The sequence below is a fragment of the Pseudomonas sp. C9-3 genome (genome assembly GCF_032392015.1).
Classification (GTDB): domain Bacteria; phylum Pseudomonadota; class Gammaproteobacteria; order Pseudomonadales; family Pseudomonadaceae; genus Pseudomonas; species Pseudomonas nitroreducens.
This window is the reverse complement of sequence record NZ_CP135919.1, coordinates 3365242-3585951: the sequence shown is the minus strand read 5'-3', so window position 1 is coordinate 3585951 and position 220710 is coordinate 3365242. Positions and strand designations below refer to the sequence as shown.

The 220710-nt window shown below is 64.7% G+C and carries 227 protein-coding genes, 6 tRNA genes, 1 other RNA gene and 2 pseudogenes (2 of these 236 cut by a window edge); 87 read left to right on the top strand and 149 right to left on the bottom strand.

What is annotated here, in order from left to right:
* From RS899_RS16175 to RS899_RS16145, 7 genes are all read right to left on the bottom strand, one after another.
* Positions 1-454, bottom strand: the 5' portion of a protein-coding gene (locus RS899_RS16175) for an NAD(P)-dependent oxidoreductase (RefSeq protein ID WP_315807573.1). 368 nt of this gene lie to the left of the window's left edge; the window shows 454 of its 822 coding nt (coding positions 1-454); it begins with the start codon at positions 452-454; the stop codon falls past the left edge of the window.
* A gap of 188 nt (positions 455-642) precedes the next feature.
* A complete protein-coding gene (gene atuF / locus RS899_RS16170; RefSeq protein ID WP_315807572.1) occupies positions 643-2631 on the bottom strand; it encodes a geranyl-CoA carboxylase subunit apha in 1989 nt (662 codons plus the stop codon).
* A 68-nt stretch (positions 2632-2699) separates the two neighbouring features.
* Positions 2700-3497, bottom strand: a complete 798-nt coding sequence (atuE, locus tag RS899_RS16165; protein ID WP_315807571.1) for an isohexenylglutaconyl-CoA hydratase — start codon at positions 3495-3497, stop codon at positions 2700-2702.
* A gap of 126 nt (positions 3498-3623) precedes the next feature.
* The gene (gene atuD, locus RS899_RS16160) at positions 3624-4784 is read right to left on the bottom strand and encodes a citronellyl-CoA dehydrogenase (RefSeq protein ID WP_038803742.1); all 1161 of its coding nucleotides are present in this window, start codon (positions 4782-4784) and stop codon (positions 3624-3626) included.
* A gap of 104 nt (positions 4785-4888) precedes the next feature.
* On the bottom strand, positions 4889-6505 hold the full coding sequence (gene atuC, locus RS899_RS16155) for an acyl-CoA carboxylase subunit beta (RefSeq protein WP_233297967.1): 1617 nt from the start codon (positions 6503-6505) through the stop codon (positions 4889-4891).
* A 3-nt stretch (positions 6506-6508) separates the two neighbouring features.
* A complete protein-coding gene (locus RS899_RS16150) occupies positions 6509-7384 on the bottom strand; it encodes an SDR family oxidoreductase (protein WP_315807570.1) in 876 nt (291 codons plus the stop codon).
* A gap of 97 nt (positions 7385-7481) precedes the next feature.
* Entirely contained in the window at positions 7482-9287 is a 1806-nt protein-coding gene (locus tag RS899_RS16145) for an acyclic terpene utilization AtuA family protein (RefSeq protein ID WP_315807569.1), read from the bottom strand.
* A gap of 219 nt (positions 9288-9506) precedes the next feature.
* Between RS899_RS16145 and RS899_RS16140 the strand changes: the two genes are divergently transcribed.
* A complete protein-coding gene (locus RS899_RS16140) occupies positions 9507-10127 on the top strand; it encodes a TetR/AcrR family transcriptional regulator (RefSeq protein ID WP_205896244.1) in 621 nt (206 codons plus the stop codon).
* Positions 10128-10319: 192 nt separating this feature from the next.
* On the opposite strand, the gene RS899_RS16135 is transcribed toward RS899_RS16140, so the two are convergent.
* The 5 genes from RS899_RS16135 to eat all read right to left on the bottom strand — a co-directional run bounded on the left by RS899_RS16135 (position 10320) and on the right by eat (position 14988).
* Positions 10320-11084: a CPBP family intramembrane glutamic endopeptidase gene (locus tag RS899_RS16135; RefSeq protein ID WP_315807568.1), complete on the bottom strand. Its 765-nt coding sequence runs from the start codon at positions 11082-11084 to the stop codon at positions 10320-10322.
* A 101-nt stretch (positions 11085-11185) separates the two neighbouring features.
* On the bottom strand, positions 11186-11356 hold the full coding sequence (locus RS899_RS16130; protein WP_315807567.1) for a DUF2897 family protein: 171 nt from the start codon (positions 11354-11356) through the stop codon (positions 11186-11188).
* Positions 11357-11403: 47 nt separating this feature from the next.
* Positions 11404-12183 carry an ethanolamine ammonia-lyase subunit EutC gene (eutC, locus tag RS899_RS16125; RefSeq protein ID WP_315807566.1) on the bottom strand — a complete coding sequence of 260 codons (780 nt, stop codon included), beginning with the start codon at positions 12181-12183 and terminating at the stop codon, positions 11404-11406.
* A 6-nt stretch (positions 12184-12189) separates the two neighbouring features.
* Entirely contained in the window at positions 12190-13569 is a 1380-nt protein-coding gene (locus RS899_RS16120) for an ethanolamine ammonia-lyase subunit EutB (protein ID WP_315807565.1), read from the bottom strand.
* Positions 13570-13623: 54 nt separating this feature from the next.
* The gene (eat, locus tag RS899_RS16115) at positions 13624-14988 is read right to left on the bottom strand and encodes an ethanolamine permease (RefSeq protein ID WP_024764509.1); all 1365 of its coding nucleotides are present in this window, start codon (positions 14986-14988) and stop codon (positions 13624-13626) included.
* A 316-nt stretch (positions 14989-15304) separates the two neighbouring features.
* Here eat and RS899_RS16110 point away from each other — a divergent pair, with 316 nt between their 5' ends.
* From RS899_RS16110 to pyrF, 3 genes are all read left to right on the top strand, one after another.
* On the top strand, positions 15305-16606 hold the full coding sequence (locus RS899_RS16110; RefSeq protein ID WP_315807564.1) for a sensor histidine kinase: 1302 nt from the start codon (positions 15305-15307) through the stop codon (positions 16604-16606).
* 2 nt (positions 16607-16608) lie between these two features.
* On the top strand, positions 16609-17532 hold the full coding sequence (locus tag RS899_RS16105; RefSeq protein ID WP_315807563.1) for a response regulator: 924 nt from the start codon (positions 16609-16611) through the stop codon (positions 17530-17532).
* A 100-nt stretch (positions 17533-17632) separates the two neighbouring features.
* Positions 17633-18331 (top strand): orotidine-5'-phosphate decarboxylase, encoded by a 699-nt coding sequence (gene pyrF / locus RS899_RS16100; protein ID WP_024764511.1) that lies wholly within the window; start codon positions 17633-17635, stop codon positions 18329-18331.
* 155 nt (positions 18332-18486) lie between these two features.
* Here the strand turns inward: pyrF and RS899_RS16095 are convergent, their stop codons facing one another.
* Entirely contained in the window at positions 18487-18936 is a 450-nt protein-coding gene (locus RS899_RS16095; RefSeq protein WP_315807562.1) for a multidrug/biocide efflux PACE transporter, read from the bottom strand.
* Between the two features lie 122 nt (positions 18937-19058).
* On the opposite strand from RS899_RS16095, the gene RS899_RS16090 reads away from it, so the two are divergent.
* From RS899_RS16090 to RS899_RS16065, 6 genes are all read left to right on the top strand, one after another.
* Positions 19059-19919: a LysR family transcriptional regulator gene (locus RS899_RS16090; protein WP_233297960.1), complete on the top strand. Its 861-nt coding sequence runs from the start codon at positions 19059-19061 to the stop codon at positions 19917-19919.
* A 99-nt stretch (positions 19920-20018) separates the two neighbouring features.
* The gene (locus tag RS899_RS16085) at positions 20019-20936 is read left to right on the top strand and encodes an AAA family ATPase (RefSeq protein WP_315807561.1); all 918 of its coding nucleotides are present in this window, start codon (positions 20019-20021) and stop codon (positions 20934-20936) included.
* A 10-nt stretch (positions 20937-20946) separates the two neighbouring features.
* Positions 20947-21903, top strand: a complete 957-nt coding sequence (locus RS899_RS16080; protein WP_315807560.1) for a DUF58 domain-containing protein — start codon at positions 20947-20949, stop codon at positions 21901-21903.
* Positions 21884-23911: a DUF3488 and transglutaminase-like domain-containing protein gene (locus RS899_RS16075; RefSeq protein WP_315807559.1), complete on the top strand. Its 2028-nt coding sequence runs from the start codon at positions 21884-21886 to the stop codon at positions 23909-23911. The genes RS899_RS16080 and RS899_RS16075 overlap by 20 nt, the downstream gene beginning before the upstream one ends.
* Positions 23912-23980: 69 nt before the next feature.
* Positions 23981-24751 (top strand): CHAD domain-containing protein, encoded by a 771-nt coding sequence (locus tag RS899_RS16070; protein ID WP_054909704.1) that lies wholly within the window; start codon positions 23981-23983, stop codon positions 24749-24751.
* A gap of 112 nt (positions 24752-24863) precedes the next feature.
* Positions 24864-25664 (top strand): acyl-CoA thioesterase, encoded by an 801-nt coding sequence (locus tag RS899_RS16065; RefSeq protein ID WP_315807558.1) that lies wholly within the window; start codon positions 24864-24866, stop codon positions 25662-25664.
* A 10-nt stretch (positions 25665-25674) separates the two neighbouring features.
* Here RS899_RS16065 and RS899_RS16060 read toward each other — a convergent pair whose 3' ends face one another.
* The 5 genes from RS899_RS16060 to RS899_RS16040 form a co-directional block, all read right to left on the bottom strand.
* On the bottom strand, positions 25675-27252 hold the full coding sequence (locus RS899_RS16060; protein ID WP_409978085.1) for a GGDEF domain-containing protein: 1578 nt from the start codon (positions 27250-27252) through the stop codon (positions 25675-25677).
* A complete protein-coding gene (locus RS899_RS16055; RefSeq protein ID WP_315807556.1) occupies positions 27252-27656 on the bottom strand; it encodes a molybdopterin-dependent oxidoreductase in 405 nt (134 codons plus the stop codon). Before RS899_RS16055 ends, RS899_RS16060 begins: the two co-directional genes overlap by 1 nt.
* A gap of 189 nt (positions 27657-27845) precedes the next feature.
* Positions 27846-28205 (bottom strand): Mpo1-like protein, encoded by a 360-nt coding sequence (locus RS899_RS16050; RefSeq protein ID WP_054909702.1) that lies wholly within the window; start codon positions 28203-28205, stop codon positions 27846-27848.
* A gap of 115 nt (positions 28206-28320) precedes the next feature.
* The gene (locus RS899_RS16045) at positions 28321-29799 is read right to left on the bottom strand and encodes a methyl-accepting chemotaxis protein (RefSeq protein ID WP_233297954.1); all 1479 of its coding nucleotides are present in this window, start codon (positions 29797-29799) and stop codon (positions 28321-28323) included.
* A 137-nt stretch (positions 29800-29936) separates the two neighbouring features.
* Positions 29937-30737: a TatD family hydrolase gene (locus tag RS899_RS16040; protein ID WP_315807555.1), complete on the bottom strand. Its 801-nt coding sequence runs from the start codon at positions 30735-30737 to the stop codon at positions 29937-29939.
* A 224-nt stretch (positions 30738-30961) separates the two neighbouring features.
* Here RS899_RS16040 and RS899_RS16035 point away from each other — a divergent pair, with 224 nt between their 5' ends.
* On the top strand, positions 30962-32386 hold the full coding sequence (locus RS899_RS16035) for a transglycosylase SLT domain-containing protein (protein ID WP_315807554.1): 1425 nt from the start codon (positions 30962-30964) through the stop codon (positions 32384-32386).
* Positions 32387-32528: 142 nt separating this feature from the next.
* Positions 32529-32963 (top strand): DoxX family protein, encoded by a 435-nt coding sequence (locus RS899_RS16030; RefSeq protein WP_017517576.1) that lies wholly within the window; start codon positions 32529-32531, stop codon positions 32961-32963.
* 67 nt (positions 32964-33030) lie between these two features.
* Here RS899_RS16030 and RS899_RS16025 read toward each other — a convergent pair whose 3' ends face one another.
* Positions 33031-34059, bottom strand: coding sequence for a YeiH family protein (locus tag RS899_RS16025; RefSeq protein ID WP_233297951.1), 1029 nt, complete (start codon positions 34057-34059; stop codon positions 33031-33033).
* A 75-nt stretch (positions 34060-34134) separates the two neighbouring features.
* On the opposite strand from RS899_RS16025, the gene RS899_RS16020 reads away from it, so the two are divergent.
* Positions 34135-35052, top strand: a complete 918-nt coding sequence (locus tag RS899_RS16020; RefSeq protein WP_315807553.1) for a LysR family transcriptional regulator — start codon at positions 34135-34137, stop codon at positions 35050-35052.
* Here RS899_RS16020 and thpR read toward each other — a convergent pair.
* Positions 35038-35556: an RNA 2',3'-cyclic phosphodiesterase gene (thpR, locus tag RS899_RS16015; protein ID WP_315807552.1), complete on the bottom strand. Its 519-nt coding sequence runs from the start codon at positions 35554-35556 to the stop codon at positions 35038-35040. The genes RS899_RS16020 and thpR overlap by 15 nt on opposite strands.
* A gap of 182 nt (positions 35557-35738) precedes the next feature.
* On the opposite strand from thpR, the gene RS899_RS16010 reads away from it, so the two are divergent.
* Complete coding sequence (locus RS899_RS16010) at positions 35739-36059, top strand: hypothetical protein (protein WP_054909696.1); 321 nt, start codon at positions 35739-35741, stop codon at positions 36057-36059.
* A gap of 114 nt (positions 36060-36173) precedes the next feature.
* Here the strand turns inward: RS899_RS16010 and greB are convergent, their stop codons facing one another.
* The 3 genes from greB to RS899_RS15995 are packed head-to-tail and all read right to left on the bottom strand — an operon-like array spanning position 36174 to position 39911.
* On the bottom strand, positions 36174-36671 hold the full coding sequence (greB, locus tag RS899_RS16005; protein WP_054909695.1) for a transcription elongation factor GreB: 498 nt from the start codon (positions 36669-36671) through the stop codon (positions 36174-36176).
* 41 nt (positions 36672-36712) lie between these two features.
* The gene (locus tag RS899_RS16000; RefSeq protein ID WP_315807551.1) at positions 36713-39214 is read right to left on the bottom strand and encodes an ABC transporter permease; all 2502 of its coding nucleotides are present in this window, start codon (positions 39212-39214) and stop codon (positions 36713-36715) included.
* 13 nt (positions 39215-39227) lie between these two features.
* Positions 39228-39911, bottom strand: coding sequence for an ABC transporter ATP-binding protein (locus RS899_RS15995; RefSeq protein ID WP_054909693.1), 684 nt, complete (start codon positions 39909-39911; stop codon positions 39228-39230).
* A gap of 10 nt (positions 39912-39921) precedes the next feature.
* Here RS899_RS15995 and RS899_RS15990 point away from each other — a divergent pair, with 10 nt between their 5' ends.
* The 3 genes from RS899_RS15990 to RS899_RS15980 all read left to right on the top strand — a co-directional run bounded on the left by RS899_RS15990 (position 39922) and on the right by RS899_RS15980 (position 41950).
* Positions 39922-40527 carry an arylesterase gene (locus RS899_RS15990; protein WP_315807550.1) on the top strand — a complete coding sequence of 202 codons (606 nt, stop codon included), beginning with the start codon at positions 39922-39924 and terminating at the stop codon, positions 40525-40527.
* Between the two features lie 87 nt (positions 40528-40614).
* A complete protein-coding gene (locus RS899_RS15985; RefSeq protein ID WP_045211467.1) occupies positions 40615-40893 on the top strand; it encodes a hypothetical protein in 279 nt (92 codons plus the stop codon).
* 73 nt (positions 40894-40966) lie between these two features.
* Positions 40967-41950 carry a L,D-transpeptidase family protein gene (locus tag RS899_RS15980; RefSeq protein WP_024764534.1) on the top strand — a complete coding sequence of 328 codons (984 nt, stop codon included), beginning with the start codon at positions 40967-40969 and terminating at the stop codon, positions 41948-41950.
* A 119-nt stretch (positions 41951-42069) separates the two neighbouring features.
* On the opposite strand, the gene oprI is transcribed toward RS899_RS15980, so the two are convergent.
* Together oprI and RS899_RS15970 are read right to left on the bottom strand one after the other, a co-directional pair.
* Positions 42070-42321 (bottom strand): outer membrane lipoprotei OprI, encoded by a 252-nt coding sequence (oprI, locus tag RS899_RS15975; protein ID WP_017517003.1) that lies wholly within the window; start codon positions 42319-42321, stop codon positions 42070-42072.
* A 412-nt stretch (positions 42322-42733) separates the two neighbouring features.
* Positions 42734-42823, bottom strand: a tRNA-Ser gene (locus tag RS899_RS15970).
* A gap of 161 nt (positions 42824-42984) precedes the next feature.
* Here RS899_RS15970 and earP point away from each other — a divergent pair.
* A complete protein-coding gene (gene earP, locus RS899_RS15965; protein ID WP_315807549.1) occupies positions 42985-44112 on the top strand; it encodes an elongation factor P maturation arginine rhamnosyltransferase EarP in 1128 nt (375 codons plus the stop codon).
* Between the two features lie 42 nt (positions 44113-44154).
* Positions 44155-44721 carry an elongation factor P gene (efp, locus tag RS899_RS15960; RefSeq protein WP_045211459.1) on the top strand — a complete coding sequence of 189 codons (567 nt, stop codon included), beginning with the start codon at positions 44155-44157 and terminating at the stop codon, positions 44719-44721.
* A 78-nt stretch (positions 44722-44799) separates the two neighbouring features.
* Here the strand turns inward: efp and RS899_RS15955 are convergent, their stop codons facing one another.
* The 3 genes from RS899_RS15955 to RS899_RS15945 form a co-directional block, all read right to left on the bottom strand.
* Positions 44800-45228: an organic hydroperoxide resistance protein gene (locus tag RS899_RS15955; RefSeq protein WP_054909689.1), complete on the bottom strand. Its 429-nt coding sequence runs from the start codon at positions 45226-45228 to the stop codon at positions 44800-44802.
* Positions 45229-45400: 172 nt separating this feature from the next.
* Positions 45401-45850, bottom strand: coding sequence for a MarR family winged helix-turn-helix transcriptional regulator (locus RS899_RS15950; RefSeq protein WP_054909688.1), 450 nt, complete (start codon positions 45848-45850; stop codon positions 45401-45403).
* Between the two features lie 62 nt (positions 45851-45912).
* Positions 45913-46869, bottom strand: a complete 957-nt coding sequence (locus RS899_RS15945) for a LysR family transcriptional regulator (RefSeq protein ID WP_315807548.1) — start codon at positions 46867-46869, stop codon at positions 45913-45915.
* A 105-nt stretch (positions 46870-46974) separates the two neighbouring features.
* On the opposite strand from RS899_RS15945, the gene RS899_RS15940 reads away from it, so the two are divergent.
* Complete coding sequence (locus RS899_RS15940; RefSeq protein ID WP_054909686.1) at positions 46975-47721, top strand: sulfite exporter TauE/SafE family protein; 747 nt, start codon at positions 46975-46977, stop codon at positions 47719-47721.
* An 18-nt stretch (positions 47722-47739) separates the two neighbouring features.
* On the opposite strand, the gene RS899_RS15935 is transcribed toward RS899_RS15940, so the two are convergent.
* Positions 47740-48591 (bottom strand): LysR family transcriptional regulator, encoded by an 852-nt coding sequence (locus tag RS899_RS15935; protein ID WP_024764539.1) that lies wholly within the window; start codon positions 48589-48591, stop codon positions 47740-47742.
* Positions 48592-48687: 96 nt separating this feature from the next.
* Here RS899_RS15935 and RS899_RS15930 point away from each other — a divergent pair, with 96 nt between their 5' ends.
* From RS899_RS15930 to RS899_RS15920, 3 genes are all read left to right on the top strand, one after another.
* A complete protein-coding gene (locus RS899_RS15930; RefSeq protein WP_054909685.1) occupies positions 48688-48918 on the top strand; it encodes a DUF1127 domain-containing protein in 231 nt (76 codons plus the stop codon).
* 75 nt (positions 48919-48993) lie between these two features.
* The gene (locus RS899_RS15925; protein ID WP_233297943.1) at positions 48994-49464 is read left to right on the top strand and encodes a DUF3291 domain-containing protein; all 471 of its coding nucleotides are present in this window, start codon (positions 48994-48996) and stop codon (positions 49462-49464) included.
* Positions 49465-49524: 60 nt separating this feature from the next.
* The gene (locus tag RS899_RS15920; protein ID WP_315807547.1) at positions 49525-50745 is read left to right on the top strand and encodes a winged helix-turn-helix domain-containing protein; all 1221 of its coding nucleotides are present in this window, start codon (positions 49525-49527) and stop codon (positions 50743-50745) included.
* Positions 50746-50779: 34 nt separating this feature from the next.
* Here the strand turns inward: RS899_RS15920 and RS899_RS15915 are convergent, their stop codons facing one another.
* Together RS899_RS15915 and RS899_RS15910 are read right to left on the bottom strand one after the other, a co-directional pair.
* The gene (locus RS899_RS15915; RefSeq protein ID WP_315807546.1) at positions 50780-51541 is read right to left on the bottom strand and encodes a M48 family metalloprotease; all 762 of its coding nucleotides are present in this window, start codon (positions 51539-51541) and stop codon (positions 50780-50782) included.
* A gap of 130 nt (positions 51542-51671) precedes the next feature.
* Positions 51672-53018 carry a class II 3-deoxy-7-phosphoheptulonate synthase gene (locus RS899_RS15910; RefSeq protein WP_315807545.1) on the bottom strand — a complete coding sequence of 449 codons (1347 nt, stop codon included), beginning with the start codon at positions 53016-53018 and terminating at the stop codon, positions 51672-51674.
* A gap of 411 nt (positions 53019-53429) precedes the next feature.
* On the opposite strand from RS899_RS15910, the gene RS899_RS15905 reads away from it, so the two are divergent.
* Positions 53430-54191, top strand: a complete 762-nt coding sequence (locus tag RS899_RS15905; protein WP_315807544.1) for a spermidine synthase — start codon at positions 53430-53432, stop codon at positions 54189-54191.
* A gap of 19 nt (positions 54192-54210) precedes the next feature.
* On the opposite strand, the gene RS899_RS15900 is transcribed toward RS899_RS15905, so the two are convergent.
* The 3 genes from RS899_RS15900 to RS899_RS15890 form a co-directional block, all read right to left on the bottom strand.
* Complete coding sequence (locus tag RS899_RS15900; RefSeq protein WP_315807543.1) at positions 54211-55878, bottom strand: ShlB/FhaC/HecB family hemolysin secretion/activation protein; 1668 nt, start codon at positions 55876-55878, stop codon at positions 54211-54213.
* An 87-nt stretch (positions 55879-55965) separates the two neighbouring features.
* Complete coding sequence (locus RS899_RS15895; protein ID WP_315807542.1) at positions 55966-57594, bottom strand: collagen-like triple helix repeat-containing protein; 1629 nt, start codon at positions 57592-57594, stop codon at positions 55966-55968.
* A 257-nt stretch (positions 57595-57851) separates the two neighbouring features.
* Complete coding sequence (locus RS899_RS15890) at positions 57852-58643, bottom strand: crotonase/enoyl-CoA hydratase family protein (protein ID WP_315807541.1); 792 nt, start codon at positions 58641-58643, stop codon at positions 57852-57854.
* Between the two features lie 303 nt (positions 58644-58946).
* Here RS899_RS15890 and RS899_RS15885 point away from each other — a divergent pair.
* Positions 58947-60682, top strand: a pseudogene (locus RS899_RS15885) (DEAD/DEAH box helicase).
* A gap of 159 nt (positions 60683-60841) precedes the next feature.
* On the opposite strand, the gene RS899_RS15880 reads toward RS899_RS15885, so the two are convergent.
* Positions 60842-61612: a class III extradiol ring-cleavage dioxygenase gene (locus RS899_RS15880; RefSeq protein WP_315807540.1), complete on the bottom strand. Its 771-nt coding sequence runs from the start codon at positions 61610-61612 to the stop codon at positions 60842-60844.
* A gap of 274 nt (positions 61613-61886) precedes the next feature.
* Here RS899_RS15880 and RS899_RS15875 point away from each other — a divergent pair, with 274 nt between their 5' ends.
* Positions 61887-62057 (top strand): hypothetical protein, encoded by a 171-nt coding sequence (locus RS899_RS15875; protein WP_157837676.1) that lies wholly within the window; start codon positions 61887-61889, stop codon positions 62055-62057.
* An 11-nt stretch (positions 62058-62068) separates the two neighbouring features.
* Entirely contained in the window at positions 62069-62725 is a 657-nt protein-coding gene (locus RS899_RS15870) for a thiopurine S-methyltransferase (RefSeq protein WP_243779428.1), read from the top strand.
* Positions 62726-62781: 56 nt separating this feature from the next.
* On the opposite strand, the gene htpX is transcribed toward RS899_RS15870, so the two are convergent.
* From htpX to RS899_RS15855, 3 genes are all read right to left on the bottom strand, one after another.
* Positions 62782-63657 carry a protease HtpX gene (gene htpX / locus RS899_RS15865; protein ID WP_315807539.1) on the bottom strand — a complete coding sequence of 292 codons (876 nt, stop codon included), beginning with the start codon at positions 63655-63657 and terminating at the stop codon, positions 62782-62784.
* A gap of 170 nt (positions 63658-63827) precedes the next feature.
* On the bottom strand, positions 63828-64268 hold the full coding sequence (locus tag RS899_RS15860) for a hypothetical protein (RefSeq protein WP_169939594.1): 441 nt from the start codon (positions 64266-64268) through the stop codon (positions 63828-63830).
* An 18-nt stretch (positions 64269-64286) separates the two neighbouring features.
* A complete protein-coding gene (locus RS899_RS15855; protein ID WP_024766955.1) occupies positions 64287-65498 on the bottom strand; it encodes a pyridoxal phosphate-dependent aminotransferase in 1212 nt (403 codons plus the stop codon).
* A gap of 291 nt (positions 65499-65789) precedes the next feature.
* On the opposite strand from RS899_RS15855, the gene msrB reads away from it, so the two are divergent.
* From msrB to RS899_RS15840, 3 genes are all read left to right on the top strand, one after another.
* Positions 65790-66185 carry a peptide-methionine (R)-S-oxide reductase MsrB gene (msrB, locus tag RS899_RS15850; protein ID WP_315807538.1) on the top strand — a complete coding sequence of 132 codons (396 nt, stop codon included), beginning with the start codon at positions 65790-65792 and terminating at the stop codon, positions 66183-66185.
* A gap of 224 nt (positions 66186-66409) precedes the next feature.
* Entirely contained in the window at positions 66410-66892 is a 483-nt protein-coding gene (locus RS899_RS15845; RefSeq protein ID WP_017516977.1) for a glutathione peroxidase, read from the top strand.
* Complete coding sequence (locus RS899_RS15840; RefSeq protein WP_037014219.1) at positions 66892-67362, top strand: MarR family winged helix-turn-helix transcriptional regulator; 471 nt, start codon at positions 66892-66894, stop codon at positions 67360-67362. Before RS899_RS15845 ends, RS899_RS15840 begins: the two co-directional genes overlap by 1 nt.
* A gap of 1 nt (position 67363) precedes the next feature.
* Here RS899_RS15840 and RS899_RS15835 read toward each other — a convergent pair whose 3' ends face one another.
* Positions 67364-69730 (bottom strand): ATP-binding protein, encoded by a 2367-nt coding sequence (locus tag RS899_RS15835; RefSeq protein WP_409978019.1) that lies wholly within the window; start codon positions 69728-69730, stop codon positions 67364-67366.
* 93 nt (positions 69731-69823) lie between these two features.
* Here RS899_RS15835 and RS899_RS15830 point away from each other — a divergent pair, with 93 nt between their 5' ends.
* Together RS899_RS15830 and RS899_RS15825 are read left to right on the top strand one after the other, a co-directional pair.
* Positions 69824-70720, top strand: a complete 897-nt coding sequence (locus RS899_RS15830; protein WP_315807536.1) for an ATP-binding protein — start codon at positions 69824-69826, stop codon at positions 70718-70720.
* Positions 70717-71199: a GAF domain-containing protein gene (locus tag RS899_RS15825; protein WP_315807535.1), complete on the top strand. Its 483-nt coding sequence runs from the start codon at positions 70717-70719 to the stop codon at positions 71197-71199. The genes RS899_RS15830 and RS899_RS15825 overlap by 4 nt, the downstream gene beginning before the upstream one ends.
* 56 nt (positions 71200-71255) lie before the next feature.
* On the opposite strand, the gene RS899_RS15820 is transcribed toward RS899_RS15825, so the two are convergent.
* Together RS899_RS15820 and RS899_RS15815 are read right to left on the bottom strand one after the other, a co-directional pair.
* Positions 71256-71918, bottom strand: coding sequence for a glutathione S-transferase family protein (locus RS899_RS15820; protein ID WP_054911012.1), 663 nt, complete (start codon positions 71916-71918; stop codon positions 71256-71258).
* Positions 71919-71957: 39 nt separating this feature from the next.
* Complete coding sequence (locus RS899_RS15815; RefSeq protein ID WP_315807534.1) at positions 71958-72728, bottom strand: hypothetical protein; 771 nt, start codon at positions 72726-72728, stop codon at positions 71958-71960.
* 215 nt (positions 72729-72943) lie between these two features.
* Here RS899_RS15815 and RS899_RS15810 point away from each other — a divergent pair.
* The 7 genes from RS899_RS15810 (at position 72944) to RS899_RS15780 (ending at position 75705) form a co-directional block, all read left to right on the top strand.
* Positions 72944-73019: transfer RNA gene (locus tag RS899_RS15810), tRNA-Glu, on the top strand.
* 2 nt (positions 73020-73021) lie between these two features.
* Positions 73022-73097 (top strand) — tRNA-Gly (locus tag RS899_RS15805).
* A gap of 85 nt (positions 73098-73182) precedes the next feature.
* A tRNA-Gly gene (locus RS899_RS15800) sits at positions 73183-73258 on the top strand.
* A 74-nt stretch (positions 73259-73332) separates the two neighbouring features.
* Positions 73333-73408: transfer RNA gene (locus tag RS899_RS15795), tRNA-Gly, on the top strand.
* A 74-nt stretch (positions 73409-73482) separates the two neighbouring features.
* Positions 73483-73558, top strand: a tRNA-Gly gene (locus RS899_RS15790).
* Between the two features lie 355 nt (positions 73559-73913).
* Positions 73914-74609 carry an HAD-IB family phosphatase gene (locus tag RS899_RS15785; protein WP_315807533.1) on the top strand — a complete coding sequence of 232 codons (696 nt, stop codon included), beginning with the start codon at positions 73914-73916 and terminating at the stop codon, positions 74607-74609.
* A gap of 55 nt (positions 74610-74664) precedes the next feature.
* Positions 74665-75705: a TerC/Alx family metal homeostasis membrane protein gene (locus RS899_RS15780; protein ID WP_054911014.1), complete on the top strand. Its 1041-nt coding sequence runs from the start codon at positions 74665-74667 to the stop codon at positions 75703-75705.
* Between the two features lie 55 nt (positions 75706-75760).
* Here the strand turns inward: RS899_RS15780 and RS899_RS15775 are convergent, their stop codons facing one another.
* The 4 genes from RS899_RS15775 to RS899_RS15760 all read right to left on the bottom strand — a co-directional run bounded on the left by RS899_RS15775 (position 75761) and on the right by RS899_RS15760 (position 79938).
* Positions 75761-76282, bottom strand: a complete 522-nt coding sequence (locus tag RS899_RS15775; protein ID WP_315807532.1) for a DUF3592 domain-containing protein — start codon at positions 76280-76282, stop codon at positions 75761-75763.
* A 143-nt stretch (positions 76283-76425) separates the two neighbouring features.
* Complete coding sequence (locus RS899_RS15770) at positions 76426-76836, bottom strand: PA2817 family protein (protein WP_315807531.1); 411 nt, start codon at positions 76834-76836, stop codon at positions 76426-76428.
* Positions 76837-76910: 74 nt separating this feature from the next.
* Positions 76911-77327 (bottom strand): PA2816 family glutamine-rich protein, encoded by a 417-nt coding sequence (locus RS899_RS15765; RefSeq protein ID WP_315807530.1) that lies wholly within the window; start codon positions 77325-77327, stop codon positions 76911-76913.
* Between the two features lie 118 nt (positions 77328-77445).
* A complete protein-coding gene (locus RS899_RS15760; RefSeq protein WP_315807529.1) occupies positions 77446-79938 on the bottom strand; it encodes an acyl-CoA dehydrogenase in 2493 nt (830 codons plus the stop codon).
* 233 nt (positions 79939-80171) lie between these two features.
* Between RS899_RS15760 and RS899_RS15755 the strand changes: the two genes are divergently transcribed.
* From RS899_RS15755 to RS899_RS15740, 4 genes are all read left to right on the top strand, one after another.
* Positions 80172-80861: a transglutaminase-like domain-containing protein gene (locus RS899_RS15755; protein WP_054911018.1), complete on the top strand. Its 690-nt coding sequence runs from the start codon at positions 80172-80174 to the stop codon at positions 80859-80861.
* Between the two features lie 116 nt (positions 80862-80977).
* Positions 80978-81595: a glutathione S-transferase family protein gene (locus RS899_RS15750; RefSeq protein WP_054911019.1), complete on the top strand. Its 618-nt coding sequence runs from the start codon at positions 80978-80980 to the stop codon at positions 81593-81595.
* A gap of 108 nt (positions 81596-81703) precedes the next feature.
* Positions 81704-82636 (top strand): ABC transporter ATP-binding protein, encoded by a 933-nt coding sequence (locus RS899_RS15745; RefSeq protein WP_169939580.1) that lies wholly within the window; start codon positions 81704-81706, stop codon positions 82634-82636.
* Positions 82633-83412, top strand: a complete 780-nt coding sequence (locus tag RS899_RS15740; RefSeq protein WP_024763878.1) for an ABC transporter permease — start codon at positions 82633-82635, stop codon at positions 83410-83412. The genes RS899_RS15745 and RS899_RS15740 overlap by 4 nt, the downstream gene beginning before the upstream one ends.
* 179 nt (positions 83413-83591) lie before the next feature.
* On the opposite strand, the gene RS899_RS15735 is transcribed toward RS899_RS15740, so the two are convergent.
* Together RS899_RS15735 and RS899_RS15730 are read right to left on the bottom strand one after the other, a co-directional pair.
* Positions 83592-84911, bottom strand: coding sequence for a heavy metal sensor histidine kinase (locus RS899_RS15735; protein WP_233297921.1), 1320 nt, complete (start codon positions 84909-84911; stop codon positions 83592-83594).
* Positions 84908-85588, bottom strand: a complete 681-nt coding sequence (locus RS899_RS15730; RefSeq protein ID WP_024763880.1) for a heavy metal response regulator transcription factor — start codon at positions 85586-85588, stop codon at positions 84908-84910. Before RS899_RS15730 ends, RS899_RS15735 begins: the two co-directional genes overlap by 4 nt.
* A gap of 178 nt (positions 85589-85766) precedes the next feature.
* Between RS899_RS15730 and RS899_RS15725 the strand changes: the two genes are divergently transcribed.
* The 4 genes from RS899_RS15725 (at position 85767) to queF (ending at position 89687) form a co-directional block, all read left to right on the top strand.
* A complete protein-coding gene (locus RS899_RS15725) occupies positions 85767-86303 on the top strand; it encodes a cupredoxin family protein (RefSeq protein ID WP_315807528.1) in 537 nt (178 codons plus the stop codon).
* A gap of 10 nt (positions 86304-86313) precedes the next feature.
* Positions 86314-87969, top strand: a complete 1656-nt coding sequence (locus tag RS899_RS15720) for a copper resistance system multicopper oxidase (RefSeq protein WP_315807527.1) — start codon at positions 86314-86316, stop codon at positions 87967-87969.
* Positions 87970-87978: 9 nt separating this feature from the next.
* Positions 87979-88686, top strand: a complete 708-nt coding sequence (locus RS899_RS15715; RefSeq protein ID WP_315807526.1) for a copper resistance protein B — start codon at positions 87979-87981, stop codon at positions 88684-88686.
* A gap of 170 nt (positions 88687-88856) precedes the next feature.
* Entirely contained in the window at positions 88857-89687 is an 831-nt protein-coding gene (gene queF, locus RS899_RS15710) for an NADPH-dependent 7-cyano-7-deazaguanine reductase QueF (RefSeq protein WP_315807525.1), read from the top strand.
* A gap of 70 nt (positions 89688-89757) precedes the next feature.
* Here queF and RS899_RS15705 read toward each other — a convergent pair whose 3' ends face one another.
* The 3 genes from RS899_RS15705 to RS899_RS15695 all read right to left on the bottom strand — a co-directional run bounded on the left by RS899_RS15705 (position 89758) and on the right by RS899_RS15695 (position 91421).
* The gene (locus RS899_RS15705) at positions 89758-90021 is read right to left on the bottom strand and encodes a DUF4404 family protein (RefSeq protein ID WP_024763885.1); all 264 of its coding nucleotides are present in this window, start codon (positions 90019-90021) and stop codon (positions 89758-89760) included.
* A gap of 78 nt (positions 90022-90099) precedes the next feature.
* Positions 90100-90681, bottom strand: a complete 582-nt coding sequence (locus RS899_RS15700) for a phosphonate degradation HD-domain oxygenase (RefSeq protein ID WP_054911026.1) — start codon at positions 90679-90681, stop codon at positions 90100-90102.
* Entirely contained in the window at positions 90678-91421 is a 744-nt protein-coding gene (locus RS899_RS15695; RefSeq protein ID WP_054911027.1) for a phosphatase, read from the bottom strand. Before RS899_RS15695 ends, RS899_RS15700 begins: the two co-directional genes overlap by 4 nt.
* A gap of 112 nt (positions 91422-91533) precedes the next feature.
* Here RS899_RS15695 and RS899_RS15690 point away from each other — a divergent pair, with 112 nt between their 5' ends.
* The 4 genes from RS899_RS15690 (at position 91534) to rssC (ending at position 94969) form a co-directional block, all read left to right on the top strand.
* A complete protein-coding gene (locus tag RS899_RS15690; RefSeq protein WP_315807524.1) occupies positions 91534-92250 on the top strand; it encodes a UTRA domain-containing protein in 717 nt (238 codons plus the stop codon).
* Between the two features lie 169 nt (positions 92251-92419).
* Positions 92420-93124, top strand: a complete 705-nt coding sequence (locus tag RS899_RS15685) for an MlaA family lipoprotein (protein WP_054911029.1) — start codon at positions 92420-92422, stop codon at positions 93122-93124.
* Positions 93125-93305: 181 nt separating this feature from the next.
* Positions 93306-94490 carry a two-component system response regulator RssB gene (gene rssB, locus RS899_RS15680; protein ID WP_024763890.1) on the top strand — a complete coding sequence of 395 codons (1185 nt, stop codon included), beginning with the start codon at positions 93306-93308 and terminating at the stop codon, positions 94488-94490.
* Entirely contained in the window at positions 94487-94969 is a 483-nt protein-coding gene (gene rssC, locus RS899_RS15675) for an anti-sigma factor antagonist RssC (RefSeq protein WP_017517513.1), read from the top strand. The genes rssB and rssC overlap by 4 nt, the downstream gene beginning before the upstream one ends.
* Before the next feature lie 64 nt (positions 94970-95033).
* Here rssC and tal read toward each other — a convergent pair whose 3' ends face one another.
* Both tal and dusA read right to left on the bottom strand, forming a co-directional pair.
* Positions 95034-95954, bottom strand: a complete 921-nt coding sequence (gene tal / locus RS899_RS15670; RefSeq protein WP_315807523.1) for a transaldolase — start codon at positions 95952-95954, stop codon at positions 95034-95036.
* Positions 95955-96016: 62 nt separating this feature from the next.
* On the bottom strand, positions 96017-97027 hold the full coding sequence (dusA, locus tag RS899_RS15665; protein ID WP_315807522.1) for a tRNA dihydrouridine(20/20a) synthase DusA: 1011 nt from the start codon (positions 97025-97027) through the stop codon (positions 96017-96019).
* Positions 97028-97132: 105 nt separating this feature from the next.
* On the opposite strand from dusA, the gene RS899_RS15660 reads away from it, so the two are divergent.
* Positions 97133-98266: a tyrosine-type recombinase/integrase gene (locus RS899_RS15660; RefSeq protein WP_315807521.1), complete on the top strand. Its 1134-nt coding sequence runs from the start codon at positions 97133-97135 to the stop codon at positions 98264-98266.
* A 13-nt stretch (positions 98267-98279) separates the two neighbouring features.
* On the opposite strand, the gene RS899_RS15655 is transcribed toward RS899_RS15660, so the two are convergent.
* The 13 genes from RS899_RS15655 to RS899_RS15595 all read right to left on the bottom strand — a co-directional run bounded on the left by RS899_RS15655 (position 98280) and on the right by RS899_RS15595 (position 106404).
* A complete protein-coding gene (locus RS899_RS15655; RefSeq protein ID WP_315807520.1) occupies positions 98280-98540 on the bottom strand; it encodes a pyocin activator PrtN family protein in 261 nt (86 codons plus the stop codon).
* Entirely contained in the window at positions 98537-100270 is a 1734-nt protein-coding gene (locus tag RS899_RS15650; RefSeq protein ID WP_315810444.1) for a DNA cytosine methyltransferase, read from the bottom strand. Before RS899_RS15650 ends, RS899_RS15655 begins: the two co-directional genes overlap by 4 nt.
* Complete coding sequence (locus tag RS899_RS15645) at positions 100270-100572, bottom strand: hypothetical protein (RefSeq protein WP_315807519.1); 303 nt, start codon at positions 100570-100572, stop codon at positions 100270-100272. Before RS899_RS15645 ends, RS899_RS15650 begins: the two co-directional genes overlap by 1 nt.
* 60 nt (positions 100573-100632) lie before the next feature.
* Entirely contained in the window at positions 100633-100836 is a 204-nt protein-coding gene (locus RS899_RS15640; protein WP_315807518.1) for a TraR/DksA family transcriptional regulator, read from the bottom strand.
* Positions 100837-100861: 25 nt separating this feature from the next.
* Positions 100862-101329 (bottom strand): hypothetical protein, encoded by a 468-nt coding sequence (locus RS899_RS15635; protein ID WP_315807517.1) that lies wholly within the window; start codon positions 101327-101329, stop codon positions 100862-100864.
* Between the two features lie 46 nt (positions 101330-101375).
* A complete protein-coding gene (locus RS899_RS15630) occupies positions 101376-101513 on the bottom strand; it encodes a hypothetical protein (RefSeq protein ID WP_315807516.1) in 138 nt (45 codons plus the stop codon).
* A 47-nt stretch (positions 101514-101560) separates the two neighbouring features.
* A complete protein-coding gene (locus RS899_RS15625; RefSeq protein ID WP_315807515.1) occupies positions 101561-104284 on the bottom strand; it encodes a toprim domain-containing protein in 2724 nt (907 codons plus the stop codon).
* Positions 104281-104514 (bottom strand): hypothetical protein, encoded by a 234-nt coding sequence (locus RS899_RS15620; RefSeq protein ID WP_315807514.1) that lies wholly within the window; start codon positions 104512-104514, stop codon positions 104281-104283. The genes RS899_RS15625 and RS899_RS15620 overlap by 4 nt, the downstream gene beginning before the upstream one ends.
* Before the next feature lie 72 nt (positions 104515-104586).
* On the bottom strand, positions 104587-104865 hold the full coding sequence (locus RS899_RS15615) for a hypothetical protein (protein WP_315807513.1): 279 nt from the start codon (positions 104863-104865) through the stop codon (positions 104587-104589).
* Entirely contained in the window at positions 104862-105152 is a 291-nt protein-coding gene (locus RS899_RS15610; protein ID WP_315807512.1) for an ogr/Delta-like zinc finger family protein, read from the bottom strand. Before RS899_RS15610 ends, RS899_RS15615 begins: the two co-directional genes overlap by 4 nt.
* A 3-nt stretch (positions 105153-105155) precedes the next feature.
* Positions 105156-105701 carry an antA/AntB antirepressor family protein gene (locus RS899_RS15605; protein ID WP_315807511.1) on the bottom strand — a complete coding sequence of 182 codons (546 nt, stop codon included), beginning with the start codon at positions 105699-105701 and terminating at the stop codon, positions 105156-105158.
* Positions 105698-106174 (bottom strand): YmfL family putative regulatory protein, encoded by a 477-nt coding sequence (locus RS899_RS15600; protein ID WP_315807510.1) that lies wholly within the window; start codon positions 106172-106174, stop codon positions 105698-105700. The genes RS899_RS15605 and RS899_RS15600 overlap by 4 nt, the downstream gene beginning before the upstream one ends.
* 29 nt (positions 106175-106203) lie before the next feature.
* Entirely contained in the window at positions 106204-106404 is a 201-nt protein-coding gene (locus RS899_RS15595) for a DNA-binding protein (protein WP_315810443.1), read from the bottom strand.
* Positions 106405-106484: 80 nt separating this feature from the next.
* Between RS899_RS15595 and RS899_RS15590 the strand changes: the two genes are divergently transcribed.
* From RS899_RS15590 to RS899_RS15565, 7 genes are all read left to right on the top strand, one after another.
* Entirely contained in the window at positions 106485-106814 is a 330-nt protein-coding gene (locus RS899_RS15590; protein WP_315807509.1) for a helix-turn-helix domain-containing protein, read from the top strand.
* A gap of 36 nt (positions 106815-106850) precedes the next feature.
* A complete protein-coding gene (locus tag RS899_RS15585) occupies positions 106851-107456 on the top strand; it encodes a hypothetical protein (RefSeq protein ID WP_315807508.1) in 606 nt (201 codons plus the stop codon).
* Between the two features lie 183 nt (positions 107457-107639).
* A complete protein-coding gene (locus tag RS899_RS15580; protein WP_315807507.1) occupies positions 107640-107822 on the top strand; it encodes a hypothetical protein in 183 nt (60 codons plus the stop codon).
* 158 nt (positions 107823-107980) lie between these two features.
* Positions 107981-108190 carry a carbon storage regulator gene (locus RS899_RS30855; RefSeq protein ID WP_409978018.1) on the top strand — a complete coding sequence of 70 codons (210 nt, stop codon included), beginning with the start codon at positions 107981-107983 and terminating at the stop codon, positions 108188-108190.
* 311 nt (positions 108191-108501) lie between these two features.
* Positions 108502-108927 (top strand): type II toxin-antitoxin system RelE/ParE family toxin, encoded by a 426-nt coding sequence (locus RS899_RS15575; RefSeq protein WP_315807506.1) that lies wholly within the window; start codon positions 108502-108504, stop codon positions 108925-108927.
* Positions 108908-109345, top strand: coding sequence for a helix-turn-helix transcriptional regulator (locus tag RS899_RS15570; RefSeq protein ID WP_315807505.1), 438 nt, complete (start codon positions 108908-108910; stop codon positions 109343-109345). The genes RS899_RS15575 and RS899_RS15570 overlap by 20 nt, the downstream gene beginning before the upstream one ends.
* Entirely contained in the window at positions 109320-109742 is a 423-nt protein-coding gene (locus tag RS899_RS15565; RefSeq protein WP_315807504.1) for a hypothetical protein, read from the top strand. Before RS899_RS15570 ends, RS899_RS15565 begins: the two co-directional genes overlap by 26 nt.
* A gap of 47 nt (positions 109743-109789) precedes the next feature.
* Here the strand turns inward: RS899_RS15565 and RS899_RS15560 are convergent, their stop codons facing one another.
* From RS899_RS15560 to RS899_RS15405, 32 genes are all read right to left on the bottom strand, one after another.
* Positions 109790-111043 (bottom strand): phage late control D family protein, encoded by a 1254-nt coding sequence (locus RS899_RS15560; protein ID WP_315807503.1) that lies wholly within the window; start codon positions 111041-111043, stop codon positions 109790-109792.
* Positions 111040-111480 carry a phage tail protein gene (locus RS899_RS15555; RefSeq protein ID WP_315807502.1) on the bottom strand — a complete coding sequence of 147 codons (441 nt, stop codon included), beginning with the start codon at positions 111478-111480 and terminating at the stop codon, positions 111040-111042. Before RS899_RS15555 ends, RS899_RS15560 begins: the two co-directional genes overlap by 4 nt.
* A gap of 6 nt (positions 111481-111486) precedes the next feature.
* Complete coding sequence (locus RS899_RS15550; RefSeq protein ID WP_315807501.1) at positions 111487-114393, bottom strand: phage tail tape measure protein; 2907 nt, start codon at positions 114391-114393, stop codon at positions 111487-111489.
* Entirely contained in the window at positions 114383-114502 is a 120-nt protein-coding gene (locus RS899_RS15545; RefSeq protein ID WP_315807500.1) for a GpE family phage tail protein, read from the bottom strand. Before RS899_RS15545 ends, RS899_RS15550 begins: the two co-directional genes overlap by 11 nt.
* Positions 114503-114510: 8 nt before the next feature.
* Positions 114511-114861 carry a phage tail assembly protein gene (locus RS899_RS15540; protein ID WP_315807499.1) on the bottom strand — a complete coding sequence of 117 codons (351 nt, stop codon included), beginning with the start codon at positions 114859-114861 and terminating at the stop codon, positions 114511-114513.
* Positions 114862-114957: 96 nt separating this feature from the next.
* A complete protein-coding gene (locus RS899_RS15535; protein WP_315807498.1) occupies positions 114958-115284 on the bottom strand; it encodes a hypothetical protein in 327 nt (108 codons plus the stop codon).
* 2 nt (positions 115285-115286) lie between these two features.
* On the bottom strand, positions 115287-116120 hold the full coding sequence (locus RS899_RS15530; protein ID WP_315807497.1) for an ORF6N domain-containing protein: 834 nt from the start codon (positions 116118-116120) through the stop codon (positions 115287-115289).
* 4 nt (positions 116121-116124) lie between these two features.
* Positions 116125-116298, bottom strand: coding sequence for a hypothetical protein (locus RS899_RS15525; protein ID WP_315807496.1), 174 nt, complete (start codon positions 116296-116298; stop codon positions 116125-116127).
* Positions 116299-117109: 811 nt separating this feature from the next.
* Positions 117110-117625, bottom strand: a complete 516-nt coding sequence (locus tag RS899_RS15520) for a phage major tail tube protein (RefSeq protein ID WP_315807495.1) — start codon at positions 117623-117625, stop codon at positions 117110-117112.
* Between the two features lie 26 nt (positions 117626-117651).
* Positions 117652-118824, bottom strand: coding sequence for a phage tail sheath protein (locus tag RS899_RS15515; protein WP_315807494.1), 1173 nt, complete (start codon positions 118822-118824; stop codon positions 117652-117654).
* 88 nt (positions 118825-118912) lie between these two features.
* Complete coding sequence (locus RS899_RS15510; protein WP_315807493.1) at positions 118913-119197, bottom strand: phage tail protein; 285 nt, start codon at positions 119195-119197, stop codon at positions 118913-118915.
* Positions 119198-119205: 8 nt separating this feature from the next.
* Complete coding sequence (locus RS899_RS15505) at positions 119206-120873, bottom strand: phage tail protein (protein ID WP_315807492.1); 1668 nt, start codon at positions 120871-120873, stop codon at positions 119206-119208.
* Positions 120874-120884: 11 nt separating this feature from the next.
* The gene (locus RS899_RS15500; protein WP_315807491.1) at positions 120885-121175 is read right to left on the bottom strand and encodes a hypothetical protein; all 291 of its coding nucleotides are present in this window, start codon (positions 121173-121175) and stop codon (positions 120885-120887) included.
* Positions 121172-122389, bottom strand: a complete 1218-nt coding sequence (locus tag RS899_RS15495) for a phage head spike fiber domain-containing protein (protein WP_315807490.1) — start codon at positions 122387-122389, stop codon at positions 121172-121174. The genes RS899_RS15500 and RS899_RS15495 overlap by 4 nt, the downstream gene beginning before the upstream one ends.
* A 24-nt stretch (positions 122390-122413) precedes the next feature.
* Positions 122414-122647 carry a hypothetical protein gene (locus tag RS899_RS15490; protein ID WP_315807489.1) on the bottom strand — a complete coding sequence of 78 codons (234 nt, stop codon included), beginning with the start codon at positions 122645-122647 and terminating at the stop codon, positions 122414-122416.
* Positions 122644-122916, bottom strand: a complete 273-nt coding sequence (locus RS899_RS15485) for a hypothetical protein (RefSeq protein ID WP_315807488.1) — start codon at positions 122914-122916, stop codon at positions 122644-122646. Before RS899_RS15485 ends, RS899_RS15490 begins: the two co-directional genes overlap by 4 nt.
* A gap of 9 nt (positions 122917-122925) precedes the next feature.
* Entirely contained in the window at positions 122926-123711 is a 786-nt protein-coding gene (locus RS899_RS15480; protein ID WP_315807487.1) for a hypothetical protein, read from the bottom strand.
* A 2-nt stretch (positions 123712-123713) separates the two neighbouring features.
* Complete coding sequence (locus tag RS899_RS15475) at positions 123714-124310, bottom strand: phage tail protein I (protein WP_315807486.1); 597 nt, start codon at positions 124308-124310, stop codon at positions 123714-123716.
* Complete coding sequence (locus RS899_RS15470; protein WP_315807485.1) at positions 124303-125214, bottom strand: baseplate assembly protein; 912 nt, start codon at positions 125212-125214, stop codon at positions 124303-124305. The genes RS899_RS15475 and RS899_RS15470 overlap by 8 nt, the downstream gene beginning before the upstream one ends.
* A complete protein-coding gene (locus RS899_RS15465; protein WP_315807484.1) occupies positions 125211-125555 on the bottom strand; it encodes a GPW/gp25 family protein in 345 nt (114 codons plus the stop codon). The genes RS899_RS15470 and RS899_RS15465 overlap by 4 nt, the downstream gene beginning before the upstream one ends.
* Positions 125552-126136, bottom strand: a complete 585-nt coding sequence (locus RS899_RS15460) for a phage baseplate assembly protein V (protein WP_315807483.1) — start codon at positions 126134-126136, stop codon at positions 125552-125554. Before RS899_RS15460 ends, RS899_RS15465 begins: the two co-directional genes overlap by 4 nt.
* A 61-nt stretch (positions 126137-126197) precedes the next feature.
* Positions 126198-126665, bottom strand: a complete 468-nt coding sequence (locus tag RS899_RS15455; protein ID WP_315807482.1) for a phage virion morphogenesis protein — start codon at positions 126663-126665, stop codon at positions 126198-126200.
* Positions 126658-127191: a phage tail protein gene (locus tag RS899_RS15450; RefSeq protein ID WP_315807481.1), complete on the bottom strand. Its 534-nt coding sequence runs from the start codon at positions 127189-127191 to the stop codon at positions 126658-126660. Before RS899_RS15450 ends, RS899_RS15455 begins: the two co-directional genes overlap by 8 nt.
* 4 nt (positions 127192-127195) lie before the next feature.
* Positions 127196-127993 (bottom strand): N-acetylmuramidase family protein, encoded by a 798-nt coding sequence (locus RS899_RS15445; RefSeq protein WP_315807480.1) that lies wholly within the window; start codon positions 127991-127993, stop codon positions 127196-127198.
* Positions 127990-128283, bottom strand: coding sequence for a phage holin family protein (locus tag RS899_RS15440; RefSeq protein WP_315807479.1), 294 nt, complete (start codon positions 128281-128283; stop codon positions 127990-127992). Before RS899_RS15440 ends, RS899_RS15445 begins: the two co-directional genes overlap by 4 nt.
* Before the next feature lie 2 nt (positions 128284-128285).
* Complete coding sequence (locus RS899_RS15435; protein ID WP_315807478.1) at positions 128286-128549, bottom strand: hypothetical protein; 264 nt, start codon at positions 128547-128549, stop codon at positions 128286-128288.
* Positions 128550-128918: a putative holin gene (locus RS899_RS15430; RefSeq protein WP_315807477.1), complete on the bottom strand. Its 369-nt coding sequence runs from the start codon at positions 128916-128918 to the stop codon at positions 128550-128552.
* 3 nt (positions 128919-128921) lie between these two features.
* Positions 128922-129137, bottom strand: a complete 216-nt coding sequence (locus RS899_RS15425) for a tail protein X (protein ID WP_315807476.1) — start codon at positions 129135-129137, stop codon at positions 128922-128924.
* A complete protein-coding gene (locus tag RS899_RS15420) occupies positions 129137-129610 on the bottom strand; it encodes a head completion/stabilization protein (protein WP_315807475.1) in 474 nt (157 codons plus the stop codon). Before RS899_RS15420 ends, RS899_RS15425 begins: the two co-directional genes overlap by 1 nt.
* Before the next feature lie 105 nt (positions 129611-129715).
* Entirely contained in the window at positions 129716-130420 is a 705-nt protein-coding gene (gene gpM / locus RS899_RS15415; protein ID WP_315807474.1) for a phage terminase small subunit, read from the bottom strand.
* An 8-nt stretch (positions 130421-130428) separates the two neighbouring features.
* Positions 130429-131436 carry a phage major capsid protein, P2 family gene (locus RS899_RS15410; RefSeq protein ID WP_315807473.1) on the bottom strand — a complete coding sequence of 336 codons (1008 nt, stop codon included), beginning with the start codon at positions 131434-131436 and terminating at the stop codon, positions 130429-130431.
* A 42-nt stretch (positions 131437-131478) separates the two neighbouring features.
* Positions 131479-132324, bottom strand: coding sequence for a GPO family capsid scaffolding protein (locus RS899_RS15405; protein ID WP_315807472.1), 846 nt, complete (start codon positions 132322-132324; stop codon positions 131479-131481).
* 148 nt (positions 132325-132472) lie between these two features.
* On the opposite strand from RS899_RS15405, the gene RS899_RS15400 reads away from it, so the two are divergent.
* Both RS899_RS15400 and RS899_RS15395 read left to right on the top strand, forming a co-directional pair.
* Positions 132473-134233, top strand: a complete 1761-nt coding sequence (locus tag RS899_RS15400) for a terminase ATPase subunit family protein (RefSeq protein WP_315810442.1) — start codon at positions 132473-132475, stop codon at positions 134231-134233.
* Positions 134233-135297, top strand: coding sequence for a phage portal protein (locus RS899_RS15395; protein ID WP_315807471.1), 1065 nt, complete (start codon positions 134233-134235; stop codon positions 135295-135297). Before RS899_RS15400 ends, RS899_RS15395 begins: the two co-directional genes overlap by 1 nt.
* Positions 135298-135344: 47 nt before the next feature.
* Here the strand turns inward: RS899_RS15395 and RS899_RS15390 are convergent, their stop codons facing one another.
* The 5 genes from RS899_RS15390 to RS899_RS15370 form a co-directional block, all read right to left on the bottom strand.
* The gene (locus RS899_RS15390) at positions 135345-135767 is read right to left on the bottom strand and encodes a type II toxin-antitoxin system HicB family antitoxin (protein WP_315807470.1); all 423 of its coding nucleotides are present in this window, start codon (positions 135765-135767) and stop codon (positions 135345-135347) included.
* Positions 135768-135841: 74 nt separating this feature from the next.
* Entirely contained in the window at positions 135842-136129 is a 288-nt protein-coding gene (locus RS899_RS15385; RefSeq protein ID WP_315807469.1) for a type II toxin-antitoxin system RelE/ParE family toxin, read from the bottom strand.
* 15 nt (positions 136130-136144) lie between these two features.
* Positions 136145-136429, bottom strand: coding sequence for a type II toxin-antitoxin system Phd/YefM family antitoxin (locus RS899_RS15380; protein WP_315807468.1), 285 nt, complete (start codon positions 136427-136429; stop codon positions 136145-136147).
* A 184-nt stretch (positions 136430-136613) separates the two neighbouring features.
* Positions 136614-137432 (bottom strand): ORF6N domain-containing protein, encoded by an 819-nt coding sequence (locus RS899_RS15375; RefSeq protein WP_315807467.1) that lies wholly within the window; start codon positions 137430-137432, stop codon positions 136614-136616.
* Between the two features lie 11 nt (positions 137433-137443).
* Positions 137444-137761 carry a hypothetical protein gene (locus RS899_RS15370; protein ID WP_315807466.1) on the bottom strand — a complete coding sequence of 106 codons (318 nt, stop codon included), beginning with the start codon at positions 137759-137761 and terminating at the stop codon, positions 137444-137446.
* Between the two features lie 1467 nt (positions 137762-139228).
* On the opposite strand from RS899_RS15370, the gene RS899_RS15365 reads away from it, so the two are divergent.
* Positions 139229-140470 carry an O-antigen ligase family protein gene (locus tag RS899_RS15365; RefSeq protein WP_315807465.1) on the top strand — a complete coding sequence of 414 codons (1242 nt, stop codon included), beginning with the start codon at positions 139229-139231 and terminating at the stop codon, positions 140468-140470.
* Here RS899_RS15365 and RS899_RS15360 read toward each other — a convergent pair whose 3' ends face one another.
* A complete protein-coding gene (locus RS899_RS15360; RefSeq protein WP_315807464.1) occupies positions 140471-141241 on the bottom strand; it encodes a 2OG-Fe(II) oxygenase in 771 nt (256 codons plus the stop codon).
* Positions 141242-141415: 174 nt separating this feature from the next.
* Here RS899_RS15360 and RS899_RS15355 point away from each other — a divergent pair, with 174 nt between their 5' ends.
* Together RS899_RS15355 and RS899_RS15350 are read left to right on the top strand one after the other, a co-directional pair.
* Complete coding sequence (locus tag RS899_RS15355; RefSeq protein WP_315807463.1) at positions 141416-141754, top strand: hypothetical protein; 339 nt, start codon at positions 141416-141418, stop codon at positions 141752-141754.
* 64 nt (positions 141755-141818) lie between these two features.
* Positions 141819-143462, top strand: a complete 1644-nt coding sequence (locus RS899_RS15350) for a methyl-accepting chemotaxis protein (RefSeq protein WP_409978017.1) — start codon at positions 141819-141821, stop codon at positions 143460-143462.
* 91 nt (positions 143463-143553) lie between these two features.
* Here RS899_RS15350 and RS899_RS15345 read toward each other — a convergent pair whose 3' ends face one another.
* The 5 genes from RS899_RS15345 to puuE all read right to left on the bottom strand — a co-directional run bounded on the left by RS899_RS15345 (position 143554) and on the right by puuE (position 148759).
* On the bottom strand, positions 143554-144900 hold the full coding sequence (locus RS899_RS15345) for a nucleobase:cation symporter-2 family protein (protein ID WP_315807461.1): 1347 nt from the start codon (positions 144898-144900) through the stop codon (positions 143554-143556).
* A gap of 442 nt (positions 144901-145342) precedes the next feature.
* Positions 145343-146683: a urate hydroxylase PuuD gene (locus RS899_RS15340; protein WP_315807460.1), complete on the bottom strand. Its 1341-nt coding sequence runs from the start codon at positions 146681-146683 to the stop codon at positions 145343-145345.
* A gap of 52 nt (positions 146684-146735) precedes the next feature.
* Positions 146736-147242 carry an ureidoglycolate lyase gene (locus RS899_RS15335; protein WP_045209032.1) on the bottom strand — a complete coding sequence of 169 codons (507 nt, stop codon included), beginning with the start codon at positions 147240-147242 and terminating at the stop codon, positions 146736-146738.
* A gap of 69 nt (positions 147243-147311) precedes the next feature.
* On the bottom strand, positions 147312-147827 hold the full coding sequence (gene uraD / locus RS899_RS15330; protein ID WP_054910388.1) for a 2-oxo-4-hydroxy-4-carboxy-5-ureidoimidazoline decarboxylase: 516 nt from the start codon (positions 147825-147827) through the stop codon (positions 147312-147314).
* Positions 147824-148759 (bottom strand): allantoinase PuuE, encoded by a 936-nt coding sequence (puuE, locus tag RS899_RS15325; protein ID WP_054910389.1) that lies wholly within the window; start codon positions 148757-148759, stop codon positions 147824-147826. The genes uraD and puuE overlap by 4 nt, the downstream gene beginning before the upstream one ends.
* Positions 148760-149167: 408 nt before the next feature.
* Here puuE and uraH point away from each other — a divergent pair, with 408 nt between their 5' ends.
* Together uraH and RS899_RS15315 are read left to right on the top strand one after the other, a co-directional pair.
* A complete protein-coding gene (gene uraH, locus RS899_RS15320; RefSeq protein ID WP_024763899.1) occupies positions 149168-149521 on the top strand; it encodes a hydroxyisourate hydrolase in 354 nt (117 codons plus the stop codon).
* A 163-nt stretch (positions 149522-149684) separates the two neighbouring features.
* On the top strand, positions 149685-151481 hold the full coding sequence (locus RS899_RS15315) for an ATP-binding protein (RefSeq protein WP_315807459.1): 1797 nt from the start codon (positions 149685-149687) through the stop codon (positions 151479-151481).
* 111 nt (positions 151482-151592) lie between these two features.
* Here RS899_RS15315 and RS899_RS15310 read toward each other — a convergent pair whose 3' ends face one another.
* Positions 151593-152939, bottom strand: coding sequence for an NCS2 family permease (locus RS899_RS15310; protein ID WP_315807458.1), 1347 nt, complete (start codon positions 152937-152939; stop codon positions 151593-151595).
* 394 nt (positions 152940-153333) lie between these two features.
* Here RS899_RS15310 and RS899_RS15305 point away from each other — a divergent pair, with 394 nt between their 5' ends.
* The gene (locus RS899_RS15305; RefSeq protein WP_054910392.1) at positions 153334-154110 is read left to right on the top strand and encodes a GntR family transcriptional regulator; all 777 of its coding nucleotides are present in this window, start codon (positions 153334-153336) and stop codon (positions 154108-154110) included.
* A gap of 154 nt (positions 154111-154264) precedes the next feature.
* Here RS899_RS15305 and RS899_RS15300 read toward each other — a convergent pair whose 3' ends face one another.
* From RS899_RS15300 to RS899_RS15285, 4 genes are all read right to left on the bottom strand, one after another.
* Positions 154265-155707 (bottom strand): efflux transporter outer membrane subunit, encoded by a 1443-nt coding sequence (locus RS899_RS15300; RefSeq protein ID WP_315807457.1) that lies wholly within the window; start codon positions 155705-155707, stop codon positions 154265-154267.
* On the bottom strand, positions 155704-156771 hold the full coding sequence (locus RS899_RS15295; RefSeq protein ID WP_315807456.1) for an HlyD family secretion protein: 1068 nt from the start codon (positions 156769-156771) through the stop codon (positions 155704-155706). The genes RS899_RS15300 and RS899_RS15295 overlap by 4 nt, the downstream gene beginning before the upstream one ends.
* An 11-nt stretch (positions 156772-156782) precedes the next feature.
* Positions 156783-158366 (bottom strand): MFS transporter, encoded by a 1584-nt coding sequence (locus RS899_RS15290; RefSeq protein ID WP_315807455.1) that lies wholly within the window; start codon positions 158364-158366, stop codon positions 156783-156785.
* A 163-nt stretch (positions 158367-158529) separates the two neighbouring features.
* Positions 158530-159453, bottom strand: a complete 924-nt coding sequence (locus RS899_RS15285; RefSeq protein WP_037017040.1) for a LysR substrate-binding domain-containing protein — start codon at positions 159451-159453, stop codon at positions 158530-158532.
* Positions 159454-159617: 164 nt separating this feature from the next.
* Here RS899_RS15285 and RS899_RS15280 point away from each other — a divergent pair, with 164 nt between their 5' ends.
* Complete coding sequence (locus RS899_RS15280; protein WP_024763904.1) at positions 159618-160040, top strand: universal stress protein; 423 nt, start codon at positions 159618-159620, stop codon at positions 160038-160040.
* Positions 160041-160302: 262 nt separating this feature from the next.
* Here the strand turns inward: RS899_RS15280 and guaD are convergent, their stop codons facing one another.
* The 5 genes from guaD to RS899_RS15255 form a co-directional block, all read right to left on the bottom strand.
* A complete protein-coding gene (guaD, locus tag RS899_RS15275) occupies positions 160303-161607 on the bottom strand; it encodes a guanine deaminase (protein ID WP_315807454.1) in 1305 nt (434 codons plus the stop codon).
* A 149-nt stretch (positions 161608-161756) separates the two neighbouring features.
* The gene (xdhC, locus tag RS899_RS15270; RefSeq protein WP_233297899.1) at positions 161757-162608 is read right to left on the bottom strand and encodes a xanthine dehydrogenase accessory protein XdhC; all 852 of its coding nucleotides are present in this window, start codon (positions 162606-162608) and stop codon (positions 161757-161759) included.
* A gap of 192 nt (positions 162609-162800) precedes the next feature.
* Positions 162801-165191, bottom strand: coding sequence for a xanthine dehydrogenase molybdopterin binding subunit (xdhB, locus tag RS899_RS15265; RefSeq protein WP_315807453.1), 2391 nt, complete (start codon positions 165189-165191; stop codon positions 162801-162803).
* Positions 165184-166647, bottom strand: a complete 1464-nt coding sequence (gene xdhA, locus RS899_RS15260; RefSeq protein WP_054910399.1) for a xanthine dehydrogenase small subunit — start codon at positions 166645-166647, stop codon at positions 165184-165186. The genes xdhB and xdhA overlap by 8 nt, the downstream gene beginning before the upstream one ends.
* Before the next feature lie 371 nt (positions 166648-167018).
* Positions 167019-168155, bottom strand: a complete 1137-nt coding sequence (locus RS899_RS15255; protein WP_037008772.1) for an alkane 1-monooxygenase — start codon at positions 168153-168155, stop codon at positions 167019-167021.
* Positions 168156-168338: 183 nt separating this feature from the next.
* Here RS899_RS15255 and RS899_RS15250 point away from each other — a divergent pair, with 183 nt between their 5' ends.
* From RS899_RS15250 to RS899_RS15225, 6 genes are all read left to right on the top strand, one after another.
* Complete coding sequence (locus RS899_RS15250) at positions 168339-168998, top strand: GntR family transcriptional regulator (protein ID WP_054910401.1); 660 nt, start codon at positions 168339-168341, stop codon at positions 168996-168998.
* A gap of 33 nt (positions 168999-169031) precedes the next feature.
* Positions 169032-172520: a chromosome segregation protein SMC gene (smc, locus tag RS899_RS15245; RefSeq protein WP_315807452.1), complete on the top strand. Its 3489-nt coding sequence runs from the start codon at positions 169032-169034 to the stop codon at positions 172518-172520.
* 299 nt (positions 172521-172819) lie between these two features.
* Positions 172820-173710, top strand: coding sequence for a cell division protein ZipA (gene zipA / locus RS899_RS15240; protein WP_024763911.1), 891 nt, complete (start codon positions 172820-172822; stop codon positions 173708-173710).
* 87 nt (positions 173711-173797) lie between these two features.
* Entirely contained in the window at positions 173798-176185 is a 2388-nt protein-coding gene (gene ligA / locus RS899_RS15235; protein WP_315807451.1) for an NAD-dependent DNA ligase LigA, read from the top strand.
* 53 nt (positions 176186-176238) lie between these two features.
* Positions 176239-176517 (top strand): HU family DNA-binding protein, encoded by a 279-nt coding sequence (locus RS899_RS15230; RefSeq protein ID WP_024763913.1) that lies wholly within the window; start codon positions 176239-176241, stop codon positions 176515-176517.
* Between the two features lie 74 nt (positions 176518-176591).
* Positions 176592-176969 carry a hypothetical protein gene (locus tag RS899_RS15225; RefSeq protein WP_054910404.1) on the top strand — a complete coding sequence of 126 codons (378 nt, stop codon included), beginning with the start codon at positions 176592-176594 and terminating at the stop codon, positions 176967-176969.
* A 6-nt stretch (positions 176970-176975) separates the two neighbouring features.
* On the opposite strand, the gene RS899_RS15220 is transcribed toward RS899_RS15225, so the two are convergent.
* Positions 176976-177344, bottom strand: a complete 369-nt coding sequence (locus RS899_RS15220; RefSeq protein ID WP_054910405.1) for a hypothetical protein — start codon at positions 177342-177344, stop codon at positions 176976-176978.
* A 241-nt stretch (positions 177345-177585) separates the two neighbouring features.
* Here RS899_RS15220 and ffs point away from each other — a divergent pair.
* An RNA gene (gene ffs, locus RS899_RS15215) (signal recognition particle sRNA small type) lies at positions 177586-177682 on the top strand.
* A gap of 61 nt (positions 177683-177743) precedes the next feature.
* Here the strand turns inward: ffs and RS899_RS15210 are convergent.
* Positions 177744-178466 (bottom strand): substrate-binding periplasmic protein, encoded by a 723-nt coding sequence (locus RS899_RS15210; protein ID WP_054910534.1) that lies wholly within the window; start codon positions 178464-178466, stop codon positions 177744-177746.
* Positions 178467-178618: 152 nt separating this feature from the next.
* Here RS899_RS15210 and dnaX point away from each other — a divergent pair, with 152 nt between their 5' ends.
* The 3 genes from dnaX to recR all read left to right on the top strand — a co-directional run bounded on the left by dnaX (position 178619) and on the right by recR (position 182043).
* Positions 178619-180829 carry a DNA polymerase III subunit gamma/tau gene (dnaX, locus tag RS899_RS15205; RefSeq protein ID WP_315807450.1) on the top strand — a complete coding sequence of 737 codons (2211 nt, stop codon included), beginning with the start codon at positions 178619-178621 and terminating at the stop codon, positions 180827-180829.
* Between the two features lie 37 nt (positions 180830-180866).
* Positions 180867-181193 carry a YbaB/EbfC family nucleoid-associated protein gene (locus tag RS899_RS15200; protein ID WP_017516839.1) on the top strand — a complete coding sequence of 109 codons (327 nt, stop codon included), beginning with the start codon at positions 180867-180869 and terminating at the stop codon, positions 181191-181193.
* A gap of 250 nt (positions 181194-181443) precedes the next feature.
* Positions 181444-182043 (top strand): recombination mediator RecR, encoded by a 600-nt coding sequence (recR, locus tag RS899_RS15195; RefSeq protein ID WP_024763918.1) that lies wholly within the window; start codon positions 181444-181446, stop codon positions 182041-182043.
* Between the two features lie 47 nt (positions 182044-182090).
* On the opposite strand, the gene RS899_RS15190 is transcribed toward recR, so the two are convergent.
* Positions 182091-182534 (bottom strand): rhodanese-like domain-containing protein, encoded by a 444-nt coding sequence (locus tag RS899_RS15190; RefSeq protein WP_315807449.1) that lies wholly within the window; start codon positions 182532-182534, stop codon positions 182091-182093.
* Positions 182535-182627: 93 nt separating this feature from the next.
* On the opposite strand from RS899_RS15190, the gene ftrA reads away from it, so the two are divergent.
* Entirely contained in the window at positions 182628-183596 is a 969-nt protein-coding gene (gene ftrA, locus RS899_RS15185; protein ID WP_315807448.1) for a transcriptional regulator FtrA, read from the top strand.
* A 75-nt stretch (positions 183597-183671) separates the two neighbouring features.
* Positions 183672-184820, top strand: coding sequence for an acyl-CoA dehydrogenase family protein (locus tag RS899_RS15180; protein WP_315807447.1), 1149 nt, complete (start codon positions 183672-183674; stop codon positions 184818-184820).
* 13 nt (positions 184821-184833) lie between these two features.
* Here RS899_RS15180 and RS899_RS15175 read toward each other — a convergent pair whose 3' ends face one another.
* The 3 genes and pseudogenes from RS899_RS15175 to RS899_RS15165 form a co-directional block, all read right to left on the bottom strand.
* A complete protein-coding gene (locus tag RS899_RS15175) occupies positions 184834-185373 on the bottom strand; it encodes a CbrC family protein (protein WP_315807446.1) in 540 nt (179 codons plus the stop codon).
* Between the two features lie 164 nt (positions 185374-185537).
* Positions 185538-186428 (bottom strand): SDR family NAD(P)-dependent oxidoreductase, encoded by an 891-nt coding sequence (locus tag RS899_RS15170; RefSeq protein WP_315807445.1) that lies wholly within the window; start codon positions 186426-186428, stop codon positions 185538-185540.
* A pseudogene (locus tag RS899_RS15165) lies at positions 186425-188016 on the bottom strand (flavin-containing monooxygenase). Before RS899_RS15165 ends, RS899_RS15170 begins: the two are co-directional and overlap by 4 nt.
* 77 nt (positions 188017-188093) lie before the next feature.
* On the opposite strand from RS899_RS15165, the gene RS899_RS15160 reads away from it, so the two are divergent.
* Together RS899_RS15160 and RS899_RS15155 are read left to right on the top strand one after the other, a co-directional pair.
* Positions 188094-188789, top strand: coding sequence for a TetR family transcriptional regulator (locus RS899_RS15160; protein WP_315807443.1), 696 nt, complete (start codon positions 188094-188096; stop codon positions 188787-188789).
* Positions 188790-188815: 26 nt separating this feature from the next.
* Positions 188816-189211: a GFA family protein gene (locus RS899_RS15155; RefSeq protein ID WP_233297876.1), complete on the top strand. Its 396-nt coding sequence runs from the start codon at positions 188816-188818 to the stop codon at positions 189209-189211.
* An 18-nt stretch (positions 189212-189229) separates the two neighbouring features.
* Here the strand turns inward: RS899_RS15155 and RS899_RS15150 are convergent, their stop codons facing one another.
* The 22 genes from RS899_RS15150 to ccoN (RS899_RS15045) form a co-directional block, all read right to left on the bottom strand.
* The gene (locus RS899_RS15150) at positions 189230-189529 is read right to left on the bottom strand and encodes a cyd operon YbgE family protein (RefSeq protein ID WP_315807442.1); all 300 of its coding nucleotides are present in this window, start codon (positions 189527-189529) and stop codon (positions 189230-189232) included.
* Positions 189516-189623 (bottom strand): cytochrome bd-I oxidase subunit CydX, encoded by a 108-nt coding sequence (gene cydX / locus RS899_RS15145; RefSeq protein WP_024763928.1) that lies wholly within the window; start codon positions 189621-189623, stop codon positions 189516-189518. Before cydX ends, RS899_RS15150 begins: the two co-directional genes overlap by 14 nt.
* Positions 189624-189635: 12 nt before the next feature.
* Positions 189636-190775 (bottom strand): cytochrome d ubiquinol oxidase subunit II, encoded by a 1140-nt coding sequence (cydB, locus tag RS899_RS15140; RefSeq protein ID WP_024763929.1) that lies wholly within the window; start codon positions 190773-190775, stop codon positions 189636-189638.
* A gap of 7 nt (positions 190776-190782) precedes the next feature.
* Positions 190783-192360, bottom strand: coding sequence for a cytochrome ubiquinol oxidase subunit I (locus RS899_RS15135; protein ID WP_315807441.1), 1578 nt, complete (start codon positions 192358-192360; stop codon positions 190783-190785).
* Positions 192357-192563: a cytochrome oxidase putative small subunit CydP gene (gene cydP, locus RS899_RS15130; RefSeq protein WP_315807440.1), complete on the bottom strand. Its 207-nt coding sequence runs from the start codon at positions 192561-192563 to the stop codon at positions 192357-192359. The genes RS899_RS15135 and cydP overlap by 4 nt, the downstream gene beginning before the upstream one ends.
* Before the next feature lie 170 nt (positions 192564-192733).
* Complete coding sequence (locus RS899_RS15125) at positions 192734-193564, bottom strand: metal-dependent hydrolase (RefSeq protein WP_024763932.1); 831 nt, start codon at positions 193562-193564, stop codon at positions 192734-192736.
* Between the two features lie 274 nt (positions 193565-193838).
* Positions 193839-194387, bottom strand: coding sequence for an adenine phosphoribosyltransferase (locus RS899_RS15120; protein ID WP_138521687.1), 549 nt, complete (start codon positions 194385-194387; stop codon positions 193839-193841).
* A gap of 115 nt (positions 194388-194502) precedes the next feature.
* The gene (gene anr / locus RS899_RS15115) at positions 194503-195237 is read right to left on the bottom strand and encodes a transcriptional regulator Anr (RefSeq protein ID WP_024763934.1); all 735 of its coding nucleotides are present in this window, start codon (positions 195235-195237) and stop codon (positions 194503-194505) included.
* Positions 195238-195494: 257 nt separating this feature from the next.
* Positions 195495-196877, bottom strand: a complete 1383-nt coding sequence (gene hemN, locus RS899_RS15110; RefSeq protein WP_315807439.1) for an oxygen-independent coproporphyrinogen III oxidase — start codon at positions 196875-196877, stop codon at positions 195495-195497.
* Between the two features lie 72 nt (positions 196878-196949).
* Complete coding sequence (locus tag RS899_RS15105; RefSeq protein ID WP_315807438.1) at positions 196950-197675, bottom strand: sulfite exporter TauE/SafE family protein; 726 nt, start codon at positions 197673-197675, stop codon at positions 196950-196952.
* Positions 197668-197889 (bottom strand): cbb3-type cytochrome oxidase assembly protein CcoS, encoded by a 222-nt coding sequence (ccoS, locus tag RS899_RS15100; protein ID WP_024763937.1) that lies wholly within the window; start codon positions 197887-197889, stop codon positions 197668-197670. The genes RS899_RS15105 and ccoS overlap by 8 nt, the downstream gene beginning before the upstream one ends.
* 1 nt (position 197890) lies before the next feature.
* Positions 197891-200368, bottom strand: a complete 2478-nt coding sequence (locus RS899_RS15095) for a heavy metal translocating P-type ATPase (RefSeq protein WP_315807437.1) — start codon at positions 200366-200368, stop codon at positions 197891-197893.
* Positions 200365-200910 carry a FixH family protein gene (locus RS899_RS15090; protein ID WP_315807436.1) on the bottom strand — a complete coding sequence of 182 codons (546 nt, stop codon included), beginning with the start codon at positions 200908-200910 and terminating at the stop codon, positions 200365-200367. Before RS899_RS15090 ends, RS899_RS15095 begins: the two co-directional genes overlap by 4 nt.
* Before the next feature lie 129 nt (positions 200911-201039).
* The gene (gene ccoG, locus RS899_RS15085; RefSeq protein WP_054910516.1) at positions 201040-202455 is read right to left on the bottom strand and encodes a cytochrome c oxidase accessory protein CcoG; all 1416 of its coding nucleotides are present in this window, start codon (positions 202453-202455) and stop codon (positions 201040-201042) included.
* Positions 202456-202666: 211 nt separating this feature from the next.
* On the bottom strand, positions 202667-203632 hold the full coding sequence (gene ccoP / locus RS899_RS15080; RefSeq protein ID WP_054910515.1) for a cytochrome-c oxidase, cbb3-type subunit III: 966 nt from the start codon (positions 203630-203632) through the stop codon (positions 202667-202669).
* On the bottom strand, positions 203629-203820 hold the full coding sequence (locus RS899_RS15075) for a cbb3-type cytochrome oxidase subunit 3 (RefSeq protein ID WP_315807435.1): 192 nt from the start codon (positions 203818-203820) through the stop codon (positions 203629-203631). Before RS899_RS15075 ends, ccoP (RS899_RS15080) begins: the two co-directional genes overlap by 4 nt.
* 5 nt (positions 203821-203825) lie before the next feature.
* Positions 203826-204434, bottom strand: coding sequence for a cytochrome-c oxidase, cbb3-type subunit II (gene ccoO, locus RS899_RS15070; RefSeq protein ID WP_017516817.1), 609 nt, complete (start codon positions 204432-204434; stop codon positions 203826-203828).
* Complete coding sequence (ccoN, locus tag RS899_RS15065) at positions 204434-205876, bottom strand: cytochrome-c oxidase, cbb3-type subunit I (protein ID WP_045209126.1); 1443 nt, start codon at positions 205874-205876, stop codon at positions 204434-204436. Before ccoN (RS899_RS15065) ends, ccoO (RS899_RS15070) begins: the two co-directional genes overlap by 1 nt.
* 342 nt (positions 205877-206218) lie before the next feature.
* Positions 206219-207142, bottom strand: a complete 924-nt coding sequence (gene ccoP, locus RS899_RS15060) for a cytochrome-c oxidase, cbb3-type subunit III (RefSeq protein WP_054910514.1) — start codon at positions 207140-207142, stop codon at positions 206219-206221.
* Entirely contained in the window at positions 207139-207330 is a 192-nt protein-coding gene (locus RS899_RS15055; protein ID WP_054910537.1) for a CcoQ/FixQ family Cbb3-type cytochrome c oxidase assembly chaperone, read from the bottom strand. Before RS899_RS15055 ends, ccoP (RS899_RS15060) begins: the two co-directional genes overlap by 4 nt.
* A gap of 5 nt (positions 207331-207335) precedes the next feature.
* A complete protein-coding gene (ccoO, locus tag RS899_RS15050; RefSeq protein WP_015477751.1) occupies positions 207336-207944 on the bottom strand; it encodes a cytochrome-c oxidase, cbb3-type subunit II in 609 nt (202 codons plus the stop codon).
* A gap of 10 nt (positions 207945-207954) precedes the next feature.
* Entirely contained in the window at positions 207955-209379 is a 1425-nt protein-coding gene (ccoN, locus tag RS899_RS15045) for a cytochrome-c oxidase, cbb3-type subunit I (RefSeq protein ID WP_045209130.1), read from the bottom strand.
* Positions 209380-209492: 113 nt separating this feature from the next.
* On the opposite strand from ccoN (RS899_RS15045), the gene RS899_RS15040 reads away from it, so the two are divergent.
* Positions 209493-210191 carry an alpha/beta family hydrolase gene (locus tag RS899_RS15040; protein ID WP_315807434.1) on the top strand — a complete coding sequence of 233 codons (699 nt, stop codon included), beginning with the start codon at positions 209493-209495 and terminating at the stop codon, positions 210189-210191.
* A gap of 89 nt (positions 210192-210280) precedes the next feature.
* Positions 210281-211453, top strand: a complete 1173-nt coding sequence (gene cprA / locus RS899_RS15035; RefSeq protein ID WP_315807433.1) for a cationic peptide resistance protein CprA — start codon at positions 210281-210283, stop codon at positions 211451-211453.
* Between the two features lie 215 nt (positions 211454-211668).
* Here cprA and RS899_RS15030 read toward each other — a convergent pair whose 3' ends face one another.
* The gene (locus tag RS899_RS15030; RefSeq protein ID WP_054910512.1) at positions 211669-213234 is read right to left on the bottom strand and encodes a methyl-accepting chemotaxis protein; all 1566 of its coding nucleotides are present in this window, start codon (positions 213232-213234) and stop codon (positions 211669-211671) included.
* Positions 213235-213430: 196 nt separating this feature from the next.
* Complete coding sequence (acnA, locus tag RS899_RS15025; RefSeq protein ID WP_315807432.1) at positions 213431-216163, bottom strand: aconitate hydratase AcnA; 2733 nt, start codon at positions 216161-216163, stop codon at positions 213431-213433.
* Between the two features lie 345 nt (positions 216164-216508).
* Between acnA and rlmM the strand changes: the two genes are divergently transcribed.
* Both rlmM and RS899_RS15015 read left to right on the top strand, forming a co-directional pair.
* A complete protein-coding gene (gene rlmM, locus RS899_RS15020) occupies positions 216509-217576 on the top strand; it encodes a 23S rRNA (cytidine(2498)-2'-O)-methyltransferase RlmM (RefSeq protein ID WP_315807431.1) in 1068 nt (355 codons plus the stop codon).
* Positions 217577-217676: 100 nt separating this feature from the next.
* Positions 217677-218555 carry a MaoC family dehydratase gene (locus RS899_RS15015; RefSeq protein ID WP_315807430.1) on the top strand — a complete coding sequence of 293 codons (879 nt, stop codon included), beginning with the start codon at positions 217677-217679 and terminating at the stop codon, positions 218553-218555.
* A gap of 229 nt (positions 218556-218784) precedes the next feature.
* On the opposite strand, the gene RS899_RS15010 is transcribed toward RS899_RS15015, so the two are convergent.
* Entirely contained in the window at positions 218785-220341 is a 1557-nt protein-coding gene (locus RS899_RS15010) for an alpha/beta hydrolase (RefSeq protein ID WP_315807429.1), read from the bottom strand.
* Between the two features lie 152 nt (positions 220342-220493).
* On the opposite strand from RS899_RS15010, the gene tusA reads away from it, so the two are divergent.
* Positions 220494-220710 carry the 5' portion of a sulfurtransferase TusA gene (gene tusA, locus RS899_RS15005; RefSeq protein ID WP_015477744.1) on the top strand. It continues 23 nt past the right edge of the window, so 217 of the gene's 240 nt are visible here — the first part of the coding sequence; the start codon lies at positions 220494-220496; its stop codon lies beyond the right edge, outside the window.

Sequence of the window (220710 nt, the reverse complement as noted above, 5' to 3'; positions counted from 1 at the left end):
CCAGGTTGATCGGCGGCGACAGGCTGAGGATGTGGCCCTTGCTCTGCTTCAGGTAGGGCAGCGCGGCCTGGCTGCAGACCATCACTGCGCGGGTGTTGATCTGGTACATCAGGTCGAAGCGCTTGGGTTCCAGGCGCTCCACACCCACCAGCTTGATGGCACCGGCGTTGTTCACCACCGCGTCGATGCCGCCGAAGTGTTCGGCGGCGCGGGCCATGGCCTCGCGCACGGCATTCTCGTCGCGCACGTCCAGTTGCAGCGCGAGGGCTTTGCCGCCGGCAGCTTCGACCTCCTCGGCAACGCTGAAGATGGTGCCTTCGAGTTTCGGGTGGGGCTCGGCGCTCTTGGCGGCAATGACGATGTTGGCGCTATCGCGTGCGGCGCGCAGGGCGATTTCACGGCCGATGCCGCGGCTGGCGCCGGTGATGAAGAGGGTTTTGCCGGAAAGGGACATGTGGGCTCCTTGTTCTTGTTATGAGTCGTCAGCGTTGGAGCTGACGGCGTCTGTAGGAGCGAGCTTGCTCGCGAACAATCCCATGCTGCAGGGCTCTGGTTCGCGAGCAAGCTCGCTCCTACGAAAAGCGAAAAGCGAAAAGCGAAAAGCGAAAAGCGAAAAGCGAAAAGCGAAAAGCGAAAAGCGGCTCAGGCGTCTTCGGCTTCAACCTCCACCAACAACTGCCGCGATTTCACCTGCTCGCCCTTGCTTACCTGCACGCGGCGGATCACGCCGTCGACGCCGGCCTTGAGCGGGTGCTCCATCTTCATCGCTTCCAGTACCAGCAGCAGTTGGCCCTTGCTGACCCGTGTACCTTCGCTCACCAGTACGTCGACGATGGCGCCATCCATCGGTGCCTTCACCGTGCCGGAGCCTGCGCCGCCAGCCGCGCTGACGGGCTCGTGGGTGACGTCCAGCAGTTCCAGGTTGCCGTCCGCGCCATACAGCCAGAGGCGCGCGCCGTCGCGGTGGAAGGGCAGGCGGCGGCGAACGCCGTCGGCTTCGATGATCGCGTCACCGTTCTCCTCGCCGAGCAGGCGCAGCTTGATGGCGGACTCACCGATGCGGGCCAGCAGCGTCGGCTGGGTGCCGTGTTCGCGGACTTCCAGCTCGACGACGAATTTCTCCTCGCCATGCTTGAGCGCAAAACGCCAGGGCGCGCTGCCCGCGCTACGCCAACCGGACAGACCAGGCTGGTGCGCTCGGTCACTGGCCGAAGCCTGGTAGAGCAGGGCGGCGGCGCAGGCCAGTTCCAGCGGCTGCGGCTGGCGCGGGGCCAGGCTCGGGTCGCCGGCGAACTGTTCGCCGATGAACGCCGTGGTGGCGTTGCCGGCGGCGAACTCCGGGTGCCTGAGCAGGTTGGCGAGGAAGCGCTGGTTGCCGGTCACACCCAGTAGCACGCAATCCTCGACGGCGCGTACCAGCTTGCGCCGGGCCTCGTCGCGGGTAGCGCCGAAGGCGATGACCTTGGCCAGCATCGGATCGTAGAAGGGCGTCACCGGCTGGCCTTCGCGCAGGCCGTGATCGATGCGGATGCCGTCCAGCTGCGGCGGCGTCCAGCGCAGCACCTGGCCGGTCTGCGGGAGGAAACCGTTGCCGGCATCCTCAGCGTACAGGCGCACCTCGATGGCATGGCCCTTGAGCTGGATCTGCTCCTGGGTCAGCGGCAGCGGATGGCCCTCGGCGACGCGAATCTGCCAGGCCACCAGGTCCTGGCCGGTGACCAGTTCGGTGACCGGGTGCTCCACCTGCAGGCGGGTGTTCATTTCCAGGAAGTAGAAGGCACCGCTGGCATCCAGCAGGAACTCCACGGTGCCGGCGCCCAGGTAGTTAACCGAGGCGGCGGCCTTCACCGCAGCGCTGCCCATGGCGGCGCGCAGGTCCTCGGTCAGCACCGGGCAGGGCGCTTCCTCGATGACCTTCTGGTGGCGGCGCTGCACCGAGCAGTCGCGCTCGCCGAGATAGACAATATGGCCGTGGCTGTCGCCGAATACCTGGATTTCCACGTGGCGCGGCTGCACCACGGCTTTCTCCAGGATCAGCTCGCCGCTGCCGAAGGCGTTCTGCGCTTCCGAGCGCGCCGTGCGCAGCTGTTCGGCGAGGTCCTCGCTGCGCGTCACCAGGCGCATGCCGCGCCCGCCGCCGCCGGCGCTGGCCTTGATCATCAGCGGGTAGCCGATGCGCTCGGCCTCGCGGCTGAGCGTGGCGTCGTCCTGATCGGCACCTTCGTAGCCGGGGATGCAGGGCACGCCGGCTTCGAGCATGGCGATCTTCGACAGGCGCTTGCTGCCCATCAGGTGGATGGCTTCCACGCCCGGACCGATGAAGACGATGCCGGCAGCCTCGCAGGCGCGGGCGAAGTCGGCGTTCTCCGAGAGGAAGCCGTAGCCGGGGTGGACGGCGCCGGCGCCGGTGCGTTTCGCGGCGTCGAGGATCGCCTCGGGCTTCAGGTAGGACTGGCCGACCGGCGCCGGGCCGATGCACACGGCCTCGTCGGCCAGTTGCACGTGGCGGGCATCGGCGTCGGCCTCGCTGTACACGGCCACGGTCCGGTAGCCCAGGTCGTGGGCGGTGCGGATCACCCGGCAGGCGATCTCGCCGCGGTTGGCAATCAGGATCTTGTCGAAGCTGGGCATGCTGGCTGTTTCCCTCTCCCCAGCCCTCTCCCTGAAGGGAGAGGGGGTTGTTCGGTGCGCGCGTTGGGTCACTGCGCCCAGTTCGGTTTGCGTTTCTGCACGAAGGCCATGGTGCCTTCGGCGCCTTCCGCGCCGGTCACCGCGTCGGCGAACTGGCGGGCAGCGCCGTCCAGCAACGGGCCGAGGGCTTCGGTCTCGGTGGCCAGAAGCAGTGCCTTGGTGGCGGCATTGGCGCCCGGCGCGCAGCGACGGACCTGGTCAAGGGTTTCCGCCAGTTGCTCGCCGAGGTTTTCAGCGTTGTCGGCGCAGTGATGCACGAGCCCTAGGCGCAGCGCCTCACGGCCATCGAAGCGCGCGGCGGTCAAGGCCAGGCGGCGGGCCTGGGTCAGGCCGATGCGTTTCACCACGAAGGGCGCGATCTGCGCCGGCAGGATGCCGAGGCTGGTTTCCGGCAGGCCGAATTGCGCGTCGGCCGCCGCGATGGCGATGTCCGAGACGCAGGCCAGGCCGAAGCCACCGCCGAGCACCGCACCTTCCAGCGCAGCGACCAGCACCTGCGGCTGTGCCTGGGCTTCTTCCAGCAGGCCGCCGAAGGCGCGGTTCAGCGCGGCATAGGCATCGGGACCGGCGGCGCGGGCGCCGGCCATGTCCTTGATGTCGCCGCCAGCGCAGAAGTGCCCGCCGGCGCCGCGCAGGACGATGGTGCGCACCGCGCGGTCGTCGCGCACCGCGGCGAGCACGGCACGCAGTTCGCTGACCATCGCCAGGCTCATGGCGTTGCGGCTGTCCGGGCGATTGAGGGTGACGTGCAGTACGCCGCCTTCACGTTCCAGCAGCAGGGTTTCGCAGTTCGGCAAATCACTCATGCCGGATTCCTCGTTCAACCGTTTGCTTGCGATCACCGTAGGATGGGTGGAGCGGAGCGATACCCATCGATGCGTCACGGCATGGGTATCGTCGCTGCGCGCCTCCACCCATCCTACGGTCCCTCATCAGCCCTTCTTCTTGCCCGGCAGGGTGCCCATCAGCTTGCAGATGATGCCCAGCATGATTTCGTCCGCGCCGCCGCCGATGGAGACCAGGCGGGTGTCGCGGTAGGCGCGGGCGATCGGGTTTTCCCACATGAAGCCCTGGCCGCCCCAATACTGCAGGCAGGCGTCGGTGACCTCGCGGGACAGCCGGCCGACCTTGAGCTTGGCCATGGAGGCCAGGCGGGTGACGTCCTTGCCGCGGATGTACTGTTCGGTGGCCTGGTAGGTGAGGGCGCGCAGGCACTCGATCTCGGTCATCAGCTCGGCCATGCGGAAGTGGATGACCTGGTTGTCGATCAGCGCCTGGCCGAAGGTCTTGCGCTCCTTGCAGTAGTCGATGGTGGCGTTGACGCAGTACTCCATGCCCTTGATCCCGCTGGCGGCGCCGAACAGGCGTTCCTCCTGGAATTGCAGCATCTGCATCATGAAGCCCGAACCCTCGGCGCCGATGCGGTAGCGCTGCGGCACGCGCACGTCGTCGAAGAACACCTGGGCGGTCTCCGAGCTGCGCATGCCGAGCTTGTCCAGGTGCGGGCTGATGCTGATGCCCTTGGACTTCATCGGCACCATGATCAGCGATTTGTTGACGTGGGGCTTGTCGTCGGAGGTGTTGGCCAGCAGGCAGATGAAGTCGGCGGACGGCGAGTTGGTGATCCACATCTTGCTGCCGTTGATGACGTAATCGTCGCCATCCTTGCGCGCGGTGGTCTTCAGCCCGGCGACGTCGGAGCCGGCGCCCACTTCGGAGACGCCGATGCAGCCGACCATCTCGCCGGCGATGGCCGGGCGGAGGAATTCCTCGCGCAGCTCATCGGAGCCGAAGCGCGCCAGGGCCGGGGTGCACATGTCGGTCTGTACGCCCAGGGCCATCGGCACGCCGCCGCAATGGATGGTGCCGAACTCCTCGGCGGCGACCACCGAGTAGCTGTAGTCCAGGCCCATGCCGCCGAATTTCTCCGGCTTGGAGATGCCCAGCAGGCCCAGGTCGCCGGCCTTCTTGAAGACCTCGTGGATGGGGAAGCGCCCGGCCTTTTCCCATTCGTCGACGTAGGGGTTGATCTCGCGTTCGACGAAGTTGCGCACGGTGCGGCGGAGTTCTTCGTGTTCTTGGGTGAAGATCATTTCTTGTTCTCCGTGGGATCTTTCAATTCAGGTAGGGCGAATAAAGCGGAACGCTTTATCCGCCGGCTTGGCGGATGACGCCTGGGGCGTCATGCGCCCTACGGTCAAAATCGTGCAACGCCGAAACTGTTGTTCTTTAGCGGCCGCACGGCAGCCTCCACGCAGATATCCAGCAGATAACCCAGCAGCGCGCGGGTATCGCGCGGGTCGATCAATCCATCGTCCCACAGGCTCGCCGTGCCGTAGAGCGCGGTGGACTGGGCATCGAGTTTCTGCGCGGTCATCTGTTCGAGCATGTCGAGCATCTTCGGGTCGGCTTCCTTGCCCTCCTTGGCGTGCTTTTCCTCGGTGACGATGCGCAGCACCTTGCCGGCCTGGGCTCCGCCCATTACGGCGGTGCGGCTGTTGGGCCAGGCGAAGATGAAGCGCGGGTCCAGCCCGCGGCCGCACATGGCGTAGTTGCCCGCGCCGTAGGAACCGCCGACGACCAGCGTGAGCTTGGGCACCGTGGCGTTGGCCACCGCCTGGATCATCTTCGAGCCGTGCTTGATCACGCCCAGGCGCTCGGACTCGGTGCCGACCATGAAGCCGGTGGTGTTGTGCAGGAACAGGATCGGCGTGTTGCTCTGCTCGCACAGCTGGATGAACTGCGCCGCCTTGGCCGCGCCCTGTGGGGTGATCGGGCCGTTGTTGCCGATCAGGCCGCAGGCGTGGCCCTCGATGTGCAGGTGACCGCAGACGGTCTGGCTGTCGAATTCGTTCTTGAAGTCGAGGAAGCGCGAGCCGTCGGCGATGCGCGCAACGATCTCGCGCACGTCGTAGGGCTTCTTCGCGTCCGCGGGGACCACGCCGAGCAGTTCCTGCGCCGGGTAAAGCGGCTCGTCCCACGTCAGTTTCGCGCGGGCTGGCAGTTGGTTGTTCCATGGCAGCGCGGCGAGGATTTCCCGTGCCAGGCGCACGCCATCGGCGTCGTTCTCCGCCAGGTACTCGGCGGTGCCGGCGACCTGGGCATGCAGTTCGGCGCCACCCAGTTCTTCATCGGTGGCGATCTCGCCGGTAGCGGCTTTCAGCAGCGGCGGGCCGGCGAGGAACATCTTGGCCTTGCCGCGCACCACCACCACGTAGTCCGACAGTCCCGGCTGGTAGGCACCGCCGGCGGTGGACGAGCCGTGCACCACGGTGACCTGCGGAATGCCCGCTGCGGACATGCGCGCCTGGTTGGCGAAGCCGCGCGCGCCCTCGACGAAGATGTCCGCCGCGTAGTTCAGGTTGGCGCCGCCGCTCTCGGTCAGCGCCACCACTGGCAGCTTGTTCTCGAAGGCGATCTGCTGCAGGCGCAGGGTCTTCTTCAGGCCGGTGGGGGAGATGGTGCCGCCCTTGATTGCGCTGTTGCTGGCGGTCACCAGGCAGCGCACTCCGGCGATATAGCCGATGCCGGAGATGATGCCGCCGCCGGCCTGGGTGCCGTCCTTGTCGTCATGCAGCTTGTAGCCGGCCAGCGAACCGATCTCGAGGAACGGCGCACCGGCATCCAGCAGCAGGTTCAGGCGTTCGCGCGGCAGCAACTGGCCGCGCTTGTCGAACTTGGGCTTGGCCTCGGCGGCCTTGTCGAGCACCTTCTGCTCGACCTCGCGGAAGCTCGCCACGGCGGCCAGCATGGCCTCGCGGTTGCGGGCGAAGTCTTCGCCCTGGGCGTCGATTTCCGACTGGATCACCGGCATGGCTTACTCCTGATCCTTCAGCACATCGGGAAGATAGGCGCGGTGGAAACCGTTGTAGGAACGGCTTTGCCCCGACTTCACCTTGGACAGCGGGAAGGCGCGGCTGCCCTGGCTGGCGGCGCCATCGATGCGGATGGTGTTGCCGCTGATGAAGGCCGCGCCGGGGGAGAGCAGGAAGACGATGGCCGCGGCCACTTCCGATTCGGTGCCGATGCGCTTGAGCGGTACGTGCTCGCGCAGGGTCGGGATCACTGCCTTGAATGCGCCCTCGTAGGTATCCATGCCGCTGGAGGCGACCCAGCCCGGCGCCACGGCGTTGACCCGCACGCCGGCGTGGCCCCACTCGATAGCGGCGGTCTTGGTGAAGTTCTCCATGCCCGCACGGGCGGCGCCGGAGTGGCCCATGCCGGGCATGCCGCCCCACATGTCGGCGAGCATGTTGACGATGCTGCCGCCGGTCTTGCTCAGGCTCTGGTTGAAGACTTCGCGGGCCATCAGGAAGCCGCCGACGAGGTTGGTGCGCACCACGGCCTCGAAGCCCTTCAGGTTGATCGAGGCGAGCGGCGCGGGGTACTGGCCGCCGGCGTTGTTGACCAGGTGATGGATCGGCCCGCGCTCGGCGATGACCTGAGCGACCAGCGCCTTGACCGCTTCCTCGTCGCGGATGTCGCAGCTGTGCCAGCTGGCGCTGCCGCCGTCCTCGATGATCTCGCCGGCGGTCTTTTCCAGCTTCTCGGCCTTGCGCCCGACCAGCACCACGTGGGCGCCGAGGGCCGCCAGCTCATGGGCGGTGCAGCGACCGATACCGCTGCCGCCGCCGGTGACGATGATGGTCTGGCCATCGAACAGGCCGGGTTTGAAGATCGAGTCGTAGCTCATTGTTGTTCTGACTCCGAGGTATCCCGTAGGGCGGATGAAGCGGAACGCTTCATCCGCCGTTTGCGATTGGCGGATAACGCTGCTGGCGTTATGCGCCCTACGTTTCTGTTCTTTGTAGGAATTGATCGGCGATGGCTTGCGGCACCGCCACCGGGAATTCCAGCAGCTGCTGGGCGAAAGCCTTGCCCTGCGGGTCGATGCGCAGGCTCGCCACGCCGCCGCCGCCCAGGGCGTTCTCCAGCAGGAAGTTCAGGCTGTGGCTGCCCGGCAGGTGCCAGCGGCTGACGCGGCCCAGCTGCGGGTCGAGCACGTGCTGCATCCATTCGGCTACGGCGCCTTCGCTCAGCGCCTCGGCGATCCACGGCAGGTATTCGGGCCGGCGCGCCATCACGCCGATGTTGCTGTGGTTGCCCTTGTCGCCGGAGCGCGCCACGGCCAGCTTCACCAGGGGCACGCTGGCCTGCGCCGGGCCTTCGGCGGCCGGCACGGCAATGTCGTCGGCCAGCGCGGCCGGGTCGAAGTGGTCGATGGCGGGCAGGGCGACTGGCTGGCGCTCGCCGTCGATCTCCACGGTCAACTCACAGGCGTTCTTGTCGATCAGGAAGGAGAACAGGCGGATCACCGGGTACACGGTCGGGCGGCCGCCGACGATGCCGGTCAGGCCCGGCGCCATGCCGGTGGCGGCCTGGGCGATCTCGCGGGAGAACAACACCAGGGCTTCCTTGCGGCTGTGGCGTACGGCGAGCTTCACCACGATTTCGCGGCTGTCCTCGCGGCGCCCGTGCGGGCCGTAGGTGGCTTCGCTGCCGAGCAGTTCGATGCTGACCTCGCGGTACGGCCCCCAGCCGCGTTCCATGAGGATTTCCTCGGTCTTGGCGATGATCGCCTGACTGACCCGCTCGGCCTTCTTCACCGCGTCGATACCGGCGATCAGGCAACTGGCGGTACAACGGAAGCCGTCCGGGTAAGTGGCGCTGACCTTGTACTGCCCGGTCGGCGGCAGGCCACGTGCGCCGCTGAGGGCCACGCGGTTCTCGCCAACCTGGGCCAGCTGGACCTGGGTGAAATCGCAGATCACGTCGGGCAGCAGGTAGGCGCGCGGGTCGCCGATCTCGTAGAGCATCTGCTCGCCCACCGACAGCGGCGTGACCAGCCCGCCGGTACCCTTCGGCTTGGTGACGACGAATTCGCCGCCGGCCTGCACTTCGACGATGGGAAAGCCGATGTGCTCGTAGTCCGGCACGCTTTCCCAGTCGGTGAAGTTGCCGCCGGTGCACTGCGCGCCGCATTCGATGATGTGCCCGGCGAGCGCGGCCTGGGCCAGCTTGTCGTAGTCGTTCCAGGCCCAGCCGAATTCGTGGACCAGCGCGGCGCTGACTACCGCGCTGTCCACCACGCGACCGGTGATGACGATGTCGGCGCCGGACTCCAGCGCCTGGACGATGCCGGGAGCGCCGAGGTAGGCGTTGACCGACACGCACATCGGCGGCATCGGTGCATCGCTGAACATCTCGCGGATGCCGGCCTTGGCCAGTTCGCCCAGGCGCGGCTGCAGGTTGTCGCCGTGCACCACGGCGATCTTCAGCGCCACACCGGCCTTCTCGCAGGCGCTGGCCAGGGCGTTGGCGCAGGCGCTGGGATTCACCCCGCCGGCGTTGCTGATCACACGCACCTGCTTCGAAGCGATGTCGCCCAGCAGCGGCGTCATCACGTCGATGAAATCGGTGGCGTAGCCTGCCTCGGGGTTCTTCAGGCGCGCGCCGGCCATGATCGACATGGTGATCTCGGCGAGATAGTCGAACACCAGGTAATCCAGCTGCGCGCCGCGCACCAGTTGAGCGGCGGCGGTGGAGGTATCGCCCCAGAAGGCGGAGGCGCAGCCGATACGTACGGTTCTAGTCATTGTTCTGCCCGTGACGCTGAGTGATGGGTCGACATTACCAAGCAAGCGCTTGGTTGAAAAGCCCCGGGTCGATGGCTACCCCAACCATTGGATGGCCAAGCGCTTGCTTGGTTGGCACTCGCGGGCTTACATTTCGTCAGACAACACAAGCACTTGCGGGGCGATTCGATGAATTGCCCTGAGCAAGGTGGCCAGATGGGACCAATGGGGAGAGAAAGCGTGGATGACCGCAAAGCCCGCGAAGTCATGCTGGAGCTGGTCGGGACCGGGCAGATCACCGACCCGGAGAGCGCCCGTGGCAAGTTGCTGCAGACCGCCGCGCACCTGTTCCGCAGCAAGGGCTACGAGCGCACCACGGTGCGCGACCTGGCCGGCGCGGTCGGCATCCAGTCCGGCAGCATCTTCCATCACTTCAAGAGCAAGGACGAAATCCTGCGCTCGGTGATGGAGGAAACCATCCTCTACAACACCGCCCTGATGCGCGCCGCCCTGGCCGATGCCACGACCCTGCGCGAGCGCCTGCTGGCGCTGATCCGCTGCGAGCTGCAGTCGATCACCGGCGGCACCGGCGAGGCGATGGCAGTGCTGGTCTACGAGTGGCGCTCGCTGTCGGAAGAAGGCCAGGCCTACATCCTCAGCCTGCGCGACATCTACGAGCAGATGTGGCTGGAAGTGCTGGAAGAGGCGCGTGTGGCCGGATTCACTCAAGCCGATCCGTTCATTCTGCGGCGCTTCCTCACCGGGGCGCTGTCCTGGTCCATCACCTGGTTCCGCCCCGAGGGCAGCCTGACGCTGGACGAACTCGCCGAGCAGGCGTTGCTGCTGGTGATGCGCGACTGAGGCTCTTTGTAGGAGCGAGCTTGCTCGCGAACTGACTCCGCAGCGGGGTGGGTTTGCGAGCAAGCTCGCTCCCACATGACTGCTACTGGCTTAGCGCGTAGGGCGAATAACGCGCCAGCGTTATCCGCCGCCATGGCATCGGCGGATAACCCGCGCCGGGTTACGCGCCTTACAGGGATATATCCGTGTCGTTCAGATAATCCGCAACGGATAACTGAACAGCAGCAGGTGCAGGCAGTTCACCGCCGCGTGCAGCAGCACCGGCACAGCCAGGCGGCCGCTGAAGTAGAAGGCCAGACCGTAGCCCAGGCCGGCGATACCGGCGACGACGGCGAACAACGGGTTGATCGGCCAGTGCACCATGCCGAACAGCACGCTGGCGACCGCCACGCCGGCAAAGGCGCCGAACCGGCGCACCAGTTCGCTCTGCACCAGACCGCGGAAGAACGCTTCTTCGGTCAGCGAGATCACGCAGATGTTGACCAGCATCCATAGCCAGAAGCCCGGCGGCCATTTCGGGTTCCACACCACCAGGCCGCCGGCCACAGCAACCAATGGCACGGCGAACAGCGTGGTGACGATGACGATGGCGGCGAAGTCCGGCGAGCGCTTTTCCTCGGGCACCGGTTCGCGGCGCAGCCACCAGGCGAGCAGGGTCGCACCGACCAGGGCCTTGTCCCAGGACAGGTGCAGGGCATAGACGGGAGCATCGGGGCTGAGCTGGCGCACTGGCCAGAGTGTCCACGAGGTAGTGCCCGGCAACAGGTGCGCGGCGAGGGCAATACTGAGCACGAGGCAGACCAGCCACCACAGCAGGTGGGGCAGGCGGGTCTCGCCGCAGAGAGTCCAGGCGACATAGAACGCGCCGATCAGCAACCCCACTGGCTGGACGAATCCGAGCGCAAAACCGCAGAGCAACAAAAAGACTGGCAGCAGCGGCAGGAGTTTCCTGAGCATTCTTTCCTCCATCCAGGGAGGCGCAGTCTAGGCAATTTCGACTGCCACTGGCCATCGCTGTTGCCAGTTTTTGACTGAAACGTCAGTCAGTTAGACGGCTTTCAGCGTTTGTTCTCGGCTTCCTTGGCGTCCATTTCGGCGTTGCGCTCGTGGATGCGCTTGAGCTGCTCCTGGGTGAGCGGGAGCTTTTTCGCCGTATCGCGCAGCATCATCAGCGCGCCGACGATGGAGCCCAGGGCTAGGGCAATGATCAACCAGGCATACCAGGGCATGGTCCCGTCTCCGACAGTGGCAGTGGAATATCACGATACGCTGTGATTCAGACCTTGTCAGGCGCGCGCGGGTTCAGACTGATCGCTTCGGGCAGGTCGCTGTCATCCTTGAGCTTCACGCCGCTGACGCGCAGGCGCAGCGACTGTTGCAGCAGGTGGGCGAGTTTGTGGGCGGCCTGCGCGTAGGGCAAACCCTGTGGGCGTACGTTGGAGATGCAGTTGCGTTCGCTGTCCATGCGGCCCACGCGCGGCTGCCAGGTGAGGTAGAGGCCCAGGCTGTCCGGCGAGCTGAGGCCGGGCCGCTCGCCGATCAGCACCAGCGCAAGCTTCGCCCCCAGCGCCTCGCCGATGCCGTCGCCAATGGCCACGCGGCCCTGCTCGGCGAGCACCACGGGCGTGTGCTGCCAATCAGTGACGAAGCGCTCGCGCAGGGCGGTCAGCAGCGGCAGCGCGTGCTGCTGGATGGCGAAAGAGGAGAGGCCGTCGGCGATCACGATCGCCAGTTCCGCCGCATGCTCACCCTTGAGCTGCCACTGGCTGTCCGGGTGCAGCGCACGGCCGAGGTCCGGGCGCAGCAGGTAGGTCTGGCGGTCCGGCGCTTCGCTGCGAACGCGGAGCACGCGAAAACCCTCCTGCGCCAGTGACTGCTGCAGCGCCTCGAAATCCAGCGGGTGATGCACAGCGTCGCGCGCCTGGGCGTGGGCCAGGCCGAACTTGAGCACTTCGCGGGTTGGCAGGCTGGAGCCGACGCGCCCCAGCGCGATGCGTGCCGAGGTGTGTGCACGCAGTTCGTCCCAGGGGTCGCTCTGGATCAGGTCCATGGTCATCGCTCCTCAGCGATCGCCGGCGCGCAGCAGCGCGTGGCCACGGCCGATCTGGCGCAGTTGTCCGGAGGGATCGGTGATCGCCATCTTCGCCAGCCAGGCGTCGAACTCCGGTGCGCGCTTCAGGCCCAGGGTGCTGCGCAGGTAGAGGGCGTCGTGGAAAGAGGTGCTCTGGTAATTGAGCATGATGTCGTCGGCGCCGGGGATGCCCATGATGAAGGTGATGCCCGCCGCGCCCAGCAGGGTCAGCAGGTTGTCCATGTCGTCCTGGTCGGCCTCGGCGTGGTTGGTGTAGCAGACATCGCAGCCCATGGGCACGCCGAGCAGCTTGGCGCAGAAGTGATCCTCGAGACCCGCGCGGATGATCTGCTTGCCGTCGTAGAGGTATTCCGGGCCGATGAAGCCGACCACGGTGTTGGTCAGCAGCGGGCGGAACTCGCGGGCCACGGCGTAGGCGCGGGCCTCGCAGGTCTGCTGGTCGACGCCGTGGTGGCCGCCGGCGGACAGCGCGCTGCCCTGGCCGGTCTCGAAGTACATGACGTTGTCGCCCAGGGTGCCGCGCTTGAGCGACAGCGCCGCCTCGTGGGCCTCGCGCAGCAGGGCGAGGTCGATGCCGAAGCTCTCGTTGGTCTTCTGCGTGCCGGCGATGGACTGGAACACCAGGTCGATCGGCGCGCCGGCCTCGATGGCCTGGATCTGCGAGGTGACGTGGGTGAGTACGCAGCTCTGCAGGGGAATCTCGAAGCGCTGGCGCAGCTCGTCCATCATCTGCCACAGCTGCATCAGCGTGGCTTGCGAATCGCTGGCCGGATTGATGCCTACCACGGCGTCGCCGGAGCCGTAGAGCAGGCCGTCGAGCATGCTGGCGGCGATGCCGCGCACGTCGTCCGTGGGGTGGTTGGGCTGCAGGCGCACCGAAAGGTGGCCGGGCAGGCCGATGGTGTTGCGGAAGCGGGTGATCACGCGGCACTTCTTCGCCGCCAGGATCAGGTCCTGGTTGCGCATCAGCTTGCTGACCGCGGCGGCCATCTCCGGCGTGATGCCGCGCGCCGTGGCGGCCAGCGTGGCGCTGTCGGTGCTGTCCAGCAGCAGCCAGTCACGGAAGTCGCCGACGGTCAGGTGGCTGATCGGCGCGAAGGCGGCGGCATCGTGGCTGTCGATGATCAGCCGGGTGATTTCGTCTGCTTCGTAGGGGATCAGCGCTTCGTCGAGGAAGCGCTTGAGCGGCACGTCGGCGAGGGCGATCTTCGCCGCCATGCGTTCTTCGTAGCTGTCCGCGGCGAGGCCCGCCAGCGAATCACCGGAGCGCGCCGGGCCGGCCTTGGCGAGCAGCGTCTTCAGGTCGGCAAAGCGGTAGGTCAGGTTGCCGATGGTGGTCTGGTAGATCATGCGGGCGTCCCGGTTATCCCGCGCCCCGCCGCGAAGGCAGGGCACGGATGGCGATCAGGCTCCCGTCAGCATAGCGTCCGCCGGGGCGCTGGCGCGATGGGCGGCGGTGAGCTGGAAGTAGACGAAGCCCGCCGCCATGAAGGCCAGGAAAATCCCGGCGATCTGCAGGTTGAACCAGACCATCGCCGCCAGGCACAGCACGGCCAGCGCCAGGGCGATGCCCGGTACCACGGGGAAGCCCGGCGCGCGGAAGCTGCGTTCCAGGTGCGGCTCGCTGCGGCGCAGCTTGAACAGGCTGAGCATGCTCATGATGTACATGACGATGGCGCCGAACACGCTCATGGTGATCATCGCTGCGGTCAGGCTCATGCCCTGCAGGGCGATGAGGCCGTCGCTGTAGATCGCCGCGATGCCTACCAGGCCGCCAGCGATGATTGCCCGGTGCGGGGTCTGGAAGCGTGACAGCTTGGCCAGCCCGCGAGGCAGGTAGCCGGCGCGTGCCAGGGCGAAGAATTGCCGCGAGTAGCCGAGGATGATGCCGTGGAAGCTGGCGACGAGGCCGAACAGGCCGATCCACACCAGCATGTGCAGCCAGCCGGAGTTCTCGCCGACCACCATCTTCATCGCCTGCGGCAGTGGGTCGTTGATGCCCGACAGGGCCTTCCAGTCGCCCGCGCCGCCGGCGAACAGCATCACGCCGATGGCCAGCACCACCAGGGTCAGGATGCCGCTGACGTAGGCCTTGGGAATGGTGCGTTTCGGGTCCTTGGCTTCCTCGGCGGCCATGGCCGCGCCCTCGATGGCGAGGAAGAACCAGATGGCGAAGGGAATCGCCGCGAAGATGCCGCTGATCGCCGCACCGCCGAAGCTGTCGGAGCCGGCCCAGCCGTTGAGCACGAAGTTGCTGAAGCTGAAGCCCGGCGCAACCACGCCCATGAACACCAGCAACTCGCCCACTGCGAGGATGGTGACGATCAGCTCGAAGGTCGCCGCGATGCTGACGCCGAGGATATTCAGGGTCATGAAGATCAGGTACGCGCCGACCGCCGCATGCTTCGGGTCGAGCGAGGGGAACTGCACGTTGAGGTAGGCACCGATGGCCATGGCGATGGCCGGCGGGGCGAAGACGAACTCGATCAGCGTGGCGAGGCCCGCCACCAGTCCGCCTTTTTCGCCAAAGGCGCGGCGGCTGTAGGCGAAGGGCCCGCCGGCGTGAGGAATCGCCGTGGTCAGTTCGGTGAAGCTGAAGATGAAGCAGGTGTACATGGTTGCCACCAGCAGTGTGGTGACGAGGAAGCCGAGGGTGCCGGCCACGCCCCAGCCATAGCTCCAGCCGAAGTACTCACCGGAAATCACCAGGCCCACGGCGATGCCCCACAGGTGCAGGGTACCGAGGGTGGGTTTGAGTTGCGTGCTCATGCGACGTCTCCTGAAGAGAAAGTCAGAGAAGAGAAAGTCCGAACGAGGATGAAAATCACGACCCGCTGATTCGTGCAGTGGCCGTGCCATGCCCGGAAATCAGGTCGCAAAGCGTGGTTTCGCGTCGTTTCGTGAACATTCGCGGCATATTGCGTGCCTCGAATGGGGGCGCAGCGATTCGTTCAGGTGCGCGGCCCCGCGCTTGTTGCACGGCGATGACCGCGGCATGACGCTTCGCGGAGCCGCGACGGCTGTCACAGGATGGCAATCTGCCGCTGGTCTACTGGCGCCCATTCCAGCGACCGGAGATTCGCCGATGACCACCCGCGCCCTGCACGAGCTGTTGCGCCAGGTAGCGCCCTTGGCCCCGGAGTTGAGCATCAGCGATGTCGCCGATCGCTTCCTCGATGCCGAGCACCGCGCCTTCCTCTCGCTGCCCGTGGTGGACGAGGCCGGGCTGCCGCTGGGACTGGTCAGCCGCAACAGCCTGCAGGACATCTTCATGCAGCGCTTCGGCCGCGACCTCTGGGGCCGCCGCCCGGCCAGCGATGTGATGAATGCGCAGCCATTGAAGGTGCGCGCCGACCTGAGCCTCGAAGAAGCCTCGCAACAGGTCACCGCCCAACTGAGTTACCCGATCACCGAGGACTTCGTCCTGGTGGACGAGCAGGGGCGCTACCTCGGCCTGGGCACGGTGCTCGATCTGCTGAAAGCCATGGAGCAGCGCGTCGCCCAGCGCAACCGCGTGCTCAACAAGACGCTGCAGGACCTGCGCGAATCCCAGGCGCAGCTGGTGCAGTCGGAGAAGATGGCCTCTCTCGGGCAGATGGTCGCCGGCGTCGCCCACGAGTTGAACACGCCGCTGGGCTATGTGAAGAACAACGTCGCGCTGTTGCGCGAGCTGTTGGTACCACTGCTCGGCCTTACCGAAGCCCAGGCCCTGTTCAATGAATGCCTGGACGACCCGGCCTGTGACCCCGAGCAAACGGCCCGCGCCCGCGCTGCCTTCGAACAGGCCCGCGAAGAAGCGGCGCTGGAACAACTGGTGGGCGATCTCGACCAGCTGTTCGGCGACACCGATTTCGGCCTGGCGCAGATCGGCGAACTGGTCGGCGGCCTGAAGGACTTCGCCCGCCTGGACCGCGCCCGCAGCGAAGAGGTCGACCTCAACGACTGCGTGCGCAGCGCGCTGCTGATCGCCCGCAACAGCATCAAGGAAAAGGCCGAGGTTGCCGCTCAGTTGGGCGCGCTGCCCAAGGTTGCCTGCGCCGCCAGCCAGATCAACCAGGTGCTGCTCAACCTGCTGACCAACGCCGCCCAGGCCATGGAGAAGTTCGGCCTGATCCAGGTGAAATCCTGGGCGGACGAAACCCATGTGCACCTCTCGGTCCAGGACAACGGCAAGGGCATGGACGAGGAGGTGCGCGCGCGCATCTTCGACCCCTTCTTCACCACCAAACCGGTGGGGCAGGGCACGGGCCTGGGCCTGTCGATCAGCTACAAGATCGTTCAGGACCACGGCGGCCGCATCCGCGTGGCATCCGAACCCGGACGCGGCACACGATTCCTCATCAGCCTGCCGATCCAGCAGGCCAGCGAACTGAAACGGAGCGCCTGAACATGAGTCAGCAGCCTGTCCGCATCCTCTTCGTCGACGACGAGGAACGCATCCTGCGCAGCCTTGCGATGCAGTTCCGCCGTCACTACGACGTGCTGGTGGAAACCGATCCGCACAAGGCCCTGCAGCGCCTGCGCGAAGAGCACATCGATATTCTCGTCAGCGACCAGCGCATGCCGCAGATGACCGGCGCCGAGTTGCTCGCCCAGGCCCAGGAAATCGCCCCGGACACCCTGCGCATCCTGCTCACCGGTTACTCGGACCTCGACGCCGCGGTGGATGCGCTCAACAGCGGCGGCATCTTCCGCTACCTGACCAAGCCCTGGGACCCGCAGGAAATGGCCTTTACCCTGCGCCAGGCGGCCGAGATCGCCCAGCGCCAGGCGCCAACCGAGCCCATCGATACCAAGGCGATCAGCCGCGTCGTTGCGCCGCTCAACGTGCTGCTGCTGGACGAGGATGCCGAGACCCTGGCCTGTGTCGGCGAGTTCTGCAGCGCCGGTACCCACCAACTGCACCGCGCGCGTAACCTCGCCGAGGCCATCGTGCGACTGAACAGCGAACCCATCGATATCCTGGTCAGCGACCTCAAGCTGGCCGGCGAAGACACCGCGCCGCTGCTCAAGTCCCTGGCCCAGGCTCATCCGCGCCTGCTGAGCATCGTCGTCACGCCGTTCCGCGACACCCAGGACCTGCTGGCGCTGATCAACCAGGCGCAGATCTTCCGCTACCTGCCCAAGCCGATCCGCCGCGGCCTGTTCGAGAAGGGCCTGAAGGCCGCCGCCGAGCAGGCGCTGCTCTGGCGCGCCCAGCCGGAGCAGAAGGTCGCGCGCATCGCCGAGGTGCCGCGCGAGGAACGTGAGCGGGAAAAAGTGGGCAGCCTGCTGGGCATGCTCGGCCGCCTGCGCGAGCGGTTGAGTGCCTGATCGCCGTCGGCGACGGAGCATTCCTGCCGGGCGGGCTACGGAAGTCGGCGCGTTTCTGCGACAATGCGCGCCGATTTTTTCGATACCCGCGAGAGAGCCCATGTCCGCCTGCCAGACCCCGATCATCGTCGCCCTGGATTTCCCCACCCGCGAAGCCGCGCTGGCGCTGGCTGACCAGCTCGATCCGAAGCTGTGCCGGGTGAAGGTGGGCAAGGAACTGTTCACCAGCTGCGCCGCCGGTATCGTCGAGACCCTGAACAGCCGCGGCTTCGAAGTCTTCCTCGACCTGAAGTTCCACGACATCCCCAACACCACCGCGATGGCCGTGCGCGCCGCCGCCGAGATGGGCGTGTGGATGGTCAACGTGCACTGCTCCGGCGGCCTGCGCATGATGAGTGCCTGCCGCGAGACCCTGGACGCCTTCAATGGCCCGTCACCGCTGCTGATCGGCGTGACCGTGCTGACCAGCATGGAGCGCGAGGACCTCGCCGGCATCGGCCTCGACGTCGAGCCCCAGGAGCAGGTACTGCGCCTGGCTGCGCTGGCGCAGAAGGCCGGCATGGACGGCCTGGTCTGCTCCGCCCAGGAAGCGCCGGCGCTGAAAGCTGCGCATCCGGCACTGCAACTGGTCACCCCCGGCATCCGCCCGGCCGGCAGCGCCCAGGACGACCAGCGCCGCATCCTCACCCCGCGCCAGGCGCTGGACAATGGCTCCGACTACCTGGTGATCGGCCGCCCGATCAGCCAGGCCGCCGACCCGGCCAAGGCACTCGCCGAGATCGCTGCCAGCCTGGCCTGAAGCTTTCTCCAGGCATGAAAAAGCCCGCATCGCTGCGGGCTTTCTTGTTTTTGCTTTTTGTAGGAGCCAGGGGCGCGCCCAGTCCTTGCTCGCGAACAAATCTACCGGCAGCACATGAGCTGGGCGGTTCGCGAGCAAGCTCGCTCCTACAGGGCTCAGCCGTGGACTTGAGCGGTTGACGTCGTCCGGCCGAACCAGCGCTCCCGCAGCACGTCGTACACCCAGTTGAACACCAGTGCGTAGGGCAGGAAGAACAGCACCAGGCCGATGTCGAGGATGAATGCCTCCAGCAGGCTCACCGCCAGCCACCAGGCGGCCAGTGGCACCAGCAGGACGATCAGGCCCAGTTCGAACAGCGAGGCGTGCAGCACGCGCACCGACAGGGTGCGGCTGAAGCCCATGCGGTTCTGCGCGCGGTCGAAGGCGGCGTTGAAGAGCATGTTCCACACGGTGGCGATGGCCGAAAACATCAGGGTCATGGCGCCCATGTGGCCCAGGGGTTTGTCCATCAGCCAGGCCAGGGTCGGCGCGCAGATGACGACCGCCAGCAGTTCGAAAAGTCCGGCGTGGAACATCCGTTCCTTCAGGGTTTTAGTCGGGCTCATGGGGTTTCTCCAGATAAGGCAGTGGCAGGCCGACTCCGTCGGTCTGGCGCCATTATCATCGGTCGACCGGCTGGATATAAGTTGGATACCATCGGCTTAACCGATGGTGGAGGTGTCGCTCGATGCAATATTCCCCCGAATCCCTGCAGGCCTTCGCCGAGGCCGCATGCCAGGGCTCGTTCAGCGCCGCCGCGCGCAAGCTGGGCAAGAGCCAGTCGACCGTCAGCGAGGCCATCGCGCGACTGGAAATCGATCTCGGGCTGACCCTGTTCGACCGCAGCAGCCGCCAGCCGCAATTGACTGAAGCCGGCCACGCGCTGCTCGGGCGGGTGGAGGAAGTGCTGATGGCCAACGATCGCCTCGGCCAGCTCGCCCATCAGCTCGTTGGGGGACTGGAGTCGCGGGTGACCCTGGCGATGTCGGACACCTATCAGTCCGCCGAATTCGAGGCGCGGCTGGCGGAGATCGATGCGCGCTACCCGGACCTGGAGTTCGAGTGGCTGATCGCCGAGGACAGCGATGTGCTCGATCTGGTTGTTCAGGGGCGCGCCAGCCTGGGGCTGCTTGCCGCTCAAAAGGATTACGCGCCGGATATCAGTTCGGCGACCTTGAGCGAACAGGCGGAGTTCGGCCTGTTCGTCAGCCGCGACCACCCGCTGGCTGGCCGCGAACACGTGGAGCGCGAAGACCTGCTGGCCTACCGCGCGTTGCGCCTGAATACCTACCTGGACGACGCCGCGCCGATGCTGGGCGGGCGCTGCTGGAGCGCACCGAACTACCTGCTGCTGCTGGACATGGCGGTGCTGGGCTTTGGCTGGATCGAATTACCCAGCTGGATGGTAGGACGCTTCGCCGGCGGGCGTATGCAGGAGCTGAAGGTCGCCGGCTGGCCGCGCCGGGTGGCGGTGGACGTGATCTGGTCGCGACAGCGTCGCTTGGGGCCAGCCGCGAGTTGGCTGGCGGAGCGTCTGCTGGGCCGTTGAGGCGCTCTGCATCACAGTTTCCGGACTAAATGTGTCGGGGCCTTTGATGCCCGGCGCGACACCAGTAGGATCGGAGTTTTCCTAGATTGTGAGGTCAGGATGCGCGCCAAGCTGGAGAATTGTCTGAAGGCAGTTGACGAAGTCCTGCTCGGCAAGGATGTTCAGGTAAGGCTGGCGCTGACCTGCCTGCTGGCGCGCGGTCACCTTCTCATCGAAGACTTGCCCGGCATGGGCAAGACCACCCTCAGCCATGCCCTGGCGCGTGTGCTGGGCCTGGGGTTCCAGCGTATCCAGTTCACTTCCGACCTGTTGCCCGGCGACGTGCTGGGCACTTCGGTATTCGACAAGGACAGCGGGCAGTTCGTCTTCCATCCCGGGCCGATCTTCTCCGAGCTGGTGCTGGCCGACGAGATCAACCGCGCCACCCCCAAGAGCCAGAGCGCGCTGCTCGAGGCGATGGAGGAGGGGCAGGTGACCATCGAGGGCGCAACCCGGCCGCTGCCCGAACCCTTCTTCGTCATCGCCACGCAGAACCCGGTGACCCAGGGCGGCACCTTTGCGCTGCCCGAATCCCAGCTCGACCGCTTCCTCATGCGCCTGTCCCTGGGTTACCCCGGCCGCGCCGCCGAGAAGGCGTTGTTGCTGGGCGAAGCTCGCCGCGACCTGCTGCCGCGCCTGGAGCCGATGCTCGACCCGCAGGAACTGCAGGCGCTGCAGGGCGAGGTGCTGGCGGTACGCGCCAGCGATGCGCTGGTGGACTACGTGCTGCGCCTGGTGGAAGCCACGCGCACCCAGCCGGCCTTTGCCCTGGGCCTGTCACCGCGGGGCAGCCTGGCGCTGCTGGCAGCGGCCCGCGCCTGGGCGTTGCTGGCCGGGCGCGACTACGTGATCCCGGAGGACGTACAGGCCGTGCTGCCCTCGGTGGCCGGCCACCGCCTGCGCGACCAGGCCGACCCGGCCGGGCATGGCGGCGGTGCGTTGGTGCAGTGGTTGTTGCGCGAAGTTCCGGCTCTCTGAGGGGCACGCCATGCTCGTTAGGGTCAGGCCGCTGTGGCAAAGCTGGATAGCCCGGCGCATACCGCCGTCTCCTTCGCTGCAACTCAACCAGCGCCGCATCTTCATCATCCCCACTCGGCAGGGCCTGGCGTTCGGCGTCGCGCTGTTGCTGATGCTGCTGACCGCGATCAACTACCAGAACAGCCTGGCTTATGGCCTGACCTTCCTCCTGCTGTCGCTGTTCATCGTCGCCATCCTCCATACCTACCGCAACCTGGGCGGCCTGCGTCTGTCGGCGCTCGGCGCGCAGCCAGTGTTCGTCGGCGAGCAGGCAGCTTTCCGGGTGCGCCTGGAAGGCGAAGGGCGCAACCGGCAGGCCATCGGCCTGGGGTGGGAAGCCGAGCGCATGCAGTTCGCCGATGTTACGGCGGACCACGCCGAAGAGTTGCTGCTGAGCGTGCCAGCCGAGCGCCGTGGCTGGTTGCGCCCTGGTCGCCTGCGGGTGGAGAGCCGCTTCCCGCTGGGCTTGCTGGTCGCCTGGAGCTGGGTTGACCTGGACCAGTCGGTGCTGGTCTACCCGCATCCGCAGCCCGGCGACCTGCCACTGGAAAGCGGGGCGGCGGAGAGCGACGAGGAAGGCGTGCGGCCCAGCGGGCGCGGCGTCGATGATTACCAGGGCCTGCGGCCCTACCAGCCGGGCGATTCGCGCCGGCGCTTGCACTGGAAGGCCTACTCCCGTGGCCAGGGCCTGCTGGTGAAGGATTTCTCTGCGCTGGCCGGGCGCAATGTCTGGCTGGAGTTCGACGGACTCGGTGGTGATGTCGAGGGCCGTTTGTCTCGGCTGTGTCACTGGGTGCTGGAGTTGTCGCAGCGCCAGGAGCCGTTCGGCCTGCGCATGCCCGAAAAGGAGGTGCCGGTGGGCATCGGCGACGGCCATCGCGAGGCCTGCCTGCGCGCATTGGCACTCTATGGGGGCGCTCGTGAGTAACGTCACTGCAACCTCCGCTCAGCCGATTCCGCGGGTGGCACTGACCTGGCTGCTGGTGGCGCAGGCGGTGGTGATCCTTCCGCATCTGGAGCACCTGCCGGTCTGGATCGTCGGACTCTGGCTGGGTTGTGCCTTTTGGCGCATCCAGGTTTTCCGTATGCGTGCCAACTACCCCAATGCGCTGGCCAGGCTGGCGCTGGTCGTGGTGGCGGGGCTCGGCGTGTGGTTCTCTCGCGGCTCGCTGATCGGCCTGGAAGCCGGTGTGGTGCTGATGATCGCAGCCTTCGTGATCAAGCTGGTGGAGTTGCGCACGCGCCGCGATGGCTGGGTGCTGATCCTGCTCGGATTCTTCGCCGTCACCACCAGCTACCTGTTCCAGGACGATCTGATGGCCGCGGCTTTCAGTCTGTTGCCGGTCGTGGCCCTTCTGGCGGCGGCCATCGGGCTGCAGCAGAGCGGCTTCGCCCATCGTCCTCTGTCGACACTGAGACTGGCCGGAGGCCTGCTATTGCAGGCCTTGCCACTGATGCTGTTGCTGTTCGTGCTGTTCCCGCGCATGGGGCCGCTGTGGTCGCTGCCTTTGCCCGGTGACAAGGCGTTCACCGGCCTGACCGATTCGATGATGCCAGGCGACATGGTGCAGCTCACCCAGTCTCCGGCGCTGGCGTTCCGCGTCAGTTTTGACGGAGTGGCTCCGCCACCTTCGGAACTGTATTGGCGTGCGATGACTCTGGAGCGCTTCGACGGCGAGCGCTGGACGATGGTCAGTCGGCGTGGTGAGGCCCTGCCGCAGTGGCGCCGGCAGGGCGAACCGCTGCAATACCAGATCGTCATGGAGCCGACAGGGCGCTCCTGGTTGTTTGGGCTGGACGTGGCCAATAGCGATCAGGGCAACGTCGAGCTGACCAGCGACTTTCATCTCGAACGCCGCACTTCGGTGCATCAGAGCCTGCTGTATGGCGTCACATCCTGGCCGCGTGCGCTGCTGGAACCGGATGATGGTCGCCGCGCCCAGGGCCTGAATCTCGGCCTTCCCGCTGCCGGTAACGAGCGGGCACGGGCCTGGGCGCAGCAATTGCGTCAGCAGTATCCACGGGCACCGGACCTAGTGATGGCTGTCCTGCGCCACTTCCGCGAGGAGCCATTTCGCTACACGCTTCGCCCACCGGCGACCGGCTCGCAGCGTATCGATGGCTTCCTGTTCGACACTCGTGCCGGGTTCTGCGAGCACTATGCCGGAGCCACGGCCTTCATCCTGCGTGCTGCCGGAATTCCCGCGCGAGTCGTGGCGGGGTATCAGGGCGGGGAGCTCAATGCGGCCGGCAACTATCTGCTGGTCCATCAGTTCGATGCCCATGCCTGGGTCGAGTACTGGCAGGCTGGCGCCGGCTGGACGCGCGTCGACCCGACCGCCGCCGTGTCGCCCGAGCGCATCGAGGAAGGGTTGGAGCAAGCCATGAGCGGAGAAGGCAGCTTCCTGCAAGGAGACCTGTTCTCCCCACTGCGCTATCGCAATATTCCTTTGGTCAACCAGTTGCGCCTTGCCTGGGACAACATCAATTACGGGTGGCAACGCTGGGTGCTCGGCTATCAGGCTGATCAGCAGGGCGACCTGCTGCGTCGGTGGTTTGGCAGCCTCGATATACGCTGGGTCGCCGTCGTTCTGGTGGGCGGCGGCGCGCTGTTGCTGGCTTTGCTTGCGCTGGTGCTGTTCAAGCCCTGGCGGCGTTCCACTGATCTGCAGTTGCAGAGCTTCCAGCGTTTCGAAAGGATGCTCGCGCCCCTGGGGGTGCACCGCCAGCCGGGGGAGGGCGCGCGGGACTTCTGCCGGCGCGCGAGCAAAGTCCTCCCGGCCCATGCCCAGGCGATCCGCAGCTACCTGGAAGCCTTCGAAGCGCAGCGCTATGGCGGAGCTGCCACGGCACCGGCCGAATTGCGCGCGCACCTGGCGCGCCTGCGTCGCGAACTGCCCTGGCGCTTATGGTCGGCGCGCAGAAACGGAACGTGACATCGCGGCCCTTGCCGCTGTGCTGGCGGGGGCTAACCTGATATTTCACCCTCTGGCGTGGAGCCTGCCGTGACCTCCTTCTGCGATTACCTGGTAAGCCATCTGATCGAGCAGGAGGTCGCGCTGTTCTCCGCGTCCTCCCGCCTGAAGGCCGAGTCCGATCCCGAAGCGCTGCACGACCTGCGCATCGCCGTGCGCCGGCTGCGCAGCCTGCTGCACCCGGTGCGGGGCATGCCGGGTATCGACGAACTGGAGCAGGCGTTGGGCGACATGGGCCGGCTCAGCGGCCCGTTGCGTGATCTCGAAGTGCTGCTGCCGGTGCTTGAGGCTGAAGGCTACGAGCGCGCGGCTGCGCTGCGGCGCCCGGCGCTGATCTCCGGCTACGCCACGCTGCTTGCCAGTCCGCAGTGGGAGCGCCTGATGATGCGTCTGGATGGCTGGCCGCAGTTGTGGCGCACCTCCGAGCGCCACGGCGTGCTCAAGGGGCTGCACGGCAAGGTGGAGAAGCGCCTGGCGAGGGAGTGGCAGAAGCTTCGCGAGGCCTTGAAGGACCCGACCCACGACCGCCATCGCCTGCGCCTGCTGATCAAGCGGGTGCGCTATTCGCTGGAGGCCTATCCGAAGGAGTCCGCCGTGCCGCAGCGGCTGCTGGCGCCGCTGAAGGACGCACAGTCGGCGCTGGGCGACTGGCATGACTACGAGCAGTGGCTGATCCGCAGCGAGCGTGAGCTGGACCTGATGCCCTTGCAGCCGCACTGGAACGCCCGCCACGACCTCGCCGAGCGCCTCGCCGACGAGAGCCTGGAGGCCCTGCAGAAAGCGCTGCATAGGGCTCATTGATGACAGGGCATTTCCTGCAAGGGACAAGGCTTTGGATGGTTTGCCGGGGCTGCCGGTGCCCCTAAGATCGCAACCAGTTGCCATTTTCCAGAAGCCTCAGGGAAGTCCGATCATGTCCTTCAGCGAAATGCTCCGGGCGGTGCGTGCCGCACCGCTGTCCATTGTCATCCCCGCCACTTGGGCGCAGGGCCGCGCGAGTTTCGGCGGCCTGGTGGCGGCGCTGGCCTACGAGGCCATGGCGGCGGCGGCCGAGGCCGGACGACCGGTGCGTTCGCTGGCGATCACTTTCGTCGGCCCCATCGAGGTGGAAGTGCCGGTGAGCTTCGAGGCCGAAGTGCTGCGGGAGGGCAAGTCGGTCAGCCAGGTATTCTGCCGCGCGGTGCAGAACGGGCAGGTGGTGCTGCTGGCGCAAGGCAGCTTCGGTGTGGGGCGTGAATCCACTGTGCAGATGGAGGGCTTGCCGCCGCCGGTGTTCAAGGCCATCGAGGACTGCCAGGAGCTGCCGTACATTCGCAAGTTGATGCCGGCCTTCACCCAGAATATCGCCATGCGCTGGGCGGTCGGGCACATGCCGTTCTCGGCCAGTCGCGAGCGCGAGATGGGTGGCTGGATGCGCTTCCGTGGCGACGACGTCGGCGAGGAGCCGATGGAGATCAGCCACCTGCTGGCGCTGATCGACGCCTGGCCGCCGGCCAACCTGCCGCACCTGAAATCGCCAGCACCTTCCAGCTCGCTGACCTGGACCGTGGAGTTCGTCCAGCCGCTGCCCTCGATGCCCGCGAATGGCTGGTGCCAGTATCTGGCGACCATCGAGCATGCCCGCGACGGTTACGGGCACATCGCCGCCCAGACCTGGTCAGCCGATGGCCAGCTCCTGGCGATCGGCCGGCAGACGGTGACCATCTTCGGTTAGGGCTGCCCCGCTAAGTGCCGGGTGCGGTCTCGGTACGATTGCGGCCGCCGGCCTTGGCCCGGTAGAGCGCCCGGTCGGCGCGGGCGAGCAGGTCTTCCAGGCGCAGTTCGCCTTCGCGTCGCGCCGCCACGCCGATACTCAGGGTGAGGCGCACGCGGCTGCCGTCTTCGCTGGTGAAGGACAGCGCCTGCACGCTGTTGCGCACCCGCTCGGCGACTTGCAGCGCCTGAGGCAGGTCGGTTTCGGGAAGGATCGCGGCGAACTCCTCGCCACCCAGGCGGCCAAGCAGGTCCACTTCGCGCAGTCCCTGCGTCAGCTCCTTCGCCACGGCTTGAAGCACGGCATCGCCGAAGGCGTGGCCGTGGGTATCGTTGATCGGCTTGAAGAAGTCGATGTCCAGCATCAGCGCCGAGCACTGGCGGTCGTAGCGCTGTGCGCTCTTGAGCAGGGCGACGCCACGTTTGACGAAGGCATGGCGGTTCTGCAGGCCGGTCAGCGGGTCGGTGGTGGCCAGCAGGCGCAGTTCCTGCTCCATGGTCTTGCGCTGGTTGATGTCGAAGCTCCACACCAGCGAGGCCGGCCGGCCGTCTATTTCCAGCTTCCGTGCCCAGACGATGGCCCAGTAGGCCGGGTTGCCCGCCAGGCGGGTTTCCCAACTGTCGAGTTGGCCGTTGTCAGCCAGGGACTGGCGGAAGCGGGCTTCCTCGTCGGGATCGTCGAACAGCCGATGCAGGGTGAAGGGCTCGTGCGGGCGGATGCCGGTGCGCTGCAACAGGCGCGGGCTGACGTAATGGGCGCGGGAGTCTTCGTCGCTGAGCAGTGCTACGTCGCTGGGGCTGGTGTCGAGGATGTAGCGCAGCAGCGACTTGCGCTCGCTCAATTCCTGGGTGCGCTGTTCGACGCGTTGCTCCAGCGACTGGTTGAGGTCGTGCAGGCGCTGGGTGAGCAGGAGCTTGCGCCGCGAGTTGGCGATCACCCGCAAGGCCAGCAGCACACTGCACAAGCCGAGGCCGAAAAGCACCCAGGCCAGCAGGTTGAAGGCGCGCTGCAGATCCAGGCGCTCGGCGTCCATGTAATTGGTCAGGGCGATATTGGTGACTACCACCAGTTCGTGCGTGGGTTCGAGCAGGGGCGGCAGCTCGCGCAGCATCTCGCCGGCCAGCAGCTTCGCGGCCTGTGGCTTACCCCAGGGAGCGCGCTTGAGCCAGGCGTCACTCAGGCGCTGGATATTTTCCAGGGTCGCCTGCACTTCCGGGCGAGGCACGACCAGGTAGCCATAGACCGGTGTAGTGCGCAGCGGCGGCAGGAGGCTGGCGAGCACTTCGACGCGCGTTGCCAAGGCATCGCTGTCGCTCTCTCCGGCGAGTACCTGCCGGGCGCTGTTCAACGAGCGCTCCAGCTCGGCCCGCAGCTGGTAGGCCTGCCACAGCTCGCTGTGGGCGGCGGGATGGGCCAGCTGGCGGACATGCTGGTGCACCATCAGCAGTGCAGCGCCGGCGCCGGCGGTCAGCGCCGCAATCAGGCCGCTGAGGATGATGACGGTCAGGCGGCGATAGCGCCGCCTGGGAAGTTGCGGGGGCACGGCGATCACTCCAGGGTAATGCGGCTTACCTGCCAGACGGTGCGGTTGAAATAGACCTGGGTCCGCAACTCCGGGTGATCGAGCATCGGGTAGATGACGAACAGCGGGCCGCGCTCGGCGATACCGATGGATTGGCCGTCGCGGCGGTAGGCGAGGATCGGGTCGAAGGTGTCCAGGTCGCTCAGTGGAATCAGCGCGGAGTAGTCGTTGAGTGCCTCGACTCGTAGGCGCTGGGCGTCGCCTCGCTCGAAGCCGGCGAGCAGGGTGCTCAGGCGCACGCCTTGCCAGTCATGGACCTGGGTTTCGTCCGGGAGCATCGAGCGACGCTCGCTCTGCGGCAGCGCTTCAAGCTCGCGCAGGCTGAAGTGGCGCTGGAGTTGCGGCTGGCCCTTCACTGCAATGGTCAGCACGGTGCGCTCGGCCGCCGGTTGCGGGGCTGAGAGCACGGTCGTGACAATAAACAGGCAGGTAAAAATGCCAATAAAATGGCGAAAAGCCGACATCTCAACAGCTCGTGACGAAATCTCGACGATTATATCGGCGAACCTGCCTGGTACTTGAATGGCCGGAATGCCGCGCCCTGCTGTTTTATGGTCGGCTCAGTGCCGGCGATTGCGCCAGGCGCGCCACCAGGCGCCGCTCAAAACAAAGCGCGGGAAGGTGACGAACTGCTCGACCAGCAGACGGCTGACGGCGTCCTTGCGGTCCGTAAAGGGTTCGGGCGCCTGCTCTTCAAGCTTGTGCCCGCGGCCCTGGATGGCCAGCGAGGCGACCATGCCGATCACGCCCAGCAGGATCGCCGACAGGCTCAGGCCGAACAGCCCGCTGAGCAGGGTCAGGGCGCCGAGGATGAACAGCGGCACGGCGATGATGTGCAGCGCCAGGTTGGTCGGGTTGCGATGGTTGGCGGCGTAGCCCTGCCACTGCCAGGCGAGGAGGTTGGGATGACGTTTGCCCATGTGGGTGCTCCCGAGACTGAAAAGCCCGCCTGGACGCAGGCGGGCGGAATATCAGCAGTCTAGGTGCTGCCCCGAAGCCCGCGCCAATGGGCGCAGGCTATGCAGGCGATAGGGATTACAGGCGCAACTGGCGGATGGCGCGGCTGAGCTCGCCGGCGAGGTCCGCCAACTGGTGGCTGGTGCCGGCCGAGTCCACGGTCTGCTGCACGGTGTGCTCGGTAACGTCGCGGATGCCGACGACCGAGCGGGTCATTTCCTCGGCGACCTGGCTCTGCTGCTCGGCGGCCACGGCGATCTGGGTGTTGCTCTCGCGCATCAGCGCCACCGCCGAAGCGATCGCCGCCAGGGCTTCGCCGGCTTCACGGGCTTCCTCGACGCAGCCATCGGCCTTGATCGAGCTTTCCTGCATGAATTCCACGGCGTCGCGGGTGCCGGACTGCAGCGCATTGATCATCTGGGTGATCTCGTCGGTGGAGTCCTGCACGCGCTTGGCGAGGTTGCGCACTTCGTCGGCCACCACGGCGAAACCGCGACCCATCTCGCCGGCGCGGGCGGCCTCGATGGCGGCATTGAGAGCCAGCAGGTTGGTTTGTTCGGCGATCCCGTGGATCACGCTGACCACGCTGCTGATCTTGTGACTGTCCTGGGCCAGTTGCTGGATCATCTCGGCGGTCTGCTGCACGCCCTGGGACAACCCGGCGATGGACTGGCCAACACGGCCGACGACCTGCTGGCCATTGCCGGCGAGGCGATCGGCCTCCTGCGACTGGTCACGGGTATCGGCGGCGTGCTGGGCGATGTGGTGGACGGTGGTGGACATCTCGTTGATGGCGGTGGCGGCCTGATCGGTCTCGCTCTGCTGGCCGAGCATGCCCTGGCGCACCTGGCCCATGCTGTTGGCAAGGCTGCGCGCGCCTTCGTCGAGGCGCCCGGCGGCCTGGGCAACGGTGCCGACCACGCGCTGGTAGCCGGCCTGCATGGCGTTGAAGGCAGTGGCCATCTGGCCGACTTCGTCGCGGCTTTCCAGCGGCACGCGGGCGGATAGGTCGCCGCTCTTTTCCACGTGCAGCATCACGTCGCGCAGGGTCAGCAGGTGCGTGAGGATGAAGCGGATCAGCAATTGCGAGGCGGCCAGCAGGGCCAGCATCAGCACCAGTACGGCGCCGGCGAAGGGCAGGGCGCGGTCCTCGAAGACGCTCCAGAAGTCGGCGCCGGGGGCGAGCACGGCGACGCGCTGGCCGTTGCCGATGTCCTGCACGTAGGCGCCGGCCAGCGCGCCGTTGCGGTTCTGCGCACCCTGCAGGTCCACCCAGCCGCTGGCGCGGGCGAGGGCCGAGCTGTCAACACCGGCGATCTGCGGTGCGCTGCCGCTGGCGAAGCTGACGAGGTTCGGCGAAGTCGGCAGTGCCGAGCCCGCCGGCCAGCCCTTGAGCATCTGGGCCTGGGCTTCGGCACCCTGGCGTGCCTGCTGGTTGCGCCCATCGAGCTCCTGGTGCATGGCGAACAGCACCAGCAGCAGGGTGGTGACGAAGGCGACCGCGTTGACGGCCCAGAATTTGTACTTGAGGGAAATATCGCGGATCCAGGCGGCCATAGATGTCTTCTTGTCGGTCGAATAGTGGCAGGGCGCCATTATTGTCGTGAAAAGGGATGAAGGTGGCCATTGATGGGAATCAAGCCACCTTCCGCTCCCGACTTATCGGCCGAGGAAGGGCATTCTTGAGAGCCGGTTCAAATTTCCGGGAGGTCAAAGAAGCGCCGCGCACACTCGGTGGTATGGGCAGCGACGCGCTCTGCGCTCTCGCCACGGTGCTGGGCCACGCAGGTCAGCACTTCGGGCAGGTAGGCCGGCTGGTTCCGGCCGTTCTTGGGCTTGGGCCGCAGCGTACGCGGCAACAGATAAGGTGCGTCGCTTTCCAGCATCAGCCGGCCTTCGGGAATTTCCCGCACCAGCTCCTGCAGATGGGTGCCGCGGCGCTCGTCGCAGATCCAGCCGGTAATGCCGATGTGCAGGTCGAGGTCGAGGTAGGAATAAAGTGTGCGGCGCTCGCCGGTGAAGCAATGCACCACGGCCGCAGGGAGCCGGTCGCGGAAGTCCTTGAGGATCGCCAGCAGGCGCTCTCCGGCATCGCGCTCGTGGATGAACACCGGCAGTTGCAGTTCCACGGCGAGGCCCAGTTGTTCTTCGAAAGCCTTTTCCTGCTGCGGGCGCGGCGAAAAGTCGCGGTTGAAGTCCAGGCCGCATTCGCCCACGGCCTTTACCCGGTCCTCCGCCAGCAGGCCGCGCAGCGCCCTGGCGCTGCCGCTGTCCCAGTGGCTGGCTTCATGGGGATGGACACCGGCAGTGCAGTAGAGGCGCTGTTCTTCGTCCAGTTCCCGGCACAGCTCCAGGGCCTGTTCGCTGTCGGACAGGCTGGTCCCGGTGAGCACCATCTGGGCGACGCCGGCCTCGATCGCGCGAGCGAGGACCGCTTCACGTTCCGGCTCGAAGCTGGGATGGGTGAGGTTGACGCCGATGTCGATCAGTTGCATTTTTGTTCCCTTTGTCTGGATGCGGAGCATAGCAAAACGCTCTTTCCAGACGAAAATTCTTAAAAAACAACAGGTTGCGGATTGTTCCGAAGATATATCGGAAGTTTCGGGTTGGTAATGAGCCCCTCCTGTGAGAATCTTGCGCGCCCTTGGCGGTCGGGAACCCCCGACCGAAACCGCACTCTAATCGGCCCGCCGCCGAGTGCGAGCCCCTGGAGAGCTGGATGACCCGACTGTTGTTGCTACTGCTGTGCCTCGTGGCCCTGACGCCACTGCCGGCGGCCGCGCGCCTGACGGCCCAGCCGGAAAACTGGGAGCAGGAAAACACCGACGCCCGCGACCTTGCCACGATCCGCTCCGGCGGCACCCTGCGGGTTCTGGTCAACCAGAGCCGCAACAGCTCCGGCGAGATCAAAGGCGAACCCATTGGCATCGAATACCGTCGCCTGCGCGCCTTCGAGCAATACCTCAACGACAGTGCCCCAGGGCGCAAGCCGCTCACCATCAAGTTCATTCCCAAGGCCAAGGATCAATTGCTCGGCGCGCTGCAGCGCGGTGAAGGCGATCTGGTCGCGCCCGGGGAAGTCCTGCTGGCCCGCGATGGCCAGAACGTCAGCCCCAGCCTGCCGTGGAAGGCCGACGTGCCGCTGGTGCTGGTGACCAAGCAGGGCAACCGCAAGTTCGTACGCCTGGAGCAGTTGGCCGGCCGCACCATCACCCTGCCAGCCGGCAGCGCCGCCGGCGAGGCCGTGCGCAAGGTCAACGAGCGCCTGGCGCAGAAGCGCATGGCGCCGCTGGTGCTGGAGTGGACCGATTCCTCCCTGGCGGTGGAAGACGTGCTGGAGATGGTCCAGGCCGGCATCTTCAATTACACCGTGGTCGAGCAGCCCATCGCCGAACGCTGGAGCAAGGTCTTCACCAAGCTGCGCGTCGATCGTCATCTGGTGCTGGACAACAGCGAGCCGATGGCCTGGTACGTACGTCGTGACGCGCCAATGCTGCGCGCCAGCGTCAACCGCTTCCTCAAGGACTATCGCGCCCCGGCGGACCAGGACGCGGCCTTCCAGCGCCTGTACCGCCGCGCCTACCAGGTGCGTAACCCGCTGCTCGTTCCCGACCGCAAGCGCCTGGAAGCCGTGCGCCCGACCCTGCAACGCTATGGTGAGCAGAGCAAGGTCGACTGGCTGGCCCTGGCCGCCGTGGGCTTCAAGGAGTCCAACCTGAATGCCGGCGCGCGCGGCGCCGGCGGCGCCACCGGGCTGATGCAGATCACCCCGGCGGCGGCCCGCGCCGTGGGCGTGGATACCGTGCACCAGAAGGAGAACAACGTGCAGGCAGCCAGCCGTTACATGGCCATGCTGCGCAAGCGCTTCTTCTCCAGCCCGCGCATCAATGAACGGGACCGCATGGCCTTCGTTCTGGCTGCCTACAATGCCGGTCCCGAGCGGGTGCAAAGCCTGCGTGCGGAGGCCAAGCGCCAGGGCCTGAACCCCAACCAGTGGTTCTTCCAGGTCGAGCGCGTGGCGGCCGAGCAGTTGGGCATGGGCGTGGTGAACTACGTCAGTAGCGTCAACAAGTACTATCTTGCATATCAGCGGGAACGTGATGGCCTCGAGCCACGTGAGAGCGTGGCGGCAATCAAGAGGTAATCAGTTTATTCGATAATTATCAGCGCGATTTTGCGCTTTTGATATCGTAAAAACTGGTTATATTGGTCGCCAAGCAACCACGGTTGTCACCTACTTCCTACGCAACCCTTCGCTCCCACTAGAGCTCGCATAAGGACGCACCATGAACTCGCTGATCAAATCCATCCTGACCACCAACGCTGGCGCCGGCATCGCTGTCCTGCGCATCACCACCGGCCTGACCTTCATGGCTCATGGCTCGCAGAAGCTCTTCGGTGCCTTCGGTGGCCCGGGTCTGCAAGGCATGGCGGGCTGGCTGGAATCCCTCGGCGTGACTCCTGGCTACCTGATGGCTGCCCTGGCCGGCAGCGCCGAATTCTTCGGTGGCCTGGCCCTGGTGCTTGGCTTGCTGGTGCGCCTGGCCAGCATCCCGCTGATCGTCGCCATGCTGGTCGCGGTGTTCAGCGTGCACCTGGCCAACGGCTTTTTCATCACCGCCAACGGCTTCGAATACGCCTTCACCCTGATCATGATCAGCGTCGCGTTGCTGATCAGCGGCGCCGGCCCGTTCTCGCTGGACCGCAAGCTGTCCAGCTGATCGCCGACGCGATAACGAAAAAGGGCGGGCACCCAAGGTGCCCGCCCTTTTTGTTTGCCTGCGTGAATCAGTGGAACAGGTACTGTACGCCGCCGTTGATCAGGCCGCCGCCCACCAGCAGGAAGGCGAACAGACCGGCGCCCAGCAGCAGCGGCTTGGGGCCTTCCTTGCGCAGGTCGCCCAGGCGGGTGGCCAGGCCCAGGGCGGCCATCGCCATGCCGAGCATCACGTCATCCAGTTGCTGCAGCGGCGCCAGCCAGCTTTCCGGCACCCAGCCCAGCGAGCGCAGGCCGGTCACCAGCAGGAAGAACACGGCGAAACCGGGAATGTGCAGTTTGCGGCGCGCGCCGGGCTCGGCGGCTTCGGCGCAACCGACGCGGCCGAGGATCAGCAGGGCCGGGGCCAGCAGCAGGACCCGCAACATCTTGCTGATCAGCGCGGCGTCCGCGGCGGCCGGGTCCATGGCGCGGCCGGCGGCAACCACCTGGGCGACCTCATGGATGGTCGAGCCGGTGAACACGCCGAAGGCCTGCTCGCTGCCGAACAGATTGGGCAGTGCGGCGTAGATCAGCGGATGCAGCAGCATCGCCAGGGTGCCGAAGAGCACCACGGTAGCTACCGCGACGGCGGTGTGCTCGGCACGCGCCTTGAGCACCGGGCTGCTCGCCATGACCGCAGCGGCTCCACAGATGGCGCTGCCGGCGCCGATCAGCAGGGCGCTTTCGCGCGGCAGCTTGAGCCAGCGTTCGCCGATCCACCAGGCGACGGTCAGGGTGCTGGCGACCATCAGCACGTCGATGATCAATGCTGCCGGGCCGAGGGCGGCGATGTCCTGGAAGGTCAGGCGCAGGCCGTAGAGCACAACGCCCAGGCGCAGCAGTTGCTGGCGAGAGAGGTCGATGCCGGGGCGAATGCTGCCGAAGCGCGCGAGCCCCAGGTTGCCGGCCAGCAGGCCGATGAGGATTGCCAGGGTCAGGCTGCCGAGCCCCAGGTGCTGCAGTGCGGGAATTTCCATGAGCTGGCGCGAGCCGAAGGCGATGGCCAGGCAGAGCAGGGCGCCGGGGACGAAGTAGGGCAGGCGGCGGAGGGCGTTCATTGCAGGCTCCTTGTGTAAGGTGAAGCCATGGTGCCGTGGTGCCGCTTAGTGTAAAAACGGATTGTTCTTATTGGGATGACCGGTTTTATCGATATGGGCCCGCGCATCACCCTTCGCCAGTTGGCGACCTTCACCGCGATTGCCGAACTGGGCAATGTCACCCAGGCCGCGGCACGCATCGCGCTTTCGCAGTCCGCCGCCAGCCAGGCGTTGCAGGAGCTGGAGCGTGCACTCGGCACGCGCCTGTTCGACCGCAGTGGCAAACGTCTGGCGCTGAACGACAATGGCCGCGCCTTTTATCCCAAGGCCAGTGCGCTGCTGGCGCAGAGTGCCGAGCTGGAGAGCCTGTTCGAGTCAGCGCCGGTGCAATTGAGCCTCGGTGCCAGCCGCAGCATTGGTGGCTACCTGCTGCCGCAGGTGATGGCCGGCTTTCTCGGCGAATTGCCCGAGAGCCGCCTGGAGCTGCAGGTCGCCAACAGCGGCGGGGTGATCGAGGCGCTGGCCGAGTTCCGCCTGGACGTGGCCTTCATCGAAGCGCCGATCCAGCATCCGCAGATCCAGCTGACGCCCTGGATGGCGGACGAGCTGCTACTGGTCGTGGCGCCGGATCATCCCCTGGCGGCGGCCGAGTGCGTCACCTTGCAGGATCTGGCGGCGGCGCGCTGGGTACTGCGGGAATCCGGGTCGGGCACGCGGGTGACTTTCGAGCAGCAGGTACTGCCGCGCCTGGGCAGCGTCAATGCGCCCCTGGAGGTGAGCAACGCCGAGGCGATCAAGCAGCTGGTTGCGAGCGGTTTCGGCATCGGTTGCCTGTCGCAGCGTGTCGTACAGGCGGAGCTCGCGCGCGGTGAGCTGGTGCAGTTGGATAATCCGCTGGGGCCGCTGCGGCGCACCTTTTTCCGTGCGCTGCACATCGACAAGTACCCCACGGCTGGCCTGCGACGTTTCCTCGATTACGCCCAGGACTGGGCGGCTCGATCAGACGCTATCTAGCGGCCACTCGCCGATGGCGCGGTAGCGCACGCCGGCAGGGCTGTTCTCCGAGCTGAACAGCGTCACGGCCTGGGCCGGCAGCAGAAACGACGCCGTGGCAGCCGGCGTCTGGTGGGCGTGGCGCGCGAGGGTGATGTGGGGATGGAAGGGGCGGTGCTCGACTTCGAATCCGCCTGTCCGCAACTCTTCGCGCAATGCATGCACCAGCTCATGCAGGGCGGCCGGCGCGCTGCTCGGCGCCAGGTGCAGGATGCCATTGCTCCAGCGCGCGATATGGTCCAGCTTCAGGTTGAAGCCCCGGCGCGGCAGGCGTTCGCCGATGGCGCGCAATTCCGCCTTGCGGCCGCGCGGGACGGAGCCGAGAAAAGCCAGCGTCAGGTGCAGGTTGGCCTGGGCAACGGGCTGGCCGTCCAGGCGCAGGCCATCGCGCCAGGCGCAGATTTGCGCTGCCAGCGGCGCCGGGCAGGGCAGGGCGAAGAACAGCCGCAGGGGTGGTGTGGTCATCGACTGAAGTCTCCTTGACAGCTTTGCCGGGGCTTCTCTAGGATGCCGCACAGCGCCGATTTAAGTAGCAACTTGCGGGGCGCGGATGCAGCGATGGCTGGCATCGAAATACCGCTAAAGCGCTGGTTCGGTGTGCCTCTCGCCGCGTCCAGCTGGACCAAAGAGGCGGAAGACATGACACCATGACCTGTCCCAATCCCCATGTGCGCCTGGCTCCGATCACCACCGGCCTGGTTCGTCGCAATCCGAAGATTCTCCTGGGCGGCAATCACCAGCCCACCCTCGTCCGTTACCTCGATGGTTGGCCCAAGCGCTGGAATGGCTCGCGTACCTTCCTGATCCAGTTTGCCGAAACCTTTGCCGATCTCGCGCGCTTCCCGTCCGACAGCTTTGACTTCGCGGTGGTCCAGTCGCCAGTGGCCGAGCAGTTGGAGTCGGCCATCCACGAGCTGACCCGCGTCGCCCGCCAGGGTCTGATCACTCGTCGCCCGCCGTCGCTCTGAGCTCCAGGTTAAGCCTGTAGGAGCGAGCGTGCTCGCGAACGGATTTCCCGGCAGCTCCGGTGCTGGGCAGGTTCGCGAGCAAGCTCGCTCCTGCAAGTGCAGTGCCTGCGTTGCTCAGGGGTACTCGATTTCCACTACGAACCACAGCTTCTCGCCGGAGGGGCTGTGCACCATCACCTCGGCGTCGAGCTCCTTGCCCACCAGGGCGCGGGCCAGCGGCGAGTCGATGCTGATGTGGTTGTTGCGCAGGTCCAGTTCGTCCGGGCCGACGATGCGATAACGGGCCTGCTCGCCGTCCTCGTCTTCCAGGGTGACCCAGGCGCCGAAGTAGACCTTGTTTGGATTGGCCGGGCGCTCGCTGACCACCTTGCAGTTTTCCAGGCGCTTGCGCAGGAAGCGCACGCGGCTGTCGATCTCCCGCAGCATCTTCTTGCCGTAGGTGTACTCGGCGTTCTCCGAGCGATCACCTTGCGCGGCGGCCTCGCTGACCGACTGGGTCACCTGTGGCCGGCGCACGTTCCACAGTTCATGCAGTTCGGCGCGCAGGCGCGCTTCGCCTTCGGGAGTGATCAGCGGGGTACCGGCGGGGCGGGGCGGGCGATAGCGGCTCATGGCATCCAGGGCGGCGAAAGTGATCGGGCGAGTCTACCCGATCAGCTCTCGCGCAGCAGGCGCAACGGGCTCACGTTGAGCGCGCGGCGCGTCCCCAGCAGCCCGGCGCCACCCACCAGCAGCGCCCCCAGTAACGGCAGCGCCAGCAACCAGGGGTGCGGGCTCCACGGCAGGTCGAACACCAGCCGGTAGAGCAGGTAGCTGATCAGCTCGCAGCCCAGTGCCGCCAGCAGGCCGCTGACCGCGCCGAGCAGGGCGAACTCGCTGCGCCGCGTGCGCATCAGCAGGCTGCGTTCGGCCCCCAGGGCACGCAGCAGCGCACCTTGGCGCAGGCGCTCGTCGAGCGTCGCCTGCAGACCGGCGAACAGCACCACGAAGCCGGCGGCAAGGACGAATACCAGCACGTACTCCACGGCCAGCGTCACCTGGTCGAGGATGCTGCGCAGCTGCGCAAGCAGTGCGTCCACCGGCAGCAGGGTGACGGTGGGGTAGGCGCGGGCCAGTTCGATCAACTGGCGCTCCTGGCTGGCCGGCAGATAGAAACTGGTCAGGTAGGTCACCGGCAGGTCGGTCAGGGTGCCCGGCTCGAAGACCATGAAGAAGTTGGGCTGGAAGTTGTCCCACTTTACCGAGCGCAGGCTGCGGATCTGCGCCTCGCGGGTCTGCCCGGCAACGGTGAAACGCAGGTGGTCGCCGACCTTCAGGCCGAGGTTGCCGGCGAGCTTTTCTTCCACCGAGACGCCTGGCAATTCGTTCTTCTCACCTGCCGTCCACCACTCGCCGGCGACTATCTGGTTGCCTGCGGGCAGGCGTGCGGACCAGGTCAGCCCCAGGTCGCGCTGCAGGGCGCGCTCGCTGCGGATGTCCTCGTTCATCGCGTGGACGGGCTTGCCGTTCACCGCCACCAGGCGGCCGGGCACCATCGGGTAGAGGTCTTCGGCATTGGGTGACAGCGACTTCACCCGCTGCTCGAAGCCGTCTTTCTCGGCCGGCAGGATGTTCAGCGCGAAATGGTTCGGGGCATTGGGCGGCAACTGCGAATGCCAGGTATCCAGCAACTCACCGCGCAGCAGGGCGATCAGCGCCATGGCCAGCAGGATCAGGCCGAAGGCGAGGCTCTGCCCGGCGGCCGCCAGCGGGTAACGCAGCAATTGGCCGAGGCCCAGGCGCCACGGCAGGCTGGCCCCTTGCAGCGCGCTACGCAGGCCGCGCAGGGCGAGCAGCAGGATAAAGCCGAGGACCACTGCGGCGATGGCGCCGCCACCGAGCAGGGCGAGGGTGAGTTTCAGGTCTAGGCTCAGCCGCCACATGATCAGGCCGAGGGCGAGCAGCGCGCAGCCGTAGGCCATCCAGGTACGCATCGGCACCGGCAGCAGGTCGCTGCGCAGCACCCGCAGCGGCGGTACGCGGCCAAGGGCAGCCAGCGGCGGAAGGGCAAAGCCGGCCAGCGCGACCAGCCCGGTAGCCATGCCGGCGAGCGCCGGGACGATGCCGGCGTCGGGGATTTCCGGCGGCAGCAGGTTACCCAGCAGGTGCATCAGGCCGAGTTGTGCCAGCCATCCCAGGAAGGCGCCGAAGAGGCTGGCGACCACGCCCAGCACGAACAGCTGGCTGCCATACAGCAGCAGCGCTTCGCGGCGCGACAGTCCCAGGCAGCGCAACAGCGCGCTGGCGTCGAAGCGGCGGGTGGCGAAGCGGTTGGCAGACAGCGCCACCGCCACGCCGGCGAGCAGCACGGCGGCGAGGCTGGCAAGGTTGAGGTAGCGCTCGGCGCGGCCCAGGGCATCGCCGATCTGTCGGTTGCCGTGGTGCGCGTCCTGCAACTCCTGGTTGGCGGCCAGCGTGTTCCGAGTGGCCTGACGATAGGCCTGCAAGGCTTCGTGCGGACCGCCCCACAGGTCGCGGTAGCGCACCCGGCTGCCGGGCTGCACCACGCCGGTGGCGCCCAGGTCCTGCAGGCTCATCATCACGCGCGGGGTAAGGCTGTAGAAGTCGCCGGCGCGATCCGGTTCATAGGTCAGTACACGGGCGATACGCAGGGATTTGCGGCCGATGTCGACGCTGTCGCCGATCTTCAGGTCGAGGCTCGCCAGCAGGCGCGACTCGACCCAGATATCACCCGCTGCCGGGCGTCCGCCTTCGACCTCCGGCTGCAATGGCGCGGGTGCGCTTTTCAGTTCGCCGCGCAAGGGATAGCTGTCGCCGACTGCCTTCACGCTGCTCAGCTGAATGCCGTTGTCGGTGGCCACCACGCTGGAGAACTCCACGCTCTGTGCGTGCTGCAGGCCCAGCTTGAGGCCGCTGTCGATCTGCTCCTGGCGCGCGGGCTGGGTGCCGGTGAGCACCAGGTCGGCGCCGAGGAATTCGGCGGCGCGCACCAGCATGGCGCCGTTCAGGCGAGCGCTGAAGTAGCCGATGGCGGAGCTGGCCGCCACCGCCACCAGCAGGGCGAAGAACAGCACGCGCAGTTCGCCGCTGCGCCCTTCGCGCCATAGCTGGCGCAGGGACAGGCGGAACAGGTTAGGCAGCGACAGTGGCTTCATCGGCTCTCGTCCGTCAGGGTTCGACGTGGTCGATCAGGTGGCCGCTTTCCAGGCGGATGTGACGCTGGCAGCGGTGGGCGAGGCGCTCGTCGTGGGTTACCAGGACGAGGGTGGTACCGCGCTCGCGGTTCAGCTCGAAGAGCAGGTCGCTGATGCGCTCGCCGGTATGGGTGTCGAGGTTGCCGGTGGGCTCGTCGGCGAACAGCACGTCCGGCTCGGCGGCGAAGGCGCGGGCGATGGCGACGCGCTGCTGCTCGCCACCGGAGAGCTGGCGCGGGTAGTGGGTGAGGCGTTGGCCGAGGCCGACTCGCTCCAGCAGTTCACGGGCGCGCTGCCCGGCGTCCTTCCGGCCATCGAGCTCCAGCGGCAGCATGACGTTCTCCAGCGCATTGAGGCTGTCGAGCAGCTGGAACGACTGGAAGACGAAGCCGACATGAGCGGCACGCACGCGGGCGCGCTGGTCCTCATCGAGCCTGCCGAGGGTGTGGCCGAGCAGGACGATCTCGCCGCCGCTGGGCAGGTCGAGCCCGGCCAGCAGGCCGAGGAGGGTGGACTTGCCCGAGCCGGAACTGCCGACGATGGCGAGACTGTCGCCGCGGGAGAGGTCGAGGGAGAGGTCGTGGAGGATGGTCAGCTTGCCTTCCGCGCTGGAAACAACCTTGCTAAGGTTCCGCGCGGTGAGAATGCTTTCGCTCATGGAGAATCCGATGCGTGCATGGCTAATGGGCGGCTGCCTGGCGTTGCTTCTGATCACGCAGCAGGCCGCGGCGCAGACGCTGTTGGTCGTCGGCGATAGTATCAGCGCCGGTTTGGGGCTGGATACCAGCCTGGGTTGGGTCAGCCTGCTGGACAAGCGCTTGAAGGAGCAGGGTTTCGACTACCAGGTGGTGAATGCGTCGATCTCCGGCGATACCACGGCAGGCGGCCTCGCGCGCCTGCCGGCGCTGCTTTCGGAGCAGAAGCCGAAGCTGGTGGTGATCGAACTGGGCGGTAACGATGGCTTGCGTGGGATGGCGCCGGCGCAATTGCAACAGAATCTTGCCTCCATGGTGGATCAGTCGCGCCAGGCGGGCGCGAAGGTCATCCTGCTGGGGATGCGCCTGCCGCCGAACTACGGGCAGCGCTATACCGATGCATTCGCCAAGGTCTTCGACAGCGTGGCGAGCGAGCAGAAGGTTCCGCTGGTACCGTTCTTCCTCGAAGGAGTCGGCGGTGTGCAGGACATGATGCAGGCCGACGGCATTCATCCGGCGGTGGCGGCACAGCCTAAACTGCTCGACAACGTGTGGCCGACGCTCAAACCCTTGCTGTGATGGGCGGTTGCAGTAATAAACCACTGAATCGAGGCTTCCCCGCGCCCGGCCTTTCGGCTATGTTTGCGCACCCTTCTGGAACCCCCTATGTCGCGCCCCGCCTGGACCCTCTTCGCCTACCAGTTGATCGAACCCGATGAGCAGCTGGACCTGTTCGCCTGCCGCGAAGTGCGGGTGCACCTGGTTGCGCGCCAACTGGAGCTGGGAACCCCGGCCGACCGCACCCTGTGCGGCAGCCTGCTGCCGGCGCAGCCTCTGTGGCGCGGCGCCGAGCGGCCGCTGCTGCGCGACCGGCGTATCTGCGCGGCGTGCCTGAAACAACTGGAAGAGGAAAAGCGCGGCGCGCGCAGTTCCTGGCTCGTCTGATATCTCCCGTTGACGGGGCTTGCGGTGGTAAACTGATCACCCTTTGCTCATTGCCCACGTCAAGGATCCTCGGATGTTGTCGCGCGTCATTGCCGCCTGCTCGCTGTCCCTCGCCGCGCTGCTCTCGGCCGGCCCTGTTTCCGCCATTGAATTGCCGCTGCCGGCACCGGGCGACGATATCGTCGGCCAGGTCCAGGTGATCAAGGCCAAGTACGAAGACACCTTCGCCGACCTCGGCGAGAAATACGGCCTCGGCTACTCCGAGATGATCGCCGCCAACCCGGGCGTCGATGCCTGGCTGCCGGGTGTGGGCACCGAGATCATCATTCCGACCCGCTTTGTTCTGCCGGCCGGCCCGCGCGAGGGCGTGGTGATCAACCTCGCCGAATACCGCCTGTACTACTTCCCCAAGGACAAGAACGTCGTCTACACCTACGCCCTGGGTATCGGTCGTGAAGGCTGGGGTTCGCCGGTGGGCAGCACCAGCGTGATCGCCAAGACCAAGGATCCGGCCTGGTATCCGCCGGCGTCGATCCGCGCCGAGCATGCCGCCGATGGTGATCCGCTGCCGACCGTGGTGCCGCCAGGCCCGGACAACCCGCTGGGGCCGTACAAGATGAGCCTGGGCTTCCACGGCTACTTGATCCATGGCTCGAACAAGAAGTTCGGCATCGGTACTCGTACCAGCCACGGTTGCTTCCGCATGTACAACTGGGACGTGACCCAGCTGTTCTCGATGATCCCGGTGGGTACCAAGGTGCGCATCATCAACGAGCCGTACAAGTTCGGTCGCAGCGAAGGCAAGATCTACCTTGAGGCCCATGCGCCGATCGATGACAACGGTGATCCGTCGGTCGTCGACAAGCACACCGCCGTGATCAACGCCCTGCTCAAGCGCGAAGACATCGCCAGCCAGATGCAGATGGACTGGAACGTGGTGCGTGAAGTGGTTGCCGCCGAAGACGGCCTGCCGGTTGCCATTGCCCAGCCGCAGCAGGTGCAGCAAGGCGGATCGGTTGCCGCCACTGTCGACCAGGATGCGATGCCGCTGCAGTAACTTTCTGCGCCAGTGAAAGAGCCCGCCGCGAGCGGGCTTTTTCTTGCCTGCTACTTTCTTGCGGGCATAAAAAAACCGACCCCGGAGGGTCGGTTTTTTCGAACAGATCCGAAGATCTATTACTTGCGGCTGGCTTTGTCCAGCATACGCAGTGCGCGCTCGTTAGCCTCGTCAGCGGTCTGCTGGGCTTTCTGAGCGGCGGCCAGAGCTTCGTCAGCCTTGCGATAGGCTTCATCGGCACGGGCTTGAGCGCGAGCAGCGGCGTCTTCAGTAGCGGTCAGACGTGCTTCGGTTTCTTTCGAGTGGCTGCTGCAACCGGTGGCCAGAACAGCAGCCAGAGCCAGAGCAGAGAATTTCAGAACGTTGTTCATCGTGTTCCCCTTAAGGTGGACATTTCCATTAAAAGCAATCTCCCATGACTGGGAAATTAGCCGGACTACATAGTACTCATTACTTGTAGTAAGTAAACTGACCAAGCGCAAGTGCGGCACTTTTTTTTCATGTTAGGTCGCTCTTCGCAGTAGTGCGAGGCCGATTTGGGCAAAAACTGTCCAATCTGGCAAAGGAGTGTTTCCAAAGTGCGTCAGGCAAGCTCCGAGGCCGCTTTCCGGCCTCTGGAACCAAGCTCTCAGATGACTGTCGACAATGGTCGAACAACTGTTTAATCGCCGTTGTGCATTTGTCCAACTGACAACTTGCAACTAGGTCGCAACAGGTGAAGAAAGTGTGAAGGGGAAAACGAAAAAGCCCGGCTAATTGCTTAGCCGGGCTTTTTCATGAATCTGGCGGTGAGGGAGGGATTCGAACCCTCGATACGATTTCTCGTATACACACTTTCCAGGCGTGCTCCTTCAACCGCTCGGACACCTCACCAGATTTCTCGACAGCGCTGTGTCTGTCGAGGCGCGCACTTTACTCAAAGGTTTCCTCCTTGGCAAATGTTTTTTGAAAATTTTTTCCAAGGGATTCATCGGCTTAAGGAGCGCGGCCGGGATCGCGGGTACACTGGCGCCTTCTGATCCTCGGGAGAGCGCATGGCCAGCTGGGACGTTTTCTGCAGCGTAGTCGACAACTATGGCGATATCGGCGTCACCTGGAGACTGGCTCGCCAACTGGCCGGCGAACATGGCCAGCAGGTTCGGCTATGGGTCGACGATCTGGCGGCCTTCGTGCGCATCTGCCCGACGGCCGATGACGCGGCCGATTCGCAACACCAATCCGGTGTGGAGGTACGCCTGTGGCCGAAGCCCTGGGGGGACACTCACGCGGCGGATGTAGTGGTCGAGGCCTTCGCCTGCGAAATGCCGCCTGCCTATATAGAAGCGATGAAACAACGCCGGCAGCCGTCACTGTGGCTGAACCTGGAATATCTCAGCGCCGAACCGTGGGTGGAGTCCTGCCATGGCTTGCCATCGATGCAGGCCAGCGGTTTGCAGAAGTACTTCTACTTCCCCGGCTTCACTCCGGCCACCGGCGGGCTGTTGCGCGAGAGCGATCTGATTGCCCGGCGCGACGCTTTCCAGGCTGACCCGGCGGCCAGCCTTCGATTCCTGGAAGGTCTGGGCGTGCACCCGCATGCCCATGAGCGGCGCATCTCCCTATTCGCTTATGAAAATGCCGCGCTGGGCAGTTGGCTCGACGCATTGGCTGCCAGCTCCGATAGCACTTTGTTGCTGGTGCCCGAGGGCAGGGTGCTGGCCGATGTCGAGCGCTGGGCGCAGAAAACGTTGAAAGCAGGGGATCAGTTCCAGCGCGGCACCCTGCGCCTGCAGGTACTGCCCTTCGTCCGCCAAGAGGACTATGACCCGCTCCTGTGGAGTTGCGATGTCAATGCGGTGCGCGGCGAGGATTCCTTCGTGCGGGCGCAGTGGGCGGGTCGGCCATTCGTCTGGCACATCTATCAGCAGGATGACGATGTTCACCTGGAGAAATTGCAGGCATTCCTGGCCCTGTTCAGTGACGGGATGGACGAGCCGCTGCGGACCGAGCTGATGGCGTTCTGGATGGCCTGGAATGGTCAGGATGATGCCGGGGTAGCCTGGCAGACGCTGGAAAGCCGGCTGCCGGAGTGGTCCGCGTGGATTGGCAATTGGCAACGGCGACTGACCGAACAAACCGATCTTGCTGCGGGGCTGGTGCGTTTTTATACAAATTGGCTATGATATGGCCCCTGATTTTTGTCTCCAATCCAATCGGATAATCGTATGAAAACCGCACAAGAGTTCCGCGCTGGCCAGGTTGCCAACATCAATGGCGCCCCCTGGGTCATCCAGAAGGCCGAGTTCAACAAGTCCGGCCGTAACTCCGCGGTCGTCAAGATGAAGCTGAAGAACCTGCTGACCGGTGCCGGCACCGAGACCGTGTTCAAGGCCGACGACAAGCTGGAGCCGATCATCCTCGATCGCAAGGAAGTGACCTACTCCTACTTCGCGGACCCGCTGTATGTCTTCATGGACACCGAGTTCAACCAGTACGAGATCGAGAAAGGCGATCTGGAAGGCGTGCTGACCTTCATCGAAGACGGCATGACCGACGTCTGCGAAGCGGTCTTCTACAACGAGAAAGTCATCTCCGTTGAACTGCCGACCACCATCGTTCGCGAAATCGTCTACACCGAGCCGGCCGTCCGTGGCGACACCTCCGGTAAAGTGATGAAGACTGCTCGCCTGAAGAACGGTGCTGAAGTCCAGGTTTCCGCCTTCTGCGAAATCGGCGACTCGATCGAAATCGATACCCGCACTGGCGAGTACAAGTCCCGCGTCAAGGCCTGAGCCTGATTCGAGACACAAAAAAGCCCGGCTGATGCCGGGCTTTTTCGTTTCTGGCGTTCTGGATTGTCGGCGCTGGAGTCAGACGCTGACGTTCAGGCGCACGTCGATATTGCCGCGGGTGGCGTTGGAGTAGGGGCAGACCTGGTGGGCCTTGGCGACCAGGTCTTCAGCCTCGGCCTGGTCAAGGCCTGGCAGGTTGATGTTCAGCTCGACTTCCAGGCCGAAACCGCCGGGGATCTGGCCGATGCCGACCTTGCCGGTGATCGAGGCGTCCGCCGGGATCTGCTTCTTGCTCTGGCTGGCGACGAACTTGATGGCGCCGATGAAGCAGGCCGAGTAGCCAGCGGCGAACAGCTGTTCCGGGTTGGTCGCTTCGCCGCCGGCGCCGCCCAGCTCACGCGGGGTGGTCAGTTTCACGTCGAGGATGCCGTCCGAGGAAACGGCACGGCCGTCGCGGCCTCCGGTGGCGGTAGCGGTGGCGGTGTAGAGGGCTTTGATGGTTTGCATGGTGGTCTCCGGTTCGCTGTCAGGTAAGTCTGGTTGAGAATGTCTTGCTGCTTAATATTTTGTGCACTAAGCAGTTCGTGATGTGAAAGTTAGTTCTATTTAATTTAGTGCGCAAGATAATTGTTGGAAGATTTCTGACTAAGGAACCTGCAGCTTGGGCATAAGCCCCGATTTACGGGGCTTGCAGATGCCCGCGTAGGTCCACGAGCTCCTCCTGGAGTCGCTTCAGACTGTCCAACGTTAGACCGCTGCTGGCCAGGATGCAGGCCGGAATGCGCTCCGCCTGTCGGCGCAGTTCCCGGCCCTTGGCGGTCAGGCGCAACTGCACGACACGCTCGTCTGCCTGACTGCGGGTGCGGGTGATCAGGCCTTCGGCTTCCAGCCGCTTGAGCAGCGGTGTGAGCGAGCCGGGGTCGGTGAGCATGCGCGAGCTGATCTCGCCCACGGTGATGCCGTCTTCTTCCCAGAGCACCAGCATGGCGATGTACTGCGGGTAGGTGAGCCCCAGTTCCTGCAGCAATGGCTTGTACACCTTGGTCATCTGCAGGGACGTGGAGTAGAGGGCGAAGCACAGCTGGTTATCCAGCTTGAGGGCTTCGCAGGTCGGGTCTGGCTTGGTCATGGCGTGCTCCCGGCTGAGCGCTCGAGGCGAAGAGGTGATTGCGCATTAATTTAGCGCGGTGGCTAATTCTTGAACAGCGCTTCCTCCAGTGCCGTGTCCCAGGGGGGAGGGAAACCGAAGCGTTTCAGCAGGAACGCCAGCAGGCGTTCGCTGCGCGGGTGGGTACCGCGTTGCAGGCGCAGCGCGTGGATGACGCCGGGCTCAGGCTCGGGGAGGCCGTTCTCGCAGAACAGAGGCAGCAACTGGCCGCTGATCAGGTACTCACTGCACAACCATGTCGGCAGGTGCGCCAGGCCGATGCCCTGCAGCGCGCCTTCCACCAGTGTTTCCGCATTATTGGCGGTCATGCGCAAGCGGCGCGGCCGAAGCTGCTGCAGCCTGCCGTCGATGAGGAAGCGCCACGCCAGTGCGGGCGCCAGGCCTTCCCAATCGAGGCCGATGTGCTCCTGCAATTCCAGGGGAGAGGCAGGCCTGCCGTGGTGCTGCAGGTAGGCGGGGCTGGCGCAGACGATCCGCCGCATGGAGGCCAGGCGCGTGGCGACCAGGCGGCTGTCGGGCAAGGTCCCGATGCGCAGGACCAGGTCGACCTGGCCGAGGTTCTCCCCGCGGGTGTCGGTGAAGCTGTCGATCAACCGCAGTTGCACGTCCAGGCCGGGGTTGGCGGTAAGGAAGTCGACCAGCGCCGGTGCGAGATGGCGACGCCCGAAAGGTACCGGGGCGTCGATGCGGATCAGGCCTTCCGGCGCGGTGCTCAGCGATACGGCCTCCGCTCGCGCCTGACGCAGTTCGCTGACGATCCGCCGTGCCCGCTCGGCGAAGGCCAGCCCCGCCGGCGTGGCGCGCACGTTGTGGGTGCTGCGCACGAGCAGGGTCGATCCCAGTCCCTGCTCCAGGGAATCCATGCGTCGCGCCACGGCGGAAGGAGTGAGCTGGCGCAGGCGGGCGGCAGCGGAAAAGCTGCCGTTGTCGAGTACGTCCAGGTAGAGATCGAGCTGATCTTCGAGGTTGGAGGGCGTCATGGCATTCATTGGCTATGCAAGAAAGGCAAAACCATTGTGCAGCGCTTTGCGTTTCACATCCAGCCGGGCTTTTCTAGCATGGACGCACTGTTGTGGAGGTGCGTGATGTGGGATCTGGTCGTGGACTTTCTGCTCGGCGTCGTGCTGGGCAGCCTGGGTGGGCTGTTCGGTATCGGCGGCGGGCTGCTGGCGATTCCGGCGCTGGGCGTGCTGTTCGGGCTGGACCAGCAACTGGCGCAGGGCACTGCGCTGGTGATGGTGGTGCCGAACGTGCTGCTGGCAATCTGGCGCTATCACCAGCGCAATCGCATCGATTTCGCCCAGGCCGGGGTGCTGGCGCTGACCGGCCTGGTCTGTGCGTTCTTCGCTTCCAGCATTGCAGTTAACCTGGATGCCCGCAGCATGCGTACCGCCTTCGTGGTTTTCCTGGTGCTGTTGGCGCTGTACCTGTTGGTACGGCTGTTCCAGCGTGTGCCGCAGGGTGGCAGCACGCCGCGCTACGGCCTGCCGTGGATGGGCGTGCTGGGGCTGGGTGCCGGTTCGCTGGGCGGCCTGTTTGGTGTGGGCGGTGGCGTTCTGGCGACGCCGGTGCTGACCTCGGTGTTCGGCCTGACCCAAGTGATCGCCCAAGGCCTCGCGTTGGCACTGGCGGCGCCCAGCACGGGCGTGGCGCTGGCAACCTACGCGGTGCATGGCCACGTGGACTGGCGCATGGGCAGCGCGCTGGCGCTGGGCGGCCTGGTGAGCATTTCCTGGGGCGTGCGGCTGGCCCACGCGCTGCCAGAACGTCAGCTGCGCATGGCCTTCAGTGCCTTCCTGATCGTCTGTGCGGTGCTGCTGGCGGTGCGCTGAGTCCCAGCGTGTTGATAGTCAGGACTTGAAGCCCTCGACTATGTACTCGGCGAGCTTGTCGGTCACCGGCGTCATCTTCTGCCCACGCAGTAGCACGATGCTGGCGTTGGGCAGCACCGGTAGGCCTTCGTCCTCGCCGATGATGCGCAGGTTGCCGGTCAGCAGGCTGCGCAGTTGCGCGGTCACCGCCAGTCCAGCGTTGGCCACGGCGAACAGGGCCGACAGGCTCGGGCTGCTGTAGGCGATGCGGTAGTCCACTTCCATCGCCTCCAGGGCGTTGCAGGCCCAGGCGCGGCAGAAGCAGGCGGTGTTGAACATCGCCAGTGGCAGCGGGCGCTGGTCCTGCGGGCAGAAGCTCTCGGCGGCCATCCAGACGAAGTCTTCCTGGCGCAGCAACTGACCGATCTCGGTGCCCGGCTCGCGGGTGACGATGGACAGGTCGAGGTCGTTGCGCATCAGCAATTGCGCCGAGGAGTCGCAATGCACCTCGACCTGCACCAGCGGGTAGGCCTCGGCGAAGCGCGAGAGGATGCTGGGCAGGAAGCGCATTACATAGTCGTCCGGCGTGCCGATCTTCACCGAGCCGACCATGTGCGGCTGGCGGAAGGTGTTGAACACCTCGCCCTGCAACCGCAGGATGCGCCGGGCGTAACCCAGCAGGATCTGGCCTTCGGGCGTCAGGCGCACCTGGCGGCCATCGCGCTCGAACAGGCTGCGTTCCAGCACGTCCTCCTCCAGGCGCTTCATCTGCATGCTCACCGCCGACTGCGTGCGGTTGACCATCTCGGCGGCGCGGGTGAAGCCGCCGTGGTCGGCGATGGCGACGAAGGTGCGCAGCAGTTCGCTGTCGATGCTGGGGAAGCTGCTCATTCATCAATCTCCGAGATGGGTCGCATAAGAATGATTCGTTGGATTGATCTTAGCGCGAGCAGGAAACTGCATCCAACCCCACAGGGAGGAAGCAAGATGAAAGGTCAAATCGGTTTCGTAGCAGCGTCCTACCATGTTCACAAAATCGCGGCCGCACCGCTGTGGAAGCGCGCCGTGCAACGTGTCCTGCATTGGCACGAACTGGCCCGCCAGCGCCGTGAGCTGGCGACCATGAGCGATGAAGCGCTCAAGGACATCGGCCTGAGTCGCGCCGATATTCAGCAGGAAGTCGAGCGCCCGTTCTGGGCCGACTATGTTCGTCGTTGAGCCTGCCGGGCGGCACGGCCCCTCACCGTGTCGCCCGCTCTTGCAAGTCTGATCAGCGTCATGACAAGGAAGCCCATGTCCACGCATTACCACCTCGCCCAGGTCAACATCGCCAAGGCCCGCGCCCCGCTGGATCATCCCCTGATGAAGGGATTCGTTGACCAGCTCGACCACATCAATGCCCTTGCCGAGCGCAGCGCGGGTTTCGTCTGGCGCCTGCAGACGGAGGAGGGCGATGCCACCTCCATCCGCGTCTTCGACGACCCGCTGATCATCGTCAACCTGTCCGTCTGGGAGTCCGTGGAGGCGTTGAAGGAATACGTCTACAGCGGCGAGCACCTGCAGGTACTGCGCAACAAGCGTGACTGGATGGAGCGCCTTGGCGCGCCAAGCCTGGCGCTCTGGTGGCTGCCCGCAGGCGACCTGCCGGACGTGCCTATGGCCCGCGAGCGCCTGGAGCGCCTGCAGCTGGAGGGGCCGTCGCCGGAAGTCTTCACTTTCGCCCGACCATTCCCGGTGCCCGGATCGTTGGCCGAGCCGGCCTGATGCAGCCAGGCGCGGCAATAGGCGTTAGGCTCTAGGGCTTGCCCCGTCCTGGAGTCCACGATGCCGACCGTAGAGTCCCTGTCCCTCAAGCAAGCCCGCCGTCTGGCCCTGGCCGCCCAGGGCTTCGCCCTGCGCAGGCCTGGTGGCGAGGTGCAGCGTCGCCATGTGCGCAGCCTGCTGGAGCGCCTGGGTGTACTTCAGATCGATTCGGTGAACGCGCTGGTGCGCTCGCATTACCTGCCGTTGTTCTCGCGCCTGGGCAACTACTCGCCGACGCTGCTGGAAGAGGCGGCCTGGAGCGGCGGGCGGCATCGTCGCCTGTTCGAATACTGGGGGCACGAAGCCTCGTTGCTGCCGCTGGAGCTGTATCCGCTGATGCGCTGGCGCATGCGCCGCGCGGCCGAAGGGCGTGGCATCTACCAGCAACTGGCGCGCTTCGGGCGTGAGCGGCAGGCGGTGATCCAGCGGGTGCTCGATGCCGTTCGCGAGCAGGGCGCGCTGGGCGCCGGCAGCCTGACTACCCGAGAGGAGCGCGCCGGCCCCTGGTGGGACTGGAGCGATGAGAAACATGCGCTGGAATGGCTGTTCGCCGTAGGCAAGGTGACGGTCGCCGGGCGGCGTGGCTTCGAGCGTCTGTACGACTTGCCGGAGCGCGTACTGCCGTTCGATCTGCTCCGGCAGCCCGAGTTGGACGAGGCCGAGGCGCAGCGCCAGTTGCTGCTGCATTCCGCCCAGGCTCTGGGCGTGGCCACCGAGAAGGACTTGCGCGACTACTTCCGTCTGGACCCTGCCGACAGCAAGGCGCGGCTGGCGGAGTTGGTGGAGGCGGGCGATCTGCTGGTCGTACAGGTTCAGGGCTGGCAGGCGCCGGCCTATTGCCTGGCGGATCCGGTCATTCCGCGCAAGGTGCGCGCCAGTGCCTTGCTGTCGCCATTCGATTCACTGGTCTGGGAGCGCGCCCGCACTGAGCGGCTGTTCGATTTCCGTTACCGCCTGGAGATCTACACGCCGCAGCACAAACGCGTTTACGGCTACTACGTCCTGCCTTTCCTGTTCAACGAGCACCTGGGCGCGCGGGTCGATCTGCGCTCCGATCGCGCCGCGGGAAAGCTGGTGGTGCATGCCGTCCACGAAGAGGAAAAGGGATTGGGTGAAGAGGGCCACATCGCATTGGCGCAGCAATTGAACGAGATGGCGCGCTGGCTGGGGCTCGAACGGGTGGCGGTGAACTGCCAGCGGCCCTCGGGCGAGCGCCTGCAGGGGCTGCTGGCGCAAGCCTGAAACGAAACGGGCCTCCGCAGAGGCCCGTCTGTGATCACTTGCCGCTGGCGATGCGTTTACGGATGTGGTCCGCACGCTGCTGCGAGCCGGGGTGGGAGTCGAACATGCTGCTCTCCTGGCCGCCGCTGAGCTTGGCCAGCTTGTCGAAGGCGCTGGCCAGGCCGTTGAGGTCGATGCCGCGCTTCTTCAGCAGGTCGAAGGAGTAATCGTCGGCCGCCGACTCCTGGGACTGGGAGAACTGCGCGTTGACCAGCGCTTCACCGATTTCACCCAGCTGCGATTGCGACAGGGCGGCGACGGTAGCATTCCCTGACGCTGCGACGGCACCGCGGGCGGCGGCGGTTGCGTAGGCAGTCTGGGTGGCCTTCTTCACGTGGCCTAGGGCGACGTGGCCGATCTCGTGGCCGAGCACGCCTTCCACTTCGTTGTCGTTCATCAGGTCCATCAGGCCGGAGTAGACGCGTACACAGCCGTTGGCCATGGCGAAGGCGTTGATGTCGTCGGTGAGGTAGACCTTGTAGTTGATCGAGGTGCCGGTCAGCGGGTTGCCCAGGGCGGCGGCGATCTTGTCCAGGCGCTGCGCGTAGGGGCTGGAGGCCGGGGCGATCTGGGCTTCGGCATCCTGCTTGGCACAGGCTTCGTCGGCTACCTGCTTGATCTCGGCATCGCTGAGGGTGGCGGCCTTCATGGCCATCATGCCCGACTGCACGAGGCTGTCGGTGTTCATGTTCTGGCAGCCGGAGAGCGCGGCGCTGGCGCCGATCAGCAGGGCGAGGAGGGAGCGGTGCAGTTGCATCGGGGATCTTCCTTGGTTGGCGGTTTCCATGGCGCGGCGGCTGCCGCGCGGGGCGCCACTCTAGGTAGGCGCCCCTGTACCGTCAATTGCAGGAAGTGGTTTTAGGACTGCTCTGAGACCGGTGTCGGATTCAGCGGCGAACCTGCTTCAGGGTTTCGGCGATGAGGAAGGCCAGCTCCAGCGACTGGTCCGCGTTCAGGCGCGGGTCGCAGTGAGTGTGGTAGCGATCGCTCAGGCCGGCCTCGGTGATCGGCCGCGCACCGCCGATGCACTCGGTGACGTTCTGCCCGGTCATCTCGATGTGGATGCCGCCGGCGTAGCTGCCCTCGGCCCGGTGTACTTCGAAGAACTGCCGGACCTCGGCGAGGATGCGCGCGAAGTCGCGGGTCTTGTAGCCGCTGGAGGCCTTGATGGTGTTGCCGTGCATGGGGTCGGAGCTCCACAGCACCTGCTTGCCCTCGCGCTGCACGGTCTGGATCAGGCGCGGCAGGCCGTCGCCGACCTTGTCGGCGCCCATGCGCACGATGAGGTTGAGGCGGCCGGGCTCGTTGTCCGGGTTGAGGATGTCGATCAGGCGGATCAGCTCCTCGCTGTCCATGCTCGGGCCGACCTTCACGCCGATGGGGTTGCCGACGCCGCGGAGCATTTCGATGTGGGCGCCGTCGAGCTGGCGGGTGCGATCGCCGATCCACAGCATGTGCGCGGAGCAGTCGTACCAGCCGCCGGTGAGGCTGTCGCGGCGGATGAAGGCTTCCTCGTAGTTCAGCAGCAGCGCTTCATGGGCGGTGAAGAAGCTGGTTTCGCGCAGTTGCGGCGCGGTATCCAGGCCGCAGGCACGCATGAAGGCGAGGGTTTCGTCGATGCGGTCGGCCAGTTGCTGGTAGCGCTCGGACAGCGCCGAGTTGGCAATGAAGTCGAGGTTCCACTGGTGCACCTGGTGCAGGTCGGCGAAGCCGCCATTGGCGAAGGCGCGCAGCAGGTTCAGTGAGGCCGTGGACTGGTGGTAGGCCTGCAGCAGGCGGTCCGGGTCCGGCACGCGGCTTTTCTCGTCGAAGCCGATGCCGTTGACGATGTCGCCGCGGTAAGCCGGCAAGGTCACGCCGTCGATGGTTTCATCGCCGGAGGAGCGTGGTTTGGCGAACTGGCCGGCCATGCGGCCGACCTTCACCACCGGGCAGCCGGCAGCGAAGGTCATGACCACGGCCATCTGCAGCAGCACCTTGAAGGTGTCACGGATCTTCGCCGCGGAGAACTCGGCGAAGCTCTCGGCACAGTCGCCGCCCTGCAGCAGGAAGGCGCGGCCAGCGGTGACCTCGGCGAACTGTCGGCGCAGCTCGCGGGCCTCGCCGGCGAACACCAGCGGCGGGAAGCTGGCGAGGGTGCGTTCGACCTCGCTCACGCGGTTCGCGTCGGGGTAGGCGGGCTGTTGCTGGATCGGTTTGCTTCTCCAGCTATCGGGGCTCCAGGGCAGGCTCATTGGCGGGTCTTCGCGGCTATGGACGGTATCCGCCCATGGTATCAGCTCGGCATATGGCCCGCGCGAGGTCGCCGTGGCGGTTTGCGCTGGAAAAGAAGGGACATCCTTGTCCTGGGGAACACTGGTGGGCGATCAGCCGCCCGCGCAGCGCACAGGTGTGCGCTGACGCAGGAATACCGACGAAAGACAGTGACGGTTGGCGGACTCGCGAAGGGCACTACGCTGGCGCATGCTTGGTTGTGCCTCTTGGGCTGTTATTCTTGCGGCTTTGCCGACCTGGCGGTCGACGTGTGGCCGTCTTGATTCGAAGGATTATTGCGTGCGCGAGCCCCTGTATTTCAATGGCAATCCGTGCCGTTCGCCGTATCCGGCGAGCCGCATTGCCATGGCAGTTTCCTCCCGGAGCCAGTGATGAGCGAGGAACTGTTGAGCGAAGAGTTGCTGATCGTCGAGGAGCGCGATGACTTCGGCGTGATCCGTGTCGTGGAGAGCGGTGCCTTCCGCTACCTGGAGTTCGGCGACGAGGTCGAGCAGAGCTGCGTGCTGATGGGTGATCCGAGCTGGCTGGAGTATGACTACTCCCGCGCCATGCTGGTCGGCGCGCTGTGCCATCCGCGTCCGCGGCGCGCGCTCTTCCTCGGATTTGGTGCCGGCAGCTTGACCCAGGCCTGCCTGAAGTACCTGCCGCTGGACGAAGTGGAAGCCATCGAACTGCGTCCGTCCATTCCGCGCCTGGCCCGCGAGCACCTCGGCCTGGCGGACGATGAGCGCCTGAACCTGCGCATCGGCGATGCCGTGCAGGAACTGGCCGGGTGCGAGCCGGCCGACCTGATCTTCCTTGATCTCTATACCGATACCGGACCCGCGCCGGCGCACATCGGCTGGGACTTTCTCGGCGCCTGCCGCGAACGCCTGCGGCCGGGTGGCTGGCTGGTGATCAACCAGTGGAGCACCGACGACGGCCGGCCCCTGGGCGCCGCGTTGCTGCGCGGACGCTTCAACCGGCATTACTGGGAATGCCCGGTGCCCGAAGGCAACGTGATCGTCTTCGTCCCCGCCGAACTGGATCAGAAACTGAACCTGCGCGGCCTGAAGAAGCGTGTCGGCCAGCTTGAACCGAAGCTGGGCTATTCGCTGCGCACCTACATCGAGTCACTGCGCCCGGCGCAGTGACTCTCTGCATGGGTATCCATCAGGGAATCTGGTAGCTGAAGGCGAAGTTCAGCCGCGGGCTGCGCTCGTTGTTGTCCAGGGCCCGGTCGCCGAAGGGTTTTGCCACTTCCATCGACACCAGGTAGTGCTTGCGGTCGGAGAAGCGCACGCCCAGCGCCGCGGAGCCGAGCTTGCCTTCGTTCAGACCGTCCTGGTTGTAGCGGGTGCGCGCGGTGTCGACGACGAAGTAGGGCTGGATCTGGTTGAGCACCACGCTCTGCCGCAGGAAGGAATAGTTCAACTCGTAGGCGGCGCCCCAGCCCTTGTCGCCGGTGGCCTGGTCGTCGGGGTAGCCGCGGCCGAAGTTGCTGCCGCCGTAGGTGACTTGCTCGGAGTCCGGCAGCACGTCGTCGCTCCACTGGAAGGCGGCGGTCACCACGCCCTGCCAGTTGGAGCCGAACTGGTCCTGCTGGGCGCCGTAGCCGAGCAGGCGGGTGAAGTTCTTCTTGATCGGGTCCGGCGTCTCCGCGCCCATACCATTGAGGCCCTGGTAAACCGCCACGCTGCCGGCTCGCACGCGCTTCTCGGCGAATTGCTGGACGACGGTTTCGATCCCCACCACGCGCAGCTTGCTCTTCTGCTCGATGCGGAAGGGAATGGCCGGGTAGACCAGGTCGTAGCGGCTGGTGTCGTTCACCGTATAGCCGCGCAGGTTCAGGTCCCAGGTCAGGTCGCGGCGCAGCACCAGCGGAATCCCCAGGCCGGCGCTGACCCGCTCGTTCTGCCGCTTGCGCTCGAACTCCAGGCCGCTGGCCAGGCGCAGGTTCTCGCCGGGGCGCGAGTTGTACTTGCTGTAGCCGGCGAGCAGTTGCAGGCCGTTGTCACCCAGCAGCTGGCTGTAGTTCCAGGCGCGGTAGTACTCGTGATCGTCTCCCGGCGGGTAGAGGTAGCTGAACTGCAGTTGCTCGCCCCAGCCGAGCATCGACATCACCTCGGCGTTGAACAGCCCGCGCTGCTCGCCCCGGCGGGAGTCGAGGTTCATGCCGGTGTCGAAGCGCTTCTGCTTGCCGGCCAGCTCCAGCACGGCGCCGCCGTCGCTGGTGGTGGGCGGGTTGAGCGCCATGGCCATCTGCATGCCGGGCACCCGGCTCATCAGCACGCTGAAGCGCTCGAAGCTTTCGCGGGTCAGGGGTTTTTCCGCTTTCAGTTTTTCGATCCAGCGGTCCACGCGCATCTGGTGCACGCCCAGGTCGCCCGCAGCACGGACCTGGCTGATGTGACCCTCGACCAGCACGATCCGCGCGACGCCGCTACCGAAGTCCTGGTTGGGCACGTAGGCGAAGGAGATGAAGTAGCCGTCATCCTGGTAGCGCTGGGTGATGGCCTTGGCCGCCGCCACCAGCTCGCTGACCTGGATGGTGCGCTTGGTCAGTGGTTCCAGTAGCGGTTTCCAGGTCTCGACGGGGTAGTGCTTGCCGCCGGCCAGTTCGATGCGCTTGATGCGGATGCGCTGCTGGAGAACCTGGCCGGGTTGGCTGGCTGAAGGCTCCGGAGCCGTGACCTTGGGGGCCTTGGGGCGAATGTCGCCGCCAGGAAGGTTGGGGCGGGGAAGGGTCTGTTCGATATCAGAGCCGGGAAGCTGGATCGGGCGCTCGGCCCAGGCGAAAGGTGCAGCCAACAACAGGGGAAGGACAGCGAGTCTGCGCATCTGGCTCCTCCATGAGACCGATCTTCTTATTAAAAGACCAGGAGCCGTGGGCGGCTCCTGGTTAGTACAGTATGGGCGTAAATCGGATTATTGCTTGTGCGTACCGATCGCCAATCCACCGCCCAGTCCGCCGGTCACACCACCCAGCGCGCCACCCACGGCGCCCAGCGTATTGCCCAGCAGGCCTCCCTGGCCGCTGGTGCCGCCAGTCGTACCGGCGCCAGCGCCGACTGCCACGCCCGAACCCTGGGCGTTGCTGCCGATGCCCACGCCTGCCCCGGCGACCAGGCCGCCACCACCGGTGAGGCCGCTGGTCAGGCCGCCGACGGTTCCGGCCACGCCGTTGACCAGGCCGCCGACCGGGTTGCTGCCGCCGGCAGCGCCGCCGAGGGAGCCGGTGATGCCGCCGACTGCGCCAGTCACACCGCTGACCAGGCCGCCGACCGGATTGCTGCCGCCGGCAGCGCCGCCGAGGGAACCGGTGATGCCGCCGACCGCGCCGGTCACACCGCCGACCAGGCCGCCGACCGGATTGCTGCCACCGGCAGCGCCGCCGAGAGAACCAGTGATGCCGCCGACCGCGCCGGTCACACCGCCGACCAGGCCGCCCACCGGATTACTGCCACCGGTAGCGCCGCCCAGGGAGCCGGTGACACCGCCGAGCAGACCGCCGCCCGGGTTGCTGCCGTTGACCAGGCCGCCGGCCGCACTGACTGCCTGACCCGCATTGCTGACGATTCCGCCGACCGGGGCCAGCGCCGGATTCTGGCTGGCGACCTGGTTGCCTGTCTGGGTCACAACGCCGCCGACGGTGGTCAACAGGTTGTTCACCGGCGTTCCCAGTCCGGTGGCGGCGCCCACGCCGCGAGTGGTTCCTTCGATGTTGCCGACCAGACCGGCGGTGGTGCCGCTGAGCTGGGTGGTCAGTTGGCTCAGCGGGCCGGTGGTGACCGCGCCGCTGAGGGAGTCACCGAGCATGGTGATCTTGCCGCCGACACCATCCACCAGGCCGCCCACCTGGCCGGTCAGGCCGTTGAGCGGGGTATTGGCCAGCACCGGCGCATCGCCGATGGCTGCCACGGTGTCGCCCAGGCTGCTCACGGCGGCGCCGGTATGGCTCACCAGGCCGGTTACGCCAGCCACGGTAGTGCCCACTGCGTTGGGGTTGTTGCCCAGTTGGCCGAGGCCATTGGTGACGCCGGTGCCGACGCTGTCCACCCCGGCCCCGACTTCCTGGACCAGGTTGCCGGCATTCTGCGTGACACCGTTGCCCAGGATCGGCAGGTCGACGGTTTTCACCACGCCCCCCACGGTGCTCACGGTGCCGCCGACATTGGAGACTGCTTCGCCGGTGTTGGTCAGGATGTTGCCGGTGGTGCTGGCGGGCGGAGTGGTCGTGCCGCCGCCATCGGTACCGCCTCCGTCCGTGCCGCCACCGCCAGTTCCGCCGGTCCCACCGGTACCGCCAGTTCCTCCGGTGCCGTCGGTGCCACCAGTGCCACCGGTTCCTCCAGTACCACCGGTGCCGTCGGTACCGCCTGTACCGCCTGTACCGCCAGAGCCACCGGAACCATCGCCGCCGGAACCGCTGTCGGCGGGTTGCTCGGAACTGCTGCCGGAAGAGTGGTGGCTGCTGCCGCCCTTGCTGCTGCAACCTTGCAGGGAGAGGGCAACGACGAGAAGGGAAAGCGCGAAAACACGGATCGGGCCTGACATGAGAAGTTCCTCCATGAGAACGTCAGTCAGCGGGCTGCCCGGTCGGTATCCGGCGCGTCGCTGAGCTGCTCTGGAGTCAGTTCTAGAGGTTTGTTTTCAGACGCGAAATTGGAACTTGTATATAGTCGTTTTGTGACTTTTAACTATCTGATTTCAAAGTGAAAACTAAAGGATTAGGACCGCCCGTCAGGGGATTTTAATACCTTGGATATAGCGCTTTTCGCACGATGGTTCCGTTTTGCTTTTTCCGCGAGCGTTCATTTGCCCAGAAATCGACCCTCGCGGCGCTCCAGCATGGCATTCAAACCCTCTTTCGCGTCCTCGGTGGAGAGCAGTTCGCTGGCCATGGCCGGCAGCAGTCTTGCAGCTGCCTCCTCACCTTCGTCGAGGCTTCTCCGAGCCGAGGCCAGGGTGGCGCGGATGCCCAGCGGTGCCTGGGCGGCAACGCGCTGGGCCAGCCAGAGGGCGCGGGGCATCAGCTCTTCCGGCGCGGTGACCTCCTGCACCAGGCCTATGCGATAGGCCTCGTGCGCATCGAAGGGGTCGCCGGTCAGCAGCCAGCGCATCGCGTTGCCCCAGCCGGCCACCTGGTGCATGCGTAAAGTGGCCCCGCCGAAGGGAAAAATGCCGCGCTGCACTTCGAGTTGGGCGAAGCGCGCGTTGCTGGCGCAGAGGTTGATGTCGGCGGCGAGCATCAATTCGATGCCCAGGGTGAAGCAGTAGCCCTGCGCGGCGACCAGCAAAGGCTTGGTCAGGCGCCGCCCGCCGAAGGTGCCCCAGGGGGCGGCCGAGCCCTCGGGCATGCTCCAGCCGGTGCGGAAGGTCTCGCCGATGCTGGCCAGGTCCAGGCCGGCGGTGAAGTGGTCGCCGTGGGCGAACACCAGTGCGCAGCGCAGATCGTCGTCGTGCTCGTACTCGCCGAAGGCCAGTACCAGTTGGGTCAGCATCTCCAGGTCGAAGGCGTTGCGCTTCTCGACCCGGTTCAGGCCCAGCAGCAGGACGTGCTCATGGCGTTCGACAGTGATGCGCGGTTCGCTGCTGGCGGTCATTGGCGGGCTCCGGTCGGGTGGCTTGCACGGTATAGCCGGCAGGGACGGGGTTGTCCACGGGACGACCGTTCGCCGGTCGTGTTCCGAAAAGAAACACATCGGTCAGGATTTTCCGGTATGATACGCGCCGGCCAAACGCTGGCCTCGTTTCGGATCCCGCATTTTTCCGCAGCTTTCACGCTCGGGCTGTGCGTCCGCTGTGCGGACTTCCTTGACGCATTCTTCCAATCTTCATTTCGCAAATCCCCGCTTCCAGCTGCCTGGGTGACTTTATCGTCGTACAGGGCATGCGCAGCTCGGCTATTGGGTCTTTGCGGATGTACTTAGAGGCAAAACCCATGACCCAGGAAACCGCCGGCTTCGCCGCGCTCGGTCTTCACCCCAATGTTCTCGCTGCCATTGCCGCTGTCGGTTATGAAGAGCCGTCGCCGATCCAGGCCCAGTCGATCCCGGTGATCCTCGAAGGCCACGACATGATCGGCCAGGCCCAGACCGGTACCGGCAAGACTGCCGCGTTCGCGCTGCCGTTGCTTTCGCAGATCGAACCCAGCCGCCGTGTCCCGCAGGTGCTGGTGCTGGTTCCGACTCGTGAACTGGCCCTGCAGGTTGCCACCGCTTTCGAGACCTACTCCAAGCAGATGCCGGGCGTCGGCGTCATTGCCGTCTACGGTGGTGCCCCCATGGGCCCGCAGCTCAAGGCCCTGCGCCAGGGCGCCCAGGTCGTGGTCGCCACCCCGGGCCGCCTGTGCGACCACCTGCGCCGCGACGAAAATCTGCTGTCCACCGTCAAGAGCCTGGTCCTCGACGAAGCGGACGAAATGCTCAAGCTCGGCTTCATGGATGACCTCGAAGTGATCTTCGAAGCCATGCCGTCCAGCCGTCAGAGCGTGCTGTTCTCCGCGACCCTGCCGGCTTCGATCCGCAGCATCGCCGAACGCCACCTGAAAGAACCCAAGCACGTCCGCATCGCCGCCAAGACCCAGACCGTCGCCCGCATCGAGCAGGTGCACCTGATGGTCCACGCCGACCAGAAGCCGGCGTCGATCCTGCGTCTGCTGGAAGTCGAACAGTTCGACGCCCTGATCGGCTTCGTCCGCACCAAGCAGGCCACCCTGGATATCGCCGAGCTGCTCGAGCGCCAGGGCTACCGTGCCGCCGCGCTGAACGGCGATATGCCGCAGGCGCAGCGTGAGCGCGTGATCGAGTCCCTGAAGGATGGCTCGCTGGACATCGTCATCGCCACCGACGTTGCTGCTCGCGGCCTGGACGTGGCGCGCATCACCCACGTACTGAACGTGGACATGCCCTACGATCCGGAATCCTATGTGCACCGTATCGGCCGTACCGGCCGTGCCGGCCGCGAAGGTCGCGCCCTGCTGCTGGTGACCCCGCGCGAACGCCGCATGCTGCAGGTGATCGAGCGTGTGACCGGGCAGAAGGTCGGCGAAGTTCGCCTGCCGGACGCCGAGACCGTGCTGGAAGCCCGCCTGAATCGCCTGGCCACCGGCCTGCAACCGCTGCTGGCCAACGCTGTGGCCAACCGTGGCGCCGTGCGTGACGAGCTGTGCCGTCGCCTGGGTACCGACATGGACACCTTGGCCGCCGTGCTGTTGGCCAAGCTCACCGAAGGCAAGGCGCTGGACCTGGAATCGGTCCGCCGCGAACAGCCGCTGACCCCGGCCGCCCCGCGCGAGCGCAGCGGTGACCGTTACGAGCGCAGCGAACGTGGCGATCGCCCCGAGCGCGGCGACCGTCCGGAGCGCAGCGGCGCGCCCCGCACCATGGCTCCGCCGTCGGAAGGCAAGGCCCGCTGCCGTACCGCCCTGGGCGCCCGTGATGGCGTGCAGGCGAAGAACCTGCTGGGCGCCATCCTCAACGAGGGCGGCCTGTCCCGCGAGGCCATCGGCCGTATCCAGATCCGCGAGACCTTCAGCCTGATCGAGCTGCCGGAAGAGAACCTCGAGCGTCTGCTGACCAAGCTCAAGGACACCCGCGTTGCCGGCAAGGCCCTGCGCCTGCGCCGTTACCGCGAAGACTGATTCGTCAGTCTCTCGTGAATGAAAAAGCCCCGCCTTGGCGGGGCTTTTTCGTTTCCGGCATCGGCCGATGCCTAACCTGTAGGAGCGAGCTTGCTCGCGAACCGCCCAACTCCGACGCTGTAGCGAGAAGTTTGCGAGCTTGCTCCTGCAAAAGAGCAATCAGTCGAAGCGGTAGATATCCATCCCCAGCGCGCCAAGCGTGAATCCGGCGTGCTCCACCGTCATCGCCGAACCGCCGGCGCCACGGGCGAAGTACAGCGGCAGCAGGTGCTCGTCGCGTGGGTGGTTGCGTACCGCGTAGGGAGCCTGCCGGCGATAGTCGAACAAGGCGGCTTCGTCGTCGGCTTCCAGCCGCGCCACCATCCAGTCGCGGAACGCCTTGGCCCAGGGGGTGATCACCTCGGGGCCTGCGTGCCAGTCCAGTTCGCCCAGGTTGTGGGTGATGCTGCCTGAGCCGATCAGCAGGATGCCTTCATCGCGCAGTTTGCGCAGGGCAGCGCCGACCCGGTGCTGCATGGGGGCGCCGAGGCGGCTGGGCAGGGACAATTGCACGACGGGGATATCGGCTTCCGGGTACATCAGGCTCAGCGGCACCCAGGCGCCGTGGTCCAGCGGGCGTTCGGGGTCGAGGGTGGCAGGCAGGCCAGCCTCGGCCAGCAGCTCAGCGACCCGCCGCGCCAGCTCCGGCGAGCCGGCGGCCGAGTACTGCACGGCGTAGAGCTCGGGCGGAAAGCCGTAGAAGTCGTGCCAGGTGTCCGGCATGGGCGAAGCGGTGATGCGCAGGTCGGGCGTTTCCCAGTGAGCGGAAACCACCAGGATGGCCTTGGGACGCGGCAATTCGCGAGCCAGACGTTTCAGGGGGGCATCGCTGGCGCCGGGGTCCAGAGCCAGCATGGGGGAGCCGTGGGAGATGAAGAGGGCAGGGAGCATGGCGAACCTCGCTACTTGAATGCCTCTATGTTCACGCGCTCAAAGATCGAAATCCAGTATAGGTTTTTGAATTTAATGATCGACAAAATCGATGTTTCACTCGGTGTCTCCCGCTGGATGCCTCGCTGCAAAAGTGCCAACTGGGTTGCAGAGTGGCGGAGCCAGCCGCCATAAGACGCTTTGAGGGGATGTCAGTCGGACTATGCGTTAGAGTTTGCGGAAATTTCCGAAACAGATGGCGAATTCAGCTATGCAGCAAGGCGAACAAGTCCTGATGCTCGAGATCGGCGACTGCCTCCGTCTGGAGGACGGCACCGAAATCTGCGTGCAGCGGGTCCGCGGTGATCAGGTGCGGCTGAAGATCCTCGAGGCCGGAGAAAGTCAGCGCGAGCGGCGCGGCGCCTGGTGGCGCTGGCTGTTGCCCCGCGCTTTGCGCAGTGTTTGAGCAGGTGATCTATGCAGCATGAGTTCTGGCAGTCGCGCTGGGCGCGCAATGAAATCGGTTTCCATCAGCAGTCGGTGAACCCTGGCCTGCAGCGCAACTGGCCGGGCCTGGGGTTGCCCGAGGAGTCGCAGGTGCTGGTGCCTCTGTGCGGCAAAAGCCTGGACATGCTCTGGCTGGCCCAATGGGGATATCGCGTACTGGGAGTCGAACTGGCCGAGCGCGCCGCCGTCGACTTCTTCACCGAGCTGGGTGTCACTCCGCAGGTCACCGAGGATGGCGCGCTGCGCCGCTACAGCTTCGAGCGCCTGGAGATTCTCCAGGGCGATTTCTTCGATGTCACTGCTGAACAGGTGGCGGGGTGCAGCGCGCTGTACGACCGCGCGGCGCTGATCGCCTTGCCGCCGGACCTGCGTGCCGACTATGCGGCCCATCTGCAGCGCATCCTGCCGTCTCGCTCGCGCGGGCTGCTGGTGACCCTGGAATACCCGCAGGCCGAGATGGATGGCCCGCCGTTCGCCGTGCTGGCGCCGGAAGTGCACGAGCTCTTCGCCGAGGACTGGGAGGTGACGGAGGTGGAGCGCCTCGATGTGCTGGCGGAGAACCCGAAGTTTCTCAAGCGTGGCGTCGGTCATCTGGACGAAGTGGTGTTCACGCTCCGCCGGGGCTGAATCGCAGGTATGAAAAAGGGCGACCCGAGGGTCGCCCTTTTTTGTCGCGTCGAAGCTTAGCGGCCGGCGGCGCGCAGGGCTTCGATACGGTCTTCCAGCGGCGGGTGGCTCATGAACAGGCCGGCGAGGCCATGCTTGAGGTTGCCGTTGATACCGAAGGCCTGCAGCGAGTCGGGCATCTGCACCGGCACACCCTGTTCGGCGCGCAGGCGTTGCAGGGCGGCGATCATTGCAGCGGTGCTGGCGAGGCGGGCGCCGGCTTCGTCGGCGCGGTATTCGCGTTTGCGCGAGAACCACATGACGATGATGCTGGCGAGGATGCCCAGGACCAGCTCGGCGAAGATGGTCGCGACGAAGTAGCCGATGCCCGGGCCGTCTTCGTTCTTCAGGATCACCTTGTCGACGAAGTTGCCGAAGATGCGCGCGAAGAACATCACGAAGGTGTTCACCACACCCTGGATCAGCGCCAGGGTGACCATGTCGCCGTTGGCCACGTGGCCGATCTCGTGGGCGAGTACGGCTTTCACTTCCTCAGGCGAGAAGCGCTCCAGCAGGCCCTGGCTGACCGCGACCAGCGCGTCATTGCGGTTCCAGCCGGTGGCGAAGGCGTTGGCCTCGTAGGCGGGGAAGATACCCACTTCCGGCATCTTGATGCCGGCTTCGCGGGACAGCTCTTCCACGGTCTGCAGCAGCCACTGCTCGTGGCGGGTGCGCGGTTGGCTGATGATCTCGGTGCCGGTGCTCATCTTCGCCATCCACTTGGAGATGAACAGCGAAACCAGGGAGCCGGCGAAGCCGAAGACGGCACAGAAAATCAGAAGGCTACCGTAATTCTGGCCGGTGAATCGGTCCACGCCGAGCAATTTCAGGGTGATGCTGGCGATCACCAGAACTGCCAGGTTGGTGGCCAGGAACAACAGGATGCGCATCATGGCGTAAAGCTTCTCCTCACGGTGACGGGGCGAAAGCCGCCTTGGAATGCGGCTTTCCGGATCGCCGGGCGCAACGCGCTCGGGATCGCTGAATAGTATGCGGGGTATATACGGATGGCCCCCAGGCGATTCAACTCGGGGACTATTTCAACTTGTGTCGCCTGCCCGGACTACGGGCGCCCCAGGTCGCTCTCGAAGAGTAGACGGGTCAGCCGGGCGATGCGTTCCCCGTGCCGGCTGGCCAGTGCTTCACGCAGCTGGTTGGCCAGCGTAGCCTGGTCGCGGCGCACGCTGGGCGGCAGTTCCTGGTCGTCGCGCACGGCATGGGGGACGAGGCGGGTCAGGCGCAGGAAGGCTTTTTCGCTGAGCACCGCCTGGTCCAATGCTTCGTAACGAATGGTTGCCTCGAAGCGCAGGTAGCCTTCTTCGGCCAACCACAGCAGCGCGCCCAGGCAGCTCTGGTGGCGGGTGCTGGGCAGGCCGAATTCGTCGGGCTCTTCCCGGCCGATCAGGTCCTCGACGTAGAGGGCGATCTTGCGCGGGAAGGCCTGGTAGAGCGTCAGCAGGCCGCCGGCTGCGTCCTTGTAGAAGTCGTCGATCTGCAGATCCATCAGTTCACTGGCGATGATTTATTGGCGATAGCTTTTCAGGAAGTTGCCGATACGTCCGATGGCCTGTTCCAGGTCATCGAGTCGAGGCAGGGTAACGACCCTGAAGTGATCCGGCCAGGGCCAATTGAAGGCGGTGCCCTGAACGATGAGCAACTTCTCGGAAAGCAGCAGATCGAGGACGAACTTCTCGTCGTTGTGGATCGGGCAGACCTTCGGGTCGATGCGCGGGAACGCGTAGAGCGCGCCCATGGGCTTCACGCAGCTGACACCGGGAATGTCGTTGAGCAGTTCCCAGGCGCGGTTGCGCTGTTCCAGCAGGCGGCCGCCCGGCAGGACCAGGTCATTGATGCTCTGGTAGCCGCCCAGCGCCGTCTGGATCGCGTGCTGGCTCGGCACGTTGGCGCACAGGCGCATGTTGGCGAGGATGTCCAGGCCCTCGATATAGCTCTGTGCCTTGTGCTTGGGGCCGGAGATGGCGATCCAGCCGGAGCGGAAGCCGGCCACGCGGTAGGACTTGGACAGGCCGTTGAAGGTCAGGCAGAGCACGTCCGGCGCCAGCGACGCGGTGGAGATGTGCTGGGCCTCGTCGTAGAGGATCTTGTCGTAGATCTCGTCGGAGAAGATCACCAGGTTGTGCTGGCGCGCCAGCTCGACGATGTCCAGCAGCACTTCCTTCGAGTAGACCGCGCCGGTGGGGTTGTTCGGGTTGATCAGCACTAGGGCCTTGGTGTTGCTGGTGATCTTCGCCTTCATGTCGGCGACGTCGGGGAACCAGCCGGCCTGCTCGTCGCAGAGATAGTGCACCGGCTTGCCGCCGGAGAGGGCGACCGAGGCGGTCCATAGCGGGTAGTCGGGCGCCGGAATCAGCACCTCGTCACCGTTGTTGAGCAGCGCCTGCAGGGCCATGACGATCAGTTCGGACACGCCGTTGCCCAGGTAGATGTCCTCGATGCCGACGCCTTCCACCTGCTTCTGCTGGTAGTACTGCATTACTGCCTTGCGCGCGCTGAACAGGCCCTTGGAGTCGCTGTAGCCCTGGGCGGTGGGCAGGTTGCGGATGACGTCCTGGAGGATTTCATCCGGTGCCTCGAAACCGAACGGCGCCGGGTTGCCGATGTTCAGCTTGAGGATGCGGTGGCCTTCCTCTTCCAGGCGTTTGGCGTGCTTGAGCACGGGCCCGCGAATGTCGTAGCAGACGTTGGCGAGCTTGTTCGATTTGGTGACCTGCATGATCTGGGATTCCGAAATAGTCCGCGGCCGGCGACTTGGCAGGCTGTAACGCGGGTGACAGACTGGCGTCAAATGATGGGTTCGGAAGTGCTTTTCCCTGGTATCGACCCTGAAAATCGACAGGAAAACAGTGGATTTCTCGAAAAAGTAGAGTTTTTAAGGCTTTTCTATCGCGAGAATGTCTCTGTGCGGCAGATTCTGAACCTGACGTTAACCACGCGCATCATACGTGCGGCCCGATTCCCGGAAAAGGAGGCATCGGGCATTTTTTCCATTAATGGAGGCAGATCGATGGAAAAGCTGGAAAAGCCCCTGGATTCCTGGCGTGACGAACTCACCGACGAGCAGTTCCATGTCTGCCGTCTGGGCGGCACCGAGCGCGCCTTCACCGGCGAATACCACGACACCAAGACGCCCGGCATTTACCACTGCGTGTGCTGCGGTACTGCGCTGTTCGATTCCGACGCCAAGTACGATTCCGGCAGCGGCTGGCCGAGCTACTTCCAGCCGGTCAACGGCGAGGTGGTGAAGGAGTTGGAAGACTTCAGCCATGGCATGCACCGCATCGAAGTACGCTGCGGCAAGTGCGATGCGCACCTGGGCCACGTCTTCCCCGACGGCCCGCGGCCGACCGGGCTGCGCTACTGCATCAATTCGGCATCGTTGAGACTGGTGCCTAAAGAGTGACCTCAAGGCCCGCCACCGAGCGGGCTTTTTTTTGCTTCTTTGTAGGAGCGGCTTGCTCGCGAACCCGCCCAGTTCGGTTGCCGCCGGACATTCGTTCGCGAGCAAGCTCGCTCCTACAGGGTGATGGTGGGGCATTCAGTGGACGGTTAGTGATCAATTAAATTGCATGCAATTTAATTGATCACTATTCTTGAATTTCCCACTTTCCCCCGGAGCCATGTCCGATGAGCGATGCACTGCTGAACATTCCCGTGACCACCATCAAGGGCGAACAGAAGACCCTCGCCGATTTCGGCGGCAAGGCGTTGCTGGTGGTGAATACCGCCAGCCAGTGCGGCTTCACTCCGCAGTACAAGGGGCTGGAGAAGCTCTGGCGGCAGTACAAGGACAAGGGCCTGGTGGTACTCGGTTTCCCCTGCAATCAGTTCGGCAAGCAGGAGCCCGGTAACGAAGGGGAAATCACCCAGTTCTGCGAGTTGAATTTCGGCGTGAGCTTCCCGCTGTTCAAGAAGATCGACGTCAACGGCGCCGAGGCCCACCCGCTTTATGTGCAACTGAAGAAGCGCGCGCCGGGCCTGTTGGGCAGCCAGGGCATCAAGTGGAACTTCACCAAGTTCCTCATCGGCCAGGATGGCAAGGTGATCAAGCGCTTTGCCCCGACCACCAAGCCCGAGCAACTCTCCGCCGAGATCGAAGCGCTGCTGTGATGAAAGACGCGGTATCGCTGCCCGCAGAGCTGCAGTTGGACAACCAGCTGTGCTTCCGCCTGTACGCCGTGTCCCGCGCGGTGATCCGTGGCTACCGGCCGATGCTCGAAGCGCTCGGCCTGACCTACCCGCAGTACCTGGCCATGCTGGTGCTCTGGGAGTGGCAGGCCGAGCCGCCGGAACAGCCTTCGGTGAAGGCCCTGGGCGAGCGGCTGATGCTTGACTCCGGCACCCTCACGCCGTTGCTCAAGCGCCTGGAGCAACTGGGCCTGGTGCAGCGCCGTCGCGCGCAGCATGACGAGCGTGAGGTGCACCTGGGCCTGACGGCGGAGGGGGCTGCGTTGCGCGAGAAGGTGCTGCCGCTGCGTGAGGAACTGCTGTGCCGCAGCGGGATCGACCTGAGCGTCACCGATGGCCTGCGCGAGCAGTTGGACGGCCTGCTGCGGCAATTGACCCAGCTGGACGCCTGAGTCAGCCGCGCGACCCGGGGCCGGCCCAGCGTTCGAGAATGGCTGCCAGCTCGTCGCGGTGGAAAGGCTTGGCGAGGTAATCGTCCATGCCGGCGGCGCGACAGCGTTCGCGCTCGTCCGGCAGGGCATTGGCGGTCAGGGCGATCACCGGCAGGCCCGGCCAGCGGCCGCTCTCGCGGATCTCGCGGGTGGCCTGGTAGCCGTCCATCACCGGCATGTTGCAGTCCATCAGCACCAGGTCGAATTCGGCGCTGGCGAGCTGCTGCAACGCCTCCTCGCCATTGTTGGCGATGCCCACCTGGCACCCCAGTTTCTGCAACAGGCCACGCGCGACCAGTTGGTTGACCGGGTTGTCCTCCACCAGCAGCACGCGGGCGGAGAATTGCTCCGGTGCCACAGTGCCTGGCGTTTTTGCCGTGGGCAGTGGCTGGTGCTCGAAAGCCTGTTTCAGTGCCTGGTAGAGCACGGCGCGCGACAGCGGGCGCGCCAGCTGCCGCAAGGGCGTCAGGCGTTGGGCCATCTCGGGCTCGAGGAAGTTACCGTAGGCCGTCACCAGCAACACCGGCTTGGTGACGTTCTGGCGCAGGCCGATCAGGCAGTCCGGGCAATCCGAGAGCAGCGCGTCCAGCTCCACTCCGGCCAGGCTGGCGTCGATGTCCAGGCGTTGGTAGTCCACACCCCATGCCGGCAGCCAGCTCTGCAGCAGCGCGGCCAGCCCGCTGCTGGCGGCACACTGCACGATCAGCTTTCCGTTCAGCTGCGCCAGCGGTTGTGCGGGTTCCAGTGTCGTCAGGGGCAGGGTGACGGCGAACTCGCTGCCCAGGCCCGGTTCGGAGGTGACGCTCAGCTCGCCTTGCATGGCCTCACAGAGCTTGCGCGTCAGCGCCAGGCCCAGCCCGGTGCCGCCGTACTGGCGGGCGATGCCGGCGTCGGCCTGGGTGAAGGGCTGGAAGATTTTCTGCAGGGCCTCGGGCGCCACGCCGATGCCGGTGTCGCGGACGCTGACGCGCACGCCATGGTCCAGAGGATCGACGCGGACATCCACACGGCCGAAACGGGTGAACTTGAGGGCATTGGACAGCAGGTTGCTGATCACCTGGCGCACCCGGGTCGGGTCGCCGGAAAGCAGGGCCGGTAGCTGCGGGCTGATCAGGCAGGTGAGTTCCACGGCGGGGCCGGCGTTCTGCGATAGCAGGCTGGCGGTGTCTTCCACGAGGGTGCCGAGGTCGAAGGGGATCTGCTCCAGCTCCAGTTGGCCGGCCTCGAACTTGGAAAGGTCGAGTACGTCGTTGAGCAGGTCTACCAGCACCTTGCCCGAATCATGGGCGATGGACAGCTGCTGGCGCTGCTCGGCGGTGAGCGGGCCGTCCAGCGCCAGGCCGAGCATGCCCAGCAGGCCGTTGAGCGGCGTGCGGATCTCGTGGCTCATGTTGGCCAGGAAGCTGCCACGTGCCTGGGCCATGGCCAGGGCGTTCTGCCGGGCCTGCTCCAGCTCCTGGTTGGACAGGGTCAGGCGCGCGTTGGCTGCCTTCAATTCGGCGGTGCGCGCGGCGACGATGCTTTCCAGTTCTTCCAGGTACTGGGTCAGGCGGTCCTCCGCCTCGCGGCGCTGTTCCATCTCCACCGAGATGCGGTTGAGCTGGCGATTGGTGACTTCCACCAGCACGCCGATCTCGTCGCGCTCATGGCCGCGCGGGCAGGGCAGTCGCAGGCGGGAGGGCGAACGCGGGTCGTGGCGGGACAGGGCTTCGATCAGGCTCACCAGGGGCTTGGTCAGCAGCGCGTAGAAGAGCACCAGCAGGATCAGAGAGAGCATCAGGCTGCGGATGAAGCCGGAAATGAAGGTCATCCCGGCGCGGCGCAGGAAGTCGTTGCCGAAGACGAAGGTGTCGATCTCCAGGCGCAGCACGCCGAGCGATTCTGCCGGGGCATGCTCGACGAACAGCGGTTCCTCGTAGCTGCGCTGCTGGCCGAAGAGGAAATCGCTCAGGCCTCGCAGGTGACTTTCCGCCGGTGGTCGGTCGGCGCTGGCCAGGGGCACGCCGGCGTTATCGATGATCTCGGCGCGGATCACCGCGGGCGAGCGCAGCAGGCCCACGACCAATTCCTGGGCCAGTTCGGCGTCGATGTTGTAGGCGATGCGGGCGGCGGGGTTGTGGCTGACGTCCAGCAGGGCGCGCACTTCGCGGTTGATGGAGGCGTCCTGGCTGGCATAATCGACGCCTACCTGGATGAGGCTCAGCAGGGTGCCCAGAATGAACGCCACCAGCACCGTCAGGCTGGCCTGCTTGAACGAGAGGCGATGTGTGAGCGCAATATCCATGGTTGCGGAGTGTCGCCTCGCAGAAGCTTTCCTGCGGCGTAGCATAGCCCATCGGAACCGTCTGTCGGGATAGCCCGAAGGCGAAGAAATTCCCGGTTCTTAACCCGAAGAGCCGCGTCGAAGAATATGGAGACCCGCGTGGATTCCCGTCTGAACGATTTTCTCGCCCGCGCCGAAGCGCTGATGGCGCGCCTGGAGCCATTGCTGCCCGCCGTCCGCGAAACGCTGGACTGGCAGCACAGCCTGGCGGCGCGCTGGCATCGCGACGGCCGCAGCGGCTACCTGCAACCGCTCAAGGTCAGCCTCGATCTGCGCCTGGACGACCTGCTGGGCGTCGACCGGCAGCGCGAGCAGCTCGCGCGCAACACCCGGCAGTTCGTCGCCGGCCAACCGGCCAACCATGCGCTGCTGTGGGGCGCCCGAGGCACCGGCAAGTCCTCGCTGGTCCGCGCGCTGCTGGCGGAGCTGGCTGGCGAAGGGCTGCGCCTGATCGAGATCGAACGCGACCACCTGGCCGACCTGCCGCGCGTGGTCGAGCAGATCCAGGGGCTGCCGCAGCGCTTCGTGCTGTTCTGCGACGACCTGTCGTTCGACGCCGGCGAAGGCGACTTCCGCGTCCTCAAAAGCGTACTCGACGGCTCGCTGGAGCAGGCGCCGGACAACGTGCTGCTTTACGCCACGTCCAACCGTCGCCATCTGGTCTCGGAGAAACAGAGCGACAACGAGAACTGGAAGATGGTCGATGGCGAGTTGCACCCCAACGAAGCCGTCGAAGACAAGATCGCCCTGTCCGACCGTTTCGGCCTGTGGTTGTCCTTCTATCCCTTCACCCAGGAGCACTTCCTCAGCGTGGTGCGCCACTGGGTCGAGGTGCTCGCGCAGAAGTCCGGTCTCGCTGCCCGGACCTGGGACGAGGCGCTGGAGAAGGAAGCCATCCGCTGGGCGCTCGGGCGCGGCAACCGTAATGGCCGCTGTGCCTATCAATTCGCTCGCTACTGGGTGGGCAGACAATTGCTGGAAGGAGAGACCCCATGATCGATCTGCAACAGGCCGGTGCCGGCCTTGGCGGCTACGCGCTGCTCGCCGCCCAGGCGGAGTCGCTGTTCGCCGACGAGCGCGATTTCATCGCCAACGCCTCGCAGTTTTCTGCGTTCCTGTTCAACGAGTTGGCGGACCTGAACTGGGCCGGCTTCTACCTGAACCGTAACGAGGGACTGGTGCTTGGCCCGTTCCAGGGCAAGGTCGCCTGCGTGCGCATTCCCTTCAGCAAGGGCGTGTGCGGCGCCGCGGCGCGTACCCAGGAAACCCAGCGAGTCGAAGATGTGCGCGCATTCCCCGGCCACATCGCCTGTGACAGCGCCTCCAACAGTGAGCTGGTCGTGCCGCTGGTGAAGGACGGTCGCCTGATTGGCGTGCTGGACCTGGACAGCCCGAAAGTTGGCCGATTCAGTGAGGAAGACCAGGCGGGTATCGAACGCCTGGTGGAGATTTTCCTGCGCCTCTCCGACTGCTGATCCGCGCCCATGAAAAAGCCCCGCCTAGGCGGGGCTTTTTCGTTCATGCAGGAAGATCAGCGCTTGGCCATGATCTTGGCGATGATCTGCAACTCGCCCTGGACGATCTCGGCCAGGGCAGGGCGGGCCAGGGTGCGCTCGAAATGCGCGGCCAGCTTCGGCCAGCGCTGGGCGTCCAGTTCTTCCTCGCCGTGACGCAGGTTTACCAGCTGGCAGGCGATGGCAATGTCGGCGAGGCTGAAGCGGTCGTCGACGAACCATTGCTGCTGGCCCAGGCACTTCTCCAGGTAGTCGAAGTGTTCGGGGAGCTTCTCCTGCATGGCGCCTTTGACCGCCACTTCATCGCAGACCTTGCCCATCAGCGGTTTGAGCAGGCGGTTGCGGAACACGGTGAAAGTGGTCAGCGGCGCCAGCTCGTAGTCGGCGTACTTCTCCAGCCAGTTGATCCGCGCGCGGGACTCGGCGCCTGCGCCGCACAGCGGGTCGCGTTGCGGGTCACGGTCTTCCAGGTAATGGCAGATGACGCTGGAGTCGGCGAGGGTGAAATCACCGTCGCGGATCGCCGGTACGCGGCGCAGCGGGTTGAGTTCGCGGTACCAGTCCGGCTGGTTGAACGGGTTGACGTTCTCCAGTTGGTAGTCGAAGCCTTTCTCGGCCGCGAACAGGCGGACTTTGCGAACGAAGGGGGACAGCGGGGCGCCGAAGACGACGAGGCTCATGCAAGGCTCCTGGGGCGAAGGTGGCCGGGGTGATGTCGATCAGTCGTAAAGGTTCTTCTTCTTCCAGATATCGTCTTCATCCAGCGCCTTGAGGCCGTCGCCCAGTTCGCTCTGCTCATCCACGGCGGGCTGGGAGGTTTCCAGTACCAGGGCGTTGGCGTGGGCCAGTTGGGCTTCCATCTGCTTGAGCTGCGCCTGGTAGCGGCCGATTTCCGGTTGCTTCTGCAGGTACTGTGCGCCGCGCTCGAAGGCCAGGCGCGCCTGCCGGGGCTGGCCCTGCTGGAGTGCCTGCTGGCCGAGATTGCCGAAGAACTCTATATGGAGGAGGGTGAGCAGGTGGCGGATTTCCTTGACCCACTTCTGTGCTTCCACCCGAGGCAGCATGTTGTCCTGGGCGCAGCGGGTCAGTTGGGCATGCAGCGCTTCGAAGAGGAAGCGCACGTCCTTGGCCTTGGCCTCGGTGAGGATCGGTTGTGGCGCATTCTTGACCGGAATGGACTCGCCCTTGGTCACCAGGCCGCGCAGCTCTTCTATTCGCTGCCGGAGTGCCGCGTTCTGCTTGTCGACGGCCAGCAGGCGTTCGCTGAGGCTCAGTTCGAAGCTGCTGAGCAGCAGCTTCAGTGCCGGCGACATGAACTGGCCGGGCAGGGACTCGGAAACATCGGCGCAGCGCCGGCAGCGGTCGGCCAGGTCGGCCTTCAGGCGTGCCTGCTCCAGCTTGCGGTTTTCCACCAGATGGTTGATGTAGCCGATGGCGACCAGCAGGGCGATACCGACGAGAACCAGGACCGTAATGACGATTGGCGACACCGTGGAGTGCTCCGGATGTTTTCCGCGAGTGTAATGTCTTAGTGATACTGCTGATAGCCGCAGCTCGGTTTTTACCCAGAAGTCTTTGATTTAAAAATAATTTCTTTGAAGGGTTGACGACCCTTCAAAGCCTCCCTAGAATGCGCGCCACTTCGACGCGAAACGCTGAATAAGCCGGAGCGACGAAGTCGGAAAGATGTTAAGTTCCGGGCCGCGTCCCCTTCGTCTAGTGGCCTAGGACACCGCCCTTTCACGGCGGTAACAGGGGTTCGAGTCCCCTAGGGGACGCCATTGCGGGAATAGCTCAGTTGGTAGAGCACGACCTTGCCAAGGTCGGGGTCGCGAGTTCGAGTCTCGTTTCCCGCTCCAGATTCTCGATCATTGCCTCGGGCAGTGACCGAAAGATGAAATGGCGTTACCCTTCGGCGAAAGCTGAAGGTTGCAACAAGTTGATGCGGGAATAGCTCAGTTGGTAGAGCACGACCTTGCCAAGGTCGGGGTCGCGAGTTCGAGTCTCGTTTCCCGCTCCAAAATCGAAACGCCGCCTTTCAAGGCGGCGTTTTCGTTAACCTGCGGCGCAAGCTGAAGGTTACTGCAAGTTGATGCGGGAATAGCTCAGTTGGTAGAGCACGACCTTGCCAAGGTCGGGGTCGCGAGTTCGAGTCTCGTTTCCCGCTCCAAAATCGAAACGCCGCCTTTCAAGGCGGCGTTTTCGTTAACCTGCGGCGCAAGCTGAAGGTTACTGCAAGTTGATGCGGGAATAGCTCAGTTGGTAGAGCACGACCTTGCCAAGGTCGGGGTCGCGAGTTCGAGTCTCGTTTCCCGCTCCAGAATCGAAACGCCGCCCTTAAGGGCGGCGTTTTCGTTTGCGCGATGAAAATCTCTCCGCCGCCGCACGCCATCCCTGTACGGGCCGAATTCTGGCTGCCAGCCCGTGTCCCACGCTGCTGCGTTCATTGCTCTGCCGAGACCCACGGCTTTCTCGCTGTCTGCCGGCAAATCCGCCCGTGTGCCTGTATTGAGGAAAATTCCGACGTAGCCCTGGGGGGATTCTCGTTTGTCGCCTCAGGCAGGTACCCGAGAATGCCTGCGCTCGATCGGTTTGCGATGGAGCAGGCTCGTTCGTGCCGCCTGTCGGTGGCGAGGACGGAGATTGCAGGACGTTGAGGTGAGGTGCATGCGCGGATGTCGGAGTCAGTGGATCGCCCCGAGTCTGGCCGCCATGAGCATCAGTCGAGCGCGGGCAGAGGCGGTGTCCTGTCGGTATTCGATTTCGACGGCACCTTGACCCGCCATGACAGCTTCCTGCCGTTCCTCTGGTACGCGTTCGGCACGCTTGGATTCACCCGACGCCTGCCCGCCATGGTGCTGCCGAGCCTGGCTTTCCTCTTGGGCCGGATCAGCCGTGATGACCTCAAGGCGCGCCTCCTCGCGGTTTTTCTCGGAGGTATCGATGCGCAGTGGCTTGCGGACCGTGCGCAAGCCTACTGCCGATTCATCTGGGGCTACCTGCTGCGTCCGGAAGGTTTGCGCGGCGTGGCCGCGGAACTGGCGTCCGGGGCTGAAGTGACTCTTTGCTCGGCGTCGCCTGAGCTGGTGCTGCGACCTTTCGCCGAGCGCCTGGGCGTAGGGCTGATCGGCACCGAGCTGGATGTGGTCGATGGCCGTATCACCGGCCGCATCGCCGGCGGCAATTGCCGCGCCGAAAACAAGGTGCTGCGCCTGCAGGCCAAGTACGGCCCCCTGACGGCTTATCGGCTGCGCGCCTGGGGCGACACCCAGGGCGACTACGCGCTGCTGCGCGCCGCACAGGACCCGCATTGGCGGGCCTTCCATCCTCGCTGGCGGCGAAAGATCGGCGCAGCCCGTCCCGCCACCTGATCCGAACGGTGGCCGGATCGATCCGGCCGACATTTCATTATCGAGAGTCGCAATCGTGGAACAGACACATATTGGTTTCCCCCCGTTGACCGTGGCGGTCTTTGTCGGGCTTGCCCTGGCGGCCCTTCTGCTGGACATGGTGAACCACCGCGACAACAAACCCATCTCCCTGGCTGGGGCGGCGGGCTGGTCAATCTTCTGGGTTGCCATTTCCCTGAGCTTCGCCGGGTTCCTTTACGTCCAGCATGGTTCCCAGGTGGCCAGTCTGTTCCTTACCGGCTATGCGCTGGAAAAGGTGCTGAGCGTCGACAATCTGTTCGTCTTCATCGCCATCTTCGCCTGGTTCAAGGTGCCGGATGGCCTGCGCCACCGCGTTCTGTACTGGGGCATCATCGGCGCCATCGTGTTCCGAGCCATCTTCGTGGCCATCGGTACGGGGTTGTTGGCGTTTGGCCCGTGGGTGGAGATCGTCTTCGCCGCGATCGTCGCCTGGACCGGCGTGATGATGCTCAGGGGTGGCGGCGACGATGACGGCGAGGAGGACTATTCCCGGCACCTGGCCTATCGCTTCGCCAGCAAGCTGTTCCCGGTCTGGCCGAAGCTGCTGGGCGGGCGTTTCTTCGTGGCGCGCAAGCAGCTCGAGGTGGAAGTGTGCAAGCCGGAGCACAAGGGCCTCAGCCTGGCCGCCAAGGGCGCGCTGTTTGCCACGCCACTGTTCCTCTGCCTGGTGGTGGTCGAGGTGTCGGACGTGCTGTTCGCCTTCGACTCGGTCCCGGCAGTGATCGCAGTGAGCCGCGAGCCGCTGATCGTCTACTCGGCCATGCTGTTCGCCATCCTCGGGCTGCGGACGCTGTATTTCGTGCTTGAAGCGCTCAAGCGCTACCTGGTGCACCTGGAGAAGTCGGTGGTGGTGCTGCTGTTCTTCATTGCCGCCAAGTTGGGCCTGAATGCCACGGATGCCCTGTTCCATCACGGCTACAGCATCGATGCCAACACCAGTCTGGTGGTCGTGCTGGCAGTCCTGGCGCTGGGGAGTGTGGCGAGCCTGCTGTTCCCGCAGAAGGAGGAGGTCGAGGGGGAAGCTTCCGAACGCTGATCCTGCCCGGCATGAAAAAAAGCCCGCGAATGCGGGCTTTTCTCGTTGTGCCGGCTCAGGCTGCTGCTGGCTCCTCGCGGGGGACGAACAGGCGGCGGGTGGCCAGCAGGTGGATGATGAAGCCGATCAGCGCGGCCCCCAGCAGGCCCACGCCCAGGCGGGTGAACATGCTGCCGGTGTCGGAGAGGTCCTGTAGGCGGTCCAGGCGGTCGAAGTGCGCCGGGTCGGCGTTGGAGTAGGCGATCTGCAGCACGGTACCTTCGGGGTACTTGTCGGCGTTGCTACCGGCCACGTCGAAGCGGCCGATATAGGGCTGGCCCTTCACTTCGAACTGGTAGGTGAAGTGGTACATCTCCTTGGTGCGCCCGCGACGGCCGCGCTCCTCGGTGACTTCGTCCAGCGCCAGCGGCGCGCTGACCACGGAATGGTCGGCGAGGATGCGTTTTGCGCGCAGGTGGTCGCCGATGGTGGTAAGGCACATCACCACGACGAAGCCGATGGAGAAAAGGGTGCAGATGATGCTGGAGACGCGGCGGACCTTGTCGTGGGCCCCTTGCGAGATCTTGAAGCTGAGCATGACGTTCCCTGCCTTTGTTTGAATAAGTAACAAAAGGCTACGGGCGGGGCACCCCGGGTGTCCTTGTCAGTTTGTCAACCGCACGCGTTGGGCGCTGGACAGAACGTCCGTGGCGCGGCGGCAGTCGCCGCGCCAGGCGGGGATCAGTGCTTGGGCGAGTCGTCCGGCAGGGCAAGAACCTGCTTCTCGCGGTTCCAGTCGAAGGGTTCGCCGTTTTCTTCTGCTTCGAAGCGGCGCTCGTCGAGCTGCTGGTACATCTGCAGTTCTTCGTCGGGCATGAAGTGCAGGCAGTCTCCGCCGAAGAACCACAGCAGGTCGCGCGGTACCAGGTGGGCGATCTGCGGGTAGCGGTGGAAGACCTGGCTGATCAGGTCCTGGCCCAGGTATTGGGCGCCTTCGGGGTCGCGCGGCAATTCCTGCATCAGTTCGTCGAAACGTTCCAGGAACAGGCCGTGGTTGTCCTCGGGAACCTGCTCGGCTTCGCCCAGCGCGCCGAGGATCATGCGCAGGTGGTTGAGCAGGGCAATGTGGTGGTCGAGATAGGCGCTGGCCATGGGAGTTCCTCTGGAGCTGTATTCAAACGGCTGCGGAGTATATCGGGTTTCGCCCCTGCTGCCGCCGGGGATGATCAGCGGATCGGGCGCATCTGGATCTGCCGGCGCTGGTTGTCGATCTGCTGGCGTTGCTGGTCGAGGATGCGTTGCTGCTGTTGCAGTTGGTCCTGCTGCAGCTCGCTCTTCTGCCGCTGGATCATCTGGTCGCTCTGCCGCCGTTGCTCGTCCCAGCGGCGCTGGCTGTCCTGTTGGCGCTTGAGGTTGTCCTGCTGCATCTGCAGGCGCTGGTCCTCGTAGTTCAGGCGCTGGCGGTCCAGTTCGTTCTGTCTTAATTGGGATTGTCGGCGCAGGCTGTCCTGCTGTTGCTGGATGGGGTCGATCACCGGACTGGGCGTGGGTGCCGGGCGCGGGCGGCTGGGATAGAGCCAGGGATCGGCCTGGGCGGCGCCGACGATGAAGATCGCCAGCAGCGGAAGAAGGAGTCGGCGCATGGGAGGTTTCTCCATGACGGGGGTTGCTCCAGTGTGCACCTGATCATCGCGCTCGGCATTGCTTTGCGTCGGACAAGAAAAGGGCGCCCGAGGGCGCCCAATGCGTGAAGCCTGTGGATCAGTCTGTGGTGGTGGTCGGTTTGCTCGTCGGCTTCTCCTTGTTCGATTTCTCGCTGGCGGATGTCTTTCCGGCCAGTTCTTCCTTGGAGAAATCGTCCACATCGATCACCGCGCGGCGGGCGCGCTCGGCGGCATGCAGGGTTTCAGCCTCGGTCGCCTCCAGCACGCCAGCCTCGCGGGCGGCGTCGATGGGTGATTGGCCTGGCTTGGGATCAACGCCGTGTTCCTTGAGGGCCTTGTGCAGTTTCTTCTGCAGCGGTGCGGCGGCGGCGAGCTGGTCGTAGGCGGTGGTGAGCTTGGCGACCGGATCGTCCTCCCCGCTGGGCAGGTAGGCGCCGGCAAGAATCGCCTGCAGCGCCGGGTCGCTCAGCGGGCGGCCGAGGATATCGGCGATCTCGGCATCCAGCGCATCGCCAGGGCCACGGTGGCGGCGGCCCAGCGGCAGCACGAGCACCCGCAGCAGGCAGGCGAAGGCACGGTTGGGGAAGTTGTCGATCAGGTCGGCCAACGCCGCTTCGGCCTTCTCCAGGTTTTCCTCCATGGCCCAGCGCAGCAGCGGGTGGAGGTAATCCGGGTTATCCAGGTCGTGGTAGCGCTTGAGTGCGGCGGAGCCCAGGTACAGGTGGCTCAGCGCATCGCCCAGGCGCGCCGACAGGCGCTCGCGGCGCTTCAGTTCACCGCCGAGCATCATCATGCTGAAGTCGGCAAGCAGGGCAAAGGAGGCGGCGAGACGGTTGAGCGCGCGATAGTACGGGCGGCTGACGCGGTCGCCCGGCACCTGGTCGAAGCTGCCGAAGCCCAGGCCCAGCAGCAGGCTGCTGGCGGCGTTGCTGACGGCGAACCCGATGTGGTCGAGCAGCAGTTCGTCGAACTCGCGCTCGGCCTGGTCCTGGTCTTCGCGGCGGGCCAGTTCCATTTCCTTCAGGACGTAGGGATGGCAGCGGATGGCGCCCTGGCCGAAGATCATCAGGTTGCGCGAGAGGATGTTGGCGCCCTCGACCGTGATGAAGATCGGTGCGGCCTGCCAGGAGCGGCCCAGGTAGTTGTTCGGGCCGAGGATGATGCCCTTGCCGCCGTGGATGTCCATGGCGTGGGCGATGCACTCGCGGCCGCGTTCGGTCAGGTGGTACTTGAGGATGGCCGAGAGCACCGAGGGCTTCTCGCCCAGGTCCACGGCGTTGGCGGTGAGGATGCGCGCGCTGTCCATCAGCCAGGCGTTGCCGCCAATTCGCGCGAGCGCTTCCTGGATGCCCTCGAAGGCCGACAGCGGCACGTTGAACTGCTCGCGCACCTGCGCATAGCGACCGCTGACGTAGCTGCCGGCCTTGGCGGCGCTGGTGCCCACCGCCGGCAGGGAAATCGAGCGGCCCACGGACAGGCAGTTCATCAGCATCATCCAGCCTTTGCCGATCATTTCCTGGCCGCCGATGATGTAGTCCAGCGGCACGAATACATCCTTGCCGGAGTTGGGGCCGTTCATGAAGGCGGCGCCCAGCGGCACGTGGCGGCGGCCGATCTGCACGCCGTCGGTGTCGGTGGGGATCAGCGCCAGGGTGATGCCGAGGTCTTCTTCGTCGCCCAGCAGGTGGTCCGGGTCATGGCACTTGAAGGCCAGGCCGAGGAGGGTGGCGACGGGGCCGAGGGTGATGTAGCGCTTTTCCCAGGTCAGGCGCAGGCCGAGGACTTCCTGGCCTTCCCACTGGCCCTTGCAGACTACGCCGACGTCAGTCATGCCGCCGGCATCGGAGCCGGCCTGCGGGCTGGTGAGGGCGAAGCAGGGGATTTCTGCGCCAGTGGCCAGGCGCGGCAGGTAGCGCTGGCGTTGGGCGTCGGTGCCGTAGTGCAGCAGCAGCTCGGCCGGGCCGAGGGAGTTGGGCACCATCACGGTGGAGGCGAGGTCGCCGCTGCGGGTGGCGAGTTTCATCACCACCTGGGAGTGGGCGAAGGCGGAGAAGCCCTTGCCGCCGTATTCCCTGGGAATGATCAGGCCGAAGAAGCCCTGGTCCTTGATGAAGGCCCAGGCCTCGGGCGGCAGGTCCATGTCCTTGCCGACCTGGTAGTCGTTGATCATCGCGCAGAGCTGTTCGGTGGGGCCGTCGACGAAGGCCTGCTCCTCCTCGGTGAGCTGCGCGCGGGGGTAGGCGAGCAGGGTATGCCAGTCCGGGCGTCCGCTGAACAGCTGGCCGTCCCACCAGACCGTGCCGGCCTCGATGGCCTCGCGTTCGGTCTCGGACATCGGCGGCAGGGTCTTCTTGAACCAGGCGAACAGCCGCGAGGTGAACAGACTGCGGCGCAGATCGGTGGCGAGAATCGTCACCGCGACCACGGCCCAGATCAGCCAGAACAGCACCATCCAGCCGTGGGCGTGGCTGAACAGGCTCATCAGCACGAGGTACACGGCGACGATGCCGAGGGCCTTGAGCGGCGCAGCGCGGCGGTGCGCAAGCCAGGCGATGCCGAGAATCAGGACGAGTAACCAGAGCAACAGCATGCGGATTCCTCCATGACAGCCCGCAAGGGCGACAGCGGTCGCAGCGGGCTTGGTGACGAACAGTGCGCAAGCACCTGACGGGCTCCCGTCAGAATGCACCGGAAGCTTAGCTGGCCGAGCGAAGGCCGATGGCCGCATGGCCGGACAGCTTGGCCGGATCGCCTTGTCGGGGAGCCGATCCGGCTGGTTAGACTGGTGGCGCCATCAAGGACGACCAGCCCGGAGACAGAGCCATGCAGCAGTACCTCAAGCCCAGCCGCTTCGTTGATAGTGACCACCCCGGGGTAATCGAGTTCGCTCTAAATCATCGGGGCGACGGCGGTACGCCGCTGGAGCAGGCGGTGGCGCTCTATTACGCGGTGCGCGACGGGATTCGCTACAACCCCTACGTGTTCAGCCGCGACCCGCAGACCCTCAAGGGCAGCCACGCCCTGGAAAGCGGGCAGTCCTACTGCGTGCCCAAGGCCACGCTGCTGGCCGCTTGCGCCCGGCACTGCGGGATTCCCGCGCGCATTGGCCTGGCTGATGTGAAGAACCACCTGGCCACGCCGCGCCTGCTGGAGTTGCTGCGCAGCGAGGTATTCGCCATGCACGGCTACACCGAGCTGTTCCTTGAAGGCCGCTGGGTGAAGGCCACGCCGGCCTTCGATATCGGCCTGTGCGAGGCCTTTGGTGTGCTGCCGTTGGAGTTCGACGGGCGCACCGACAGCGTCTTCCATCCGTTCAACCGCGACGGCGAGCGGCACATGGAATACCTGCGCGACCACGGCCAGTTCCCCGATGTGCCGGAGGAGTTCTTCTTCGGCTATCTCAAGCAGTGTTACCCGCACCTGTTCACCGGTGAGGACGCCCCGCTGGACGGCGACATGCGCAGCGAAGCGGCCAGGCATGAACACAATCGCCCGCATGAAAACAATCGATAGTCACCATCAGTACATGCGACTTTTTTCCTCGCCGCGAAGCCGGTAGGGTGCCGTCATCCGAAGTCACGCCTTCAGACCGTGCCTTCATCCGATGACGACAACAAGAGAGGCGCAGCATGCTCAAGATCTGGGGCCGGAAGAACTCCTCCAACGTGCGCAAGGCGCTCTGGTGTGCGGAGGAGGCGGGCCTTGCCTATGAGCGGATCGACGCCGGCGGAGCGTTCGGCGTGGTCAACGATGCGCCTTACCGCGCGCTGAACCCCAATGGCGTGGTGCCGACTCTGGATGACGATGGTTTCATCCTCTGGGAGTCCAATACCATCGTCCGCTACCTCGCCGCACGCTACGCACCTGGCCTGTATCCGCAGGACCTGCAAGCTCGCGCCAGTGCCGAGAAATGGATGGACTGGACGACTTCGTCCCTCGCCGGCCCGTTCCGCACCGTGTTCTGGGGTACCCTGCGCACCCCGCCGGAGCAGCGCGACGCCGCCGCCATCCAGGCCGCCATCGATACCTGCGTGCGCCTGCTGGAAATCCCCGAGGCTACGCTGGCCAGGCAGCCGTATCTGTCTGGCGAACAATTGGGCATTGGTGACATTCCGCTGGGCAGCTTCATCTATGCTTGGTTCGAAATGCCCATCGAGCGCCCGGCACAGCCGCATCTCAAGGCCTGGTACGAACGCCTGAAGGCGCGCCCGGCCTACCGTGACGCAGTGATGACCGACCTGACCTGATGCCCGCCTGCGCGCCGAGAAGGTTGCAATCGGTGCGGCGGACCAGTATCAAGCAGGCCTTTTTTGCAAAGACCTGCGACCTTCCAAAGACTTGCAACGGGAATCCCCATGAGTTCCGCGCTGTCCATCCGTCAACTGACGAAGACTTACGGCAACGGCTTCCAGGCCCTCAAGGGCATCGATCTGGACGTCGCCGAAGGCGATTTCTTCGCTCTGCTGGGCCCCAATGGCGCCGGCAAATCCACCACCATCGGTATCCTTTCCACCCTGGTGAACAAGACCAGCGGCACGGTCAACGTGTTCGGCCATGACCTGGACAAGGACCCGTACGGCCTCAAGCGCTGCCTGGGCGTGGTGCCCCAGGAGTTCAACTTCAACCAGTTCGAGAAGGTGTTCGACATCGTCGTCACCCAGGCCGGCTACTACGGCATCCCGATGAGCGTCGCCAAGGGCCGTGCCGAGAAGTACCTGACCCAACTGGGCCTGTGGGACAAGCGCAATTCCGCCTCCCGCGAACTGTCCGGCGGCATGAAGCGCCGCCTGATGATCGCCCGCGCGCTGGTCCACGAGCCGCGCCTGCTGATCCTCGACGAACCCACCGCTGGCGTGGATATCGAACTGCGTCGCTCGATGTGGAACTTCCTCACCGAGCTCAACGGCGAAGGCATCAGCATCATCCTCACCACGCACTACCTGGAGGAGGCTGAGCAGCTGTGCCGCAACATCGCGATCATCGACCACGGCACCATCGTGGAGAACACCAGCATGCGCAAGCTGCTGAGCAAGCTGCACGTCGAGACTTTCTACCTCGACCTGCAGGGCACGCTCAGCGAGACGCCCAGGCTCGACGGCTATCCGGCGCGGCTGGTGGATGACCACACCCTGGAAGTGCAGGTGGACAAATCCCTGGGGATCAACGGTCTGTTCGTCCAGCTCAATGCCCAGGGCGTACAGATCCTGAGCCTGCGCAACAAGAGCAACCGGCTGGAGGAGCTGTTCGTGTCGCTGGTGGAGAAGAATCTGTCGAAGGTGGCGGTATGAGTCACGAACTGCGCGCCAACTGGGTCGCCCTCAACACCATCGTCTACCGCGAAGTCCGCCGCTTCCTGCGCATCTGGCCGCAGACCCTGCTGCCGCCGGCGATCACCATGGTTCTGTACTTCGTCATCTTCGGCAACCTGATCGGCCGGCAGATCGGCGACATGGGCGGCTTCACCTACATGCAGTACATCGTGCCCGGCCTGATCATGATGTCGGTGATCACCAACTCCTACGGCAACGTGGTGTCGAGCTTCTTCGGCAGCAAGTTCCAGCGCAACATCGAGGAGCTGCTGGTGTCGCCGGTGTCGCCGCACACCATCCTTCTCGGCTTCGTCTGCGGTGGCGTGCTGCGCGGGTTGGCGGTGGGCGTGATCGTCACCATCCTGTCGCTGTTCTTCACCGACCTGCAGATCCACCACCTGGGCATCACCGTGCTGGTGGTGGTGCTGACGGCGGCGATCTTCTCCATGGGTGGCTTCGTCAACGCGGTGTTCGCCCGCAACTTCGACGACATCTCGATCATCCCGACCTTCGTGCTGACGCCGCTGACCTACCTGGGCGGGGTGTTCTACTCGATCACGCTGCTGCCGCCGTTCTGGCAGACCGTGTCGCTGGCCAACCCGATCCTGCACATGGTCAATGCCTTCCGCTACGGCATCCTCGGCGTGTCGGACATCCGCATCGGCACCGCGGTGATCTTCATGCTGGTGGCGACCGTGCTGCTCTACGTGTTCTGCGTGCGCCTGCTGGTGAGTGGGCGCGGGATGCGGCAGTGAGCGGCTCGTTGCGATGATTGAGAAAAGGCCCCGGTTGGGGCCTTATTCTTTTTCGGGGTATTGGGTGCATGGCCGCTGGGGCTCTTGATCTTGTAGGGACGAGCTTGCTCGCGAACCGCCCAACGCCGGAGTTATCGGTCAATCTGTTCGCGAGCAAGGACTGGGCGTCCCCCTCGCTCCTACAGGTCCGGAAACTCGATAACGAACCGCGTCCACCCACCAGCCGATTCGCAGCGAATCTCCCCGCCATGGGCTCGCACGATGGAGCGGCAGATCGCCAACCCCAACCCGGCATGCTCACCCTGGCCCTCGCGGCGGGCCGGGTCGGCGCGGTAGAAGCGGTCGAACAGGCGCGGCAGGCGCTCGGCGGGAATTTCCCGGCCGGGGTTTTCCACGCTCAGGCGGCCCGGCTCCAGGCGTACGCGAATCTGCCCGCCGTCCGGGGTGAAGCGCAGGGCGTTGTCCAGCAGATTGGCCAGTACCCGGCGCAGCAGGGGCCGGTCGCCCTGCACCGACAGCTCGCCGTCGCGCTCCAGGCGGATGGATTTTTCCTCGGCCAGCGGCCCGTAGAACTCCAGCAGTTCGTCCACTTCGCCGGCCAGGGCCAGAACCTGGCGGTTCGGTGCGAGCAGGCCGTGGTCGGCCTTGGCCAGGAACAGCATGTCATTGACCATCGCGGTGAGCCGTTCCAGCTCTTCCAGGTTGCCGTGCAGCGCCTCACGGTAATCCTCCAGGCCGCGCGAGCGAGAGAGCACGACCTGGGTCTGGGTCAATAGCCCGGTCAGGGGGGTGCGCAGTTCGTGGGCGATGTCGGCGGAGAAGGCCGACAGGCGCTGGAAGGCTTCTTCCAGGCGCGCCAGCATCGCGTTCAGCTCGCCGGCCAGGCCGCGCAACTCCTGCGGCATCTGCCCGGCGTCGAGGCGGGTCGTCAGCGAGTGCGCGCTGACCTGGGCCGCCACTTCGCTCATGCGCCGCAAGGGGCGCAGGCTGGCGCGGGCCGCCCAGGCGCCAAGCAGCGCAGTGGCCAGGGCGGAGAAACCCATGGTCAGCCAGATCAGCCGCTGCATGCGCTGCAGGAAGTGCTGGTGATGGGTGATGTCGAGGATCAGGGTGAGCTGCGCACCCTGCGGATTCCCGGCATCCAGCGGCGCTTGCAGTTCGCGATAGGCGGGGGCTTCGTCGCTGGCCATGTTCATGGCGGGCAGTTGCCAGAACCAGCGTTGGCCGTCAGGGCCTTGCAGGCGCAGGCCGAGGTCGGGATGGCGTTCCAGTTCGCGGCGCAGTTCGGCGTCGTGGGGGGCGAGTTGTTCAGCGCTGCCGACACCATTCAGTACGTCGCGGAAGATCGCCAGCTTGCCGCTCAGCAACTGCTGGTCCAGTTCGATGAAGTGTGCCTCGCTGGCGCGGCTGAAAATGAGGCCGGCCAACAACGACACGGCGGCGGTGCAGGCGGCGAACAGCAGGCTCAGGCGCAGGCCGAGGGAGAGGCGGGCGCTCATGCTTCGCGCTCTTCCAGCACGTAACCCATGCCGCGCACGGTGTGGATCAGGCGCTGCGGGAAGTCGTCGTCGACCTTGGCGCGCAGGCGGCGGATGGCGACTTCGATGACGTTGGTGTCGCTGTCGAAATTCATGTCCCACACCTGGGAGGCGATCAGCGACTTGGGCAGCACCTCGCCGCTGCGGCGCAGCAGTAACTCCAGCAGGGCGAACTCCTTGGCGGTCAGGTCGATACGCTTGCCGGCGCGCTGCACGCGGCGGCGCAGCAGGTCGAGTTCGAGGTCGGCCAGTTGCAGGGTGGTTTCCTGGATCTGCTGGCCGCCGCGGCGTAGCAGGGTGCGGACGCGGGCGAGCAGTTCGACGAAGGCGAAGGGTTTCACCAGGTAATCGTCGGCCCCCAGTTCCAGGCCGCGCACGCGGTCTTCCACGGCGTCGCGGGCGGTGAGGAACAGCACCGGCACGGCGCTGCCGGCCTGGCGCACCGCCTGGAGGATCTGCCAGCCGTCGCGGCCGGGCAGCATCACATCGAGGATCAGCAGGTCGTGCTCGGCGGCCAGGGCCAGTTGCAGGCCTTCGTCGCCGTCGGCGGTCAGGTCGACGGCGAAGCCGGCCTCGCTCAGGCCCTGCTGCAGGTATTGGCCGATGCGGGGTTCATCTTCGACGATCAGGAGTTTCATGGTCGGGGGCTTCCGTTCGGGCGTGCGCGCCGATTTCAGTCAGTGTGGCTGGCCGCTTTATACCGCGACAGCCGCCGATCAGCGCCAAGCTGACACATTTGTAATCTTCCCGACAGGCAAGCCTCAGGCGCGGATGGCGACCATGGCCGCATGCAATCGAATCCATCGAGGAAACGCCATGTCCCCGCTCAACCTGTTCCGTGCCTCCGCCCTCGGCCTCGCCGCCGCCATCAGCCTGCCGGCCCTGGCCGACGCCGGGCACGCCTATGACTTCGGCAAGCCGGCCAAGGCCGCCCAGGCCACCCGCACCGTGGAGATCAAGCTGGGCGAGATGTTCTTCGAGCCGGAGAACATCGATGTGAAGCCGGGCGAGACCGTACGTTTCGTCATCCACAACAGCGGCAGTCTGCTGCACGAATTCAACCTGGGCAGCGCCGCCATGCACGCCGGCCACCAGAAGGAAATGCAGCAGATGATGGACGCCGGGATGCTCACGCCGACCGGCATGCAGCACGACATGAGCCAGATGGATCATTCGAAAATGGGCCACGGCCAGATGATGAAGCACGACGATCCCAACAGCGTGCTGGTGGAGCCGGGCAAGACCGCCGAGCTGACCTGGACCTTCAGCAAGGCCACCAGCCTGGAGTTCGCCTGCAACATTCCGGGGCACTACCAGGCCGGCATGGTCGGCAAACTGACCGTCAAGCCCTGAGCGCGCCAAGATGATTCGCGCAAGGGATTGGGCTCTGGGGGCGCTGCTGCTGGCACCGTTGGCGGTGCAGGCGGGCGTGTATGACCTGACGATTGGCGAGGGCGAGTTGAAATTGTCCGATGGCGCGCGCAAGGCGCTCACAGTGAACGGCCGGACGCCCGCGCCGGAGTTGCGTTTCAAGGAGGGCGAGGACGTCGAACTGCGCGTCACCAACACCCTCGACCGCGACACCTCGCTGCACTGGCACGGGCTGATCCTGCCCTATACCCAGGACGGCGTGCCGGGCATCAGCTTCCCGGGTATCAAGCCCGGCGAGACCTTCACCTACCGCTTCACCGTGAAGCAGTCCGGCACCTACTGGTACCACGCCCACAGCGACTTCCAGGAAATCGAGGGCCTCTATGGCCCGTTGGTGATCGAACCGAAAGCGCGCGAACCGTACCGCTATGACCGCGAGTACACCCTCCTGCTCGCGGACTGGCACGACACGAAGCCGGAAACCGTGTTCGCCAACCTGAAGAAGCAGAGCGACTACTACAACCACAACCAGCGAACCCTGGGGGATTTCATCACCGACTCCAGCGCCAATGGTTTCCTGGCGACCCTGCGCGACCGCCTGGACTGGGGCGGTATGCGCATGACGCCGACGGACATTGCCGATATTGCCGGCTTCCGCTTCCTGGTCAACGGCCAGGACGCCACGCAGAACTGGACCGGCCTGTTCAAGCCTGGCGAGCGCGTGCGTCTGCGCATCATCAACGGCTCCGGCATGAGCTACTTCGACCTGCGCATCCCCGGCCTGAAGATGACCGTGGTGCAGGCCGACGGCAACGACGTGCAGCCGGTGACGGTGGACGAGTTGCGCATCGCCGTGGCCGAGACCTACGACGTGATCGTCCAGCCGCAGGAGGATCGCGCCTACACCTTCTTCGCCGAAGCCATGGACCGTAGTGGCTTTGCCCGCGCCACCCTGACACCGCGCGAGGGGCTGGTCGCCGAGGTGCCGGCGCTGCGCGAGCGGCCGTTGCTGACCATGGCCGATATGGGCATGAGCCACGAGGGCATGGACCACGGCAGCATGGCGATGGCGCAGCCGGAAGGTTCGGACATGGCGGGCATGGATCACTCCAAGATGGCTGGCATGGATCATTCAGCCATGGGCGCCGCCGCGCCGAAGTCCGACTACGCCCCCGGCAGCGGCCTGACGCCGCAACCGGCGGAGCCGGGCAACCGCCTGCTGGTCTACGCGGACCTGAAAGCCATGCGTCCCTACGCCGACTATCGTGCGCCGGATCGCACCATCGAGTTTCGCCTGACCGGCAACATGGAGCGCTACTTCTGGTCCATCGACGGCAAGAAGTACTCCGAGGCCGAGCCGATCCGCCTGACCTACGGCGAGCGCGTGCGCATCCGTTTCGTCAACGACACCATGATGACCCACCCCATGCACCTGCACGGCATGTGGATGCAGCTGGACAAGGGCAACGGCCGCTTCAACCCGCTCAAGCACGTGGTCAGCGTGGCGCCGGGCAGCACCCTGGACGTCGACGTGCCTGCCGACGCGCTGGGCGAATGGGTCTTCCATTGCCACCTGATCTACCACATGGCCGCCGGCATGATGCGCAAGGTCATCGTCGAGCCGGCCCCCGCCAGCGCCAGCCTCTGAGGAACCGCCATGAAACGCATTGCAACGGTGGCCTGCGCGGCGACCCTGGGCTTGGCCTTGCCCGCAGAAAGCGCCGAGATGGACGACATGCCCATGGGCTCGCTGCTGATCCAGCGCCTGGAAAGCCGCTTTCACGGCAACGACCAGGCGCTGGGCTGGGAAGCCCAGGGCTGGTACGGCACCGACTACCAGAAGCTGCGCCTGAAGCTGGAGGGCGAGCGCGACGCCGGCGGCCCTACCACCGACAACGAAGTGCAGCTGCTTTACCAGCGGCTGGTAGCGGACTTCTGGGACTGGCAGGTGGGCGTGCGCCATGACGATCAACCGGGGCCGTCACGCACCTATGCCGTTCTCGGCCTCCAGGGGCTGGCGCCGCAGTGGTTCGAGGTGGACGCCAACCTGTTCCTCAGCGAGCGCGGCGACCCGTCGTTGCGCCTGGAAACCGAATACGAGCTGCTGCTGACCCAGCGGCTGATCCTGGAGCCCGCGCTGGAATACAACCTGGCCTTGGCCGATGACCGCGACGCCGGCGTTGGCGCGGGCGGCAGCGAGCTTGAGGTGGGCTTGCGCCTGCGCTACGAAGTGCGCCGGGAGTTCGCACCGTACTTCGGCTACGTCTGGAACAAGACTTACGGCCGAAGTGGCGACATTGCTCGGGCGGAAGGCGAGGGCGACGAAGAGGGCTACTGGGTGGCGGGCGTGCGGATGTGGTTCTGACTGGCTCTGCGTAGGATGGGTGGAGCGAAGCGATACCCATCCTACAGAAGCGCATGCTGGATATGTCGGGATATCCGGCTCGTCCGCCGGCTGCTGAAAGGGGCGGCGGATTTGTATACACTCGCCGCCTCGCGCCACCACCCGCATCGCCGATCCAGCAGGACCTCCCCATGCAGCATCCCGCCGAACACTCGCCCCTGGGCAAATCCAGCGAATACGTCTCCACCTACGCGCCGGAACTGCTCTTCCCGATCTCCCGTACCACCAAGTGGGCGGAACTGGGCCTGACCGCGGATACCCTGCCGTACCAGGGCGTGGACCTGTGGAACTGCTACGAGCTGTCCTGGCTGACCGCGTCGGGCAAGCCGGTGGTGGCCATCGGCGAGTTCTCGATCCCGGCGCAGTCGCCGAACATCATCGAGTCCAAGTCCTTCAAGCTCTACCTCAACTCGCTGAACCAGACCGCCTTCGACAATGCCGAAGCCGTACGTGCGGTGATGGAGCGTGATCTGTCCGCCGCCGCTGGCGCGCCGGTAGGCGTACGTGTTCGCGGCCTGGACGAAGTGGCGGGCGAGGGCGTGGCAGTCATCCAGGGCACCTGTGTCGACGATCTGGACGTCGCGGTAGAAAGCTACGACCACCCGCGCCCGGAACTGCTGCGCTGCGACGACACCCGCCGCGTCGACGAAGTGCTCTACAGCCACCTGCTCAAATCCAACTGCCCGGTCACTGGCCAGCCGGATTGGGGCACCCTGGTGGTCGAGTACGCCGGCCCGGCGCTGGATGCCGCGAGCCTGCTGGCCTACGTGGTTTCTTTCCGCCAGCACCAGGATTTCCACGAGCAATGCGTCGAGCGTATCTACCTCGACCTGCAACGCCTGCTGCAGCCGACCCGCCTGACTGTCTACGCGCGCTACGTGCGCCGTGGCGGGCTGGACATCAACCCGTACCGCAGCAGCGAAGCCGTGCAGCCGGACAATCGCCGGCTGGTGCGTCAGTAGTCGCTGGCGCGCCTGTCAATCGCGGATACAAAAAACCCGGCCTTGGCCGGGTTTTTCATATCTGGGAGCTTCAGATGCCCATGTTCGCCAGGCTCTGCACGATGGAGCGAAGCGTGCCGGCCAAGGTCGGATGGCTTGCCTCGAAGCGCTCGACGGCCAGGTTGACGTTGTCCATCAGGGTCTCGTCGGCCAGCGCCTCTTCGTTGGCCAGCTGCAATTCGATGTCCTTGATCAGGGCTTGCAGCGATTCGCGCTCTTCCGCGTTCAGCGGCGGCTGGCGCTCCAGCTGGTCGCGCAGGGCCTGGAGTTCTTCCTGGAGGCGTTGTGTCGGCATGGTGGTGTCCTTCTGCGGTACGTACCCAAAGATGGACCTCGCCCGACGGGGAAAAGGTCCATCGCCATGCCTTTGAGCTTAACTCGCCGCGCGCACCCTTGCCTGATGCCGATCAACGCGCAGGAGCCGCTCGAGCAGTGGGAAGAAGTGCTCCAGCTCCGGCGTGCGCATGGCCGGGTCCTTGCCCAGGTCGTCCAGGCGGCGCAGCGTCAGCGCGTCCTGGGAGAACGGCGCGTTGAGGAAGGCGCTGGAGCCGCGCTCATCGAACGGCCCGCCCTGCAGCGCCAGGCTCTGCCGCGAGGCCCAGGACAGGCCGGCGTGGTACGCCGGGTCCACCGCGCAGAGGTAGCGCTTGGCGGCTACGTGCAGGCGGATCGGCTGCCAGACGGATTCGGGCAGCAGTTCGCGCAGCAGGTTGGCGCCGAACTCCTCGTGGCGCAGGTCCTGTTCATCGATCAGCTCCGGGTTCTCGTAGAGGTGGCCGATGTCGTGGAGCAGGGCGGCGATCACCAGGCTGTCGGAACAACCGGCGCGCTCGGCCAGCGTGGCGCACTGCAACGCGTGCTCGGCCTGGCTGACGGCTTCGCCGTAAGGCTCGGCGCCGTGGCTGGCGAAACGCTCGGCCAACTCGTCGAGGAAGCGGTGGCGCTCGTGCTTCATGGTTTTTCTCCTTTCAGACGGCGGCTGGCGATGTCCTGCAGGCAGGAATCCAGCTCGCCCAGATGATCGATGACCGAGTGCACGCCGAGGCGGTACAGGCCGAGTGTGGCCTGGGCGCGCAGGCGGTCGCGGTCGAGATTGCCCAGGGCATCCCAGTCGCCGGGCGCTCGGCCGCAGAGGGGGCCGCTGGCTGCCAGGCCGATGGTCCACAGGCCGGCGTTGAGCCCGGCCTGGAGCAGGCGCGGCTGGCCGCTGACCAGCACGCAGCCGTCCAGCAATGGAGTGCCAAGCTGCATCAGTGCCTGCCAGCAGGAATCCGGCGCTGGCCACTGGCGGCCGGCGATATCCAGCCCGGTGGCAAGGTGGTCGTCCAGCGCGGCGGCGAGGTGCAGCGTGGTGGCATTGGGCAGCTCATCCAGCCAGGCACAGGGAACGCCGCGCTGGTGCAGCGACTGCAGGGCATCCAGTGCGCCGGGTGTGGCCTCGGCGTGGGCCTGGGCGGCTTCGTCCAGGGCCGACTGGAACAGGTCGCGCTCCGGGGCGTCGGCATCGTGGCCCAGGGCCAGATCCAGGGCCTGCTGTGGTGGCAGGGCGAGGGCGGAGGTCAGGCGCTCCGGCGGACAGTCGGGGCAAATACGTTGCAGGGCAACCGGCAGCGTCCTTGCGCCGAAGTCCACCAGATCACCGGACAGTCCGAACAGCAGGGTCGTGAAGCGCGGAAGGTCGGCAGTCGCAGGCATGGCGGGCTTTTCTGATAATTGGTCTAGGCCAGACTAGCGGGCCATTGTGACGGTCCGATGAAGTCCCTCTGCGTGCCGTTATAATCGCCGCGCCTTTTTGCGGAAGACACCCATGCCGGTCGAACCCATGCCCCATTACCTGCGCATTCGCGAGCAGTTGGCGCAGGACATCGCCAACGCCACCCTCACCGAGCGCCTGCCCGCCGAGCGCGAGCTGGCCGAACGCTTCGGCTGCACCCGCGTAACCCTGCGCGAGGCGCTGCAGCAGCTGGAAACAGAAGGCGTGCTCTACCGCGAGAATCGCCGCGGCTGGTTCGTCTCGCCGCCGCGCATCCGGTACAACCCGACCCGCACCACGGGCTTCATGGATTACGTCCAGGCCCAGGGGCGGGTGCCGCGTACCGAAGTGCTGGCCGCTGAACGCCGTACCGCCGGGCCCGCTATCGCTCGACGCATGGGGCTGGGTGAAGGGGTCGAGGTGTTCCATATCCTGCGCCGACGCTGGGTCGACGAACGCCCGGTAATGCTGGAGGAAATCACCCTGGACGCCAGTTGGTGCCCAGGGCTGCTCGATCACGGGCTGGACACCTCGCTTACCCGCGTATTGCGCGAGGAGCTGGGCCTCAGCCTGTCGCGTTCCGAACTTGCCATGCATTCCACCGCGCTGGTGGCTGCGCGGGCGACGCCGCTGCAACTGGCGCCGGGCGCGCCGGGCCTGCACGTGGAGCGTGCAAGCTTTGTCGACGACGGCCGGCTGGTGGAGTGGGACCAGGAGTTCTGGCGCTCCGATGCGCTGGAAATTGTCATCGACGCACGGTATCCGGACTGAAGTGGCACTATGCTTTCGGCTGGAAGCAAGCGAAACGGTAGTGCGCGGCCACGAATCGAAATCCTCTGAGATCGGTTCGGGTCCGCAAAACCGTTCGGCCTCTATATAATCTGCCCGCATAGCGGGGCCGCCATGGCTGGCCCGAAAGACATTCACTGGAGAATTCCCGATGCGCCCACTAGGCGTCCAATGGACGAAACGCTGCTTCAGCCTGCTCGCCGTCGCCGGCCTGGCCACGATCCCGTTCCTGGCGCAGGCCGCCAGCGAAGACGACCCGTGGGAAAGCATCAACCGCCCGATCTTCACCTTCAACGACACCCTGGACACCTACGCCCTCAAGCCGTTGGCCCAGGGCTACCAGTACGTCACGCCGAATGTCGTGCAGGACGGCGTGCACAACTTCTTCGGCAACATCGGTGACGTGCGCAACCTGGTCAACGACCTGCTGCAACTGAAGTTCCGCGATGCCGGCGTCGATACCAGCCGCCTGCTGTTCAACACCACCTTCGGCCTGGCCGGCTTCATCGACGTCGCGACCCACATGGGCCTGCGCCGCAACGACGAAGACTTCGGCCAGACCCTCGGCCATTACGGCGTGGGCAGCGGCCCTTACGTGATGCTGCCGCTGCTGGGCCCGAGCACCCTGCGCGATGCGCCCTCGCTGATCCCGGATGCCTATACCGGCCCGTATCCCTACATCGACAATGTATCGGTGCGTAACAGCCTGCGCGGTGTCAACGTGGTCGATACCCGCGCCGACCTGCTCAAGTCCGAGAAGCTGATCAGCGGCGACAAATACACCTTCATCCGCAACGCCTACCTGCAGAACCGCGAGTTCAAGGTCAAGGACGGCGAGGTCGAAGACGACTTCTGATCCACCTTGCCCGCAGACCGTTCCTGTCCTCCAGCCCGCGCCGTTCGTGGCGCGGGCTGCGCCTGCTTGAACCCTTGAGCGGATGGGAGTACTGTCTGCGCCTTGTCGCGACCGACCCGCGCCGCTGTTCCCTAGAATGAGCGCCAAACCACAACCCCGGCGCCGTTTGCCTGGATGACCCATGCACAAAGCCAGTGCCTCGCTGCTGATTATCGATGACGACGACGTCGTCCGCGAAAGCCTCGCCGCCTACCTGGAAGACAGCGGATTCAAGGTCACACAGGCCACCAACGGCCTGGAAGGCCTGAAGGTCTTCGAACACCAACTCCCCGACCTGGTGATCTGCGATCTGCGCATGCCGCAGATGGACGGCCTCGAGCTGATCCGTCGTGTCAGCGAGATGGCGGTGGAAACCCCGGTGATCGTGCTGTCCGGTGCCGGTGTGATGAGCGATGCCGTCGAGGCCCTGCGCCTGGGCGCCGCCGACTACCTGATCAAGCCGCTGGAAGACCTTGCCGTCCTGGAACACTCGGTACGCCGTGCCCTGGACCGCGCCTTCCTGCGCTCGGAAAACCGCCGTTATCGCGAAAAGCTGGAAACCGCCAACCGCGAACTGCAGGCCAGCCTGAACCTGCTCCAGGAAGACCAGAACGCCGGTCGCCAGGTGCAGATGAACATGCTGCCGGAGACTCCGTGGGAGTCCGAAGGACTGGCGTTTTCCCACCAGATCATCCCGTCGCTGTACCTGTCGGGTGACTTTGTCGATTACTTCCGTGTCGACGCCCGCCGCATCGGCTTCTATCTCGCCGACGTTTCGGGTCACGGCGCTTCGTCTGCCTTTGTCACCGTGCTGCTGAAGTTCATGACCACGCGGCTGCTGTACGAGTCCAAGCGCAACGACATGCTGCCGGAATTCAAGCCGTCGGACGTACTCGGTCACATCAACCGCGGGCTGATCAACTGCAACCTGGGCAAGCACGTGACCATGCTCGGCGGCGTGATCGACCTGGATACCGATCGCCTGACCTACAGCATCGGCGGGCACCTGCCGCTGCCAGTGCTCTATGTCGACGGTGAAGCCCGTTACCTGGAAGGCCGTGGCCTGCCGGTAGGGCTGTTCGACGAAGCGACTTACGAGGATCATGTCCTTGATCTTCCCAAATCCTTCAGCCTTTCCCTGTTCTCGGACGGCATTCTCGACGTCCTTCCGGGAGCTACGCTGAAAGAAAAGGAGACGGCCCTGCCCGAGCAGGTCGTCGCCGCCGGCGGAACCCTGGATGGCCTGCGTCAAGTCTTCGGACTGGCCAAGTTGTCCGAGATGCCGGATGATATTGCCTTGCTGGTGTTGAGCAGGAACCTTGCATGAGTACCGGTAAAATCCAGTTCGCCGAGCAGGATGGCTCATTCGTCCTGAAGTTCGTGGGCGAAGTCCGACTGACCCTGTGTTCGGCGCTGGATGCCACCATTGAAAAAATCTTCGCCGCGTTGAATTTCTCGGCGATCATCATCGATCTCACGGAAACCCAGAGCATCGACAGCACCACGCTGGGCCTCCTGGCGAAGTTGTCGATTCTCTCGCGGCAGAAGGTCGGGCTGTTGCCCACGCTGGTCACCACCAATGCGGACATCACCCGGTTGCTGCAGTCGATGGGCTTCGATCAGGTGTTCAACATCGTCGATCGCCCGATTCCGTGTTCGGATTGCCTGACCGATCTGCCTCCCCAGGACCAGTCCGAGGAGGTGGTGCGCGGCAAGGTGCTCGAGGCCCACCGTATCCTGATGGGCCTGAACGAGACCAACCGCGAGGCATTCCACGATCTGGTGAGCGCGCTCGAGCGCCACTGATTCGATGAGCTGAAATGCAAACCGGCGCCCTGGGCGCCGGTTTGCATTTGCTCGTCCGCAGTTTTCAGCGGTTGGCGAGCAGCGCCTCGAGCTTTTCCTGGTCACGGGCGAACAGGCGGATGCCTTCGGCCAGCTTCTCGGTGCCCATGGCGTCTTCGTTCATCTGCCAGCGGAAGGTGCTCTCGTCCAGAACCTGGCGCGCCTCGCCACCACCGGGCTGCAGTGCGCGCGGTAGCTCGCCCTGGGCATCGGCCAATTGCTGCAGCAGGTCCGGGCTTATAGTCAGGCGGTCGCAGCCGGCGAGCTGCTCGATCTGGCCGAGGTTGCGGAAGCTGGCGCCCATCACCACGGTTTCGTAGCCATTGGCCTTGTAGTAGCGGTAGATGCGCGAAACGGACTGCACGCCTGGATCTTCCGCGCCGACGTAGTCGCGGTTATTGGCCTTCTTGTACCAGTCGTAGATGCGCCCGACGAAGGGCGAGATCAGGAACACACCGGCGTCGGCGCAGGCGGCGGCCTGGGCGAAGGAGAACAGCAGGGTGAGGTTGGTCTGGATGCCTTCGCGCTCCAGTTGCTCGGCGGCGCGGATGCCTTCCCAGGTGGAGGCGATCTTGATCAGCACGCGGTCGCGGCCGATGCCTTGCTGGTCATACAGGTCGATCAGGCGGTGGGCGCGTAGCAGGGTGGCTTCGGTATCGAAGGACAGGCGGGCGTCCACTTCGGTGGAGATGCGCCCCGGAATCACACCCAGGATGTCCTTGCCCACGGCGACGGCGAAGCGATCACAGGCGAGGCCGGCGTCACCCTGCGCGCCTTCGGTGGCACGCGCCAGGTGCTCGGTGTAGCGGGGCAGGGCGGCAGCCTTCAGCAGCAATGACGGGTTGGTGGTGGCATCCACCGGCTTCAGGCGGGCAATGGCGTCGAAATCGCCGGTATCGGCGACAACCGTGGTGTATTGCTTGAGTTGTTCCAGCTTGGAGGTCATGGCGCGTCTTCCGTAGAGAGTGCATCGACCTTACCCGAGGCTGATGCGCCACTCAACGGGACTCAGTGACCGGCGAGAAGTTCTCCGGCCTGATCAAGCAGGCCGAGGGAGTCCTTGGTCTTGTGAACGTCCACCGAGAGCAGTTGGCGGAAGCGCCGCGCCCCCGGGAAACCTTGCGCCAGGCCGAGGACATGGCGGGTCACGTGGTGCATCGCGCCGCCTTCGGCAATGTGCCGCTCGATGTACGGGCGCATCCGCGCCAGGGCTTGTGCACGGGTGATGGCCGGCTCTGGCGAGCCATACAGCGCGGCATCCACCTGGGCCAGCAAGTAGGGGTTGTGGTAGGCCTCGCGGCCGAGCATCACGCCATCGAATACCTGCAGGTGCTCGCGGCATTCCTCCAGGGTTTTGATGCCGCCGTTCAGGACGATTTCCAGCTCCGAGAAGTCTCGCTTGAGCTGCGCGGCGATGTCGTAGCGCAGCGGCGGGATTTCGCGGTTTTCCTTGGGCGACAGGCCTTCGAGGATGGCGATGCGCGCGTGCACGGTGAAGCTGCGGCAGCCGGCGTCGCGAACCTGGCCGACGAAGTCGCAGAGTTCTTCGTAGCTGTCGCGGCCGTTGATGCCGATGCGGTGCTTGACCGTTACCGGGATCGATACCGCATCGCGCATGGCCTTCACGCAGTCCGCCACCAGCGCCGGGTGGCCCATCAGGCAGGCGCCGATCATGTTGTTCTGCACGCGGTCGCTGGGGCAGCCGACGTTCAGGTTCACTTCGTCGTAGCCGGCCTCTTCAGCCATCTTCGCGGCGGCCGCCAAGTCTGCCGGATTGCTGCCGCCCAGTTGCAGTGCGAGTGGATGCTCGCACTCGTCGTGGCGCAGGAAGCGCGCGGCATCGCCGTGCAGCAGCGCGCCAGTGGTGACCATTTCTGTATAGAGCAGGGTATTACTGGACAATTGGCGCAGGAAAAATCTGCAGTGGCGGTCAGTCCAATCCATCATCGGCGCGACGGAGAAGCGGCGGGAGGGCTCGGGGCGCTGGGGGCGGGGGCTGGAGGCAGATGTGACGGGCATTCAAGAATGTCTATTTCAGGTGTGTTTTTGTTGGTTTCCGCAGGTTTTTGCAGCATGAGTGCTTAATTTCAGCACTGGCTTGGACCGATTTAGCACTGAGGCCATATGGGCACCATCACGCAACGGAAGAACAAAAGCGGGGAAATCAAGTACACGACGCAGATACGCCTACGTCGTGGCGGGAAAATAGTTTATCAGGAAACCCGGTCATTCGATCGGAAGGCCGCCGCATCGGCCTGGCTAAAGCTTCGAGAGACTGAGCTTGCAGTACCTGGAGCGCTGGACAGAGCCAACCGAAAGGGTGCCATCCTTCGGGAGATCATCAACAGGTATCTCACCGAGTACGAAATCATCAGGCCGCTCGGTAGGACAAAGCGTCTGGCCCTAAACGCCATAGCTAAAAGTTGGCTCGGGGATCTGAAAGATACCGAGATAACCAGTCAGCGCGTGGTGGAGTTCGGCCAGTGGCGAATGACGCCGGATGGTGGGGGGGTTCAGGCTCAAACGGTCGGGAACGATTTAGCCCACCTGGGTTCTGCGTTGTCCGTCGCCAGGCCAGCGTGGGGACATGAGATTGACTCGCACGCAATACCGGACGCACGTCGGGTGTTGCGCAGTCTTGGCATGGTGTCGAAGAGCAAAGAGCGCACGCGGCGGCCGACACTAGATGAGTTAGACAAGATGCTCAGCCATTTCGCCGAGATGCAGGTCAGGCGCCCCTATACGATCAACATGCTCAAGCTGACCGGCTTCGCTATTTTCTCGACCCGTCGAGAGGAAGAAATCTGCAGGATTCGCTGGGAAGACTATGAGCCGAAAGCGCAGCGGGTGCTGGTGCGCGATATGAAGAATCCGGGTCAGAAGATCGGAAATGACGTGTGGTGCCATCTGCCGCCAGAGGCCATCTTGATTATCGAAAGCATGCCCAGGGACTGCGCGGAGATTTTCCCCTACACGGCAAAGTCAGTTGGCAGCCTTTGGAACCTGACGTGCAAAGTCGCCGGGGTACAGGGCCTAACATTCCATGACCTTCGCCACGAAGGCATCAGCCGGCTTTTCGAATTGTCCTGGGACATCCCCCGCGTAGCCAGCACGTCAGGCCATCGTAGCTGGGCTTCTTTGCGGCGATACACACACTTACAACGGGTGGGCGACCGCTTCGAAGGCTGGCCTTGGCTCGAGCGAATCGTGAATGCCCCTGTGGTATTGCCGACTAAGTGTTACAAGAAAGGGGCCTGATGGCCCCTTTGCTTTATCCGTGCAGCTTGTTGAATTCGACCAGGGCCTTCTGTCGCTGGGTGTCGATGTAGGTAGCCAGGTCGTTCAGGTGTACGCCGCGCTCGCCTTTCTGGCTTGCTTCCAGACTGGTGACTATCAGTTTGATCGAGCCGTTGGCCAGCTTGCGCCGAAAGTTCTCGATGGTCAGGTGGCTGAAGTAGTCGCGGCGTACATCCTCCAGGGGGATGACGGTGCGGCCGCTGTACTGGGCCATCAGCAGGAATACGGTATTCATGGGTGTGCCTCCTGTCGCGCCATGCTTATGGCTATAGCCAGCGGGCGGACCCAGACCGGCAGGCTGTTTAGCGTGAACGTCTCGCCCTGTTCGGCCAGCAGGAGTGTCGTGGCCATGAGGTCGGCGATTTTTCTGGCGGCGGCGCGGGGGACGGCGTTGCCGATGCGTTCGCGCCAGGCGCTGTCGCTGTTGCCGTGCAGGATGAACTGCTCGCCGACCTGGCGCAGCTGGCCGGTCTGTTCGCACGGTTGCCAGATGTCTTCCGGGTCGAACAGGGACTGCAGGGCGGCGAGTTCCAGGGTGGTGAAGGGGCGGTGCCACGTGCCGTCGATGCTGCGAATGACGCAGTTAAGTCTTTCGTTGGCGGCAGGCATGCGCGCGTCTGCAACCGACCATCGCCCATTGTCGTGGCGTGCGCTGGCGGATACGGCGCCGGTGTAGTCGTTCCAGCCGACCACGCCGTAGTGGCCTCCGGTGAGGTAAGCGTCGCCTTTGCTGCGGTGCAGCACGCGAGGATCGGCGACGGACTGCCAGCCGCCCTGGACGCCCTTGCCGCCCGCGATGATGACGCCGGCGGGGCGGTCGTAACGGATGACGCGGTAATTGTTGGAGTGGCGCTTCCAATTCGGGCGCGGGTCGCTGACGCTGAACTTGCCTTGCCCGGGCGACTTCTGGCCGGTGATGGTGCCGCAGGCTTCATCCCAGGCGACGACGCCGAACTGTTGGCCGTAGTTCCAGCGCGCCGACTGTTCGTAGCGCGGGTCGGCGACTGAGTAAGCTCCGTTGGTGGGGCCGCTTCGACCAGCGATAACGCCGGTGCTGTCCTCCCAGCCGTTCACGCCCAGATAGCCCGCCTGGTACTCCGGCACGATGACGAAGTCGCGCAGATATCCATCCTCGATCGCCAGTTCGTTGAGGCTGCGCCAGTCGCTGCCGGCGCGGACCAGGGCGAGGCGAACCCAGGTTTGCCATTGCAGCGACGGCACGCGGTGCATGGGACCAGCGAGTTCGACGTCGCCGGCCAGGGGCATGCGGCTGAGGATTTCGCCGACGCCGCGCAGGCTGTACTGCTGGGGCTGGTAGAGGAAGGCCGGAACCTTGGCGACGTGGCGGGCGACCAGCAGCATGCGCGGGCGGCTCTCGGCGAGGCCGGCAATCTTGCCGCAGTCGTGGGTGGTTTCGGCCACGGCGTAGCCGTAGTGACTGAACAGCTGGCGTATCTGGTCGAGCAGATGGCGGCCCCGCGTGGCCAGGCGCGGGACGTTCTCGAAAATGATCAGGCCGACGGGGTCGTCCTTCCAGGCTTCGAGCATCAGCCAGACACAGCGCAGGGTCAGCTCGTTCAAGGCTTGGTAACGCGGTGTGACGCTCAGGCCCTGGGCCAACAAGCCGCTTGCTCCCTTGCAGGGGCTGCTGATGAAGACGGCGTCGGGGAACTCGTAGCCGGCCGAGCGGCGGATATCGTCGACGGTGGCTTCCACCCAGCCGGGCGGCGGTTCTTTGCCGTGGAAACGGGTGTACTGATCGCGGGTGAACAGGTCCAGCAGGGTGCCCTTGGTGCCGGTGGCTTTCTCGAAGTCGTGCAGGGCGCCTTGGGCATTGTCGACGCCGCCGAGACAGCGCCAGGACGCCTGGACGTTGCCGACGATGGCGCTGGAGTCATTGAAGCCTGCCGAGCCGCCGCCCAGGCCACAGCAGAAGCCGTAATGCTTGAAGGTGCGACGGAGCATCATGAGCCAGCTCCTTTTTCCTGATCGACTGCGCGGGTCTCACTGTCGCCGCACAGGGCGCGGGTGAGGGCGTTGGGTTGGTCGGCGGGGGTGAGGTCGTCCAGGCGGATGACGTCTGTGCGACCGTTGCCGTAGCGGACGGTGGCGGTGAGTTCGGCCAGCTCTGCGATGCAGGCCTCGCGGATGGTAATTCGGACGGTGCGGGAGCTAGATCGGACGACGGCGAAGCTGACGCGGTCGCCGACCTTGAGGGTGGGTGTGCTAGCCTTTGCGCCGCTGCCCTGGGGGTGATTCGCTTGCATGGTGTGTCTCCGTTCGGGGTGGTTGGCGTCAGGGGGTTGCCGCCCCCTGGCGCCTCTTTTTCAGATGCGGGCGAGGTGCTCGCGGATTTCCTGGCAAGACACGCAGGTTTCACAGCCGGGTACGGCTTCGCGGCGTGCCTCGGGGATGGGGTTGCCGCAGTCGTCACACCATTCGGCGCTGGGTCCGGCTGCTGTCGGGCGGTTGGCCAGGGCTACCTGCAACAGGTAGTCGGCGTGGTCGTTGGCGCGGTCGATGACGTCCATTCCTGATTTCTCCTTTCCTTCCGCCTCAGCGAATCTGAATCAGGTCGTCGCCGCTCTTGGCGTAGAGGTGTACGTCGTCGAGGCGATAGCGACCGCCAGCACCGCCGATGACGACGTAGCCGTCAGCTGAAGGCTCCAGTTCAACCCTGAAGGGATGGCCATAGCCCTGAGCCTCGCACCAGTTGATCTGAGCGGCGTACTTGCTGGTGGGCCTGATGCCGGCGAACAACTGCTGTGTGCCGGCTTCGGGGGCGGCGGGCGCGCACGTGAGGTCGCCGGTTTCGATGAAGGCGACCAGGTAGGGCAGTAGCTCGGCGGCCTGTGCCTGTGAGAGGTGCATGCGATGTTCGCTGGGGCCGAACCAGACGCAGACCGGCTCTACGAGGCTGCTCAGTTGGAGCGTGCAGGCGCAGCCGTAGAGATCCTTGAATTGGATCAGGGGGAAACCCCGCTCGGTGTTGGTGACGTTCAATACGAAGTGCGTCGCTTGCATGGTGTGTCTCCGTTGGGTGTTGCCGGCGTTGCCGCGCCGGGTGGGGTCAAGCGTGGTAAAGGGCGTTGCCGATGTAGTAGGTGAGGCCGAAGGCGAGCAGGTCGAACAGGGCGAGGCTGCCCAGAACCAGCCAACTGGTGAGGCGGTCGGGGGTGTTGGGGCCTTGGGGTTGGTCGGGGTGCATGGTGTGTCTCCTTTCGGGGGTGATATCTGCCGGCGTTGCCGCGCCGGTCAGTGGGCTTCGAAGACCCAGCATTTGACGGTGCTGGGACGTGGGGTACGGTTGCGGCTGAGGTCCTGCGCGCGGACAGCGCTGTCGACGGCGGCGCAGCGGATGAACTTGTGCTGACGGGATTCACGCAGCAGGTCGCGCAGGGTGGCGACGTCGGCCAGCTTCTGGCGGAACTCGCTGGCCAGGTGTGCGAATTCATTGAGGTTGATGGCGATGGTGTCGGGCTTCTTGCTGTGGTTGACGACGGGGTGGTCGGCGGTGTTTTCGAGGAACTCGTAGACCTCCCAAAACTCGGCCACCTCGGTGCAGTCGGCGTTGACGGCTTCTTGTCGCTCGAGGGCCATGACGGTCAGGGTCTGTTGAGCGCAGGCGAGTTGGTGGTCGCTCAGGGGCACAACGAGGCGCAGGCAGTCGACAAGGGCCATCAGCTGGGCGTGGTTCTTGATGAGGCGTTCGATGCGAATCTGCTTGAGCCCGCGCAAGGCGGCGCAGTGGACGTCGAAGCGCTGGCGGAACCGCTCCATTACGGCCTTTTCTGCCCGCAAGGCCAGCAGGAGGAAGTGGCTGACCTCGGCGCAGGTCAGGTGGTTGAGGTGGTCCGCAGCGGCCTGGCTTTCAACTGTGACCTGCGGGCGCTCGAACCAGAGTTTGACGATGCGGGTGAGGATCGCTTCGGACGCCATGACGGTAGCGTTCTGGCTGAATACCAGGGAGCCCCGGAAGGGTGGTTCCTTGGTTTCGTTGCCGCTGGTCTTCTGGCCGGTGACGCCCAGGCCGCGACCGTTGTAGAGGGGTTTGAATTCGTCCCAGTCGAATGACTTGGCCTTGGCCGGGTTGGCGTGGTTGTTGTCACTGCGGTCGGCTTCGAGCATGACCATGGGCAGGTTGGACAGCTGGCTGAGCCAGCGACGGCGGCCGGCAGGGGTCATCTTGGCCGGGTCCTGGCCTTCCTCGTCGGGGCGGCCGAGCAGCTTCCAGAGAAACATGAGCAAAGTGGACTTGCCGGCGCCGGCCTCGCCGGTGGCTTCGAGGAAGGGGAAGCTCTGGAACTCGGCGCGTATCTGTTCGGCGAAGAGCGAGCCGAAGAAGAAGGCGAGGGCGACCAGGCCCTTGGCGCCAAAGCACAGCCAGAGCCAGTCGAGCCACTCTCGGCGGTAGCCCTGGTCGGACAGGGCGACGTCGAGCTTGATGGAGCGCTGCAAGGTCTTGATCTGCAGCTTGCCGAACTCGAAAAAATCTTCTTCGTTGACCGCTTGGACGAGGCCGTCGCGGACGGCGATGTCGCCCAGGATGTAGCACTGGTGGTCCTTGCTGTAGCCCAGGTAGTCGATGGTCTCGACGGTCTTCAAGCCTTCGAGCTGGTCCTTGATGATGCGGTCGAGCTGGTTGCCTGTGCCTGTGTAGATGGCGCCGGCGGCGACGCCGAGCAGGCGTTTCTTGAAGTCACTGGCGCCGGCGACATGGGCGGCGGTGAAGGCGTTCTTGACGATGCTGCCGTCGGGCAGGTCGACGCGGAAGTAGTACCAGCTGTCGTCGGTGACTTCATTGCGCTGGAAGTACAGGGCCTGCGGGTAGCAGTTGGCGATTTCGACGACACCGCCTGCCTCGCGCAGGGCCTTGTCACGCATCTGGCGGTTGTTGAGCAGCTTGTCTTCGGCGTCGTCGCTCTTTTCGATGATCGCCATTGCCTTGTTGAACTTCTCGATATCCAGCTTGAACCAGTACAGACGATTGGCGTAGCGGAAATGGAACTCACCGCGGTTGGCCCAGTTGTAGAGCAGCAGGCCTTTATCTGCAGCGCTTTGCGCGAATGCCAGGGCGCCGTGGTGGCGGGCGAGCTTGATGTCCTTGCTGATCTGCTCGTTGCGTTGGCCTTCGTTGTCGATGAACTTCCAGCGCAGGTGCCAGTCGTTCCAATCGGTCTTGCGCTTGCCGTGCTGGGGGATCAGTGCGGCTTCACAGTTGAAGCCCAGCTCCCGCGCCTGGGTGGCCCAGCGACGGGCGTAACTGATGGCCTTCTCTTCGTTATCCAAGGCCCAGATGAGTTTCGGCAACCGCCCTTCACGCATGGCCAGCAGTTCGCGCAGGGAGTCTTCGGGGTAGTAGTTGGAACTCATCGCCGAAACGGCGGCGATGTTGTTATGGACCAGGGCGGTGGCGTCGAAGATACCCTCGGTGATCCAAAGCTCTTTCACTTCCAACATGTCGACGCAAGGTGGAACCCACCAGGCGCCACGGGGGCTGGCCCCTGGCTTGAAGCGGGCCTTCTTCTTGCCGAAGCGCTCGGGGCGGTCGATCAGCCGCTCCCAGTAGACGCCCTTGTCCAGAGGGAAGCGGACGGTGGCGCTGCCTATGTTGAGGTCGCGGTCCCAGTAGTTTTCCTGGCTGTACCAGCCCTCGATCAAGCCCAGGTCAAAGCCGCGGCCGAACGATAGGTAGGCCTTGGCTGTCGCTGCTGGGTCTTTTTCCGTGGCTGGAACGCGCTTGCTCCAGTCATCGAACAGCTCGGGCCATAGCTCTTTGACGTGCCATTGCTGATCGCATTTGCCCCGCCCGCAACGGATGAAATAGGGCTTGTTGATCAGTGCGTAGAGTTCTCGCTTGTGGCAGGCCGGGCATTCTCCTTTGCGCAGGTACTCGGTGTTCCTGATGGGCTGCAGACCGAATTGGTCTTGCATCCGGCGAAGGACTTCGTCCTGCAGTTGGCGGTCCATGTCCATCATGGCTTGAACCCCAGCTGCAGGCGTAGGGCGCGGCGGGTGCGGTAGATGCCGACGATGTGGGGATGGTCGAGCAGGATGGCGCGGGCGCGCTCGCCCTGGGGAGTGTGGCGGTAGCGGTCGGTGTACCAGGCTTCGGCCATGGCCAGCTGGTACTGATTGTCGAGCCAGCGCAGGTAGGCCAGCGCCTGGTGGCGCTGCACTTCCACTGTGACCGGGATGATGCCTTGCATGGCGAAACCTCGAAAAAAGGGTGTAGCTCGCCCAAACCCACGGGGCGCGGGCTTGGGCTGGGGGTCAGGAGATCAGGTGTGCTTCAGGAGTCGGATGCGGTTGTCGGGGTGGACGTTGCTGGCCCAATCCACGCCGAGCCAGACCACTGCGCGTGGCAGGAAGGCGTCAGTCCAGGCGCGGTCGGTCAGGAGTTTGGCGAGTGCGCGGAGGGCTCCAAGGTCGTCGACCAGATGGTCGATGCAGGCCTGTTTGAGCGGGTCGGTATCGGCGAGGTACTGGTCGGCGTGGATCAGCAGGTAGGCGCGGGCGGCTTGTTGCAGGGTGGTGCGGTAGTCGTTGGAGCGGTTCATGACACGTACTCCAGTGGAGACAGCATATCGAGCTGGGTTTCGTCGGCCTTGGCCATGGCCTGGCGGCGCATGATGACTGGGGCGACGGGGAGCTTGATGGTGGGGTTGGGCATGGCGGACGGGCTCAGTTCGTGGGTGATTTCGAACTGGGCTCGGGCGCAGAAGCCGCAGGCCTCGTTGGCACACTGCAGGTAAGCCGTGCGCAGGAGGATGTGGGTGCCTTCGCTGGTGCGGATGCGCAGCGAGCCGTGGCAGTGGGGGCAGACCAGCCGATAGGGGACGCTCATGGCTCAGCCCTGCGTGGCCGGGAACAGCTCGCCGTTTTCCGGTGCTGCGCGGCCTACCTTGTCGAGCGATGGCACCGGCAACGCGAGTAGGTGACAGTGCTGGGTCAGCTGGGCATGCAGTGTCGCGCGGATGGCGGGCACCGTTTCGGCCTTGAGCTGGGCCAGCAGCCTGGGCACTTGTCGATGGATGGCCAACTGTTGCGAGACGCTGAGGTAGGTAGCGCCCCGGCTCTCCAGCACCTGGCGCTCCAGGGCGATGAAGTAGCGGCGTACCTGGCGGCCCTGTTCATTGTTCTCGACCATGGCCAGCTCCTTGGCCATGTCAAGGGTGAGGTGGTACTCGGTTGCGGGACGGCCCCCATCACTTTTACTCAGGACTGAGTAAAAGTCCTCGCCCTGAACGAAGCCGTATTGCTCTATTCGGCGTGCCATCCAGTCGTTGAAACGGGTCTGCACCTCAAGGAATTGGTGCAGGTCCTGAGCATTGCAGAGCTGTTGTGGACGTCCGTCAATTTCGCCGTTAAACACCGGAATCAGTTGCTGGTTCATGCTTTATCTCCTTGTTGCCGGTGCAGCGTGATGACGGCGCCAATCTCGGCGTGGCGGGCGGCGATGTGCTTGCGGTGGGCAGCGATGATCTCGGCCAGCTCGGCTTCGCCGATACGGCCATCGCGCAGAGCGTGGGCGATAATCTGATTGACCTTGCCTTCGGCCACATCGGTGGCGAGCGAGCGGGCGTAGAGGTCCAGGTTGTCCAGTTCGGTATCCGGCGGCATGAGCACGAAGACGCCGCCATATTGGCGAGAGACGAAGTCAGCGTAGAAGCTGGTGCCGGCGTGCTGTTCCAGGGCCAACAACTGGTCGTCGGTCAGAGGACGGCTGCCGGAACTCTCGTAGGCATGGTTGTCGAACTTCTTCAGTTCCAGGCCCAACCAGGCGGCGGCCATTTCGCGCCCGCCGGGGAAGGCTTCGATAATGGCCCTCACCACCTGGCGGCGTGTCGCAAGAATCTTCGTTTTCATCTTCCGGTTTCCTCTCGGCGCAATGGCCACTATTCTGCAATCACGCCGACTTTGATGCCGAGGGCTACAGCGACGCGATGTGCTTCCCCGCGAAGGCCCTTCTTAGTGCCCGCCAGGACTTGGTAGGTCGTGAAGACATCAAGGCCCTTTTGTTCGGCGAAGTCTTTCACCGACAGGCCCAGCTCGTTGAGCCAGGCCTTTGCTTGTGCAGGGGTGCGAGTGGCATGCATCATTCAAATCCATTCAAAAACGTTCAATGCAACTCAGACTAACACTCAAATGAGTGGCGTAAAACGGAAATCATATTCGAATGAGTGGAATTGGTGAGCGGTTGCGCGAGGAGCGTGAACGCCTTGGCTTGTCGCAAGGCAGCTTCGGGGAGATTGGCGGCGTGAAGGCAAACGCCCAGGGAAATTACGAGAAGGGCGAGCGTAGCCCTGACGCCGCGTACCTTTCAGCTGTAGAAGCTGCTGGGGTCGACGTGCTTTATGTCGTCACTGGGCGGCGCTCTCTGCCTGGCGAAGTGAGCCCGATGGAGGCCGATCTGTTGCGCCTGTTCAAGGGAATGTCAGACGACGATCAGAGATCGTTCCTACGCTTGGCAAAGGGAATGTTCGTCGTGTCCGCCGGCGAGGCGTAAATAGAATCGGGCGATCTTCCTTTAAGGATGTACGCCGTGGAGTTCTTGCTTTTGGTCGCCGTGGTCACAGTTGTCTTTGTCGCCATGGTTCGGCGTGCAAAACGTCGTGAAGCTGAGTTGTTTCGACGCTTAGACGAAGAAGGCGAGTCATTGGAACAACCCAAGCCCGTGGCTCAGCCAGAGTATTGCCCTCAGCGCAAGCTCAAGGCGTTGAGTGCAGAACAGCAGCAAGCGATTCATCATCAGTGGGCCGAAAGTCGGAAAGACCCCATTGCGGCGGCTGCCCTTGGCCTACATTTGGAATTGCCCGCTAAGTCTGTTGCGTGGGCGAAGGTCAAGCCCCAACTAGCGGCGCCGAAGAAGCCCCGAATCCGAGCCGCGAAACCCCAACGACCAACGCGCGCGATCCGCGAGGGGTGGAGCATTGGTGAGGTCGAGTTTCTTTATGAGGACCGTGACGGAAATATCACATTTCGTACCGTGACGGTCCATTCGGTTTCGCGTTCGGCTTTGAAAGGGGAATGCCATTCCAAGCACGCGGAGCGAACCTTCCGGCTCGACCGAATTATTGGCGAAGTCACGGATTGCGAAACGGGAGAAATTCACGACCCAAAGGACTGGGCGGAATCGATGCGCGACTGAGGATCAACGAATACGAGTAAAGCCCCGCCATTGCGGGGCTTTTTTATGGGCTATTACTGAGGGCTATACGCTTTGGAGACAGCTGTGCGAAGTTTCCTAAAGCACGCTATTGCGAGTTCGATTTATGGGCCTGTGCTCGGGGGCCTTGCATGCTGTCGGCATCATGCTGATGGAGTTCTCAGAATGCTGGACAAGAAGGAAAAAGGGGGACCACCTCCGAATGCCGATGCTGTGCTGCAAGTGCCTGCTCTGTCGCTAAGCGGCAGTGAATGGGAGTTGGTGAGGCTTTACAGGCACCTGGTGGAGAAGGATCGCCAATACCTGATGCGCTGCGCTGCTGCGCTGATCGAGACGGCCCGCCACTGATGCAGGACCCCCGGCGCCCGCCGGGGCTTCATGAGTACTCTTGATACTGACAGCTGATCAGCCTATCTCTCGCAATACCCGCGGAACCCTTCCGCCTCTATCTCGGCGTTTTCCCACTATTCGCTGTGTTTGACTGAACGATCTCTCACCGCACCAGGATGGACGCTATGGAATTCATACTGACCCCTTTGCCTGATGAAGGCCTTGAGCTTTGTTTGCAGCCGCATACAAGCGCATATGAACTACTTGATGCCGTGAAGCGCGAGGGGATACGTGTGCGTATCACGTCAGTGAAGGGGAATCAGGTGAGGATTGGGGTGGAGGCGCCGTTCTGTCTTCAAGTGGGGCGTTTTGAGGCAGAGAAATAGCTGAGGCTACTGGCTTTGTAGTCAATTTCGAGCATGCTTGATTCGTGCGATGATGGCTTGTGGCTACTGCGGCCGTTAGTCAGGGAGCAAGGCGCTCCCAGGGTGGCTATGAGTGGAGAGCTAGGAGGAATGGGGTTTCCCCGTCTTTCGCTACCAATGTCACTGTTAGTAAATTGACGCTATCAATGAAAAGGGACTTGACAAATTGATTTTCGTCCAAATTTTTTCTGAAAAAAGACTTGCCAAAGCCATCGGAACGTCTAGCTTTGACTTAACCTATGGGTTAATGTGCGGCCTCCCTCGGTGGTTGCGTGAAGCTTAAGGTCCTCTTTAATGGGCGTTGGAGAGTCGTTTCTCCGATGGAACCGGATGGCCGATCCCAGGTCGAAATCTTCATGGATGAGCTTGCTGCAAACTTCAATTCGAACGTCGCAGGCTTGGTTCGGATGATGGAGATACATAGTGAGAGTGGTTCGGATGAGTTCAACACGAAGCAGTGCCACTATGTTGATCAAGGCGAGTGCATCTATGAATACATTAAGGGACGCTTGAGGGTCTTTTGGTTTGAGGATGATGACCGTGTAGTGGTATGCACCCATGGAATCATCAAAAAGGATCAGAAGACACCGAAGAGAGAAGTTGAAAGATCAATAAGAGCGAAAAGGCTGTATCTTTCTGCCAAGGAACGGAATGAACTTGAGTTCATAGAGGAAGACGATGATGAAAGCATTTCGTAAACTTATACAGGATATAAAAAGCACACACGAATATAGGGTTGAACGCGCTAAGCTTGAATTTGTTCGCTCGCTTTCTCGCCTGATGAAAAGAAAAGGTGTCAATAGCGCCGAGCTTGCAGAGAAAGTTGGTACCAGTAGTGCTTATATTTCAAAGGCACTTCGCGGTGATACTAATTTCACAATCGATTCGATGGTGAAGCTTTCCCATGCTATTGGTGGTCAACTTCATATCCACATAGCTGAGCCCTCCGCTTCAGTACAGTGGTTCGAGGTGTTTGCCAATACGTCTATGCATGCCAAATCGGAGCCGCTTGAGAGCGTGGCTGTCCTTGAGGCGTTGCAGGATAGTGAAAGTTACATTGATGTGAGCGAATTCTACCGCGAGTGCCAAAATGAAGAGCGCAGGATTTTTGCTTGAATCTCTTTTTTTTATGGAGTTTCAAGTTAATGCAAACCCGGATTTTGATTTTGATTCAAATGATCCCGTAGCTGAGCCGCATGTGAAGGTTTTTTTTCATTCGCGAGACGACAGAACTCTTCAAATGGGTTTGGGCTATAAGGTCGAAATAGAGAATTCCTCAGACCCCTACTATATCAATTGTTTGATCGTTGGGAATTTCATCGTTGATGACGATGTGCCGGAGCCGGAGCGAGCGAAGAAAGTTGCTTTCAGTGGGCCAAATATGTTGTACGGCTCCCTGCGGAATCAAATTGCAACACTTACCGCAAACAGTGCTTGGGGGCAAATAATTATACCTCCGGTAATCTTTGGTCCTGAGGATTTCTACCAGCCTACGGAAGGCTCACTCGAATAGTGTAAGTTACTAAAAGGCCCCGTTATACGGGGCCTTTTTCGTTCGTTTTAGGGGGTATACCCCGACCTCATCTTGCTCCACTCCCTATCGACCGCCCTTTTGGCGGTCGATTTGTTTGCGTAGAGGAAAGGCAGGCGGCGGGGCTTGGTCTGGGGGCCGGCGGTGAGGGTTTGCTCGGTGCCGGTGGTGTCGTCCCTGTACCAGGCGAGGATGCCGGTGTAGTCGCCGGCGGCCTGGTCGGCGAGGTCGCTGACGAGGTCTTCTGGGAGCTTGGCTTCCAGCTCCAGGGCGGTGGTGAAGCCCTGGTCGGTGAGGCTGTGCAGGAGGTTGCCGCCGTACCAGATGATGGCGGCGATTTCGTCCTTGACGCCGTGGAGGCTGTAGGTGAGTTCGGGGATGAGGTCAGGCCGTGCCCGGGCGAGGGTGTAGCTGAGGGTGGCGCTGCCGCGTTGCAGGCGGTTCCATTCCGAACGGGCGGCGCGCAGGGCGCTTTCGAGGTCTGCGTAGGTGTGGCGCAGTTCCTTGAGGTTGTCGCCGCCGCCGGCGATGGCTTCCTGCTTTTTGGCGCTGTTGACGTCGTAGTAGTAGGCGCGGACGCCGTCGTAGGCGTCGCGGTCGGCCTGCAGGTAGCGGTGCTGGTCGCCGTCCGCCCTGGTGAGGGTGATGTGGGGCAGGGGTTGGCCGCTGACGGTCTGGCCGAGGCCTGCGGGCATGAACAGCAGGCGGCCGGCCTTGACGGTGGCCACCGCGTCGTATTCCTCGCCGAGACGGGTGAGCAGGTTGGCGTCGGATTCGTTGGCCTGGTCGAGCTGGAGGATGGGCAGGGGATCCAATGCTTCGGCGATGGCGGGGTCGAGCTGGTTGCCGGCGGCGATGTCGCGCAGGACCTGGCCGAGGGTGGCGTTGCTCCAGCTGCGTTCGCGTTTGACCTTGAGGGCTTTGCGCAGGTCGGCGCTGCGGGCGCGGATGCTGAGCACGTCCGGGGCGCCGCTGTGTTCGGTTTCGTCGACGGTGTAGGTGCCTTTGTCGACGAGGCCGGTGTCGCTCCAGCCGAGCCAGAGGCGCAGGACGGCGCCGCGCGGGGGGATGGCGAGCAGGCCGTCGTGGTCGCTCAAGGTGATGCTCAGCTGGTCGGCCTCGATGCCGCGATTGTCGGTGAGTTCGATGCCGACCAGGCGCGGGGTGAGCAGGGCGGCGAGGTCCTGGCCGTCGACGGTGAGGCGGTAGGCCGGGACGGGGTAGCCGGGTGGTGTATCGCCACGCACCAGGGCGGCGGCCTTGTCGAGCGGGGCGAAGCTCACAGGATGCCCCGCAGGAGGTTGCCGGCGGTGCTGAGGGCCGCGCCGAGCAGGTCGACACGACCGTCGTCGATGCGGGTGAGCTTGAGGTTGAACTCGATGCGGCGGGTGGCGCCGTCCTGGAAGAACAGAGTGCGGGTGTCGCCAATGGATTCGATGACCCAGAGGCCGAGGATGCGGCCGGTGCCTTCGACCAGGGGCCAGGCGCGGCCGGTGTCGGCCATCTCACGCAATGCATCGAGGCTGAGCTGGGTGCCGGCCAGCTCGGGCAGCAGCAGGCCCTGCAGGGTGAGTTCGTCGTCGCCACGGCCGAGGAACTGGCGCGCGGGCTGGGCGCCGATGCGGCTGGTGCCGGGGTGGCGCCAGGCGGTCTGCCGTTGGAGTTCCTGGTAAGCGAGGGTGTTTAGGGAAAACACGAACATGCCGAGGGCCATCATCATGGCGTGTTACTCCGTATCGCCCAGGCGCGAGCGCAGGCGGGCGGCCTTGCCGCGCTCGCGTTCGTCGAGCAGTTGATTGACGATGCGGCGCAGCTCGGTGGCGTCGGTGCCTGGGCCTGCGTTGATGTGGAAGACGTTGGTGTCGCCCTGGACGATGATCGAGGACGCGGCCGCTGCAATGGGGGCGCGGGTGTCGATGCGCGGCAGGGGGCGTTCGGCGGCCTGTGCGGTGGGCCAGCCGGCGCTGCTGGTGAGGATGGGCAGGGCGATGCCGCCGGCGGTGATGACGCGCCTGGCCAGCTCGCTGATGGCGGCCAGGGGCTGGCCTGCGCCGGCGGCGATGCCCTGGGCGAGGCCTTCGCTGGTGAAGCCGCCGAGCTGGGCGAAGACGCGGGACGGGCTGTGGATGTCGAGCTTTTCCTTGAACCAGGCGATGGTGGAGTCGCCCACCTGGTTGATGGCGTCTTTGGCGAGGCCCATGGCGTTGGTGATTCCATCGGCAAGGCCCTGAATCATCTGCGCGCCGAGCTGGGCGAAGCGCGTAGGGAGATCGATAAGTCTGCTGAGCATGCCGCCAACGGCCTGGCCGAAGCGCTCGCCCATGTTGGCGGCGGCCCCGCCAATGTCGTCCACGGGCTTGAGCAGGTCTTTGCACCAGGTGATGAGTTTGCCGATGCCGGCGCCGATGGCAGACAGAAACAGACCAGCAACCTGCCAGGTGATTCGCAGCATATCGCCGAAAACGGGGATTTCCATGATGGCGGAGCCCAGGCTCTTGAGTGCGGCCCAGAGTTGGCCGAAGGCGGCCAGGGTTGGCTCCATTGCTGCGGTGAGGCCCTGCCAGAAGCCTATGAAGAAGCCTTTGATGGGTTGCCAGTATTTGTAGACCAGCAGGCCGGCAGCGACGAGCCCCGCCAGGGCGGCGAGAATCCAGCCGATGGGGGTGGCCATGATAGCGGCGCCTAGCGTACCAATGGCGCCGCTAAGTAGGGGGAGCACGGTGACGGCAGCGGTACGGGCAAGTGTGAGGAATGAGCCGAACGCAGGGCCAAACAGGCCGCCCAGGCGCGCGCCGCCAGCTTTGGATAGATTCATGGCGCGGGCCAGCAGGCCAAGCTTGGGGGCGGTAACGGTGGCCGCCGCTTGGGTGCCCAGTATCTGGCCTGTCGTGATGCCGGCGCGGATACCGAGCAGACTGAGGCCATAGCGGGCCATTGCGAAGGGGCCGAGGATGGCCGCCATGGCGATGCTCAGACCGCCGAAGGCGGTCATCAGCATGGCGCCGCCGGCGACGACCTTGAATATGCCGCTGGCCAGGGCGGGGTTGGCTTTGACCCAGCCGTCTAGCTTGTCCAGCAGGTTGCCCACTGAGTCGATAAGCTCCATGACAGTAGCGCGCAGGCCGCCCCCCGCGCCGGCCTGGGTGTTGAACAGCTTGTTCTGCAGGATTTGCCAGCGGCCGCTGATGCTGTCGGTGCGGACGTCCATCTCGCGTTGCATGGAGCCTTTGGCGGCGCTGTCGTTGACCAGGTCGAGCTGACGCTTGAGTTCGTCGTAGTTGTTGATCAACTTGGCGGCGTCCTTGCCGAACTCCTTGCCGAATATCCTTGTGGCTGCCTCGGTTTGCTGGTCTGCATCGAGGGCTTTGATCTTCTCCAGCACCTGCAGGAGGGTGCCCATGGCGTCCTTGCTCATGTTCTTCTGGATAGCGGCCGAGTCCAGGCCGAGCATCTGCATGCCGCCCTGGAAGGTCTTGCCCTGCATGTTGGCGATAGACAGTTCGCGCAGCATGGCGCGGGAGGCGCTGGCAGCGACCTCGGGGACTGAGCCCAGGCTGAGGAAGGTAGAGCCCAGGGCCGCGGCCTTCCGGTAGTCGAGCTTGTCGGCCACATCGCTCATACGGGTGAGGGTGTCAATGATGTCGCCACCCTTGGACTTGGTGCTGTCATCCAGGTAGTTGAGGACGTCGCCCAGTTCGCTGACGTTCTTGATAGGCACCTTGTAGAGGCCTGCGATGCGCCCGATATCCTCGCCGACCTGTTCGGCGGGAAGTTCGAAGGCGACCGAGGCGGTGGCCGATACTCGGGCCATCTCCAGCAGGTTGTTCTTACCCTGGATGCCGGAGCGGGCTTGTGCTTCGACCAGAGCGGCGAATTCCGTAGTGGCAATGGGTATGCGCCCGGTCGCTGCCTTGATGGCGTCGCCGATCTCGTAGTACGTAGCTGTGAGCTTGCCGTTGGCGTCGCGCGCGCCGTCTACCTGCTTGGCCACGCCCTGCATGGCGTCTTCGAAGCTGGAGTAGGTCTTGATGACGTTGAGCACGGGCGCCCCGGTGGCAACGCCGGCGGCGGTTGCGCTGGCACCGGTCATGGCGACCTTGCCGGCGAAGGCGGTACGCTGGTCGTAGGCCGAGCGGGCGGAACCGAAGGCGACCAGGCGTTGCTTCTGAGCTTCGATGCTGCGGGTAGTTTCGTCGATCTGCTGCCGCAGCTTGCGCTCATGAGTGCTCATGTCGCGGGTATTGAGGCCGGCGCTGTGCAGCTTGGTACGCAGTTCCTGCAGGGCCTGGCTCTGCTTGCCATGCTCTTCTTTCAGGGCCGAAGCTGCCTGGATTGCTCGCTGGTATTCCTTGACCAGGTCCTTGGTGGGGACCTTGGTCTGTGCCATCAGTTGAGCAAGTTCCTTGACCTCCGAGCGCGCATCCTTCATCGCCAAGGAGGTTTTCTCCAGCGCGGCTCGCTGAGTGCGCCAGGCCGTAACATCTTTCTGCTGGGCGTTCAGTGCCTTCAGCGCTTCGCGGGATGCCTTGAGGGCGCGAGCGGTGGCGCCGCTGCCCTCGGTGATGCGTTTTAGCGGGCCGAGGGCCTTATCGACGACGTTCAGTAGGACGCGTAGTTGAAGATCACTCGCCATCGGGGTTGTTCCTTACCCTGGCGCGCTCGCGCCACTGCATCAGTTCGGACAGGGGCAGCCTGTCGAGTTGCTCGGGCTGCCAGTGGAAGACGAGGGCGAGGTCGGCCATGGCGTTTTCTACGCAGTCAGGTAGGCATTCGCCTTCGCCTGCTTCTGCAACAAAAAATCGATCACCTTGGTGCCGCAGGCGAGCAGGTCGGCTGGGTCCATGGCGTTGGCTTCGGCTTCGGTGATGCTGGGGGCGGCGATGCGGGGGAGCAGTTTGACCAGGCTGGCGGCGTCGAGCTGGAGCAGGCTGGAGAGCTGCAGGCCGCGCAGTTCGCCGGCGTTGGGTTTGCGGATGGTGAGCAGGTCGATTTCGGTAGCGCCGCGACGGATGGGGGTGTCGAGTTCGACGGCGTTGTCGGGCAGGGTCTTGGACTCGACGGGGGCTTCGGTGGTGGTGGGGGTCTGGTCGGCGGGTTTCATGGTGACTCCTTGGCGGATGGTTGCCGCCAAGGGTCGGTTACGCGCGCGCGCGGGGAAATGGGCAGGGCTTGTATGGGGGGGCGTTACAAGTCGAGGTTAGTAACCATAAGGGTCCATCTCGGCCAGGGCCTTGATGGTGGGGGCATATTCCTTCATGAAGTTGAGCAGATCATGAAGGGTAGGCATGACGTAGCCTTGTATGCCTGCACCGAAACCGGCCAAGACGAGCGCGGCGTATTCGGCATCGCCACTACCTTCGTAGACCTCAAGGCCAGCCAGGTGGTTGCCGTATTGCTGATGACGCGAAAAGCCTTTTATTCGCAGGGCTTCATCCAGGTCGATTTCATTCTCCGTGCATAGCTGATGGATGAAGTCCGGTACTTCGTCAAAGTAGGCGCGGCCTGATTCGTAAACGAGCAGCATCTTCAAAACTCCTTTGCGGTGATATCGAACACCCAGCACTTCACGATCTTGCTTTCGAGTTTGCTCTTGACGGGTTTGTTACCAACGAAGGGCGGGGTTTCGCAGGCCCGCCAGGCGTCGTGGATACTGACGTCGAAAGTGAACTCGATGCCGTGCTCGGCGAACAGTTCTTCAAGGTGCGGGACGTTCACGGCCAGCAGGCGCCTGGGGCGCAGTGAGTGGTTGAAGTCCACGCCCTTGCCTTTGAGGTAGGCGAGGGCCTTCCAGAAGTCGATGAGGTTGTCCGGCGGCGGTGGGGTGGCGGCGCCGAGGGTGTCCTGCCCGGGCGTGGGCAGGCCCATGGCCTGGGAGACGATGGCGAGCTGCTGGTAGATGACTTCGCGCAGGCCGGGGTCGCGGGTGTTGGCCAGCTCCTTGGCCAGGGCGAGGCGGTGGCGCGATTGGGTGACGTAGTGGGTGGCGGGCGTCGCCGGCTGCTCCTGCCGCTCGAAGTAACCGTCGACCAGCATGTCCTGAACCTGCCAGGACAGTTCGTCGGTGAAGGACTTCACCAGCAGCAGGTAGCCGCGTTGGGTGAGCAGGATTACGTCTTCGTGGGATTTACTCGAAATGATCCCAGGTTTGTGCGTACGAAATTCGTCCGCACAAATTTTGTACAGATGTTTACCTTCGATAAATCGGTCGCGGTTGGTATTGAAGTTCCTTCGCGCGGTGCCGGTTGGCCGTTGGTGTACTTCGTCAATCATTGCCAGGGTGACAACCCGTTCCCCCCGGTGCTCGATGACGGTCAGGTCGCTGTTGGCGATGGTGATGATCTGACGCATAGGGCTGTTCATGCCTTCACTCCCAGTTGAGGGCTGGACACTTCGCCATGGCGGCGATGGCCCGGCGGATGAAGTGTTGGTCAGGCTCGCTCAGGCGGCGCAGGGCGTTCAATAGAGCACGCTCGGCCGGGGTGATGTTCTGGCGGAATGGGCGGTAGTTGGCAAACGGATTGCGAGCGGGGGTGGTCATGTCCATGACTCCTACGAAGCGGTGCGTAATCCGCTTCCCCGAGGCCAATCAGGGAGGGCGGAACCGTGCGGGTTGGCCTACCGGCTCGTAGAAACCGGCCACTCTTGCGAGTGCCCACACGGCCCACCCATAACGCAGGTGCTGCCGTGCAACGGACATAAAAAAACCGCCAAAGGGCGGTGGTCCGCCTACGAATTTCCGGGAGGCCAATCCCAGGTCGCTGGATTGACAGCGACGGGCGAACGATAGCGCCGGGGCGCCTGGGCGTCAACGGTATAGGAATAGTGTACCGGTGAGCCTGGTACTCACATTCTGAGTATCAGGTGTTTCGGAAATCGAAACGGGCGAGGTAAGGGATGGTCGTCATGACCATTCCTCTGCTGCGACGAATTTCGTCGGAGCAACTGGTCAAAATTTGCGCGTCCGTTTTTCGGACGCACAAAGCTGGGGGGAGGTAAGGAACCATATTCATCATGGATATGGTTACTCGGACGTTTTTCGTCCGAGTAACTCTGCTCTCACGAACCGTGATACTAGGTCGGGCAGTTATGGAGATTTCCTCCATAACTGAAGGTGTTGAGATGATCTCAATACCTTCCAACCATGGTGGTAATCACAATGGTTGGCGGGCAACCGTTGTTGTCATAACAACGGTTGACGAGCAGTTGTCACCGAAATGGTGACAACCGTGTGTGTGACACACACGATTGCTTGTCCGAAAAACGGACGAGCCATTCGGCCCCTATAAAGGAAGGGTGTAGCGCAACGCTACACCCTGACTCCGTACGAAATTCGTCCGAAGTGGCCGCCGTCAGATACCCAGGGCCTTGCGCTGCTCGGCGAGCATGTCCTTGCCGTTGACGCGTTCGACGAAGTTGAGGACGTCGATTTCGAGGGCTTCCTCGCCGTCGACGATGAGCTTGTAGTAGCTGCAGTTCATTTTGACCTTCTGTTCGCCCAGTTCGCCGGGCTTGCCTTCGCCGAAGTCGATTTCTTCGTGGCGGCCGCGCAGGACGAACTCGACGCTGTGGACGTCGCCGGTGTCGTCCTGCTGGTAGGCGCCGGTGAGGCGCAGGGGGACGGCGCCGACGCTGGTGGCGGCGTATTGCTTGACGGTGATGAGGTCGAAGCCGCCAAGGCTGAATTCGAAGACGAGGCCGTCGTCGCCGAGGCCGAGGTCGACGGCGACGGGGCCGTTCATGCCGCCGCCGCGGTACTTCTCGGTCTTGCGGGTGAGCTTGGGCGGGGTGGCGGACTTGGCGACGCCGAGGTAGCTGTTGGCGTCGTTGAAGAGGTTGAGGTTCTTGAGGATGCGGGGCATGGCCATGGGGTGGTTCTCCGTGTGTCTGCGGCTCAGGCGGCCATGCGGCTGGCGAAGTCGACGAGGAAGCGGTCGGTGATGCGCTGGCGGAAGTTGAGGTCTTCCAGCGGTGGGACGGGGGTGTAGGCGTAGTCGATGTAGAAGCGGCCGGCCTTGAGGGTGTCCTTGTCGTTGACGGCGGGGTCGAACCAGGCTTCGCCGTCGATGAGGAAGCCTTGTGCTTTCAGCTCCCGCAGCTTGGCGTTGACGCCTTCGATGAGGTCGCGGCCGAGGCTTGGGTGCAGGGGTTTGTCGATGGCCCAGAGGTGGGCCTCGCCCATCATGTCCGCCAGCAGCTGGGCGGTGCGGGTGTAGTTCTCGAAGGCGAAGAGCGGGTCGGGGCTGCAGGTGCGGTTGCCCCAGAAGCGAAAACCGCCCTGGTTGATGAGGGTGGTGATGTCTTTTTCGTTGAGGTAGCCGGCGTCGGTGCTGGGGGTTTGCAGGTCCCACCAGACGTCGGCGGAGGTGCCGGTGACGCCGTTGACGGGGATGTTGGAGAGGGTTTTGTGCCAGCCGATTTCCTGGTCGATCTTGGCGCGCAGGCCGAGGGCGCGGGCGACGGCGGGGGCGGTGACGGTCTTGCTGGTGGCGGTGTCCCAGCGCTGGAAGTCGGGCCAGATGACCATGGCTTCACGGGCGCCGATGGCCTGGCGGTAGGCGTAGGCCTCTTCTTTGGTTTTGGCGCCGTAGGCGGAAAGGTAGGCGAAGGAGCGCATCTGCTGGGCGAGGGCGATGAGTGCGGTGGCCACGGGCTGGGTGTCGAAGCCGGGGACGCCGAGGATGCGCGGGACGACGCCGAACTTGGCCTTGGCGGTGAGCAGGGCCTTCATGCCGGTGTATTTGCCGGTGGCGTCGGTGGTGCCGATGAGGGCGGTGTTGGTCTTGGCGGCGTCGGCGCCTTCGGTGACGCGCACGACGATGGTTGCTGCGTTGGTCTGGTCGGCGATGGCCTGCAGGCTGGGGCCGAGGGTGCCCTTGGTGCCGGCCTTGCCGATGGCGGCCTGCAGGTTGGTGATGAGGACGGGGGTGTCGACCGGGAAGAAGGCGGCGTCGGCGTCGGCGGCGACGGCGACGAGGCCGATGACGGCGGAGCTGGGGGTGCGGATGGGGCGGGTGCCGTCGTTGAGTTCGAAGACGCGCACGCCGTGATGGAATTCGCCTGCCATGGGTCTGTGCCTGTGCGGGTGGATGACAGTGCAGAGGCTGCCGCGCGCGCGGGACGATGCCCAGCAGTGCGGCTTGTATGGGCGGCGCTTACAAGTCGCGGGGGGCGTCGATGAGGGCGGCGACGTCGGGGTTTTCCTGCAGGAAGGCGGTGAGCTTGGCGATGGGGTCTGGCGCGGCCTCGGGCTTGGGCTTGTTGACGAGGTCCCAGGCAATGCCGTTGTAGCGCGGCCAGCGGTCCTCGGGCCAGGTGTCGGGCGGGGCTACCTGGGTGGTGCGGGCGGGGAGCAGGTAGACGCCCGGCTCCATGGGGGATTCGTCGGCTTCGATGGTGCCGGCGTAGAGGCCGGCGGTGTCGAACTGGTAGGCGAGCATAGGCGGCCTCAGTAGCGGATGCAGGCGAGCAGCGCGAGGTTGCGCGGGCGGGTTTCGGCACTGCCGGTGGCGTTGATGGTGATGGTGTGGGTGTGGGTGCCATTGCTAACGATGGTGAGCGGGTGGCTGTGCTCGCCGGAGGTGCCAACGGAGACCGCGTGGGCGTGCTCGCCTGCGCCGTTGATGTAGACGGGGTGAGCGTGATCGCCGGCCGCCTCGATGTAGATGGCGTGGGCGTGGTCGCCCTCTACGGAGGTGCGGTCCGAACCCGTGTTCTGTGTCGGCGAGCCTTTGCCGGCGCCAGTGACAGGGTTGCTGGCTGTGTGGCTGTGGGCGCCGTTTGTGCTGCTGCTGGCTGCGTGGACGTGGCTACCGGCTGCACCGGTCGATGCGCTGTGCCCGTGGTAACCACCGGATCCACCCGTTGCACCGTGGTTATGGCTGCCGCCGGCGTTGGCGGTGCCGGTGTGGTTGTGACTGCCGCCATCGGTGGCGGTGCCGGTGTGGTTGTGGCTTTGCACGGCGCCACTTTGTGTACTGCCGAAGCTGCGGCCGCCGTCGACGCCGCGACCGTCGTCCCAGCCACGGACGAATTCGCCGCGCAGGTCGGGGAGGTTGAAGGTGGTGAACTTGTCGCCCTCGCCGTAGGTGGTGCCGATGGCGGCGAAGAGTTCGGCATAGGCGGTGCGGCTGACGGCGGCGCCGTTGGCCTTGAGCCAGCCTGTGGGGGCGCTGCTGCGGGCGAAGAAGGCGACCAGGCCGGCGGGTGCGAGGGTTTTGGCTTCGGCCTGGCTGAAGACGCCGAGGTTGCCGCGGGCCTTGGCGGGGTCGGTGAGGTCCGACAGGTTGTTGGCGCGTTCCAGCGGGGCGGCGGCGCTGCCGGCGGGCTCGTTGTTGACCAGGGTGATGCGCGAGCCGGCGGGCCAGGATTTGCCGAGCTTGAGGCGGGTGGGATTCTGGGCGTCGGGTTGCCAGTCGTCCGTGCCGGTGCCCTTGTCCTTGCGCAGGCCTTCGATGTAGACGGCGAGGCCGTAGGTGGTGGTGACGGTGAGGTCTACCGTTGTTTGTCCAGCGGCCAGGGTCTGGCGCTCGGCGATGGTGTCGACGGTGACGTTGATCTTGCCGAGGTCTTTCCATTCGTAGTCGCCGTCGGTGTTGGACTTTTTGCCGAGGACCTGGGTGACGGTGCCGCCGGGGATGATCTGCGCAGCGGTGATGTGGGTTGTTACCCAGAGCTGGGAGGCGACGGCGATGCCGGGGTCGAGCTGCAGGGTGACGACTTCGGCGTTGCTGACGAGGAAGTCGAGGCGGACGACGACGTCGGAGAAGGCGCCCTCGGCCTCGGTGGGCTTGTAACTGTCGGGCAGGTTGCCCAGGGCGATGAGGGTGCCGTTGCTGTCGAACAGGCCGACTTCGCGCAGGGTCCAGCCGCCGGCGCTGGCGGGAATGACCAGCTCGGCGGTGAAGCGCTTGGTGTTGGTGGCGGACTGGTAGAGGCGGTTAATGGTGCCGCGATAGCGCTCGCGCGCCAGGCCGGTGGCGGTTTCGGCGGGCGTGACGGCTTTGCCGTTGCCGTCGCCGACGGCCATGTGGGTGAGGTTGATGGGGACCTTGAGGGCCTCGGCCCGCGCGAGCGCGGTGAGGCCCTTGAGGGTGTGGATGCTCTTGTACGCCATGGGTCAGCCCCTTATGCCCAGACGCGCCAGGGGGTGGCCGGTTGGTGCTCGGTGATCGAGGGCGGCCAGGCGATGGGGACGTCGGTGCGCAGGTTGGCGTGGTAGCCGGGCACGGGCTTGGGGGGGGCCTCGGGGTCCGGGCTGTCTTCGTACCAGGTGCCGAGGATGTCGAGGCTGACGCCTTCGACGGGAGCGAGGTGGCCGTCGTCGCTGAGGGTGGCGAGGCCCAGCTCGGTCAGGGCAGTGCGCATGGCGGCTTCGGTGGCGGCGGAAATGTAGTGGTCCATGGCTGCGGTACTCATGCGGTGAGGGCTTGGAGTTCGACGTCGGAGAGGCGGCGCGGGTAGTAGCGAATAGCGCGGACGTGACCGTTGAGCAGTTGCGACCCACCTGTAATTGCGCCGACGGACATTCTGCTCAGTGGCCCAGGGATTGGTGAGGTGGTGATTTGCGCGCTGAGAGTGCCGTTGACTGCCCCACGGGCATCGCCAGCGGCCCAGGCGGCAGCGCCTTTGTAGATTTTGCCGGCCAACGGTGTACCCGTTATGGAAAACAGGGCGGTATCAGCCCCCCCGGTTCCTATGCCACCCGCTCGCATCAGGGTGGCAGTGAACTGCAGGCCGATCACGCGCTCGGCGATGCCGACATTGCCGGTGATGCCCGCCCCTGTCGCGCCGGCGTTGCCAACAGGAACGGACGATACCGAGGCTTCTACGTAGAGCGTGCCCTGCATTGGATTGAACCAGGGTGACAGACTGGTCAACGCGACTATGTCGGAGGCGCGGGTGGCCTGGGCAGCGGAGGTCTCGATGATGCTACTGGCGAATGCTCCGAGTTCCAGTTGTGGTAGCTCAACCACGAGGGCATCCGTGATGTTCACGGGCACCGCGCTGGAGGAACTGCGGGATGGCCCGAGTACTCCGCGTATTGATTCGCCTTCGAGGGTGATGAGGGCGGAGAGGGTCAGCCGCCAGCGATTGTTCCCCAGTGGGATGGCTGCTGCGGTTGCCCCACTAAAACCAGCTCCGAAATAGGCCACTGGAGCAACGGCTCCCGTCGAGATGTTCACGACAACACGACACGCGGAGTTGATGCTGGTAGCGCCCTGCAACTGAATGTAGGCCGCCCCTGCTCCCGCAGACGTGACGACAAAACTGACGGTGTAGGTCTTGCCACTGGTAATGGCGACCGACTGAGTGAGTTGAGGTTGGGAGTTATCGGCCAGCGGGGTCAGCAGGCAGGCGCTTTGATCACCCTTGATCGAGCTTTGCCCTGGCAATACGCCCATGCCTCCCTTGTTCCAACTGCTCTTGGACAGGTCGGATGACCACAGGAACAGATTGGTGCGCTGCTCTTCTATGAGAAGACCACGCAACTGCCGTGTGGCTGGGTCATAGTCGAAGCGTGGTTCATTGCCCGGGATAGTCTCCAGCAGTCCTAGTGCGTTGTGGCGCATGCCAGCTCCGGCACGGGTGATGGTGATGAGATCGGTTAGGTTCTTCTGTGTCAGGGCCATGGCGGGGCTCCGTGGTGTGTGGCGTCAGGCTGCCGCGCGCAGCGGCAGGGTGAGTTCGTTGAGGACCAGGGGTAGGGGGTAGCGGACGTCGTCGGCGCCCTGGGTGGCGTAGTAGTCGGTGAGGAAATCGAGGGTCAGGGACGCGCTCTGGTAGTCCTCGGGCAGGCGCGGCGGGGCTGTGCCGGCGGCGTTGGACTGGCCGCGCAGGGCGCTGACCAGGGCGCGCACCAGGGGGTGGCAAAGCGGGCGGGTGATCACTGGCGGACCTCGACAGCGGCCGCTGTGCAGGTGACGCACTCGATGCGCAGCTGGTCGTTCTTGAGCAGGCTGATGGTGCGGGCTGCGACTTCGGTGAAGACGAGGTCGGGGTAGGTGTGGAACTGGCCGTCGGCGCCCTTGAGGCTGACGATGACGCGCCCCTTGGGGCCGAGGGTGCCGCGCACGAACAGTTGCACGTCGCCGGCCTCGGGGACGGTGAGGGTGTCGGTTGAGGCCTGTTTGTTGATGAGGGCGAGCAGCAGGGCCATGGCGATTCCTCAGAAGGTTTCCAGGGCCGCACGGCGCCAGATGTTGGCCCCCGTGGCGACGTAGATATGGGTGGCGCTGATGGCGATGTCGCCGAGGGTGCCGGCGGCGGTGGCCTTGGTGGGGACGCTGACCAGGCGGGTGCCGTCGCCGGTGACGTATTCGAGGGTTTCGCCGACGACGCTATAGGTGCCCATGACGCGCGGTGACGGATCGAGGTCGATGCTGTAGCGGCCGGCGATGAAATCGAGCGAGAGGGTTTCGCTGAGCAACTGGGGCACGGCGCCGATGAAGTCGAGGGCGAGGCTTGGGCCGCTGCCGGCGGCGCTGGTGTGGGCGCGATACCAGCTGGAGCGGTTGCCTTGGGTTTCGTCGGCGAGGACACGGACGATGCCGCCGTCGGGGACGGACCAAGCGGCGCCGTGGGCGTCGGCGTAGGTGTCGGCGATCTGCCCGACCTTGGCCAGTTCGGCGGCGGTGGTGGCGCGCTGGCTGCTGGTGAGGGCGGCAAGGGCGCTGCCCTCTGCGGCGGTGACGGCTTCGGTGACGTCGATGCACTGGATGCGCACGGTGTAGCTACGCCCTGGGGCGGTGACTTTCATGTCGTACAGGCCGTTGGGGGCGGCGAACTGGATGAGGCCGTCGGCGTCGGCTGTGACGGGGTTGGCCAGCGCGGCGCCGGCGGCAGTCTTGAGGCCGCTGGCGAGGGTAGTGGTGGCGGCGAGATAGAGGGTAGCGACGGCCCCTGGCAGGAGGTCGCCGGCGGCATTCTGGGCGAAGTAGTTTTTCAGTTCCATGTTCAGACCTGTACGGGACTGCCCAGCGGCAGGGCGAGTTCATTGGGGATCAGCCGCGGCGCTTCGAACCCGCCGAGGCAGATATCGCTACCCAGGCAGGCGACGACGGCGACGCGGGTGGTGGCCAGGCTGCTGACGGTGAGCAGGAGGGTTTCGAGGTGGCTGCGCAGGTTCTTGGTGCTGTTGACGACGTCGAGCAGGCGGCCGAGGTCGGTCTTGGTCAGGGGGCTTTGGTCGACGTCGAGTAGCAGGCGGAACGTATAGGGCTGCCCGGCAGGGGTCTGGTTGAACCATTCCTGTATGCGCACGGGCATGCCGAGGGCGCCGAGAGCGCGCTTGACGGCGCCGGTGGTGCCTTTGATGCGTTGCACGGCGAGGGCCTGGGCGACGGTGTCGCGCTTCTGCCGTTCGGTCCAGGCGTCGTCCCAGTCGTCCACGGACCAGGCCCAGGCCAGCCATGGCAGGAGGTTGAGCGGGCAGGTTTCGGGGTTCCAGAGGCTGCGCAGGATGACGGGGAGGTCGGTGGCGTGGGCGCCGACCTGGCCGAGGGCGCGCTCCAGGGCGCTGGAGTTGTGGGGGAGCAGGCTGAGGCTAGACATCGGTGTAGCCCGCGACGGTGAGGGTTATGCCGGTGCAATAGCTGGCTTCGCCGGTGCCGATGACGAGGTTTTGGGTGGGGCTGGTGAGGTTGACGCGTTGGACGCCGGGCTGGTGGAGGGCGTGGTAGACGCCAGAGAGGGTGATGTCGCGGGCCAGGGCGTGCTGCTCGCGGACGTAGTCCTCGATTTCGGCCTGGGCGGCGGCGCGGACGACGGCGGAATCCGGGCCGGGGAGCATGACCAGCTCGGCGACGATGCTGTAGGTCACGATGCTGGCCGACAGGACGGTGACGTTGTCGGTCATGGGGCGGACGTGTTCGGCGTTGAGGGCGGCAGCGACGGCGCTGAGCAGCTGGTCGCCGGCCTTGCCGTTGCCGGTGCGCGACAGGACGAAGACGGTGACGCTGCCGGGGATGGGGCTGATGGCGCTGACGTCGGCGACGTCGGCGGCGGCGCTGAGGCCGTGGAAGACGTAGCTCGCGGTGCTGCCGGCGGTGGTGTAGGACTCGAATGACAGTTGAATACGGCGGCGGAATTCGGCGTCGGTTTCGTAGACGGGGGCGCGGGGTGGCGAGGCCTGGCTGTCGCCGGCGTCGATGAGAAAGCGCGGGACGTTGTAGTTGGCGCCGATCTGGTCGAGGTCGGCGTTGGTGGCGTAGGCGAGCATGACGGCGCGGGCGGCGTCGTTGATGCGGGCGCGCAGGACCAGCTCGCGGTAGGCGTTCTCCTGCAGGAGCTTGGTGAGAGGCTCGGATTCCAGGGTGAGACGGTCGGCGATGTCCTGCTGTTGCTCGGCGGGCCAGAGGGCGAGCAGGGCGGCTTTGCGCTCGGCGAGGATCGATTCGAAGTCGAGGACTTCGAGGACTTCGGGGAAGGGCAGGCGCGCGAGGTCGATGGCGTTCATTGGCTGGCCCCCAGTTGCAGGGGGATGGCGAGGCTGAGGGCGGCGTTGTCGTTGACCAGGGTGCCTTCGAGCTGCAGCTCGGCGACGCCTGCGAAGCTGGCGGCGGTGATCTGCACGCGGCTGAGGCGGATACGCGGTTCCCAGCGCATGAGGGCCATTGCGGTGGCGGCATACAGGCGGACCTGGGTGGTGCCGTTGAAGGGGGCGTCGATCAGCTCGGGGACCTGGCTGCCGTATTCGCGGCGCATGACGCGGCTGCCGAGCGGGGTGGTGATGATGTCGGCGACGGACTGGCGGATGTGATCGAGCAGGCCGAGGGTGCTGCCGGTCTGGCTGTTCATAGCGGCGGGCTCGTGGGGCGGCCGAGGTTGCCGATGTGTTCGTGCGTGACCAGGCTGACGCCGGCGGCGATGACGTCGACGCTGGCCGTTACCTGGCCGGTGATGGCCTGGTTGCCCTGCTGGGTGTAGTTGCCCTGGTGGACGTAGTCGCCCTGGTGGTTGATGGGGCCGGTGATGTTGATGCCGCCGCTGCTGATGAGGTCGGTGATGCCGCCGGCGGGCAGGGTGGCGCGCAGGCGATGGGCGACGCTGTCGTACTCGATGACGGCGCCGTCGGGGTAGGTGCGGCGGTGCAGGCCGGGGCGGTCGCCGTTGGCGGGGTGTTGGTCGCTGTTGAGGCCGACGAGGACGATGCCGTTGGCGGTTTGCCCGGAGGGGCTGAACAGGACGCACTGTTCGTCGACGCTGGGCGGGTCCCAGGTCTTGCTGTCGCCGGCGCGCAGGGTGAGCCAGGGGAGCCAGGCGGTGAGCAGGTTGCCGGAGCGCACGCGCACGCGGGGGGGCCTGTACTGCACTTCGGCGATGGTGCCGAGGCGGATCAGGTTTTCAAGCTGGCGGGCGAGGGCGGCGGTGGCGTTCATGCTGCGCAGGATCGGTCACGCGCGCGCGGGGTGCAGCAGGCGGGACTTGTACGGGGGGCGCTTACAAGTCGAGCGGTTCGAGGTGATCGAGGACGCCGTCGCGGATGAGGTCGAGGTCGGCGGCGGTGAAGCCCAGTTGCTTGCGTTCGGGGTACTTCACTTCGGGCGCGCGGGGTTCGGCGCGGTCGCGCAGGCCGAGCTGGTGGACGCGGGCGATGTTGGCGATGCGGCCGGTGAAGCCGACGGCGAGGCCGTTGGCGTCGCCGGTGGCCTTGAGGTAGGTGGCGGTGCGCAGTTTGCGGAACATGGCGGCCTGGCGGCGGATGCTGCCGGCCTTGCCGCGCAGGTTGCGGGGCTTGCGGGGTTCGTACTTGCTGCCGTCAGGATTGCGCTGGCTGGTGATGCGTTGGGCCTGGCTGCGGCGCAGCACGCGAGCCAGGCGCACGGCGAGCTGGCGGCGCTGGGCGGGTTGCAGGGCCTGGAGGATGGGGGCGGCCCAGGCTTCGAGGGCTTCGAGGTCGTCACTCATGGCCGCGCGGCTTGGGGTGTGGGGTGGCGAGGGCTACGCCGTCCGGCGCGGGCGGGGGTTGCCACTGGGCGAGGACTTCGCCATTGACGATGAACTGCAGGGGGCCGCTGTCTTCGTAGGCGGTGTAGCCGGGGTCGGGGGCGTGCTGGAGGTCGTAGGTGCCGTCGGCCAGACGCTTGGCAACGACGCGCTCGGTCAGCGGCAGGCTGATGCTGATGTCGGCGCTGTCGTTGTCGAGGATTTCGGCCTCGAACTGGATGGCCTGCATGGCGTTGTCGAGGTTGGCGAGCAGCTCGGACTGGTGCTGCCGCGCCCAGCCGAGAATGGGCAGCATGATGAGGTCCGATGAGCCGGCAAAACTGGTGATGATGATGCGCAGGTCGTAGGCGTATTCGAAGGACAGGCTTGCGGCGGCAGTGCAGCGGATGCGGCCGCGCTCGACGAAGACGAGGACGCGCTCGGGGTCGTGTTTGAGCTGGGGGATGGAGGCCAGCAGGATGCGTTTGAGGTCGTTGGGCTTTTGCATGAGGTCAGGCTGCAAGGGCCGTACTGTGGCGCTCGTAGGCGCGTTCGAGCTTCACGTCGTACAGATTTCGCTTGTAGTCGGGGCCATTGTAGAGGCGGGCGAAGTCTGCCCATTTGCGCGCCTTGAGGGCCTTGAGCAGGGCGGGGTCGGTTTCGATGAAGCGGGCGAAGGCTTCGAACTGGTTGGCTTCGCTGGTGCACATCTGGCCGACGAAGTCTTGCACGCTGGCATAGCCCAGGCGCCGCCAGTGGTAGCCCATGATCTGGAAGGCGCCCCAGCTGGCGGACTCCAGGGCGGCGGTTTCGTCGATCAGGCAGGCGAGGGCGAGGCGGGTGTGTTCGGCTTCCTTGCCGACGTAGCCGCCGGGTGTGGGATTGACGAGGCTGGGTTGTTGGGCGGCGAACTGGTCGGCGCGGGGCTTGCCGAGCTGGCGGTACATGATATGGCGTTCAAAGAGGATTTTGGGCTTGCCGTTGGGCAGGAAGCCTTCGCCCTGGGATTCGACTTCGTTGACGGCATAGACGCCGGCCAGGGGCGCGCCGAGGCGCTCGGCCACGGCGGCGAGCTGGGCGTCACGCAGGTGGCGGGGGTCGGCGCCGTCGTAGTAGAGAGCCTGCTGGGTCTTGGGGCCGGCGATGCCGTCGGCGACCAGGCCGACGCGTTGCTGGAAGGTGCGCACGGCGGCTTCGGTGGCGGCGCCGTAGTGGCCGTCGGCGGTGAGCCTGGCGCCTGCGCGGACGTTCAGGCGTTGTTGCAGGGTGTGGACATCGGTGCCGCGGTCGCCGTAGCGCAGGGTGGTCATTGGGTGGGCCTCAGGAGGGCGGCGACGTTGCCGCGCGAGCGGAAGACGAGTACGCAGAGCAGGACGATGTTTGCGCTGTGCCAGATGCTGACGGGCTCGCGGTTGAGCAGGATTTCGAGCCCGGATATGAAGAGGGTGCCGCCGAGCAGTGAGGCGATGGTGGAGATGCCCCGGCGGAATCGTGAGGTGCCGCGCTGGTAGTAGGCCATGCGCAGGGCGGCGAGGATGTAGGCGATGGCTGTGATGAGGGACAGGCCTTCGTCGGTCAGTTCGAGTAGCTGCTGGAGCATGGTCACTGGCCCCCTCGGAAGCGGCGCGCGAGTTCGCTGAAAACGAGTACGCAGAGCAGGACGGAGGTGCTGGCACGCCAGAAACTGACGTGTTCGCGGAAGAGGAAAATCTCGACGGCGCGAACCACGACGACAGTGGTGAGCAGCATGAGCAGCATGAGGGCGCCACGCCGGAGGCGGTGCGGGTGTTCGCGGAAAAACGCGAGGCGCGCGGCAACGGCAAGGTAGGCGGCGGCCATGATGATGGAGAGGGTGAGGACGTCCATTTAACTGCCTCCCAGGAACTGCCGGATGCGGCGCAGGATTTCGTTGAAATCCAGCTCGTTGAGCCACTTGACGGCTTTGAGGCTCAGGGGGATTCCCAGCAGCGCGCAGGCGAAGGCGCTGAAGGCAGGGGTGGTCAGGGCGGGGAAGCGGGTGAGCGCTCCTTCGGCGAAGAGGTAGCCCAGTGTGGCGGGCGGCAGCAGGCTGAGGACGCGCAGCCATGGCTTGAGGTTGGCCTGGGTGCCGGTGATCAACCAGGCGCCGAGCAGTGCGCCGAACAAGACCTGTAGGTCGAAGGCGGGCATGGTGGCACTTACGCCGACGCCGAGGATGACGCCGCCCACGGTGGTGCCCAGGCTTGTTTCAGGCATGGTTCAGTTCCATAGGTTGATGACCTGCCGTTCGGGGGCGCTGGCGGGGGCGTCGGGCAGGAAGACGAGGACGCCCTGCGGCAGTAAGGGGCCATGCTCGGCTATGCCGGGGTTGGCTTCGAGGACGGCCTCGGTGACGCCGGCAGTGCGGCCGTAGTGACGCCAGCAGAGGGCGTCGAGGGTTTCGCCCTGGTGGGTGCGCAGTTGCTGAGCGGCCATCAGATGAGATCCACGGTCATGCGGCGGCGGCCGCAGAGGTCGCTGAGCGCCCAGGCCAGGTCGCGGCGGTAGTCGTCGACGCTGGGGCGGCGTTCGTCGACGTCTTCCTGGCCGCTGTGGGTGGTGTCGTACCAGCCGTAGCGCTCGAGCAATTCGGCGGCGACGGCGCAGCGCACGGCGCGCTGGTAGTTCTGGACCTTCTCGGAGTGGCCGTTGACCTTGGGCGCGGGCGCCTGGCTGAGGGCGGTGTAGCCCTGGTCCTGCAGCTGGCTTTGCCAGTCACGCAGCTGGCGGTTGACGTTGAGCAGGGCGCCGACGACGGCGACTTCCAGCCGGGCTGGGGGGATGTCCTGGCCGATCCGCAGGTCGGCGCGCAGGCCTTCGAGTTCGATACCGGGCCAGAACTCATCGGAGTTGATGGTTGTGACATCCGGCGGGGTGCCGGGGGTGCCGACGTTGGCTACGAAACTCATGGCGTGGCTCTGGTTGGGTCGCCGGTGGTCGGGGCGTCACGGTGCAGGCGCTGGGGTGGCCTGGCCGTGTCCCCGAGCCGGCGGGGTTGCGGGGGTCCGCTCGGTTCAGGCCTTCTGGCCCAGGTTCTTGAGTAGCTTTTCGGCTTTGGCTTTGTCGGTTTTGCCGCCGCAGTGGGCGTGCAGTTCGATGGCGCGGCCGAGCAGGTCGATGCCTTGTTGAACTTGGCCGGGCTTGCCGGGGTTCTCCAGGGTGAGGCCTTCGAGGATGGCGCGGCCCAGGCTGAGCATGAGCTTGGCGCGGGCTTCGTCGGGCATGTCCTCGTCGGCGGTGAGGTCGGCGGTGCGCTGGAGAATGGCGCGGTCGAAACTCGCGCCGGCGCCGTGGGCCTTTTTGGCGGCTTCGGCGATTTCTTCGGCGATGACGCAACCGGTGGTGCGCTCGAAGCGGTCGGGCATCTGCAGCTTGTGCTGCAGGACGTAGGTGGCGATGTCGAGGGCGCCGGGGTAGTCGCCGACGTCGATGCGCCAAATCATCAGGGTCGTGAGGACGTCGTCCTGGGCGCCCTGGCCGCCTTCGAGGACGCCGGCGATGTAGGCGTCGTATTCGGGCAGCAGTTTGCGCTTGAGTTCGACCTTGCCTTCGGTGGACTGGATGTTCTTCAGGCGTGCCTTGTCGTTGCCGAGCTGGGCGAGCTGCTGCTCGTAGGCGGTGAAGCCTTCCATGGTCATGGCGCCGTGTTGGCTGGCGGCGGCCTCGGCTTCCTGGGCGGCGATGGTGCGCTCGAAGTGCTGGCGACAGATGTTGGTCATGGCAGGTCTCAAGACAGGACGATGTTCTCTGCGAGGGCGGCGCAGCCGAGGTCCTCGATGACGTAGGCCTCGTTGACCGACTCGTAGTTTTCGATGCGGTCGCGCTTGGCGTTGTCGACGATGGTCCGGCGGCGGGTGCCGTCCTGCACGTAGATGGAGAGGTTATCCAGGCGTGTGACCTTGAGGGCGTTGGGCGGGAAGTGCGGGACGCGTACGGCCGGCAGGTTGCCGATGCGCTTCTGGCTGACGACGACGTCGGTGGCCAGCATCTCGGTCGGGTCCTGGGTCTTGTTGATGATGGGGAAGTACTTGTCGGCGAGCAGCTTGCGACCGCAGATGACGACGAGGTCGGTGTCTTCCTGATACCAGGGGTCAATGAATTCGTTGACCAGGCTGAAGACCAGGGCGTCGAGGTTGGCGAAGTTCTTGCCGGCGCCGATGGTGATTTTGCCGGTGCCGGCGGCGCCTTCCTTGAGCCAGCGCTGGGGGTTTTCGGTGCGCATTTTCTGCAGCCAGCCGACGTTGACGTCCTGCAGGAGCTTGTTGACGGCGGGGTTGGAGGTGGGTGCGCGGGAGGTGCCGTTCCAGCCGATCATGATGCGGTTTAGCGCCTGAGCCTTAAGGATGGCGTCTCGCATGCGGGTCTGGAAGTCCTTGAACTTGGCCCACTGGTCGATTTTGGCGTAGCGGATGGCGGTGTCGAAGTTGGTCTGTGTGCAGAAGTACCCGCGACTGTCGAGGGCGGACGGGTCGCGCGGTTCACGGTCCTTGACGGTGGTGTCGGTGGTGCTGGCGATGGTGCCGTCGATGCCCATGCCGATCTTCTCGCCGCTCTGTTCGGCCACCTGATAGACGTTGATGGACTTGAGGAAGACGCTGGTGTCCTGAATGTGGGTTTCCAGCTTCTGAGCGACGCTGGGCTCTACTGCGAATTTCTCCGTGGCACTGTCGATGCCGTTGAGCATGGCGACCTGGGCAAGGTAGGCGTGATAGAGCTTTCGTGTGTCATTGCGCATGGGGCTTGCTCCGATAAATCCTGGCGGTGAGGCTGTCCGTGGTCAGCAGTCGGTGGCGATCTGCTGGTCGCCGCCAGTGGCGGGCGGGCGTTTGGGCTGGTGCGGGTCGGGGGTGTCGTCGAGCTTCTGCTTTAAGGCCTGGTAGTCGTCGCTGAGCTTGGTGAACTCGGTGGTCAGGTCGCTGTGCTTCTTCTCCAGCTTGCTGAACTGGTCGGGCAGGTCCTTGACGTGTTCGGCGACGGCTTCGACGGCCTGGCCGATCTGGGTGAAGTTCTGGTCGTCACTGGTCTGCTTGGTTTTGAGCAGGTCCTTGACCTTGTTGAGCAACTGGACGCCGATGCCGGGCTTGTCGGGCTCTACTTCTTCGAAGGTGAGTTCGATCTCGACGGCCTCGGTGTACATCGACGTTGCCGAGTAGTGGCGCGCGCTGAAGGGGTTGGTGTCCGGCTTTTCCATCGCAAAGGCGAGGATGTCGGTGCCCAGGCTGGCGGGGGAGTCGGTGACGGCCAGACCGACGAGATAGGCCTCGCCGGTATCGGCGAAGGACTCGTCGATTTCGGCGCTGGTGTAAATCTTCTGGCGCTTCTTGTTCATGGCGACCAGTTCGTCGGTGGGTTCGATCTGGGCGAACAGTGCGAGCTTCTTCTGGCCGTTGATGGTGACTTCTTCGGTCTTCACGGCGAGCACGTCACCAAAGGCCTTGAAGGGGCTGTCGGGGAGGATGCTGCGGAAGTGCTCCAGCCAGATACGGGCGCCGTAGGTCTGGCGGTTGAAGTTGGCGGCGGCCTGTTCGATCCAACTGCGTTTGATGGTGCGCTTGTCGGAGGTGGCCCCTTCGACGGCGACGCGGAACCAGTTGGAGCGGAATTTCTGGGCGGGGGTCGGCATTGGCTGTCCTCGGTGCTGGGCGGGTGCCGTGGCAATGAGGGCATGCTCGGTTTTACGGGGGGGAGGGGCAACGACGCGGGTTTGTATGGACGGCGTTTACAAGTTGCGGCGCTAGGGAGGGTCGCGCGTGGGCGGCAGCATCGGCGCCATGAATGCTGCCGTTGAGTTGCCCGTCCGCGATAGCCGCCGCCAGGCCAGGTCCCTGTACTGGATGGGCTGGCGTGTGTGCGATATCGCCGATCACCTGGGGGAAAACGAGAAGACTGTTCACGCGTGGAAAAAGCGCGACGGGTGGGACCGGGCCGATAGCGTAGAACGAATCGGCGGGGCGCTGGAAGCACGGCTTGTGCAGTTGGTCCTGAAAGACGGCAAGACGTCCGGGGATTTCAAAGAGATTGATTTGCTGCACCGCCAGTTGGAGCGGCAGGCGCGGATTCAGCGTTACCAGGGCGGCGGGACTGAGACGGAGCTGAACCCGGAGATTGCCAGGCGCAATGCCGGGGAGAAGCGCAAGCCCAAGCGCAACGACTTGCCCGATGAGCTGGTGGATAAGCTGGTCGAGGCCTTCCGCGACGAGTGCTTTGACTACCAGCGGGACTGGGAGCGGGCCAAGGATCAGCGGACCCGGATCATCCTGAAGAGCCGCCAGATTGGCGCCACCTGGTACTTCGCCCGCGAGGCGCTTATCGACGCTCTGACGACGGGGCGCAATCAGATTTTCTTGTCAGCGTCGCGGGCTCAGGCGCATGTGTTCAAGGCCTACATTCAGGCCTTTGCGCGGGATGTGGCGGGCGTGGACCTGACGGGCGATCCGATGAAATTGCCCAATGGGGCGATGCTGTATTTCCTGGGGACCAGCGCGCGCACGGCGCAGAGCTACCACGGCAATCTGTATTTCGATGAGTTCTTCTGGACGTCGCGCTTTACGGAGTTGAACAAGGTCGCTTCGGCGATGGCGATTCACAAGAAGTGGCGCAAGACGTACTTCTCGACGCCGTCGACGATGGCGCATGAGGCGTTCCCGTTCTGGACTGGGGCGCGGCATAACAAGGGCAAGCCGACGGCGCAGCACGTCAAGATCGACGTGTCACACGGCGCGCTACAGGGCGGCCGCCGCTGCGAGGACCATATCTGGCGGCAGATTGTGACCATCCTCGATGCCGAGGCGCGGGGCTGCGATCTGTTCGATCTGGAAGAGCTGCGCCACGAGTATGACGCCGAGGCCTTCGCCAACTTGCTGATGTGCGAGTTCGTGGACGATGGCGCGAGCATCTTCCCGCTCGCGATGTTGCAGCCGTGCATGGTGGACCACTGGGAAGCCTGGTCTGCGGACTACAAGCCGTTTGCCATGCGCCCGTTCGGTGATCGCCAGGTGTGGGTGGGGTACGACCCGGCCGAGACGGGCGATAGCGCTGGCCTGGTGGTGATTGCGCCGCCGGCGGTGCCGGGGGGCAAGTTCAGGCTGCTGGAGAAGTTCCAATTCCGGGGGATGGACTTCGAGGCGCAGGCCGAGGCGATCCGCAAGATCACGCAGCGCTACTGGGTGACGTATATCGGCATCGATACGACGGGACTTGGTACGGGCGTGGCGCAGCTGGTGCGGCAGTTCTTCCCTGCTGTGACGACGTTCAGTTACTCGCCGGAGATGAAAACCAAGTTGGTGCTGAAGGCCTTCTCGGTGTTCAAGGAAGGGCGCTTCGAGTTCGATGCCGGCTGGACGGATGTGGCGTCGTCGCTGATGGCGATTCGCAAGACGCTGACGCCCAGCGGGCGGCAATTCACTTATACCGCCGGCCGCAGTGAAAACACGGGCCACGCCGATCTGGCGTGGGCGATTTTCCATGCCCTGTTCAATGAGCCACTTGAGGGCCAGACCAGGGCGAATACGGGTTTCATGGAGTCCTGTTAATGAGTACGCAATTGTCCCAGCAGGGCGAGGCGCCCGCCGATACCGTCGAGGGTGAGCTGCTGCCGCGCGAGGCGGCCGGCATGGAGGTGTTTACGTTCGGGGAGCCTACGCCGGTATTGGAGGGGCGCGGGATTCTGGATTATCTGGAGTGTTGGGCGAATGGCCGCTGGTATGAGCCGCCGCTGTCGCTGGAAGGGCTGGCCAGGTCGGTGGGGTCGTCGACCTATCTGCAGTCGGCGTTGATGTTCAAAAGGAACATGTTGGCGCGGACGTTCAAGCCCCATCGATTGCTGTCGCGGCCTGCCTTCGAACAGTTCGCGCTGGACTGGCTGACCTTCGGCAATGGCTACCTTGAGCGGCGCGAGTCGCGGCTCGGATCGGCGATGGCCCTGGTGCCGACGCTGGCAAAGTACATGCGGCGCGGGGTTGAGGAAGGGCGGTTCTACCAGCTGCGTAATTGGCAGGATGAGCATGAGTTCAAGCGGGGCAGCGTGTTCCAGCTGCGCGAGGCTGATATCAATCAGGAAATCTACGGGACGCCGGAGTGGTTCTGCGCGCTGCAGTCGGCGTTGCTGAATGAGTCGGCGACGCTGTTCCGGCGCAAGTACTACAACAACGGGTCGCACGCGGGCTTCATCCTGTACATGACGGACGCGGCGCAGGACCAGGCCGATATTGATGACCTGCGGACGGCGATCAAGAACGCGAAGGGGCCGGGGAATTTCCGCAATTTGTTCGTGTACGCGCCGAACGGGAAGAAGGAGGGTATCCAGCTGATTCCGGTGTCGGAGGTGGCGGCGAAGGATGACTTCGGGGCGATCAAGAATATTTCACGGGATGACCAGCTGGCTGGCCTGCGGGTGTATCCGCAGTTGCTGGGGGTGGTGCCGCAGAATGCGGGGGGCTTCGGGGCCATTCGGGATGCGGCTGAGGTGTGGGTGACGCTGGAGCTGGAGCCGATGCAGGCTCGGATGCTGCAGCTTAATGAGTGGGTGGGGGAAGAGGTGATGCGGTTTGATCCGTTCGTGATGGCGGGCGGGGAGAAGGCGCCGAAGCAGGGGTGATGGGATGCAGGAGAAGAAAGCCCGCCGGATGGCGGGCTTTTTTGTGCTCAGGCGGCGGCGACTTCGAGGGTGATGCGTTGGCCGAGGATGGCCAGGGCGCGTTCGACTTCTTCGATCTTGGAGCGGTGCAGGAGGTCGACGAGGCGGGCGACCTGGGGGCGGTAGACGCCCAGGCGGCGAGCCATTTCGGACTTGTTGACGCCTTGTTCCTGCATGGTGTTCCAGAGGGCGGCCTTGGCGGCGGTGAGGGCCGGGAGACGCACGACGGGTTGGCCGGGCGCGGGCTTGGTGGCGGCTGGGATGGGCTGGCGGTCGTCGACGTACAGGGACAGGGCGGTTTCCAGGGCGTCTACGGCTTCGCGCAGGGCGTGGGCTTCGTCATCGCCTGCGCTGTTCAGCTCGGGGATGTCCTCGCAGCGGACCCACACGCCATGCTCCCCGCGGTGGAGCGTTACCGGGTAGGCAAACATTTATCTTTCCTCGGTTGGGTTGCTCGCAAGAGCATAAAAAAAGCCCGCTTGGCAGTGCCAGGCGGGCTTCGACATTACGCTCGCTTTTCGGCGATTTCGTAAACTTCGTCATCCTTGCGAGCCCCGACGGCTATGATCAGAACTTCGATCTTTGCGCCGTTCACTCGGTACACGATTCGAGTATCCCCCACCCGAATTCGCCTGCATCCCGCCAGCGCACCACGTAGGGTTTTCCCCAGTTTGTCGGGTTCTCCATTCGCGATGCGTTCGTCGATTACCTTGATGATTCGCCGCGCTTCCGCGCGTCCTAACTGGTCGAAGTCTTCCACCACGTCGTGGTGATATTTGACGGTCCAAACCATCTTCTTATGCCTTCGTTACTCGGCGAATCGAGCCATCATGTCCTCATGACTCAAGGCCTTGTTTTCATCGAAGGTGATCAGGCGGTCACGGGCGATTCGTTCAATGCGAAGGTCGTCAAGTTCGTCCAGTAACTCCTGATAGGCCTGGACATTGATGATGACCGCAGCTGGCTCATTATCCTTGAAGACAACCAATTTTTCGGTGTCTCTACTCATAATTTCGCGCAGTCTCGCACTGAAGCTCCTCACCATCGTAGTGACGGACACGGCCTGATCAGCCCGGTCCAGAAGAGCACTCATACGCTTCCCCTTGTTACTCCATCCAACCGTGAACGAGCATCACGCTCGTCCTCGTCCATGACATTTCGCATCCCTACCCGTTATTTGCGTTGCCTTTCGTGTGCAAAGTTTTGTCGGTTGGTGAGCTGAATTGTATGCTGAATTGTGTGTGTGTCAATGTGTGTTTTGACGCTATCCCTCGCCTTTAGGCGGGCTGCTCGAATACCCAGCATTTGGCGATCTTGCCGAAGAGGGCACTGTCGACAGCTTTGCTTTCTACGAATAGCGGATCGGTGCTGCTGCGCCAGGCGTCCTGCATGCGGCGGTCGATGATGACCGTGATGCCGTGTTCCTCGAACAGTTTGGCCAGGCTTGGGGCGTTGATCGCCAGCAGGCCGGGGCTCTTGGAATGGTTGTAGGGGATGCCCTGGTGATCAAGGACGGCGAGGGCTTTCCAGAACTCCAGTAGGATATCGGGAGGCGGCGGGGTGGCGCGGCCGAGAGAGTCCATTGCAGGGATCGGCAGACCGAGAGCGGTGGAGACGTCGGCCAGTTGCTGGTGGATCACTTCGCGTAGGCTGCGATCCCGTGTGCGGTAGAGCTCCTTGGCCAAGGACAGGCGCATGCGGTGATTAGCGATGCGGGAGGCTGAGGGCTGGGTGGTTTGGCGCTGCCCTTCGAAATAGCCGTCGATCAGCATGTCTTGCACCTGCCAGGACAGTTCGTCGGTGAAGGACTTCACCAGCAGCAGGTAGCCGCGTTGGGTGAGTACCGTCAGCCCTCGATTCGGTACCTCAATTCCTAAAGTACGAAATTCGTACTCACCTGATCGAGGTACCAGAAAGTAGTGTTTCCCTTCCTCGAACCGGCGGCGGTTCTCATGGAAGTTCCGCTTTGCTGTTCCCTCTGGGCGCTGATGCACCTGGTCAATCATGGCCAGAGTGACTACCCGCTCGCCTTTGTGCTCGATGATGGTTAGGTCGCGATCCGCAATGGTGATGATTTGACGTATTGGATTGTTCATTCCCGCACTCCCTACAAAATGTTGTCCATCACATCCAAGGTCTGTTGGAGCTTGCTGACCAAGGGCTGCAGCAGGCAATGCAGGTGGCCGCCGTCCAGCTGCCTGTTGTGCGCAGCGTCGAGCAGTTCCAGCAGGAGTTCCATGGCACCGCCCAGGTTGTTCAGCGCAAGGCTGACGTCGTCCAGGGCCTTGAGGCTGTTGGTGATGGCCGCGAGTTCGGCGAGCTGGGTGCTGAAGTGGTTGGCTTTGAGCAGGGCGTCGTCGGTGCTGCCCAGCGGGCTCAGATGGCTGTGCAGAGCGGTGAGGCGCGACAGTGCGCGGATGGTCATGTCCATGATTCCTGTGAAGCGGTGCTTTCTCCGCTCCCCCTAACGCCAATCAGGGAGGGCGGAACCGTGCGGGTTGGCGTACCGGTCACAGAGCCGGCGTGCCCGAAGGCACCCACGCACGGCCCACCCATAACAGGCTTGCCATGCTGCGGACACAAAAAAACCGCCAACGGCGGTGTGTCCGCCTGTGATACCGGGACGCCAATCCCGTGCCGCTGGATTTACAGCGACAGGGCGACGATATCGCCTAGTCGGGGAGTGGTCAACTCCTGTGCGCCGCCTTCGGGCGGCTTTTTTGTGGGCGCTCGCCGGACGATGCCGGCGCCGGCATGAGGCCGCTGGCGAGCAGCTCGGCGGCTTGGGCCTGCAAGGTGCGGTAGTGGCTCAACGGGGCGTGCATGCACGCTTGGGCGTCGTGCAGGAGCTGCCACCAGCTGGCCAGGGGTTGGGATGGGGTCGCAGGCATGGGATATCGGAAAAATACTGTATTAATGCACAGTATGGCAGGTCAATTCGACCCCAAGGCGCGCGGTCGACCCCCCACCACGCCTGCGAGCTAAACATGTTGTTTTTTCTGCAGCCCTACAGAGGGAGGAGTACGCCGACGGCTGCGGGTGTCCTGAGGGTGGGGCGGCTGAAGAAAGCCTGCAGAACCCTGCGCTGAGGGGGCATTTACTGCGGCAAGGAGGGAGGGCCTGAGTCGTCTCAGCGGCGAGGGATTCGAAAGGGGTAATTTAGGTAATTGGCTGTCCGATCTGCCTCGTAAGCCGCGCCGTTAATGGGTTAAGAGCTTACCTGGGACGGTAATTCCAGGTAATGGCAAAGGTAATTTTTCTATAACTCACTGATTTTAAAGGATTTATAAAACAATCCACCTGACCAGTGATTACGGTAATTCGATTACCAGGGGATTACCCTTTAAATACCTTTATGAATATTTGATAAATAATTGATCTATAAGGGTAAATTAGCTTAATAAAAGAGAGATTACCAAAATTACCCTTTCTCAATGGGTCGCCGATTTTTTCTGGCTGACAGGTCTGTCGAGACGCCCAGGGTAACTGACATGCGTGCGGAGACACGCCCGCGCAGATACTTGCCTGCAGACGAATAGGGATGGGGGAGTGCTAAGAAAGTGCTAAAAGTGCGAGGGGGAGGGGCTAGGAGGTTAGTGCTGCAAGGGGGGGTAGCCTTAGTCGTGCCAATCCATCATTGGCGCCACAGAGAAGCGGCGGGAGGGCTCGGGGCGCAGGGGCGGGTTGCTCATGGTGGCGTCAACTTGAAGGCACAGGCCCCGCAGGTCGAGGATGCGGAGGCTGCTCGGAAAAAGGGCCAACAGTTTACCCTTCGACAGAAGGCCCTGCACGCTGGATGCCACCCGCCCGGCTGGTTGTCGGTCAATTGTTTCAGCAGATTGCGGGTGGCGTGTATAGTGCCGCGTCAGTCTGATCGGGCCGTGTACGAGTTATGCAGATCCAACGAATTGCGCAGGTATTGAAGGTAGTCGGTATCGTCCTCGCTGGAATGTTGCTGGTCAGCCTTTTGGTGGGGAGGTTCTGGTGGCCCACCGATTCGGGCAACTGGGAAAAAAGCCTACGGCTGATGACTGGCTTGGCCGTTCTGGCAAGTGCACTGGCGCTGATTCGTGAGCGCGCGCGCTGGATGTCGATGCTTGTCTTGTTGTTCGGTCTGTTCTGGCTGGGGCTGTTGGCCAATGCGCTGGCAGCTGACTCTTCCAGTTCAGTGCGCCAGTTGTTGATGATCCTGCTGTTCAGCCTGGTCGTGATCGGGGTGGGTGGTGCAGATGGTCGGTTCTGGCGCGTGGTACTCGGGACGGGAGCGATCGCCGGTGCCGGTTTCGCTGCTTTCTCGCTGCAGCACAAGGCGCAGCTCGGGCAGTTTTCCCTTGCTTACCGGACCATGAATATCCATGACTCTGGTGTGCCGGGCGTGGCGGACTTCGGCATTACCATCGAAGCCGGTATGAACTACGCCTTCAGTTTTGTCGTGGCGCTCTGGCTGGCCGTGCGCAGTCGACGCTGGCCTACCTTTTCGGTGTGGTCGCTGTGCACATTGCTGCAAGGCATCTATATCTATTTCACGTTCTCTCGAGCCGCCTGGATGGCCGCACTGATCGGCGCCGTGGCCCTCATTCTGGTGGCGACCCAAGGGCGCATGCGCAAGGTTGCGCTAGGGCTGCTGGCCTTAGGGGGAGCGGCCGCGGCGATCGGAGGATATCGGCAGTTGGCTTATGAGTTCGGCTCGCGAGGACTCACTCACCGGGACGAAGTCTGGCGCACAGTGATCGAGCGTGTGGGCGAAAACTGGTGGTTCGGCCACGGTTCCCACACCGAGTTGGGCGACGTGGTACTGAGCACCGGGCAGGTAGTGCACAACCCCCACAGTCTCTATCTGGAAGTGTTGTATCAGTTCGGTGCGGTAGGACTGGCGTCGCTGCTGGTGATGTTGCTGGTCAGCTTGTGGACGCTCTGGCGCAGCCGTGCGTCCATGGCGCCACTCTGGTTCTCCGTACTGGCAGCGTCCACGATCGTCTTCATGGTCGAGATGCACTTCTTCGTCGCCGCGCCAAATGTGGTCTGGATGTGGCTCTGGCTGCCGCTGGCAGGCGCATTGGCGGCCGCCTCCGGTGATAAACGGGCGCTGCGGCAGGCGCCCGTTTCTCCTGCGTTGAGTGTTCAGCCCGCCTGATCAGGCGGCTCTGAACAGGCGGCGCCAGCCGCTGGGCTTGCCGCGGCGTGCATCGCTGGCATGCTGGCGAGGCTCGAACACGACGTTGAACAGCCGGCGATAGTGGCCTTCGGGGCAGCTCAGTTTCTCCACGCCATGCCAGGCGTTTTCGGTGTTCTTGAACAGGAAGCTGCGGTTATCGCGGATGTCGCAGCTGATCGCTTGTCCAAAGTCACTGAGATCGGGATTGTCCTGGGCAACTTTCTTGTCCTTCAAGACCAGGATCGAGCCGCCCCATTCCGGCTGCCAGTCGGCCGAAGTATTGAAGTAAAAGATGTGGGTGCCCAGCTTGGTATAGCTGTCACGGTGCGGTGATACCTCAGAGCCTGCGACGCCGACATGCCAGGCAAATCGAACGACGAAGTCATCCACCCCGAGCATGCGCTTGGCAAAGGCTGCGTACTCGGAGTTGCCCTGCAATTCCAGCATGAACTGCTGCCACACCACCGGTAGGTCGCTCAGCGCGACTACGCCTTCGCTGCCGGCGGCGCGATCGTTGTAGATCGACTGTTCGTAGGCCAGGTAATAGCGATTGTGGGGGCGTTGCCCGTAGGCCCGCTCGATGCCGTTGTGCTTCTCGAACATTGCCAGGCTGGGGAAGTTGTCATACAGCGACTGGAAGGCTTCCGGTCGCAGGACATCCTGGAACGAGAACCAGGGGAAGGGCTGCTGGAGCGTGAATTCTTCCGTGGCGAATTCACGCAGCATACGGTCGTCGAGGAGCAGCGACATGGAGGTGGCCTTGAACGCAGAGTGGGAGGGCGGGCGGATTCCGTTCCGGGAGGAAATGGCAAACCGCCATCCTGTGTATTGTATTTGTTACCGCTGATTTCAGTCTATATCCAAGCCCTCTCGGCCGGGGGCTGCGTGCTAACCTCTGCGGTTCACTCCAAGGGAAATTGGCCGATGAAACTGAGGGTGGTACTGCTCTGCGCACTACTGGCGGGATGCACCTCGCCGGGCAAGCTGAAGGAGGATGCTCCGGCATTGCGGCTGGAAAGTGGCAAGTCGCCCTCGGTCTATATGACCTGCCTGTTGCCGAAATGGCAGGCAATCCGCTCGTCGTCGGCCGTGAAGGAAATCCGCTTTGGCTACCGGCTGCTGATGCCGACCACATCGGGCGATAGCCCCGAGGCGTTGCTGGAGACCACGGCAGCGGACAAGGGCAGCGACGTGGTGCTGTATCGTCACAACGCGCCGAGCCAGGACGATGCGATCAACCTGGCTGCGCGCAGCTGCCTGTAGCGACTCAAGCAGCGCCTCGTCTACCACTAAGGAACGATAGCCGCCGCGTGCAGCAGGCGGCCTAATGGCTCTGACAAGAATAATCGGGCCTCCCGGCAGCGTGCCTGCGCTGTGCAGCGGTAGGGCCCGCCAGAAGAGAGCTGCCGCCATGGATATCGCGCGCCCGCGTATCGTCCTCATCCTTACCCTGCAGACTTGCGGCCTGGTGCTGCTGTTCATCGCCCAGGCGCTGGGCGGCTGGCCGTTATCGTTGTGCCTGCTGCTGGCCGCGGTGCTGCTCTGGGGGCCATGGTTCGTTCCCGAGCGGGCGGCCCCGGCCGGTGCGCTGGCGGTGCTGCCCGATGTCGCCGAGCTGACCCGCGAGCTGTCCCAGGGCACCAGTCGCAATGCGCTGTCCGCCGCCGGGGTGTCCTTCTCGGTGCAGCGCCTGGTGGAGAAGCTGGAGTCCCAGGTGGTGGCGGCGGAGCAGATCGTCGGCAGCGCCGAGGTGATGATCCACACCGAGCGGGCTACTTCGAACCTGGCCCGCCAGGCGAAGGAAGCAGCCACGCTCGCCCGCGCCGGCAGTGATGCCGGGCGCAGCGAGTTGCACGCCGCTATCGATTGCATGCGCCAGCTGAGCCAGCGCGCCAGTGCCAGCCGCGCACTGATCGAGACGCTGAATGCGCGCAGCGAGGACATCCAGCGCGTGACCCAGGTGATCCAGTCCATCGCCAGCCAGACCAACCTGCTGGCGCTCAATGCCGCCATCGAGGCGGCGCGCGCGGGCGAGCATGGCCGGGGCTTTGCGGTGGTTGCCGAGGAAGTGCGGGGCCTGGCCGGGCGCACTGCCGAGGCTACCGACGAAGTCGGGCAGATGATCGAGGACATCCAGCGCCAGACCGGCGAGGTGGTGGAGCAGATTCGCCAGCTCACCGATGACCTGGGCCTGGGCGTCAGCCAGGTGGAAAGCACTGGCCGGCAGTTGCAGGACATCGCCGGGCTGGCCGCTACGGTGGAAACCCAGATCACCGAGATTGCCGAAGGCGCAGAGATCAACCGTAACCAGTTGGACAGCCTGTTCGCCGCCGTCGAGCAGGTGCGCGGCGACCTGCGCGCAAGCGACGAGCAGACGCACCGGCTGGCGGACGCAGCGGTGCAGTTGGAAACCCAGGCGGAGATGATCAGCGAGCGCCTGGCCGAAGTGGCGCTGGACGACTATCACCAGCGCGTCTATGACCTTGCCCGCGCCGGTGCGCAGGCCATCGGTGCGCGTTTCGAGGCGGATATCGACACGGGCCGCATCGGCCCAGAGGACCTGTTCGACCGCGACTACCAGCCGATGCCGGGCACTCGACCGCAGAAATTCCGTACGCGTTTCGACCGTTACACCGATGAAGTTTTGCCGCGCATCCAGGAAGACTTGCTGCAACGCCATGAAGGGCTGGTGTTCGCCATCGCCTGTACTGCCGAGGGTTATGTGCCGACGCATAACCAGGCGTTCAGCCATCCGCCCAGCGGCGACTTGCAGGTGGACATGCTCAAGAGCCGCAGCAAGCGCCTGTTCAACGACCGCACTGGGGTGCGCTGCGGCAGCCACAACCAGCCGATGCTGCTGCAGACCTACTGCCGTGATACCGGCGAGCTGATGCACGACCTCTCGGTGCCGATCTATGTGCGCGGTCGCCAGTGGGGCGGCCTGCGTTTGGGCTACCGGCCGGAAGCCTGAACCTCAGCTCCAGATTGCAGACGAAAAAAAGCCGCGAAGGAGTTGGACGCGGCTTGGGTGCGGGCGTCCGGGAGGCGCCCGCGAAAGGGTTTCAGTGATGCCCGCAGAGGGCATCGCGGCCTTGTTCGCCGAGGATGTTGAAGAGGATGTTCAGCACCACGGCCCAGATCGCAGTCATCGCGATACCGCTGTGGGTGATCGGCTCCATCCACTGGGGCAGCGCAGCGAAGAAGTCCGGACGCACTACCGGCACCATTCCCATGCCAATGCTCACCGCCACCAGCAACTGGTTGCGACGGTCGACGATGTCCGCCTCGTGGAGGATGCGGATGCCGCTGGCGGCGACCATGCCGAACATGGCGATGCCGGCGCCGCCCAGAACGACTGGCGGAATCGAGGCGACCAGGAAGGCAGCCTTGGGCAGCAGCGACAGGGCGATCAGGAACAGCGCGGCGGCGGCGGTGACGTAGCGGCTGCGCACGCCGGTCATCTGCACCAGGCCGATGTTCTGGGCGAACGAGGAATGGGTGAAGGTATTCATGAAGCCGGCGATGAAGGATGCGCCGGCATCGCACAGCAGGCCGCGACGCAGGCGGTTGGGGCAGATTTCGGTCTCGGTGATCTTGCCCAGGGCGAGGAACATGCCGGTGGACTCGACGAAGATGATCACCACCACCAGGCACATCGAAAGCACCGGAGCCAGGTGGAATTCCGGGGCACCGAAATGCAGCGGCGTGACGATGTCGAACCACGGGCGCTGCTCGATGCCGTCCAGGCTGACCATGCCCATGCTGGCGCCGATGATGTAACCCAGCAGCATGCCGATCAGCACCGATACGTTGACCCAGAAGCCCTTCAGGAAACGGTTGATCAGCAGGATCACTGCCAGCACGAAGGAGGACAGGGCGAGGTATTCGATGGCGCCAAAGTTGGCGGCTGCCTTGCCGCCGCCGGCCCAGTTGATCGCCACCGGGAACAGGCACATGCCGATGGAGGTGATCACGGTACCGGTCACCAGCGGCGGGAAGAAGCGCACGATACGGCTCATGAAGGGCGCGATGAGCATGCCGAAGAAGCCGGCGGCGATGGTGGCGCCGAAGATGCCGGTCATGCCCACACCGGGCATTCCGGCCATGGCGACCATGCTGCCCACGGCGGCGAAACTGGCGCCCATCATCACCGGCATGCGGATGCCTACCGGGCCGATGCCGAGCGATTGCACCAGCGTGGCGATGCCAGCGACCAGTAGGTCGGCGTTGATCAGGAAGGCGATTTCTTCACGGGAGAGACCGGCGGCCTGGCCGACGATCAGCGGGACGGCGACGGCGCCGCCATACATCAGGAGAACGTGCTGGAAGCCGACCAGCAGCAGCTGCAGCAAGGGCAAACGCTGGTCGACGGGCGAGCCGGTATGGGAGCGCTCAGTTACCACGGACATGCAACACCTCGGTTTTTATTGTTGTCAGTCGCTGGTTGTCGGACGGGCACGACAACCGGGAAGTACTGGCCGATCTCACCCCCGGGGCCGAGCGGGTGAAGCGGTGCGGGACTTTATATCTTCGATGTGTATCGGGTTCAATCGTTTTTTGTATACAACTCGTCGGTCACGTTTTGTCTCCCTGGTGCTGCAGGGCTCTAGGGCGCGTGTTTCCTGGTCTCGGTATTTTTGTAGCCATTGGTCGAGTGGACTACATTTTTTGTTTCAGGGGGCGCTTTTCGTAGGAGCGAGCTTGCTCGCGAATGCAAACGCTCCCTGTCGCTCCGGTGCGCCGGGATGTCCTGTTCGCGAGCAAGCTCGCTCCTGCAGGGGGCGTGTCGGCGTTTCGTGGGTATAAAAAAACCGCACCCGAAGGTGCGGTTCTTCTGGCCGTGCCGCAGGCTCAATTAACCTGGGCACCCTTGGAGATCCAGTCTCCAACGAGCTTGCGCTCTTCCGGGGTCATCTGCGTGATGTTGCCCAGCGGCATGACCTGCGAAGCCACGGCCTGCGCCTGGATGCGCGGGGCGAGCTGCTGGATCTGCTGCGGGGTGTCGAACATCACGCCGGCCGGCGCGGTGCTGAATAGATTGCTGGTCGGCTTGGCCGAGTGGCAGACGGCGCAGCGTTCCTGGATGACGTGATGGACCTTGTCGAAGCCTTCGGTCGAGCCCGCGGCGGCGGATGCCTGGGCCGGAGCGGCCTGAGCCTGCTGGGCGGCAGCGGCCTTGGCGGCTTCCTCTTCCTTGGCGCGCTCGGCCGGGGTCTTGCCGCCAACGGCGGTTTCCGGCAGCGGCTGGTACTCGACTTTCTGAGCTTGCGCGGTGGAGGAGGCGGCGTCGCTGGTCGGCCAGCTCGGGCCGGTGACGAAGGCCAGGGCGATCATGCCGACGGCGCCGGCGGGTAGGGCCCAGGCCATGCCGTTGCCATTGTGGCGGGTGTTGAAGTAGTGACGCACGATCACCGCCAGCGCCGCGATGCAGGTCAGGATCAGCCAGTTGTAGTGGCTGCCGTAGGTGCTCGGGAAGTGGTTGCTGATCATGATGAACAGCACCGGCAGGGTGAAGTAGTTGTTGTGGCGCGAGCGCAGCAGGCCCTTGGCCGGCAGCACCGGATCGGGCTCGCGACCTTCCTCGATGGCCTTAACCAGCGCGCGCTGGGCCGGCATGATCACGCGGAACACGTTGCCCACCATGATGGTGCCGATGATGGCGCCCACGTGCAGGTAGGCACCGCGACCGCTGAACACCTGGCTCAGCAGGTAGGCGGCGAGGACCAGCAGGCCGAACAGGATGGCGCCGAGCAGGGTGGGCTTCTTGCCCAGCGGCGAGTCGCACAGGGTGCTGTAGATGAACCAGCCGGCGATCAGCGAGCCGATGCCGATGGCCACGGCAGCGGCCGGGGCGAGGTCGCTGCCCGGTGCGATCAGGTACAGGGTCGGGTTCAGGTAGAACACGATGGTCAGCAGGCAGACGCCCGACATCCAGGTGGAGTAGGCCTCCCATTTGAACCAGTGCAGGTTGTCCGGCATTTTCGGCGGAGCGAGTTTGTACTTCTCCAGGTGGTAGATACCGCCACCATGGATCGCCCAGAGATCACCGGAGAGCCCTTCGCGCGGGTTGGCGCGATTGAGGTTGTTCTCCAGCCAGACGAAGTAGAACGAAGCGCCGATCCAGGCAATGCCCACAATCATGTGGACCCAGCGGACCAGCAGGTTCAGCCATTCGATGAGATGTGCTTCCACAGTTTTTACCTCTTGCCCGGGTGCCGCCGTCGCGGCAGGCGGGCCTCTCTTATTAGTTCGCTTGGGGGTCGAGGAGGAGCTGTTCGTCCTCGGTGAAGAAATGCTCGTCGCAGTTGTTGCCAGAACCGCTGCGATCGACCACCAGGAAGTCATCCCGCTTTTCGATCGTCAGCACCGGGTGGTGCCAGACGCCGCGGTGGTAATTGACGCCCTGCTTGCCGTTGGACAGGAAAGCGCGGACGAGGCCCGATACAGGTACATCGCCAAGGGGCGCGACCACGATCAGAAAGGGGTTGCCGAGCAGCGGAATGAACGCCTGACTGCCCTGCGGATGACGCTCCAGCATGCGGATGCGCAAGGGCATCTCCAGTGATTCGGCGCTGAAGATGCTGATGATCGCCTTGTCATCGGGCTGCGCCGTTTCGACGGTGGCGAGCTTGTGATAACGGCGGGTGGAGCCGTTGTTGATCATGAAGAAATCACTGCCTTCGGTTTCGATGACATCACCGAATGGGGCGAAGGCTTCCTTGGTCAACGGCTCGATCTTCAGGGTACGCATGGCTGGTCTTCTTATATCGTTGTTCGCATGGGCCCCTTCCAGTGGGAAGGGGAGTGAAGGTCCGCTGGCTCAGAGCTGCTGCAGGCGGAACATCGCGATCTTGTTGATCTCCGCCAGGGCAGTCTGGAATTCCTGCTCCGGCGTGTTGTGGATGCGCTCTTCGAACGCGGCCAGGATCTGGTGGCGGTTGCTGCCCTTCACAGCCTTGATGAAGGGGAAGCCGAACTTGGCCTTGTAGGCGTCGTTGAGTTCGGTGAAGCGGGCGAACTCTTCGGCGGTGCAGTCCTGGATGCCGGCACCGGCCTGTTCGGCGGTGCTGGAGGCGGTCAGCTCGCCGCGGACGGCGGCCTTGCCGGCGAGGTCCGGGTGCGCGTTGATCAGGGCCAACTGCGCGTCGTGGCTGGCGGACAGGAGGATGTCGGCCATGCGCTGCTGCAGCAGTTCGATGTCGTTCAGGCTGTCGTCGACGCCGAGGTCATAGGCCTTCTCGGCGACCCATGGGGAGTGCTCGTAGATGTCGGCGAAGGCGGCGACGAAGGCCGCGCGGTCGAGGCTGGCCGGGGTGAGGGTCTGGAAGCGGCTCATGCCGGGTTCTCCTGCGCTTTGAACGGGTGGTTCTCGTGCCAGTGTTTGGCGATGTCGACGCGGCGGGTGATCCACACCTTCTCGTGACCTTTAACGTACTGGATGAAGCGCTCCAGCGAGGCCATACGCGCCGGACGGCCCAGCAGGCGGCAGTGCATGCCGATGGAGAGCATCTTCGGCGCGCCCTCGGCACCTTCGGCGTAGAGCACGTCGAAGGCGTCCTTGAGGTATTCGAAGAAGTCGTCGCCCTTGTTGAAGCCCTGCACCTGGGTGAAGCGCATGTCGTTGGTGTCCAGGGTGTAGGGGATCACCAGGTGCGGCTTCTCGGCGGTACTCGCCGGGTCCCAGTAGGGCAGGTCGTCGTCGTAGGTGTCGGAATCGTAGAGGAAGTTGCCGTCCTCGCGGACGATGCGGCGGGTGTTCGGGCCCAGGCGGCCGGTGTACCAGCCTTGCGGGCGCTGACCGGTCAGCTCGGTGAGGATGCGCACGGCCTCGAACATGTGTTCGCGTTCCTGCGCCTCGTCCATGTACTGGTAGTCGATCCAGCGGTAGCCGTGGCTGCAGATCTCGTGGCCGTCGGCGACCATCTGGCGGATCGCTTCCGGGTGGCGCTGGGCGGCCATGGCCACGGCGAACACGGTCAGCGGCAGGTCGTACTTCCTGAACAGCTTGAGCAGGCGCCACACGCCGGCGCGGCTGCCGTACTCGTACAGCGATTCCATGCACATGTTGCGCTCGCCCTTGAGCGGCTGGGCGGCGACCATCTCGGAAAGGAAGGCTTCGGATTCGGCATCCCCGTGCAGGATGTTGCGCTCGCCGCCTTCCTCGTAGTTGAGGACGAAGGAGAGGGCGATGCGCGCATCGTTCGGCCAGTGCGGGTGGGGAATGTTGTTGCCGTAACCGATCAGGTCGCGTGGATAGTCAGCGCTCACTGCAGTGTTCCTTCTTGTGGTTGGCGGTCGGCGCCGGGTCGGTAGACCGTGCGCTGCCGTGATGTGTGCATTGTATACAAAATGTCAGGCGGTCTGTAAATACAATCCGCGCAACGGTCGTTTCAATCCCTTCGCCTCACGTGCGGTGGCTTTGAATGCACTGGATGCCGCGTAATGGCGCGGCATACGCCCGGTCGCTGGCTGGTTCTGCACGCTGGTACTGGTTCTGGAAAAGATGCTTTTTGCAGAGATGAAGCACTTTTTTGTATACAATTGATCATGTCGCTGGGTATATTCGGTCCGACCAAAAGCACCCGCGCGCTGTTCAATGGAGCAGTGCGCCGATATCGATCAACAAGACAGAGGAGGAAGGTGTCCGCCGGCGCCGCCGCCAGACACCGATAGCCCATGGGACGCTTGACCACTCACGTACTGGATTCCGCCCACGGCTGCCCGGGCCATGGCATCAAGATCGAACTGTTCCGTGTCGAGGGCCAGCAGCTCGAGCTGATCGCCACCCGCGTGACCAATGATGACGGCCGCTGCGACGAGCCGCTGCTGCAGGGCGAGGATTTCCGCGCCGGCGTCTACCAGCTGCTGTTCAATGCCGGCGACTACTACCGTGCCCGCGGCGTCGAATTGCCCCAGCCAGCCTTCCTCGACCAGGTCGTCCTGCGCTTCGGCATCGCCTCGGAAAGCGACCACTACCATGTGCCGCTGCTGATCTCCCCCTACAGCTATTCCACCTATCGCGGCAGCTAGTCCCCGCCCGTAGGTCTTCCCCCCGACTCTTCGTGGAGTCTTCCTCGGCCCGCCCACACTGCGGGCTTTTTTTTGCCCGTCATTCAGCAATTTGCATGCAATTTGTGGGCGCAAGCGTGGTAGTTGGACTAGAAGGAGAGGTACCGAATTAGTGAGAAGTCGCATGAGCAGAATCCTGATCGTCGATGAACAGCCGGTTACTCGCCATGCGCTGCGCCTGATGATGGAGGCGGACCGGCACGAGGTGGTCGGCGAGGCGGACAACGGCCCCGAGGCGTTGCACCAGGCGCGCCTGTGCAAGCCGGACCTGATGATCCTCGAACTGTCGATTCCACGGCTGGGCGGCCTGGAGGTGCTGCAGCGCCTGATCGCGCAGGAGTCGCCGGTCAAGGTGCTGGTGCTCACTTCGCAGGACTCCGAGTATTTCGCCGGCCGCTGCCTGACCGCAGGCGCTGCCGGCTTCGTCAGCAAGCAGGAAGACCCGCAGGCCGTGCGCGAAGCGGTGCGAGCCATCGCCCAGGGGCACAGCTACTTTCCCAGCCACGCCCTGGGTAGCGTGAATGCGGCGGAGGAAGCGGGGCATGGCGGCCTGCTCAAGGACCTCTCGGTGCGCGAGCTGAGCGTGCTGCGATTGCTGGCCCAGGGCCTGAGCAATATCGCCATCGCCGACCAGTTGGCCATCAGCGACAAGACCGTGAGCACCTACAAGGTGCGCCTGATGCAGAAGCTGCACGCGAAGTCGCTGGTGGAGCTGATTGATATCGGCCGGCGGCACGGGCTGGTGGATGGCGGCGGCACGATGGTGGAGACATCTCCAGCAGCAGAACTTGATATGGAGCAGCGGCGCGAGCTGGACCAACTGCGCCAAATGGTGGACACATTGCCCTATCCCATGACGATTCGGGCACTCGATGGTCGTGTTCTGTTCTGCAACCAGACCGCTCAGCGCATTCTGGGCGTCCCTCTGGAGGAGGTGGTCGGGAAGTGGTTGGGGGAGCTTGGCATCTTTACCGAGACGCCCGAGGTTGATCTCATGCACGAGCGTCTGGTTTCTGCAATCGCCAATGGCGAGTCTCGCGATTCGGATGTCGAGGTGCGGACGATCAAGGGCCGAAAGGTCTTCCACCATTGGGTGCGCCCCTATCGCGATAGCAATGGCGCGCTGCTGGGCGCTGTCTGCGGCGCGATCAATATCACCGATCAGGATGACCTGGTCCGTGCCTTACGCAATGCCAACGCTCGTATCGAAACGATCAGTCGCGGCAAGACACAGTTCCTCGCGGGGATGGGCGGCGAGATGCAGGGCCCCCTGCAAAGTATTGTCGCCATGATTGACCTGGCACTGAATCAGGATGACCCCGGACGCCAGCGCGAACCGCTGTCGGTGGCCCGTTTGGTGGCCGGCAACCTGTTGCATGTTCTGGACGATCTGCAGTCGCTCAATCGTGCCAAGACTGGTCGCCTGCAGTTAACGATGGAAGAGATCGACCTGAAAACGCTGGTCAGCCGTCAGGTCGAATCGCTGCGAGAGTCTGCGGTGGCGAAGGGAATCGAACTGGAGACGAACTTCGACCTGGCACTACAGCCGCGCGTGTGGGGAGATCCGACGCGCCTGCGGCAGGTGCTGCAGAATTTATTGGCGAATGCCGTCAAATTCACTGAGCACGGTTCGATCATCGTGCGTCTTTTTGCCAGGGGGCAGGGCAAGGGGATGGTGCGGATTCAGGTGGATGTGATCGATACCGGGGTCGGAATCTCCGACGCTGAGCAGGCATATCTCTTTGAGCCCTTTGCCTACGATCTGGATGGCCAGCGCATCGGCAGGGGCGGATCGGGCCTCGGGCTGGCCCTGTGCAAAAGCCTGGTGACCCTGATGGGCGGTGATATATCCGTCAAGAGCCGCCTGGGCGTCGGTACCGAGATCAGTTTCAGCGTGATCGCCCCGGACGCCGCTCCCTGAGGCAACCGATGAGGGTGCACGGTTGCTGCATGCTGGCATGCTCGAGGAGACGCTTAGTCGAAGGCCCCGGCAGATGCCGGGGCCTTCGTTTCTGTCAGGCGCAGCGGCTACTCAGAGGAAGATGAACTTCGCCACGAAGATCGCACACAGCGCGTACAGGCTGATGGTCACGTCCTTGTGGCGGCCGGTGAAGACCTTCATCGCCACGTAGGTCACGAAGCCCAGCGCGATACCGTCGGCGACCGAGAAGGTCAGCGGCATCATGATCACGGTGACGATCGCCGGGATGGCCTCGGTGTGCTCGTTCCAGTCAATGTGGGCCATGCCGCCCATCATCAGCATCGCAACGTAGATCAGCGCGCCGGCGGTGGCGTAGGCGGGGATCATGCCGGCCAGCGGGGCGAAGAACATCGCCGCGACGAACAGCACGCCGACCACTACGGCGGTCAGGCCGGTACGGCCACCCGCAGCGACACCCGCAGCACTCTCGACGTAGCTGGTCACCGGCGGCACGCCGAGCACGGCGCCGAATGCGCTGGAGGTGCTGTCGGCCTTCATCGCTTTCGACAGGTTCTCGATGCGACCGTCCTCGCGTACCAGGTGCGCCCGTTGCGCGACGCCCATCAGGGTGCCGGCGGTGTCGAACATGTGCACGAAGAGGAAGGCCAGGATCACGCTGATCATGGTCACGTTGAACGCGCCGGAGATATCCATTGCCAGGAAGGTCGGCGCCAGGCTCGGCGGCATGGAGAACACGCCGCCGAACTTGACGATGCCCAGGGCGATGCCGGCCACGGTGACAGTGAGGATGCTGATCAGGATGCCGCCGAACACGCGGCGGTATTCCAGCACCGCGATCATCAGGAAGCAGATGGCGGCGAGCAGCGGGCCGGGGCTGGTCAGGTCACCCAGGTGAACCAGGGTGGCGGGGCTGGCAACCACGATGCCGGCAGTCTTCAGGCCGATCAGCCCAAGGAACAGGCCGACACCGGCGCCCATGGCGAAGCGCAGGCTGACCGGGATGCTGTTGAGCAGCCATTCGCGAATGCGCGAGAAGGTCAGGATCATGAACATGATGCCGGAGATGAACACCGCACCCAGTGCGATCTCCCAGCTGTAGTTCATGGTCTTGACCACGGTGTAGGTGAAGAAGGCGTTGAGGCCCATGCCCGGCGCCAGGCCGACCGGCCAGTTGGCGTACAGACCCATGAGGAAGCAACCCAGCGCAGCAGCCAGGCAGGTAGCCACGAAGGCGGCGCCGTGGTCGATGCCGGCGTCGGCCATGATGTTGGGGTTGACGAAGATGATGTACGCCATGGTGATGAAGGTCGTGAGACCCGCGGCGAGTTCGGTCTTCACGGTGGTGCCATGCTGGCTCAGCTTGAACAGGCGTTCGAGCAGGCCGGTGGCGGGGGGACTGGATGCAAAGGCTTGTTGTTCTTGTTTGGTGCTTTCCACAGCGGTACTCCTCAACGCTCTTGTTGTTGGTCCCTTGCCGTCGGCTGGTTCACCTGCGTCCCTTGCGCTAACGGAAAGAGTTGTGAGGGTGTGAATGTTGACCTTTGGGTCAGGAAGTCACGCCGCGATTATGCAGTTGTGTACAAAAAGTTCAAATAATGTTTAGTGTCCCGCCGAAAGATTTTTACAAGCAAAGCGTCGGAATGGTCGCACGCTGACCTTCGCCAAGCTCCTGCGCCGCGCGGCCTTGGGGTTGACGGCGAGTCGCTCATGACGGCTGCACGATAGTGGCCACTTTGTGTACACTGTGCGCCATGCCTGGCCCGCGGCCAGCTTCACTCCCGCCCCACGGATTTCGCGCCGGTTCGCACCGGCTGAGCAGGGTTCGACTCCGATGACCGACCAGTTGCAACAGATCAGGAAGCAGCCGCGCAATGGCAAGGCGCGCAGCGGCACTCAGGACGAGATCGTCTATGCGCATATCTTCGACGCCATCCTCGAGCAGCGCCTGGCTCCCGGCACCAAGCTGAGCGAAGAAGCCCTGGGCGAAATCTTCGGCGTCAGCCGCACCATCATTCGTCGCGCTTTGTCGCGCCTGGCCCACGAGCAGGTCGTGCTGCTGCGCCCGAACCGTGGCGCCGTGGTGGCCAGCCCGAGCATCGACGAAGCCCGGCAAATTCTCTTCGCTCGCCGCACCGTCGAGCGCGCGATCACCGAGCTGGCCGTGGACAACGCCAGCGGCGAAACCCTGGCCGAGCTGCGCGACATGGTGAAGCAGGAGCAATCCAGCTTTGCCCGTGGCGACCGTGGCGCCGGCATCCGCCTTTCCGGCGAATTCCACCTCAAGCTGGCCGAGATGGCGAAGAACGCCCCGCTGGTGGTGTTCCAGCGCAGCCTGGTGTCGCAGACCTCGCTGATCATCGCCCAGTACGAAAGTGGCGGCCGCTCGCACTGCTCGTTCGACGAGCACAACGAGATCCTCGACGCCATCGAGAAGGGCGACAAGGAAAAGGCCGTGACCCTGATGATGCACCACATGGCGCACATCGACGACAAGCTGAACCTGGACGTGGACGGCGCCTCCGGCGATCTGCACGCAGTGTTCTCGCACCTGCTGGCCGGCAAGAAGAAGCCCCGCCGCAGCAAGGCGGACGCTGACTCGGCGGCCTGATCGCCGAGCCAGAAAAAAGCCCCGCATCTGCGGGGCTTTTTCGTTTCTGCACGGGGCGTTTTTCGTATTCGTCCTGGCGCGAAGCGCTTTTCGTAGGAGCGAGCTTGCTCGCGAACCTGCCTTGCGCCGGAGAGTGAAGCGAGCAAGCTCGCTCCTACAGGGATTGGGCGCTTTCCTCGGCCTGCTGCCATCCGCCACCCAGGGACTTGTAAAGCAGCACCAGCGTGGTTGCCACGGCTTCGCGGCCGCGCACCTGCTGTTCCTCGGTGGCCAGCAGTTCGCGCTGGGCGCTGAGCACGTTGAGGAAGTCCACCGCGCCGGCCTTGTATTGCTCGCGGGCGTTGGCCAGGGCGGTGCGGCCGTGTTCGGCAGCGCTGTCCAGGCTGGCCAGGCGGCGCTGGTCGGCGGCGTAGTCGGTGAGCGCGTCGTCCACTTCGCGCCAGGCGTTGAGCACCGTGCGGCGGTAGGCGATGGCCGATTCCTGCTGCTGCGCTTCGCGCAGGGCGAGCATGCCCTTCAGCCGGCCGCCTTCGAAGATCGGCAGCGACAGGCTCGGGCCAATACCGAAGGTGCGGCTGTTCCAGTCGCCGAAGTTCGACAGCTGCAACGCCTGGAAACCGAAGCTGCCATTGAGGCTGATGCGCGGGTAGAAGTCCGCCTTGGCCACGCCGATGCTGGCGGTGGCGGCGTGCAGGGTAGCCTCGGCACGGCGGATATCCGGGCGGCGCTGGGCCAGTTCCGAGGGCAGGCCGACTGGCACGCCGCGCGGCGGCTGCGGCACCGGCTTGGTTTGGGCGAGCTCAGCTTGCAGCGCGCCGGGCGCTTCGCCGAGCAGGTAGCCCAGGGCGTTGATCAGTCGCGCCTGGCGCTTCTGGCTGTCGGGCAGGCGTGCCTCGATGCTGGCCACCTGGGTCAGCGCTTCGGCCACGTCCAGCTCGGTGGCGACGCCGTCTGCGCGGCGCAGGCGGGTCAGCTCCAGGCTGCGCTGGGCGATCTCGAGATTGCTGCGGATGATCGCTTCCAGGTCCTGTTCGGCGCGCAGTTGCAGGTAGTTGCGCGCGGTTTCGGCGAGCACCGAGACCAGTATGTCGCGGCGGCTTTCCTCCGTCGCCTGCACGTTGGCGTCGGCGGCCTCCAGCTCGCGGCGCACACGCCCCCAGAAGTCCAGCTCCCAGGACAGATCGAAGCCACCGTCGAGTTGGTTGAAGTTGTCCTTGCCGGCTTTGCCGGATGGGTCGCTCAGGCCGACCTCGCTGTTGCGCTTGCGCTGGTAGCCCAGGTCCGCACCGACGTTGGGCACGGCATCGCCGCCTAGTGCCTGGCGGATCGCCCGGCTCTGCTGCAGGCGCGCATCGGCCTCGCGCAGGTCGAGGTTGGCATCCGCCACTCGGCGTTGCAGGTCGTTGAGCTGCGGGTCGCCCAGCAGCGTCCACCACTGCGCTTCCAGCGGCGCATTGAGTGCCTGGCTCGGTGCATCACCACGCCGGGCAGACCAGTTCACTGCGTCGGCATCGTCCGGGCGCTGGAAGTCCGGGCCGACGCTGCAGGCGCCGAGTGCGAGCAGAGCCAGAAAGAGAGGCGTGCGTGCGGCGATCATTGCACGGCCACCTTCTGCTCACCGTCGGCGTGCTTGCCGGTGTCGATCCGCGCGATGACCGACATACCCACGCGCAGCTTGTCGCGCAGCGGCTGGTCGGCGTCGAGGACGATCTTCACCGGGATGCGCTGGACGATCTTGGTGAAGTTGCCGGTGGCGTTGTCCGGCGCGATCGGCGCAAAGCTCAGGCCGGTGGCCGGGGCGATGCTGTCGACGTGGCCGCGCAGTTTCTTGCCGGGGAAGGTGTCGATGCTGATCTCGACCATCTGGCCGGGCTGCACGTCGGTGAGCTGGGTTTCCTGAAAGTTGCCGACCACATAGGCGTCCTGCAGCGGCACCACGGCCAGCAATGCATTACCCGGTGTGGTGTAGGCGCCCACGCGCACGGCGCGGCGGCCGACCATGCCGTCGAAAGGCGCACGGATTTCCGTATACGACAGGTTCAGTTGCGCCTGCTGCAACTGCGCCTGTCCACGTTTCAGCGCGCCGAGGGCTTCGGCCTGCTGGGCCAGCAGCACGTCGAGTTGCTTGCGGGCGGCGAGGGCGGCGGCCTTGTTCTTGTCGAGCACGGCTTTCGCCGAGTCGACACGCGAGCGCGCCTGCTGGGCGTTCTGCAAGGTGCCGGCGCCTTGGCTGGCGAGGTGCTGGTAGCGGTTGAATTCCTGCGAGGCGAAGGTCAGCGCGGCCTGGTCGGCTTGTACCTGGGCGGCGGTCTGGGCAATCACTGCCTGCTGGCGTTCCAGGTCGGCAGCGACGTGGTGGTGACGCGCCTCGGCGGCCAGCACGTCGGCTTCGGCAGCGGCCAGCGCGGCGCGGTAGTCGCGGGCGTCGATGCGCGCCAGGACCTGACCCGCCTTCACCGACTGGTTGTCGTCCACCAGCACTTCCTCGATGAATCCGGCGACCTTCGGCGCCACCAGGGTGAAGTCCGCATGGACATAGGCGTCGTCCGTGCTCTGCTCACGGCTCGGGCCGAGCAGGCGCAGCAGCAGGTAGACGACAAGGGCGAGCAGCAGCACGGCAACCAGGGCCAGACTGCCGCGACGGGAGCTCAGTTTCGACATGGGCAGACCTATCAATGAGTGGGGACGACGGGGCGCGGCGGGTAGACCCGCAGCGGCATCAGGGGAATCAGGACGAGCAGGGCGGCGGCCAGCCAGGACATCGCCAGCAGGGTGTCGGACGCGGCGAGCACGCCGGCCTGGCCGCGCACCTGCCCGGCCAGCCGGCCAACGCTCTCGGCGCCGCCCAGTTGCTCCAGGCGCAGGCCGAGGGCTTGCGAGGCGTTGCCCAGGTGGTCGACCAGGCGGTTGGAGTGGTAGTGCTCGCGCCAGGTCATGAGGAACGAGACGATGGCGCTGCCCAGCACTGCGGAGAAGCCGCGCACGCTGTTGAACCAGGCCGAGGCGAACGGCCCTTCGATGGGCGCAACCACGCTGGTGGCGGACATCAGCAGCGGCACGATGGCCATCGGCTGGCCGATGATCTGCAGCGCCAGCAGGGCGTAGAAGTTCTCCCGCGTCCACTCGCTGGTCAGCTGGCTCATGCCAAAGGCCGAGAGCCCGCACAGGCTGATGCCGATGGCCAGCACCCAGCGGCAATCCACGCGTGGGATATTGCACAGCGCGGCCACCAGCGGCAGCGAGATCAGTTGCGGCAGCGCCACCAGCAGCGCCATTGGCGCCGATTGCAGCGGGCGATAACCGTGGGCCGAGGCCAGGTACGACGCCGGCACGCCGGAGCAGGCTCCGAGCACCACCAGCACACCGGCGAGGGTGATCAGCGAGTGGGTGAAGTTGCGCCGCTTGAGGATGTCCAGGCGGAAGAACGGCAGCGGGTGCGTCCACTCGTTGACGAAGAACGCCACCAGCAGCCCGGCGCCGCCGATCACCAGCAGGGTGATCAGGTCCGACTCGAACCAGTCCAGGCGCTCGCCCTGTAACAGGCCGATCACCAGCATGAGGATGCCTGGCAGGCCAAGTGAAAGGCCCACGTAGTCGAACTGACGCAAGCGTTCCAGGCGCAGCGGGTCCTGCGGGATGCCCCAGGCGACGGCAGCGAGCGCCACGGCGCAGAGCGGAATGACCTGCCAGAACACCCAGTGCCAGCCCACGAATTCGGTCCATAGCGCCGCCAGGGGCATGCCCAGGTTGGGCGCGAAGGTGGCGGTCAGCGCATAGGCGCCCAGGCCGTAGAGCTTGATGCCCGGCGGCAGGAAGCGCAGCGCCACGGTCATCAGCATCGGCGGCATGCAGCCGCCGGCGAAGCCTTGCAGCAGGCGCAGCAGGTAGAGCGTCTCGACGTTCGGCGCGAACGGGCAGAGCAGTGCCAGCAGGGCAAAGGCGGCGATGGCGCCGAGAGTGAAGCGGCGCAGCGAGACGGTGACCGAGAACCAGGGCGCAAAGGCCATGGCGGCGACCTGCGCCGCCGAATACAGGGCGAGCAGCCAGGTGCCTTCGTCATGGCCGATGGACAGTGCGCCGCGCACGTCGGTCATGGCGAGGTCCGTGACCTTCTCGTTGAGCCCGGCGCTGAGGGAGGCGATCAGCACGCCGAGCATGCCGACCACGATGCGCAGGCCGAACGGCTGGGCAGCAGCTGGCGTGGCGGGCTTGGCCGGTTGCGGACTGGCGGCGGAAATCGGGGCGAGCGCGGTCATGGCCGGCCGCCACGGGGGTGGCCGATGCCGCCGCCGGTAGGCGGTGATGTACAAGGCATAGGAATCAACTCGGGTATTTGCGACCGAGTCTAGGGAAGGTCGATAGCTGTGGAAATTGAAATGATTGCAGCTAATCAGTGTGTTTGACGCACTGGTCTCACGATCAGCTCAGCAGGCCGGAGCTCTCGCGCAATTCAATGCACACACGCTTCACCGTCTGTCGCAGCCAGCTGTGCGCCGGGTCGTTGTCGAAGCGCGGGTGCCAGGCCTGGAGGATCACCACGGATTTCAGCGGCAGCGGGATGTCGAACTGGCGCAGGGCGAAGCCCAGGCGGTCCAGGCGCCACAGCGAATGCTCGGCGATGGGCAGTACCAGGTCGGATTCCAGCAGGGCGAAGATCGAGGAGTGGAAGGTCGGCGCGGTCAGGCGGATCTCGCGGCGCAGACCGAGGTTCGCCAGTTCCTCGTCGATTGGCCCGATGGCTCGGCCGCGGCGGGACACGCTGATCTGCGGGAAGGAAGCGAAGCGCTCCGGGGTGATCTCGTCGTCGAAGATCGGGTGGTCGCGCCGCGCCAGGCCGACGAAGTTGGTGGTGAACAGCGTCTGCGTGCGGATTTCCGGCTCCAGCGTCGAGGTGGCGCCGATATAGAGGTCGATGCGGTTCTGCCGCAGGGCTTCGTCATCGAAGTCCGCTTCCGGGGCAATGCGCAGGCTGCAGCGAGGCGCTTCTTCCTTCATCACCGCCAGCATGCGCGAGGCAAAGCCGCCCACCAGCACGTTGTTGGAGCGCAGCACGAAGCAGCGCTCAAGCTGGTCCATGCGCAGGTTTTCCTTGGCGTTGAACAGGCGCATGGCGTGTTCCACCAGGTCGCTGACTTCCTCGCGCAACTGCAGTGCGCGAGGCGTCGGCACCAGGTTGCGCCCGGCACGAACCATGATCGGGTCGCCCACCGCCTCGCGGATGCGCGACAGGGTGCGGCTCATCGCCGGCGGGCTGAGGTGCATGCGCCGCGCGGCGCCGACCACGCTGCCTTCTTCGAGCAGGATGTTGAGGGCGACCAGCAGGTTGAGATCGGGCAGGGCCATGGTGACTCCGAAGGATTGGCGCGTTGCCATTCATGTTCCATTGCGACGGGCTCGATGGGCAAGCGTGCGTTTGACGCAATGGTTCATTACGTTTTGCGTGCCTTTACGGTGCGCGCCCTGGCCCGAAGAATGGCGGCGGATTTCGTTTCATGAAGGAGAAAGGCATGTTCAAGCGGATTCTTCTGGCCATCGACGGCGCGGCGCAGTCGCCGCGGATCATTGCCAGCGCCGCCGAGCTGGCGCGGTGCAGTGATGCGGTGGTGCATGTGGTATGCGCCGTGGACCGCGCTTTCGCGATGCCGCGCCAGGATGCGCTGGAGTACCCGCCGGCGGAGCAGGAGCAGCACGAGGCCCAGGCGCTGGTGGATGACGCCGTGGTGCAGTTGCAGCCGTGTGTGGCGACGGGAGCGGTGGTGGCCGGAGATCCGGCGCGCGCGATCCTGCGCGAGGCGGAGCGGCTGGAGTGCGACCTGATTGTGATCGGCCATCGACACCTGGGGCGCATTGAGCGCTTGCTCGATCCATCGGTGGGGCAGCGGGTGATCGAGCGGGCGCCGTGTCCGGTGCTGGTCGAGGTGCGGGAGTAGCCTGCCTGTTGGCTCTGTGCCGTGCGGTTCGCGAGCGCGCTCGCTCCTACGAAGAGCGCATCAGTACGAACCTGTAGGAGCGAGCTCGCTCGCGAACCCGCCCAACGCAGCGCTCGACAGGCCAATCGTGGACAGCGTCCGCTCCTGCGCTGGCCGGGGAGTGCGGCACCCCTGTGGGAGAGGGGCGTGCGAAACAGAAAGAAAAGCGGCCCCGGCGCCGGGTTGGTCCTGAGCGAGGACCCGGCGCCGAAGCCGTAAGGGGTCAACCGCGGCGATGCACGTTGCGGCCGTGCGCGAAGGTTTCCTTCACGGTACGGTCGTCGCCGAGGATGACCAGTGCGAAGAGTTTCTCCTCCAGGGTTTTTGCCTGCTGCAGGCGGTAGTCCAGCAGCGGGGTGGCCTTGTAGTCGAGCACCACGAAGTCGGCCTCGTTGCCCTGGGCGAAGCTGCCGACCTTGTCTTCCAGCTCCAGCGCGCGGGCGCCGCCGAGGGTGGCCAGGTACAGCGACTTGAACGGGTCGAGCTTGATGCCCTGCAGTTGCATGACCTTGTAGGCTTCGTTCAGCGATTGCAGCTGGGAGAAGCTGGTGCCGGCGCCGACGTCGGTGCCCAGGCCGACTTTCACCTTGTACTTCTCCAGCTTCGCCAGGTCGAACAGGCCGCTGCCGAGGAACAGGTTGGAGGTTGGGCAGAAGGCCACGGCCGAGCCGGTTTCCGACAGGCGCTGACACTCGCCGTCGCACAGGTGCACACCGTGGGCGAACACCGAGCGCGGGCCGAGCAGGCCGTGGTGGTCGTAGACGTCCAGGTAGCCCTTGCGCTCCGGGAACAGCTCCTTGACCCACTCGATTTCCTTGAGGTTTTCCGACAGGTGCGTGTGCATGTACACGCCCGGGAATTCCTTGAGCAGTCGGCCGGCGGCGTCGAGCTGTTCCGGGGTGCTGGTGGGGGCGAAGCGCGGGGTCACGGCGTAGAGCAGGCGGCCCTTGCCGTGCCAGCGCTCGATCAGGGCCTTGCTGTCGGTGTAGCTGCTTTCGGCGGTATCGGTCAGGTAGTCCGGGGCGTTGCGGTCCATCATCACCTTGCCGGCGATCAGGCGCAGGTCGAGCTTTTCCGCAGCGCCGAACAGCGCGTCCACCGACTGCGGGTGCACGGTGCCGAACACCAGTGCGGTGGTGGTGCCGGCGCGCAGCAGTTCCTTGAGGAAGATACCGGCCACATCGGCGGCGTGGGCCGGGTCGGCGAACTGCTTCTCGGTGGGGAAGGTGTAGGTGTTCAGCCAGTCCAGCAGCTGCTCGCCGTAGGAGGCGATCATGCCGGTCTGCGGGTAGTGGATGTGGGTGTCGATGAAGCCGGGGGTGATCAGCGCATCGCGGTACTCGACCACTTCCACGCCGCCCAGTTGCGGCAGTAGTTCGGCGGCGTGGCCGAGGCGGGCGACCTTGCCGTCTTCCACCAGCAGGATGCCGTCCTCGAAATACTGGTAGGACTGCTCCACACCGACTTCGGCCGGGTCGGCGACGCTGTGCAGGATGCTGGCGCGGTAGGCTTTGGCTTGAGTGCTCATCAATCTCTCGCAAATCGAAAAATATCGCGTCTTTGGACGCTGTTCGATGGGTATCGCTTCGCTCCACCCATCCTACGGAACGTTGGGTCTTTTTTTGTAGGATGGGTGGAGCGCAGCGATACCCATCACGAAGCCAGGCATGTTGCTTATCAGGCGCCGCTTTCGGCGGTGCGCGCGCGGCGGCTGTTGGGTAACAGTTTGGCCACGGTGTTCTCGCCCTTGCCGGTCTCCTGACCGAAGGTGGCGTTGTAGGTGGCGATGACTTCGCCGGCGATGGACACGGCGATCTCAACCGGCAGCTTGCCCTTCACTTCGCTGATGCCCATGGGGCAGCGCATGCGCTGCACGGTGTCGGCGGCGAAACCGCGGTCGCGCAAGCGGTGTTCGAACTTGGCGCGCTTGGTGTCCGAGCCGATTAGGCCGAAGTAGGTGAAGTCGTTGCGCTCGAGGATCTTCGCGGTCAACTCCAGGTCCAGGGCGTGGTTGTGGGTCATGACGATGAAGTAGCTGCCGGCGGGCATTTCGTCGATCTCGTCGATCACATCCTCGTTGATCACTCGGGTCACACCCTCGGGGATATGGCCGGGGAATTCGGCCTCCCGCGAGTCGATCCAGCGCACCTTGCACGGCAGGCTGGCAAGCAGTGGTACCAGTGCGCGGCCAACATGGCCAGCGCCGAACACGGCGATGTGCGCCTGGGGCTGGCCCATGGGTTCGAACAGCAGCACGGTGGCGCCGCCGCAGCACTGGCCGAGGCTGGCGCCGAGGCTGAAGCGCTCCAGCTTCGGCTCGCGCTCACGGGCCAGCAGCATCTCGCGGGCGATGGCCATGGCCTTGAATTCGAGGTGGCCGCCGCCGATGGTGTCGTAGATCTTGTCGGCGCTGACGACCATCTTCGAGCCGGCGTTGCGCGGGGTCGAGCCGCGTTCTTCGATGATGGTCACCAGCACGCTGGCTTCGGCGCGCTGTTGCAGGTCGGCGAGGGCACTGATCCAGTTCATCGTATCGAACCTCGGAGGTGGCTTTTCTGTAGGAGCGAGCTTGCTCGCGAACGAGTTTCCCGGCAGCTCTGTAGCTGGGCGGTTCGCGAGCAAGCTCGCTCCTACAATTTGGAGTCAGGGTGGGGCGCCGCTGGCAGGGCGGAGGACGGAAGTGGGGACGTCTCTCCCTGCCAGCGGTGCCCCATGGTCACATCACGCCGGCTCGACCTGAGCCGGTGCTTTCTCGGCCTGCGCCAGCTTCAGCTTGCGCATCTGCTCCACGCCCCAGAGGACGCGCTCGGGGGTGGCCGGGGCGTCGATCTGCGGCTGGGCGCGGTAGTCCGCCAGGCTCGCCACGGCGTCCTTGATCGCGCAGAACACCGAGATGCCCAGCATGAACGGCGGCTCGCCGACGGCCTTGGAGTGGAACACCGTCTGTTCCGGGTTCTTGCGGTTTTCCACCAACTTCACCCGCAGGTCGATGGGCATGTCGGCGATGGCCGGGATCTTGTAGCTCGCCGGGCCGTTGGTCATCAGCTTGCCCTTGGCGTTCCAGACCAGTTCTTCCATGGTCAGCCAGCCCATGCCCTGAACGAAGCCGCCTTCCACCTGGCCGATGTCGATGGCCGGGTTCAGCGAGGCGCCGACGTCGTGGAGGATGTCGCTGCGCAGCATCTTGTACTCACCGGTGAGGGTGTCGACGATCACTTCCGAGCAGGACACGCCATAGGCGAAGTAGTAGAACGGCCGGCCGCGCGCCTGGCTGCGATCGTAGTAGATCTTCGGCGTGCGGTAGAAGCCGGTGGAGGAGAGCGATACCTGGCCGAAGTAGGCCTGTTGCACCAGTTCCTCGAAGGGCAGAATCAGGTCGCGCACACGCACCTGGTTATTGCGGAACTCGACGTCATCCTCGGTCACCTTCCAGTGCTTGGTGGCGAACTCCACCAGGCGCTGCTTGAGGATTTCGGCGGCGTTCTGCGCGGCCTTGCCGTTCAGGTCGGCACCGGAGGACGCAGCGGTCGGCGAGGTGTTGGGCACCTTGTCGGTGTTGGTCGCGGTGATCTGCACGCGGTCGATGTCGACCTGGAAGACCTCGGCGACTACCTGGGCGACCTTGGTGTTCAGGCCCTGGCCCATCTCGGTGCCGCCGTGGTTCAGGTGGATGCTGCCATCGGTGTAGATGTGGATCAGCGCACCGGCCTGGTTGAGGAAGGTGGCGGTGAAGCTGATGCCGAATTTCACCGGAGTCAGCGACAGGCCTTTCTTCAGCACCGGGCTGCTGGCGTTGAAGGCGCGGATTTCGGCGCGACGCTTGGCGTACTCGGCGCTGGCTTCCAGTTCCTCGGTCATTTCCTCCAGCAGGTTGTGTTCGACCTGCTGGTAGTAGTGGGTGACGTTGCGCTCGTCCTTGCCGTAGTAGTTGCGCTTGCGCACTTCCAACGGGTCCTTGCCCAGATGGCGCGCGACGGCGTCCATGATCTCCTCGATGGCGACCATGCCCTGCGGACCGCCGAAGCCGCGGTAGGCGGTGTTCGACGCGGTATTGGTCTTGCAGCGGTGACCGTTCACCGTGGCGTTGCCGAGGAAGTAGGCATTGTCCGAGTGGAACATCGCGCGGTCGACGATGGAGCCGGAGAGGTCCGGCGAGTAGCCGCAGTTGCCGGCCAGCTCGATGTTGATGCCGTGCAGCAGGCCGTCATCCTCGAAGCCCACGTCGTATTCGACGTAGAAGGGGTGGCGCTTGCCGGTCATCTGCATGTCTTCGACGCGCGGCAGGCGCATCTTCGTCGGGCGGCCGGTGAGGCGCGCGATCACGGCGCACAGGCAGGCCGGTGCAGCGGCCTGGGTTTCCTTGCCACCGAAGCCGCCGCCCATGCGGCGCATGTCGATGACCACCTTGTTGAAGGAGATGCCCAGCACTTCGGCTACCAGCTTCTGCACTTCGGTGGGGTTCTGCGTGGAGGTGTAGACGATCACGCCGCCGTCTTCGGTGGGCATCACCGAGGAAATCTGCGTCTCCAGGTAGAAGTGCTCCTGGCCGCCGATGTGCAGGGTGCCCTGGATGCGGTTCGGCGCGGTGGCCAGCTTGGCCTCGGAATCGCCGATCTTGTGCTGGTGGCTGTCCAGCACGAAGTGCTTCTTGCGCAGCGCCTCGACCACGTCGAGCACTGGTTCCAGGTCCTCGTACTCGATGATCGCGGCCATGGCTGCCTTGCGCGCGGTTTCCAGGCTGTCGGCGGCGACGGCGATGACCATCTGGCCGACGTACTCGACCTTGCCGTCCGCCAGCAGCGGGTCGCCGGCGACCACCGGGCCGATGTCCAGCTGGCCGGGCACGTCATCCTTGGTGATGGCGATGGCGACGCCGGGGAACTGGTAGCAGGGGCTGACGTCCAGCCTGGTGATGCGCGCATGGGCGCGGTCGCTCATGCGGGCGTAGACGTGCAGCTGGTTGGGGAATTCCAGGCGGTCGTCGATGTATTGCGCTTCGCCGCTGACGTGTTTGGGCGCGCTCTCGTGCTTGACGCTGCGGCCGACGCCGGTGGTCAGGTCGGCGCGGAACAGCGCAGTGAGTTCTTCCTGGCTCTTCTGGGGCTTATGCATAGTGGGTCACCCGGGTCACGGCCTGAGGGGCTTCCAGTTCCAGGAAGCACTTGCGCAGCAGGTTCTGCGCGGTGAGCAGGCGGTATTCCTTGCTCGCACGGAAGTCGGTGAGCGGCGCGAAGTCCTCGCTCAGGGCCTGGGCGGCGCGTTCGAAGGTGGCGCTGTTGAAGGTCTGGCCGAGCAGCGCGGCCTCGCAGGCCTTGGCGCGCTTCGGAATCGCCGCCATGCCGCCGAAACCGGTGCGCACCGCGGTGATCTTGCAGTTCTCGACGGTGACGCTGAAGGCGGCGCACACGGCGGAAATATCGTCGTCCAGGCGCTTGGAGACCTTGTAGGCGCGGAACGCCTGGCTGGCCTGCGGACGGGGGATAATCACCTGCTCGATGAACTCGCCTTCCTGGCGCGCGGTGACCTTGTAGTCGATGAAGTATTCGTCGATCGGCAGTTCGCGGCGTTCGGCGCCCTTGCGCAGCACCAGGCGCGCGCCGAGGGCGATCAGCAGCGGCGGCGAGTCGCCGATGGGGGATGCGTTGCCGATGTTGCCGCCCAGGGTGCCCTGGTTGCGGATCTGCAGCGAGGCGAAGCGGTGCAGCAACTCGCCGAAGTCCGGGTAGTCGCGGGAGAGCGCTTCATAGCAGTCGGTCAGCGGAGTCGCCGCGCCGATCTCGATGCGGTCGTCGAAGACTTCGACGCGCTTCATTTCCTCGACATGGCCGACGTAGATCATCACCGGCAGTTCGCGGTGGAACTGGGTGACTTCCAGGGCCAGGTCGGTGCCGCCGGCCAGCAGGCGTGCTTGCGGGTTGGCGGTGTAGATGTCGGCCAGGTCGGCGATGGTCAGCGGCAGCAGGCAGCGCTTGTCGCCGCTGTTGAGCTCGGCGGTTTCGTTGGGCGCGATGGCTTTGAGCTGGGCGATGATTTCCGGCTGGGCGACGTCGAACTGGTCGGGCTGCTTCTGGCAGCAGGACTGCTCGGCGGCATCAAGGATCGGGCGGTAGCCGGTGCAGCGACACAGGTTGCCGGCCAGTGCTTCATGGGCTTCGGCCTTGCGCTCGTCGGCGGTTTCGCCGGCGGTGTTCTTCTGCAGCGCGAACAGCGACATGACGAAACCGGGGGTGCAGAAGCCGCACTGCGAGCCGTGGCAGTCGACCATGGCCTGCTGTACGCCGTGCAGTTCGCCGCGGTGCTTGAGGTCGTCGACGCTGATCAGCTGCTTGCCGTGCAGCGAGGAAACGAAGGTGAGACAGGAGTTGAGGGTGCGGTAGCGGATGCGCTCGGCACCTTCTTCACCGACCAGCTCGCCGACCACCACGGTGCAGGCGCCGCAGTCACCGGAGGCGCAACCCTCCTTGGTGCCGGTCTTGCCCAGGGTCTGGCGCAGGTAGTTGAGCACGGTGAGATTGGGATCGAGGCGGTCTTCGACGCGCAGCTCGCGATTGAGCAGGAACCTGATCAAGGCTTGCCTCCAGGCTGATTCTTGTTTTTGGTAGGGCACTGGATGGCGAATTTATGGAAAGCTGACTTTTGAGTCAATAAAATTTCTGTCCGAATAGTCAGAAAGTTTTTCCGGGATGATGAATGGTGATGGGGGAGCCGCTTTTCGTAGGAGCGAGCTTGCTCGCGAACCGCCGCAATGACCGGTCTGCACCGTGTCAGGCCGGTAGGATGGGTGGAGCCTAAGCGATACCCATGCTGTCTTCGCACGGTAATTATGGGTATCGCTGCGCTCCACGCCATCCTACGAGGAGCGGCCCGATGCAGGGCGGCAGAAAGAAAAAAGGCGGCAAGCCGGGGTAGGGCTTGCCGCCAAGGCGTGGAACTCGTCGATCAGGCTTGCTGGGTAGCGCTCAGCTGGTATTCCTCACCGGCGTAATAGGCGCGCACCCGGCGGTCCATCACCGCGCGCCAGAGCGGCGGGAAGAGCGCCAGGACGATCATCCCGGCATAGCCATTGGGCAGTTGCGGGCTTTCGTCGAAGTGCCGCAGCACCTGGTAACGGCGCTTGGCGTTGGCGTGGTGGTCGGAGTGGCGCTGCAGGTGGAAGAGGAACAGGTTGGTCAGCAGGAAGTTGCTGTTCCAGGAATGCTCGTGCGTGGTCCGCTCGTAGCGCCCGGTTTCGAGGCGGCGCCGGTGCAGCCCGTAGTGCTCGACGTAGTTGACGATCTCCAGCAGGGTGAAGGCCATCACCGATTGGCCAATGAAGTAGACCGCGCCGATCCAGCCGAAGGCGACCGTGAAACCGACCAGGAACAGCGCGCTGATGACGTACCACCAGATCAGCTCGTTGCGCCAGTGCAGCGCCGGCAGGCCCTTGCGCTTGAGGCGCTCCTTCTCGAGCTTCCAGGCATTCAGGAAGTTGTGCTTGTAGGCGTGGGGCAGGAAGGCGTAGAGGCTCTGGCCGTAGCGCGAGGACGAGGCGTCCTCCGGTGTCGAGACGTGCACATGGTGCCCGCGCACATGCTCGACCTTGAAGCCCGCGTAGCACACCGCCGCCAACAGCAGGCCGCCGGCGTTCTGTTCCAGCTCCGGGTCCTTGTGGATCAGTTCGTGGGAGACGGTGATGCCGATGGCGCCCATCACCGTGCCCACCGAGAGAATCCAGCCCAGTTGCCCGACCCAGTTCCAGGCGTCATAAGTGGCCAGCACCCAGCCGCCGTACACCAGCATGCCCAGCAGCAGCGGCACCGTCAGCAGGCTGAGGAAGCGGTAATAGCCCTCGCGCTCCATGGGCGGGACTTCCTCGATCTCATCCGGGTTGGCCGGGTCGCGGCCGACCACGAAGTCCAGCAGCGGGATCACCCCGAACACCACGGTGATCACCAGCCAGGCCCAGGCATTGGGATAGTTGCTGCCGTAGGACCACCAGTAGCTCACCGGAATACCGAAGACCGGCACCAGCCAGATCCAGTAGCCGGCTTTCTTGAGACGCAACATCCAGGCAGGGGAAAGGAAAAAAGCGAACATGGACGACTCCCGATACGTCTCTTGTGTAGGATTGTCGGACAATCCTGCGCCTGTTCCTGCCACTGGACGCACCAACCTTTGTTCTGTCGTCCACCCGGCACGGGAGATGGCGCGGTAACACCCTGTGTTACACTTCGCCTCCGCACCATCCCCTCGAAAGCGCCCCGATTCTTAAGGACAACCATGACGTTCAAGGCCCCGGACAGCCTGGCTGAGCAGATCGCGCATCACCTTGCCGAACGCATCATCCGGGGCGAACTCAAGGAGCGCGAGCGCATCCAGGAACAGAAGGTCACCCAGACCCTCAATGTCAGCCGCGGCTCGGTGCGCGAGGCGCTGCTGATCCTCGAGCGCCGTCACCTGGTGGTAATCCTGCCGCGGCGCGGCGCACAGGTGTCCGAACTGTCCCCGGCGCACGTCGAAAGCCTGTATTCGCTGGTCATCGAGTTGTACATCATGCTCGCCAGCAGCGTGGCCCGGACCTGGCGCGAGGAGGCTGACCTGGCGCCCTTCATGGCGATCCAGCAACGCCTGCTGGAGAACCTCGAACGCGGCGACATCAATGCCTTCGTCGAGTCCAGCTTCGACATCATGCGCGCCGCTTTCCCGTTCGCTGGCAACCCCTACCTGCAGGAAACCGTGGAAAATCTCCTGCCGGCCATCAGCCGCACTTATCATCTGGCCCTGGAACGCCGCAAAGGCGAGATGAGTCAGTTCATCGGCAGCTTCGAAGACCTGCTGCGCGCGGTGGTCGGGCGCGACGAAGCCGGCATCCGCGCGGTGCTGCTCGACTACGGTCGGCACAACAGCCAACTGGTCCTGGCCGCTCTGGCTGAACGATAAGCTCGCTACTAGAAGAACAAGGGGGGAGGGCGCATGCGGCTCAAGTGCATCAAGCTGGCGGGCTTCAAGTCCTTCGTCGATCCGACGACGGTCAATTTTCCGAGCAACATGGCGGCGGTGGTTGGTCCCAACGGCTGCGGCAAGTCCAACATCATCGACGCCGTTCGCTGGGTGATGGGTGAGAGTTCGGCGAAGAATCTCCGCGGCGAATCGATGACCGACGTCATCTTCAATGGCTCCAACACCCGCAAGCCGGTGACCCAGGCGTCCATCGAGCTGATCTTCGACAACTCCGACCAGACCCTGCTGGGCGAATACGCCAGCTACGCCGAGATTTCCATTCGCCGCCGCGTGACCCGTGACGGCCAGAACACCTACTTCCTCAACGGCACCAAGTGCCGGCGCCGGGACATCACCGACATCTTCCTCGGCACCGGCCTCGGGCCGCGCAGCTACTCGATCATCGAGCAGGGCATGATCTCCAAGCTGATCGAAGCCAAGCCCGAGGACCTGCGCAACTTCATCGAGGAAGCCGCCGGCATCTCCAAGTACAAGGAGCGCCGCCGCGAGACCGAGAACCGCATCCGCCGCACCCAGGAAAACCTCGCGCGCCTGACCGACCTGCGCGAAGAGCTGGAACGCCAGCTCGAACGTCTGCACCGCCAGGCCCAGTCGGCAGAGAAGTACCAGGAGTTCAAGGCCGAGGAACGTACCCTCAAGGCCCAGCTCGGCGCCCTGCGCTGGCGCGACCTGAACGAGCAGGTCGGGCAGAAGGAAAAGGTGATCGGCGACCAGGAAGTGGCCTTCGAGGCGCTGGTGGCCGAGCAGCGCAGCGCGGACGCGAGCATTGAGCGCCTGCGCGACGGCCACCACGAGCTGTCGGAAACCTTCAATCAGGTGCAGGGCCGCTTCTATTCCGTCGGCGGCGACATCGCCCGCGTCGAGCAGAGCATCCAGCACGGCCAGCAGCGCCTGCGCCAGTTGCAGGACGACCTGCGCGAGGCGGAGAAAACCCGCCAGGAAACCGAATCCCACCTGGGCCACGACCGCACGCTGCTGGCCACCCTGGCCGAAGAGCTGGAGCGCCTGGCCCCGGAGCAGGAAATCAGCGCGGCCGCCGCCGAAGAGGCCACCGTTGGCCTGGAAGAGGCCGAGCAGCGCATGCACGACTGGCAGCAGCGCTGGGATGCCTTCAACCAGCAGAGCGCCGAGCCGCGCCGCGAAGCCGAAGTGCAGCAGTCGCGCATCCAGCACCTGGAGCAGAGCCTGGAGCGCCAGGCCGAGCGGCAGCGCCGATTGAACGACGAACGCACACAACTGGCGGCTGACCCGGAAGACGCTGCGATCCTCGATTTGGGCGAGCAGGTTGCCGCCATCGAGTTGCTGCTGGAAGAGTCGCAGATCGAAGAGCAGGAACTGGCCGAGCGCCTGGAGCGCGTGCGCCAGTCCCTGCAGGAAAGCACTGCCGCGCAGCACCAGGCGCAGGGCGAGCTGCAACGCCTGAATGGCCGGATCGCCTCGCTGGAAGCCTTGCAACAGGCCGCGCTCGATCCGGGCGACGGCACTGCGCAGTGGCTGCGCCAACAGGGCCTGGAACAACGCCCGCGCCTCGCCGAAGGGCTGCGCGTGCAGCCGGGCTGGGAGATGGCGGTGGAAACCGTACTCGGCGCCGACCTGCATGGCGTGCTACTGGATGATGTGAAGGGGCTGCCGTTCGACGCGCTGGAGAAGGGCGAGCTGCGCCTGCTCGATCTGGCCGCTGGCGCCGTTTCCCGTCCCGGCAGCCTGCTGGACAAGGTCGAGACGAACGTCGACCTGAGCTACTGGCTGGGCCGCGTGCGCCCGGTTGAAACCCTGGACCAGGCGCTGGCCCAACGCGCATCGCTGGGCGACGGCGAGAGCCTGGTCAGCCGCGACGGCTACTGGGTCGGCCGCAACTTCCTGCGCGTGCGCCGCGGCGAATCCGCCGATGGTGGCGTGCTGGCGCGTGGGCAGGAGCTTGAGCGCCTCTATGTCGAGCGGGAGACGCTGGAACAGCGCCTCGCCGAGATCGACGAGCAGCTGGTGCGCTTGCGTGACGAGCAGCGCCAGGCAGAGGAAGGTCGTGACCAGGTGCGCCGCCGCCTGCAGGACGAAGGTCGCCGCCAGGGCGAATTGAAGGCGCAACTGTCCGCGCAGCAGGCCAAGGTTGAGCAGTTGACGTTGCGCCGGCGCCGTCTTGACGAAGAACTGGCCGAGCTGGCCGAACAGCACGCCATCGAGCAGGAGCAGCTGGGCGAAGCCCGCCTGAGCCTGCAGGAAGCACTGGACGCCATGGCGGTGGATACCGAGCGCCGCGAGTCGCTGCTCGCCGAGCGCGACGGCATGCGCGAAAAACTCGACCGCATCCGCCAGGAGTCCCGCCAGCACAAGGACCAAGCCCATCAGTTGGCTGTGCGCGTCGGTTCCCTGCGTGCCCAGCACGAATCCACCCGCCAGGCGCTGGAGCGCCTGGACAGCCAGGCGGTGCGCCTGGTCGAGCGCTGCGAGCAGCTCAACCTCAACCTGGAGGAAGGCGCCGCGCCGCTGGAAGAATTACGCATGCGGCTGGAAGAGCTGCTCGACCGGCGCATGGCAGTGGAGGACGAACTCAAGCACGCGCGTCTCGCCCTGGAAGATGCCGACCGCCAGTTGCGCGACGCCGAGAAACGCCGGACCCAGGCCGAGCAGCAGTCGCAACTGCTACGCGGCCAGTTGGAACAGCAGCGCATGGAGTGGCAGGCCCTGAGCGTGCGGCGCAAGTCGTTGCAGGAGCAGCTCCATGAGGACGGTTACGACCTGCACGGCGTACTGGGCACGCTGCCTCACGATGCCGCCGAGAAGATCTGGGAAACCCGCCTGGAAGAACTGGCCACGCGCATTGGCCGCCTGGGGCCGATCAACCTCGCGGCCATCGAGGAATACCAGCAGCAATCCGAGCGAAAACGCTACCTCGACGACCAGAACGACGACCTGGTGGAAGCGCTCGACACCCTGGAAAACGTGATCCGCAAGATCGACAAGGAAACTCGCAACCGCTTCAAGGAAACCTTCGACCAGATCAATGCTGGCCTTCAGGCATTGTTCCCCAAGGTTTTCGGCGGCGGTCACGCCTATCTGGAACTTACCGGCGAGGATCTACTCGATACCGGGGTGGCGATCATGGCGAGACCGCCGGGCAAGAAGAACAGCACCATCCATCTTCTGTCCGGTGGCGAGAAGGCCCTGACCGCCCTGGCGCTGGTATTTGCGATCTTCCAGCTGAACCCGGCACCGTTCTGCATGCTCGACGAGGTCGACGCGCCATTGGACGATGCCAACGTCGGCCGTTATGCGCGACTGGTGAAAGAGATGTCGGAGAAAGTGCAGTTCATCTATATCACCCACAACAAGATCGCCATGGAGATGGCCGACCAGTTGATGGGCGTGACCATGCACGAACCGGGTTGTTCGAGGCTGGTGGCGGTGGATGTGGAAGAGGCGGTGGCATTGGCCGAAGCCTGATCGCGCGGCAGAACTTGCAGCATGCTGGCAAGGTGCCGTGTTGTGTGTCTAAGGTATTGATTTGATTGGGATAGGTCGCATTCTCAAAGCGAAGGTGGGAAGCGCTATGAAAAGTTGCAAAGTGCGCGGCGGAGTGTCGCCATAGACAGTGTAAAGTTATGTGAGAGCGTGTTAGCTTAATGCCCACTTTTGTATCGCGTGGAAAACATCAGTCAGAACATGAAGTTGGCTCCACGTTTTCAAGGGATAGGATGTCCTTTTCTTCATCATCATTTTTTGTTCAGGGGCTACGGGATTAGATGGATATCGGTCTGCGCGAATGGCTGATCGTCATTGGGCTTATCGTGATCGCCGGCATTCTGTTCGACGGCTGGCGTCGCATGCGGGGTGGCAAGGGCAAGTTGCGGTTCAAACTGGATCGCCAGTTTGCCAACCAGCCCGATGACGGGGATGAAAGCACTCCTGAACTGCTCGGGCCTTCCCGGGTGGTCGAACACCGCGAGCCGGAACTGGACGAGGAAGACCTGCCCAAGGTCAGCGCCAAGGAGTCGCGCGGCAAGCGCCGTGGCGAACCGCGCCAGGGCGACCTGAACCTGGACGACCCGGCACCGAACCTGCTCGGCCCGCTGGACGAGGAAGATTTCCCGAACCCGCTGGACGAAGCGCCCCAGGAAAAGCCGAAGAAAGAGCGCAGGAAGGACAAGGAGCGTAGCGCTCCTGCTGCCCCGGCTGCCGCCTCTTCGGCGGCCCAGGCTCCGATCGACGAAGTGCTGATCATCAACGTCATCAGCCGTGACGAGGGTGGCTTCAAGGGGCCTGCGCTGCTGCAGAACATCCTGGAAAGCGGCCTGCGCTACGGCGAGATGGACATCTTCCATCGCCACGAGAGCATGGCTGGCAACGGTGAAGTGCTGTTCTCCATGGCCAACGCGGTCAAGCCGGGCACCTTCGATCTGGACAACATCGACCAGTTCAGCACCCGTGCGGTGAGCTTCTTCCTCGGCCTGCCGGGTCCGCGCCATCCCAAGCAGGCGTTCGACGTGATGATCGCCGCCGCCCGCAAGCTGGCCCAGGAGCTCAATGGCGAGCTGAAGGACGAGCAGCGCAGCGTGATGACTGCGCAGACTATCGAGCACTACCGTCAGCGCATCATCGATTTCGAACGACGCGCCCTGACCCAGAAGCGCTAAGCTTTCAGCACGCTGCACAGAAGCCCCAAGCGACCCTTGGGGCTTCGCATTTCTACCTCAAGCAGAAAAAGCCGCCGAGATTCCCGCATGACCGATTCCCAGACCGCTGCCGAACGCATCGCCCAGCTGCGCAGCGAACTCGACGACCATAACTACCGCTATTACGTGCTCGACGAGCCTAGCGTGCCGGACGTCGAGTACGACCGCCTGTTCCGCGAACTGAAGGCGCTGGAAGCTGAGCATCCCGAACTGATCACTCCCGAGTCGCCAACCCAGCGCGTCGGCGGCGCGGCCGCTTCGGCTTTCGGCGAAGTACGCCACGAAGTGCCGATGCTGAGCCTGGGCAACGCCTTCGAGGAGCAGGATCTCAACGATTTCGATCGCCGTGTGCGCGAGGGCCTGGCCGATCAGCTGCCTTCTTCCGATTTGTTCGGCGGCGGAGCCGAGGTGGAATACAGCTGTGAGCCCAAGCTCGATGGCCTGGCGGTCAGCCTGCTGTACGAAAATGGCGTGCTGACCCGCGGCGCCACCCGTGGCGATGGCACCACCGGCGAAGACATCAGCGTCAACGTGCGCACCATCCGCAACGTGCCGCTGCGCCTGAAGGGCGAGGGCTGGCCGGCGATTCTGGAAGTACGTGGTGAAGTGTTCATGTCCAAGGCCGGCTTCGAGGCGCTCAACGAGCGGCAGATGGAAGCGGGCGGCAAGACCTTCGCCAACCCGCGCAATGCTGCCGCCGGTAGCCTGCGCCAGCTGGATTCGAAGATCACCGCCAGCCGCCCGCTGGAATTCTGCTGCTACGGCTTTGGCCGGGTCGAGGGCGGCACGCTGCCAGGCACCCAGGTGGAGATCCTTGAGGCCTTGAAGGGCTGGGGTATCCCGATCAGCCGCGAGCTGAAGCTGGCCAAGGGTGTGGAGGGTTGCCGCGCCTATTACGAAGACATCGGGACGCGCCGCGACAGTCTCGCCTACGAAATCGACGGCGTGGTGTTCAAGGTCAACCGCACCGATTTCCAGCGCGAGCTGGGCTTCCGTGCCCGCGAGCCGCGCTGGGCCATCGCCCACAAGTTCCCGGCGCGGGAGGAGCTCACCGAGCTGCTGGACGTGGAATTCCAGGTCGGCCGCACCGGCGCGGTAACGCCCGTGGCGCGCCTCAAGCCGGTCCAGGTGGCCGGTGTGACCGTTTCCAATGCCACGCTGCACAACATGGACGAGGTCGCGCGCTTGGGCCTGATGATCGGTGACACTGTGATCATCCGCCGGGCCGGCGACGTGATTCCGCAGGTCATGCAGGTGGTCACCGAGCGCCGCCCGGCAGACGCGCGCCCGGTCGCAATCCCCACCCAGTGCCCGGTATGCGGCTCGCAGGTCGAACGTACTCAGCTGGTGAAGCGCAGCAAGGGCAAGGAGTCGGTCAGCGAGGGGGCCATCTACCGTTGCGTCGGACGACTGTTCTGCCAGGCGCAACTCAAACAGGCGATCATCCACTTCGTTTCGCGCCGCGCCATGGATATCGACGGCCTCGGCGACAAGATCGTCGAGCAACTGGTGGACAAGGGCCTGGTGAAGTCGCCGGCCGATCTCTACACCCTGACCTTCGAGCAGGTCATCGAGCTGGAAGGCTTCGCCGAAGTCTCCACGCGCAATCTGCTCGCTGCCATAGCCGACAGCCGCAAGCCGGCGCTGGCACGCTTCGTCTTCGCCCTGGGTATCCCGGACGTGGGCGAGGAAACGGCCAAGCTGCTGGCACGCTCCCTGGGCTCGCTGGCGCGCATCCAGAAGGCGCTGCCGGAGGTGCTGACCTACCTGCCTGATGTGGGCGGTGAAGTGGCCTATGAGATCCACAATTTCTTCGATGACGAGCACAACCGCAGCGTGATCCAGCAACTGCTGGAGCGTGGCGTCGAGCTGCAGGACGAGGGCGAGGTATCGGCCGAGTTCGCTGCCGTCGCCACCCTGGCAGGCTTCATCGACAAGCTGAACATTCCCTTCATCGCCGCCACTGGCGCCGAGAAGCTTGCGGACCGCACCGGCAGCCTCGACGCGCTGGTTGCCCTCAGCCAGGACTGGCTGGACCTCAGCACCCTGAAAGGAGTGAACGAGAAGGCCAGGCAGTCGGTGCGCGAATACTTCGCCGATGCCGCCCGCGTCGAGCGGGCCAAGGCCGTCGAGGCGCAGCTGGCGGAGTTCGGCATGCACTGGCGCAGCGAGCGCAAGGTCGTCGAAGGCCTGCCGCTGGCGGGCCAGACCTGGGTGCTCACCGGCACGCTGGAGGCCATGAGCCGCGACGTCGCCAAGGAAAAGCTGGAAAGCCTGGGCGCCAAGGTGGCCGGCTCCGTCTCTGCCAAGACCCATTGTGTCGTTGCCGGACCGGGAGCAGGTTCAAAGTTGGCCAAGGCTCAGGAACTTGGCGTCGCCGTAATGGACGAAGAGCAGCTGATCAAGCTGCTGGCCGACCACGGCATCGGCGCCTGACACGCCTTCCTTTCAATCAAAGAATCAAGATCAACGCATCAAGGAGTCATTCCATGCCCATGACCAAGGACCAACTGGTTCGCGATATCGCCGAATCCCTCGACCTGACCCAGGCCGCCGTGCGCGGCGTGTTCGAGCAACTGGCGCAGATCGCCCAGGACGCCCTGGAGAACGACGGTGAGCTGACCCTGCCGGGTATCGGCAAGCTCAAGGTCAGCGAACGCGCCGCCCGTACCGGCCGCAACCCGCAGACCGGCAAGACCATCGAGATCGCCGCGAAGAAGGCCGTGCGCCTGGTGCCCGCCAAGGCCCTGGTCGACAGCCTGAACTGATCGGCAGGCCCGTTCGGCCTCTGCGTTGCGATGCAGGACGGGACGGGCCATTCCATTGGTTGACGGAGAGCGAGATGGACAAGGCAAGAAAGCAGCGCCTGCTCGGCGTAGGGGCACTGGTGCTGTTGTTCGGGGCTTACGTGGCCTGGACCGAGCGCCCGCAGATCGTCCTGCATTACGAGGCGCAGGGTGGCCCGGCGGTCAGCTACAGCTACAAGGAAAACGGCGAGGAAACCCTCGCGGGCGAGATCAAGCCTGGTGACGCGCGAACCTTCCCGCTGCGCCTGTGGCGTTCCGGGGAATATCGCGTTGCCTTCCAGTTCCACCAGGGCGCGGAGCGCTACTCCACCTTCAGCACCCGTCCGGGCTACAGCAAGATGGACCTGTTCATCGGGCCGAACCTGGAAGTTTCTACCCAGCCCCGGCCCGAGGGTCTGTTGCAGGCGCAGTAAGACCGGTTACAGGTACTCGGCCACCAGCACGACATTGCGCTTGTCCGCGGAAATGCCGCCCTCGGCAATTTCGCGGATGACGCTTTCGGCATCGCCGTTGGCGGTGATTTCCTGCCCCAGTGATCTCCCCTGGGTATCGGTGAGGCGATAGCTCACGCTGGGCAGCGCTCCGCGCGGCTCATTCAGCGTCATCGTCATGGTCTGGCTGCAGCCGCTCAGATGCACCCGTGCGCTGCTGGCGGTAACTTCGCTGAGGCCGACCTGGCAGGTCGGTTCGACAACGGCGCCGCTGAAGCGAATGATGCCGTCGTAGGCCATCAGCGGGCTGGAGAAGAGCAGCGCAATCAGAGTGGTGGATCGCAGGGCAGCGGACATGTGGGCATTCCTCGCTCGGTCAGGGTCCGTCATTAATCGACGGCTCTCCCATAAGCGTCGGCGCAACTAGAAATTTCTTAATGTCTCGTAGGCAGATTCTCTTAATGAATAGCCGAATACGTGACTAGCCTCAGGAATTTCCCGAAGGATGTCGCTAAGTGCTTGAAGTACTTGTAAGTTGCGCTCAAGCCGCTACAATGGCGCGGCTCGCCGGACTGGCGAGCTCTCGCGATGGTGGCCCTGTCGGTCCCCCCGCAACGATTACTCGCTTACCTGGTCAGGTCCGGAAGGAAGCAGCCAAGGCGGGGACATTGTGTGCCGGGGTGTGGCTGGCGGGGCCGCCTCCATTTCGGGGCCTGGAAAATGGCCCGCCTCGCGTCCTGTCGAGCGCTGCCCGTCTCAGCGGTAGTGATCCAGGATCTGCTCGATCTTCCCCGACGCCTTGATCTTTGCCAGCACCGAGAGCACCTCCTCGGCGCGGACTTCGGGCGCGTCCAGCACCATGCATGACAGCGGGGTCTCCTCGATCACGCTGGCGGTTCTCAGGCGCTCCGCCTCGGGCAGATCACGGTTGAACCAGTTCAGCGCGAACTCGCTGCTGATCGCATATTGATAACGTCCGATGCGCAGCTTCTTCAGCACCAGCTCCTGGTTGCGCGCGTCGTCGCGGATCAGCCAGTGGCTGTCCAAAAGCGGCTGCAGGCGTGGGTAGTGGTAGCCCAGCACCGTGCCGATGGACTGGCTGGGGAGGGTTTCGAGGTTGTCCGCAGGGGCGTCGCGGACCACCAGCAGGTCGCGCTGCAGCATCAATGGTGCCGTCCAGCGGTAGTCCTTGAACTCGTGCTCGATCCAGGTGCGCGAGACGTAGCAGCGCACGTCCACGGAGTGAGTGAGCAGCGCCTGTTCGATGCGGGCGCGGGGCACGATGTGGAACGCCGGCGTCCGTCCAAGCTCGTGGGCCGTCTCGTTGAACAGCTCGAACAGGATGCCGCCGGTCAGTTCGCCATTTTCGATCTGCGCCAGCGGCATCGCCCAGCTGTCGACCACCGAGAAGCGCAGGGGACGGTCGTCGGCCTGGGCGAGGGTGGCGGTCAGCAGCAGGGCGGTGGCGAGGAAGCGCATCAAGGCTCCGTTGATGGCAGAACGACGACACAATGCCGTGTAGCCCGGCCCTTGCCAAGATGCGACAACGTCCGGTGCGGACATCGAGTGCAATTTACGGTCCGCTTCGCTAGGATTAGCGCACTTCTGCTCACCTGTCGCGATGGATTTCAATGAGTTATCAGGTTCTTGCCCGCAAATGGCGTCCGCGCTCGTTCCGCGAAATGGTCGGCCAGACCCATGTGCTCAAGGCCCTGATCAACGCGCTGGACAATCAGCGCCTGCACCACGCCTACCTGTTCACCGGGACCCGCGGCGTGGGCAAGACCACCATCGCGCGCATCCTGGCCAAGTGCCTGAACTGCGAGACCGGCGTCAGCTCCGCTCCGTGCGGACAGTGCTCGGTGTGCCGCGAGATCGATGAGGGCCGTTTCGTCGACCTGATCGAAGTCGACGCCGCCAGCCGCACCAAGGTCGAGGATACCCGCGAGCTGCTCGACAACGTGCAGTACTCGCCGAGTCGCGGGCGCTACAAGGTCTACCTGATCGACGAAGTGCACATGCTCTCCAGCCACAGCTTCAACGCCCTGTTGAAGACCCTGGAGGAGCCGCCGCCTCATGTGAAGTTCCTGCTCGCCACCACCGACCCGCAGAAGCTGCCGGTCACCATCCTCTCGCGCTGCTTGCAGTTCTCCCTGAAGAACATGCCGCCGGAGCGCGTGGTGGAACACCTGACCCACGTGCTGGGTGCCGAGAACGTGCCGTTCGAGGACGATGCGCTGTGGCTGCTCGGCCGCGCTGCCGACGGCTCCATGCGTGACGCCATGAGCCTCACCGACCAGGCCATCGCCTTCGGCGAAGGCAAGGTGCTGGCCGCCGATGTGCGCGCCATGCTCGGCACCCTGGATCACGGGCAAGTCTACGGCGTGCTTCATGCGCTGCTGGAAGGCGATGCCCGCGCGTTGCTGGAGGCGGTACGCCACTTGGCCGAGCAGGGCCCGGACTGGGGCGGCGTGCTGGCCGAGATACTCAACGTGTTGCACCGCGTGGCCATTGCCCAGGCGCTGCCCGAAGCGGTGGACAACGGCCAGGGCGACCGCGACCGTGTGCTGGCGCTGGCCCAGGCCTTGCCAGCCGAGGACGTGCAGTTCTACTACCAGATGGGCCTGATCGGCCGCCGCGACCTGCCGCTGGCGCCCGATCCCCGTGGTGGCTTCGAGATGGTCCTGTTGCGCATGCTGGCGTTCCGCCCGGCGGATGCCGACGGCGCACCGAGGTCACCACTAAAGGACCTGGGGATCAGCAAGGCCACGGCTGATTCCAACCAGAACCCAGTGGCCGGCGCCGCCGTTGCGGCGCCGGTTGCATCCATTGCTGCTCCGGCTGTTGCGCCTGCACCGGTAGTGCCGGTAGTGCCGGTAGTGCCGGTAGTGCCGGTTGCTGCGGTTGTGCCTGCTGTTGCCGCGCCTCAGCCGGCTCCGGCTCCGGCTGCGCAAGCCGAACCTGTCGTTGCGTCGACTCCGGTTGTCCAACCTGTGCCTGTGCCTGTGCCTGTGCCTGTGCCTGTGCCTGAGCCGGCTCCGGTGGAGCCGGAAGCCGCCGTGCAACTCGAGCCGACGGCGCCGGTTGCCGAACCGGAACAAGCCGTCGCCGAGGCGCCGATCGATCTGCCGTGGGACGAACCTGCCGCACCGGTTGCCGCGGTTCCAGCGCCAGTCGAGACTGCTGCACCTGCACCTGCACCTGCACCTGCACCTGCACCTGCAGTTGCAGTTGCCACGCCGGCACCGGCGGAAGCGCCTGCGCCCAAGGTCGAAGAGCCGGCCCCGATGATCGCCGAAGTTCCGGCCGAGGACGACGACCGCGATGACGAGCCGCCGCCCGCCGAGGACTACTACGAAGTCGACATGGAGTCCTACGGCTACCTCGAAAACGAGGCGCCGCAGGAGCAGGCCGAGCCCGAACCCGAGCCAGCTGCCATGCCGGCAACCGGCCTGGCTGCCGAGTGGCTGGACCTGTTCCCGCGCCTGGGCCTGGCCGGCCTGACCGCCAGCATCGGCGCCAACTGCACGCTGGTCGCTGTCGAGGGCGATACCTGGCACCTGCACCTGGATCCGGGCCAGAGCGCGCTGTTCAACGCGACCCAGCAGCGTCGCCTGAACGATGCGCTGAACCAGTTCCACGGCCGCACGCTGACCCTTCAGGTGACCCAGCAGAAGCCCGAGCAGGAAACCCCGGCCCAGGCCGCCGCGCGCAAGCGCGCCGAGCGCCAGCGCCAGGCCGAGGCGTCGATCGCCGCCGACCCTTATGTGCTACAGATGAAGCAACAGTTCGCCGCGGTCGTCCGCGACGGTACTATCGAACCCCTGGAGGCCAAGGCTTGAGCCTGGGTCGACGACTGAACGAATCGAGGAACTCGACATGATGAAAGGTGGCATGGCCGGCCTGATGAAGCAGGCCCAGCAGATGCAGGAAAAGATGCAGAAGATGCAGGAAGAGCTGGCCAACGCCGAAGTGACCGGTCAATCCGGCGCCGGCCTGGTGAGCGTGGTGATGACCGGTCGCCACGACGTCAAGCGCGTCTCCCTGGATGACAGCCTGATGCAGGAAGACAAGGAAATCCTCGAGGACCTGATCGCCGCCGCGGTGAACGATGCCGTGCGCAAGATCGAGCAGAACAACCAGGAGAAGATGTCCGGCATGACCGCTGGCATGCAATTGCCGCCCGGCTTCAAAATGCCCTTCTGAGTTTGATCGTGCCGCCCATGCTCGGCGCATGGCGGCGTTGCCGTCGGGTTCGGAATCCTCATGTGCTGCAGCACACTCCGCTTCCTCACCCGACGGCGCCTTGCCCTGCTTGGGCCTGAGCGGCCCATGGGCTGACTTCTTCGTTTCCTGTTTTCCAAAAGAGAATGCACTTGCCTTCCGGCTTGCCAAGTATGTGAGCGCGAACCGTGCGTTCCTTCGTTCTAATACTCCCGAAATTCGAGACCGCCCCATGAGCTTCACGCCGCTGATCCGCCAACTGATCGACGCCCTGCGCACCCTGCCCGGAGTGGGGCAGAAGAGTGCCCAGCGCATGGCGCTGCAGCTGCTGGAGCGTGATCGCAGCGGCGGCCTGCGCCTGGCGCAGGCGCTGACCCAGGCGATGGAAGGCGTTGGCCACTGCAAGCAGTGCCGTACGCTGTCGGAAGACGAGTTCTGCCCGCAGTGCACCGACCCGCGCCGCGATGACAGCCTGCTGTGCGTGGTGGAAGGGCCGCTGGACGTGTTTGCCGTCGAGCAGACCGGTTATCGCGGCCGCTACTTCGTGCTCAAGGGACACCTGTCGCCGCTGGATGGCCTGGGCCCGGAAGCCATCGGCATTCCTGAGCTTGAGGCGCGAATCAAGGCCGGCAGTTTCAGCGAGATCATTCTCGCCACCAACCCCACGGTGGAAGGCGAGGCGACCGCCCACTACATCGCCCAGTTGCTGGGCGGCGGTGACCTGGTGCTGTCGCGTATCGCCCACGGCGTGCCGCTGGGTGGCGAACTGGAACTGGTGGACGGCGGCACGCTGGCCCACGCCCTGGCAGGACGCCGGCCGATCAGCAACTGACAGATTCGAACAAGGCCGGAGAGATTCCGGCCTTGTTGCATTCGGGGTCAGCAGGCGCAGCTGATGCCATGACTGTCGGCACACCGCGATTCCTCCACTGCGCCAACCAGCGCCAGCCCCTCGTCCAGCCAGCCAGTCACGCCACCGATCATCTCCTTCACCGGCAGGCCCAGCGCTGCGAGCTTAGCGGCAGCGCGGTGCACGCCGTTGCAGTGCGGGCCTGCGCAGTAGACGACGAACAGGGTACCCGCCGGAAACTGCGCCATGCGTCGTGCGTCGATCTCCCGTGTTGGCAGGTTCAGCGCGCCGGGTACATGGCCACGGGCGAAGGCAGCGGCGTTGCGCACATCGAGCAGGACGAAATCCTGCTCGCCGTTCTGCAGGGCGTCGTTCACGTCCGAGCAGTCGGTCTCGAAGGCCAGCCGATGGCTGAAATGGACAAGGGCGTCGGCGGGCAGGGCGGCGGGGAATTGGCTGACAAGGCTTGGCATGACAAGGCTCCTGGGGAAGATGGGACCACTGTATGCAGCCGTGAAAGCCGGCTAAAGTGGCGGGCTGGACAGTGATCGGAAGTTTTCCGCCAAATGCAGCGTGATCCCCTCGCAGTGGCCGTTCTCGCTTACGACGGCCTGTGCACCTTCGAGTTCGGCATCGCCGTTGAGATCTTCGGCCTGCCGCGCCCGGAATTCGACTTTCCCTGGTACTGCCACCGCATCGTTGCCGTCGACGCCGGACCGATGCGCGCCATGGGCGGCATTCACGTGCTGGCCGATGGCGGGCTGGAGGCGCTCGAAACGGCTGGCACTATCATCGTGCCGGGCTGGCGGGACCGCGCCGAGGCGCCGTCCGCTGAGCTGGTACAGGCGCTGCGCAAGGCCCACGACCAGGGCGCACGGCTGCTGTCGATCTGCTCGGGCGTCTTCGTCCTGGCAGCCACCGGTTTGCTCGACGGCCAGCGTGCCACCACGCACTGGCGCTATGCCGAGGAACTGGCCGAACGCTTCCCTGGCATCGAAGTGGATGCGCAAGTGCTCTATGTCGATGCCGGACAGGTGATTACCTCCGCCGGCAGTGCAGCGGGCATCGATGCCTGCCTGCATCTGGTGGCGCGGGATTTCGGCGTACAGGTGGCCAATAACGTGGCCCGCCGGCTGGTCATGTCGCCGCAACGCGCCGGCGGCCAGGCGCAGTTCATCCCCGCGCCCGTGGCCCAGGCGCCCCGGCACGATCTCGCCGGGCTGCTGGATTGGGCCCGCCAGCGTCTGGACCGATCGATCTCGGTGGGCGAACTGGCCAGCCGCGTGGCGATGAGCGAACGCACTTTCCTGCGCCGCTTCAGCGAAGCCACTGGCATGACGCCCAAGGCGTGGTTGCAGCACGAGCGTATGGCGCGAGCCCGTGAACTGCTGGAAGGCAGCACCGACAGCGTCGAGCGAATCGCCGAGCAATGCGGCTTCGGCACCGTGGAAAGCTTCCGCAACGCCTTTCGTGGCGCGGCCGGGGTGGCACCATCGATTTACCGCGAGCGATTCGGGACGGCGTATCTGTCCTAGCCGATGGCGGGTGTCTCGCCTTGTAAACCAAGCAAGCGCTAGGTAAGTTTCACGCAAACCGTCTGGAGCCTTGCCATGTCCGTGTTCACCGAGTACTTCGATGACAGCCACCGCCTGGTCCGCGACAGCGTACGGCGCTTCGTCGAGCGGGAAATCCTGCCCCATGTCGCTGACTGGGAGGAGGCCGAGGAGTTTCCCCGCGAGCTGTACCGCAAGGCCGGCGAGGCGGGCATCCTTGGCATCGGCTATCCGGAGGCGCTTGGCGGCAGCCACGAGGGCGATCTGTTCGCCAAGGTGGCAGCCAGCGAAGAGCTGATGCGCTGCGGCTCCGGTGGGCTGGTGGCGGGGCTGGGCTCGCTGGATATCGGCCTGCCGCCCTTGATCAAGTGGGGCCGCCCGGAGCTGCGTGAACGCATCGCGCCGCAGGTGCTGGCTGGCGAGAAGATCATGGCGCTGGCGGTCACCGAGCCGTCCGGCGGCTCCGACGTAGCCAGCCTGAAGACCCGCGCCGTGCGTGATGGCGACCACTACCGCGTGAGCGGCAGCAAGACCTTCATCACCAGCGGTGAGCGCGCTGACTACTACACCGTGGCCATCCGCACTGGCGGCGACGGCTTTGGTGGCGTCAGCCTGCTGCTGGTGGAGAAGGGCACTCCCGGCTTCACGGTCAGCCGCAAGCTGAAGAAGATGGGTTGGTGGGCATCGGACACCGCCGAACTGTTCTTCGACGACTGCAAGGTGCCGGCGGAAAACCTGATCGGCGCCGAGAACATGGGCTTCGCCTGCATCATGGCGAACTTCCAGAGCGAGCGCCTGGCGCTGGCGATCATGGCCAACATGACTGCTCAGCTCGCCCTGGATGAAGCGCTGGCGTGGTGCCGCGAGCGCGAGGCGTTCGGCAAGCCGATCGGTAAGTTCCAGGTGCTCAAGCATCGCTTGGCGGAAATGGCCACTCAGGTCGAAGTGTCCCGAGAGTTTACCTATCGGCAGGCGGCGAAGATGGCGGTGGGCAAGAGCGTGATCAAGGAAATCTCCATGGCCAAGAACTTCGCCACCGACATCGCCGACCGGGTGACCTACGACGCGGTGCAGGTGCTGGGCGGCATGGGCTACATGCGCGAGAGCCTGGTGGAGCGGCTGTACCGCGACAACCGCATTCTCTCCATCGGCGGCGGCACGCGGGAGATCATGAACGAAATCATCGCCAAGCAGATGGGGCTTTGAGATGCCCTGGGGCTCAGGTGAAGTCCATCCCGTAGTGCGTCTTGCCGCAATGCAGGCAGCGGAAGTGATAGATCGCCGGGTTGCCCGCTGGCTCGTAGTGCTCGATCACCTGTAGCCAGGTTTTTTCCGGCCAGCCGAAGTCGGCGAAGTGCCCGGCCAGTTCGGCGGCGCCGAGGGCGATGATGTCCTCCCGCCTGGCGTCGCCGTGGAAGGCGCAGGCGTCGCCGCAGCAGTTCAGCCAATGCTCTTGCTGCCAGGAGGCGAACCCCGGCGTGCGTTCGCAGACTTCGCGCACCACGGCATCGGGGACTCCGGCGTCCAGCAGCGGGTAGTCATCGGCGAAGCTGGCCTCGAAACGCTCTGCAGCGCTGCCGTCGGCGATGCAGCAGGGACACAGGCAGTTTTCCGGCAGGTCGTGTCGTGTGTACACCGAGGCGGTGTAGACGTAGCCGCGCTTTTGTCCGCAACACAGGCAGGTTTCTGCCGAGGCAACCACGCTACCGGTGGAAAGCGGTTCGGGGTGGTAGCGGAAGGTGGGCAGTGTCTGGCTCATGGTCGTCATCCCTGGTGTTGTTCCCTGGCAGCGGCTTGCCAGTATAAACAGCGATAAGCGAATGACGGGGCGTCCTGGCAACGGAAAAAAAACGGCGTCCATCCGGGGGTAAGGGGGATGGGCGCCGGTCCGACAGGGAAAAAGGGACTCGTGAGATTGGCCCGCTACTTGGCCTCGTAGCCCTCGGCGGCTGGCTTGCGCTTGGGTTTCGGAGCGAAGCGCTTGGCCAGCTTCATGCTGCCGGTGACCACCTTCTGGTACCAGACCGGCAGCAGGCGCAGCATTACGTCGATGGCGTGGGCATCCGGGCCGATCAGGATGCGCCGCGCATCACGCTCTACGCCGCGAATGATCACCTGCGCAGCTTTCTGCGGCGTAGTGCGCAGCAACTGGTCGTTGAACTGGGTGCGGGCCTGCTCGGTGTTCTGCCCGGTGACCTTGACCATGCTGTCGTTCATCCGCGCGGTCTTGGCGATATTGGTCTTGATGCCGCCGGGGTGAACACAGCTGGCCGAAACGCCTGCGCGCTCCATGTCCAGCTCCTGGCGCAGCGACTCGGTGAAGCCGCGTACGGCGAACTTGGTGGCGTTGTAGGCGCTCATGCCAGGCTGGGAGAACAGCCCGAACACGCTGGAAACGTTGACGATGTGGCCGTCACCGGATGCCTTCAGGTGTGGCAGGAAGGCCTTGGTGCCGTAGACCACGCCCCAGAAGTTGATGCTGGTGATCCACTCGTACTCTTCATAGTCGCTGGCTTCCACGGTGCCGGCGTGGGCGACGCCGGCGTTGTTGAACACCAGGTTGACCTTGCCGTGCTCGCGGGCGGCCTTGTCGGCCCAGGCATGCACCTGCTCGCGGTCGGCGACGTTCACGGTGTCGAGGGACACGCGCACGCCGGTGGAGGAGAGCAGTTGGCGGGTTTCTTCCAGGCCCGCGGCATTCACGTCCGCCAGGGCCAGGTGGCAGCCGCGGGAGGCCAGTTCGATGGCCAGGGCGCGACCGATACCCGAACCCGCGCCGGTGATCGCGGCAACCTTGTTCTCGAAGTTCTTCATGCCGGCACCTCTTCTGCGTGGCGTTGGGGTTGGACGACAGGGCTGGACAGCGGCTTGGATTTCAAATGATAGGCGCTGGGATCGAATTGGCTGGTCAGCGCGCGGAAGCGCCAGGTGAAGCCCGGCCATAGAGTGCAGTTGCGCCCGCTCACCGGGTGCAGGTACCAGCTCTTGCAGCCGCCGGTGTTCCACACGCTGTGGTTGAGGCCGCGCTGCAGCTTGGCGTTCCACTGGTCCTGGACGTCACTCTTGACCTCCACGCTCTGCAGCTCGCGGCGGTCCATCAGCTTGATGGCGCCCAGCACGTAGGAGATCTGCGACTCGATCATGTAGACCATGGAGTTGTGGCCCAGACCGGTGTTCGGGCCCATGAGGAAGAACAGGTTGGGGAAGCCGCGGGTCATGGTGCCCTTGTAGGCTTCCGGGCCGTTCTGCCAGGTATCGAGCAGGTCCACGCCGTCCTTGCCGAATACCACGCCACGCGGGATCGGGTCGTTGGCGGTGAAGCCGGTACCGAAGATGATGGCGTCCACCTGCCGCTCGCGACCGTCGGCGGTGATGATGCTGCCGGCCCTGATCTCGCGGATGCCGTCGACGATCACCGAGGCGTTGGAGGCGGCCAGTGCCGGGTAGTAGTTGTGCGACATGAGCACGCGTTTGCAGCCGATGGTGTAGTCCGGGGTCAGCTTGCGGCGCAGGTCCGGGTCCTTGACCTGCTGGCGGATGAAGCGCTCGGCCAGCCTGCCCACCAGTTTCATTGCCCAGGGCGCGAAGGTGAAGCCCAGCACACGGCCTTCGAGCATGCTGTAGAGGGCGCCGCGCCAGAGCTTCTGTACCGCCGGGAAGTGACGGAAGCGCGCACGCTCCTTCTCGCTGATGGCGCGGTCCGGCTTGGGCAGGATCCACGGTGCGGTGCGCTGGTAGAGATCGAGCTTGGCCACCAGCGGCTGGATTTCCGGGACGAACTGGATGGCCGAGGCGCCGGTGCCGATCACCGCCACGCGCTTGCCCTTGAGGTCATAGTCATGGTCCCACTGCTGCGAGTGGAAGGCCTTACCCTGGAAGTTCTCCAGGCCCTTGAGCGCCGGGATGGACGGAATCGACAGGGCGCCCATGCCCGAGACCACGGCTTTGGCGGTGTAGTGGTTGCCGGCGGCGTCGAACAGGTGCCAGAGCTGCTGCTCGTCGCTCCACTCGAAACGCGCCATCTCGGTGTTGAGCAGCGTCTTGTCTTCCAGCCGGTACTTCTTCCAGCAGTTCTCCAGGTAGGCGCGGATCTCCGGCTGGCGGGCGAACATGCGCGTCCAGTCCGGGTTCGGCTCGAAGGAGAAGGAGTACACGTGGGATTGCACGTCACAGGCGCAGCCCGGGTAGTTGTTGACCCGCCAGGTACCGCCGACACCGGCGTCCTTTTCGAACAGCAGGAAATCGTTCTCGCCTTCCTGCTTCAGGCGGATCGCCATGCCCAGGCCGGAAAACCCGGTACCGATGATGGCGACCTTGCAGTGTCGGGGGGCAGTCTTTGGTTGGGTTCTCACAACCGTACTCATGGCCACGCTCCTGTTATGATTATTGCTGGCGTATACAACTGTCTACGTGATAGGAATGTAGACATCTGTATACCATTGCAACAACCAACCTTCGGTGGGGTCGGGCACGAAACTCATGGAAATCGGACAGGAAGAACGGCCGGCGGAAGCGGCGGGTAAGCGAGCGCTCATCGATGCCGCGCTGCGCCTGGCGGCCAGTCGACGCAGCCTGAGCAGCCTGGGGTTGCGGGAGCTGGCACGGGAAGCAGGACTGAACCCGAACACCTTCTATCGGCACTTCGGTGACGTGGATGACCTGGGCCTGGCGATCATCCGTGACATCGCCACCCAGTTGCGCCAGCCGTTGCGCGACCTGCGCCGCGAGGCAGCCGAACGCGCCCTGCCGGGGGCAGGCGCGGCCAGCGTGCCGTTCGGCCTGGACTTTGAACGCGGCCAGCGCGTAACCCGGGAGACGGTGCGGCTGTTCTTCGATTTTGTCGAGCGCAACCCGCAAGCCTTCATCATTGGCGTGCGCGAGCTGCACGGGCCGTCGCCGATGCTGCGCGAAGCGCTGGCGCGGGTGATGGACGAGTTCGGCGAGGACATGGCCGAAGACATCCGCCAATTCCATCTGCTGCCGGACGTCGAGGTGGGCGAACTGGACCAGTTGTCGCGGCTGATCAGCCGGCAGCTGTTCCAGCAATCGCTGGACTACCTGGAGCGTCCACCGGAATTGCGTGAGGAAGCCTGCGCCCTGGCCGAGCGACAAATCCTGTTGCTCTTCACCGGTGTCGCGGTGCTGCAGACCTTCGGCATGCTGGCTAGGCTCTGAGTCTTTGCTGATTGTGGGAGATTGCCATGTTGCCTTTGCCCCTGTTCGGCGGCTGCGCCTGCGGCGCGGTGCGCTATCGCGTGGATGCGCAACCGGAGGAAACCGGCTATTGCCACTGCCGCATCTGCCAGAAAGCCAATGCCGCGCCGGCTGTTCCGTGGGCGGTGATTCCGCTGACGGGGTTTGCCTACACCGCCGGCGAACTCGGCCTGTGGCGCTCCAGTGAAGACGGTGAGCGGCGCTTCTGCGTGAAGTGCGGTACGCCCATGGAGTTCCGCGTGCGTGACGGTGAAACGGTAGGGCTGAACATCGTCACCCTGGACGAGCCAGAGCGGATCGAGCCGCAGTGCCACGTATGGTGTTCGTCGCAGCTGTCGTGGTTCGACACGGTCGATGACCTGCCGCGGCGCTCCGAGGGTTGAAATGAGCCCGTCGTGGTTCTACAGGCCCAATTGCGCCTTGAGCAGGAGCGCGTAGCCCAGCGCCATCAGTGCCCAGCCGCACAGCGGCCCGAACACCCAGCGCCAGGGCAGGCTGCGTGGGTCGAAGCCCACCCCGTGGACGAAACCGGCGCTGACCCCGAGCATCGCCAGCATCAGCAGGCCATGGCTGTAGCGGCCCTGGGTGTCGAGCATGGCGGCGGGATGGATCAGCAGGACCAGCGCCAGGGGAATTGCCAGTAGCAGTGACAGGGTGCGGCTGGCGGGGTGGCGCAGGAGGGCTGCGTCAGTCGTCGTCACTGTCCAGATCCTGGGTGGTTTCCAGCCACAGCGCATTGATGATGCCGAAGCTGCAGGCCAGCAGGACGCCGAGTATCCAGGTGAAGTACCACATGCGGTTGCTCCTTCAGTAGAGGCCGTGGGAGTTGGCTTCGATGTGCTTGCGGTTCAGGCGGCCCCACATCTTCACGTAGCCCCACAGCGTGTAGCAGAGGATCAGCGGCACGAAGATGCAGGCCACGACGAACATGATGCCCAGGGTCTTGTGGCTGGAAACCGCGTCCCACATCGTGAGGCTCGCCGCCGGGTTCTCGCTGGAGGGGAAGACGAAGGGGAACAGCGCAAAGCCTGCCGTGCACAGGGTGCCGATGATTGCCAGGGCGCTGCCCAGGAAGGTCAGGCCGCCGCGCCCGCCGCTGGCCGCGGCCAGGGCCAGCAGGCCGCCGAGGATGCCGACGATGGGAGCGGCGATGGTCGCGGGGTAGGCGTGGTAGTTGGCCAGCCAGCCGGCGTTGGACAGCGCAACTTCCTTGTTCAACGGGTTCAGCACCGCATTGCCGTCGATGCTCGAGAGCAGGGCGAAGCCGTTCATGCCCAGGCTGACCCAGGCACCGGCAGCGATGAAGGTCAGCAGGTAGACCAGTGCGCACAACTGCGCGGCCCGCCTGGAGCGCTCAGCCAGTTCTCCGTCGGTGCGCAGCATCAGCCAGGCGCCGCCGTGCAGGCAGAGCATGCTCAGGCTGACCACTCCGGCGAGCAGGGCAAAGGGGTTGAGCAGGGCGAAGAAGCTGCCGTGGTAGGACGGCCGCATCATCTCATCGAGGGTGAAAGGCAGGCCCTGGAACAAGTTGCCGAAGGCCACGCCGAACACCAGTGCCGGGACGAAGCCACCGACGAACAGCGCCCAGTCCCAGACCGCACGCCAGCGCTGGTTTTCCAATTTGCTGCGGTAGTCGAAACCGACGGGGCGGCAGAACAGGGCGAAGAGCACCAGCAGCATCGCCCAGTACAACCCGGAGAACGCGGTGGCATAGACCATCGGCCAGGCGGCGAACAGGGCGCCGCCGGCGGTGATGAACCAGACCTGGTTGCCGTCCCAGTGCGGGGCGATGGTGTTGATCGCCACCCGTCGTTCGCTGTCGGTCTTCGCCACGAAGGGCATGAGTGCCATGGCGCCCATGTCGAAGCCATCGGTGAGGGCGAAGCCGATCAGCAGCACACCGATCAGCACCCACCAGGTCAGTTTCAGCGTTTCGTAGTCCATGATCGTCTCCTTACGCCGTGGCCGCGCCGCTGGCGGTATGGCCCTGCTCGAAGTGGTAACGGCCGGTGTGCAGGCTCGATGGGCCGAGGCGGGCGAACTTGATCATCAGGTACATCTCCACCACCAGCAGCAGGCTGTAGAAGGCGATCAGCGCCAGCAGCGAGCCCCAGACATCGCCGGTGCTGAGGCTGGAAGCCGACAGGTGCACCGGCAGTACCTCACCGATGGACCAGGGCTGGCGGCCGTGTTCTGCGACATACCAGCCGGTCTGCGCGGCCAACCAGGGCAGTGGCAGGCTCCACAGCGCCCATTTGAGCAGCCAGCGCTTGCGCTCCTCGTTCTTGCGCGCCGAGGCGTAGAACGCACAGGCGAACAGGGCGAGCATGAGGAACCCGCAGCCGACCATGATGCGGAAGCTGAAGAACAGGGTGAACACATCGGGGATGGTGTCGAGGGTGGCCAGGCGAATCTGCTCTTCGGTCGCGTCCACCACCTCGGGTGTGTACTTCTTCAGCAGCAGACCGTAGCCGAGATCGTTCTTCACCTGATTGAACTGCGCCAGGGTAGCCTCGGATTTGTCACCGCCGCGCAGCTTCTGCAGCAGGGCATAGGCGGTCATGCCGTGACGGATACGCGCCTCGTGCTGCACCAGCAGGTCTTTGATCCCGGTGACCTCCTTGTCCAGTGAGCGAGTGGCGATCAGGCCGAGCACATAGGGGATCTTGATCGCGTAGTCGGTGCGCTGCTCCTCCTGGTTGGGCAGGCCGATCAGAGTGAAACCGGCGGGGGCGGGGTGGGTTTCCCATTCCGCCTCGATGGCCGCCAGCTTGGTCTTCTGTACGTCGCCGATCTCATAGCCCGACTCGTCGCCAAGAATGATCACCGAGAGGATCGAGGCCAGGCCGAAGGCCGAGGCGATGGCGAAGGAGCGCCGGGCGAAGCCCTGGTCGCGCTTCTTCAGCAGGTAGTAGCTGGAGATGGCGAGGACGAAGATCGCCCCGGTGACGTAGCCGGCGGCGACGGTATGGACGAACTTGACCTGGGCCACCGGGTTGAACAGCAGCGCACCGAAGTCGGTGAGCTCCATGCGCATGGTCTGGAAGTTGAACTCCGCGCCCACCGGGTTCTGCATCCAGCCATTGGCGATCAGGATCCACAGCGCCGAAAGGTTCGAGCCCAGCGCCACCAGCCAGGTCACCGACAGGTGCTGGACCTTCGACAGGCGGTCCCAGCCGAAGAAGAACAGGCCGATGAAGGTCGATTCGAGGAAGAAGGCCATCAGGCCTTCGATGGCCAGCGGCGCGCCGAAGATGTCACCGACGTAGTGGGAGTAGTAGGCCCAGTTGGTGCCGAACTGGAACTCCATGGTCAGCCCGGTGGTGACCCCCAGGGCGAAGTTGATGCCGAACAGCTTGCCCCAGAACTGGGTCATGTCCTTGTACACCTGCTTGCCGGTCATCACGTAGACCGATTCCATGATCGCCAGCAGGAAGGCCAGGCCGAGGGTCAGCGGCACGAACAGGAAATGGTACATGGCGGTCATCGCGAACTGCAGGCGCGACAGGTCTACGACGGCTTCGGAAATCATCGGGTGCTCTCCTTCTCGGCGTCGCTCGGGCGGCTGTCGCCGAGCAGGTGCTGGCTGGTGACGCGGGAGCCGTCATCGGGGACGGTGGGCTGGTCGAACCAGACGGCCTTGATGACCAGCAGCAGGGTCAGCTTGATCAGCAGGATGAGGGTCAGCTCACGGACGAGCGGGACCTTCCAAGGGGAGGGGGCTTGGTGGGGCATCTAACCTCCTTGGCTCGCAATTCGTGACGTGGTTCTGCTTGAACTGCGCGTTCCATTGGGCTCCGGAAACCCTGCTCAGTGTAGTGACTGGTTGTCGCAGTGCGCGGTGAAAATGAAAAACGCCAGGCGATGCCTGGCGTTTTTCGACGTTGAGGGCGGTTTGGCGAAGATCAGCCAGCGAAGTCCAGCTGCTCTTTCCAGCGGGTTTCCAGCGCCTTGGTATCGTGGTCGAAGGGGTGGAAGCCGGGACGGAAATAGTCCAGCCAGGGGCGGATCAGGTTGACGAAGTAGCCGCGGCGCGGGTGCAGCAGCACGCCCAGGCCATGCTTCCAGCTGCGCCAGTTGAACAGCTGGCCATCGCGGCGCAGCAGATTTATCTGGAAACCGGCGATGACGCTGAGGAAGATCACGGTGGTCAGCAGCATGACCGCGGTGCGGGTGAAGTAGCCGCCGTAGACCTGCTGGTAGACATCGTAGGCCACTGCCTTGTGCTCGTTCTCTTCGACGGCATGCCACATCCACAGCTTGTACATCTTGTCCGACTTCATCTGGCCGCTCAGGTCTTCACGCTTGAGCAGTTGTTCGGCCATGGTCGCGGTGAAGTGTTCCAGAGCGCAGGTGATCGCCAGCTGATGCTTCTTGGTGGTGACCTTGCTGATGGATTCGAGCAGTACCTTGATGCGCAGTTCCAGGGTTTCCAGGTCGATGCCGTGCTCGTCGGCGTACTCGTTGTAGGCCGCGTGCTCCTTGGAGTGCATGGCTTCCTGGCCGATGAAGGCGCTGACGTCCTTCTGCAGCTGCGGGTCCTGGATGCGCTCGCGGACCGCGCGCACGCTGTCGACGAAGAATTTCTCGCCGTAGGGGAACAGAGAGGACAGGTTGTTCATGAAGTGGGTCATGAAGGGTTGCCCGTCCCACCAGTACTTCGGGGTTTCACTGAAGGTGAAATCCATGCGACGGACCGGGAAGTTGGCGCGAATCGGCGTGGTACTGGCGTTCATGACTAACTCCTTGTTGTTGTGCGGGCGGGAGCGAGGCGCGTGGCAGGTGCGGCACCCCAGGCAGGCCCTGTCGTTAGTTCGCGATGCCACTTTCGAATGTGTCATCGGTTGATGTCATGTTCGGAGTCTTGTCGGACAATCGCCAGGTCATATCTGGCCGCGGCGGGGTCGTATCAGGCCAAAGCGGCCATCACCAGCCATTGGATGGGGCACCGGTGCGAACGCCGGAAACGAAAACGGGCGCCGTAGCGCCCGTTGTCGGAAACAGCGCCGATCAGGCTTCGTCGAGGGCGAAGGCGGTCAGGCTGTAGGTTGGAATCTGTGCGTCGTTGAGCTTGGTCGAACCGCCCAATTCCGGCAGGTCAATGATCGCAGCGGCTTCGAACACGCTGGCGCCCATGCGGCGTACCAGTTGGGCCGCGGCCAGCAGGGTGCCGCCGGTGGCGATCAGGTCATCGAAGATCAGCACGCTGTCGCCTTCGCACAGGCTGTCGGCGTGGACTTCCAGCAGGGCTTCGCCGTACTCGGTCTCGTAGGCCTGGGCCAGTACGTCGGCCGGCAGCTTGCCGCGCTTGCGGAACAGCACCAGGGGCTTGTTCAGTTCATAGGCGATGATCGAACCGATCAGGAAGCCGCGCGCATCCATGGCGCCGATGTGGGTGAAGTCGGCCTCGACGTAGCGCTGGATGAAGCTGTCGGCGACGAAGCGCAGGGCTCGCGGCGACTGGAACAGCGGGGTGATGTCGCGGAACATGACGCCGGGCTTGGGAAAGTCGGGAACGGCACGGATCACGGACTTCAGGTCGAGTTGGTTGAGGATCATGCTGGATGTGCACCTGATGCGGTTTTTGCAGAGGCCAAAGTATAACGGGCCCGCCGATTGGCGAGCCCGTTTTCGATGACCGGAAAGTCAACCGGACGGTCAGCTTCCAGGTAGATCAGCTTTCCAGTTGGCCACCTGCCAGTGCGCACAGCTCGATGGAGTCGAGGATGTGCACTTCCTTGCCTTCGGCGGCGATCAGGCCGTTCTGCTGGAAGCGGGTGAACACGCGGGAGACGGTTTCCACCGCCAGGCCCAGGTAGTTGCCGATCTCATTGCGCGACATGGCGAGGCGGAACTGCTGGGCCGAGAAGCCACGGGCGCGGAAGCGCGCGGAGAGGTTCACCAGGAAGGTGGCGATGCGCTCGTCGGCGGTCTTCTTCGACAGCAGCATCATCATCTGCTGGTCATCGCGGATTTCCCGGCTCATCACCCGCAGCAGCTGGCGGCGCAGTTGCGGCAGCTGCTCGGAGAGTTCGTCCAGGCGTTCGAAGGGGATTTCGCACACCGAGGTGGTTTCCAGCGCCTGGGCCGATACCGGGTAGCTCTCGGTGTCCATGCCGGACAGGCCGACCAGCTCGCTGGGCAGGTGGAAGCCGGTGATCTGCTCTTCGCCGCCGTCGGTGATGCTGAAGGTCTTCAGTGCGCCGGAACGCACGGCGAAGACGGAGCCGAAGGCATCGCCCTGGCGGAACAGGAACTCGCCTTTCTTCAGGGGGCGGCCGCGTTTGACGATCTCATCGAGGGCGTCCATGTCGCTGTGGTTCAGCGACAGGGGCAGGCAGAGGGGAGCCAGGCTGCAATCCTTGCAGTGCGCTTGTGGCAATGCGCGCACTTTGATGGTTTCGGCCATGAGTGTTCCTTCAGTGGGATGGCACACAAAAACCAAGGGTACCGCAGACGGCAAGTCGCGCGCCAGTTGGCGACCTGTCTGAATCGCTGGTTCCAGCGACGGGGATGAGCGTTTTCGGGGTGTGTGTCGGGGCTCGAATCCTTTCGAAAAGTGCTGGGGCAGGGCTGTTCCTACACCCTGGGATGGCGGACATATCCTGTATCAATGGGTGCGACAGTTGGTCCCGCACCGTCGGTCGTCTGCGCGGAACTCACGAGTCAGATGACCCGCGAGAAGCGTTGCAGGTTCTGCATCGGCAGGTAGCGGTCGAACAGCATGCACAGCGAACGGACCAGCAGCCGGCCGGAAGCGCTGACGTCGATGCCGCGCGGGCCGAGGGTGATCAGGCCGTCGCGGGCGAAGCGCTCGAGGTCGTCCCAGATTTCCGCGAAGTAACCGCGGAAGTCGATGTTGTAGAGGTCCTCGATGTCTTCGAAGTCCAGCTGGAAATGGCAGATCAGTTGCTGGATCACCGCGCGGCGGATGAGGTCGTCCTTGTTGCAGTGCAATCCGCGGCGAGTGGCGAGTTGGCCCTGGTCGAGCGTGTTCTGGTAGTCGGCGATGTCATTGCTGTTCTGGCAGTAGAGATCGCCGATCTGGCTGATCGAGGAAACCCCCAGGCCAACGAGGTCACAGTGACCGTGGGTGGTGTAGCCCTGGAAGTTGCGCTGCAGGGTGCCATCTTCCTGGGCCATCGCCAGTTCGTCGTCCGGCAGGGCGAAGTGGTCCATGCCGATATAGCGGTAGCCGGCCGCTTCGAGCTGCTCGGTGGTGCGCTGCAGCATTTCCAGCTTCTGCCCGGGGGAGGGCAGGTCTTCGGCCAGGATCCGGCGTTGTGGCGGGAAACGTTCGGGAAGGTGCGCGTAATTGAACACGGACAGCCGGTTGGGTTGCAGGGCAATGACCTGCTCGACGGTGCGGGCGAAGGTGTCCGGGGTCTGTCTGGGCAGGCCGTAGATCAGGTCGATGTTGATCGAGCGGAATTGCAGTGTGCGCGCCGCATCGATGATGGCGCGGGTCTCGTCGAGGCTCTGCAGGCGGTTGATGGCCTGTTGCACCTCCAGGTTGAAGTCCTGCACGCCAATGCTGGCGCGGTTGAAGCCCAGCTCGCGGAGCAGGCCCATGGTCGACCAGTCGGCCTCGCGGGGGTCGATCTCGATGCCGTAGTCGCCGAAATCACCCTCGACGAAGTGGAAGTGGGTGCGCAGTTGCGCCATCAGTTCACGCAGCTGGCCGGGGCTCAGGAAGGTCGGGGTACCTCCGCCGAAATGCAGCTGCTCGACTTGCTGCTGGCGACCCAGGTGACGGCTGACGATCTCGATTTCATGGATGAGACGGGCGAGGTAGGGGGCGCTGCGGCCACGATCCTTGGTGATGACCTTGTTGCAGGCGCAGTAGTAGCAGATGTTCGCGCAGAACGGGACGTGCACGTAGAGCGAGAGCGGCCGTTGCGCTTTCTGGCTATCGCGCAGCGCGTGCAGCAGGTCGAAGGGTCCGACTCCTTCGTGGAACTGCACGGCTGTGGGATAGGAGGTGTAGCGCGGGCCGGACAGATCGTATCGGCGTATCAGATCTGCGTCCCAGCGAATATTGTCGAGCATGCCGATGTTCCCCGGTGGCGAGCTTTTCCTGCGCAGTCTAGGGAGAGTCGGGTAGAGGCCTGTTGACCTGTATCAAGCGGCTTTATGGTGGGGAACAGCGGCGCTGGCGTGCATCTCGTGGCCCATGATCCAGGCCTGGTGCGGGCCGGGCAGGGTCCACAGGCCGAAGAGAATTACCAGGATGCCGCCGGCCATGCGCACGCTGCGTTTGCGCAGCAGGGTGGTGATGCGCTCGGCGGCGAGCCCTGTCGCCAGCAGCACCGGCCAGGTGCCGAGGCCGAAGGCGAGCATCAGCAGCGCACTGTCGATGGCCGAGCCCTGGCTGGTGGCCCAGAGCAGGGTGCTGTAGACCAGCCCGCAGGGCAGCCAGCCCCAGAGCGCGCCGAGCAGCAGTGCGCGTGGCACCGTGGCAACTGGCAGCAGGCGGCTGGCGAAGGGCTGGATGTGCTTCCACAAGCCGCGGCCCAGGGCTTCGATACGGGTCAGGCCACTCCACCAGCCGGCCAGGTAGAGGCCCATGGCGATCAGCAGCAGGCCGGCGATCACCCGCAACGCTGCGGCGAATGGCGTGCGCGCCACGGCCCAGCCGGCCAGGCCGAGCAGCAGGCCGGCGCAGGCGTAGCTGAGGATGCGTCCGAGGTTGTAGGCCAGCAGCAGACGCAGGCGACGTCCGCGTTGCTCCGGCGGGATGGCCATGGTCAGCGCACCCATCAGGCCGCCACACATGCCCAGGCAGTGACCGCCGCCGAGCAGGCCGAGAATCAGCGCGGACGCCAGTAACGGCGCCAGTTCAGGCATCGCGCTTGTCCTGCTTCTGGCTGCTGTGCGAGGCGTCGCCCTCGGCTTCGTCGATGCCGGCCTGGTGCTTGGGGTCTTCGTCGTCGAACAGGATGCTGTGGGCCGGCCCGTCCATGTCGTCGTACTGGCCGCTGTTCACTGCCCAGAAGAAGATCGCGATGCAGATGCCGACGATCACCACGGCAACCGGAATCATTATGTAGAGAGCGGGCATTTCAACTCCGTGGCAGCGCCTGCGCCGCTTGTGGGGCGGCTGGCAGGGCGGTGGTCGCTATCGGGGCGCCGGCACCCTTGGGCAGCCGGGTCAGGCGCAGGGCGTTAAGTACCACGGTCAGCGAGCTGATCGACATGCCCACCGCAGCCCACACCGGCGTGATCCAGCCGAGGGCAGCAAAGGGCAACATCAGGCCATTGTACAGCCCCGCCCAGACCAGGTTCTCGATGATGACCCGACGGGTGCGGCGGGCGAGGCTGAAAGCCTGTACCACGCTGTCCAGACGGTTGGACAACAGCACGGCATCGGCGCTGGTCTTGGCCAGGTCGGTGGCCGAGCCCATGGCAACACTGATGTCGGCAGCGGCCAGCACCGGCACGTCGTTCACGCCGTCGCCCAGCATCAGCACGCGGTGGCCTTGCTGGTGCAACTGGCGCAGGACTTCGAGCTTGTCATCCGGGCGAAGGCCGCCACGGCAATCGTCGATGCCCAGTTCGGCGGCGACCCGGCCGACCATCGGTGAGCTGTCGCCGGAGAGCAGCAGGGTGCGCCAGCCGCGGGCGCGGCAGGCGTCGACCAAGTCGGCGGCGTCTTCGCGGATGCGATCGTCCAGCACCAGCCAGGCGAGGGCGCCGCTGTCATCACCCAGCAGCAGCCACTGGCCGGGTTCCTGCGGATGCTGGGGCGCGTCGCTGCCGCTCAGGGCGCAGACGAAGGACGGCTCGCCGATGCGCAGGCGACGTTCGCCGACCAGGCCTTCCAGGCCCAGGCCGGGGTGGCTCTCGACATTCTCGGCGGGCTGCGGTGCGCGGCCGAAAGCTCGGGCGATAGGGTGTTCGGAACGGTTCTCCAGCGCGGCAGCCAGTGCCAGGCAGGTGTCGCTGTCCAGCGCACCCAGCGGCCGGACTGCGCGCAGCGTCAGGCGGCCCTCGGTAAGCGTGCCGGTCTTGTCGAAGATCACCGTGTCGATGTGGTTCAGGCCTTCGAGCACATGGCCGCGGGTTACCAGCAGGCCGAGCTTGTGCAGGCTCCCGGTGGCGGCGGTGAGCGCAGTGGGCGTGGCCAGCGACAAGGCGCAGGGGCAGGTCGCCACCAGCATCGCCAGGACGACCCAGAAGGCGCGGGAGGCATCGTGTTGCCACCAGAACAGGCCGACCACGGCGGCCAGCACCAGCAGGGCGATGAGGAACCATTGCGCGGCCTTGTCGGCGAGTTCCGCGAGGCGCGGTTTGTCCGACTGGGCGCGTTCGAGCAGACGGACGATGGCCGAGAGGCGGCTGTCGCCGCCCAGTGCCTTGACCTGTACGGTCAGCGGGCCTTCGACGTTGAGGGTGCCGCCGGTGACGCTGTCGCCGCTCTGGCGCGGCTGCGGCAAGTATTCGCCGGTGAGCAGGGATTCGTCGACGCTGGACTGGCCGTCGAGGACCAGGCCGTCGGCCGGGATTACTGCGCCGGGCTGCACCAGTACGCGGTCGCCCACGTTCAATTCGCTGAGCAGTACGCGGCTGCTCTGGCCGCTGTCGTCCAGGCGCAGGCAGGAGGCGGGCAACAGGTTGACCAGTTGCGCGGTGGCCGCGGCGGTCCGTTCGCGGGCGCGGCGTTCGAGGTAGCGGCCGGCGAGCAGGAACAGGGCGAACATGCCGACGGCGTCGAAGTACAGGTCGCCGTGGCCGGTGACGGCGGTCCAGATGCCGGCCAGGTAGGCGCCGCCGATGGCCAGGGATACCGAGACATCCATGGTCAGGTGGCGGGTGCGCAGGTCGCGCACGGCGCCACGGAAGAATGGCTGGCAGGAGTAGAAGACGATGGGCGTGGTGAGGAACATCGCCACCCAGCGCAGGATTTCGTGCAGTTCGGGACTCAGGTCGATGTTGAATTCCGGCCAGGTGGCCATGGTCGCCATCATTGCCTGGAACCACAGCAGGCCGGCGACGCCCAGCTGGCGCAGGGACTTGCGGTTCTCCTGGTGCAACTGTTCGGCGGCGCGGTCCGGCTGGAAGGGGTGCGCGGCGTAACCAATACGGCGCAGTTCGGCAAGCAGCTCGCTCAGCGGCAGCTCGCTGTCGGACCAGCGCACATGCAGACGGTGGTTGGACAGGTTGAGACCAGCCTCGGCAACGGCGGGCAGGCCCTTGAGGTGTTTCTCGATCAACCAGCCGCAGGCGGCGCAGCTGATGCCCTCCATGATCAGGGTGGTCTCGGCGAGATCGCCCTGATGCTGGACGAAGGGCTGCTGAACGTCGGGGCGGTCGAACAGCTTCAGCTCGTCGACGAGCTGTTCGGGCAGGGCGTCAGGGTTGGGGGCGGCTTCGGTGCGGTGGCGGTAATAGCCTTCCAGGCCGCCGGCAACGATAGCCTCGGCCACGGCCTGGCAACCCGGGCAGCAGAATTCGCGGGTTTCGCCGAGTACTGGCGCAGTGAAGCGGCTGCCGGGCGGGACCGGCAGCGCGCAGTGGTAACAGAGCAGCGCGGCGCTCATGGGCGCTCGGCTTCATCTCCGCTGAGGGGCTCGTCGCCGAGGTCGAAGGTAGCGCCAGGAGCGACCTTTTCTTCCTCGAACAGACGCCAGGTCTTGCCGTTCTCCTCGCCGAGCAGCTCCACGAAGCGGCGGCCCTTCACGGCGGCATCCAGGCTGGCGGTGTAGCGGCCGGGCTCGGCGGGGCTGGCGCGCAGTTCCAGGTGCTTGTCCTGGGATTCCAGGGTGGGGGAGAGCAGGTTCAGGGTGAGCGTGGCCGGACGGCTGTCGCCCGTGAGGCGCAGGTCCACTTCGCCGGTCAGCTCGTCGAAGCTGATCTTGGCCCGCAGCTTGAGCTGCTGGGCGAGGTGTTCGCGGTCAAGGGAGCGGTTGATGCCCTTGCCGGCTTCGTAATAGTTGTCGCTGACCAGGGAATCCTGGTTGTTCACGGCGATGTTGACCATCGTCAGGCTGAGGACGATCGAGGTGCCCAGCATGGCGATGATGATCCACGGCCAGAGGTGCTTGTACCAGGGTTCCACGGGTGTCTTCATGGCCGATTGCATGCTCTTTGATCTCTCGCTGGCAGCGCCTTGCGGGGCGCCGCCCGGTGAAGGGGCGGGCGAATTCTACGTCCTTGGATCGCTACTGGCACCCCATGCGCAACATGGGGTGCCAATTCGTTCAGCATTGGTTCAACGAACGCGCGGACCGATGAAGCGACTGGTGGATTCCTTGCTGATGGACGGGTCGTCCACCGACTGGATGGTAAAGCTGATCTCGTTGGTGGTGGAGGGCAGCTTCTCCGGATCGATGGAGAGTTCCACCGGCATGCTGAAGATGTCCCCGGCCGCGACCGAGATTTCCTTCTTGCCTTCCAGAATCAGGCCATCCATGCCTTTGGCGCTGAGTACGTAGGTGTGGTCCTTCTGGTCCTTGTTCATGACCTTGAGGCTGTACACGTTCTCGATGCGGCCTTCGGCGTTCTCGCGGTAGAGCACGCGGTCCTTGCTGACGTCGAAGCCCACCAGCGGGCGCAGGAAGATGGCGGTGATCAGCAGGCCGATCATGATGCACAGGGCGATGGCGTAGCCGATCAGGCGCGGGCGCACCAGATGGGTTTTCTGCCCGGACAGATTGTGCTCGGTGGTGTAGCTGATCAGGCCACGCGGATAGTTCATCTTGTCCATGATGCTGTCGCAGGCGTCGATGCAGGCGGCGCAGCCGATGCACTCGATCTGCAGGCCGTCACGGATGTCGATGCCGGTCGGGCAGACCTGCACGCACATGGTGCAGTCGATGCAGTCGCCCAGACCCTGGGCCTTGTAGTCGGCGCCTTTCTTGCGCGGGCCGCGGCTCTCGCCGCGACGCGGATCGTAGGAAACGATCAGAGTGTCCTTGTCGAACATCACGCTCTGGAAGCGCGCGTACGGGCACATGTAGATGCACACCTGCTCGCGCAGCCAGCCGGCGTTGCCGTAGGTGGCGAGGGTGAAGAAGCCGACCCAGAAGTAGGCCCAGCCATCTGCCTCGCCGGTCACCAGTTCCATCAGCAGTTCGCGGATGGGGGCGAAGTAGCCGACGAAAGTCAGGCCGGTGACCAGGCCGATCAGCAGCCAGAGGCTGTGCTTGGCGATCTTGCGCAGCAGCTTGTTGCCGCTGAAGCTGGCCTTGTCGAGCTTCATGCGCTGGTTGCGGTCACCCTCGGTGACTTTCTCGCACCACATGAAGATCCAGGTCCACACGCTCTGCGGGCAGGTGTAGCCGCACCAGACGCGACCGGCGAACACGGTGATGAAGAACAGGCCGAACGCACTGATGATCAGCAGCCCGGAGAGAAGGATGAAGTCCTGCGGCCAGAAGGTCGCGCCGAAGATGTAGAACTTGCGCTCGGGCAGGTCCCAGAGAACCGCTTGGCGACCGTTCCAGGTCAGCCACACGGTGCCGAAATAGAGAAGGAAGAGGAGGGCGCCTCCGGCCATGCGGAGGTTGCGGAAGAACCCGGTAAAGGCTCGGGTGTAGATCTTTTCCCGGGAGGCATAAAGGTCGACGCTTTCACCCTTGCCCTTGGTAGGCGGAGTGACGTCCTGGACCGGAATCTGTTTGCTCATCAGTGCATTCCACGGCAGCGGGAGGGCGCCCTGTCGATACATGCCGAGAGGGTCAGAAATATGCTTGCACGCCTAACAATGATACGGCGTGGTGGGTGTTGCAACGGTGCGACAGTTGGTCGCGCAAGGAATTATGGACCCAGAAATAGAGCGGCGCCGGTATGGAAACCGGCGCCGCTGGGTGTCGCTATGGGGTGTAGGAAAGGGAGGCTTATTCGGCGCTCTTCTCACCTTCGCCGTGCGACAGGCTGTACACGTAGGCAGCGAGCAGGTGGACCTGGTCTTTGCCCAGACGCTCCAGCTGAGCCGGCATCTGGCCTTGGCGGCCGTAGCGGATGGTCTGCTGCAGTTGGGCGAAGCTCGAGCCGTAGATGAACGCGGCCGGGTGGGTCAGGTTCGGTGCGCCCATGGCCGCAGTGCCTTTGCCTTCAGCGCCGTGGCAAGCCACGCAGTTGGTGGCGAAGATCTTCTGGCCGTTGGCGACCTGCTCGTCAGTCACGCCTTCGGGCAGCTTGCGGCCGTCCAGCTTGGTGGTGACGAAGGCTGCTACATCATGAACGCCGGCATCGCCGATGACTTCGCCCCAGGCCGGCATGGCCGCGTGGCGACCGCCTTCGATGGTGGCGATGATGTCCTTCGGCTCGCCGCCCCAGCGCCAGTCGGCGTCGGTCAGGTTCGGGAAGCCGTGGGCGCCCTTGGCGTCGGAACCGTGGCAGACGGAGCAGTTGGAAGCGAACAGGCGGTTACCCATTTTCAGGGCCTGCTCGTCCTTGGCCACATCCTCGATCGGCATGGCGCCGAACTTGGCGTACAGCGGGCCGTACTTCTCATCGGCCTTGGCCATTTCCTTTTCCCACTGGTGCACACCGGTCCAGCCTTTTTCGCCGTTGGCGAATTCGGCCTTATCCTGATAGCCCGGCAGCAGGCCTTTCCAGTTACCCAGGCCCGGATACAGGGCCAGGTAGGCGAGGGCGAAGATGAAGGTGGCCACGAACAGCATGAACCACCACTTCGGCAGCGGGTTGTCGTACTCCTCGATGCCGTCGAAGGCATGGCCGACGGTCTCGTCGGTGGCTTCGTTGCGCTGACCGCGACGGGTGGCGAACAGCAGCCACGCCAGGGCGAAGATGGTGCCCAGGGTAAGTACGGTGACGTACAGACTCCAGAAGGTTGTCATTCTTTGTTGCTCCTAGAAGCTTGCTCTTGCTCGACGTGCTTTTGGGCGACCGGGTCATCCGCGAAGGGCAGCAGGGCGTCTTCGTCGAAGCGCTCCTTGCGTTTGCCACCGTAGGCCCAGAGCAGGACGCCGACGAAGGCGACCATCACTACTACAGTGCCGATACCGCGAATGGTCCCGATATCCATCACTGTCACCGTTTGCTCTTGATGATGGTGCCGAGGCCTTGCAGGTAGGCGACCACAGCGTCCATCTCGGTCTTGCCTTTGACGGCATCACGAGCACCGGCGATGTCTTCGTCGGTGTAGGGCACGCCCAGCGTACGCAGGGCTTCCATTTTCTTCGCGGTGTCCTTGCCGTCGAGCTTGTTCTCCACCAGCCAGGGGTAGGAGGGCATCTTCGATTCCGGCACCACGTTGCGCGGGTTGTAGAGATGCGCGCGGTGCCAATCGTCGGAGTAGCGGCCGCCGACGCGGGCCAGGTCCGGGCCGGTACGCTTGGAGCCCCACAGGAACGGGTGGTCCCAGACGCTTTCGCCGGCGACGGAATAGTGGCCGTAGCGCTCGGTCTCGGCGCGGAACGGGCGGACCATCTGCGAGTGGCAGCCTACGCAGCCTTCGCGGATGTAGATGTCACGGCCTTCGAGCTCCAGCGCGGTGCGCGGCTTCATGCCTTCGACCGGCTTGTTGGTGACGTCCTGGAAGAACAGCGGAACGATCTGGGTCAGACCGCCGATGCTCACCGCAATGACCATGAAGAAGGCCAGAAGGCCGATGTTCTTCTCGACTACTTCGTGCTTCATCAGTGAGCTCCTACAGCGGGGATCTGGGCAGCGGCATCGGCGTCAGCCTGTTTGAAGCCACGCACAGTACGGAAGGTGTTGTAGGCCATCAGCAGCATGCCGGAAGCGAAGAATGCACCGCCCAGCGCACGGACGATGAAGCCCGGGTGGCTGGCCTGCAGGGCTTCCACGAAGGAGTAGGTGAGGGTGCCGTCGGCGTTGATCGCGCGCCACATCAGGCCCTGGGTGATGCCGTTGACCCACATGGAGGCGATGTACAGCACGGTACCGATGGTAGCCAGCCAGAAGTGGGCGTTGATCAGGCCTACGCTGTGCATCTGCTCGCGGCCGAAGACCTTCGGAATCAGGTGGTACAGGGAGCCGATGGAGATCATCGCTACCCAGCCCAGAGCGCCGGCGTGTACGTGGCCGATGGTCCAGTCGGTGTAGTGCGACAGGGAGTTGACGGTCTTGATGGCCATCATCGGGCCTTCGAAGGTGGACATGCCGTAGAAGGCCAGGGAAACCACCAGGAAGCGCAGGATCGGGTCGGTGCGCAGCTTATGCCAGGCGCCGGAGAGGGTCATCATGCCGTTGATCATGCCGCCCCAGCTCGGAGCCAGCAGGATCAGGGACATCACCATGCCCAGAGACTGGGCCCAGTCAGGCAGAGCGGTGTAGTGCAGGTGGTGCGGGCCGGCCCAGATGTACAGGGTGATCAGCGCCCAGAAGTGCACGATGGACAGGCGATAGGAGTAGATCGGGCGCTCGGCCTGCTTCGGAACGAAGTAGTACATCATGCCGAGGAAGCCGGTGGTCAGGAAGAAGCCCACGGCGTTGTGGCCGTACCACCACTGGATCATGGCGTCGGTGGCACCGGCGTAGACCGAGTAGGACTTGAACCAGGTGACCGGCAGTTCCGCGCTGTTGACGATGTGCAGCATGGCGGTGACGAGGATGAATGCGCCGTAGAACCAGTTGCCCACGTAGATGTGCTTGGTCTTGCGCTTCATCACGGTGCCGAAGAACACCAGTGCGTAGGTTACCCAGACGATGGCCAGCAGGATGTCGATCGGCCATTCCAGCTCGGCGTACTCCTTGGAGGAGGTGTAGCCCAGCGGCAGGGTGATGCCGGCCAGCACGATCACCGCTTGCCAACCCCAGAAGGTGAAGGCTGCGAGGCTGTCGGAGACCAGGCGGGTCTGACAGGTGCGCTGTACGACGTAGTAGGAAGTTGCGAAGAGAGCACAGCCGCCGAAGGCGAAGATCACCAGGTTGGTGTGCAGCGGACGCAGTCGGCCGAAGCTGGTCCAGGGCAGGTCCAGGTTCAACTGGGGCCAAACCAACTGTGAGGCGATGTAAACACCAACCCCCATTCCAAGTATCCCCCAGACCACCGTCATGATGGCGAACTGGCGGACGACCTTATAGTTATAAGCAGTCGGACTGATTGCTGTGCTCATTCTAAGGTTCCACGGTTTTTGGATTTTATGGACAAAAAAACGGCGGCAAGTATGGAGAAAGCAGGTGGCCATTGCAACGCGCCGGGCCTTGGCGCGAAGCCGGTTTGACGCCTGCTCCGGAGCGCTTTGCGCCGCTGTTTGCCGCTCGTTTCGGCTCGCTCGTACCAACCTGGGAAGTGGGTCAGGTTAGTCGTATAGCAGGTTTGCGAATGGAATTGAGCTTAGACGTGAACCGGAAGGGTGTGAAGAAAGGAGATAGAGAGGGTGCGACACTTCGTCGCGATATTGCGGAGGTAAGAAACTCGCGCCCGTTTTAGCAGGCGCGAGTTGGGGGCGGGGAGTTTACTTCGCCTGGCCGGAAATGTTGTAGATGTAACCGGCAAGAATGTGCACTTTGTCTTTGCCCAGGTACTGCTCCTGCGCCGGCATCTGGCCCTGGCGGCCGTGACGGATGGTCTGCTGCAGTTGCGCGTAGCTGGAACCGTAGATGAAGGCGCCCGGGTGGGTCAGGTCAGGCGCGCCCATCAGCGGGTTGCCCTTGCCTTCCGGACCGTGGCAGGCAACGCAGGTGGTGGCGAACAGCTTGCCGCCGTTGTCGACGTTGTCCGCTGTCACGCCTTCAGGCAGCTTGCGGCCGTCCAGGTTGGCGGTGACGAAGGCCGCCACGTCCTGCACACCCTTGTCGCCCAGTACTTCACCCCAGGCCGGCATGGCGGCATGGCGGCCACCGAGGATGGTGGTCTGGATGTCCTGGGCGGTGCCGCCCCAGCGCCAGTCGCTGTCGGTCAGGTTCGGGAAGCCTGCTGCGCCCTTCGCATCGGAGCCGTGGCAGATGGAGCAGTAGGTGGCGAAGAGGCGCTCGCCCATTTTCATGGCTTGCGGGTCCTTGGCGACTTCTTCCACCGACATGGCCGCGTATTTGGCGAAGATCGGGCCGTATTTTTCCTTGGCCAGGGCTTCTTCACGCTCCCATTGCTTGTCTTGCGTCCAGCCGCCGTCGTAGCCCGGCAGGACGCCTTTCCAGTTGCCCAGGCCCGGGTAGAGCACCAGGTAGCCGGCGGCGAAGACGATGGTGCCGACGAACAGCAGGAACCACCACTTGGGCAGCGGGTTGTCGTACTCCTCGATGCCGTCGAAGGCGTGGCCCATGGTCTGGTCGGTGGTGTTCGAGGACTGCCCGCTACGGGTGGCGAATACCAGCCACAGCAGGGCGATCAGCGAGCCGACTGTTAAAACGGTGATGTACAGACTCCAGAAGGTAGTCATGCGTTGTTGCTCCTAGAAGCTTGCTCTTTCTCAGCGTGCTGCTTGGCTACCGGGTCATCCGCGAAAGGCAGCAGCGCGTCCTCGTCGAAGCGCTCCTTGCGTTTGCCGCCGTAAGCCCAGAGCAGTACGCCGACGAAGGCAACCATCACGATGACGGTGCCGAGGCCGCGAATGGTCCCGATATCCAAGGTTGTCACCGCTTGTTCTTGATGGAGGTGCCGAGGACCTGCAGGTACGCGACTACCGCGTCCATTTCGGTCTTCCCTTTGACGGCGTCGCTGGCGCCAGCGATGTCGTCGTCCGTGTAGGGCACGCCCATGACACGCATCACTTCCAGTTTCTTCGCCGTGTCCTTGCCGTCGAGCTTGTTCTCGACCAGCCAGGGGTAGGCGGGCATCTTCGACTCCGGGACCACGTTGCGCGGGTTGTACAGGTGCGCGCGGTGCCAGTCGTCCGAGTAGCGGCCGCCGACGCGGGCCAGGTCCGGGCCGGTACGCTTGGAGCCCCACAGGAATGGGTGGTCCCAGACGCTTTCGCCGGCAACGGAGTAGTGGCCGTAGCGCTCGGTCTCGGCGCGGAACGGACGGATCATCTGCGAGTGACAGCCCACGCAGCCTTCGCGGATGTAGACGTCACGGCCTTCCAGTTGCAAGGCGGTGTAGGGCTTCATGCCTTCGACCGGGGTGTTGGTGACGTCCTGGAAGAACAGCGGGACGATCTGAGTCAGGCCGCCGATGCTCACGGCGACAGCCATGCACAGGGCCAGCAGGCCGACGTTTTTCTCAAGTACTTCGTGTTTCATGTCGGACTCCTCAGGCCATCTGCGCCGCGGCTTGCATTTCGGCCGGTTTGGCGGCCGCTACGGTGCGCCAGACGTTGTAGGCCATGACCAGCATGCCCAGCAGGAAGATGGCACCACCGATCATCCGCACGATGAAGCCGGGGTGGCCGGCGGCCAGGGCTTCGACGAAGGAGTAGGTGAGGGTGCCGTCGGAGTTCACTGCGCGCCACATCAGGCCCTGGGTGATGCCGTTGACCCACATGGAGGCGATGTACAGAACGGTGCCGATGGTGGCCAGCCAGAAGTGGGTGTTGATCAGGCCCACGCTGTGCATCTGCTCGCGGCCGAAGACTTTCGGGATCATGTGGTACAGCGAGCCGATGGATACCATCGCTACCCAACCCAGGGCGCCGGCGTGTACGTGGCCGATGGTCCAGTCGGTGTAGTGGGAGAGGGCGTTGACGGTCTTGATGGCCATCATCGGGCCTTCGAAGGTGGACATGCCGTAGAAGGCCAGGGAAACCACCAGGAAGCGCAGGATCGGGTCGGTGCGCAGCTTATGCCAGGCGCCGGAGAGGGTCATCATGCCGTTGATCATGCCGCCCCAGCTCGGAGCCAGCAGGATCAGGGACATCACCATGCCCAGCGACTGCGCCCAATCCGGCAGCGCGGTGTAGTGCAGGTGGTGCGGGCCGGCCCAGATGTAGACGGCGATCAGCGCCCAGAAGTGGACGATGGACAGGCGATAGGAATAGACCGGACGCTCGGCCTGCTTCGGAACGAAGTAGTACATCATCCCCAGGAAGCCGGCGGTCAGGAAGAAGCCCACGGCGTTGTGGCCGTACCACCACTGGATCATGGCGTCAGTGGCGCCCGAGTACAGGGAGTAGGACTTGGTCAGGCTGACCGGGATTTCCAGGTTGTTGACCACGTGCAGGATCGCCACGGTCAGGATGAAGCCGCCGAAGAACCAGTTGCCCACGTAGATGTGCTTGGTCTTGCGCTTCATCAGCGTGCCGAAGAAGACGATGGCGTAGGAAACCCAGACGATGGTGATCAGGATGTCGATCGGCCATTCCAGCTCGGCGTACTCCTTGGAGGAGGTCATGCCCAGCGGCAGGGTAATGGCCGCCAACAGGATCACCAGCTGCCAACCCCAGAAGGTGAAGGAAGCGAGCGGACCTGCGAACAGGCGGGTCTGGCAGGTGCGCTGCACCGAGTAGTAGCTGGTGGCGAACAGTGCGCAGCCGCCGAAGGCGAAGATCACCGCATTGGTATGCAGCGGGCGCAGGCGCCCGAAGCTCGTCCACGGTAAGCCGAGGTTAAGGTCCGGCCACACCAATTGAGCGGCGATCAGGACACCGACGGCCATGCCGACGATCCCCCATACCACTGTCATAATGGCGAACTGGCGGACCACCTTATAGTTATAAGCGGTCTGATTGGTTGTGCTCATTTATGGGCTTCCATCCACGGTTATGGGCTATGCCCATCCCGGCAGGTTTTTTACGGCTTACGCCGCCCCTCCCCCTTGGGATAGGTACTAATTCGGAATTAGCGGAGTGAAGGATGGATAAAGGCCCGTCGAGGAATATTGATTCGGATCAATTGCCGCCTGAGACCCCTGTCGCGGGCGCATGCGGTCCTTTGTCGCTGCTGCGGAACCCGGCACGGCGCGAACTGTCGGCTACGCTGGTTCTGGCCCATGGCGCGGGTGCGCCAATGGACAGCCCGTTCATGGGCGATATCGCCGCGCGGTTGGCCGAACGGGGTATCTCCGTCGTGCGCTTCGAGTTCCCCTATATGGCTATGCGCCGCGAGGACGGCCGGCGGCGTCCGCCCAATCCGCAGAAGCACTTGCTGGAGTGCTGGCGGCAGGTTTACGCGCAGGTTCGCGCCGAAGTAGCAGGCAAGCTGGCGATTGGCGGCAAATCCATGGGCGGGCGCATGGCCAGCCTGTTGGCGGACGAACTGGGCGCCGACGCGCTGGTCTGCCTGGGCTACCCGTTCTATGCCGCCGGCAAGCCGGAAAAACCGCGCGTGGCCCACCTCGCCGAACTGAAGACGCCAACCCTGATCGTCCAGGGCGAGCGCGATGCACTGGGCGACCGCCGCACGGTCGAAGGCTACGCGTTGTCGCCGGCGATCCAGCTGCACTGGCTGGCGGCGGCCGACCATGATCTCAAGCCACTCAAGGCGTCCGGGCTGACCCATGACCAGCACCTGGAAACGACCGCCGAGCAGATAGCAGCATTCCTCGCGTCGTAACCACGCCTTAAGGCAAGCCTTCCTATCCTCGCCGCCGCCGGCTCTCTGGAGCCGGCGCCCCGCTTCCAGAGGACAGGCCGAAGGCTGCCATGAACACCGAATTCGCTGATCGCATTACCCCCCATTCTTCCCGCTTCACCCACGGCGCCGCGCACAGTCTGCTGCTGACGGGTGCCACCGGTTTCCTCGGCGGCGCTGTTGCCGCGCACCTGATTGCCGATGGCCAGAGCGAGGCGTTGCTGTTCCTGGTGCGCGCCGAAACGCCAGCCCAGGGCCTGGAGCGCCTGCGTGACAACTTGCGTCTGCACTGCGTGCCAGAGACTGCTCTGGAGCGCCTCCAGGGCCACCAGATCCTCTGCGGCGACCTGCTCGACACCGCCTGGATGCAGGGCGAGCGCGCTCGCCTGATGCGCGTGGAACAGGTGATCAACTGTGCCGCCGTTGCCTCGTTCTCGAAGAACCCGAGCATCTGGCCGGTCAACGTCGAAGGCACTTTCGCCTTCGCCCGGCTGCTCAGCCAGTCGCGTAACCTCAAGCGCTTCCTGCATGTGGGCACGGCCATGTGCTGTGGCCCGCAGCGTGAGTCGCCAGTGCGCGAGTCCTGGGATTTCCCGGACAGCGAGGAGCAGTTGGTGGACTACACCGCGTCCAAGGCCGAGATCGAGCGGCGCATGCGTGAAGAGCTGCCGCAATTGCCGCTGGTGGTGGCGAGACCGTCCATCGTGGTCGGGCATCGCGAGTTGGGCTGCCGCGCCTCGGGCAGCATCTTCTGGGTGTTCCGCATGGGCTTCGCCCTGGAGAGTTTCACCTGCGGCCTGGACGAGCAGATCGACGTGATCCCGGTGGATTACTGCGCCGAAGCGCTGGTGGCCCTGGCGCTCAAGCCGAAGTTGAGCCACAGCCTCTACCACATCTCCGCCGGCCACGGTTCGGCCTGCACCTTCGGCGAGATCGACCAGGCCTACGCCGACGCGCGCGGCGAAGCGCCGGTGGGCAAGCGTTACCGCAAGGTCAGTTCACAGGACCTGCGCGAACTGGCGGGCAGTTTCGAGAGCCGCATCGGCAAGGCCAATCCACGCCTGGTACTGCGCGCGCTGCGCCTGTACAGCGGCTTCGCCGACCTCAACTACCTGTTCGACAACCAGCGCCTGCTCGACGAGGGGATCGCTGCGCCGCCGCGCTTCACCGACTACGTGGACGTCTGCGTGCATTCCTCGCGGGATGTGAGCATCCCGGCGCAGATGCAGTGGGATTTCAAGTAGCCGGCTGAAGGCTGCGAGTGGGTGTGCGCTGTAGGAGCGAGCTTGCTCGCGAACCCGGCCCTGTCGTGGAGCTGTTCGCGAGCAAGCTCGCTCCTACAAAGAGCTGAGCCGCGAGGCGCTGGGCCGTAGGGCGAATAACCCGGAACGGGTTATCCGCCGTTTCAGGTTACGGCGGATAACGCTGGCGCGTTATGCGCCCTACGCGTTGTCTGGTCTCAGCGGTTGAACCGCTCTACCAGCGAGTACTGGCGCTGCGCGGTCTGCGTCAGTTCCTCGCTGAGCAGAGCGGTGCGCTGGGCTTCGCCGGACGTCTGGTCGGCGAGGTTGGCGATGGTGCTGATGTTGCGGTTGATCTCCTCGGCCACGGCGCTCTGTTCTTCCGCGGCGGCGGCGATCTGGGTGGCCATTTCGGTGATGTTGGCCACTGCGTCGCTGATGCCGACCAGCGCGCTATCCGCCTGCAGCACACGCTCCACGCCTTCGTCGGCCTGGCGGCGACCGGAGTCCATGGCGCGCACGGCTTCCGTGGCGGTGTTCTGCAGGTTGGCGATGAGCTGGTGAATCTGTCCGGTGGACTCGGCGGTGCGCTGAGCCAGCGAACGAACTTCGTCGGCGACCACGGCAAAGCCACGCCCCATCTCGCCAGCACGGGCGGCTTCGATGGCGGCATTGAGTGCCAGCAGGTTGGTCTGGTCGGCGATGCCCTTGATCACGTCCACCACGCCGCCGATCTGTTCGCTGTCGCGGGCGAGTTGGCTGACCGCCTCACCGGTTTCACCCACGGAACTGGAGAGACGCTGCATGGCCTCACGAGTCTCTGCGGCGATCTGTCGGCCCTCGGTGGTCAGGTCGTTGGCCTGGCGGGTGGCATCGGCGGTGCGCTGCACGTTGTCGGCCACTTCCTGGGTGGTAGCGGCCATCTGGTTGACGGCGGTGGCTACCTGCTCGGTCTCCTGACGCTGACGGTCGAGGCCGGCGGAACTGTGGTGGGCCAGTGAGTCGGCTTCGCGGGCCTGCTCGGTGAGCGTTTCGGCGGTGTCCTGCAGGCGGGTCAGACAGGTCTTCAGGCGTGCTTCCTGGCTGAGAATGGACATTTCCAGGCGCGCCTGTGCGCCACGGCTGTCGGTGTACATCTGTGCGATCAGCGGGTCGGAAGTGGTCTGCTCGGCCAGGCGCAGCAGGCGCTTGAGGCCGCGCTGCTGCCAGCCAAGGCCGGCGAGGCCCAGCGGGATCGACAGCAGGGCGGCCAGCAGGAAGCCCCAATGCGAATTCAGCCAGACGCCGATAAGGAAGCCGATCTGGCCGATCAGAATGAACGGCAGCCAGTCCAGCAGCACCGGCAACCAGCGGTCGCGAGCCGGAATGGCTGACTTGCCGGTGTTGATCCGTGCGTACAGCGCTTCGGCGCGGCGCACCTGTTCAGCGGTGGGTTTCACCCGCACCGATTCGTAACCGACGATCTCGTTGCGCTCATAGATGGGCGTGACGTAGGCGCTGACCCAGTAGTGGTCGCCGTTCTTGCAGCGGTTCTTGACGATGCCCATCCACGGGCGGCCCTTTTTCAGGGTGGCCCACATGTGCGCGAACACGGCGGACGGAACGTCCGGGTGGCGCACCAGGTTGTGCGGTGCGCCGACCAGTTCCTCACGGGAGAATCCGCTGATGGCGGTAAAGGCTTCGTTGGCGTAACCGATCACGCCGCGGGCATCGGTGGTGGAGATCAGCCGCTGTTCGGCGGGGAAGGAGCGTTCACGCTGGGTGATCGGCTGGTTGTTGCGCATCAGGCTGGGATCTCGGGCAAAGTCGGAAATGGTACGTCTGTCCAGCTTATCGGCCGCCGGATCGGAAATTTGATAGCGATCACAGAAAAATGTCAGAAGAGTGACGCCAGGATATGGACGATAGCCTATCGCCATCGGTCACGGAAATGGAACGAAAGAAGGAGGGCGGCGGCCCGTTGCAGGCCGCCGCACCGTTCTAGATCAAGCTGCGCAGCACATAGTGGAGGATGCCGCCGGCCTTGAAGTACTCGACTTCGTTCTGGGTATCGATGCGGCAGAGCACCTCGAAGCTGTCCTGGCTGCCGTCTTCGCGCGTCACCCCGACCTTGAGGTTCATATGCGGCTTCAGTTCGCCCGACAGGCCACTGATGCTCAGCACTTCCTTGCCGGTCAGCTTGAGCGCCTTGCGGTCCTGGCCATCCTTGAACTGCAGCGGCAGCACGCCCATGCCGACCAGGTTGGAGCGGTGGATGCGCTCGAAGCTCTCGGCGATCACCGCTTTCACACCCAGCAGGTTGGTGCCCTTGGCCGCCCAGTCGCGGGAGGAACCGGTGCCGTATTCCTTGCCGGCGATGATTACCAGCGGCGTGCCGTCCTGCTGGTAGCGCATGGCGGCATCGTAGATCGCCAGCTTGTCGCCAGTCGGTACGTAGAGCGTGTTGCCACCTTCCTCGCCACCGAGCATCTCGTTCTTGATGCGGATGTTGGCGAAGGTGCCGCGCATCATGACCTCATGGTTGCCACGACGTGAGCCGTAGGAGTTGAAATCGGCGTAGGCCACGCCGTGCTCGCTGAGGTAGCGTCCGGCGGGGCTGTCCTTCTTGATGTTGCCGGCGGGGGAAATGTGGTCGGTGGTCACCGAGTCGCCCAGTACCGCGAGGATGCTCGCACCGTCGATATCCCCGACGTTCGGCGGGGCTTCGGCGATGTGCTCGAAGAACGGCGGATGCTGGATGTAGGTGGAGTCGTCCTGCCAGGTGTAGGTCTTGGCGTCCGGCACCTGGATTGCGCGCCATTTCTCGTCGCCCTGGAAGACTTCGGCGTACTCCTTGTGGAACATCGCCGTATCGACTTTCTGTACGGCGTCAGCGATTTCCTGCTGGGTTGGCCAGATGTCCTTCAGATAGACAGGCTGGCCGTCCTTGCCGGTGCCCAGCGGGTCCCTGGTCAGGTCGGTGCGCACGGTGCCGGCCAGGGCGTAGGCGACCACCAGCGGCGGCGAGGCCAGCCAGTTGGTTTTCACCAGCGGATGGACGCGGCCTTCGAAGTTGCGGTTGCCGGAAAGCACCGAGGCGACCGTCAGGTCGGCCTGTTGCACCGCTTTCTCGATGGGCTCAAGCAGCGGCCCCGAGTTGCCGATGCAGGTGGTGCAGCCGTAACCCACCAGGTCGAAGCCCAGTTCGTCCAGGTAGCGGGTCAGGCCGGCGGCGTGGAAGTAGTCGGTCACCACTTTCGAACCGGGTGCGAGCGAGCTCTTCACCCAGGGCTTGCGCTGCAGGCCTTTCTCCAGCGCCTTCTTCGCCAGCAGGCCGGCGGCCATCATGACGCTGGGGTTGGAGGTGTTGGTGCAGGAGGTGATGGCGGCGATTACCACGGCGCCGTTCTTCAGCCGATGAGTCTGGCCCTCGTGCTGGTAATCGGCCTCGCCGGCCGCAATGGAGGCGCCCACGGCTGCACCGCCACCGCCTTCATTGAGCAGGCGGCCTTCCTCGCTGGGTACCGGTTTGATCTGCAGACCGAGGAAATCGTCGAAGGCCTGGCTGACGTGGCCGAGGGCGACGCGGTCCTGCGGGCGCTTCGGCCCGGCGAGGCTGGCTTCGACTTCGCCCATGTCCAGTTGCAGGCTGTCGGTGAAGACCGGCTCGTGGCCTTTCTCGCGCCACAGGCCCTGGGCCTTGCTGTAGGCCTCCACCAGCTTGACGACATCGTCCGGGCGGCCGGACAGGCGCAGGTAGCCCAGGGTGATCTCGTCTACCGGGAAGAAACCGCAGGTGGCGCCGTACTCCGGGGCCATGTTGGCAATGGTGGCGCGGTCCGCCAGCGGCAGGTCGGCGAGGCCGTCGCCGTAGAATTCGACGAATTTTCCGACGACACCTTTCTTGCGCAGCATCTGGGTGACGGTCAGCACCAGGTCGGTGGCGGTGATGCCTTCCTTCAGCTTGCCGGTGAGCTTGAAGCCGATCACCTCGGGAATCAGCATCGACACCGGCTGGCCGAGCATGGCCGCTTCTGCCTCGATGCCGCCGACGCCCCAGCCGAGCACGCCGAGGCCGTTGATCATGGTGGTGTGCGAGTCGGTGCCGACCAGTGTGTCGGGGAAGGCGTAGGTGCGGCCGTCCTCGTCCTTGGTCCACACCGTGCGCCCCAGGTATTCCAGGTTGACCTGGTGGCAGATGCCGGTGCCCGGTGGCACCACGCGGAAGTTGTCGAAGGCGTTCTGGCCCCAGCGCAGGAAGGCATAGCGCTCGCCGTTGCGCTCCATTTCGATCTCAACGTTCTGCGCGAAGGCTGACTGGCTGGCGAACTTGTCGACCATCACCGAGTGGTCGATGACCAGGTCGACCGGCGACAGCGGGTTGATCTTCTGCGGATCACCGCCGGCCTTGGCCATGGCGTCGCGCATGGCGGCCAGGTCGACCACCGCCGGCACGCCGGTGAAGTCCTGCATCAGCACGCGGGCGGGGCGGTACTGGATCTCGCGCTCGGAGCTGCGGGTCTTCAGCCAGCCGGCCAGGGCTTTGAGGTCATCGCCGGTGACGGTGTTGCCGTCCTCCCAGCGCAACAGGTTTTCCAGCAGGACTTTCAGGGACATGGGCAGTTTGCCCAGGTCGCCGAGACTCTTCGCCGCTTCAGGCAGGCTGTAATAGTGATAGGTCTTGCCGGCGACCTCCAGGGTACGCAGGCTGTTCAGGCTATCCACTGCGGGCATGACATTCTCCTCAGGCTTGGATTCTGCTCGTGATCGTCAGGCACGGCTGATGTCGGGTGCGCTAGCGATACTTGGCGAAAGTGCGTTCAACCGAGCTGATCCATCGCAGAAAAAGCGCGATTGGCGGCAAATTTCGCCATGCAGGGCAATCATCGGGCAGTCTTCTGGGCGGTTAGGCCAGAACACTCAAGCTAGACCGTCCGACGGGGTGTTGCCATCTGTTCTGGACCGTTCGCTGGGTGAACGGGTTCAGAACAAATGACTCTGTCTGTGGGACCATTCCTGTAAATCAGCATGAAACCTTCGTGGGCAGCCTCTATAGTGCGCGGCCGAGGAGACACCCCGATGAATACCCTGTTACTGCACTGCCGGCCGGGCTTCGAGAATGAGGTCTGCGCCGAGCTGTCCGAGCACGCCGCGCGCCTGGATATTCCCGGCTACGCCCGCGCCAAGCCGGCTACCGCCTACGCCGAATTTATCTGCATGGACGCCGATGGCGCCGAGCGCTTGATGCGCCAGCTGCGCTTCCCCGAGCTGATCTTCCCGCGCCAGTGGGCGCGAGGTACGGGCTTCACCACCCTGCCGGAGCAGGATCGCATTGGTGTGATCCTCGAGGCCCTGGCCAGCTTCCCGCAGTGCGGCAGCCTCTGGCTGGAGGTGTTCGACACCAACGACGGCAAGGAGCTCTCGACCTTCTGCCGCAAGTTCGAGAAGCCCCTGCGCGCGGCCCTGGTGAAGGCCGGCAAGCTGGTGGAAGACCCCAGCCTGCCGCGCCTGCTCCTGACCTTCCGCTCTGGCCGCGAGGCCTTTATCGGCGTGGCCGAGGCGCGCAACTGCGCCATGTGGCCGATGGGCATTCCGCGCCTGAAGTTCCCTCGCGAGGCGCCCAGCCGCTCGACGCTCAAGTTGGAAGAAGCCTGGCACCACTTCATCCCCCGCGCCGACTGGGACCGCCGCCTGGCGCCGGACATGCTCGCCGTGGACCTGGGCGCATCGCCCGGCGGCTGGACCTGGCAACTGGTGAACCGGGAGATGCGCGTGGTCGCCGTGGACAACGGGCCGATGGCGGAAAACCTGATGTACTCCGGGCTGGTCGAGCACCAGCGCGTCGACGGTTACGCCTTCCGCCCGCGCCAGCGCATGGACTGGATGGTCTGCGATATCGTCGAGAAGCCCGCACGCACGGGAGCGATGATCGAGACCTGGATCGGTGAGGGGCTGTGCCGCGAGGCCATCGTCAACCTCAAGCTGCCGATGAAGCAGCGTTATGCCGAGGTGCGGCGTATCCTCGACCGCCTGGAGGAGTCCTTCCGCGAGCGTGGGCTGAAAGTGCAGATCGGCTGCAAGCAGCTCTACCACGATCGTGAGGAAGTGACCTGCCACCTGCGCCGCATCGAGAAGGGCGAGCGCTAGCGACTCGGAACGGCTCCGCAGCGCCACCCGACCTTTGGTGGCTTGTCGCGCCGCCCGGCATTGCCCATGCTAGGCGGCGCGAATCCTTGCGGAGACCTTCGTGAAGCGAAAGTTGCCCTCCCTGCTGGGCAGTTACAGCCGTATGCTGCTGCCGCGCCGTGGCCTGGGCCGCGATGAGCGCGTGCCCTACCTGGCAATGGACAGCCGTACCCTGAAATTCGACCTGCGCCACCTGCGCGCCTACCGCCAGCACTTCGGCCTCGACCCGGCGCTGGGCGTGCCGCTGCTCTATCCGCAGGTCATCAGCCTGCCGCTGCACCTGCGCCTGCTCAGCCGATCGCGCATGCCGCTGTCGGTTGTGGGGCTGATCCACCTGCGCAGCCATATCCAGCGCTACCGCATGCTTGATGAGCACGAACCGCTGCAGTTCGACTGCCGCATCCTCACCAGCCGGCGTAGCGAGCTGGGGCTGGAAGTGGATGTGGTTACCGAGGCCTGGCACCACGACATGCTCTATTGGCAGTCGATCACCACCTACCTGCGCCGTGGTGATTTCCTCGATGCCCAGACCGAACCCGACCCGCTGCCGGAGCGCGCCCAGTGGCACACCCTGGAAGCGCCCGTCCACTCCGGCGTGCAGTGGCGCGTGCCAAAGATCGTCGGCTGGCGCTATGCCGGGCTGAGCGGTGACTTCAACCCACTGCACCTGTCGCGCCTGATGGCCTCGCATTACGGCTTCGGCAAACCCTTCGCCCACGGCATGTGGGGCCTGGCGCGCAGCCTGACCGGCCGCCGCCTGGCGGAGAACGTGCGCCTGGATGCGCATTTCAAGGCGCCGCTGCCGCTGGGCAGCCAGGTGAGGCAGGTCTATCGCCGCCTCGGCAAGAAGGAGCAGTGGGCGTTGCTGCCCGCCGAAGGCGATGGCCAGCCGATGCTGCTGGCGCAACTGGACGAAGCGCCGGACGGGCCGTTGCGTTAGGCGATTCGCCGGGAAGCGTTGGTGCGGCTCTGTTCGCGAGCAAGCTCGCTCCTACAAACAGTGCGCCGATGCAAACCTGTAGGAGCGAGCTTGCTCGCGAACCGCTCAGCGCAGCGCTTGCCCGATGCTGACAACCCGTTGAACACGATGGCTGCCGTCATTGCCCGCGGGCCATTGATGGGTATCGCTTCGCTCCACGCCATCCTACGGTTCGACGATCGATGCGTATTTATCGACGCTCCGCCACACGAGGCTGCAGCGGTACCAGGCTCGGCAGCTGCACCTCGCCCCGCAACTCTACCGGTGCGATGCGCCAGGAACTGTTGAACAGGTACTGGTCGCTGAAACCGCTCACCAGCAGGCCGACCTCGTCCCCCGGCGCAAGGCTGGCGCTGACGGCGTTGAGGCGCGTGCTGCCCTGGTTCGCCAAGGGTTTCACCTGCTCATCCAGGCGCTGCGTGCGGCCATCGGCGCTGCGGATCGCCAGTGCCGCAAAAACCTGTGCGTCCGGGCGTTCCGCCAGCGGTTGATCCAGGCGCACGTCGGCGCTGCCCAGCAAGGCGCTGGTTTCGCTCACGCGCTGCAAGGGGATGAACGTCGAAGGCTGAACCAGGCCACTCAATGCCGGCCGGATCGCCGTGGCCGGCAGCGCGACGGTTACGCCCGGCGGAGGCAAGTCGTCCAGTGCCACTCCCTGGTCCAGATCGAGGCTGATGCACAGGTCCGGCACGCCGTCGGCGGCGCCAGGGCGCTTGCGCAGCTTTTCCTCGTACCAGGCGACGATGCCGGTATAGAGATTGATCGCCCGCGAGCCGCAATGGATCACCGGCTCGTTGTTGAACGGCGGCAATCCGCTCCAGGCTTGCATGGGCGGCGGCAGGATGTGGCCGCCCTGCATGCCGAGCAGGCGCACGTCCGCCGTGCCCTGTTTCAGGCACTGGCGGATCTGCAGGCCCTGGTCCAGCGGGAACAGGGTGTCGCGCAGACCCTGGATCAGCAGGGCGTCGGCGTGGGGCAGGCGGCCGGCCGCGCAGTAGCTGGCGAGGCTGTTGGCGTGCAGCTCGGCCTGTACCGGCTCCGCCATGCGCCCGCCGGTGGTGTGCAGGTAGTCGGCCTGGACGAACTTGCCCAGGTCGTAGCCGGTAGCGAGCCCGAGGCTGACCAGCACGCTGCCCCAGCCAATCTTCAGCTGGCCGTCTGGCGCCAGGGCGTCGGCCAGGTCGTACCAGGTGGCGATAGGCACGATGGCGTCGATGCGTGGGTCTTCCGCCGAGGCCAGCAACTGCACGGCGCCGCCGTAGCTTTCGCCGAGCATGCCGACGCGAGGGTCGTTCGGGCCGTCCATGGTCAGCCGTGCCAGGTGCGTGGCGGCCCAGTCGATCACTGCGCTGGCATCCTGGACCTCGAACTGCGGGTTCATCATCTCGATGCGCCCGTCGCTGCCGCCCCAGCCACGCTGGTCGTAGCTGACCACCCAGAAGCCGGCCTTCCAGGCGCGCAAGGCGGCGCGGCCGGACATCATGTTCTTGCCGTAGTAACCCTCCGGCCCGGTCACCCGCCAGCCGCCCCAGCCGTGGGTGTGGACGATCAGCGGGGCCGTTTCGCCGGCCTTCAGCGCGGGCTGGAAGACCGTGGCGGAAAGCCGGGTGCCGTCGCGCGCGACGATGACCGCCTCGAACCAGGTGGCCGGCAGGTCCTGGCCGCGGCTGGCGCTGAAGTCCGGAACCTGGTCGCGGGCGGCGCAGCCGGCGAGCAGGGCGAGGCACAGGCAGAGGAGGGCGCGCATCGGGACTCCAGGCAGGTCAGGCAGGTGCGCCAGCATGCCCGGCGCCCGTAGCGCCCACCCCCAACCAAGGTTGGGTGACCCGGACGGACGCGAGGTGACCGCACGGTGCGCTTTGCGCGACAATACGCCATTGGTTTTTCTGGAGTTACCCGATGTCCCAGCCAGTCGATGCGATTCTCGACGCCACCGGCCTGAACTGCCCCGAGCCGGTCATGATGTTGCACAACAAGGTGCGCGACCTGCCGGCCGGCGGGCTGCTCAAGGTGATTGCCACCGACCCTTCCACGCGCCGTGACATTCCCAAGTTCTGCGTCTTCCTCGGCCACGAGCTGGTGGAGCAGCAGGAAGAGGCGGGCACCTACCTGTACT

Coding starts and splice junctions, on each gene's coding strand:
- dusA (WP_315807522.1), bottom strand. CDS start 97,027: ATGCCCGTCACATCTGCCTCCAGCCCCCGCCCCCAGCGCCCCGAGCCC.
- tal (WP_315807523.1), bottom strand. CDS start 95,954: ATGACCTCCAAGCTGGAACAACTCAAGCAATACACCACGGTTGTCGCC.
- eat (WP_024764509.1), bottom strand. CDS start 14,988: ATGAGCACGCAACTCAAACCCACCCTCGGTACCCTGCACCTGTGGGGC.
- RS899_RS15350 (WP_409978017.1), top strand. CDS start 141,819: ATGGCTCTGACAAGAATAATCGGGCCTCCCGGCAGCGTGCCTGCGCTG.
- RS899_RS16135 (WP_315807568.1), bottom strand. CDS start 11,084: ATGCTCAGGAAACTCCTGCCGCTGCTGCCAGTCTTTTTGTTGCTCTGC.
- RS899_RS15180 (WP_315807447.1), top strand. CDS start 183,672: ATGTCCGTGTTCACCGAGTACTTCGATGACAGCCACCGCCTGGTCCGC.
- uraD (WP_054910388.1), bottom strand. CDS start 147,827: ATGAGCCGCTTCCAGACCCTCACCCCGGCCAGCCTCGACCGCGCGGCC.
- zipA (WP_024763911.1), top strand. CDS start 172,820: ATGGATATCGGTCTGCGCGAATGGCTGATCGTCATTGGGCTTATCGTG.
- cydP (WP_315807440.1), bottom strand. CDS start 192,563: ATGCCCCACCAAGCCCCCTCCCCTTGGAAGGTCCCGCTCGTCCGTGAG.
- gpM (WP_315807474.1), bottom strand. CDS start 130,420: ATGACCAACATCTGTCGCCAGCACTTCGAGCGCACCATCGCCGCCCAG.
- RS899_RS15625 (WP_315807515.1), bottom strand. CDS start 104,284: ATGATGGACATGGACCGCCAACTGCAGGACGAAGTCCTTCGCCGGATG.
- RS899_RS15535 (WP_315807498.1), bottom strand. CDS start 115,284: ATGCTGCTCGTTTACGAATCAGGCCGCGCCTACTTTGACGAAGTACCG.
- oprI (WP_017517003.1), bottom strand. CDS start 42,321: ATGAACAACGTTCTGAAATTCTCTGCTCTGGCTCTGGCTGCTGTTCTG.
- RS899_RS15650 (WP_315810444.1), bottom strand. CDS start 100,270: ATGCTCCGTCGCACCTTCAAGCATTACGGCTTCTGCTGTGGCCTGGGC.
- RS899_RS15705 (WP_024763885.1), bottom strand. CDS start 90,021: ATGCCGACACAACGCCTCCAGGAAGAACTCCAGGCCCTGCGCGACCAG.
- RS899_RS15825 (WP_315807535.1), top strand. CDS start 70,717: ATGATCGATCTGCAACAGGCCGGTGCCGGCCTTGGCGGCTACGCGCTG.
- RS899_RS15860 (WP_169939594.1), bottom strand. CDS start 64,268: ATGGATCTGCAGATCGACGACTTCTACAAGGACGCAGCCGGCGGCCTG.
- RS899_RS15290 (WP_315807455.1), bottom strand. CDS start 158,366: ATGACCGCGCTCGCCCCGATTTCCGCCGCCAGTCCGCAACCGGCCAAG.
- RS899_RS15355 (WP_315807463.1), top strand. CDS start 141,416: ATGAAACTGAGGGTGGTACTGCTCTGCGCACTACTGGCGGGATGCACC.
- RS899_RS15410 (WP_315807473.1), bottom strand. CDS start 131,436: ATGCGCAATGACACACGAAAGCTCTATCACGCCTACCTTGCCCAGGTC.
- RS899_RS15520 (WP_315807495.1), bottom strand. CDS start 117,625: ATGGCCATGCCCCGCATCCTCAAGAACCTCAACCTCTTCAACGACGCC.
- RS899_RS15785 (WP_315807533.1), top strand. CDS start 73,914: ATGTCGGAGTCAGTGGATCGCCCCGAGTCTGGCCGCCATGAGCATCAG.
- RS899_RS15470 (WP_315807485.1), bottom strand. CDS start 125,214: ATGAACGCCATCGACCTCGCGCGCCTGCCCTTCCCCGAAGTCCTCGAA.
- RS899_RS15430 (WP_315807477.1), bottom strand. CDS start 128,918: ATGCCTGAAACAAGCCTGGGCACCACCGTGGGCGGCGTCATCCTCGGC.
- RS899_RS15380 (WP_315807468.1), bottom strand. CDS start 136,429: ATGAGTGCTCTTCTGGACCGGGCTGATCAGGCCGTGTCCGTCACTACG.
- ligA (WP_315807451.1), top strand. CDS start 173,798: ATGACCGATTCCCAGACCGCTGCCGAACGCATCGCCCAGCTGCGCAGC.
- rlmM (WP_315807431.1), top strand. CDS start 216,509: ATGAATACCCTGTTACTGCACTGCCGGCCGGGCTTCGAGAATGAGGTC.
- RS899_RS15750 (WP_054911019.1), top strand. CDS start 80,978: ATGCTCAAGATCTGGGGCCGGAAGAACTCCTCCAACGTGCGCAAGGCG.
- RS899_RS15440 (WP_315807479.1), bottom strand. CDS start 128,283: ATGCTCCAGCAGCTACTCGAACTGACCGACGAAGGCCTGTCCCTCATC.
- RS899_RS15400 (WP_315810442.1), top strand. CDS start 132,473: ATGAATGCTGCCGTTGAGTTGCCCGTCCGCGATAGCCGCCGCCAGGCC.
- RS899_RS16075 (WP_315807559.1), top strand. CDS start 21,884: ATGGGGGCGCTCGTGAGTAACGTCACTGCAACCTCCGCTCAGCCGATT.
- acnA (WP_315807432.1), bottom strand. CDS start 216,163: ATGCCCGCAGTGGATAGCCTGAACAGCCTGCGTACCCTGGAGGTCGCC.
- RS899_RS15190 (WP_315807449.1), bottom strand. CDS start 182,534: ATGCCAAGCCTTGTCAGCCAATTCCCCGCCGCCCTGCCCGCCGACGCC.
- RS899_RS15660 (WP_315807521.1), top strand. CDS start 97,133: ATGGGCACCATCACGCAACGGAAGAACAAAAGCGGGGAAATCAAGTAC.
- RS899_RS15590 (WP_315807509.1), top strand. CDS start 106,485: ATGAGTGGAATTGGTGAGCGGTTGCGCGAGGAGCGTGAACGCCTTGGC.
- thpR (WP_315807552.1), bottom strand. CDS start 35,556: ATGACCACACCACCCCTGCGGCTGTTCTTCGCCCTGCCCTGCCCGGCG.
- RS899_RS15300 (WP_315807457.1), bottom strand. CDS start 155,707: ATGATCGCCGCACGCACGCCTCTCTTTCTGGCTCTGCTCGCACTCGGC.
- earP (WP_315807549.1), top strand. CDS start 42,985: ATGGCCAGCTGGGACGTTTTCTGCAGCGTAGTCGACAACTATGGCGAT.
- RS899_RS15935 (WP_024764539.1), bottom strand. CDS start 48,591: ATGAGCAGCTTCCCCAGCATCGACAGCGAACTGCTGCGCACCTTCGTC.
- RS899_RS15735 (WP_233297921.1), bottom strand. CDS start 84,911: ATGAGCGCCCGCCTCTCCCTCGGCCTGCGCCTGAGCCTGCTGTTCGCC.
- RS899_RS16040 (WP_315807555.1), bottom strand. CDS start 30,737: ATGCAACTGATCGACATCGGCGTCAACCTCACCCATCCCAGCTTCGAG.
- ccoN (WP_045209130.1), bottom strand. CDS start 209,379: ATGAGCACAACCAATCAGACCGCTTATAACTATAAGGTGGTCCGCCAG.
- RS899_RS15870 (WP_243779428.1), top strand. CDS start 62,069: ATGCAGCATGAGTTCTGGCAGTCGCGCTGGGCGCGCAATGAAATCGGT.
- RS899_RS15685 (WP_054911029.1), top strand. CDS start 92,420: ATGCGCCCACTAGGCGTCCAATGGACGAAACGCTGCTTCAGCCTGCTC.
- RS899_RS15745 (WP_169939580.1), top strand. CDS start 81,704: ATGAGTTCCGCGCTGTCCATCCGTCAACTGACGAAGACTTACGGCAAC.
- RS899_RS16105 (WP_315807563.1), top strand. CDS start 16,609: ATGAGTCAGCAGCCTGTCCGCATCCTCTTCGTCGACGACGAGGAACGC.
- RS899_RS15225 (WP_054910404.1), top strand. CDS start 176,592: ATGGACAAGGCAAGAAAGCAGCGCCTGCTCGGCGTAGGGGCACTGGTG.
- efp (WP_045211459.1), top strand. CDS start 44,155: ATGAAAACCGCACAAGAGTTCCGCGCTGGCCAGGTTGCCAACATCAAT.
- RS899_RS16095 (WP_315807562.1), bottom strand. CDS start 18,936: ATGAGCCCGACTAAAACCCTGAAGGAACGGATGTTCCACGCCGGACTT.
- RS899_RS15720 (WP_315807527.1), top strand. CDS start 86,314: ATGATTCGCGCAAGGGATTGGGCTCTGGGGGCGCTGCTGCTGGCACCG.
- RS899_RS15030 (WP_054910512.1), bottom strand. CDS start 213,234: ATGCGCAACAACCAGCCGATCACCCAGCGTGAACGCTCCTTCCCCGCC.
- RS899_RS15755 (WP_054911018.1), top strand. CDS start 80,172: ATGCAGCAGTACCTCAAGCCCAGCCGCTTCGTTGATAGTGACCACCCC.
- RS899_RS15770 (WP_315807531.1), bottom strand. CDS start 76,836: ATGGCCAGCGCCTATCTCGACCACCACATTGCCCTGCTCAACCACCTG.
- RS899_RS15455 (WP_315807482.1), bottom strand. CDS start 126,665: ATGAGTGACGACCTCGAAGCCCTCGAAGCCTGGGCCGCCCCCATCCTC.
- RS899_RS15445 (WP_315807480.1), bottom strand. CDS start 127,993: ATGACCACCCTGCGCTACGGCGACCGCGGCACCGATGTCCACACCCTG.
- RS899_RS15500 (WP_315807491.1), bottom strand. CDS start 121,175: ATGAGTACCGCAGCCATGGACCACTACATTTCCGCCGCCACCGAAGCC.
- RS899_RS15405 (WP_315807472.1), bottom strand. CDS start 132,324: ATGCCGACCCCCGCCCAGAAATTCCGCTCCAACTGGTTCCGCGTCGCC.
- RS899_RS15280 (WP_024763904.1), top strand. CDS start 159,618: ATGTTCAAGCGGATTCTTCTGGCCATCGACGGCGCGGCGCAGTCGCCG.
- RS899_RS15565 (WP_315807504.1), top strand. CDS start 109,320: ATGAAGAGCGCAGGATTTTTGCTTGAATCTCTTTTTTTTATGGAGTTT.
- RS899_RS15345 (WP_315807461.1), bottom strand. CDS start 144,900: ATGTCCGTGGTAACTGAGCGCTCCCATACCGGCTCGCCCGTCGACCAG.
- RS899_RS15630 (WP_315807516.1), bottom strand. CDS start 101,513: ATGCACCCCGACCAACCCCAAGGCCCCAACACCCCCGACCGCCTCACC.
- RS899_RS15945 (WP_315807548.1), bottom strand. CDS start 46,869: ATGACGCCCTCCAACCTCGAAGATCAGCTCGATCTCTACCTGGACGTA.
- RS899_RS15545 (WP_315807500.1), bottom strand. CDS start 114,502: ATGGCCGACCTCGCCCTCGTCTTCCACTGGCAGCCCGAGCAACTCGAC.
- RS899_RS15570 (WP_315807505.1), top strand. CDS start 108,908: ATGATGAAAGCATTTCGTAAACTTATACAGGATATAAAAAGCACACAC.
- recR (WP_024763918.1), top strand. CDS start 181,444: ATGAGCTTCACGCCGCTGATCCGCCAACTGATCGACGCCCTGCGCACC.
- ccoN (WP_045209126.1), bottom strand. CDS start 205,876: ATGAGCACAGCAATCAGTCCGACTGCTTATAACTATAAGGTCGTCCGC.
- RS899_RS15580 (WP_315807507.1), top strand. CDS start 107,640: ATGCTGGACAAGAAGGAAAAAGGGGGACCACCTCCGAATGCCGATGCT.
- RS899_RS15715 (WP_315807526.1), top strand. CDS start 87,979: ATGAAACGCATTGCAACGGTGGCCTGCGCGGCGACCCTGGGCTTGGCC.
- RS899_RS15525 (WP_315807496.1), bottom strand. CDS start 116,298: ATGACCACCCCCGCTCGCAATCCGTTTGCCAACTACCGCCCATTCCGC.
- RS899_RS15335 (WP_045209032.1), bottom strand. CDS start 147,242: ATGCGTACCCTGAAGATCGAGCCGTTGACCAAGGAAGCCTTCGCCCCA.
- RS899_RS16145 (WP_315807569.1), bottom strand. CDS start 9,287: ATGACTAGAACCGTACGTATCGGCTGCGCCTCCGCCTTCTGGGGCGAT.
- RS899_RS15760 (WP_315807529.1), bottom strand. CDS start 79,938: ATGCTGTTGCTCTGGTTACTCGTCCTGATTCTCGGCATCGCCTGGCTT.
- pyrF (WP_024764511.1), top strand. CDS start 17,633: ATGTCCGCCTGCCAGACCCCGATCATCGTCGCCCTGGATTTCCCCACC.
- RS899_RS15305 (WP_054910392.1), top strand. CDS start 153,334: ATGACCGACCAGTTGCAACAGATCAGGAAGCAGCCGCGCAATGGCAAG.
- RS899_RS15485 (WP_315807488.1), bottom strand. CDS start 122,916: ATGGCCCTGCTGCTCGCCCTCATCAACAAACAGGCCTCAACCGACACC.
- atuF (WP_315807572.1), bottom strand. CDS start 2,631: ATGCCCAGCTTCGACAAGATCCTGATTGCCAACCGCGGCGAGATCGCC.
- RS899_RS15925 (WP_233297943.1), top strand. CDS start 48,994: ATGTCCACGCATTACCACCTCGCCCAGGTCAACATCGCCAAGGCCCGC.
- RS899_RS16130 (WP_315807567.1), bottom strand. CDS start 11,356: ATGCCCTGGTATGCCTGGTTGATCATTGCCCTAGCCCTGGGCTCCATC.
- atuE (WP_315807571.1), bottom strand. CDS start 3,497: ATGAGTGATTTGCCGAACTGCGAAACCCTGCTGCTGGAACGTGAAGGC.
- RS899_RS15160 (WP_315807443.1), top strand. CDS start 188,094: ATGGAAATCGGACAGGAAGAACGGCCGGCGGAAGCGGCGGGTAAGCGA.
- cprA (WP_315807433.1), top strand. CDS start 210,281: ATGAACACCGAATTCGCTGATCGCATTACCCCCCATTCTTCCCGCTTC.
- RS899_RS15835 (WP_409978019.1), bottom strand. CDS start 69,730: ATGCTACGCCGCAGGAAAGCTTCTGCGAGGCGACACTCCGCAACCATG.
- RS899_RS16120 (WP_315807565.1), bottom strand. CDS start 13,569: ATGATCTACCAGACCACCATCGGCAACCTGACCTACCGCTTTGCCGAC.
- RS899_RS15425 (WP_315807476.1), bottom strand. CDS start 129,137: ATGGCCGCTCAGCAACTGCGCACCCACCAGGGCGAAACCCTCGACGCC.
- RS899_RS15900 (WP_315807543.1), bottom strand. CDS start 55,878: ATGCGCAGACTCGCTGTCCTTCCCCTGTTGTTGGCTGCACCTTTCGCC.
- RS899_RS15740 (WP_024763878.1), top strand. CDS start 82,633: ATGAGTCACGAACTGCGCGCCAACTGGGTCGCCCTCAACACCATCGTC.
- RS899_RS15505 (WP_315807492.1), bottom strand. CDS start 120,873: ATGGCGTACAAGAGCATCCACACCCTCAAGGGCCTCACCGCGCTCGCG.
- RS899_RS15775 (WP_315807532.1), bottom strand. CDS start 76,282: ATGCTCAGCTTCAAGATCTCGCAAGGGGCCCACGACAAGGTCCGCCGC.
- RS899_RS15690 (WP_315807524.1), top strand. CDS start 91,534: ATGCCGGTCGAACCCATGCCCCATTACCTGCGCATTCGCGAGCAGTTG.
- RS899_RS15875 (WP_157837676.1), top strand. CDS start 61,887: ATGCTCGAGATCGGCGACTGCCTCCGTCTGGAGGACGGCACCGAAATC.
- RS899_RS15700 (WP_054911026.1), bottom strand. CDS start 90,681: ATGAAGCACGAGCGCCACCGCTTCCTCGACGAGTTGGCCGAGCGTTTC.
- RS899_RS15920 (WP_315807547.1), top strand. CDS start 49,525: ATGCCGACCGTAGAGTCCCTGTCCCTCAAGCAAGCCCGCCGTCTGGCC.
- RS899_RS15995 (WP_054909693.1), bottom strand. CDS start 39,911: ATGAGCGAAAGCATTCTCACCGCGCGGAACCTTAGCAAGGTTGTTTCC.
- RS899_RS15255 (WP_037008772.1), bottom strand. CDS start 168,155: ATGTTCGCTTTTTTCCTTTCCCCTGCCTGGATGTTGCGTCTCAAGAAA.
- RS899_RS15465 (WP_315807484.1), bottom strand. CDS start 125,555: ATGAACAGCCAGACCGGCAGCACCCTCGGCCTGCTCGATCACATCCGC.
- queF (WP_315807525.1), top strand. CDS start 88,857: ATGCAGCATCCCGCCGAACACTCGCCCCTGGGCAAATCCAGCGAATAC.
- RS899_RS15980 (WP_024764534.1), top strand. CDS start 40,967: ATGTTGTCGCGCGTCATTGCCGCCTGCTCGCTGTCCCTCGCCGCGCTG.
- rssC (WP_017517513.1), top strand. CDS start 94,487: ATGAGTACCGGTAAAATCCAGTTCGCCGAGCAGGATGGCTCATTCGTC.
- RS899_RS15990 (WP_315807550.1), top strand. CDS start 39,922: ATGCGTGCATGGCTAATGGGCGGCTGCCTGGCGTTGCTTCTGATCACG.
- msrB (WP_315807538.1), top strand. CDS start 65,790: ATGGAAAAGCTGGAAAAGCCCCTGGATTCCTGGCGTGACGAACTCACC.
- RS899_RS15460 (WP_315807483.1), bottom strand. CDS start 126,136: ATGAACGCCACCGCCGCCCTCGCCCGCCAGCTTGAAAACCTGATCCGC.
- RS899_RS15435 (WP_315807478.1), bottom strand. CDS start 128,549: ATGGACGTCCTCACCCTCTCCATCATCATGGCCGCCGCCTACCTTGCC.
- RS899_RS15605 (WP_315807511.1), bottom strand. CDS start 105,701: ATGAACCAGCAACTGATTCCGGTGTTTAACGGCGAAATTGACGGACGT.
- xdhB (WP_315807453.1), bottom strand. CDS start 165,191: ATGCATAAGCCCCAGAAGAGCCAGGAAGAACTCACTGCGCTGTTCCGC.
- atuC (WP_233297967.1), bottom strand. CDS start 6,505: ATGCCGGTGATCCAGTCGGAAATCGACGCCCAGGGCGAAGACTTCGCC.
- RS899_RS15510 (WP_315807493.1), bottom strand. CDS start 119,197: ATGCTCGCCTACCAGTTCGACACCGCCGGCCTCTACGCCGGCACCATC.
- RS899_RS15155 (WP_233297876.1), top strand. CDS start 188,816: ATGTTGCCTTTGCCCCTGTTCGGCGGCTGCGCCTGCGGCGCGGTGCGC.
- RS899_RS15395 (WP_315807471.1), top strand. CDS start 134,233: ATGAGTACGCAATTGTCCCAGCAGGGCGAGGCGCCCGCCGATACCGTC.
- RS899_RS16110 (WP_315807564.1), top strand. CDS start 15,305: ATGACCACCCGCGCCCTGCACGAGCTGTTGCGCCAGGTAGCGCCCTTG.
- RS899_RS15645 (WP_315807519.1), bottom strand. CDS start 100,572: ATGCAAGCGAATCACCCCCAGGGCAGCGGCGCAAAGGCTAGCACACCC.
- RS899_RS15635 (WP_315807517.1), bottom strand. CDS start 101,329: ATGCAAGCGACGCACTTCGTATTGAACGTCACCAACACCGAGCGGGGT.
- htpX (WP_315807539.1), bottom strand. CDS start 63,657: ATGATGCGCATCCTGTTGTTCCTGGCCACCAACCTGGCAGTTCTGGTG.
- guaD (WP_315807454.1), bottom strand. CDS start 161,607: ATGAGCACTCAAGCCAAAGCCTACCGCGCCAGCATCCTGCACAGCGTC.
- RS899_RS16010 (WP_054909696.1), top strand. CDS start 35,739: ATGACCTGTCCCAATCCCCATGTGCGCCTGGCTCCGATCACCACCGGC.
- ccoG (WP_054910516.1), bottom strand. CDS start 202,455: ATGAGCAAACAGATTCCGGTCCAGGACGTCACTCCGCCTACCAAGGGC.
- greB (WP_054909695.1), bottom strand. CDS start 36,671: ATGAGCCGCTATCGCCCGCCCCGCCCCGCCGGTACCCCGCTGATCACT.
- RS899_RS15250 (WP_054910401.1), top strand. CDS start 168,339: ATGACGTTCAAGGCCCCGGACAGCCTGGCTGAGCAGATCGCGCATCAC.
- cydX (WP_024763928.1), bottom strand. CDS start 189,623: ATGTGGTACTTCACCTGGATACTCGGCGTCCTGCTGGCCTGCAGCTTC.
- RS899_RS15845 (WP_017516977.1), top strand. CDS start 66,410: ATGAGCGATGCACTGCTGAACATTCCCGTGACCACCATCAAGGGCGAA.
- RS899_RS15555 (WP_315807502.1), bottom strand. CDS start 111,480: ATGATGATGGCCCTCGGCATGTTCGTGTTTTCCCTAAACACCCTCGCT.
- hemN (WP_315807439.1), bottom strand. CDS start 196,877: ATGCTCGACAATATTCGCTGGGACGCAGATCTGATACGCCGATACGAT.
- RS899_RS16045 (WP_233297954.1), bottom strand. CDS start 29,799: ATGGCCGCCTGGATCCGCGATATTTCCCTCAAGTACAAATTCTGGGCC.
- RS899_RS15175 (WP_315807446.1), bottom strand. CDS start 185,373: ATGAGCCAGACACTGCCCACCTTCCGCTACCACCCCGAACCGCTTTCC.
- RS899_RS15905 (WP_315807544.1), top strand. CDS start 53,430: ATGAGCGAGGAACTGTTGAGCGAAGAGTTGCTGATCGTCGAGGAGCGC.
- RS899_RS16050 (WP_054909702.1), bottom strand. CDS start 28,205: ATGGGCAAACGTCATCCCAACCTCCTCGCCTGGCAGTGGCAGGGCTAC.
- RS899_RS15450 (WP_315807481.1), bottom strand. CDS start 127,191: ATGCAAAAGCCCAACGACCTCAAACGCATCCTGCTGGCCTCCATCCCC.
- RS899_RS15640 (WP_315807518.1), bottom strand. CDS start 100,836: ATGGACGTCATCGACCGCGCCAACGACCACGCCGACTACCTGTTGCAG.
- RS899_RS16080 (WP_315807560.1), top strand. CDS start 20,947: ATGCTCGTTAGGGTCAGGCCGCTGTGGCAAAGCTGGATAGCCCGGCGC.
- RS899_RS15620 (WP_315807514.1), bottom strand. CDS start 104,514: ATGCAAGGCATCATCCCGGTCACAGTGGAAGTGCAGCGCCACCAGGCG.
- RS899_RS15360 (WP_315807464.1), bottom strand. CDS start 141,241: ATGTCGCTGCTCCTCGACGACCGTATGCTGCGTGAATTCGCCACGGAA.
- RS899_RS15855 (WP_024766955.1), bottom strand. CDS start 65,498: ATGCAGGTCACCAAATCGAACAAGCTCGCCAACGTCTGCTACGACATT.
- RS899_RS15365 (WP_315807465.1), top strand. CDS start 139,229: ATGCAGATCCAACGAATTGCGCAGGTATTGAAGGTAGTCGGTATCGTC.
- RS899_RS15725 (WP_315807528.1), top strand. CDS start 85,767: ATGTCCCCGCTCAACCTGTTCCGTGCCTCCGCCCTCGGCCTCGCCGCC.
- dnaX (WP_315807450.1), top strand. CDS start 178,619: ATGAGTTATCAGGTTCTTGCCCGCAAATGGCGTCCGCGCTCGTTCCGC.
- RS899_RS15915 (WP_315807546.1), bottom strand. CDS start 51,541: ATGCAACTGCACCGCTCCCTCCTCGCCCTGCTGATCGGCGCCAGCGCC.
- RS899_RS15420 (WP_315807475.1), bottom strand. CDS start 129,610: ATGAGTTTCGTAGCCAACGTCGGCACCCCCGGCACCCCGCCGGATGTC.
- RS899_RS15125 (WP_024763932.1), bottom strand. CDS start 193,564: ATGAACGCCAGTACCACGCCGATTCGCGCCAACTTCCCGGTCCGTCGC.
- ccoP (WP_054910514.1), bottom strand. CDS start 207,142: ATGACTACCTTCTGGAGTCTGTACATCACCGTTTTAACAGTCGGCTCG.
- RS899_RS15910 (WP_315807545.1), bottom strand. CDS start 53,018: ATGAGCCTGCCCTGGAGCCCCGATAGCTGGAGAAGCAAACCGATCCAG.
- RS899_RS15880 (WP_315807540.1), bottom strand. CDS start 61,612: ATGCTCCCTGCCCTCTTCATCTCCCACGGCTCCCCCATGCTGGCTCTG.
- uraH (WP_024763899.1), top strand. CDS start 149,168: ATGGGACGCTTGACCACTCACGTACTGGATTCCGCCCACGGCTGCCCG.
- RS899_RS15120 (WP_138521687.1), bottom strand. CDS start 194,387: ATGATCCTCAACCAACTCGACCTGAAGTCCGTGATCCGTGCCGTTCCC.
- RS899_RS15010 (WP_315807429.1), bottom strand. CDS start 220,341: ATGCGCGCCCTCCTCTGCCTGTGCCTCGCCCTGCTCGCCGGCTGCGCC.
- RS899_RS15890 (WP_315807541.1), bottom strand. CDS start 58,643: ATGACCGCCAGCAGCGAACCGCGCATCACTGTCGAACGCCATGAGCAC.
- RS899_RS15375 (WP_315807467.1), bottom strand. CDS start 137,432: ATGAACAATCCAATACGTCAAATCATCACCATTGCGGATCGCGACCTA.
- RS899_RS15930 (WP_054909685.1), top strand. CDS start 48,688: ATGAAAGGTCAAATCGGTTTCGTAGCAGCGTCCTACCATGTTCACAAA.
- RS899_RS16025 (WP_233297951.1), bottom strand. CDS start 34,059: ATGAACGCCCTCCGCCGCCTGCCCTACTTCGTCCCCGGCGCCCTGCTC.
- RS899_RS15765 (WP_315807530.1), bottom strand. CDS start 77,327: ATGCGCCGACTCCTTCTTCCGCTGCTGGCGATCTTCATCGTCGGCGCC.
- RS899_RS15230 (WP_024763913.1), top strand. CDS start 176,239: ATGCCCATGACCAAGGACCAACTGGTTCGCGATATCGCCGAATCCCTC.
- RS899_RS16030 (WP_017517576.1), top strand. CDS start 32,529: ATGAACTCGCTGATCAAATCCATCCTGACCACCAACGCTGGCGCCGGC.
- rssB (WP_024763890.1), top strand. CDS start 93,306: ATGCACAAAGCCAGTGCCTCGCTGCTGATTATCGATGACGACGACGTC.
- anr (WP_024763934.1), bottom strand. CDS start 195,237: ATGGCCGAAACCATCAAAGTGCGCGCATTGCCACAAGCGCACTGCAAG.
- ccoO (WP_017516817.1), bottom strand. CDS start 204,434: ATGAAGCACGAAGTAGTCGAGAAGAACATCGGCCTTCTGGCCTTCTTC.
- smc (WP_315807452.1), top strand. CDS start 169,032: ATGCGGCTCAAGTGCATCAAGCTGGCGGGCTTCAAGTCCTTCGTCGAT.
- RS899_RS15950 (WP_054909688.1), bottom strand. CDS start 45,850: ATGACCAAGCCAGACCCGACCTGCGAAGCCCTCAAGCTGGATAACCAG.
- RS899_RS15600 (WP_315807510.1), bottom strand. CDS start 106,174: ATGAAAACGAAGATTCTTGCGACACGCCGCCAGGTGGTGAGGGCCATT.
- RS899_RS15540 (WP_315807499.1), bottom strand. CDS start 114,861: ATGAAACCCGCCGACCAGACCCCCACCACCACCGAAGCCCCCGTCGAG.
- RS899_RS15315 (WP_315807459.1), top strand. CDS start 149,685: ATGAGCAGAATCCTGATCGTCGATGAACAGCCGGTTACTCGCCATGCG.
- RS899_RS15840 (WP_037014219.1), top strand. CDS start 66,892: ATGAAAGACGCGGTATCGCTGCCCGCAGAGCTGCAGTTGGACAACCAG.
- ccoS (WP_024763937.1), bottom strand. CDS start 197,889: ATGCCCGCTCTCTACATAATGATTCCGGTTGCCGTGGTGATCGTCGGC.
- RS899_RS16020 (WP_315807553.1), top strand. CDS start 34,135: ATGACCGGTTTTATCGATATGGGCCCGCGCATCACCCTTCGCCAGTTG.
- RS899_RS16090 (WP_233297960.1), top strand. CDS start 19,059: ATGCAATATTCCCCCGAATCCCTGCAGGCCTTCGCCGAGGCCGCATGC.
- RS899_RS15895 (WP_315807542.1), bottom strand. CDS start 57,594: ATGTCAGGCCCGATCCGTGTTTTCGCGCTTTCCCTTCTCGTCGTTGCC.
- RS899_RS15170 (WP_315807445.1), bottom strand. CDS start 186,428: ATGAAGAACTTCGAGAACAAGGTTGCCGCGATCACCGGCGCGGGTTCG.
- eutC (WP_315807566.1), bottom strand. CDS start 12,183: ATGACCATGGACCTGATCCAGAGCGACCCCTGGGACGAACTGCGTGCA.
- RS899_RS15595 (WP_315810443.1), bottom strand. CDS start 106,404: ATGCATGCCACTCGCACCCCTGCACAAGCAAAGGCCTGGCTCAACGAG.
- ftrA (WP_315807448.1), top strand. CDS start 182,628: ATGCAGCGTGATCCCCTCGCAGTGGCCGTTCTCGCTTACGACGGCCTG.
- RS899_RS15095 (WP_315807437.1), bottom strand. CDS start 200,368: ATGAGCGCCGCGCTGCTCTGTTACCACTGCGCGCTGCCGGTCCCGCCC.
- RS899_RS15200 (WP_017516839.1), top strand. CDS start 180,867: ATGATGAAAGGTGGCATGGCCGGCCTGATGAAGCAGGCCCAGCAGATG.
- RS899_RS15135 (WP_315807441.1), bottom strand. CDS start 192,360: ATGATTTCCGAAGCCGTCGTAGACCTGTCGCGCCTGCAGTTCGCGATG.
- RS899_RS15075 (WP_315807435.1), bottom strand. CDS start 203,820: ATGGATATCGGGACCATTCGCGGTATCGGCACTGTAGTAGTGATGGTC.
- RS899_RS15695 (WP_054911027.1), bottom strand. CDS start 91,421: ATGCCTGCGACTGCCGACCTTCCGCGCTTCACGACCCTGCTGTTCGGA.
- RS899_RS15390 (WP_315807470.1), bottom strand. CDS start 135,767: ATGTTTGCCTACCCGGTAACGCTCCACCGCGGGGAGCATGGCGTGTGG.
- xdhC (WP_233297899.1), bottom strand. CDS start 162,608: ATGAACTGGATCAGTGCCCTCGCCGACCTGCAACAGCGCGCCGAAGCC.
- RS899_RS15955 (WP_054909689.1), bottom strand. CDS start 45,228: ATGCAAACCATCAAAGCCCTCTACACCGCCACCGCTACCGCCACCGGA.
- RS899_RS15040 (WP_315807434.1), top strand. CDS start 209,493: ATGGATAAAGGCCCGTCGAGGAATATTGATTCGGATCAATTGCCGCCT.
- RS899_RS15730 (WP_024763880.1), bottom strand. CDS start 85,588: ATGAAACTCCTGATCGTCGAAGATGAACCCCGCATCGGCCAATACCTG.
- RS899_RS15615 (WP_315807513.1), bottom strand. CDS start 104,865: ATGAACCGCTCCAACGACTACCGCACCACCCTGCAACAAGCCGCCCGC.
- RS899_RS15985 (WP_045211467.1), top strand. CDS start 40,615: ATGTCGCGCCCCGCCTGGACCCTCTTCGCCTACCAGTTGATCGAACCC.
- RS899_RS15285 (WP_037017040.1), bottom strand. CDS start 159,453: ATGGCCCTGCCCGATCTCAACCTGCTGGTCGCCCTCAACATCCTGCTC.
- RS899_RS16150 (WP_315807570.1), bottom strand. CDS start 7,384: ATGAGCTACGACTCGATCTTCAAACCCGGCCTGTTCGATGGCCAGACC.
- RS899_RS15940 (WP_054909686.1), top strand. CDS start 46,975: ATGTGGGATCTGGTCGTGGACTTTCTGCTCGGCGTCGTGCTGGGCAGC.
- RS899_RS16085 (WP_315807561.1), top strand. CDS start 20,019: ATGCGCGCCAAGCTGGAGAATTGTCTGAAGGCAGTTGACGAAGTCCTG.
- RS899_RS15090 (WP_315807436.1), bottom strand. CDS start 200,910: ATGCAATCGGCCATGAAGACACCCGTGGAACCCTGGTACAAGCACCTC.
- RS899_RS16000 (WP_315807551.1), bottom strand. CDS start 39,214: ATGAAGCCACTGTCGCTGCCTAACCTGTTCCGCCTGTCCCTGCGCCAG.
- RS899_RS15655 (WP_315807520.1), bottom strand. CDS start 98,540: ATGAATACCGTATTCCTGCTGATGGCCCAGTACAGCGGCCGCACCGTC.
- RS899_RS30855 (WP_409978018.1), top strand. CDS start 107,981: ATGGACGCTATGGAATTCATACTGACCCCTTTGCCTGATGAAGGCCTT.
- RS899_RS15480 (WP_315807487.1), bottom strand. CDS start 123,711: ATGGAACTGAAAAACTACTTCGCCCAGAATGCCGCCGGCGACCTCCTG.
- RS899_RS15515 (WP_315807494.1), bottom strand. CDS start 118,824: ATGGCAGGCGAATTCCATCACGGCGTGCGCGTCTTCGAACTCAACGAC.
- RS899_RS15820 (WP_054911012.1), bottom strand. CDS start 71,918: ATGAGCCTCGTCGTCTTCGGCGCCCCGCTGTCCCCCTTCGTTCGCAAA.
- RS899_RS15210 (WP_054910534.1), bottom strand. CDS start 178,466: ATGCGCTTCCTCGCCACCGCCCTGCTGCTGACCGCCACCCTCGCCCAG.
- RS899_RS16065 (WP_315807558.1), top strand. CDS start 24,864: ATGTCCTTCAGCGAAATGCTCCGGGCGGTGCGTGCCGCACCGCTGTCC.
- RS899_RS15530 (WP_315807497.1), bottom strand. CDS start 116,120: ATGAACAGCCCTATGCGTCAGATCATCACCATCGCCAACAGCGACCTG.
- ccoO (WP_015477751.1), bottom strand. CDS start 207,944: ATGAAACACGAAGTACTTGAGAAAAACGTCGGCCTGCTGGCCCTGTGC.
- RS899_RS15220 (WP_054910405.1), bottom strand. CDS start 177,344: ATGTCCGCTGCCCTGCGATCCACCACTCTGATTGCGCTGCTCTTCTCC.
- RS899_RS15610 (WP_315807512.1), bottom strand. CDS start 105,152: ATGAGCGTCCCCTATCGGCTGGTCTGCCCCCACTGCCACGGCTCGCTG.
- RS899_RS15495 (WP_315807490.1), bottom strand. CDS start 122,389: ATGGCCCTGACACAGAAGAACCTAACCGATCTCATCACCATCACCCGT.
- RS899_RS15295 (WP_315807456.1), bottom strand. CDS start 156,771: ATGTCGAAACTGAGCTCCCGTCGCGGCAGTCTGGCCCTGGTTGCCGTG.
- RS899_RS15550 (WP_315807501.1), bottom strand. CDS start 114,393: ATGGCGAGTGATCTTCAACTACGCGTCCTACTGAACGTCGTCGATAAG.
- RS899_RS15370 (WP_315807466.1), bottom strand. CDS start 137,761: ATGACCATCCGCGCACTGTCGCGCCTCACCGCTCTGCACAGCCATCTG.
- atuD (WP_038803742.1), bottom strand. CDS start 4,784: ATGATCTTCACCCAAGAACACGAAGAACTCCGCCGCACCGTGCGCAAC.
- RS899_RS15475 (WP_315807486.1), bottom strand. CDS start 124,310: ATGTCTAGCCTCAGCCTGCTCCCCCACAACTCCAGCGCCCTGGAGCGC.
- ccoP (WP_054910515.1), bottom strand. CDS start 203,632: ATGACAACCTTCTGGAGTCTGTACGTCACCGTACTTACCCTGGGCACC.
- RS899_RS16035 (WP_315807554.1), top strand. CDS start 30,962: ATGACCCGACTGTTGTTGCTACTGCTGTGCCTCGTGGCCCTGACGCCA.
- RS899_RS15385 (WP_315807469.1), bottom strand. CDS start 136,129: ATGGTTTGGACCGTCAAATATCACCACGACGTGGTGGAAGACTTCGAC.
- RS899_RS15105 (WP_315807438.1), bottom strand. CDS start 197,675: ATGCCTGAACTGGCGCCGTTACTGGCGTCCGCGCTGATTCTCGGCCTG.